The sequence below is a fragment of the Nonomuraea thailandensis genome (genome assembly GCF_024172165.1).
GTDB lineage: Bacteria > Actinomycetota > Actinomycetes > Streptosporangiales > Streptosporangiaceae > Nonomuraea > Nonomuraea thailandensis.
Genome location: NZ_JAMZEB010000002.1, coordinates 1026482 through 1251686, shown reverse-complemented (window position 1 = coordinate 1251686; position 225205 = coordinate 1026482). Strand labels below are relative to the sequence as shown.

218 protein-coding genes, 7 tRNA genes and 3 pseudogenes (1 of these 228 only partly in view) are annotated in these 225205 nt (G+C 72.8%); 120 read left to right on the top strand and 108 right to left on the bottom strand.

Annotation, left to right across the window (positions count from 1 at the left end):
• Positions 1-555: 555 nt before the first annotated feature.
• From HD597_RS09900 to HD597_RS66700, 5 genes are all read right to left on the bottom strand, one after another.
• Complete coding sequence (locus HD597_RS09900) at positions 556-912, bottom strand: hypothetical protein (RefSeq protein WP_253741679.1); 357 nt, start codon at positions 910-912, stop codon at positions 556-558.
• Positions 913-1321: 409 nt separating this feature from the next.
• Positions 1322-2731, bottom strand: a complete 1410-nt coding sequence (locus HD597_RS09895) for a WD40 repeat domain-containing protein (RefSeq protein WP_253741678.1) — start codon at positions 2729-2731, stop codon at positions 1322-1324.
• 506 nt (positions 2732-3237) lie between these two features.
• Complete coding sequence (locus HD597_RS09890) at positions 3238-3450, bottom strand: DUF2283 domain-containing protein (protein WP_253741677.1); 213 nt, start codon at positions 3448-3450, stop codon at positions 3238-3240.
• Positions 3447-3635, bottom strand: coding sequence for a hypothetical protein (locus tag HD597_RS09885; RefSeq protein ID WP_253741676.1), 189 nt, complete (start codon positions 3633-3635; stop codon positions 3447-3449). Before HD597_RS09885 ends, HD597_RS09890 begins: the two co-directional genes overlap by 4 nt.
• On the bottom strand, positions 3547-3873 hold the full coding sequence (locus tag HD597_RS66700) for a DUF6011 domain-containing protein (protein ID WP_372513363.1): 327 nt from the start codon (positions 3871-3873) through the stop codon (positions 3547-3549). The genes HD597_RS09885 and HD597_RS66700 overlap by 89 nt, the downstream gene beginning before the upstream one ends.
• 486 nt (positions 3874-4359) lie before the next feature.
• Here HD597_RS66700 and HD597_RS66695 point away from each other — a divergent pair.
• Both HD597_RS66695 and HD597_RS09880 read left to right on the top strand, forming a co-directional pair.
• Positions 4360-4590 (top strand): annotated as a pseudogene (locus HD597_RS66695) (tyrosine-type recombinase/integrase); the annotation flags it as partial.
• A gap of 50 nt (positions 4591-4640) precedes the next feature.
• Complete coding sequence (locus HD597_RS09880; protein WP_253741675.1) at positions 4641-5453, top strand: hypothetical protein; 813 nt, start codon at positions 4641-4643, stop codon at positions 5451-5453.
• A gap of 458 nt (positions 5454-5911) precedes the next feature.
• On the opposite strand, the gene HD597_RS09875 is transcribed toward HD597_RS09880, so the two are convergent.
• Positions 5912-5983 (bottom strand) — tRNA-Val (locus HD597_RS09875).
• 476 nt (positions 5984-6459) lie between these two features.
• Here HD597_RS09875 and HD597_RS09870 point away from each other — a divergent pair.
• Positions 6460-6876, top strand: a complete 417-nt coding sequence (locus HD597_RS09870) for an SsgA family sporulation/cell division regulator (RefSeq protein ID WP_020547189.1) — start codon at positions 6460-6462, stop codon at positions 6874-6876.
• 124 nt (positions 6877-7000) lie between these two features.
• On the opposite strand, the gene HD597_RS09865 is transcribed toward HD597_RS09870, so the two are convergent.
• Positions 7001-7429, bottom strand: a complete 429-nt coding sequence (locus HD597_RS09865; protein ID WP_253741674.1) for a DUF305 domain-containing protein — start codon at positions 7427-7429, stop codon at positions 7001-7003.
• Here HD597_RS09865 and HD597_RS09860 point away from each other — a divergent pair.
• Entirely contained in the window at positions 7428-7592 is a 165-nt protein-coding gene (locus HD597_RS09860) for a hypothetical protein (RefSeq protein ID WP_253741673.1), read from the top strand. The two genes, HD597_RS09865 and HD597_RS09860, sit on opposite strands and share 2 nt — an antisense overlap.
• A gap of 109 nt (positions 7593-7701) precedes the next feature.
• On the top strand, positions 7702-9090 hold the full coding sequence (locus tag HD597_RS09855) for an LVIVD repeat-containing protein (protein WP_253741672.1): 1389 nt from the start codon (positions 7702-7704) through the stop codon (positions 9088-9090).
• A 16-nt stretch (positions 9091-9106) separates the two neighbouring features.
• On the opposite strand, the gene HD597_RS09850 is transcribed toward HD597_RS09855, so the two are convergent.
• The 4 genes from HD597_RS09850 to HD597_RS09835 all read right to left on the bottom strand — a co-directional run bounded on the left by HD597_RS09850 (position 9107) and on the right by HD597_RS09835 (position 12508).
• Positions 9107-9577, bottom strand: a complete 471-nt coding sequence (locus tag HD597_RS09850; protein WP_253741671.1) for a hypothetical protein — start codon at positions 9575-9577, stop codon at positions 9107-9109.
• Positions 9578-9783: 206 nt separating this feature from the next.
• Positions 9784-10614 carry an aminotransferase class IV gene (locus tag HD597_RS09845; RefSeq protein ID WP_253741670.1) on the bottom strand — a complete coding sequence of 277 codons (831 nt, stop codon included), beginning with the start codon at positions 10612-10614 and terminating at the stop codon, positions 9784-9786.
• Positions 10615-11562, bottom strand: a complete 948-nt coding sequence (locus tag HD597_RS09840) for a chorismate-binding protein (RefSeq protein ID WP_253741669.1) — start codon at positions 11560-11562, stop codon at positions 10615-10617.
• A 58-nt stretch (positions 11563-11620) separates the two neighbouring features.
• Complete coding sequence (locus HD597_RS09835) at positions 11621-12508, bottom strand: LysR family transcriptional regulator (protein WP_253741668.1); 888 nt, start codon at positions 12506-12508, stop codon at positions 11621-11623.
• A 58-nt stretch (positions 12509-12566) separates the two neighbouring features.
• On the opposite strand from HD597_RS09835, the gene HD597_RS09830 reads away from it, so the two are divergent.
• Entirely contained in the window at positions 12567-13724 is a 1158-nt protein-coding gene (locus HD597_RS09830; RefSeq protein WP_253741667.1) for a Rid family hydrolase, read from the top strand.
• Here HD597_RS09830 and hutH read toward each other — a convergent pair.
• Genes hutH through HD597_RS64355 form a run of 3 tightly spaced genes read right to left on the bottom strand, consistent with a single transcriptional unit; the run spans position 13721 to position 16591 of the window.
• Positions 13721-15271 carry a histidine ammonia-lyase gene (gene hutH / locus HD597_RS09825; protein WP_253741666.1) on the bottom strand — a complete coding sequence of 517 codons (1551 nt, stop codon included), beginning with the start codon at positions 15269-15271 and terminating at the stop codon, positions 13721-13723. The genes HD597_RS09830 and hutH overlap by 4 nt on opposite strands.
• A gap of 16 nt (positions 15272-15287) precedes the next feature.
• Positions 15288-15995 (bottom strand): ArsR/SmtB family transcription factor, encoded by a 708-nt coding sequence (locus HD597_RS09820; protein WP_253741664.1) that lies wholly within the window; start codon positions 15993-15995, stop codon positions 15288-15290.
• Positions 15996-16039: 44 nt separating this feature from the next.
• The gene (locus tag HD597_RS64355; RefSeq protein ID WP_308210581.1) at positions 16040-16591 is read right to left on the bottom strand and encodes a hemerythrin domain-containing protein; all 552 of its coding nucleotides are present in this window, start codon (positions 16589-16591) and stop codon (positions 16040-16042) included.
• Positions 16592-16693: 102 nt separating this feature from the next.
• Here HD597_RS64355 and HD597_RS09810 point away from each other — a divergent pair, with 102 nt between their 5' ends.
• The 13 genes from HD597_RS09810 to rodA all read left to right on the top strand — a co-directional run bounded on the left by HD597_RS09810 (position 16694) and on the right by rodA (position 30209).
• A complete protein-coding gene (locus tag HD597_RS09810) occupies positions 16694-17893 on the top strand; it encodes a ferritin-like domain-containing protein (RefSeq protein ID WP_253741662.1) in 1200 nt (399 codons plus the stop codon).
• Between the two features lie 67 nt (positions 17894-17960).
• Positions 17961-18686 (top strand): SDR family NAD(P)-dependent oxidoreductase, encoded by a 726-nt coding sequence (locus HD597_RS09805; protein ID WP_253741660.1) that lies wholly within the window; start codon positions 17961-17963, stop codon positions 18684-18686.
• A gap of 86 nt (positions 18687-18772) precedes the next feature.
• A tRNA-Gly gene (locus HD597_RS09800) sits at positions 18773-18844 on the top strand.
• 15 nt (positions 18845-18859) lie between these two features.
• Positions 18860-18930 (top strand) — tRNA-Cys (locus HD597_RS09795).
• Between the two features lie 5 nt (positions 18931-18935).
• Positions 18936-19010, top strand: a tRNA-Val gene (locus HD597_RS09790).
• 256 nt (positions 19011-19266) lie between these two features.
• Entirely contained in the window at positions 19267-21927 is a 2661-nt protein-coding gene (locus tag HD597_RS64350; protein WP_276082871.1) for a hypothetical protein, read from the top strand.
• Between the two features lie 15 nt (positions 21928-21942).
• Complete coding sequence (locus HD597_RS09780; RefSeq protein ID WP_253741658.1) at positions 21943-22374, top strand: nuclear transport factor 2 family protein; 432 nt, start codon at positions 21943-21945, stop codon at positions 22372-22374.
• A 193-nt stretch (positions 22375-22567) separates the two neighbouring features.
• On the top strand, positions 22568-24436 hold the full coding sequence (locus HD597_RS09775; RefSeq protein ID WP_253741656.1) for a hypothetical protein: 1869 nt from the start codon (positions 22568-22570) through the stop codon (positions 24434-24436).
• A 115-nt stretch (positions 24437-24551) separates the two neighbouring features.
• Positions 24552-25769: a rod shape-determining protein gene (locus HD597_RS09770; protein WP_253741654.1), complete on the top strand. Its 1218-nt coding sequence runs from the start codon at positions 24552-24554 to the stop codon at positions 25767-25769.
• Positions 25766-26503 (top strand): rod shape-determining protein MreC, encoded by a 738-nt coding sequence (gene mreC, locus HD597_RS09765; RefSeq protein ID WP_253741652.1) that lies wholly within the window; start codon positions 25766-25768, stop codon positions 26501-26503. Before HD597_RS09770 ends, mreC begins: the two co-directional genes overlap by 4 nt.
• A 67-nt stretch (positions 26504-26570) precedes the next feature.
• Entirely contained in the window at positions 26571-27230 is a 660-nt protein-coding gene (locus HD597_RS09760) for a hypothetical protein (RefSeq protein ID WP_253741650.1), read from the top strand.
• Positions 27223-29076 (top strand): penicillin-binding protein 2, encoded by a 1854-nt coding sequence (mrdA, locus tag HD597_RS09755; RefSeq protein WP_253741648.1) that lies wholly within the window; start codon positions 27223-27225, stop codon positions 29074-29076. Before HD597_RS09760 ends, mrdA begins: the two co-directional genes overlap by 8 nt.
• Positions 29073-30209, top strand: coding sequence for a rod shape-determining protein RodA (rodA, locus tag HD597_RS09750; RefSeq protein WP_253741647.1), 1137 nt, complete (start codon positions 29073-29075; stop codon positions 30207-30209). The genes mrdA and rodA overlap by 4 nt, the downstream gene beginning before the upstream one ends.
• Here rodA and HD597_RS09745 read toward each other — a convergent pair.
• Both HD597_RS09745 and HD597_RS09740 read right to left on the bottom strand, forming a co-directional pair.
• Positions 30171-31154 (bottom strand): amidohydrolase family protein, encoded by a 984-nt coding sequence (locus HD597_RS09745; protein ID WP_253741645.1) that lies wholly within the window; start codon positions 31152-31154, stop codon positions 30171-30173. The two genes, rodA and HD597_RS09745, sit on opposite strands and share 39 nt — an antisense overlap.
• Entirely contained in the window at positions 31151-31516 is a 366-nt protein-coding gene (locus HD597_RS09740) for a metal-sulfur cluster assembly factor (protein ID WP_253741643.1), read from the bottom strand. Before HD597_RS09740 ends, HD597_RS09745 begins: the two co-directional genes overlap by 4 nt.
• Positions 31517-31587: 71 nt before the next feature.
• On the opposite strand from HD597_RS09740, the gene HD597_RS09735 reads away from it, so the two are divergent.
• Positions 31588-32319, top strand: a complete 732-nt coding sequence (locus HD597_RS09735; RefSeq protein WP_253741642.1) for an IclR family transcriptional regulator — start codon at positions 31588-31590, stop codon at positions 32317-32319.
• Positions 32320-32362: 43 nt separating this feature from the next.
• Complete coding sequence (locus HD597_RS09730; RefSeq protein ID WP_253741641.1) at positions 32363-32950, top strand: DUF4291 domain-containing protein; 588 nt, start codon at positions 32363-32365, stop codon at positions 32948-32950.
• Here HD597_RS09730 and HD597_RS64345 read toward each other — a convergent pair.
• Positions 32937-33068 (bottom strand): hypothetical protein, encoded by a 132-nt coding sequence (locus tag HD597_RS64345; protein ID WP_276082869.1) that lies wholly within the window; start codon positions 33066-33068, stop codon positions 32937-32939. The two genes, HD597_RS09730 and HD597_RS64345, sit on opposite strands and share 14 nt — an antisense overlap.
• A 269-nt stretch (positions 33069-33337) precedes the next feature.
• On the opposite strand from HD597_RS64345, the gene HD597_RS09725 reads away from it, so the two are divergent.
• The gene (locus tag HD597_RS09725; protein ID WP_253741640.1) at positions 33338-33988 is read left to right on the top strand and encodes a Rossmann-fold NAD(P)-binding domain-containing protein; all 651 of its coding nucleotides are present in this window, start codon (positions 33338-33340) and stop codon (positions 33986-33988) included.
• Between the two features lie 54 nt (positions 33989-34042).
• On the opposite strand, the gene HD597_RS09720 is transcribed toward HD597_RS09725, so the two are convergent.
• Positions 34043-35341 carry an MFS transporter gene (locus HD597_RS09720; RefSeq protein ID WP_253741639.1) on the bottom strand — a complete coding sequence of 433 codons (1299 nt, stop codon included), beginning with the start codon at positions 35339-35341 and terminating at the stop codon, positions 34043-34045.
• Between the two features lie 91 nt (positions 35342-35432).
• On the opposite strand from HD597_RS09720, the gene HD597_RS09715 reads away from it, so the two are divergent.
• The 3 genes from HD597_RS09715 to HD597_RS09705 all read left to right on the top strand — a co-directional run bounded on the left by HD597_RS09715 (position 35433) and on the right by HD597_RS09705 (position 37852).
• Positions 35433-35969, top strand: a complete 537-nt coding sequence (locus HD597_RS09715; protein WP_253741638.1) for a CGNR zinc finger domain-containing protein — start codon at positions 35433-35435, stop codon at positions 35967-35969.
• 77 nt (positions 35970-36046) lie between these two features.
• Positions 36047-37204, top strand: a complete 1158-nt coding sequence (locus HD597_RS09710) for an LLM class flavin-dependent oxidoreductase (protein ID WP_253741637.1) — start codon at positions 36047-36049, stop codon at positions 37202-37204.
• Between the two features lie 33 nt (positions 37205-37237).
• The gene (locus HD597_RS09705; protein ID WP_253741635.1) at positions 37238-37852 is read left to right on the top strand and encodes an FMN reductase; all 615 of its coding nucleotides are present in this window, start codon (positions 37238-37240) and stop codon (positions 37850-37852) included.
• A gap of 52 nt (positions 37853-37904) precedes the next feature.
• Here HD597_RS09705 and HD597_RS09700 read toward each other — a convergent pair whose 3' ends face one another.
• Positions 37905-38816 carry an NHL repeat-containing protein gene (locus HD597_RS09700; RefSeq protein WP_253741633.1) on the bottom strand — a complete coding sequence of 304 codons (912 nt, stop codon included), beginning with the start codon at positions 38814-38816 and terminating at the stop codon, positions 37905-37907.
• A 196-nt stretch (positions 38817-39012) separates the two neighbouring features.
• Between HD597_RS09700 and HD597_RS09695 the strand changes: the two genes are divergently transcribed.
• The 6 genes from HD597_RS09695 (at position 39013) to HD597_RS64340 (ending at position 43662) form a co-directional block, all read left to right on the top strand.
• Entirely contained in the window at positions 39013-40494 is a 1482-nt protein-coding gene (locus tag HD597_RS09695; protein ID WP_253741631.1) for a M1 family metallopeptidase, read from the top strand.
• 79 nt (positions 40495-40573) lie between these two features.
• Complete coding sequence (locus HD597_RS09690) at positions 40574-41077, top strand: hypothetical protein (protein WP_253741629.1); 504 nt, start codon at positions 40574-40576, stop codon at positions 41075-41077.
• Positions 41078-41105: 28 nt separating this feature from the next.
• Positions 41106-41708: a cyclodeaminase/cyclohydrolase family protein gene (locus tag HD597_RS09685; RefSeq protein ID WP_253741627.1), complete on the top strand. Its 603-nt coding sequence runs from the start codon at positions 41106-41108 to the stop codon at positions 41706-41708.
• Positions 41705-42532, top strand: a complete 828-nt coding sequence (locus HD597_RS09680; RefSeq protein ID WP_253741625.1) for a bifunctional 5,10-methylenetetrahydrofolate dehydrogenase/5,10-methenyltetrahydrofolate cyclohydrolase — start codon at positions 41705-41707, stop codon at positions 42530-42532. Before HD597_RS09685 ends, HD597_RS09680 begins: the two co-directional genes overlap by 4 nt.
• A gap of 25 nt (positions 42533-42557) precedes the next feature.
• The gene (locus tag HD597_RS09675; protein WP_253741623.1) at positions 42558-42956 is read left to right on the top strand and encodes a DUF5655 domain-containing protein; all 399 of its coding nucleotides are present in this window, start codon (positions 42558-42560) and stop codon (positions 42954-42956) included.
• On the top strand, positions 42949-43662 hold the full coding sequence (locus HD597_RS64340; protein ID WP_276082868.1) for a type 1 glutamine amidotransferase: 714 nt from the start codon (positions 42949-42951) through the stop codon (positions 43660-43662). Before HD597_RS09675 ends, HD597_RS64340 begins: the two co-directional genes overlap by 8 nt.
• Positions 43663-43688: 26 nt before the next feature.
• Here the strand turns inward: HD597_RS64340 and HD597_RS09665 are convergent, their stop codons facing one another.
• Genes HD597_RS09665 through HD597_RS09655 form a run of 3 tightly spaced genes read right to left on the bottom strand, consistent with a single transcriptional unit; the run spans position 43689 to position 47963 of the window.
• Entirely contained in the window at positions 43689-45302 is a 1614-nt protein-coding gene (locus HD597_RS09665) for an AMP-binding protein (protein ID WP_253741621.1), read from the bottom strand.
• A 10-nt stretch (positions 45303-45312) separates the two neighbouring features.
• Positions 45313-46701: an FAD-dependent oxidoreductase gene (locus tag HD597_RS09660; protein WP_345694482.1), complete on the bottom strand. Its 1389-nt coding sequence runs from the start codon at positions 46699-46701 to the stop codon at positions 45313-45315.
• Positions 46659-47963 (bottom strand): alpha/beta hydrolase, encoded by a 1305-nt coding sequence (locus HD597_RS09655; protein ID WP_253741618.1) that lies wholly within the window; start codon positions 47961-47963, stop codon positions 46659-46661. The genes HD597_RS09660 and HD597_RS09655 overlap by 43 nt, the downstream gene beginning before the upstream one ends.
• 18 nt (positions 47964-47981) lie before the next feature.
• Between HD597_RS09655 and HD597_RS09650 the strand changes: the two genes are divergently transcribed.
• A complete protein-coding gene (locus tag HD597_RS09650) occupies positions 47982-48641 on the top strand; it encodes an endonuclease V (RefSeq protein WP_253741616.1) in 660 nt (219 codons plus the stop codon).
• A 104-nt stretch (positions 48642-48745) separates the two neighbouring features.
• Here HD597_RS09650 and HD597_RS09645 read toward each other — a convergent pair whose 3' ends face one another.
• Complete coding sequence (locus tag HD597_RS09645) at positions 48746-49393, bottom strand: NADPH-dependent F420 reductase (RefSeq protein ID WP_253741614.1); 648 nt, start codon at positions 49391-49393, stop codon at positions 48746-48748.
• Between the two features lie 90 nt (positions 49394-49483).
• On the opposite strand from HD597_RS09645, the gene HD597_RS09640 reads away from it, so the two are divergent.
• From HD597_RS09640 to HD597_RS09620, 5 genes are all read left to right on the top strand, one after another.
• Positions 49484-49828 carry a winged helix-turn-helix transcriptional regulator gene (locus tag HD597_RS09640; RefSeq protein WP_253741612.1) on the top strand — a complete coding sequence of 115 codons (345 nt, stop codon included), beginning with the start codon at positions 49484-49486 and terminating at the stop codon, positions 49826-49828.
• Between the two features lie 101 nt (positions 49829-49929).
• On the top strand, positions 49930-50139 hold the full coding sequence (locus tag HD597_RS09635) for a hypothetical protein (protein WP_253741611.1): 210 nt from the start codon (positions 49930-49932) through the stop codon (positions 50137-50139).
• A 120-nt stretch (positions 50140-50259) separates the two neighbouring features.
• The gene (locus tag HD597_RS09630) at positions 50260-50406 is read left to right on the top strand and encodes a hypothetical protein (RefSeq protein ID WP_185103138.1); all 147 of its coding nucleotides are present in this window, start codon (positions 50260-50262) and stop codon (positions 50404-50406) included.
• A complete protein-coding gene (locus tag HD597_RS09625) occupies positions 50406-51026 on the top strand; it encodes a TIGR00645 family protein (RefSeq protein ID WP_253741609.1) in 621 nt (206 codons plus the stop codon). The genes HD597_RS09630 and HD597_RS09625 overlap by 1 nt, the downstream gene beginning before the upstream one ends.
• Before the next feature lie 43 nt (positions 51027-51069).
• On the top strand, positions 51070-51333 hold the full coding sequence (locus HD597_RS09620) for a hypothetical protein (RefSeq protein WP_253741607.1): 264 nt from the start codon (positions 51070-51072) through the stop codon (positions 51331-51333).
• A gap of 154 nt (positions 51334-51487) precedes the next feature.
• On the opposite strand, the gene HD597_RS09615 is transcribed toward HD597_RS09620, so the two are convergent.
• Entirely contained in the window at positions 51488-52297 is an 810-nt protein-coding gene (locus tag HD597_RS09615; RefSeq protein WP_253741605.1) for an HAD family hydrolase, read from the bottom strand.
• Positions 52298-52359: 62 nt separating this feature from the next.
• Here HD597_RS09615 and HD597_RS09610 point away from each other — a divergent pair, with 62 nt between their 5' ends.
• Positions 52360-52719, top strand: a complete 360-nt coding sequence (locus HD597_RS09610; protein ID WP_253741603.1) for a hypothetical protein — start codon at positions 52360-52362, stop codon at positions 52717-52719.
• Positions 52720-52729: 10 nt separating this feature from the next.
• On the opposite strand, the gene HD597_RS09605 is transcribed toward HD597_RS09610, so the two are convergent.
• Entirely contained in the window at positions 52730-53206 is a 477-nt protein-coding gene (locus HD597_RS09605) for a DUF6968 family protein (RefSeq protein WP_253741601.1), read from the bottom strand.
• A 117-nt stretch (positions 53207-53323) separates the two neighbouring features.
• Between HD597_RS09605 and pyrF the strand changes: the two genes are divergently transcribed.
• Entirely contained in the window at positions 53324-54145 is an 822-nt protein-coding gene (gene pyrF, locus HD597_RS09600; protein WP_253741599.1) for an orotidine-5'-phosphate decarboxylase, read from the top strand.
• Here pyrF and HD597_RS09595 read toward each other — a convergent pair.
• Both HD597_RS09595 and HD597_RS09590 read right to left on the bottom strand, forming a co-directional pair.
• Positions 54136-54642: a nucleotidyltransferase domain-containing protein gene (locus HD597_RS09595; RefSeq protein WP_253741598.1), complete on the bottom strand. Its 507-nt coding sequence runs from the start codon at positions 54640-54642 to the stop codon at positions 54136-54138. The two genes, pyrF and HD597_RS09595, sit on opposite strands and share 10 nt — an antisense overlap.
• A 15-nt stretch (positions 54643-54657) precedes the next feature.
• Entirely contained in the window at positions 54658-56319 is a 1662-nt protein-coding gene (locus HD597_RS09590) for a 2-isopropylmalate synthase (protein ID WP_253759297.1), read from the bottom strand.
• 208 nt (positions 56320-56527) lie between these two features.
• Between HD597_RS09590 and HD597_RS09585 the strand changes: the two genes are divergently transcribed.
• The gene (locus HD597_RS09585; protein WP_253741596.1) at positions 56528-57223 is read left to right on the top strand and encodes a FadR/GntR family transcriptional regulator; all 696 of its coding nucleotides are present in this window, start codon (positions 56528-56530) and stop codon (positions 57221-57223) included.
• Positions 57224-57315: 92 nt separating this feature from the next.
• Here HD597_RS09585 and HD597_RS09580 read toward each other — a convergent pair whose 3' ends face one another.
• Complete coding sequence (locus tag HD597_RS09580; RefSeq protein ID WP_253741594.1) at positions 57316-57525, bottom strand: hypothetical protein; 210 nt, start codon at positions 57523-57525, stop codon at positions 57316-57318.
• Positions 57526-57581: 56 nt separating this feature from the next.
• On the opposite strand from HD597_RS09580, the gene HD597_RS09575 reads away from it, so the two are divergent.
• A complete protein-coding gene (locus HD597_RS09575; protein WP_253741591.1) occupies positions 57582-58085 on the top strand; it encodes an NUDIX hydrolase in 504 nt (167 codons plus the stop codon).
• Positions 58086-58109: 24 nt separating this feature from the next.
• Here the strand turns inward: HD597_RS09575 and rbsK are convergent, their stop codons facing one another.
• The 10 genes from rbsK to HD597_RS09525 form a co-directional block, all read right to left on the bottom strand.
• On the bottom strand, positions 58110-58994 hold the full coding sequence (rbsK, locus tag HD597_RS09570; RefSeq protein WP_253741590.1) for a ribokinase: 885 nt from the start codon (positions 58992-58994) through the stop codon (positions 58110-58112).
• Entirely contained in the window at positions 58991-60322 is a 1332-nt protein-coding gene (locus tag HD597_RS09565) for an ADP-ribosylglycohydrolase family protein (protein ID WP_253741588.1), read from the bottom strand. Before HD597_RS09565 ends, rbsK begins: the two co-directional genes overlap by 4 nt.
• On the bottom strand, positions 60319-61470 hold the full coding sequence (locus HD597_RS09560; RefSeq protein ID WP_253741585.1) for an ADP-ribosylglycohydrolase family protein: 1152 nt from the start codon (positions 61468-61470) through the stop codon (positions 60319-60321). The genes HD597_RS09565 and HD597_RS09560 overlap by 4 nt, the downstream gene beginning before the upstream one ends.
• A complete protein-coding gene (locus tag HD597_RS09555; RefSeq protein WP_253741583.1) occupies positions 61467-62426 on the bottom strand; it encodes an ADP-ribosylglycohydrolase family protein in 960 nt (319 codons plus the stop codon). The genes HD597_RS09560 and HD597_RS09555 overlap by 4 nt, the downstream gene beginning before the upstream one ends.
• A gap of 6 nt (positions 62427-62432) precedes the next feature.
• Positions 62433-63386, bottom strand: coding sequence for an ADP-ribosylglycohydrolase family protein (locus tag HD597_RS09550; RefSeq protein ID WP_253741582.1), 954 nt, complete (start codon positions 63384-63386; stop codon positions 62433-62435).
• Between the two features lie 5 nt (positions 63387-63391).
• Positions 63392-64702, bottom strand: a complete 1311-nt coding sequence (locus HD597_RS09545; RefSeq protein WP_253741580.1) for an ABC transporter substrate-binding protein — start codon at positions 64700-64702, stop codon at positions 63392-63394.
• A gap of 12 nt (positions 64703-64714) precedes the next feature.
• Positions 64715-65533, bottom strand: a complete 819-nt coding sequence (locus HD597_RS09540; RefSeq protein WP_253741578.1) for a carbohydrate ABC transporter permease — start codon at positions 65531-65533, stop codon at positions 64715-64717.
• A complete protein-coding gene (locus HD597_RS09535; RefSeq protein WP_253741577.1) occupies positions 65530-66444 on the bottom strand; it encodes a carbohydrate ABC transporter permease in 915 nt (304 codons plus the stop codon). Before HD597_RS09535 ends, HD597_RS09540 begins: the two co-directional genes overlap by 4 nt.
• Complete coding sequence (locus HD597_RS09530; protein ID WP_253741576.1) at positions 66441-67472, bottom strand: LacI family DNA-binding transcriptional regulator; 1032 nt, start codon at positions 67470-67472, stop codon at positions 66441-66443. Before HD597_RS09530 ends, HD597_RS09535 begins: the two co-directional genes overlap by 4 nt.
• Before the next feature lie 194 nt (positions 67473-67666).
• Positions 67667-68950: an MFS transporter gene (locus HD597_RS09525; protein WP_253741574.1), complete on the bottom strand. Its 1284-nt coding sequence runs from the start codon at positions 68948-68950 to the stop codon at positions 67667-67669.
• A 23-nt stretch (positions 68951-68973) separates the two neighbouring features.
• On the opposite strand from HD597_RS09525, the gene HD597_RS09520 reads away from it, so the two are divergent.
• The 3 genes from HD597_RS09520 to mihF all read left to right on the top strand — a co-directional run bounded on the left by HD597_RS09520 (position 68974) and on the right by mihF (position 71124).
• Positions 68974-70203, top strand: coding sequence for an ROK family transcriptional regulator (locus HD597_RS09520; protein ID WP_253741571.1), 1230 nt, complete (start codon positions 68974-68976; stop codon positions 70201-70203).
• A gap of 108 nt (positions 70204-70311) precedes the next feature.
• Positions 70312-70716 carry a GlcG/HbpS family heme-binding protein gene (locus HD597_RS09515; protein ID WP_253741568.1) on the top strand — a complete coding sequence of 135 codons (405 nt, stop codon included), beginning with the start codon at positions 70312-70314 and terminating at the stop codon, positions 70714-70716.
• Between the two features lie 102 nt (positions 70717-70818).
• On the top strand, positions 70819-71124 hold the full coding sequence (mihF, locus tag HD597_RS09510) for an integration host factor, actinobacterial type (RefSeq protein ID WP_043641121.1): 306 nt from the start codon (positions 70819-70821) through the stop codon (positions 71122-71124).
• Between the two features lie 135 nt (positions 71125-71259).
• On the opposite strand, the gene HD597_RS09505 is transcribed toward mihF, so the two are convergent.
• Complete coding sequence (locus HD597_RS09505) at positions 71260-71907, bottom strand: response regulator transcription factor (RefSeq protein ID WP_185103121.1); 648 nt, start codon at positions 71905-71907, stop codon at positions 71260-71262.
• A complete protein-coding gene (locus HD597_RS09500; RefSeq protein WP_253741566.1) occupies positions 71898-73145 on the bottom strand; it encodes a sensor histidine kinase in 1248 nt (415 codons plus the stop codon). The genes HD597_RS09505 and HD597_RS09500 overlap by 10 nt, the downstream gene beginning before the upstream one ends.
• 183 nt (positions 73146-73328) lie before the next feature.
• Between HD597_RS09500 and HD597_RS09495 the strand changes: the two genes are divergently transcribed.
• The 3 genes from HD597_RS09495 (at position 73329) to HD597_RS09485 (ending at position 77767) form a co-directional block, all read left to right on the top strand.
• Positions 73329-74585, top strand: a complete 1257-nt coding sequence (locus HD597_RS09495) for an acyltransferase family protein (RefSeq protein ID WP_253741563.1) — start codon at positions 73329-73331, stop codon at positions 74583-74585.
• 94 nt (positions 74586-74679) lie between these two features.
• The gene (locus HD597_RS09490; RefSeq protein WP_253741561.1) at positions 74680-75177 is read left to right on the top strand and encodes a GNAT family N-acetyltransferase; all 498 of its coding nucleotides are present in this window, start codon (positions 74680-74682) and stop codon (positions 75175-75177) included.
• A 91-nt stretch (positions 75178-75268) separates the two neighbouring features.
• Complete coding sequence (locus HD597_RS09485; RefSeq protein ID WP_253741559.1) at positions 75269-77767, top strand: DEAD/DEAH box helicase; 2499 nt, start codon at positions 75269-75271, stop codon at positions 77765-77767.
• Between the two features lie 129 nt (positions 77768-77896).
• Here the strand turns inward: HD597_RS09485 and HD597_RS09480 are convergent, their stop codons facing one another.
• Complete coding sequence (locus tag HD597_RS09480) at positions 77897-78460, bottom strand: hypothetical protein (protein ID WP_253741557.1); 564 nt, start codon at positions 78458-78460, stop codon at positions 77897-77899.
• Between the two features lie 17 nt (positions 78461-78477).
• Here HD597_RS09480 and HD597_RS09475 point away from each other — a divergent pair, with 17 nt between their 5' ends.
• Complete coding sequence (locus HD597_RS09475) at positions 78478-78972, top strand: DUF2087 domain-containing protein (RefSeq protein WP_253741556.1); 495 nt, start codon at positions 78478-78480, stop codon at positions 78970-78972.
• A 10-nt stretch (positions 78973-78982) separates the two neighbouring features.
• Here the strand turns inward: HD597_RS09475 and HD597_RS09470 are convergent, their stop codons facing one another.
• Entirely contained in the window at positions 78983-80527 is a 1545-nt protein-coding gene (locus HD597_RS09470) for an alkaline phosphatase D family protein (RefSeq protein WP_253741555.1), read from the bottom strand.
• A gap of 144 nt (positions 80528-80671) precedes the next feature.
• The gene (locus tag HD597_RS09465; protein WP_253741553.1) at positions 80672-81601 is read right to left on the bottom strand and encodes a helix-turn-helix domain-containing protein; all 930 of its coding nucleotides are present in this window, start codon (positions 81599-81601) and stop codon (positions 80672-80674) included.
• A 41-nt stretch (positions 81602-81642) separates the two neighbouring features.
• Between HD597_RS09465 and HD597_RS09460 the strand changes: the two genes are divergently transcribed.
• Positions 81643-82422, top strand: coding sequence for a phytanoyl-CoA dioxygenase family protein (locus HD597_RS09460; protein WP_253741552.1), 780 nt, complete (start codon positions 81643-81645; stop codon positions 82420-82422).
• On the opposite strand, the gene dusB is transcribed toward HD597_RS09460, so the two are convergent.
• Positions 82423-83535 carry a tRNA dihydrouridine synthase DusB gene (gene dusB / locus HD597_RS09455; RefSeq protein ID WP_253741549.1) on the bottom strand — a complete coding sequence of 371 codons (1113 nt, stop codon included), beginning with the start codon at positions 83533-83535 and terminating at the stop codon, positions 82423-82425.
• A gap of 82 nt (positions 83536-83617) precedes the next feature.
• Here dusB and HD597_RS09450 point away from each other — a divergent pair, with 82 nt between their 5' ends.
• The 8 genes and pseudogenes from HD597_RS09450 (at position 83618) to HD597_RS09420 (ending at position 86937) form a co-directional block, all read left to right on the top strand.
• Positions 83618-84289, top strand: coding sequence for an ACT domain-containing protein (locus tag HD597_RS09450; protein ID WP_253741547.1), 672 nt, complete (start codon positions 83618-83620; stop codon positions 84287-84289).
• A gap of 53 nt (positions 84290-84342) precedes the next feature.
• Positions 84343-84414: transfer RNA gene (locus HD597_RS09445), tRNA-Gly, on the top strand.
• Positions 84415-84431: 17 nt separating this feature from the next.
• Positions 84432-84505: transfer RNA gene (locus tag HD597_RS09440), tRNA-Cys, on the top strand.
• 1 nt (position 84506) lies between these two features.
• Positions 84507-84581, top strand: a tRNA-Val gene (locus tag HD597_RS09435).
• A 159-nt stretch (positions 84582-84740) separates the two neighbouring features.
• Positions 84741-84878: pseudogene (locus HD597_RS66690) on the top strand (family 43 glycosylhydrolase); the annotation flags it as partial.
• 34 nt (positions 84879-84912) lie between these two features.
• Positions 84913-85387, top strand: a pseudogene (locus HD597_RS09430) (family 43 glycosylhydrolase); the annotation flags it as partial.
• A 93-nt stretch (positions 85388-85480) separates the two neighbouring features.
• Positions 85481-85792: an RICIN domain-containing protein gene (locus HD597_RS09425; RefSeq protein WP_253759295.1), complete on the top strand. Its 312-nt coding sequence runs from the start codon at positions 85481-85483 to the stop codon at positions 85790-85792.
• A gap of 128 nt (positions 85793-85920) precedes the next feature.
• Positions 85921-86937, top strand: a complete 1017-nt coding sequence (locus tag HD597_RS09420; protein WP_425572340.1) for a LacI family DNA-binding transcriptional regulator — start codon at positions 85921-85923, stop codon at positions 86935-86937.
• Here the strand turns inward: HD597_RS09420 and arfA are convergent.
• Positions 86934-88424 (bottom strand): arabinosylfuranosidase ArfA, encoded by a 1491-nt coding sequence (gene arfA / locus HD597_RS09415; RefSeq protein WP_253741546.1) that lies wholly within the window; start codon positions 88422-88424, stop codon positions 86934-86936. The genes HD597_RS09420 and arfA overlap by 4 nt on opposite strands.
• A gap of 307 nt (positions 88425-88731) precedes the next feature.
• On the opposite strand from arfA, the gene HD597_RS09410 reads away from it, so the two are divergent.
• The 3 genes from HD597_RS09410 to HD597_RS09400 all read left to right on the top strand — a co-directional run bounded on the left by HD597_RS09410 (position 88732) and on the right by HD597_RS09400 (position 91881).
• Positions 88732-90066, top strand: a complete 1335-nt coding sequence (locus tag HD597_RS09410; protein ID WP_253741545.1) for an extracellular solute-binding protein — start codon at positions 88732-88734, stop codon at positions 90064-90066.
• A gap of 64 nt (positions 90067-90130) precedes the next feature.
• A complete protein-coding gene (locus HD597_RS09405) occupies positions 90131-91051 on the top strand; it encodes a carbohydrate ABC transporter permease (RefSeq protein ID WP_253741543.1) in 921 nt (306 codons plus the stop codon).
• Positions 91048-91881, top strand: coding sequence for a carbohydrate ABC transporter permease (locus tag HD597_RS09400; protein ID WP_253741542.1), 834 nt, complete (start codon positions 91048-91050; stop codon positions 91879-91881). Before HD597_RS09405 ends, HD597_RS09400 begins: the two co-directional genes overlap by 4 nt.
• A 116-nt stretch (positions 91882-91997) precedes the next feature.
• Here HD597_RS09400 and HD597_RS09395 read toward each other — a convergent pair whose 3' ends face one another.
• Positions 91998-92684 (bottom strand): DUF6348 family protein, encoded by a 687-nt coding sequence (locus tag HD597_RS09395; RefSeq protein WP_253741540.1) that lies wholly within the window; start codon positions 92682-92684, stop codon positions 91998-92000.
• Between the two features lie 214 nt (positions 92685-92898).
• Here HD597_RS09395 and HD597_RS09390 point away from each other — a divergent pair, with 214 nt between their 5' ends.
• From HD597_RS09390 to HD597_RS09380, 3 genes are all read left to right on the top strand, one after another.
• Complete coding sequence (locus tag HD597_RS09390; RefSeq protein WP_253741537.1) at positions 92899-94077, top strand: glycosyltransferase family 4 protein; 1179 nt, start codon at positions 92899-92901, stop codon at positions 94075-94077.
• A 128-nt stretch (positions 94078-94205) separates the two neighbouring features.
• Positions 94206-95087 (top strand): D-alanyl-D-alanine carboxypeptidase family protein, encoded by an 882-nt coding sequence (locus HD597_RS09385; protein ID WP_253741534.1) that lies wholly within the window; start codon positions 94206-94208, stop codon positions 95085-95087.
• 154 nt (positions 95088-95241) lie between these two features.
• Positions 95242-96300 (top strand): WD40/YVTN/BNR-like repeat-containing protein, encoded by a 1059-nt coding sequence (locus HD597_RS09380; RefSeq protein ID WP_253741531.1) that lies wholly within the window; start codon positions 95242-95244, stop codon positions 96298-96300.
• A gap of 161 nt (positions 96301-96461) precedes the next feature.
• On the opposite strand, the gene HD597_RS09375 is transcribed toward HD597_RS09380, so the two are convergent.
• Positions 96462-97091 (bottom strand): alpha-ketoglutarate-dependent dioxygenase AlkB, encoded by a 630-nt coding sequence (locus HD597_RS09375; protein WP_253741530.1) that lies wholly within the window; start codon positions 97089-97091, stop codon positions 96462-96464.
• 170 nt (positions 97092-97261) lie between these two features.
• Between HD597_RS09375 and HD597_RS09370 the strand changes: the two genes are divergently transcribed.
• Together HD597_RS09370 and HD597_RS09365 are read left to right on the top strand one after the other, a co-directional pair.
• A complete protein-coding gene (locus HD597_RS09370; protein ID WP_253741527.1) occupies positions 97262-98029 on the top strand; it encodes a VOC family protein in 768 nt (255 codons plus the stop codon).
• A gap of 445 nt (positions 98030-98474) precedes the next feature.
• Positions 98475-99734 carry an MFS transporter gene (locus tag HD597_RS09365; RefSeq protein WP_253741526.1) on the top strand — a complete coding sequence of 420 codons (1260 nt, stop codon included), beginning with the start codon at positions 98475-98477 and terminating at the stop codon, positions 99732-99734.
• Between the two features lie 110 nt (positions 99735-99844).
• Here HD597_RS09365 and HD597_RS09360 read toward each other — a convergent pair whose 3' ends face one another.
• The 6 genes from HD597_RS09360 to HD597_RS09335 form a co-directional block, all read right to left on the bottom strand.
• The gene (locus HD597_RS09360) at positions 99845-100390 is read right to left on the bottom strand and encodes a CGNR zinc finger domain-containing protein (protein WP_253741524.1); all 546 of its coding nucleotides are present in this window, start codon (positions 100388-100390) and stop codon (positions 99845-99847) included.
• Between the two features lie 97 nt (positions 100391-100487).
• A complete protein-coding gene (locus tag HD597_RS09355) occupies positions 100488-100946 on the bottom strand; it encodes an SRPBCC family protein (RefSeq protein WP_308210580.1) in 459 nt (152 codons plus the stop codon).
• Positions 100939-101277 (bottom strand): ArsR/SmtB family transcription factor, encoded by a 339-nt coding sequence (locus HD597_RS09350; protein WP_253741521.1) that lies wholly within the window; start codon positions 101275-101277, stop codon positions 100939-100941. Before HD597_RS09350 ends, HD597_RS09355 begins: the two co-directional genes overlap by 8 nt.
• Positions 101278-101316: 39 nt before the next feature.
• Positions 101317-102057 (bottom strand): SDR family NAD(P)-dependent oxidoreductase, encoded by a 741-nt coding sequence (locus tag HD597_RS09345; protein WP_253741518.1) that lies wholly within the window; start codon positions 102055-102057, stop codon positions 101317-101319.
• Between the two features lie 69 nt (positions 102058-102126).
• The gene (locus HD597_RS09340; protein ID WP_253741516.1) at positions 102127-102486 is read right to left on the bottom strand and encodes a DUF2203 domain-containing protein; all 360 of its coding nucleotides are present in this window, start codon (positions 102484-102486) and stop codon (positions 102127-102129) included.
• Positions 102487-102495: 9 nt separating this feature from the next.
• Positions 102496-103182, bottom strand: a complete 687-nt coding sequence (locus HD597_RS09335) for a GntR family transcriptional regulator (protein ID WP_253741514.1) — start codon at positions 103180-103182, stop codon at positions 102496-102498.
• 88 nt (positions 103183-103270) lie between these two features.
• On the opposite strand from HD597_RS09335, the gene HD597_RS09330 reads away from it, so the two are divergent.
• From HD597_RS09330 to HD597_RS09305, 6 genes are all read left to right on the top strand, one after another.
• A complete protein-coding gene (locus HD597_RS09330; RefSeq protein ID WP_253741512.1) occupies positions 103271-104590 on the top strand; it encodes an MFS transporter in 1320 nt (439 codons plus the stop codon).
• A 64-nt stretch (positions 104591-104654) separates the two neighbouring features.
• On the top strand, positions 104655-105587 hold the full coding sequence (locus HD597_RS09325; protein WP_253741510.1) for an SPFH domain-containing protein: 933 nt from the start codon (positions 104655-104657) through the stop codon (positions 105585-105587).
• Between the two features lie 127 nt (positions 105588-105714).
• The gene (locus HD597_RS09320; RefSeq protein WP_253741508.1) at positions 105715-106422 is read left to right on the top strand and encodes a sirohydrochlorin chelatase; all 708 of its coding nucleotides are present in this window, start codon (positions 105715-105717) and stop codon (positions 106420-106422) included.
• A gap of 43 nt (positions 106423-106465) precedes the next feature.
• A complete protein-coding gene (locus HD597_RS09315) occupies positions 106466-107014 on the top strand; it encodes a GNAT family N-acetyltransferase (RefSeq protein ID WP_253741505.1) in 549 nt (182 codons plus the stop codon).
• Between the two features lie 97 nt (positions 107015-107111).
• Complete coding sequence (locus HD597_RS09310) at positions 107112-107567, top strand: hypothetical protein (protein ID WP_253741503.1); 456 nt, start codon at positions 107112-107114, stop codon at positions 107565-107567.
• A gap of 90 nt (positions 107568-107657) precedes the next feature.
• A complete protein-coding gene (locus HD597_RS09305; protein WP_253741500.1) occupies positions 107658-107990 on the top strand; it encodes a hypothetical protein in 333 nt (110 codons plus the stop codon).
• Here the strand turns inward: HD597_RS09305 and HD597_RS09300 are convergent.
• From HD597_RS09300 to HD597_RS09270, 7 genes are read right to left on the bottom strand one after another with little or no spacing between them, the layout of a single operon-like run.
• On the bottom strand, positions 107879-114133 hold the full coding sequence (locus HD597_RS09300) for a CHAT domain-containing tetratricopeptide repeat protein (protein WP_253741499.1): 6255 nt from the start codon (positions 114131-114133) through the stop codon (positions 107879-107881). The two genes, HD597_RS09305 and HD597_RS09300, sit on opposite strands and share 112 nt — an antisense overlap.
• 45 nt (positions 114134-114178) lie before the next feature.
• On the bottom strand, positions 114179-115876 hold the full coding sequence (locus HD597_RS09295; RefSeq protein ID WP_253741497.1) for a GH39 family glycosyl hydrolase: 1698 nt from the start codon (positions 115874-115876) through the stop codon (positions 114179-114181).
• Positions 115873-117372 carry a glucoamylase family protein gene (locus HD597_RS09290; protein ID WP_253741496.1) on the bottom strand — a complete coding sequence of 500 codons (1500 nt, stop codon included), beginning with the start codon at positions 117370-117372 and terminating at the stop codon, positions 115873-115875. The genes HD597_RS09295 and HD597_RS09290 overlap by 4 nt, the downstream gene beginning before the upstream one ends.
• Positions 117373-117383: 11 nt before the next feature.
• Positions 117384-118208, bottom strand: a complete 825-nt coding sequence (locus HD597_RS09285; RefSeq protein ID WP_253741494.1) for a carbohydrate ABC transporter permease — start codon at positions 118206-118208, stop codon at positions 117384-117386.
• On the bottom strand, positions 118205-119134 hold the full coding sequence (locus HD597_RS09280) for a carbohydrate ABC transporter permease (protein ID WP_253741492.1): 930 nt from the start codon (positions 119132-119134) through the stop codon (positions 118205-118207). The genes HD597_RS09285 and HD597_RS09280 overlap by 4 nt, the downstream gene beginning before the upstream one ends.
• A 3-nt stretch (positions 119135-119137) precedes the next feature.
• A complete protein-coding gene (locus tag HD597_RS09275) occupies positions 119138-120400 on the bottom strand; it encodes a sugar ABC transporter substrate-binding protein (protein ID WP_253741490.1) in 1263 nt (420 codons plus the stop codon).
• Positions 120397-121395: a LacI family DNA-binding transcriptional regulator gene (locus HD597_RS09270; protein WP_253741487.1), complete on the bottom strand. Its 999-nt coding sequence runs from the start codon at positions 121393-121395 to the stop codon at positions 120397-120399. Before HD597_RS09270 ends, HD597_RS09275 begins: the two co-directional genes overlap by 4 nt.
• A gap of 144 nt (positions 121396-121539) precedes the next feature.
• Here HD597_RS09270 and HD597_RS09265 point away from each other — a divergent pair, with 144 nt between their 5' ends.
• Positions 121540-121944 (top strand): nitroreductase family deazaflavin-dependent oxidoreductase, encoded by a 405-nt coding sequence (locus HD597_RS09265; RefSeq protein ID WP_253741485.1) that lies wholly within the window; start codon positions 121540-121542, stop codon positions 121942-121944.
• A 35-nt stretch (positions 121945-121979) separates the two neighbouring features.
• Here the strand turns inward: HD597_RS09265 and HD597_RS09260 are convergent, their stop codons facing one another.
• Positions 121980-125279, bottom strand: a complete 3300-nt coding sequence (locus tag HD597_RS09260; protein ID WP_253741484.1) for a S8 family serine peptidase — start codon at positions 125277-125279, stop codon at positions 121980-121982.
• A gap of 55 nt (positions 125280-125334) precedes the next feature.
• Between HD597_RS09260 and HD597_RS09255 the strand changes: the two genes are divergently transcribed.
• Positions 125335-126375 (top strand): TrmB family transcriptional regulator, encoded by a 1041-nt coding sequence (locus HD597_RS09255; RefSeq protein ID WP_253741482.1) that lies wholly within the window; start codon positions 125335-125337, stop codon positions 126373-126375.
• 18 nt (positions 126376-126393) lie between these two features.
• Here HD597_RS09255 and glgA read toward each other — a convergent pair whose 3' ends face one another.
• Entirely contained in the window at positions 126394-127566 is a 1173-nt protein-coding gene (gene glgA, locus HD597_RS09250) for a glycogen synthase (protein WP_253741479.1), read from the bottom strand.
• Positions 127567-127724: 158 nt separating this feature from the next.
• Between glgA and glgC the strand changes: the two genes are divergently transcribed.
• Entirely contained in the window at positions 127725-128960 is a 1236-nt protein-coding gene (gene glgC, locus HD597_RS09245; protein ID WP_185103078.1) for a glucose-1-phosphate adenylyltransferase, read from the top strand.
• Between the two features lie 111 nt (positions 128961-129071).
• Here the strand turns inward: glgC and HD597_RS09240 are convergent, their stop codons facing one another.
• Complete coding sequence (locus tag HD597_RS09240; RefSeq protein WP_253741477.1) at positions 129072-129506, bottom strand: hypothetical protein; 435 nt, start codon at positions 129504-129506, stop codon at positions 129072-129074.
• A 178-nt stretch (positions 129507-129684) separates the two neighbouring features.
• Here HD597_RS09240 and HD597_RS09235 point away from each other — a divergent pair, with 178 nt between their 5' ends.
• Together HD597_RS09235 and HD597_RS09230 are read left to right on the top strand one after the other, a co-directional pair.
• On the top strand, positions 129685-130146 hold the full coding sequence (locus HD597_RS09235) for a nuclear transport factor 2 family protein (RefSeq protein WP_253741476.1): 462 nt from the start codon (positions 129685-129687) through the stop codon (positions 130144-130146).
• Between the two features lie 63 nt (positions 130147-130209).
• Positions 130210-131688, top strand: coding sequence for an Nramp family divalent metal transporter (locus HD597_RS09230; protein ID WP_253741475.1), 1479 nt, complete (start codon positions 130210-130212; stop codon positions 131686-131688).
• Here HD597_RS09230 and HD597_RS09225 read toward each other — a convergent pair.
• Positions 131685-132398, bottom strand: coding sequence for a hypothetical protein (locus HD597_RS09225; protein ID WP_253741473.1), 714 nt, complete (start codon positions 132396-132398; stop codon positions 131685-131687). The genes HD597_RS09230 and HD597_RS09225 overlap by 4 nt on opposite strands.
• Before the next feature lie 166 nt (positions 132399-132564).
• Between HD597_RS09225 and HD597_RS09220 the strand changes: the two genes are divergently transcribed.
• Both HD597_RS09220 and HD597_RS09215 read left to right on the top strand, forming a co-directional pair.
• Entirely contained in the window at positions 132565-134355 is a 1791-nt protein-coding gene (locus tag HD597_RS09220) for a DUF2264 domain-containing protein (protein WP_253741471.1), read from the top strand.
• Between the two features lie 35 nt (positions 134356-134390).
• Positions 134391-135569 (top strand): MFS transporter, encoded by a 1179-nt coding sequence (locus tag HD597_RS09215; RefSeq protein ID WP_253741470.1) that lies wholly within the window; start codon positions 134391-134393, stop codon positions 135567-135569.
• A gap of 114 nt (positions 135570-135683) precedes the next feature.
• Here the strand turns inward: HD597_RS09215 and HD597_RS09210 are convergent, their stop codons facing one another.
• A complete protein-coding gene (locus HD597_RS09210; protein ID WP_253741468.1) occupies positions 135684-136127 on the bottom strand; it encodes a MarR family winged helix-turn-helix transcriptional regulator in 444 nt (147 codons plus the stop codon).
• A gap of 103 nt (positions 136128-136230) precedes the next feature.
• On the opposite strand from HD597_RS09210, the gene HD597_RS09205 reads away from it, so the two are divergent.
• From HD597_RS09205 to HD597_RS09190, 4 genes are read left to right on the top strand one after another with little or no spacing between them, the layout of a single operon-like run.
• Positions 136231-136587 (top strand): DMT family transporter, encoded by a 357-nt coding sequence (locus HD597_RS09205; protein ID WP_253741466.1) that lies wholly within the window; start codon positions 136231-136233, stop codon positions 136585-136587.
• 29 nt (positions 136588-136616) lie between these two features.
• Positions 136617-136937, top strand: a complete 321-nt coding sequence (locus HD597_RS09200; RefSeq protein WP_253741464.1) for a DMT family transporter — start codon at positions 136617-136619, stop codon at positions 136935-136937.
• A 2-nt stretch (positions 136938-136939) separates the two neighbouring features.
• On the top strand, positions 136940-137416 hold the full coding sequence (locus tag HD597_RS09195) for a nucleoside deaminase (RefSeq protein ID WP_253741463.1): 477 nt from the start codon (positions 136940-136942) through the stop codon (positions 137414-137416).
• Positions 137417-137429: 13 nt separating this feature from the next.
• Positions 137430-138071 carry a DsbA family oxidoreductase gene (locus HD597_RS09190; protein WP_253741461.1) on the top strand — a complete coding sequence of 214 codons (642 nt, stop codon included), beginning with the start codon at positions 137430-137432 and terminating at the stop codon, positions 138069-138071.
• A gap of 155 nt (positions 138072-138226) precedes the next feature.
• Here the strand turns inward: HD597_RS09190 and HD597_RS09185 are convergent, their stop codons facing one another.
• From HD597_RS09185 to HD597_RS09175, 3 genes are all read right to left on the bottom strand, one after another.
• Positions 138227-139183, bottom strand: a complete 957-nt coding sequence (locus tag HD597_RS09185; protein ID WP_253741460.1) for a sporulation protein — start codon at positions 139181-139183, stop codon at positions 138227-138229.
• 48 nt (positions 139184-139231) lie between these two features.
• Positions 139232-140026 carry an ion transporter gene (locus HD597_RS09180; RefSeq protein ID WP_253741459.1) on the bottom strand — a complete coding sequence of 265 codons (795 nt, stop codon included), beginning with the start codon at positions 140024-140026 and terminating at the stop codon, positions 139232-139234.
• 83 nt (positions 140027-140109) lie between these two features.
• Positions 140110-140778, bottom strand: coding sequence for a GntR family transcriptional regulator (locus tag HD597_RS09175; protein ID WP_253741458.1), 669 nt, complete (start codon positions 140776-140778; stop codon positions 140110-140112).
• A gap of 278 nt (positions 140779-141056) precedes the next feature.
• Between HD597_RS09175 and HD597_RS09170 the strand changes: the two genes are divergently transcribed.
• From HD597_RS09170 to HD597_RS09160, 3 genes are read left to right on the top strand one after another with little or no spacing between them, the layout of a single operon-like run.
• Complete coding sequence (locus HD597_RS09170; protein WP_253741457.1) at positions 141057-142388, top strand: MFS transporter; 1332 nt, start codon at positions 141057-141059, stop codon at positions 142386-142388.
• 6 nt (positions 142389-142394) lie between these two features.
• Positions 142395-143300, top strand: a complete 906-nt coding sequence (locus HD597_RS09165) for a dihydrodipicolinate synthase family protein (RefSeq protein ID WP_253741456.1) — start codon at positions 142395-142397, stop codon at positions 143298-143300.
• Positions 143297-144433 (top strand): mandelate racemase/muconate lactonizing enzyme family protein, encoded by a 1137-nt coding sequence (locus tag HD597_RS09160; RefSeq protein ID WP_253741455.1) that lies wholly within the window; start codon positions 143297-143299, stop codon positions 144431-144433. The genes HD597_RS09165 and HD597_RS09160 overlap by 4 nt, the downstream gene beginning before the upstream one ends.
• Positions 144434-144633: 200 nt before the next feature.
• On the opposite strand, the gene HD597_RS09155 is transcribed toward HD597_RS09160, so the two are convergent.
• On the bottom strand, positions 144634-146013 hold the full coding sequence (locus HD597_RS09155) for a glycoside hydrolase family protein (RefSeq protein WP_253741454.1): 1380 nt from the start codon (positions 146011-146013) through the stop codon (positions 144634-144636).
• A gap of 98 nt (positions 146014-146111) precedes the next feature.
• Positions 146112-147899 carry a glycoside hydrolase family 15 protein gene (locus HD597_RS09150; protein ID WP_253741453.1) on the bottom strand — a complete coding sequence of 596 codons (1788 nt, stop codon included), beginning with the start codon at positions 147897-147899 and terminating at the stop codon, positions 146112-146114.
• Between the two features lie 111 nt (positions 147900-148010).
• Between HD597_RS09150 and HD597_RS09145 the strand changes: the two genes are divergently transcribed.
• Both HD597_RS09145 and HD597_RS09140 read left to right on the top strand, forming a co-directional pair.
• Positions 148011-148259, top strand: coding sequence for a hypothetical protein (locus HD597_RS09145; protein ID WP_253741452.1), 249 nt, complete (start codon positions 148011-148013; stop codon positions 148257-148259).
• Positions 148260-148293: 34 nt separating this feature from the next.
• Positions 148294-149769 (top strand): S8 family serine peptidase, encoded by a 1476-nt coding sequence (locus HD597_RS09140; protein WP_253741451.1) that lies wholly within the window; start codon positions 148294-148296, stop codon positions 149767-149769.
• A gap of 102 nt (positions 149770-149871) precedes the next feature.
• Here HD597_RS09140 and HD597_RS09135 read toward each other — a convergent pair whose 3' ends face one another.
• Complete coding sequence (locus tag HD597_RS09135; RefSeq protein ID WP_253741449.1) at positions 149872-151068, bottom strand: SGNH/GDSL hydrolase family protein; 1197 nt, start codon at positions 151066-151068, stop codon at positions 149872-149874.
• A gap of 141 nt (positions 151069-151209) precedes the next feature.
• On the opposite strand from HD597_RS09135, the gene HD597_RS09130 reads away from it, so the two are divergent.
• On the top strand, positions 151210-151857 hold the full coding sequence (locus HD597_RS09130; RefSeq protein WP_253741447.1) for a TetR/AcrR family transcriptional regulator: 648 nt from the start codon (positions 151210-151212) through the stop codon (positions 151855-151857).
• Positions 151858-151989: 132 nt separating this feature from the next.
• A complete protein-coding gene (locus HD597_RS09125; RefSeq protein WP_253741445.1) occupies positions 151990-154119 on the top strand; it encodes a SpoIIE family protein phosphatase in 2130 nt (709 codons plus the stop codon).
• Here HD597_RS09125 and HD597_RS09120 read toward each other — a convergent pair whose 3' ends face one another.
• Entirely contained in the window at positions 154120-154482 is a 363-nt protein-coding gene (locus tag HD597_RS09120) for a hypothetical protein (protein ID WP_253741444.1), read from the bottom strand. It abuts the gene before it with no gap.
• A 109-nt stretch (positions 154483-154591) separates the two neighbouring features.
• Here HD597_RS09120 and HD597_RS09115 point away from each other — a divergent pair, with 109 nt between their 5' ends.
• The 3 genes from HD597_RS09115 to HD597_RS09105 all read left to right on the top strand — a co-directional run bounded on the left by HD597_RS09115 (position 154592) and on the right by HD597_RS09105 (position 157260).
• Positions 154592-155347 carry a serine/threonine-protein kinase gene (locus HD597_RS09115; RefSeq protein WP_253741442.1) on the top strand — a complete coding sequence of 252 codons (756 nt, stop codon included), beginning with the start codon at positions 154592-154594 and terminating at the stop codon, positions 155345-155347.
• Positions 155344-156183: a hypothetical protein gene (locus tag HD597_RS09110; protein ID WP_253741440.1), complete on the top strand. Its 840-nt coding sequence runs from the start codon at positions 155344-155346 to the stop codon at positions 156181-156183. Before HD597_RS09115 ends, HD597_RS09110 begins: the two co-directional genes overlap by 4 nt.
• Positions 156184-156486: 303 nt before the next feature.
• Positions 156487-157260 (top strand): FHA domain-containing protein, encoded by a 774-nt coding sequence (locus HD597_RS09105; protein WP_253741438.1) that lies wholly within the window; start codon positions 156487-156489, stop codon positions 157258-157260.
• A gap of 15 nt (positions 157261-157275) precedes the next feature.
• On the opposite strand, the gene HD597_RS09100 is transcribed toward HD597_RS09105, so the two are convergent.
• The 7 genes from HD597_RS09100 to HD597_RS09070 form a co-directional block, all read right to left on the bottom strand.
• Entirely contained in the window at positions 157276-157956 is a 681-nt protein-coding gene (locus HD597_RS09100; protein ID WP_253741436.1) for a response regulator transcription factor, read from the bottom strand.
• 13 nt (positions 157957-157969) lie between these two features.
• Complete coding sequence (locus HD597_RS09095) at positions 157970-158356, bottom strand: VOC family protein (protein ID WP_253741434.1); 387 nt, start codon at positions 158354-158356, stop codon at positions 157970-157972.
• 146 nt (positions 158357-158502) lie between these two features.
• Complete coding sequence (gene secD, locus HD597_RS09090) at positions 158503-160746, bottom strand: protein translocase subunit SecD (RefSeq protein ID WP_253741433.1); 2244 nt, start codon at positions 160744-160746, stop codon at positions 158503-158505.
• A gap of 33 nt (positions 160747-160779) precedes the next feature.
• The gene (locus HD597_RS09085) at positions 160780-161136 is read right to left on the bottom strand and encodes a hypothetical protein (protein WP_253741431.1); all 357 of its coding nucleotides are present in this window, start codon (positions 161134-161136) and stop codon (positions 160780-160782) included.
• A 93-nt stretch (positions 161137-161229) separates the two neighbouring features.
• Positions 161230-162531 carry a BtrH N-terminal domain-containing protein gene (locus tag HD597_RS09080; RefSeq protein WP_253741429.1) on the bottom strand — a complete coding sequence of 434 codons (1302 nt, stop codon included), beginning with the start codon at positions 162529-162531 and terminating at the stop codon, positions 161230-161232.
• Between the two features lie 223 nt (positions 162532-162754).
• On the bottom strand, positions 162755-163294 hold the full coding sequence (locus HD597_RS09075) for a dihydrofolate reductase family protein (RefSeq protein WP_253741427.1): 540 nt from the start codon (positions 163292-163294) through the stop codon (positions 162755-162757).
• An 80-nt stretch (positions 163295-163374) separates the two neighbouring features.
• Complete coding sequence (locus HD597_RS09070; RefSeq protein WP_253741426.1) at positions 163375-164100, bottom strand: class I SAM-dependent methyltransferase; 726 nt, start codon at positions 164098-164100, stop codon at positions 163375-163377.
• A gap of 140 nt (positions 164101-164240) precedes the next feature.
• On the opposite strand from HD597_RS09070, the gene HD597_RS65755 reads away from it, so the two are divergent.
• A complete protein-coding gene (locus HD597_RS65755) occupies positions 164241-164981 on the top strand; it encodes a GNAT family N-acetyltransferase (protein WP_253741424.1) in 741 nt (246 codons plus the stop codon).
• Here the strand turns inward: HD597_RS65755 and HD597_RS09060 are convergent.
• Positions 164978-165634 (bottom strand): response regulator, encoded by a 657-nt coding sequence (locus tag HD597_RS09060; RefSeq protein ID WP_253759289.1) that lies wholly within the window; start codon positions 165632-165634, stop codon positions 164978-164980. The genes HD597_RS65755 and HD597_RS09060 overlap by 4 nt on opposite strands.
• Positions 165635-165669: 35 nt before the next feature.
• Positions 165670-166905, bottom strand: a complete 1236-nt coding sequence (locus tag HD597_RS09055; protein WP_253741422.1) for a sensor histidine kinase — start codon at positions 166903-166905, stop codon at positions 165670-165672.
• A gap of 158 nt (positions 166906-167063) precedes the next feature.
• Here HD597_RS09055 and HD597_RS09050 point away from each other — a divergent pair, with 158 nt between their 5' ends.
• On the top strand, positions 167064-167723 hold the full coding sequence (locus tag HD597_RS09050) for a hypothetical protein (RefSeq protein ID WP_253741420.1): 660 nt from the start codon (positions 167064-167066) through the stop codon (positions 167721-167723).
• Between the two features lie 119 nt (positions 167724-167842).
• Entirely contained in the window at positions 167843-169339 is a 1497-nt protein-coding gene (locus tag HD597_RS09045) for an alkaline phosphatase PhoX (RefSeq protein ID WP_253741418.1), read from the top strand.
• Positions 169340-169426: 87 nt separating this feature from the next.
• Here the strand turns inward: HD597_RS09045 and HD597_RS09040 are convergent, their stop codons facing one another.
• Positions 169427-170002, bottom strand: a complete 576-nt coding sequence (locus HD597_RS09040) for an ArsR/SmtB family transcription factor (RefSeq protein WP_253741416.1) — start codon at positions 170000-170002, stop codon at positions 169427-169429.
• Positions 170003-170214: 212 nt separating this feature from the next.
• Between HD597_RS09040 and HD597_RS09035 the strand changes: the two genes are divergently transcribed.
• The gene (locus HD597_RS09035) at positions 170215-170640 is read left to right on the top strand and encodes a hypothetical protein (protein ID WP_253741414.1); all 426 of its coding nucleotides are present in this window, start codon (positions 170215-170217) and stop codon (positions 170638-170640) included.
• A 16-nt stretch (positions 170641-170656) separates the two neighbouring features.
• On the opposite strand, the gene HD597_RS09030 is transcribed toward HD597_RS09035, so the two are convergent.
• A complete protein-coding gene (locus HD597_RS09030) occupies positions 170657-171322 on the bottom strand; it encodes a nucleoside/nucleotide kinase family protein (protein ID WP_253741412.1) in 666 nt (221 codons plus the stop codon).
• 31 nt (positions 171323-171353) lie between these two features.
• Positions 171354-172550, bottom strand: coding sequence for a cytochrome P450 (locus HD597_RS09025; protein ID WP_253741411.1), 1197 nt, complete (start codon positions 172548-172550; stop codon positions 171354-171356).
• A gap of 183 nt (positions 172551-172733) precedes the next feature.
• Between HD597_RS09025 and argG the strand changes: the two genes are divergently transcribed.
• From argG to HD597_RS09010, 3 genes are all read left to right on the top strand, one after another.
• A complete protein-coding gene (argG, locus tag HD597_RS09020; protein WP_253741410.1) occupies positions 172734-174185 on the top strand; it encodes an argininosuccinate synthase in 1452 nt (483 codons plus the stop codon).
• Positions 174186-174394: 209 nt separating this feature from the next.
• The gene (locus tag HD597_RS09015; RefSeq protein WP_253741409.1) at positions 174395-175225 is read left to right on the top strand and encodes an SAM-dependent methyltransferase; all 831 of its coding nucleotides are present in this window, start codon (positions 174395-174397) and stop codon (positions 175223-175225) included.
• Between the two features lie 84 nt (positions 175226-175309).
• Positions 175310-175738: an ATP-binding protein gene (locus HD597_RS09010; RefSeq protein WP_253741407.1), complete on the top strand. Its 429-nt coding sequence runs from the start codon at positions 175310-175312 to the stop codon at positions 175736-175738.
• Here HD597_RS09010 and HD597_RS09005 read toward each other — a convergent pair.
• Complete coding sequence (locus tag HD597_RS09005; RefSeq protein ID WP_253741406.1) at positions 175722-176252, bottom strand: MarR family winged helix-turn-helix transcriptional regulator; 531 nt, start codon at positions 176250-176252, stop codon at positions 175722-175724. The two genes, HD597_RS09010 and HD597_RS09005, sit on opposite strands and share 17 nt — an antisense overlap.
• 68 nt (positions 176253-176320) lie before the next feature.
• On the opposite strand from HD597_RS09005, the gene HD597_RS09000 reads away from it, so the two are divergent.
• The 5 genes from HD597_RS09000 to HD597_RS08980 all read left to right on the top strand — a co-directional run bounded on the left by HD597_RS09000 (position 176321) and on the right by HD597_RS08980 (position 181712).
• A complete protein-coding gene (locus HD597_RS09000) occupies positions 176321-177490 on the top strand; it encodes a flavin-dependent oxidoreductase (RefSeq protein ID WP_253741404.1) in 1170 nt (389 codons plus the stop codon).
• Between the two features lie 43 nt (positions 177491-177533).
• A complete protein-coding gene (locus tag HD597_RS08995; RefSeq protein ID WP_253741403.1) occupies positions 177534-177986 on the top strand; it encodes a DUF3237 domain-containing protein in 453 nt (150 codons plus the stop codon).
• A gap of 18 nt (positions 177987-178004) precedes the next feature.
• Positions 178005-179603 carry a CocE/NonD family hydrolase gene (locus HD597_RS08990; protein WP_253741401.1) on the top strand — a complete coding sequence of 533 codons (1599 nt, stop codon included), beginning with the start codon at positions 178005-178007 and terminating at the stop codon, positions 179601-179603.
• Positions 179604-179838: 235 nt separating this feature from the next.
• The gene (locus tag HD597_RS08985; protein WP_253741400.1) at positions 179839-180537 is read left to right on the top strand and encodes a sulfotransferase; all 699 of its coding nucleotides are present in this window, start codon (positions 179839-179841) and stop codon (positions 180535-180537) included.
• Positions 180534-181712, top strand: coding sequence for a glycosyltransferase family 4 protein (locus tag HD597_RS08980; protein ID WP_253741399.1), 1179 nt, complete (start codon positions 180534-180536; stop codon positions 181710-181712). The genes HD597_RS08985 and HD597_RS08980 overlap by 4 nt, the downstream gene beginning before the upstream one ends.
• Here HD597_RS08980 and HD597_RS08975 read toward each other — a convergent pair.
• The 5 genes from HD597_RS08975 to HD597_RS08955 are packed head-to-tail and all read right to left on the bottom strand — an operon-like array spanning position 181709 to position 186726.
• The gene (locus HD597_RS08975; RefSeq protein WP_253741398.1) at positions 181709-182638 is read right to left on the bottom strand and encodes a hydroxyquinol 1,2-dioxygenase; all 930 of its coding nucleotides are present in this window, start codon (positions 182636-182638) and stop codon (positions 181709-181711) included. The genes HD597_RS08980 and HD597_RS08975 overlap by 4 nt on opposite strands.
• Before the next feature lie 33 nt (positions 182639-182671).
• Positions 182672-183877: an FAD-dependent oxidoreductase gene (locus HD597_RS08970; RefSeq protein WP_253741397.1), complete on the bottom strand. Its 1206-nt coding sequence runs from the start codon at positions 183875-183877 to the stop codon at positions 182672-182674.
• Between the two features lie 35 nt (positions 183878-183912).
• Positions 183913-184713 carry a maleylpyruvate isomerase family mycothiol-dependent enzyme gene (locus tag HD597_RS08965; RefSeq protein WP_253741396.1) on the bottom strand — a complete coding sequence of 267 codons (801 nt, stop codon included), beginning with the start codon at positions 184711-184713 and terminating at the stop codon, positions 183913-183915.
• Positions 184713-185564, bottom strand: coding sequence for a fumarylacetoacetate hydrolase family protein (locus HD597_RS08960; RefSeq protein WP_253741394.1), 852 nt, complete (start codon positions 185562-185564; stop codon positions 184713-184715). The genes HD597_RS08965 and HD597_RS08960 overlap by 1 nt, the downstream gene beginning before the upstream one ends.
• 16 nt (positions 185565-185580) lie before the next feature.
• Positions 185581-186726: a cupin domain-containing protein gene (locus HD597_RS08955; RefSeq protein ID WP_253741392.1), complete on the bottom strand. Its 1146-nt coding sequence runs from the start codon at positions 186724-186726 to the stop codon at positions 185581-185583.
• Between the two features lie 97 nt (positions 186727-186823).
• On the opposite strand from HD597_RS08955, the gene HD597_RS08950 reads away from it, so the two are divergent.
• Positions 186824-187591 (top strand): IclR family transcriptional regulator, encoded by a 768-nt coding sequence (locus HD597_RS08950; RefSeq protein WP_253741390.1) that lies wholly within the window; start codon positions 186824-186826, stop codon positions 187589-187591.
• A gap of 13 nt (positions 187592-187604) precedes the next feature.
• On the opposite strand, the gene HD597_RS08945 is transcribed toward HD597_RS08950, so the two are convergent.
• A complete protein-coding gene (locus HD597_RS08945) occupies positions 187605-189104 on the bottom strand; it encodes a serine/threonine-protein kinase (RefSeq protein WP_253741388.1) in 1500 nt (499 codons plus the stop codon).
• Positions 189105-189319: 215 nt separating this feature from the next.
• Positions 189320-189871 carry a CGNR zinc finger domain-containing protein gene (locus HD597_RS08940; protein WP_253741386.1) on the bottom strand — a complete coding sequence of 184 codons (552 nt, stop codon included), beginning with the start codon at positions 189869-189871 and terminating at the stop codon, positions 189320-189322.
• 117 nt (positions 189872-189988) lie between these two features.
• Here HD597_RS08940 and HD597_RS08935 point away from each other — a divergent pair, with 117 nt between their 5' ends.
• Complete coding sequence (locus tag HD597_RS08935; RefSeq protein WP_253741385.1) at positions 189989-190987, top strand: nucleoside hydrolase; 999 nt, start codon at positions 189989-189991, stop codon at positions 190985-190987.
• 46 nt (positions 190988-191033) lie between these two features.
• On the opposite strand, the gene pip is transcribed toward HD597_RS08935, so the two are convergent.
• Entirely contained in the window at positions 191034-191984 is a 951-nt protein-coding gene (pip, locus tag HD597_RS08930) for a prolyl aminopeptidase (RefSeq protein ID WP_253741382.1), read from the bottom strand.
• 732 nt (positions 191985-192716) lie between these two features.
• Here pip and HD597_RS08925 point away from each other — a divergent pair.
• The 3 genes from HD597_RS08925 to HD597_RS08915 all read left to right on the top strand — a co-directional run bounded on the left by HD597_RS08925 (position 192717) and on the right by HD597_RS08915 (position 196359).
• A complete protein-coding gene (locus HD597_RS08925; protein ID WP_253741380.1) occupies positions 192717-193547 on the top strand; it encodes a helix-turn-helix transcriptional regulator in 831 nt (276 codons plus the stop codon).
• Positions 193548-193558: 11 nt separating this feature from the next.
• Positions 193559-194884, top strand: coding sequence for an NADH-quinone oxidoreductase subunit NuoH (nuoH, locus tag HD597_RS08920; RefSeq protein ID WP_253741378.1), 1326 nt, complete (start codon positions 193559-193561; stop codon positions 194882-194884).
• A gap of 62 nt (positions 194885-194946) precedes the next feature.
• On the top strand, positions 194947-196359 hold the full coding sequence (locus tag HD597_RS08915; protein ID WP_253741376.1) for a glycerophosphodiester phosphodiesterase family protein: 1413 nt from the start codon (positions 194947-194949) through the stop codon (positions 196357-196359).
• A 7-nt stretch (positions 196360-196366) separates the two neighbouring features.
• Here HD597_RS08915 and HD597_RS08910 read toward each other — a convergent pair whose 3' ends face one another.
• Both HD597_RS08910 and HD597_RS08905 read right to left on the bottom strand, forming a co-directional pair.
• A complete protein-coding gene (locus tag HD597_RS08910; protein ID WP_253741374.1) occupies positions 196367-197116 on the bottom strand; it encodes an HAD family hydrolase in 750 nt (249 codons plus the stop codon).
• Entirely contained in the window at positions 197113-197892 is a 780-nt protein-coding gene (locus HD597_RS08905; RefSeq protein WP_253741372.1) for a GntR family transcriptional regulator, read from the bottom strand. Before HD597_RS08905 ends, HD597_RS08910 begins: the two co-directional genes overlap by 4 nt.
• Positions 197893-198047: 155 nt before the next feature.
• On the opposite strand from HD597_RS08905, the gene HD597_RS08900 reads away from it, so the two are divergent.
• Genes HD597_RS08900 through HD597_RS08880 form a run of 5 tightly spaced genes read left to right on the top strand, consistent with a single transcriptional unit; the run spans position 198048 to position 202019 of the window.
• Positions 198048-199181 carry a TIGR03364 family FAD-dependent oxidoreductase gene (locus HD597_RS08900; protein ID WP_253741370.1) on the top strand — a complete coding sequence of 378 codons (1134 nt, stop codon included), beginning with the start codon at positions 198048-198050 and terminating at the stop codon, positions 199179-199181.
• A 38-nt stretch (positions 199182-199219) separates the two neighbouring features.
• Positions 199220-200122, top strand: a complete 903-nt coding sequence (locus tag HD597_RS08895) for a phosphate/phosphite/phosphonate ABC transporter substrate-binding protein (protein ID WP_253741368.1) — start codon at positions 199220-199222, stop codon at positions 200120-200122.
• Positions 200119-200976, top strand: a complete 858-nt coding sequence (locus tag HD597_RS08890; protein WP_253741366.1) for a phosphonate ABC transporter ATP-binding protein — start codon at positions 200119-200121, stop codon at positions 200974-200976. The genes HD597_RS08895 and HD597_RS08890 overlap by 4 nt, the downstream gene beginning before the upstream one ends.
• Positions 200973-201803, top strand: coding sequence for a phosphonate ABC transporter, permease protein PhnE (phnE, locus tag HD597_RS08885; protein ID WP_253741365.1), 831 nt, complete (start codon positions 200973-200975; stop codon positions 201801-201803). The genes HD597_RS08890 and phnE overlap by 4 nt, the downstream gene beginning before the upstream one ends.
• A 12-nt stretch (positions 201804-201815) precedes the next feature.
• Positions 201816-202019, top strand: coding sequence for a hypothetical protein (locus HD597_RS08880; RefSeq protein WP_253741364.1), 204 nt, complete (start codon positions 201816-201818; stop codon positions 202017-202019).
• Between the two features lie 16 nt (positions 202020-202035).
• Here HD597_RS08880 and HD597_RS08875 read toward each other — a convergent pair whose 3' ends face one another.
• Complete coding sequence (locus HD597_RS08875; protein WP_253741362.1) at positions 202036-202620, bottom strand: short chain dehydrogenase; 585 nt, start codon at positions 202618-202620, stop codon at positions 202036-202038.
• 136 nt (positions 202621-202756) lie between these two features.
• On the opposite strand from HD597_RS08875, the gene HD597_RS08870 reads away from it, so the two are divergent.
• Entirely contained in the window at positions 202757-203626 is an 870-nt protein-coding gene (locus HD597_RS08870) for a helix-turn-helix transcriptional regulator (RefSeq protein ID WP_253741361.1), read from the top strand.
• A 29-nt stretch (positions 203627-203655) separates the two neighbouring features.
• Here HD597_RS08870 and HD597_RS08865 read toward each other — a convergent pair whose 3' ends face one another.
• The 5 genes from HD597_RS08865 to HD597_RS08845 form a co-directional block, all read right to left on the bottom strand.
• A complete protein-coding gene (locus HD597_RS08865; RefSeq protein WP_253759288.1) occupies positions 203656-204462 on the bottom strand; it encodes an ABC transporter ATP-binding protein in 807 nt (268 codons plus the stop codon).
• Positions 204463-204479: 17 nt separating this feature from the next.
• Positions 204480-205259 (bottom strand): ABC transporter permease, encoded by a 780-nt coding sequence (locus HD597_RS08860; RefSeq protein WP_253741359.1) that lies wholly within the window; start codon positions 205257-205259, stop codon positions 204480-204482.
• Positions 205256-206026 (bottom strand): ABC transporter permease, encoded by a 771-nt coding sequence (locus tag HD597_RS08855; RefSeq protein ID WP_253741357.1) that lies wholly within the window; start codon positions 206024-206026, stop codon positions 205256-205258. The genes HD597_RS08860 and HD597_RS08855 overlap by 4 nt, the downstream gene beginning before the upstream one ends.
• Entirely contained in the window at positions 206023-206985 is a 963-nt protein-coding gene (locus tag HD597_RS08850) for an ABC transporter substrate-binding protein (protein WP_253741355.1), read from the bottom strand. Before HD597_RS08850 ends, HD597_RS08855 begins: the two co-directional genes overlap by 4 nt.
• Positions 206986-207066: 81 nt before the next feature.
• Positions 207067-207363: a hypothetical protein gene (locus HD597_RS08845; RefSeq protein ID WP_253741353.1), complete on the bottom strand. Its 297-nt coding sequence runs from the start codon at positions 207361-207363 to the stop codon at positions 207067-207069.
• On the opposite strand from HD597_RS08845, the gene HD597_RS08840 reads away from it, so the two are divergent.
• Positions 207350-210250 (top strand): DUF7824 domain-containing protein, encoded by a 2901-nt coding sequence (locus HD597_RS08840; protein WP_253741352.1) that lies wholly within the window; start codon positions 207350-207352, stop codon positions 210248-210250. The genes HD597_RS08845 and HD597_RS08840 overlap by 14 nt on opposite strands.
• A gap of 216 nt (positions 210251-210466) precedes the next feature.
• On the opposite strand, the gene HD597_RS08835 is transcribed toward HD597_RS08840, so the two are convergent.
• Positions 210467-211408, bottom strand: coding sequence for a LysR family transcriptional regulator (locus tag HD597_RS08835; RefSeq protein ID WP_253741351.1), 942 nt, complete (start codon positions 211406-211408; stop codon positions 210467-210469).
• Positions 211409-211517: 109 nt separating this feature from the next.
• Here HD597_RS08835 and HD597_RS08830 point away from each other — a divergent pair, with 109 nt between their 5' ends.
• The gene (locus HD597_RS08830) at positions 211518-212216 is read left to right on the top strand and encodes an MBL fold metallo-hydrolase (RefSeq protein WP_253741350.1); all 699 of its coding nucleotides are present in this window, start codon (positions 211518-211520) and stop codon (positions 212214-212216) included.
• A 58-nt stretch (positions 212217-212274) separates the two neighbouring features.
• Here HD597_RS08830 and HD597_RS08825 read toward each other — a convergent pair whose 3' ends face one another.
• The 4 genes from HD597_RS08825 to HD597_RS08810 are packed head-to-tail and all read right to left on the bottom strand — an operon-like array spanning position 212275 to position 216164.
• Positions 212275-213327 (bottom strand): FecCD family ABC transporter permease, encoded by a 1053-nt coding sequence (locus HD597_RS08825; protein ID WP_253741348.1) that lies wholly within the window; start codon positions 213325-213327, stop codon positions 212275-212277.
• A complete protein-coding gene (locus HD597_RS08820; RefSeq protein ID WP_253741346.1) occupies positions 213324-214364 on the bottom strand; it encodes a FecCD family ABC transporter permease in 1041 nt (346 codons plus the stop codon). The genes HD597_RS08825 and HD597_RS08820 overlap by 4 nt, the downstream gene beginning before the upstream one ends.
• Complete coding sequence (locus HD597_RS08815) at positions 214351-215169, bottom strand: siderophore-interacting protein (protein WP_253741345.1); 819 nt, start codon at positions 215167-215169, stop codon at positions 214351-214353. Before HD597_RS08815 ends, HD597_RS08820 begins: the two co-directional genes overlap by 14 nt.
• Complete coding sequence (locus HD597_RS08810; RefSeq protein WP_253741343.1) at positions 215166-216164, bottom strand: ABC transporter substrate-binding protein; 999 nt, start codon at positions 216162-216164, stop codon at positions 215166-215168. The genes HD597_RS08815 and HD597_RS08810 overlap by 4 nt, the downstream gene beginning before the upstream one ends.
• Positions 216165-216248: 84 nt before the next feature.
• On the opposite strand from HD597_RS08810, the gene HD597_RS08805 reads away from it, so the two are divergent.
• A complete protein-coding gene (locus tag HD597_RS08805) occupies positions 216249-217079 on the top strand; it encodes an AraC family transcriptional regulator (protein WP_253741342.1) in 831 nt (276 codons plus the stop codon).
• Here the strand turns inward: HD597_RS08805 and HD597_RS08800 are convergent.
• Entirely contained in the window at positions 217046-219835 is a 2790-nt protein-coding gene (locus HD597_RS08800; RefSeq protein WP_253741341.1) for a helix-turn-helix transcriptional regulator, read from the bottom strand. The two genes, HD597_RS08805 and HD597_RS08800, sit on opposite strands and share 34 nt — an antisense overlap.
• A 193-nt stretch (positions 219836-220028) precedes the next feature.
• On the opposite strand from HD597_RS08800, the gene HD597_RS08795 reads away from it, so the two are divergent.
• The gene (locus HD597_RS08795) at positions 220029-222782 is read left to right on the top strand and encodes a helix-turn-helix transcriptional regulator (protein ID WP_253741339.1); all 2754 of its coding nucleotides are present in this window, start codon (positions 220029-220031) and stop codon (positions 222780-222782) included.
• A 25-nt stretch (positions 222783-222807) separates the two neighbouring features.
• Here HD597_RS08795 and HD597_RS08790 read toward each other — a convergent pair whose 3' ends face one another.
• On the bottom strand, positions 222808-223671 hold the full coding sequence (locus tag HD597_RS08790) for an alpha/beta fold hydrolase (protein WP_253741337.1): 864 nt from the start codon (positions 223669-223671) through the stop codon (positions 222808-222810).
• Positions 223672-223789: 118 nt separating this feature from the next.
• On the opposite strand from HD597_RS08790, the gene HD597_RS64330 reads away from it, so the two are divergent.
• On the top strand, positions 223790-225205 hold the 5' portion of the coding sequence (locus tag HD597_RS64330; RefSeq protein WP_276082861.1) for a helix-turn-helix transcriptional regulator. The gene runs 1818 nt beyond the window's last position; only the first 1416 of its 3234 coding nucleotides appear in the window; the start codon lies at positions 223790-223792; the stop codon falls past the right edge of the window.

The following is a 225205-nucleotide window of genomic DNA, read 5'->3' as shown; positions in this document are numbered from 1 at the left end:
AACTGGCACGGATATGGGTGACCCACCGGCCGTTTACGGTGCTCTGCCATTGAGCTACACGAACCGAAGCCCGTGACGAGATTCGAACTCGCAGCCACCGGCTTAATAGGCGATAACCGACGAGATTCGACCCGTGCCAGCACCAGACCTGACCAGCTCACGCGGCCTGAAGAGGCGCGGATGTGTTAAGCGGGCACCGGACGGTTCTTTGTCGCAGAAAGATAACCGACGCCCATTCGACCCGCGCCTACCCGGGTCTTGTGAACTGCCTCCTACCGTAGCGATTGGCGTGACGCGTCACAGCCCATTTTCGGGCGACATGGGAGAAGTGATCCAATGCGCCCGAGTTAAGGGATCACGCGGCCTTCCGGGAGCGGTAGGTGCGCATCGCGGCGGCATGCTTGCAGGACCGCGAGCAGTAGATCGCGTCACCTCGCGGACGGCTCCGGCCTCGGCCGTCGTCCTGCCAGACGAACTCGCGCCCACACCCGGCAAGGGCACACACTCGCGCGTCCGGGACCTCTCCCCTGCCGTGGCAGGTGGGGCACTGGGCGGTCATACCCGCCTCCCTCTGGCTGCGATGACCTCCGCTGCGAGGCCGTGGTACTCGTCCACGGTCAGCACGACCGGGCCGCCGCGGCTGGCGCCGCAGGATCGGTTGCGGCACTCGATCCGGTCTTCTCCTTCCAGCCGGGAGAGGGTGGCGAGGTGGCGTTGGGGGCAGCGCAGTTGCATGGACACGCGGCGGGGTTTCGTCTTCGCCGCGGACGTCACCTCCGCATGCCACGACAGGACACCGGTGCCGAAGCCGACCGCGTAGCCAGGGTGGGCGAGGATGCCGTCCAGGTGGGCGCACAACGCCGATGCGACCTCCGTCAGCGCCGGCGCCGACTCTCCCAGGTAGGCGGGCATCGGCCAGCCGCGGGCTTCCCAGTAGGCCGATCCAGGTCGACGAGAGCAGCGCGTATGGCGGAAGAGTCGTTGAGGCACCAGTACGGGCTGCCGGGCGTCCACCTGACGGCAGGCTCTGCTGGGCGGGCGGCTTCCGGACCTCGCTCCGCGGGGTCGGCGGCAGCCCATGCGGCGATCTCGGCTTGCCAGACGGCGAGTGCTCGCCCGTGCTCCTCGGTTCGGCGTCGAGGCGCAGCATTGCAACGGCCTGGGCAGATGTGGTCAAACATTTCGGCCTCCCCGAATGTACGCTCACGGGAGACCACTGATGGTGACGGTGGCGGGCGAGGGATTTCCGTAGTGGGTCGGGGGCGGCTCTCCGTGGGGCGGAGAGCCGCTTTCGCGTTCTTCATCTCATCGACGACCGGGATCACCAGCCGGAAACTTCGACCACCTTGGTCGCGCTGCAGCTTCGACTGTCTGCGGTGTTGTCGTAGTAGGCCTTGTAAGTCCACTGCGTCTCGACCCCGGGGACGTTGCTGAAGGTGAAGGTGCCATCGGCGTTCGTGGTGACGTCCGGCAGCGGCTCGAAGTTGCTCTCACCCCACGGGCGGCGGCTTACCGTGACCGTCTGGACGCCAGGGTTGGTGCCGTCCGGCCGGGTGAGCCGGCCAGTGAAGGTGGTCTTCTTGAACCGCCCTGACGTGTCCGGCCCTGTCAACGTCATCTTGCACGGCGGAAGTGAGGCACCGTGCATCCGCCAGAGATGAAAGGTGCCGTCTATGGTGTTCTCGATGACGGCGAACAGGTCAGATCCGGAGAAGACGAGGTCGTAAATCGCGACGAGAGATTGGTCGAACGTCTCGACCGCGGCCCCCGTGTTCAAGTCGAACAGCACGAGCGGTGCGTCTTCTACATCGTCGGTTCCTCGGGTGACGGCAACCTGCTTCCCGTCTGGGCTGATCGTGGGCGACCCGTAGCCTAGAGTGCCCTCTTCCTTGCCATAGGAGCGGGACTTGGTGAGGGTGGTCAGGTCCCAGGCGTCGAAGTCGTTCACAGCTCCCGGTGTGGTGATCGCTGTCGCGCCATCCGACGTGAGTGCGATCTGGCCCCAGCCGTTCGACAACCCGTGATCGTAGGCGTCTATCGCGCCACGCAGCGCGGGAACGCCGTCTTGGAGGTCGTACACCCGCAGGTCCCAGAAGTCCGCCACGACGAGCGTGCTCCCTGCGGCAGCGATCCGTGGCGCTTGAGCGAGGTTGCCTGCCGGGACGACGGAAGGCTGCGGGGCAGGGACGGACAGGTCGAGGCCAAGAGCGCCGCCGGAACTATTCCAAGGGCAGCCGTGGGAGACCCAAAGCCGGTGCCCGCTCATCGCGAGCCGGCTCGGGCACTGGTACGCGCCCAGGCCGATCCGCCGGAGGATGGCGAGGTCGTCAGTGTTGATCTCGATCACTTCGTGCGATCCTCTAAGGGCCGCGTAGAGCCGGGTTCCGTCCGGGTTGGTGACGAGATCCCTCACTTCGGCCAAGCCGGTGATGTTCCCAGTGACGACGCCTTGGGTGTCCGCGACGACGATCCGGTCATCCAGGGCGACGAATACCTTGCCGGCCGCGGCAGCGATGTCGCTGGTGACTGCGACATGGCCGAGGGGGGTGAGTGAGTCGGCGGCCATAGCCGCGGGAGCTTGCGAGACGGCGAGACCGGCGACCAGAGTGACGGTTCCGCACAAGATGGCGAGGCGGCGGGTAAGGCGCGTGAACCCTTGCCTGGGCGGGGCGGTGCTGGGTAACCGTCGCGTAAAGAGCACAAGGGCCTCCTGGATCAGCGAGGGGAACACCCGTTCGACATTAGCCGGACGGGCGCCCATGATCCAGAGGCGTCTCAGGACGTCATGCCAAGTCCCCTACAGACCAGCGCATGACTCGTCGATGGCGTCATAGCCGTTGCGGGATCGAGGCAATCTCCCGTTCGTGGCAGGAGGCCGCCTTCGCATTCAAGGTCAAATATGCCACGTTCGTGCAGGTGGGCATCTCTCCTGTCAGCTTCTCGCCTGCCTGTTGCGGAATTTCGTCCACGCCCACACGCAGCCCCAGATGGCAAGCGCCCCTAACGTCAAAGCTACGGCCGCCGTACGAGCCCCGATCGCCCACAGCAGGACAAAGCCGGCGGCCATCTGTGCAATGCGTGCTCCTGCCGCGAGACGGCCAGCCAAGAGTCTCCATGGCCCCTTGCTGACGGGCGAGACCGGTGCGGCGGGGAGAGGCTCCCACAGGAGACTGCAGTCCGGGCAGCGCCACTGCTCCGCTTGAGCGGTTGCGGGGCGGGCACACTGGTGCGTCGTACTCAAGGTGTCGTTTCCTCCGGAGCCTCAGGCCACTTGGCGATGATCTCGATGCCGATCACTCTTCCCTCAGGGTCGTAGTCGAGGTTCACCAGGGCGTCCACCGGGACCGTTCTCGCCGCTCCGCCGGCCGGGACGGGGCCGCGGAGGTAAACGTAGGCGGCTCCGGCCTCAGGGTCGTACGTCCACTCCCCTGAGTGGCGTTCCAACGTCATGCTGCTCCTCTACGGCAAAGCTTGCACGGCTTCCACTTCTTGGCGGCTTCTTCCAGATCCTTCGGCACGATCGGGTTCAGGTTGTAGTCCTGCACCTCACCGCCTTCCTGGCCTGACGTAAGCCCGATGCAGTCCGGGGCGGAGTGGTACTTGTCGCCCTGAGCCGTCACGTACACGGTAATCATGGCTTCCTCCAGGAGATTGGCCTGTCCATCGCAGTGTCCTCCACAGCGGGCCGTTGAGCCGTACAGGCTTGCGTGGGGTGGTGCCCAACCGCTTCCGGCAGTCTGGCCCCATCCCGTAAGCGAGGGACACGGGGTCGAGGAGCTTGTGACGGCAGCAGCGGCAACGCCCAGTTGTGGGCGCCTGCCCCACAACTGACTCGTCGTCGAGGCCAACGATCAGGGCTGGTTCATCTGCCATGCCTGCACCCATCGGACAACGAGCCGCCAGCTCAGCAGCCAGGGACTCCCGGCTTGACCGCCCAGCAACGCCACGACCTGAACGCAGAAATCCTGGACCATACCCTCGGACGGCGGCTCTCCCAGCGCGTCGGACAGGATGGCTGCGGACGCGCCAAGACCGCCGGCGCCTACATAGCCCCCACATGAAGGTGCCATTGCCGTGAATGTACTGGGGGACGGAAGCGGGATCGAGCTCGCGCAAGGCCGGGTACTGCGGCGTTGTCTGCATCTCCCGCCATTGGCGTGTTTCCGGGAGAACGTCAATGACGCGATAACGCCCGTCGACCATGGTTCGGCCCCTGTAGGTCCGCTTGGAGCGTGTGCGCGGGCCATCGATGCCCTCGGCTTGGTAGCGGCGGTACCAGATGTAGTCGGCCTTGGTCTGAGAAACGCGGCGATTTCTGGCGCTCGCGCTGGCGAGACCCCAACCGGCAAGATCGACAGCATGTCGGGCTTCCTCACGAAGAAGGCCGCCGACAAGTACTGGCAGGACAAGGAAGCCGAGGTGAGGGCGAATCGCTACGTCAACCCGCGAGCAGGACAGATCTTGTTCGCGGAGTGGGCGAACCTCTGGTACGGCGATCTCGACCTCGAGCCGTCCACGATGGCGAACTACCGATACCACCTCGAGTGCCACGCGATCCCGCACTTTCAGGGACGGGCCATGGCGACGATCGCCCGTGAAGAGGTCGCGCGTGGGAGAGAGGTCTGGTCCAGACTCAGGGCTTGTCGCCGCGGACCGCGAAAGACGCTCGGGTTACCCTGTCGACCTGTCTCGGTTCGGCGGTGCCACACCGGATCCAGCACAACCCAGCGGCCAAGGAGAAGGCGCGCGGGCGGCGCGGGTTGCGGCGGGTGGAGAAGGCTCAGGCCAAGCAGCGGTCCAAGGATGTACCCACGCCCTTCGAGGTGCTGGTGTATGCGGAGCGCAGGGCGATTCTCAGCGGCCAGGACGACGACTTCGTGCGGGAGCTGCTGTACGCGTTCGCGGGCGTCCGGTGGAGCGAGGCCCTGGCGCTCGGCCCGGACTTTCTGAACGACGAAGGGGCGCTCGACGTCCGCGAGAAGCTGTTCGAGCTCGACGGACGGTTCTATCGCGGCATCCCCAAGGACGGCTCCCTCCGATCGGTGGACCTGCCTCCGCTGCTGCTTGACCTGCTCGCCGGGATGAAGGCCCGCCGCTGCACATGCAAGCCGAGAAGGCGAGAGCCGGGCGACCCGGCATGGTGCACGGGCGGCGACTACCTGATGCTCGGCCCGGGAGGCGGGCATCTGCGGCGCTCGAACGCGGCACGCCGCCATGTCCGCCCTGCTGCCGATGGCTGGTGGCCGGGTTGGGCGGGAAGGATCCACGTCCGGCCATGCCGGGTGCTGGTGGACTCGTCGCACGGATGGGCGGGTGTCCCTGTGAATCCGTGGCCCGCCGCGGAGAAGGGGCACCGTTCGAGCCTCTGCGGATCGTGGAGCGAGGCCGGTCACACAAGGTCCTGCCTGTGGACACGCCCGTGGCGGTGTGGCTGCCGATCCGGCAAGGGCTGACGACGCACTGGTTGCGGCATGCTCAGCAGACGTGGATGGCCGAGGACCGGATCCCGGACATCATGCGGGACGAGCGTATGGGGCATCTCGTTCAGGACGTGGCGACTCAGCAGCAGCGGCTGGAGTCGGCGCTGATTCAGCGGGCCGACCTCGAGCGTTGCTGGGCGAAGGCTGGTTTGCCGCGGCGGTCGCCGGTGGGACTGCTTGATCGACTGCTGGAGCCGCATCGAAAGGAGTCGGTGGCGTCGTTGCGGGCGCCGTTGACGCCGCGCCTAGGTGGACGGCGGCGGTCGTCTCGTGTGCGTCTAGGGTCCCCGGTTCGGCGCGCGGAAGATTCTTTTGATTCAGCGTCAGGGTGACTGCACTTTCTTGATCACTCCCATTCTGCTCCCAGAATCGGACATCGCAGACATGCGAAAGGGCCGGCTCTTTGATGAGAACCGGCCCTTGACGTGCGGTGGGCGATACTGGGATCGAACCAGTGACCTCTTCGGTGTGAACGAAGCGCTCTCCCGCTGAGCTAATCGCCCGCCCTCGCCGGCTCCCTTGCGGTGCCGACGTGGAAAACCATACCGCACTCCGGAACCTACGGCGAACCGATTGCCCTCCCCGACGATCTTGTGCGGCCCGGGCCCGGCCGGGCCACGGTGGCGGGTCAGAGGGATTCGGGTGAAACGCGGCGGTTGCCCATCGGCACGGCGGGCGGGTGGCATACCATCGTCGTGTCCCGGAAGGCATCGGCCATGATCTTTTGGCGAGAAACGTTCATGGACGGGGCGTCCGGGGCAGGCTCCACAGCACGCAAAACCCTTGTAAATACGACCCGATTGATGCCGTTTAGCCTGGTAGATGCCTAAATGTCCAGCTGTGATGTGCGTTACAGAAGGCCCTGGGAGCGGAATCTTTCCTACAGGTTTCTTCGTTCCGCGTCATAGCTCAGGACGAAGTCCGTCAGAGCAGTGAAAGCCCCGTAGAGGGGACCTACGACGAAAAGGTTTGGCTGACGATGAACAGCACCACCGTCTCCGCCGAGCTTGGCCTTCGGCTTGTGGTCCCCGACCGTACTACCGTCCCCCTGCTCGCCGGACTGAGTTACACAGCCGACGATCCGTACGCCATCCGCATGGCCTTCCACGTAGGGAACGACGAGCCGGTCGAGTGGATCTTTGCCCGCGAGTTGCTCACCGTGGGCATCGTGAGGCGTGTCGGCGACGGCGACGTGCAGGTGTGGCCCGCGCGCGCCGACGGCGAGCGCACCCTGCACATCAGCCTCACATCGCCCTTCGGGCAGGCGCTCTTCGAGGTGCCGCTGGCCCCGCTGACCGAGTTCCTCCACCGGACCTACGAGAAGGTGCCCGCCGGGCGGGAGACCGACTTCATGGATCTGGACGCCGAGCTGACCAACATGCTCTGGCCGTCCTAGCCGGCACAGGCGCGGAGAAGTCCGGATCCCCAGGGGGCCGGACACAGTTATGCGAAGGGGAGGTTCCGCCACCGGCGGAGCCTCCCCTTCGTCATCGCCACGGCCCGATGGGCGAGGCAGGCGTCTAGGCCGGGAGTGACTCCAGGATCTGGCGCATCCGGGCGATCTCGATGCTCTGCCCCGAGTACACGTCCTTGGCCATCATCCGCATGCGCTGGTCCCGGCCGCCGGCCAGTTGCTCCCCCGCCATCTTCACCGCCCCCTCGTGATGCCTGGTCATGAGCTGCAGGAACATGCGGTCGAAGACCGTGCCCCTGGCCGCGCGCAGCGCGTTCAGCTCCTCCTGCGTCGCCATCCCGTAGCTCGCCCCCTGCTCGTGCCGATGCCCGTCCGGGACCGAGCGGTCCAGCTCCGCCAGCCACGCGGTCATGGCCTTGATCTCCGGCCTCTGCGCCGCCGTGATCTGGCGGGCGAACGCGCGGATCGTCGCCGTGCTCGTGCGCGCCTCCACCATGGAGGTCATCTCCAGCGCCTGCCGGTGGTGCGGGATCATGCCCTCCGCGAACCGCACGTCCGCGGCCACCGTGGGCGACGGCGACGGACCGACCCGCTCCCCCGGTGTCGCCGTGCGGGCCGGCGTGCCCGGGCTGCCCGGCACGATGACCGGCGCCCCCGTGCCCACGGGCGACGAGCCCGCCGGCTCGGCGGGCTGCTGAGAGCAGGCGGTAAGGGCAAATGTCGTCATAACTGTGATGAAGACCGTACGCGGCCCATAACCTCCTGACATAGCTTCCATAGTGGGCTACTAGACAAGGGGGATGCGCGTTGATCTCTGCCAAGTTGCGCGGAGTGTTGCTGTGTACGGTGTTGTTCCTGGCCTCCGCGTGCGCCGCGGGGCCGGTCGCCACCGAGGAGCCGACACCCGCGACCTCTCCGCAGGAGACCAGCGCCGCGGCCGGCACGCCCGCCACGTTGCCTCCCGGCGGCGTGATGACGAGCGACAACGTCAAGCACATCGCCAACGTGCCTCGGACGGCTCCGTTCGACGGCGAGGGCGATCTCGGTACCGATCTTGCGTTCCAGGGCGACTACGCCTACGTGGGGAACTTCGGCGGATTCTCGATCTTCGACATCAGCGACCCGACCAAGCCCCAGCTCGTCAGCCAGGTGTCCTGCCCGGCACAACAGAACGACGTGACCATTTACCAGGATCTGCTGATCCTGTCGATCGACGAACCGCGCGGCGGCCCGGAGTGCGACTCCGGCGACGACGAGCGCAACTGGGAGGGCCTGCGGATCTTCAACGTCAGCGACAAGAAGAGCCCGCAGTACGTGGGCGCGGTCCAGACCGACTGCGGCTCGCACACGCACACGATGGTGCCCGCCGGTGAGACGCTGTACGTCTACGTCTCCTCCCCCGGCCCCGAGCCGGACTCGCAGACCTGCCCGGCGCCGCACGAGCTGATCTCGATCGTGGAGATCCCGGTGAAGTCGCCGGCGTCCGCCAAGGTCGTGGCCAAGCCGGACATCTTCCCCGAGCGGCAGCACTCCGAGTTCGCCTCCGGCTGCCACGACATCACCGCCTACCCGGAGAAGAAGCTGGCCGCGGCCGCCTGCTTCGGCGACGGCGTGCTGCTCGACATCACCGACCCGGTCCGGCCGAAGGTCCTGCAGCAGCTCACCGACCTGGAGAACTTCCAGATCTGGCACTCGGCGACGTTCAACAACGACGGCACGAAGGTCGTGTTCAGCGACGAGCTGGGCGGCGGCGGCCAGGCCACCTGCGACCGCAACACCCCGCCCACCAAGGGCGCGAACGCCGTCTACGACGTGGTCGGCGACAAGCTGGAGCGGCGCGGCTACTTCAAGATCCCGCGCGAGCAGCAGCCGAACGAGAACTGCGTGGCCCACAACGGCTCCCTGATCCCGGTGGACGGCAAGGACATCATGGTCCAGTCGTGGTACCAGGGCGGCGTGTCGATCTGGGACTTCACCGACTCGGCGAACCCGAAGGAGATCGGCTTCTTCGAGCGCGGCCCGTACGAGGGCGGCGGCGTCGTGGGCTCCTGGTCGGCCTACTACTACAACGGCTACATCTTCTCCAGCGACATGACCGAGGGGCTGGACGTCCTGCAGATCACCGACCCGCTGACCGATCCGGCCAAGCAGGTCAAGATGGACGACTTCAACGTGCAGACGCAGAAGTCCTACTAGCCCGCCTCACCGCCTCCTAGGCAGGCCAGCACCGGGCCGAGCGGGAGGCGGCGCTGGAGATGGCGGCGCCGTCCAGGGTGATGGCCGTGGGCCCGATGCGGGCCCACGGCCATTCCAGGGTGAGCAGGAAATCCGTTGCGGGCGGCAGCGGAAACAGCCACAGGGGCATCTGATAAAGGGTGTGAGCGGCATCGCACCGCACCCCTCCGGGAAACCAGGAAAGGCACGGCGGCGCGCAATGGCGATCGTCGCCGGAAACGACTTCGACGCCGCCCGGGTAACGCAGCGAGATGTGCAGCGACGTGCTCTCCTCGCCGGAGAACGCGGTGTCGAGCTGGACCGCCAGCCCCCGTGGAGCAGCGGCGTTACGTGCCACGACGTCGAAGCTCAGCAGGCAGCCGACGTCGTAGGCCTGGATCAGCGGCAGCAGGACGGCGAGTGCGGGAGTGCGCGCGAGCACGCGCTCCACGGTGACGATCGCGCCCATTCTTGAAATCGGCGGCACTGGTGTACCGCCATCCCCACTCATAACGAACTCACATCAGGTTCGGGCGATTCGGCGCGAGAAGCGTAACGCCGCCTGCAGAAAGCCCGGAGCCGAACGCGGAAAATGTAGGGCGAATATAGGGCGGCCCGTTGTCCCCCGGCCTCGCGGCCGGGGAAGGAGGACTCGGGATCAGCGGAACCGCAGGCTCACGGGTTCAGGTCGGCGGCGGAGCGTTCGGCGAAGACGCGCATGACCTTGGTGGTGATCGGGCCGGGGGCGACCGGGAGCTCGGTGTCGTCGACCAGCTTGATCGGCTGCACGTCGCGCGTGGTGGAGGTGAGGAACGCCTCCTCGGCCTCGTACAGCGCGGACAGCGGCACGTCGCTCTCCTCGCCGCCGCACCATTCGAGCACCAGTGCCCTGGTGACGCCGGCCAGGCAGCCCGACTTGAGGGTGGGGGTGAGCAGGCGGCCGTCGCGGACGACGAAGATGTTGGAGCCTGTGCCCTCGCACAGGTCGCCGGCGAGGTTGCCGAAGATGGCCTCGCCGCCGCCGCGCCTCTTCGCGTGCAGCAGGGCCTTGGCGTTGTCGCCGTAGGAGGTGCTCTTGACGCCCGACAGCGCGCCGCGCTCGTTGCGCGGCCACGGCACGACGGCGACGTTCGCGGTGGCGGGGAACGGCTTCTGCTCGTCCACGATGACGACGGAGGTCGTGCCCTGGTCGCCGCGGTCGGAGCCGAGGGGGCCGGGGCCGCTGGTGTAGGTGACGCGGATGCGGCCGAGCGCCCAGGCGGGCGCGACCTCCAGCAGCTTGGTGATGCCGTCGGCGATGGCGTCGACGTCGGGGTCGGGCAGGTCCATGCGCTGGGCGGAGAGCGTGAGCCGGTCGAGGTGCCGGGTGAGCGCGAACGACTCGCCGTTCACGATCTTGATGGTCTCGAAGACGCCGTCGCCGACCATCAGCCCGTGGTCGAAGACCGACACGGTGGCCTGAGCGGGGTCGATCAGCTCCCCGTTGACCCAGACAGGGATGTTCATTCAGTTTCCTCCTGTGGATGCCAGTGAGATGAGCCTGGCTGCTTTGAGCTCGGTCTCGAGCCACTCGCGCCGGGGATCGCTGCCCCAGGTGATGCCCGCTCCCGTGCCGAACCGGATCTCGCTGCCGGAGATCCAGAATGTCCTGATGCCTACGGCCAGCGCCGCCCTGCCTCGGTCGGCGTCGACCCAGCCCACCGCCCCACAGTACGGGCCGCGAGGTGCTGGTTCGAGCTCATTGATGATGCGCAGAGCCGACGATTTCGGCGCGCCCGTGACAGATCCGGGCGGGAAAGTGGCCGCGAACAGCTCCGGCCAGCCCGCCCCCGGCGCGAGCCGGGCCCGCACGGTGGAGACGAGATGGACGAGCCCGGGGTGCTCCTCGACCGCGCACAACGACGGCACCTCGACCGATCCGACGGCGGCGACCCTGCCGAGGTCGTTCCGGACGAGGTCGACGATCATGACGTTCTCGGCGTAGTCCTTGTCGAGAAGGTCGCCGGCGGTCGCGCCGGTGCCCTTGATCGGCCGGGACTCGACGACGTCGCCGTCACGCGACAGGTAGAGCTCTGGCGAGGCCGACACCACGCTCAGGCCGGGGATGTCGATGACGGCCGCGTACGGGGCGGGGTTGCCGGCCGCCAGCCTGGCCGCCAGGGCGAGCGGGTCGGCGTCACGCGGCACGGGCGCGGTCAAGATGCGGCAAAGGTTCGCCTGGTAGACCTCACCCTGCTCGATGTAGTCGCGGATGGCCCACACGCCGCGCTCGTACGCGGCCTGGTCGAGGGAGCTGACCCACTGGCCGGGACGGGGCCCGTGCCAGGAGGCGGCGGGTGCGGGCAGGGGCGCCCTGCGCACCCGGTCGAACCGGGCGCACGTCACCTTGCCCTCGTAGTCGACCACGACGGCCCACCAGCCCTGACCGTCGAGCGCGGCGAGGTCTGAGGTCACATCGCGCAACCCGCTGGCGAGAAAGCCGCCTAAGTGGGCGTATCCGTCGTACACACCTCTATTCTCCCAGCATCTCGACCAGCTCCAGCGCGGCGGGCAGTGGCGCTTCGGGGAGGGCCGCGTAGACCTGGCGTGCGGGTGTCGTACCCCTGAGCGGTCTGAGCACCAGATCCGCCGGTACGGCCCGCGCCGCCAGCTCGGGCACCAGCGTCACCCCGAGCCCCGCGGCGACGAATCCGAACTTGCCCGACCATTCCGCCACCCGCGCCCCGCCGCGCGGCGTGAACCCGGCCGCCGCGCAGGCCGTCACCAGCAGCGTCGGCTGGCCGCGCGGCGCGGCCTCGATCCAGGGCTCCCCCGCCAGGTCGCGCAGGTCCACGTCGGCCTCGCCGGCCAGCCGGTGACCGGCGGGCAGCGCCACCAGCAGCCGGTCCTGTCTCAGCGGCACCGTGCACGCCCCCTCGCCGGGCAGCCCTGCCGGGTAGTCGCTGATCACGGCCACGTCGAGCGCCCCGGCGTGCAGCAGCTCCATCAGCCGGGCGCTGAGCCCCTCGGTCAGCCGCAGCTCGACGCCGGGACGCCGCTCCAGGAACCGCTTGAGCGCGCCCGGCACCAGATCGATGTTGGCCGTGGCGAACGAGCCCACCCGCAGGATGCCCCCGTGCCCCCGGTGGATGGCGGCCAGTTCCTCGCCCGCGCGTTCGAGCCGGTCGAGCACGGCGACGGCGTGCCGGTGCAGGGCCGCGCCCGCGGGTGTCAGGCGTACGCCGCGGGCCAGCCGTTCGAACAACGGCCCTCCGGCGGCGCGTTCCAGCGCGGCGACGCGGCGGGAGACCGCCGACTGGGTGTATCCGAGCAGTTCGGCGGCGGCCGTGAACGAGCCGCTCCTGGCGACCTCGTCGAAGAGCCGCAACGTCCCGGTGTCAAAGGCATTCGTATCATGCATGGCTGCCATGCAATCTAGTCGGTGGTGGAATGCCTTGCACCGGTGTTCACTGAAGCACGTGATCGCATTTCTCGGACAGGGGCGCATGGGCGCCCCCATGGCCTGGCGGCTCGTGTCGGCCGGGCACAAGGTGACGACGTGGCGGCGCTCCGACGGGGTGCCCGTGACCACGGCGGTGGACGGCGCGGATCTGGTCATCACGATGCTGAGCGACCCGGCGGCGGTGCGCGAGGTGCTGACGGCGGCGCTGCCGGGGTTGCGGCCGGGGGCGACGGTGGTGGAGATGTCCACGATCGGCCCCGAGGCGGTGCACGAGCTGCGGACGCTGCTCCCGCCGGAGGTGGGGCTGGTGGACGCGCCGGTGCTGGGCAGCGTGGGCCCCGCCGCCGAGGGCACGCTGACCGTGCTGGCCGGCGGCGACGTGCGGGGATGCCATGAGGTGCTGTCGGTGTTCGGGACGGTGCGCGAGTGCGGGCCGCTCGGGTCCGGCGCGGCCATGAAGATCGCCGTGATGAGCGCGCTCGTGCCGGCCCAGGTGCTGCTGGCCGAGACGTTCGCGTACGGCCAGGCGCACGGCGTGGACCGCGGCGCGCTGATCGACGTGCTGTCGGGCACCCCGCTGGGCGTGCTGGCCGAGCGGCTGCGCGTGCCTGCGGAGCAGACCCGCTACTCGCTGGCCCACGCCACGAAGGACCTGGAGCTGGGGGCGTGGGACGGCGCGACCATGGCCACGGCGGCGCGGGCGAGGCTGCGGGAGGCGCGGGCGGCGGGGCTCGGCGAGCGCGACCTGACGGCGATCGCGGAGCACGCGGCAGGCGTTCGCGGCCACCGGGCGGTGCCGCTCAACCTCTCGGCGATCCCCGCCACGAACGGCATGTACTCGCACGCCGTGCGCGTGGGCGACATGCTCTACGTCTCCGGGCAGGCCGCCTTCGACGAGCACGGGGACATCGTCGGCGAGGGCTCCATGGAGGCCCAGGCCGAGCACGTCTTCCAGGTCATCTCGCGCATCCTCGCCGATCAGGGGGCGACGTTCGAGGACATCGCGTTCATCAGGACGTACCTGACCGACATGGACGACCGGGCCGCGTACGGGCGGGTGCGCAGGAAGTACATCACCGGCACGGCCCCGGCCAGCACGACGGTCGAGGTGTCGAAGCTGTTCATGCCGGGGCTGCTGCTGGAGGTCGACCTGATCGTGGCCCTGCCGGGTTAGTCCAGCGGGCCGGTGACGGTCTCCGCCGCCGCGACCACGCCGCCCTCGGCCACCAGGCGCACGGCCGAGTCGATCTCCGGGGCCAGGAACCGGTCGGGGCCCGGCGCGGGCACGGTCTCGCGCAGCGCCCGGACCACGGCGGCCGTCGCGGGCGCGGGCTCCAGCGGGGCGCGCAGGTCGATCGCGCGGGCGGCGGTGAGCACCTCGACGGCCAGCACCCTGGTGAGCCCGTCGACGGACCTGCGCAGCTTGCGGGCCGCCGACCAGCCCATGGAGACGTGGTCCTCCTGCATGGCCGAGCTGGGGATGGAGTCGACGCTGGCGGGCACGGCCAGGCGCTTCAGCTCCGAGACGATGGCGGCCTGGGTGTACTGGGCGATCATGTGGCCGGAGTCCACGCCGGGGTCGTCGGCCAGGAACGCGGGCAGGCCGTGGTTGCGGGCCACGTCCAGGAAGCGGTCGGTGCGGCGCTCCGACATCGAGGCCAGGTCGGCGGCCACGACGGCGAGGAAGTCCAGCACGTACGCCAGGGGCGCGCCGTGGAAGTTGCCGTTCGACTCGACCCGGCCGTCGGTCAGCACGGCCGGGTTGTCGATGGCGCTGGCCAGCTCCCGGCCGGCCACGGTGGCGGCGTGCGCGATCGTGTCGCGGGCCGCGCCGGCGACCTGGGGCGCGCAGCGCAGGGAGTAGGCGTCCTGGACGCGGGTGCAGGCGGCCGGGTCGCGGTGGCTGGCCATGATGCCCGAGTCGCGCAGCACCTTCGTCATGTTCGCGGCGGACAGCGCCTGGCCCGGGTGCGGCCGCAGCGCCTGCAGCTCGGGGGCGAACACGCGGTCGGTGCCCAGCAGCGCCTCCACGCTCATCGCGGCGCTCACGTCGGCGGTCCTGACCAGCCTGGTGAGGTCGTCGATGGCCAGGATCAGCATGCCGAGCATGCCGTCCGTGCCGTTGATCAGCGCCAGGCCCTCCTTGGCGGCCAGCTCGACCGGGTCGATCCTCGCCTGCTTGAGCGCCTCGGCCGCCGGCTGCACGGTGCCCGAGGCGTCCCGTACGACGCCCTCGCCCATGAGCGTGAGCGCCACGTGCGCCAGCGGAGCCAGATCGCCCGAGCAGCCGAGGCTGCCGTACTCGTGCACGATCGGGGTGATGCCCGCGCTGATCAGCGCGGCCAGGGTCTTGGCCGTGGTCGGCCTGATGCCGGTGTGGCCGGTGGCCAGCGTGCTCAGCCGCAGCAGCATGAGCGCGCGCACCACCTCGGTCTCCACCTCGGGCCCGCTGCCAGCCGCGTGCGAGCGCACCAGCGAGCGCTGGAGCTGGGCACGCAGCGCCGGATCGATGTGCCGGGTGGCCAGCGCGCCGAACCCGGTCGAGATGCCGTACGCGGGCACGGGGCTCTCGGCCAGCTCGTTCACCCGCTGGCGGGCTGCCGCGATGGCGGCGATGGCATCGTCGGTGAGCTGTACGGGGGCTCCGTGGCGGGCCACCCTGATGACGTCGTCGAAGGTCAGGGGCTCCGGACCGACGTTCACGACTCCGTTGTCGCGCATGGTGCGTCTCTCTCGTTCAGGTAACCGGCGTAACCGATGTTAGCCCCTTACCGGAGAACAGTTCGGCCAGCCCCTCCCTGCCCTCGTCCGTGAGGAGCACCGCCCTGGGCACGCTCCCCCGCCGGTACCATCCCCGCTCGAACAGCACCTCCGTGATCGCCGCGCCGAGCGCCCCGCCGAGGTGCGCCCGGCGCTCGGTCCAGTCGAGGCATTCCGGCGCGAAGCGCCTCCTCGACCGGCGCGCGCCCGCGACGTCCACGCCCAGCCGCGACAGCAGCCGCTCCCCCGCCTCCGTCACGTCCTGCCCGTCGTAGTAGCCGCCCTCCCTGAGCCGGTCGAGCAGCCCCACCCCGGCCCGCCCCGCCAGGTGGTCGTAACACGTACGGGCCTCCTCCAGCATCCTGGCCTGCCGCGACTGGCGCAGGGAGCGCACCGGCGGGCGGGCGCTGATCCCGGCCAGCACCTCCAGCACCTCGGCGATCTCGTGCCCGGCCAGGCGGTAGTAGCGGTGGCGGCCCTGGCGGACGACGTCCACGAGCCGGCCGTCGAGCAGCTTGGCCAGGTGGGCGCTCGCGGTGGCCGCGCTCACCCCGGACATCCTGGCCAGCTCCCCCGCGGCCAGCGCCCGCCCGCCCAGCAACGCCGTCAGCATCGCGGCCCGCGTGGGGTCGGCGATCAGCGCGGCTACGGGGGCGATGTCGGCATCCCTGGCGATGTGCTCCATACCTGCGACGCTAGTACGGGAACCCTTCGACGCGTGACGAAGGGTCAGCGCTTGCCCAGCGCCTTCCTGATCAGCTCGCGGGCCCGGTCCATGACCACGAGGGGCGGCCCCATGACCAGGTTCCTCGTCGCGGACTCCGTCCCCGGATGCGGGCGCACCGGCGCGAGCGCCTCGGCCGCGCGCACCGCCGCCGCCATCGCCCGCCGCTCCACGGCGGAGGTGCGGGCGCGCAGCCTGGCGAACTCGTAGCGCTCCTCGCTGCGGGCGTGCGCGGACACGGCCGTACGCAGCGCGGCCAGGCCGTCCCAGAACTGCGGATGGTCCACGCCGCTCTTGTGCAGGTCGAGCAGGAGCCGCTTGGCCCTGTTCTCCTCGGTCAGCCGGTCGGCCACCACGCCGTGGCCGTTGTCGAGCTTCCTGCGCGCGTACGGGTGGACGATCTCCTCCTCGGCCGTCTCGTGCACGGACAACATGCGCGTCAGCCGGTCGAAGGCGTCCGCCACCTTGTCGGGAGGCGCCTGCTCCACCTCGTCGAACAGATCCCTGATCCGGCCGTGCTGGGCCACCAGGAGCTCGATGACATCTTGTTCAGCCACGTCAGCGCCCGTACCCGGGCCCGCCCCCGGCACGCCCCGCCTTACCGAACGCGGACCGAACGCGGAGAGTTGCCCGCGAAGGCCCCGGGTACGCGCAGCGACATGGCCTTCGACCCACTCCAGCAGCGGGGCATCCCGCTGGACGAGCAGCTACGCGACTGGCGGGAGCTGAACGTCACGCCGATCGACCCGGACCACGCCGATCCGTACACGCGGTGCCGGATCATCACCATGAACGGGATCGAGGTGGAGGCCGTCCTGTTCAGCCACCAGCTCGCCCGCCACTGCCCCGACCTGGAGATCAAGCGGCAGCTCGCCCGGGTGCGCTACATCGAGGCGCAGCAGCAGAAGGCGGTCAACTGGCTGCTGCCGGGATCGTCGTCGGTGCTGGAGACCACGATCGCCTACGAGCAGGTGGCGGTGGACCTGACCGCCTGGGTGGCCCGGATGGAGCCGGACGATTACCTGCGGCAGGCCTACCAGTTCGGGGTCCTGGAGGACTTCGACCACCTCTACCGGTACGCCAACCTGTACGAGATGATCGAGCACCGCAAGGCCGAGAAGATCGTCGACAACCTGACCGAGGTCATGCCGGGCCGCCCCACGTACCTGCACCACCGCGACCCGATGGACAACGTGCGGCAGCCCTACGAGCGCAGCGTCACCGAGCCGCTGTCCCGGCTGCACGCGCTGACGATCATGTCGGCCGAGCAGCAGACGATGAACTTCTACATGAACGTCGGGCCGATGTACATGGAGCCGATCGCCCGGCAGCTCTACCAGGAGATCGGGATGGTGGAGGAGGAGCACGTCACCCACTACGAGTCGCTGGTCGACCCCGGCGAGAGCCTGTGGGAGCAGTTGCTCAACCACGAGTACAACGAGTGCTACCTGTACTACTCGTTCATGGAGACCGAGTCCGACCCCAAGGTGAAGAACATCTGGGAGCTGCACCTCAACATGGAGCTGGAGCACCTGCGGCTGGCCGCCGAGCTGTTCAAGCGGTTCGACGGGCGCGATCCCGACCAGGTGCTCGCTCCCGCGCTGCCGCCGCCGGTGACGTTCGAGCCGAACAAGGGGTACATCCGCGAGCTGCTCGCCACCCAGATCGACTGCACCACGCTGGGCACCGGGTACGTGCGGGAGGCGCACGAGCGTTTCACCCGGATGCAGGAGGCCGTGATGGGCGGCGAGAAGCCGGCGTCGGAGCGCGTGATCGACGACAACCGGGCGATCTCCGGCCGCGAGTACCGGCTGGAGACGGAGGGGCCGCATCCGGCCGGCCTGCAGTTCAGCCGCTGATCGCCGCCAGGCTCGGAGGGGCCCTGCGGCTCGGCCGCTCATCGCCGCCGGGTTAGAGTCTGGCCCCATGACAACTGTCGCGCTCGTCACCGGCGCATCGCGGGGCCTCGGGGCCGCCGTCGCCCGCAGGCTGGCCGCCGACGGCCTGGCCGTGGCCGTCAACTACCGCTCGGACCGGGCCGGAGCCGAGCAGGTGGCCGGCTCCATCCGCGCGGCGGGCGGCGTCGCCGAGGCGTTCGCCGCCGACATCACGGACGAGAGCGCCGTCGAGGGCCTGGTCGCCGCCGTCGCCGACCGGCTCGGCCCGGTGGGGGTGCTGGTGGCCAACGCGACAGGCCCGCAGCCGGCCGCCGGGGTCGAGGAGCTCACCTGGCAGGCGCACCTCGACCAGCTCACGTTCTTCGTCAAGAGCCCGACGCTGCTCGTGCAGGCGGTCCTGCCGGGCATGCGGGAACGGGGCGGCGGCCGCGTCATCCAGATCGGCTCCGACATCGTGGACCGCAAGCTGCCCGAGACCTCCGCCTACACCGCCGCCAAGGCCGCCCAGCACGCCCTCACCGAGGTGTGGGCCAGGGAGCTGGGCCCGTACGGCATCACGGTGAACGTGGTCGCGCCCGGCTGGATCCCCGTGGAGCGGCACGAGGGCCTGGACGAGAGCGCGTACCGGGAGGAGGTGCCGCTGGGGCGGATGGGCATGCCGGAGGACGTGGCGGCGGCGGTGTCGTACCTCGCCTCGGAGGGCGGCGCGTTCGTCACCGGCCAGCGCGTCACCGTCAACGGCGGGCACACGTGACCTGGGTGGGCACATTCCAGTTTGGGGACTGGGCCAGGATTCGCTAGAGTTCTCTCGTCGCCCCGGGTGAAAGCCACGGGGTGGATGCGGAAGTGGCTCAGTGGTAGAGCATCACCTTGCCAAGGTGAGGGTCGCGGGTTCGAATCCCGTCTTCCGCTCGGAGCTTCCGGCTCGGTGGCGTGGCCGAGAGGCGAGGCAGCGGCCTGCAAAGCCGTCCACACGGGTTCAAATCCCGTCGCCACCTCGCGAGGACGATTAGCTCAGCGGGAGAGCGCTTCCCTGACACGGAAGAGGTCACTGGTTCAATCCCAGTATCGTCCACCACACTTCAAGGCCCTGGCTGATCAGCCAGGGCCTTCGTGTTTCCCTGGGCGGAAGGTCTCCGAAGCACGAGCCGCACCGGGCCACAGACCGCAGCGTCACGCCTGAGCTGCGGGGTGCGGGCCGGGGCGGGCGCTGCTGTTGCTGGAGGGCCGGCGGGGGCCGGTCATGCGACCTCGCGGAGGCGGGGGGCTGGCGCGGTGGTCAGTTCCGGGTCACCGCGGTGCGGGCGCGGGTCGTGGCGGGCACATGACAGGGCGTGGTGAAGACGACCCGGACTTTTCTGCTCGCCACCGCGGGCTCAGCGCTGGGCCTGGCCGTCCTGGGCGCGTTGCCGCCGGTCGGCGCGTTCCTGGTGGAGCGGGCCGTCGCGGCGGCGCTGGTGTTCCCCGGTATGGGGCAGGGCCGGGCGGCGGGCACGGGCGTGACGCTCGTCCTGTTCAGCGTGATGCTGACCGGCGGGGCGTATCTGGCGTACAGGTGGGCCGGGTTCGGGGAGTCGCGGGTCGGGCTGCTCGTGTGCTGGGGGTTGATGGGCGGGCCCGCCGGGGTGCTGGCCGTGCTGGTGTGGGCGCGGGGGCACCGGTTGCCGTTCGGACCCTACGTCGGGGACGCCGCCGCCTGGGGGATGGCGATCGCCCTGCCGGCCGCGGCGGTGGCGATGGCCGCGACGCGGGTGTTGCCCGCCGCCGGGCGGGAGCGGAGCCGGGCGTTCAGGCCCCGTGCGTGGGTGTTGCCGTGCCTGGCGGCCGGGTGGTCGGTGGTGTGGAGCGTGCTGCTGCGCGAACGGTTGCCGCTGCTGGGCTGGCTGCCGCTGTCGTTCAGCTATTTCGAGCAGGTGGCGGTGGTGCTGGCGACGGTCGCGGCGGCGTCGCTGGAGGAGGCGCTGCGGCGGCGGCTGCCCGTGGAGGGGCGGCCCGGCAGGGCGTTCGTGCTGGCGTGGATCGCGCTGTCGGTGGCGCCCGTCGTGTACGCGGCCGTCGTGGCCATCGATCACGGCATGCGCGAGCTGCTGCTGGCCGCGCCGCTGGGCACCGGGTGGATGGCCGAGTACCTGAGCGATCTGACGGCGGTGCTGGTGGCCACCCCCGCGCAGACGGCCCTGCCGCCGCTGGTGCTCGCGGTGGCGGCGACCGGGGTGCAACGGCTGCTGCCCGCCACGGAGAGAGCGCCGGGCCCGGCCGACGCCGTGCGGACCGACCGGCGGTGGGGCCTGGTGGTGGCGGGGGCGGCCGTCGCGCTGACGTACTTCTGCCTGGCCGTGACCTCGCGCTTCCCGCTGCTGACGCGGCGCACGTACGACGATGAGACGCCCGTGACGGTGCGGGCGGTGGCGCTGCTCGCCCCGCCCGATCCGGCGCTGGGCCGGGTCGCGCTGGTGTGGTTATGGGCGATCCCCGCGGTGTTCGCGGTGGCGGCGGCGGTGCTCGTGTACGTCGCGGTACGCGGGCAGCTCGCCGGTGTCTTTCCCGTGTCGTCCTATCCGGTGCTGGTGGCGGCGCTCGCGCTGGCCGCCGGGCTGGCGTGGAACGTGGGCGGTCTGGTGGGCCTCGCGGTGACCGGGGGGCGGCCCGCCGGGATCTGGCCCGCGGCGGAGGCGGCCTGGTTCACGGTGTTCGCGGCTCCGGTGTTCGGGGCGGTGCTGTTCATCGTGCACTCGCAGGTGGGGGTGGCGCGGTTCGTCCGGGTCGTGGAGCTGGAGGACGGGCAGACGTGGGGGAAGCTGGCCGAGCAGTACCGGGCGTGGAAGGAGCAGGTGCGCGAGCACGTGCCGGAAAGGAGGGAGCGCGCCCTCGTCGCGGCCAGGGCGGCCGGGGGCGCGCTGGTCCTGGCCGTGGTCGCGGGCGCGGTCCAGGGGTTCGGCGGGATGCATGACGCCGGCGAGGTGGCGGGGTCCGGTCCGGGCGGGCTGTTCCTGGTCCTTCCCGTGTTGCCGGCAGGGGTGCCGGTGGACGGCCTGACCGGGCCGGCCTATCTCGTGCTGCTCGCGGCCCTGGTCTACGCGGGGCTGGCGAGGGTGAACCTACGGGAGCGCCGCTGGGCGGCGTGGCTGACGGTGTGGGGCATGTCGGTGCTCGCCGGTGCGGCGGCCGGGCTCGGCACGCCCGCGGGGCTGCAGCTCGGGCTGCTGGCCGGGCCGTTCGCGGTGGCCGGGGCGGCGGTCACGGTGCGGCGCAGGGCGCTGTCGGCGGGAGGCGTGGTGCTGGCCCTGGTGGCGGTGGCGCCGCTGGTGCTCGCGGGCCGGGAACGGGCGCCGCTCGTGATCGGCACGGCCGGGTGGCGGGAGCGGCCGGCCGGGCTCACCGTCGACGTCTCCTACCCGCGGGCCGCGGGCGCGCCGGACGCGGCCCGCGTCAACGCGGCGCTGGTCGCGCCGGTGCGGGCGTACGTGGACGAGGCGCTGCGACGGCACCGCCAGGCCCAGGCCCAGGCCCCCGCTCCCACCGGCCCCCAGACCCCTGTCCCCGCTCCCACCGGACCGCTCGCCTCCGGGGCCGCGTTCACCGGCCCGCTGGACCACGGGGCCATGCAGGCGCCGACCGTGCTGACCGGTTCGTACGTGCTCGTCCGTAACGACGCCTGGATCGTCTCCGTCCGGTACGCGCTGACAGGCGAGCTCGGCCGCGCCGTCACCTACGACCGGCGCGAGGGCCGCGCGCTGACGGTCCGGGACGTCTTCACCCCGGCCGCGTTCACCCCGGCGGGACGGCGGCTGCTGGCAGAGGCGGTACGGCCCTTCGCCCCCGAGGGCCACGATCCCAGGACGGTGAGCGTGGACGGCCACCGCCTGCTGGTCAACCTCGCCCCGGGCGCCGTGGAGCTCACGTTCGGCCGCGACTACTTCTGCGTCCCCTGCGCCCCGTTCACGGCACGGGTGCCGGACGAGCGGCTGAGCGGCCTGGTCATCCGGCGTTCTTAGCGCGACGATCAACCCATGGACACTCAGGAGCTCGCCGACCGATTAGAGATCACCGGCCTGCTGGCGCGGTACACGTACGCCATCGACTCGGGGCAGTGGGACCTGCTCGACGAGGTGTTCTGTCAGGACGCGGTGATCGACTACAGCTCCTCCGGCGGCATCACGGGCACCAGGGACGAGGTCAAGGCGTGGCTGGCCGAGGTGCTGGTGCACTGGCCGGCCAGGCTGCACCTGATCGGCGCCGCCCGGATCGACTTCCACGACGGGGAGGCCCTGGTGAGCGCGCCCTTCACCGACACCCTGGCCCCGACGCGGGAGATGGTGGCCGCGCGGACCGAGGGCTTCCTGCACGGCGGCGGTTACTACCATCACCGCATGCGCCGCACCCCCGACGGCTGGCGCAGCACCGAGCTGGTGGAGGAGCAGGCCTGGCGCACTGTGTGCTGAAATGCCGGAAATCTCCCTCCGCTTATTCGGTTCCGAAAATTTCCGGATTGAGGTGGAATTGAACCGGACGACGGTCGGGAGCCGTCTCCAAGGTTGTTCACCCGATGGTTCATCGGCCGGGGAAGCGGAGCGGTGGGAGGCCCGCCACCCCATGGGTGCGCCAGGTATTCCGGCTGCCACGGGGGTAAGGCCAGTGATCGAGACACTGGAGTGGACTCTCCTCGACGGAGAGCACGCGCTGCTCGTCAAGGGGGACATGCGGCGGGCACGCGAACGCTTCGACAACGCCTACGCGGAGGCGGCGCACCGGGGCGAGGCCGACGCGCTCGCCAGGGCGGCGCTCGGCCTGGGCGGGATGTGGGTGCACGAGCACCGCACGGCCGCGGCGGCGGCGACGGTGCGCGTGCGCCAGCGGGACGCGCTGGCGCGGCTCGACCCGGGCTCGCCGCTGGCCCTGCGGCTGCGGATCAGGCTGGCGGCCGAGGACGACTACCGCACGGGCGGCCAGGACACGGTCACGGCGCTGGTGGCCGAGGCCAGGGCCGCCGGCGACCCGGTGGCGCTGGCCGAGGCGCTGAGCCTGGCGCACCACTGCATGCTCGGCCCGGACGACGGGGCGCGGCGGACGGAGCTGGCCAGGGAGCTGATCGGGGTGGCCTCCCGTACGGGACGCCGCTCGGACCTGCTCATCGGCCTGCTGTGGCGCACCGTGGACCTGCTCCTGGAGGCCGACCCGCACGCCGAGCGGGCCCTGGGCGAGCTGCGCGGCGCGCTGGACGGCGAGGGGCAGCAGGCGATCGAGTTCGTGGTCGGCGCGATCGAGGTGATGCTGAGCACCCGGGGCGGCCGGTTCGAGCACGCCGAGGAGCGCGCCGCCGCCTGCTACGAGCGGGGCCTGGCGGCCGGCGACCACGACGCGCCCGGCTGGTACGTCCGCCAGCTCGCCGCCATCCGCTGGTACCAGGGCCGGATCGGCGAGCTCGTCCCCCTGCTGACCGGCCTGCTGAACTCGCCCACGCTGCCCGCCGTGGACGACTCCCCGTACGCGGGCCTGGCGGTGGCCGCCGCGGTGGCCGGGGACCGGCGGCTGGCCGAGGGCATGCTGGCCCGGCTGCGCCGCGGCGTCCTGGCCGACCGGCCGCGCACGAGCACGTGGCTGATGTCGATGTACGCGATCGTGGAGGCGGCCGACCTGCTGGGCGACGCCGAGCTCGCCGGCAGGGCGGCGGCGCTGCTGGCCCCGTACGCGGCGCTGCCCGTCATGACCAGCCCGGGCATCGTCTGCTTCGGCTCCGCCCGGCACAGCCTGGGCGTGGCCGCGATCACCACCGGCGACCTGGACCTGGCGGTCACGCACCTGCGCAGGGCCGTCCACGAGAACCTGGCGCTGGGCCACTGGCCCGCGGTCGCGCTGTCACGCTCGCGGCTGGGCCAGGCGCTCGCGCTGCGCGACGGGCCCAGGGACGAGGGGGCGCGCAGGCAGCTCGCGCTGGCCGACCAGGAGGCCGGGACGCTCGGCATGCACGTGCCCCGTCACGTGGCCGAGCGCGTCACCTGCCGCCAGGCGGGCCCGCGGTGGCGGGTGGAGCTGGGCGCGCGGACCGCGCTGGTGGACCACTGCGTGGGCATGCTGCACCTGGCGGCGTTGCTGGCCAACCCCGGCAGGGAGATCCCGGCCGCGGACCTGGCAGCGGGGACGCCGGACTCCGTGCCGGCGCAGGCGCCGGCCCAGCGGGTGCTGGACGGGCCGGCGGGCCGGGCGTACCGGAACCGGCTGGCGCAGCTCGACGCCGAGATCGCGGAGCTGGCGGCCAACCACCAGCCCCAGCAGGCGCAGCAGCGGCGGGCCGAGCGTGACTGGCTGGTGGCGGAGCTGGCCGCGGCGGCCGGGCTGGGCGGCCGGCCGCGCACGTTCGGCGGCAGCGAGGAGCGGGCCCGCACGGCGGTCGGCAAGGCGATCAGGCGGGCCGTGGATCGGGTCGCGATAGCCGATCCCGTCATCGGCGCGGAGCTGCGGGCGACCGTGCGGACCGGTCTGCGCTGCTCGTACGACCCCGGCTGACCAGCGCGAACAGTCACAGCTACAGACATATCGCGTTTGTGGCCAGCCGTGTTGCGGGCAGCGCCAATGCGGGCAGTGTCCCCCTGCCCTTCCCGGTCGGAAAGGCTGTGCGGCCATGGCATTCGCATGGGCTCTTCTCGGTCATGACATAGCCGTCGATCTCGGTACGGCGAACACCCTGGTCTACGTCCGCAGGAAGGGCATCGTGCTGAACGAGCCCTCCGTCATCGCGATCAACCTGCACAAGAACACCGTCGTCGCCGTCGGCAAGGCGGCCAAGCGCATGGTCGGCCGCACTCCCCCGCACATCGCCACGATCCGGCCGCTGAAGGACGGCGTGATCGCGGACCTGGACGCGGCGGAGCGCATGTTGCGGCTGTTCATCCAGAAGGCGCACCCGAGCCGGTTCCTGGCCAAGCCGCGCATCGTCGTGGCGGTGCCGAGCGGCACCACCTCGATCGAGCAGCGAGCGGTCAAGGAGGCCGCGTACGAGGCGGGCGCGCGGCGGGTGCACATCATCGAGGAGCCCATGGCCGCCGCGATCGGCGCGGGGCTGAAGGTGGGCGAGGCCACCGGCAACATGGTCGTCGACATCGGCGGCGGCACCACGGAGGTCGCCATCGTCTCGATGAGCGGCGTCGTGGTGGCCAAGTCGGTGCGGGTCGGCGGCGACGAGCTGGACGAGGCCATCGTCACCCACATCAAGAAGGAGCACGCGCTGCTGCTCGGCGAGCGCACCGCCGAACGCCTGAAGATCGACCTCGGCATGGTCAGGCCCGCCGTGCCCGACGCCGACCCCGTGGGGCGGCACCGCGCCGGCCTCACCGGCCCCGCGCAGGACGGGCCGCTCGAACCGGCCGGCGACGAGCTCGCCGAACCGCCGCCGGCTCCGCGCGGCTGGAACCCCTTCCGGTCGAAGCCGAAGCCCGAGAGCGCGGCTCCGGACGCCGCGCCGCGCACCCTCGACCTGAGGACCTCCGCCCCGGTACGCGGGCGCGACCTCGTCAGCGGCCTGCCCAAGACCGCCACGATCACCGCCGAGCAGATCAGCGAGGCCATCGAGGACCAGGTCCAGGCCATCATCGACGCGGTGCAGACGACGCTCGACCAGTGCCCGGCCGAGCTGGCGGGCGACCTGCTGGACAACGGCATCGTGCTCACCGGCGGCGGCGCCCTGTTACGGGGCCTGCCCGAGCGCATGGGCGAGGCCACCGGCATGCCCATCCGGCTGGTGGACAAGCCGCTGTACTCGGTGGCGCTGGGCGCGGGCCGCTGCGTGGAGCGCTTCCAGGCGATGCGCGACGTGCTGCTGCCCGATTGGTCCCGGCGGTGAGGCGGGCGCTCGTCCTGCTCGTCCTGGCCGCCTCCGTCCTCCTCGTCGTGATCGACCGTACGCTGACGCCGCTGGCCCCCGTACGGGAGGCCGGCGCGAGCGTGTACGGCGCGGTCGAGAGCGCGGTGGCCACGGCGGGCAGGGCGTTCGGCGGCGAGGAGCGGCTGCGGGAGCTGGAGCGGGAGAACGCGGCCCTGCGTGCCCGGCTGCTGTCGTCCGGCACGCGGTCCGTGGCGCGGCTCGACGTGCCCGCCGGGCATCAGGGGGTGGCGGCGCACGTGGTCGGGTTCGGCAGGGGCCCGAGCGTCACCATCGACGCCGGGGCCTCCTCGGGCGTCGCGCGCGACGTGACCGTGCTGAACGCCGACGGCCTGGTGGGCAAGGTCACCTGGGCGGGGGCCTCGACGGCCTCGGTCTCGCTGATCACCGACGCCGGCTCGTCCATCGGGGCGCGGGTGACGGGCTCGGGCGAGCTCGGGGTGGTGACGGGGGTGCCGGGTGAGGGGCTGCGGCTGAGCCTGTTCGACCCGAACGCGCCGCTGGCGGTGGGCGATCAGGTGGTGACGCTGGGGTCGGCGGGCGGGCGGCCGTACGTGGCGGGGGTGGTCATCGGGACGGTCGCCGTGCTGGAGAGCACGCCCGGCGCGGCCGGCCGTACGGCGCTGGTGCGGCCCGCGGCCCGGCTGTCCGCGCTCGGGCCGGTCGCGGTGATCGTGCCGGAGCCGGAGCGGTGAGCGGCCGGGAGCCGGGAACGGGGAGCGGCGTGGAGCCGGGAGCCGGGAGCGGCGTGGAGCCGGAGCGGTGAGCGCGGTGGCGGTCGTGCTGATGGTGCTCCTGGCGCCGCTGGTGCAGGTGCTGGTGGTCAACCGGTCGCCGTGGGGCGGGCCCGACCTGGTGGCGCTGGCCGTGGTGTGGCTCGCGGTGACCAGGGGGCCGGTCCGGGGGTGCGTGGCGGGGCTGGCGGCCGGGCTGGCCGCCGACGTGACGCCGCCCGCCGACGGCACCGTGGGGCGCACCGCGCTGGTCCTGTCGCTGACCGGGCTGCTGGTGGGGCGCTGGGCCGCGCACCCGGGCCGGTCACGCGAGGCGGGGCCGGCGGGATGGCCGCGTGAGGCCGGTCCCGCGGGCGTCAGGCCCGTGGTGGCGGCGGCCTCGGGCGCGGCTCTGGCATCGGTGCTGCAGGCCGTCGCGACGGTGGCGCTCGGGGACGCGCCGTTGCGGTCGGCGCTGGGCGGGCCGCCCTCGGGCTTCGAGGGTGCGCCCTGGTGGTCGGGGGCGGCGCTCACGCTGGCGTGGACGGCAGCGCTCGGGGCCGCCGCCGGCCTGCTCGCCCGGCGGCGATCGGCGGGGAAGGGACGGTCCGAGACGGCGCCATCCCAGGTGACGCCGTTCCGTGCGGAGCCGCGCCCGGCGGCGCCGTCGCGGCCGGAGTCGCGCCGGATGGGGCCGCGCCGTGTCTAGGGCCAGGCTGCTCGTGCTGCGGCTGGTCGCCGCGGCCATGCTGGTCACGCTGCTCGGACGGCTGTGGTTCCTTCAGGTCGTCAACGGCGACGCGTACGTACGGGCCGCGGCCGACGTGCGCATCAGGAGCGTGGCGCTGCCGCCCATCCGGGGCCAGATCCTCGACGTGGCCGGTCGCCCCCTGGTCACCAACAACACCCGCCCCGTCGTGACCGTGGACGCCGTGGCGCTGGCCCACCAGCCGGACGGCGGCCGGGCGGTGCTGACCCGGCTGGGCGAGGCGCTGGGGCAGCCGTACCGGCAGATCGCCGAGAAGGTGCGGCTGTGCGGGAAGGGGGTGCCGCAACCGTGCTGGCAGGGCTCGCCGTACGAGCCGATCCCCGTCGCGCGGGACGTGAGCGTGCCGGTGGCCCTGCAGATCAGCGAGCGGCAGCAGGACTTCCCCGGCGTCCGCACGGAGCTGCGCCCCGTACGCGTGTACCCGCACGGCGCGGCGGCGGCGCACACCCTCGGCTACGTCCAGGGCGCCCGGGGCCGCGACGGCCTCGAAGCCGCCTACGACCGCGACCTGGCCGGGCGGCCCGGGCGCAGGGACGTGGCCGTGGACAACACGGGCCGGGTCACCAGAACGCTCCGCGAGGAGCCTCCCGTGCCCGGGAGCATGCTCGTGACCAGCATCGACTCCCGCGTCCAGACCATCGCCGAGCAGGCGCTCGGCGAGGCGCTGGACGGCAGCGGCGGCTCCTCGGGCGCGGCCGTGGTGCTGGAGTCGGGGACGGGCCGGGTGGTGGCGCTGGCCGGGCGGCCCGCCTACGATCCGGCGGTCTGGACGGACGGCGTGACGGCCCGCGAGTACAAGGCGCTGCCGCTGCTGTCGCAGGCCGTGCAGGGCGAGTGGGCGCCCGGCTCGACGTGGAAGGTCGCCTCGGCGGCGGCTGCCGTCTCGGCCGGGTACGGCCTGGGCGCCACCTACGACTGCCCGCCCGGCTACACCGTCGGCAACCGGGTGTTCCGCAACTTCGCCAGTGCCGACCTGGGCCTGATGACCATGCACGGGGCGCTGGTGCAGTCGTGCGACACGATCTTCTACCGGCTGGCCGACCAGCTCTGGCAGCGCGGCTCCGACGCCCTGCAGCGCACCGCCCGCGGCTTCGGGTTCGGCCGGCCGACCGGGGTGGACCTGCCGGGCGAGGCGGCCGGGGCGGTGCCGGACGCGGCCTCGAAGCGGGCCCACTGGCGGGCCACCCGCGCCGAGAGCTGCCGCCGGGCCGGCAAGGGGTACCCGGAGCTGGCCGACCGGGCGCGGGCGGCGTACCTGACGGTCATCGCGCGGGAGAACTGCCGGGGCGGCGGCGTGTGGCGGGGCGGCGACGCGGCGAACCTGTCCATCGGGCAGGGCGGCGTGCTGGTGACGCCGCTGCAGCTCGCGCGGGCGTACGCGGCCGTGGCCAACGGCGGCACCCTGCACAGCCCGCGCGTCGGCGCGAAGGTGGTGCGGCCCGACGGCACGACGGTGCGGGCGATCACGCCTCCCGTGTCGGGGCGGCTGCCCGCCTCGGCCGGGACGCTGCGCTTCATCCGGCAGGCCCTCGCCCAGGTGCCCAGGTCGGGGACGGCCGCGGGCGCCTTCGAGGGGTTCCCGTTCGGGCAGGCCGCGGTGGCGGGGAAGACGGGGACGGCGGAGTCGTTCGGGCGGCGGGACACCTCCTGGTTCGCCTCGTTCGCGCCCGATCCCGCCTACACCGTGGTCGTCGTGCTGTCGGAGGGCGGCCGGGGCGCCGAGGGCGCGGCCCCGGCGGCCCGCGCCATCTGGGAGGGCATCCTCGGGCTCAGGGAGCGGCGATGATCGCGGTCAGCGGCAGGAGACACCTCGTGTGGGCGCCGGCGCTGGGCCCGCCCGACCGGCTGCTGACCTCGCTGGCGCTGGCCCTGTCCGCCGTGGGGCTGCTGCTGGTGTGGTCGGCCACCCGGATGTCGGGCGACCACGCGCTGCTGGTGCGGCAGGCCGTGGCCGTCGGCGGGGGCCTGGTGCTGATGTGGCTGGTGTCGCGGGTGGACCTGCGGGTGCTGCGGGCGTACGTGCCGCTCGCGTACGCGCTGGCCCTGGTGTCGCTGGCCCTGGTGCTGAGCCCGCTGGGCGTGCGGGTGAACGGGGCGCACTCGTGGATCGTGCTGGCGCCCGGGGTGCAGTTCCAGCCGTCGGAGTTCGCCAAGGTGGCGCTGGCGCTGGCGTTCGCGGTGCCGCTGGGCGAGCTGCGCGACGGGCAGCGCCGGCCAGGGTTCGGCGGGGTGCTGCTGGCGCTGGTGCTGGCCGCGGCGCCGATCGGGCTCATCGCGTTGCAGCCGGACCTGGGCACGATGCTGGTGTTCTCGGCCATGGTGGCGGGGGCGCTGCTGGTGTCGGGGGCGCCGAAGCGGTGGCTGCTGGCGCTCGTGGCGGGCGCGGCGGCGGCGGGCGCGGCGGCCTGGCAGCTCGGGCTGGTCCGGCCGTACCAGCTCGAACGGCTACTCGTGCTGGTACGGCCGGGAGCCGATCCGGGCGGCATCGGCTACAACGCCGCCCAGGCCCGCATCGCGATCGGCTCCGGCGGCCTGTCGGGCAAGGGCCTGTTCAACGGCGAGCAGACCGCCGGCCACTTCGTGCCCGAGCAGCACACCGACTTCATCTTCACGGTCGCGGGCGAGGAGCTCGGCTTCGCCGGGGCCGCGCTCATCGTGCTGGCCGTGTTCGCGCTGCTGTGGCGCGGGCTGTCGATCGCCCGCCAGGCCGGTTCGCCTTACGGGACGGTGCTGGCGGGCGGGCTGGTGTCGTGGATCGGGTTCCAGATGTTCATGAACGTGGGCATGACCGTGGGGCTCATGCCGATCGTGGGGGTGCCGCTGCCGTTCGTCTCCTACGGCGGCTCCGCCACGGTCGCCGGGCTGGTGGCCGTCGGGCTCCTACAGGCGGTTCACCGGAGCAAGCCCATGCAGGCGTAGCAGGTTCTCGCCCAGGATCTTGCGCTTGGCCTGGTCGGTGAGCTGCGGGTAGCCGTACCCGTCGCACAGGTCCTGCGGGATCGTGAAGTCCCTGAACGCCCTCAGCGCCCACTGCGGATGGAAGATCGGCGCCTCCGAACCATAGATGATCTTGTCCTCGCCGCACCAGAAGAGCAGCTTGCCGATGATCTCGGCGAACATCCTGGGCGCCCTGACGATGAAGTTGATCGTCGCCGCCAGATCGGCGTACAGGTTGGGGTAGCGGATCAGCTGCCAGCAGGTCTCGTCCAGGAACGGCAGGCCGACGTGGAAGATGACGAAGTTGATGTCGGGGAAGTTCGCGGCTGCGCCGTCCATGTCCCACGTCTGCGTGTGCTCGATCGGCTGCGGGCCCAGCGGGACCCCCTTGTGCACGCCGATCAGGTTGACGCCCAGGTCCCGCGCCTTCTCGAAGATCGGGAAGGCAACCCTGGGGTCGTCCATGCGCCACGGGTACGGCGAGCCGTAGTCGTAGCGCACGTTGTACAGCTTGAACGCCCGCGCGTTGTACTCCCCCACCTGCCGCTCCATCAGGTCGAGCGCCTTGCGGCCCTCCAGGGGGTTGACCGTGCCCCAGAAGACGGTGCGGTCCGGGTCGCGGGCGGCCAGCTCCGCGCACTCCTGCCACGGCGACAGGCCGTCGTGGTAGAGGTCGGTGAGCGGCAGCGGCATGGCCACCAGCATGTCGGTGTCCGACTCCTCGAACACCATGCGGCGGATGTCGTCGATCGTCCACTGCCGCAGGAACTCCTCGGGCGGCAGCCTGGTCTCGCCCTCCGGGGTCAGCGTGGTGTGGAAGGCGTACAGGTGGTTGGAGAACATCTGGCCCGCCGGGCCGTACGCGTTCTTGGGCTCGAAGTTGAACACGTGGGCCACGCTGTCGAACACGAAGAAGTCGTCGATCACCGTAGTTCCCTCCCGATGTAGGCCGCCTTGTCGGGCACCTGCGCGGGCGGGGGCAGGAAGCGCAGCAGCCGGGAGGCCCGCGGGGAGAGCCGGTCCGTCGTCCACACCTCGTCCCACACCACCTCGACCTCCGCCTCGCTGACACCGGGCTGCTCCTCGATGCGCTCGCGCACCTCGGTCAGCACCCTGGCGGCGAACGGGCACCAGCCCGAGGTCAGCAGCAGCTCCACGCGGGCCCGGCCATCGGCCACCTCGACCGATCTGACCAGGCCCATCTCCACGACGGAGATGCCCTTCTCCCGGCAGCACGGGTCGTAGACCCCGGACAGCGCCTCACTGGCCCACTGCGGTATCTCCGGCATGACCTCATCGTCGGACGGGTGTGCCTGTCGGGGTAGGCGTCCCGTTTTCAAATGGCGAAGATGCTTGGTGGATGACCGCCGAACAACCCAGCGATCTGATCCGCAGCGTCTCGCGCGCGCTCCGCGTGCTGGAGGAGGTCTCGCGCGCCGACCGGCCGCTGTCGGTCAAGGTCATCGCCCGCCGCTGCGGCCTGAACCTGTCGACCTCCTACCACCTGGTCCGCACCCTCTGCTACGAGGGGTACCTGCACCGCCGGCCCGACGGCGACTACATGCTCGGCTCGCAGGTGGCCGAGCGGTTCCACGAGATGCTGGACGCGTTCGACCGGCCGCCCCGAGCCGTCGCCGTGCTGCGTCACCTGGCCGCCGTCACCGGCCACACCGCGTACCTGGCGCAGTTGTCCGAGGGGCGGCTGATGGTGGTGGACGTGGCCGAGGGGCCGCGCTCGCCGTACCTGGAGGATCTGCAGGCGGGGCTGGAGACGGCGCCGCACGCGACGGCGCTGGGCAAGGCGCTGCTGCTCGCCCTCCCGTCCCGCACCCGGCGCGGCGTCCTGACCGGCTACGGCCTGCGCCGCTTCACCTCCTCGACCCCGATCAGCGTGGAGGACGTCGAGGAGGAGCTGTCCGGGTTACGGCCCGGGCAGGTGGTGGAGGAGCACGGGCAGTTCAGGGAGCAGGTGGCGTGCGCGGGCGCGGTCGTGCCCGGCACGGACTGGGCCATCGGCATCTCGACCCGCGGCCTGTCCATCCCGGCCATCGCCCGCATCCGGCTCGCGCAGGCGGTGCAGGACCTGGGTTAATCGCGTTGCCGTGGCCGCCCCGTCCGGGCCAGTCTGGTATGCCATGAACGTGCCCTACCGGCAGATCCGGGCCCTTTACACCGAGCGGTCGATCACCGTCTACCAGGCGTACGACGCGGCCATCGCCGCGCCCGCCGTCGCCGCTCAGCGCTTCGTGCCGCCCTTCAAACGGGAGCGGATGACGTGGATCAAGCCGTCGTTCCTGTGGATGATGTACCGGTGCGGCTACGCGACCAAGCCCGGCCAGGAGCGGGTGCTGGCGATCGAGCTCAGCCGCGAGGGCTTCGCGTGGGCGCTGGCGCACTCCTGCCTCAGCCACGACGACCGGCGGCCGGAGTGGGCACGTCGGCTGCGGCGCAGCCCGGTGCGGATCCAGTGGGATCCCGAGCGCGGGGTGCGGCACGAGGCGCTGCCGTACCGGTCGATCCAGGTGGGGCTGACCGGGGAGGCGGTGCGGCGCTACGTGGAGGAGTGGACGCTGGGGATCACGGACGTCACGGAGCGGGTACGTGAGGTGCATGCGGCGGTCCGCGGCGGCGCGGACACCCGCGCGCTGCTGCCGGCCGAACGGCCGTACCCGGTGCCTGACGAGCTGGCGGAGACGATAGGGGCGAGCGTCAGCTCACCTTGAGTTGCTCGTCGCCGAGGTCGGCGATCAGTTTGAGCGTCCCGCCGAGGGCGGCAACGTAGCGGTCGAGCACCTCTCTGGTCGAGACGTCTCCCCCTTCTATCTGCGACACCCTCGGCACGTGAACGGCGGATCTCCTCCTCGAACGGCTCCTCGCCCCCGGCGGTCTGGACGGCCCGCTCCAGGTGGTCGCTCTCACGCCAGCGCCGCCAGTCGCTGCCCGGTCGAAGCTCCTTCATGTTCGGGATCCTGGAGCCGGTGACCGTGTCCTTCTTCGGTGAAGAGGATCTCCCACTCCGCTGTCACAGCGCCTCCCGCGCACGGCCTTAAGAACATCCTAAAATCCCAGGTAGACCGTGTCCTGGATTCCACACCAGGAAGGAGCAGGGGATGAGGGTGATCCTGTTCGGGGCGACCGGCATGATCGGGCGGGGAGTGCTCAGGGAGTGCCTGCTCGACGGACGGGTCACGGCCGTGCTGGCGGTCGGGCGGGCCCCGGCCGGGGTCGCGCACGGGAAGTTGCGGGAGATCCTGCATGACGATCTGCTCGACCTGGCTCCCGTCGAGGGGGAGCTCGGCGGGTACGACGCGTGCTTCTTCTGTCTGGGGGTCTCGTCGGCCGGGATGCGGGAGCAGGACTATCGGAGGATCACCTACGACTTCACGCTGTCGGCGGGTGGGACGCTGGCGCGGCTCAGCCCCGGATCGACGTTCGTGTACGTGTCCGGCGCCGGGGCCGACGCCCGGGGGCGGGCCATGTGGGCCAGGGTGAAGGGGGAGACCGAGAACGCGCTGCTCGCGCTGCCGCTGGAGGCGTACGTGTTCCGGCCGGGGTATGTGCAGCCGATGCACGGCGTCCGCTCCCGCACACGGCTCTACCAGGCGGCGTACGTCATCACCCGGCCGCTCTTCCCGGTGTTGCGGCGGCTGGTCGCGGGCGGGGTGACCACGACCGAGCAGGTCGGGCGGGCGATGATCACGGTGGCGGAGCGGGGTGCGGCGAAGCGGATCCTCGGGCCCGCCGACATCAACGCGCTCTGACCTCGCCGAGCCTTGATCTCCTCGGCGCCCTGGCCTCCTCGCCGCGCTGTGGTGTCATCGGCGTGCTCTCGCCTCGCCCGGTGCGAGGGGGACGGCGAGGAGGGAGGCTGCGGCGGCCAGGCCCCAGACCGCCGCCCAGGAGGTGTGGGCGATGACCATGGGGATGAGCAGCGGGGTCAGGAAGCCCATCGCGAACAGGGTGGTGCCCAGGAGGCCCAGGGCGGCGCCGGCCCTGGACGCGCCCGCCATCGCGGCGATCTCGGTGTAGGCGACGCCGTGCCAGGCGTTGGCCAGGAGGCCGCCGAGCGCCAGGGCGGTGACGGTGAGCGGGGTGGGGGCGTCGGTGAGCGCCGCGGCGCCCGCCATGGCGAGGGCGGCCAGGACGCCGATGGCCCTGATGTGGGTGCGGCGGGCGCCCGTGCGGTCGGTGCGGCGGCCGGTCCAGATGCGGGCCGCGCCGCCGCCCAGCTGGGCGATCACGACGGTGATGCCGGCCAGGGTGGCGCCCTCGCCCTTGACGTCGTGCAGGAAGATCGCGGTGAAGGAGAGCACGGCGAACTGGGGGACGGTGAGCAGGGCGCCTGCCAGGGCCAGCCGCCACACGTCCCAGCGGCGCAGGGGTGAGCGGTCGTCGGCGACCTCCGGTCGCGGAGCCGCCCCGCCACGTGGACGTGCGCCGGAAGCGGGCGCGGCCGGTCCGGTGCCGGGGTCGGGCGGGGCGGGTTCGTGGAGCCAGCGCCAGGTGGCCGCCGCCGCGGCGAGGCAGAAGGCGGCCGGTACGGCGTAGGCGGCGCGGAAGCCGTACGAGCCGGCCAGCCACGGCAGCAGCGCCACCCCCACCGCGCCGCCCACCGGGATGGCCGTCTGCCGGATGCTCATCGCGAAGCCCCGCTCCCCCTCCGCGAACCAGGTCATGACCGCCCGTCCCGAGGCCCCGTTCACGCTGCCGCCCAGCGCGCCGGCGAGCGCCAGGCAGAGTGCGAGCAGCGCGACGCCCGCGCCGTCCGGCGGGGTCACGGCGACGGCCATCACCGCCAGCAGCGCGCCCGTCGCGCTCAACCCCGTGAGCAGGACGCGCCGGTCCCCGAAGCGGTCGGTCAGCAGCCCCCACACGATGTCGGAGGCCGCCACCCCGAGCCCCAGGCAGGCCAGCACGAGGCCGAGCGCCTCCGTGGACAGGTGGTAACCGGCCCGCATGGACACCCCGGTGACGGGGATGCCGGAGAACATCGCCGCGAAGGCGGCCTGCGCGCCGACGCCCACGGCCAGCACCACCCACCGGTGCCGCGGCCCGTACGCGCGCCGATCGGGCCGCACGCCCCCGCCCCGCGGGACTGTCTCCGCCGCTGTCATCACACGCACCTTCCCTTAAATAACCGGCTTTGGCGGTTACTCACCCTGGCAGCCCGAAAAGTAACTTGTCAACGCGGTTACTATCGAGCCCATGGACTTCACCTTCATCAGCGGAAACCTCGGGCTCGACCTGGCCGGCACCGTCGGCCACCGGCGCGGCGAGCGCATCGACCTGCTGGCGACGCCGGGCGACCTGGCCCGCTGGACGGTGGCGGCCGGGCTGCTCGACGTCCAGCCGGCGGCGAGCGAGGGGGATCTGGCGGAGGCCAGGGCGTTGCGCGAGGCGATCTACCGGCTGGCGTCCGCGGCCCGTGCAGGAACGTCCATGGACGCCGCCGACCGCGCCACGCTGAACGCGGCCGCGCGGCACGCGCCCGCGGGCGTGCTGCTCGGCGAGCGCGGCGTGGAACGCGGCGGCGATCTGCGCGCGGCGCTGGCCAGCACGGCGCGGGCGGCGGCCGAGTTGCTGGGCGGCCCGCAGGCGGAGCTGATCAGGGAGTGCGAGGCCGCCCCGTGCACGCGGCTCTACCTCGACGCCTCACACCGGCGCACGCGCCGCTGGTGCGACATGCGCGGTTGCGGCAACCGGGCCAAGGCGGCGGCCTTCCGTGCCAGGCAGCACGGCTAACCCATGATGGAATATCTGAGGAGGTGCGGACGCTACCGTAGCCGTCAAAGATTCAACAGTCAGGGTTGGTGACTAAAGTGCAGTTCGGTATCTTCAGTGTGGGCGACGTCACCACGGACCCCACCAACGGCAGGACCCCGACCGAGCACGAGCGGATCAAGGCGATGGTGGCGATCGCGCTCAAGACGGAGGAGGTCGGGCTGGACGTCTTCGCGACCGGTGAGCACCACAACCCGCCGTTCGTCCCGTCCTCCCCCACCACCATGCTCGGCTACATCGCCGCCAGGACCGAGCGGCTGCAGTTGTCGACCGCCACGACGTTGATCACGACGAACGACCCGGTGAAGATCGCCGAGGACTTCGCGATGCTGCAGCACCTGGCCGACGGCCGGGTTGACCTCATGCTGGGCCGCGGCAACACCGGCCCGGTGTACCCGTGGTTCGGGCAGGACATCCGCCAGGGCATCCCGCTGGCCATCGAGAACTACGCGCTGCTGCACAAGCTGTGGCGCGAGGACGTCGTGGACTGGGAGGGCCGCTTCCGTACGCCGCTGCAGGGCTTCACCAGCACGCCGCGCCCGCTCGACGGGGTGCCGCCGTTCGTCTGGCACGGCTCGATCCGCAGCCCCGAGATCGCCGAGCAGGCCGCCTACTACGGCGACGGCTTCTTCGCCAACAACATTTTCTGGCCGAAGGAGCACTTCATGCGCCTGATCAGCCTCTACCGGCAGCGGTACGCGCACTACGGCCACGGCACCCCCGAGCAGGCGGTGGTGGGCCTGGGCGGGCAGGTGTTCATCCGCAAGAACTCCCAGGACGCGGTACGCGAGTTCCGCCCGTACTTCGACGTCGCCCCCGTGTACGGCCACGGGCCGTCGCTGGAGGAGTTCATGGCCGAGACGCCGCTGACCGTCGGCAGCCCGCAGCAGGTGATCGACAGGACGCTGGAGTTCAGGGAGTTCTTCGGCGACTACCAGCGCCAGCTCTTCCTCATGGACCACGCGGGCCTGCCGCTGAAGACCGTGCTGGAGCAGCTCGACCTCCTGGGCGAGGAGGTGGTGCCGGTGCTGCGCAAGGAGTTCGCCAAGGACCGCCCGGCCGAGGTCCCCGGCGCGCCCACGCACGTCTCCCTGCTCGCCGCGAAGAACGCCGGGAACACCGGGAACGCCGGAAACGCCGGAAACGCCAAGGACGCCGAGGACGCTGAAGCGCCCGAGGCTCCGGTCGGCGCCTGAAGCCCCGCACGAACGCACCCCCGAAGGAGAACCATGAAGCTCGTCGTCGTCACGGCGGGGCTGACGCAGCCCTCCTCCACCCGCCTGCTGGCCGACCGCCTGACCGAGGCGGTGGCGCAGCGGGCGGAGGTGGAGGTCCGCGTGGTCGAGCTGCGCGACCTGGCCGTGGACATCGCGAACAACTTCGTCACCGGCTTCCCGAACACCCGCCTGCGCGAGGTGATCGAGGCCGTGACGCAGGCGGACGCGCTCGTCGCGGTCACGCCGATCTTCAGCGGCTCGTACAGCGGCCTGTTCAAGTCGTTCTTCGACGTGATCGACAACACCGCGCTGGCGGGCAAGCCCGTGCTGATCGCCGCCACCGGCGGCACGCCCCGGCACTCGCTGGCCCTGGAGCACGCGCTGCGGCCGATGTTCGCCTACCTGCGCGCGGTGGTCGTCCCGACCGCCGTGTACGCGGCCGCGGAGGACTGGGGCGCCGCCGGATCGCACGGCGGGGACCCGTTCACCGACGGGCTCGGCGAGCGCATCGCCCGCGCCGCGCAGGAGCTGGCGGGCCTGCTGTCGCACCGGGCTCCCCGGGAGCCGGAGGAGGAGACGGTCGTGCCGTTCGAGCAGCAGCTCGCGGCGCTGCGGCCCGTGGAGTAGCCCCTTGACCGTGTGAGCGCCCCGGGGAAGGCCCGGGACGCTCCAGCGGGCCTCAGGGCTTGATCGCGACCACGTCGTAGGTGGTGTCGGGGGTCGGGGTGGTGGTGAAGCGGGCGTTGGGCAGGTAGAGGCGGCGGCCATGAGCGGCGACGGTCGTGGGGACGTCGAACCTGTCGTCGGTGATCCGCCTGATGAGCTTGCCGGAGGCGCCGTCGCGGGCCAGGCCGATCGCGGCGACCGTGTTCAGCCGGTTCTGGACGGCGTAGAGGGTGCGGCCGGCCAGGAGCAGGCCGTCGCCGTTGACCAGCGTCTCCCCGCCCAGGTCCACCTCGGTGGTGACACCGGAGGACGGGTCCGCCTCGAACAGCTTGCCGGTGTTGGACTGGACGATCAGCAGCGACCTGCCGTCGGGGCTGGGGGCGATGCCGTTGGCGTTGTTGCCGGTCGTGTACTGGATCGCGCCGCTGAGCGGGATCTTGACGGCCTCGCCGGGCAGCGAGCCGCCCCGGCCGAGGTCCAGCTTGTAGAGCACCGGGTTGGCCGAGTCGGTGTAGTACGCGGCGCCGCGGAAGAGGATCACGTCGTTGACGAACGACGTGCCGGTGGCGAGCTGGTACGACTTGATGACGGCCCCGGTGCGCAGGTCGATCACCCGCGCGTTCCCCGCGTTGCCCCCGGCCACGAACAGCCGGCCGCGGCCGTCGGTCTTGAGCCCGAGCGACTGCGTGCCCGGCCCCTTGCTGATCACGCCTCCCTTCCCGGTACGCAGGTCGGCCCGATAGATGTCACCGGTCGCGCGTGAGCCGAAGTAGGCGTAGTGGCCCCCGATCGCGATGCCCTCCGGCTGGAACCCGTTGGGCAGCGGGAACGTGTCCGGCTTCGTCGCCGCCTGCACCGGCACACCGCCGAGCATGACGACGATCAAGGCACTGCCGAGTGCGGTCTTCAGGATCGCGGATCTCATGCGGCCCACGATGCCCAAGCGACCGGCCGCGGCATAGCCCCACGGGCGGCTTCACAGGGACTTTTCAGCAACGGTCCGGACCAGCCGGGATCTTTCGAAAGCCGCGGGTTCCTGATCACGGAACGGATAAACGCGTTGTGGGGACTCGGCCGCCGTCACTAGCTTGACGCGAATGCGGAGGCCCCCTTTATCCCTGATGACCGCCTTGTCCCTGGTGACCGTCACGCTGGCCGCGTCGGCGTGCAGCGCTCCCCCGCCCGCGCCGCCCGTGGCCGCGTCGGCCGGGCCCGCCGGGTCCGCGAGCCCGGCGGCCAGCCCGGCCGCGAGCCCCGCCCGGGCCGAGCAGCGGCCCGCCGTCGATCTGAGCGCGTACGAGCAGGGCCGGTCGCGGCCGGTCGCCGACCCTGTCTACCCGGCCTACGGCAACCCGTCGATCGACGTGCTCCACTACGACCTGGCGCTGGACTGGAAGCCGGGCGCCCGCACGCTGACCGGCACGGCGAAGCTCACGGTCCGCGCCGCCAGGCCCGTCAGCCGCGTCACGCTGGACTTCGGGCGCGCGCTCAAGGTGGACGAGGTCACGGTGGACGGCACGCGGGTCAGGGCGACCCGCAGGTACGACGACCTGACGATCCCGCTGGCCGAGCCGCTGGAGGCCGACGAGGGCACGGTCGTGACCGTGCGCTACCACGGCAGGCCGAAGCCCGTGGACTCCAAGCAGCGGCGCAAGGACATCTCCGTCCTCGGCTTCCGGATCGGGAGCGGGGGCAGGGCGTGGGCGCTGCAGGAGCCGTTCGGGGCGTTCACCTGGTTCCCGGTCAACGACCATCCGTCGGACGAGGCGCTCTACGACGTGGCGATCACCGTGCCGAAGGGGTGGTCGGGGGTCGCGCACGGGACGTACCAGGGGAAGACGACCGAGGGCAGGTCCAGCACGTTCCGGTGGCAGTCGACCGATCCCGTGGCCAGTTACCTGACGGTGTTCGCGGCCGACAAGTTCCGGATGTTCAAGGACAAGGGGCCGCGCGGGATCCCGATCACGTACTGGATCCGCCCGGAGGACGTGGCCGAGCAGCTGCCGGTGGCGCGGCGGATGCCGGCGATCATGCGGTGGCTGGAGAAGAAGCTCGGGCCCTACCCGTTCCCGAGCGCCGGGCTGGTGGCCACCAGCGACTCCGGCATGGAGACCCAGCAGATGATCGCGCTCGGCCCCCGCTACATGGAGCCGTCGGTGGTGGCGCACGAGCTGGCGCACCACTGGTTCGGCGACACGGTCACGCCGCGCACCTGGCGTGACATGTGGCTGAACGAGGGCTTCGCGATGTACTTCGAGATGCAGTGGTACGCCGACCACGAGGACGGCACGATCGACGAGTTCATCGCCAACATCCGGACGTACGACGCCGAGCTGCGCAGGGAGAACGGCCCGCCGGGCGACTACCGGCGCGACGCGTTCGGCCAGAGCAACGTCTACTACAGCCCCGCGATCATGCTGCACGAGATCAGGGAGCGGCTCGGCGACCGGAAGTTCTGGGCGATGACCAGGGCCTGGCCCCAGGAGCACCGCAACACCACCCAGGACAGGGCCGCGTTCGTGAAGTGGATCAACAAGCACACCGGCCGCGACTTCACGAAACTCATCAACACGTGGCTGGACTCGAAGACCACGCCACGCTGACGTACCCCGGAGAGTAGGTTGGGACAGAGCCAAACAAACGGGGTTAGTCATGTCAAACGGTGCCCGTCACGCTCTGGGAGTGGTCGCGGGACTGCTCCTCCCGCCTCTCGTCGCCGCCGGTCTGTGGTACGGCGTCGGCGACCTCACGCTGCAGGCGCAGCAGTCCTTCCGGATCTCCTGGGTCGCGGTCGGCGTGCTCGCCGCGACGGCGATCGTCCTGGCCTTCCTGGCCGGCTCGCGCCTGTCACCCGTGGCCTCGCTGCTCGGCGGCCTGGCCTTCACCGCCGTCGGGGTCATGCCGTTCGTCGAGCTGTTCACCAGGGTGCGGCTGCTGCCCGTGGACCTGCTGCCCGGCGTGTTCAGGAACGGCTTCACCACCTCGGCCTACTCGGGGATGCTGGTCGTGGTCGGCGTGACGCTGCTGGTGGCCTCGCTGTTCCCGTCGCGCTGGCGGGGCTCGGCGCGTGACCTGGCCGAGCCCGTGGAGTACGAGTCCACGTGGGGCTCGGCGTCGCCGCAGTCGCCGTACCTGCCGCCGCACCACAACCCCGAGGACGCCACAAGGCCGATGTACCGCGAGTGAGCCGCGCGTGGCCTGACAGAATGCGGCCATGCGCGACTTGAAGATCGTCGACTTCCTCGACCAGCTCGCCGACCGGGTGCCCGCGCCCGGGGGCGGAGCCACGGCGGCCCTGCACGCGGCGCAGGCCGCCGCGCTGCTCGGCATGGTGGCCCGCTACACCACCGGTGAGAAGTACGCCGGTCACGCCGAGACCGTCGTCGCCGTGATCGCCGAGACCGACACCCTGCGGGCGCGGTCGCTGCGGCTGGCCGAGGAGGACGCGGCGGCCTTCACCGCGGTCACCGACGCCTACCGGCTGCCCAAGGGCGAGGAGCGCAGCGCCGCCATCGCCAGGGCACTGAAGGGCGCGGCCGAGCCGCCCGCCCGGGTGATCGAGGCCGCCGCGCGCGTGGTCGAGCTGTGCGAGCTGCTGCTGCCGATCGGCAACCGCAACGTCGTCACCGACGTGGCCGCCGCCGCCGAGGCCGCCCGCGCCGCACTCACCACGGCCAGGGTGAACGTCGAGATCAACCTGCGCGGCATCAAGGACGAGCGGGTACGCGAGGAGCTGAACATCCGCGTCTCCGGCGTGGAGGCGGCCGTCGCCAAGGCAGACTGGGTGACCGCCGAGGTACGCGAGGAGATCTCTTGAAGACGCTGACCGGCAAGGACCTGGCCGCCGCGATCAGGGCCCAGACGCAGGCCGAGGCCGCTGCGGGCGCGCAGCCCCGGCTGGCCGTGGTCGTGGCCACCGCCGACGAGGCGAGCCTGTGGTACGTCCGCTCGATCGCCAAGGCCGCGGCCGGGGTCGGCGTCGCCTGCGACGTGGTCGACCTGGGCCCCGGGGCCGCTCCCGGCCAGATCGGCGAGACGCTGGCCAGGCTGTCGGCCGACTCCCAGGTCCACGGCCTCATGCTGCAGACCCCGCTGCCTCCCGGCGCCTCGGCGCAGGAGCTGGCCGCGGCCATCGATCCGCGCAAGGACGTCGACGGCGCCAACCCGCTCTCGCTCGGCCGGCTGGCGGCGGGGCTGCCCGCGTTCCCGCCCGCCACGGCGGCGGCCGTGCTGGCGCTGCTCGACCACTACGAGGTGGAGCTGGCGGGGCGGCGGGCCGTGGTGGTCGGCCGCTCGACGGTGGTGGGCAAGCCGCTGGCGCACCTGCTGCTCGACCGGCACGCCACGGTCACCGTCTGCCACTCGCGCACCCGCGACCTGGCGGCCGTCACCTCGCAGGCCGAGGTGCTGGTCGCGGCGGCCGGGCGGGCCGGGCTGATCGGGGCCGGGCACGTGGCGGCGGGCGCGGTGGTGATCGACGTCGGCACCAACCCGACCGACGACGGCGGGCTGACCGGCGACGTCGACTTCGAGACGGTCTCGCAGGTGGCGGGGGCGCTCACCCCGGTGCCGGGCGGCGTCGGCCCGGTCACCACCGCCCTGCTGCTCCGCCACACCGCCAGGGCGGCGAACCTGCCGTGACCCGCCCTGGCCGGCCGGTGATCGCGTGACCCGCTGGGTCTGCCCCGAGTGCGACCGGGAGTTCGCCCGCACCCTGCAGTCGCACGTGTGCGTGCCGGGCTGCACGGTGGAGGAGACGTTCGCGCCGCACCCGCCGGTCTACCGGGAGATCTACGACCGGCTGGTCGGCGGGCTCGGCCCCGTCCACGAGGACGCGGTGCGGGTCGGGGTGTTCCTCAAGAGCGAGCGCAAGTTCGCCGAGATCCGCCCGAAGGCCCGCAGCCTGTCGCTGGCGCTGCTGCTCCCCCGGCGGGCCGAGCACGCGCTGGTCTCCAGGGCGCTGCCCATGCCGGACGGTCACGTCTGGCACTTCTTCAAGCTCACCCGCGTCGAGGACGTGGACGAACACCTGCTCGATCTCATGGAGGAGGCCTACGATGGCTGACGTCCTCGTCGTCCAGAACAGCACGAGCGGCGGCCTCAGCCGGATGGCAGGCTGGCTGGAGGAGGGCGGCCTCACGCTCGACGTCGTGCCCGCCCACGCGGGCGCGCCGCTGCCCGGCCGCCTCGGCCACGACGCCATGATCATGCTCGGCGGCGGTTACCTGCCCGGCGACGACGAGCGGGCCCCGTGGCTGCGCGACGCGCGGCGGCTGATGGGGCAGGCGCTGGCCGGCGGGGTGCCGGTGCTCGGCATCTGCCTCGGCGGGCAGATGCTCGCGCAGGTGGCCGGCGGTGAGGTGCTGGGTGACGCGGGCGCGCCGGAGAACGGCAGCCTGCCGGTCACGATCAGGCCCGAGGCCGCCGCCGACCCGCTCTTCCACGGCCTGCCGCCGGTGGTGCCCGCGATCGAGCACCACAAGGACGCCGTCACCCGCCTGCCCGCCGCGGCCGTGCACCTGGCCGAGACCGGGAGCTGCCCGTACCAGGCGTTCCGGGTGGGCGAGCGGGCGTGGGGCGTGCAGTTCCATCCGGAGGTGCTGCCCGCGCGCATCCGGGAGTGGCGGGCGGAGGGGTTCGACCCCGACGAGGTGTACGCGCGGGCGGTGGCGGACGAGCCGGTCTCCACGCCGGTCTGGCGCACGGTGACCGGCCGCTTCGCCGCGCTCGTCGCCGCCTTCGCCGCCGCGCGGGAAGCCGCCGCGGTCTGAGCGGGCGCACCCGCCTCGTTCGGCCGTCAGGCGTTCCGTACGGCGTCCGCGCCCTGGAGCCCGAGCAGCTCGACCGACCGCGCCCGCATCTCCACCTTCCTGATCTTCCCGGTCACCGTGAGCGGGAACTCCGTCACCACGCGCACGTACCGGGGGATCTTGAAGTGCGCCAGCCGGCCGGCGCAGTACTCCCTGACCCGCTCGGCCGTCAGCGGCTCCGTGCCCGGACGCATGATCACCCAGGCCATGACCTCCTCGCCGTACCGCTCGTCGGGCACCCCGATGACCTGGACGTCGGCGATGTCGGGATGCCCGTAAAGGAACTCCTCGATCTCGCGCGGATAGACGTTCTCGCCGCCCCTGATGATCATGTCCTTGATCCGGCCGACCACGTTCACGTAGCCGTCGTCGTCCATGGTGGCCAGGTCCCCGGTGCGCATCCACCGGGCCGCGTCCACGGCCTCTGCCGTCTTCTCCGGCTCGTCCCAGTAGCCGAGCATGACCGAGTACCCGCGCGTGCACAGCTCGCCCGGCTCGCCCCTGGGCACGGTGAGCCGGGTCTCCGGGTGCACGATCTTCACCTCGACGTGCGGCATCACCCGGCCGACCGTCTCGGTCCTGCGGGCCAGGTCGTCGTCGGACCTGGTCATCGTGGACACGGGTGAGGTCTCGGTCATGCCGTAGCAGATGGCGACCTCGCGCATGTTCATCTCGCCGACGACCCTCTTCATCACCTCCACCGGGCAGGGCGAGCCGGCCATGATGCCCGTGCGCAGCGACGACAGGTCGAACTTCGCGGCGAGCGCGAGCTCGGCGATGAACATCGTCGGCACCCCGTACAGGGACGTGCACCGCTCCTCCTCCACCGCCCGCAGCGTGGCCTCGGGGTCGAAGCCCGGCGACGGGATGACGATGCAGGAGCCGTGGGAGGTCGCGCCCAGGTTGCCCATGACCATGCCGAAGCAGTGGTAGAAGGGCACCGGCAGGCACACCCGGTCCTTCTCGGTGTAGTGGATCAGCTCGCCGACGAAGAAGCCGTTGTTGAGGATGTTGTGGTGCGACAGCGTCGCGCCCTTGGGGAAGCCGGTGGTGCCGGAGGTGTACTGGATGTTGATCGGGTCGTCGGACGACAGCTCCGCCGCGCGGGCCGCCAGCTCCGCCGGATCCGCCTTGGCGGCGGTCAGGGTGTCCCAGCTCGGGTCGTCCAGGTGGACGACGTCCGTGAACCCGATCTCCTCGACCATGGCCCGGTAGTCGCTGCCCTTGTGCGCCAGGGCGCTGATCAGCAGGCGCATGCCCGACTGCTCCACCACGTACCTCAGCTCGTGGGTGCGGTAGGCCGGGTTGACGTTGACCAGGATCGCGCCGATCTTGGCGGTGGCGTACTGGACGATCACCCACTCGGCCCTGTTGGGCGCCCAGATGCCCACCCTGTCGCCCTTCGCGACGCCCCTGGCCAGCAGGGATCTCGCCAGGTCGTCGACGTCGGCGTTGAGCTGCGTGTAGGTCCACCTGCGGCCCGCGGGAACGTCCACGAGGGCTTCCCGGTCGCCGAAGCGGGCCACGGTGCGTTCGAGGTTCGCGCCGATGGTCTCGCCGAGGAGCGGGGTGTCGGCGGTGGCGCTGGAGTACGACAGCATGCCCACAGTGTCAGTCGCCCTCCGGCCCGCGCACCAGACCCCGGCCGCGACGCGCCGCGAACACGAGCGCCACGAGCGCCGCACCCGCCGCCCCCACGATCCGCCGCTGCCAGGCGACCCGCCGCTCCACCCGGGAGTACGGGGTCGTCGAGAACGACACCAGCTCGTAGCGCGAGACGTAGCCCGGCAGCGCCCGCTCCAGCGCGTGCTCCACCCGCTTGCCCGCCAGGAACAACCGGGAGCCGACCTTGTCGCGCATCTCCACGAAGTTGTCCAGCGCCAGCCTGGCGATCACGTCGGTGTCGGCCTTGCGCCGCTCGAACAGCTCCAGCGCCCTCGGGAAGTCGTCGCCCGCCTCGTCCAGGCAGCGGTCGAGCTCCACGCAGTCCTCGAAGCCGCAGTTGGCGCCCTGCCCGTAGAAGGGCACGATGGCGTGCGCGGCGTCGCCGACCAGCCCGACCACGGCGTCCCCGGCGCGGACGTGCCACGGCGAGCAGCGCATGGTGACCAGGTGGCCGACCGGGTTCCCGCGGTAGTCGGCGACCAGGTCGGGCATCAGCCCGAACGCGTCGGGATAGTGCTCGGCGAAGTACGCCCTGATCCGCTGCGGCGTGTCGAGGGCGGCGAGCGTGTCGTGCGGCCAGAACAGGGTGCAGGTGAACGAGCGGTCAGGGTTCGGCAGGGCGATCATCATGGAGCGTCCGCGCGGCCAGATGTGCAGCGCGCCGGGATCCATCACGAACTCGCCGTTCCCGGCCGGGATCGACAGCTCCTTGTAACCGTAGTCCAGGTACTCCTGGCTGAAGCTCACGCCGGGGAGCTGCTGCAGCCTGGCCCGCACCGCGCTGTGCGCGCCGTCCGCGCCGATCACCACCCCGGCCGCGGCCTCCTCCCCCGACTCGAACCGCAACCGCCCCGTACGCTCGTCCAGCCCGGTCAGCCGGCACCCGAACCGCACCTCCACGCCCGGCTGCGCGCTCGCCGCCTCCAGGAGCTCCCTGTTGAGGTCGGCGCGGCCGATCGAGTTGATCGCCTGCGACCGGTCGGCGCTGTACGGCTGGAAGGTCAGGGCGCCGTCGGGGGCGTGCATCATCCGGCCGGCCATGGGCAGCGCCGCGTGCAGGACCTTGCCGTCGAGGCCGAGGCGGCGCAGGGCGTCGATGCCGCGCTGCGAGATGGCCAGGTTGATCGACCTGCCGCGGTCGGGGCCGCGCTCGCGGGGGTCGGGGCGGCGTTCGTACAGGGTGACGTGGTGGCCGCGGCGGGCCAGGTAGCAGGCGAGCAGGCAGCCGACCAGCCCGGCGCCGACGATCGTGACCTCCATCTCTCCTTCGTACGGCGGGGGACGGGGGTTGTCTAGGTGAGGGCGGCGGTGATGGCCTGGGCCGTGGCCTGCCAGATCGGGGTGCCGGGGGTGATGACGTCCTGGTGGTCGCCGGGCAGCTCCAGGTACGTCACCTCGTCGCCCGCCCGGCGGGCGGCCGCGGTGTAGCGGCGGGAGAAGTCGACCAGGTTCACGTCGTCACCCCCGCCCTGGACGACGAGCTGGGGGACGCCCAGGGGGAGGCGGAGCAGGGGGGAGGAGGCGCGCAGCCCGCTTCCTGACAGGGCGTCGCCGGGGGCACGGCCGCCGCCCGGGACGCCGCCGTCTCCGGTGGCGTCGCCGTGACCGGGGGCGTCGCCGTGACCCAGGGCGGAGGCGACCGCGCCGTGGCTGAGCCAGCGGCGGTCGGCCTCGGCCAGGTCCAGCACGCCCGCCAGCGAGACCGCCAGGGCCACGCGTGCCCCGTCGGCCACGGCACGCAGCGCGAGCTGGGCGCCCGCCGAGTGCCCGGCCACGGCGATCCGGTCCAGGTCGAGCGCCGGCTGCCGCCGGGTGACCTGACCGGCCGCTCCCGGCGCTGTGCCGGAACCGCCGCCCTGACCGGCCGCTCCCGGCGCTGTGCCGGAACCGCCGCCCTGACCGGCCGCTACCGCCGATTCCCGCGCGGCGGCGGGGCCATCGCCCTGACCGGCGGCGATGACCGGTCCCGACGCCGTGGCGGGGCCGATTTCTTCGAGGGCGGCCAGGCCGGTGGCGATGTCGTGCGTGGTGGCGGCCCAGCCGTGCAGGTCCGGGCGGCGGTACTCCAGGTTCCAGACCGCGAACCCACGCCCCGCCAGGTCCGCGCAGAGCGCCTCCATGAGGTCGGCCGCCCAGATCGACCGCCAGTACCCGCCGTGGATCAGCGCCACGACCGGCACCCTGTCCTCGCTCTGCGGGAGGTACAGGTCACCCCACTGCTCCGGGGACGGCCCGTAGGCGATCCGCCGCACGTCCGGGTGGCGGGCCCGATGGACGGCGTGCCGGATCCCCCACGCCAGCCCGGCGATCCCGCGACCGTGGATGTGCCGGGCGCCCTCGACCCGGTCGAGGTCCACCGGCACCACCACCCCGGCCCCGGGCGGCTGCCTGATCAGGGTCGTGGCCTCGCTGCCCGGCGCGGGCACGACGACGACCACGGCCTCCTCGCGCATCAGGGACCTCACGTGAGCGGTGTCCCGCGCGTGGACGAGCCTTCCCCGCACCCCCAGCACGGCGAACTCGCGGCGGGCGATCTCGCCGAGCAGCCCGGCGTCCGCCACCACCCCAGGACCGACGATCACCAGGACATCACACATGGGGATACCTTAGGCCAGGTGCATGTGAAGCAGCTTCACCCGTGGCCCTCCACCGTCGCCGAGGCGGAGTCCGTCCAGGACCGGCTGCGCGGGCAGGTCGAGCTGACAGGGCCGGACACGTTCGCGCTGGTGGCCGGGCTGGACGTGCACTATCACGGGGACGACGAGCTGACGGCCGCGGTGGTGGTGCTCGACGCCGGCACGCTGGAGGCGGTGGAGGAGGTGGTGGCGCACGGGGAGGCGGCCTTCCCGTACGTGCCGGGCCTGTTCGCCTTCCGCGAGCTGCCGGCGCTGGTGTCGGCGCTCGAACGGCTCACGGTGACGCCCGACCTGCTGGTCTGCGACGGGTACGGCCTGGCGCACCCGCGCGGCTTCGGCCTGGCCTGCCACCTGGGCGTGCTGACCGGGCTGCCCGCGCTGGGTGTGGGCAAGACGCCGTTCGTCGGCACGCACGAGCCGCCCGGGCCCGGGCGGGGGGCTTGGACGCCGATCGTCCACGACGGCGCAACGGTCGGCCGCGCGCTGCGCACGCAGCGGGAGATCAAGCCCGTGTACGTCTCGCAGGGCCACCGCATCACCCTGGACGTCGCCACGGACCAGGTCCTGCGCCTGACCCCGCGCTACCGCCTCCCCGAGCCCGTCCGCCGCGCCGACCACCTGGCCCGCCACCCGTCCTGACCACCCGCCTCCGTCACGTCACCCGGCGCGCCCCACCAGGCACGGCCCACCCGGCGCGGCCCCGTCCAGGTCCTCGCCGTCCCGCCGGTCAGGCCGTGCCCCGGTCAGGCCGGTTCGTGGGTGCCCGAGGAGGCGAGAGGCGGGAGGACGGCCTGGGCGTCGGCGCCGCCGAACCACAGCCCGATCATGAACGCCGCCGTCGCCTCCAGCAGCGCCGCCCGTCCCAGGCCGCCGCCGTCCACCGGCGTGCAGCCCAGGCCGGCGACGAGCGTGCGGGCCGCCGCCAGCGCGCCGGGGTCGTCACCGCACAGCGGCACCGCCAGCGGCCTGCCGTCGAAGACCGGCGGCGTCATCCGCCACACGTCCACGTGGCACAGGTTGAACGCCTTCACCACGTGCCCTCCGGTGACGTCGCCGATCAGCCGGGCGTGGGAGCGCGTGAGGTCGTACTCCATGGGGTTGGCGTTGGTCACGTCGATGAGCGCCTTGCCGCGCAGCGCCGCCCCGGCCGCCTGGAGCGTGTCGAGCAGGCCCTCCTCCCTGACCGCGACGACCACGACCTCCCCGGACCCGGCAGCCTCCGCGAAACTCCCGGCCCGCACCTCCGCGCCCGCCCCGGCGGTCATCCGGGCCGCCTGCGCCGCGCTCCGCCCGGGGTCCCGCCCGCTCACCATCACCTCGTGGCCCGCCCGCGCCCACTGCGTGCCCAGCGCGTCCGCCATGCCGCCCGCGCCCAGAATCCCGATCCTCATGTCCGTCCTCCGTCGTGAAAGGGCTTTACTGGAACACGTGGACTCTAGGAGTCCCGACACACACCATCCGGTGCCTAACGGAGGCCCCCGTTGTTCCTCGCCGACTGCCAGGCCAGACTCGCCTTCGACCTGATGACCAACACCTGGAACGCGGTCGTCGTCTGGTCGCTGCGCCACGGCCCGCGCCGCCCGGGACGGCTGCGCGAGGAGATCGGCGGCATCAGCGTCAAGGTGCTGACCGAGACACTGCGCCGCCTGGAGTTCAACGGCCTGGTCGCGCGTCGCGCCTATGCCGAGGCGCCGCCCAGGGTCGAGTACGAGCTGACCGACCTGGGCCGCTCGCTGCTGGGCCCGATCGAGGCGTTCGGCGAGTGGGCGTTCCACCACGCGGACGAGGTCATGGCCGCGCAGGACCGCTACGAGCCCGCGCCGTGAATGTCAAGCGCATGCAACACTTTACATAAACCGAGTGTTACCGAATCACTACCCTGGGTAGCTAGTCGAGGGTTGTTCATTACCGTCACCCAGGAGGTTCCATGCTCTTCACTCCCCGCAGGATCGCCGGCGCCGCCGTCATCGCGGGCGCGCTGACGCTGCTCGCCGCGCCCGCCGCGCACGCCGTCGTCGATCCGATGATGGTCACGGAGTGCCTCACCGGCTCCGTCGGCGAGGTGACCCATCTCGTCGATCCGACCGCTCCCGGCGTGCCGGCCGAGGTGCCCGGGGTGAACTGCCTGGCACCCTGACCGCCGGGCAGAGACCACCGGCGTAGGACCACCCCTCGACGACCGGAACCACCGGTGCGGGCGGCGCGATCGGCGCGCCGCCCCGTCCCAGCAACCGAAGAGCAGCAGCAAGGAGTTCCGTTGAAGGTCCGAGTCCTGGCAGCCATCGCCGCCCTGGCGTTGGCCGGCGGCGCGCCACCACTCCATCTCGACAGTCTCGGCTCGGGCGGTCCGCCGCTCGTCAACGTGGAGACCATGGTCCAGCACGTGAATCTTCTGACGTCGTAGTGCGACTCGCGCAGCTGTCCGTGGCCGACTCGCCGGCCGGGCCACGGACGATGCTGGGGCGCGTCGGCTATGTCATGTTCCTCAGCCGCTGGATCCAGGTGCCGCTGTATCTGGGGCTGATCGTCGCTCAGGTCGTGTACGTGTGGCGCTTCCTGGCGGAGCTGCTGCACCTGGCCCACCTCGGCTTCGGCGGGCATCCGCCGGAGACGACCGTCATGCTGATCGTCCTCGGTCTCGTCGACGTGGTGATGATCTCCAACCTGCTCATCATGGTCATCATCGGCGGCTACGAGACGTTCGTCTCGCGGCTGCGCATCGAGGGCCATCCCGACCAGCCGCAGTGGCTCTCCCACGTGAACGCGAACGTGCTGAAGGTCAAGCTGGCCATGGCGATCATCGGCATCTCCTCCATCCACCTGCTCCAGATCTTCATCAACGCGGCCAGGCCCACCATCACCGACAGAGAGCTGATATGGAAAACCCTCATCCACCTGACCTTCGTCGTCTCGGCGCTGGCGCTCGCCGCGATCGATCGCATCATGGAGGGTGGCCGTCCCCAGCAAGGCACGGGCGGTGCGGAGCGGCCAGGGCAGTTGCAGCCGGAGCGGATGGCCGCCTAGGCGGTCGATGCGGCGCGTGGCGCCGCCACGGCCGGAGGCCCGGATGGGGGTGAGAAGCGCCGCCGCGGCGGGGCTCGGGGCCGTCGCACTGGCGCTGCTCTGCTGCACGGGCGCGTACGCCGCCGACGACGGCGGCGGCGCGAAGGCGGGCCCGGCGCCGCTGATCGGCGATGTGATCATCTTCAATGACGAGATCGTCGAGCCCGTCTCGCTGCCGTTGAGCACCTGCGGCGGGGTGGTCCCGCTGCTCAGCAAGTCCCCCGCCACCTGCCAGGGCGCCTCCCGCGTGTCGGACGACGACGCGTGAGCCCGCCCGTGCCCGCCCGCGGGGGTGGGCGGGCACCAAGGCGGGGACCAAGGCAGGCACCACGGCAGGCACCGACGCGAGCCCCGAAGCGGGTCCCCGCCCGGGCGCCCAGCCGGGCGGCCAGCCGGGCGGCCGGGCGGGCGGCCGGGCGGGCTCAGCGGCCGGCCAGGAGGTTCTCCAGCACCACGGCCACGCCGTCCTCGTCGTTGGACAGCGTCCGGTGCCCGGCCGCCGCCAGCACCGCCGGATGGGCGTTGGCCATCGCGTAACCGGCTCCCGCGTAGAGCAGCACCGCCAGGTCGTTGGGCATGTCGCCGAACGCCACCACGTCCCCCGACGTCACCCCCCGCTCCGCGCAGAGCCGGTCCAGCGTGACGGCCTTGGTCACCCCGGCGGCACTGATCTCCAGGATGCCCTCCATCCCCGAGTACGTGATCTCCGCCAGGTCGCCGACGGCCCCCGCCACGGCCGCGTACATCTCGTCCGCCGTGTGCGCGGACGACAGGGCCAGCAGCTTGACGATCGGCCTGTCCCCGTCGAAGACCGACTCCACCTCCAGGTAGGACGCCAGGTCGTGTTCGACCCGCCGCGTGTAGGCGGCCTCGGCCAGCACGTTCCTGCCGGTCTCGACGGCCAGGCCGACGCCGGGCAGCGCCTGGGTCAGGGCCTGGATGACCTCGCGGGCCGTCCCGGGGGCGAGAGGGCTGCTGGCGGTGATCTCGTCGGTCGCGACGTCGTACACGATGGCGCCGTTGCTGCAGATGGCGGTGCCGGTCACGCCGGCCTGCCGGGCGATCTCGACGACGCCGCGCGGCGCCCTGGCGGTGACGAGGACGATCTCGGCGCCGGCCGCGCGGGCCGCCTGGAGCGCCTGCCTGGTGCGGGCGGTGACGGTGCCCGCGGTGGTGAGGAGGGTGCCGTCGAGGTCGGTGGCCACGATGCGGGGGAAGGTTCCGGTGCTCACAGGAGCGATTATTGCGACTTATGTGGATGAATCACTCAGGAGGTGCGCGATAGGGTACGCGCGTGCCTTCCAGCCCACGCCCGGACGACCGGGTCGCCTCCGCCTTCCGGTTCGCCACCGAGCTGGTCGCGTGGGTCGCGACGCCGTGGGCGCTGGCCTCGTCCTCCGTGCCGCTGGCCGTGCTGTCGGTGATCGTGCTGATCGGGCTGCCCACGCTCTTCTCCACCCCGGGCGACAAGCGTCACGTGATCGTCGCCGTGCCGGGCTTCGTGACGATCCTGCTGGTCGCCCTGCACGTCGTGGCCGCGGTGGCGGCGGCGTGGGTGGCCTGGCACGCGTTCGCCGCCGCGCTGGTCTCCGTGCTGGGCGTGGTGACGGTGGTGATGGAGCTGCCGCGCTGGCGCTGGCTGCTGTCCCGGTAAGCGGGACCGGTCAGATGCGCAGCTCCGCGGGCAGGAGCGTGGCCGCGTCCGTGAGCTCCAGGCCCAGGAGCTGCCCGGCGTCGCCGTAGTCGAGGACGATGTCCTCCGCCACGACCTGGCGCCTCGCCTCGCCCGGCACGATCTCGTGCTTCATCGCGATGTAGGCCAGGTTCCGCGCGAGGTCCACGCTCACGTACACCGTCCGTGGCCGCCGGCCCGCCTGCTCCTCGTCCCAGGCCAGCAGGCCCTCCCTGGCCTCGTGCGAGCCGGTCACCGCCGCCCTGACCGTGATCATCGCCAGCTCGACCGCCTGCAGCGAGTCGAGCCCGGAGACCTTCCGCTCGTGCTCCCATCCGTCGAGCCCGTCGATCCGGTACGGGCACGACCACTCGCCCGTGGGTTCCTCGTAGGGCACGCCGACCGTGACCACGACGTCCCGTGGCGGATCGGTGTGCAGCGCCAGCACGCGGTGGGCGATCTCGTACATGTCTGCTCATCTACCCCCAGGGCCACTCGTGGAAGACTCCGTGAGGCACCGGTTAGGCAACGGCGGCTCGCGTACCATATCGTCGCCGGAGGACCTTTCGCCCACGGGAGCGCTGAGATGAACGAGTCGTTCGGGAGTCGCCTGCGAGCCAGGCTCGACGCGTGCGGGCCGCTCTGTGTGGGCATCGACCCGAGCCCGGCCCTGCTGCACACCTGGGGGCTCGACGACTCCCCCGCCGCGCTGGAGCGGTTCTGCCGCACGGTGGTCGAGGCGGTGGCCGACGTCGCGGCCGTGGTCAAGCCGCAGTCGGCCTTCTTCGAGCGTTGGGGCAGCCGCGGCATCGCCGTCCTGGAACGCACCATCGCCGACCTGCGCGAGGTGGGCACGCTGGTGCTGCTCGACGTCAAGCGGGGCGACATCGACAGCACGATGGCCGCCTACGCCGAGGCGTACCTCGACAAGGGCAGCCCGCTGGCCGCCGACGCCGTGACGCTCAGCCCCTACCTGGGGTTCGGGTCGCTGGAGGGGGCGATCACCTCGGCGATGGCCAACGACGCGGGCGTGTTCGTGCTGGCCCGCACGTCCAACCCGGAGGCGGCCGGGCTGCAGCGGCCCGTGGCCGGCCAGGTGCTGGCCGGAGCCGCCGCGGCGAACGCGGGGCACGCGCCCTTCGGGCCCGTCGGCGTCGTGATGGGCGCCACGCTGCCCGCGCTCGAGCACTCGCTGGACGACCTCAACGGGCCCATCCTGGCGCCCGGGCTGGGCGCGCAGGGGGCCACTCCGGCCGACGTGGCGCGGCTGTTCGGGCCCGTGCGCCACGCGGTCGTGCCGTCGGTGTCGCGGGCCGTGCTGGCCGACCCGAAGCAGGTGCGCTCCCGCACGCTGCGCTACCGCGACGAGTGCGCCGCCCACCTGTCAGGCGCCGCCGCTCAGAAGTGAGTGGCGATCCCGTACGCCTCGCGCAGAGCCGCCATGTCCAGCAGGTCGCGCTCCCTCGGGGCGTAACCCTGGTGGAAGCTCACCTGCTGGGCCGCTGACAGGCACGGCACCCGCACCCCGCCGATCTCACCGGTGACGAAGACCCCGGCCGGATAGGTGAAGGCGCCGCCGTCGTCGTCGAGCCGCTGGAGCGCGGAGCCGTCGGGCGCGAAGTGCAGCGGGTGCAGGTCCAGCTCGCGCCCTTCCGGCCCGGTCATGACGAAGCGGGCGGGCCGCCCCGGCACGACGCCCTCCGTGCGCTCGGCGTATCCCAGCGACTCCAGGGCGGCGACCACGATCGGCTCCTGCTCCACGCGGTGCAGCAGGTCGAGGTCGCCGTGCTCTCTGGTGACGCGGCCGACGAGGGCGTCGATGCCCCAGCCGCCGGCGACCCAGACCTGGCAGCCCGCCTTCCCCAGCGTCTCCAGCACGTCCAGCACCGCACCCGCTTCGAACATGACGACGATCGTAGATCAGATCACCCGATGGACGGCGGCCAGCACCGCGTGCACCGAGGCGGTCAGGACCGAGGTGTCCTGGGCCGCCCCCCAGCGGGTGGCGCCGTTCACCCTGGCCTCGACGTAGGCGATGGCCCGGCTGCCCCTCCCCGGGTCCAGGGCGTGCTCGGCGTAGTGCAGGATGTCCACGTCGATCCCGTCGCCGGCGAGCGCGGCGGTCAGCGCGGACAGCGGGCCGTTGCCGGTGCCGCTCAGGCGGCGGCCGTTGCGCAGCGTCCCGGTGAACTCGTGCGCGCCCGGGTCCGTCTCCACCGTGCTCCAGTCCGCCAGCGCGCCGATCTCCCCCGGCGCCAGGTAGGTGGCGTGGAAGAGCTCCCAGAGCTGCTCGGCGGTGATCTCCTCGCCGCTGCCGTCGGTGGCGCGCTGGACGGCCGAGGAGAAGTCGATCTGCAGCCGCCGGGGCAGCTCCAGGCCGTAGCGGGTCTGCAGCAGGTACGCGATGCCGCCCTTGCCCGACTGGCTGTTGACGCGGATGACCGCCTGGTAGCCGCGCCCCACGTCGGCCGGGTCGATCGGCAGGTACGGCACCTCCCACGGCGCCTGCTCCGGCGGCACGCCCAGGTCGGCGGCCCGCTTGGCGTGGTGGGCCATGCCCTTGTTGATGGCGTCCTGGTGGGTGCCGGAGAAGGCGGTGTAGACCAGGTCGCCCGCGTACGGGTGGCGCTCGGGCACCGGCAGGCGGTTGCAGTGCTCGACGACCCTGCGCACCTCGTCGATGTCGGACAGGTCGATCATCGGATCGACGCCCTGGGCGTGCAGGTTCAGCGCGAGCGTCACCAGGTCCACATTGCCGGTGCGCTCGCCGTTGCCGAACAGGCAGCCCTCCACCCGCTGCGCCCCCGCCAGCACGGCCAGCTCGGCGCAGGCCACGCCGGTGCCGCGGTCGTTGTGCGGGTGCACGGACAGGATCACGGCGTCCCTGCGGTCGAGGTGGCGGTGCATGTACTCGATCTGGTCGGCGTACACGTTGGGCGTGGCCACCTCGACCGTCGCGGGCAGGTTGTGGGTCACGGGCCGGTCCGGCGAGGCGTCCCACAGCGCCGTCAGGTCGTTGCAGATCTCCAGGACGTAGTCCGGCTCGGTGAGGTTGAACACCTCGGGCGAGAACTGGAAGCGGATGTCGCGGTCACCGGCGAGGCGGGCGATGTGCCCGGCGGCGTCCCTGATCATCGCGTGCAGCGCGGGCCTGTCCTGGCCGAGCACCACGTCGCGCCAGGTGGGGGCGGTGGCCGTGTAGAGGTGCACGACCACGCGGGACATGCCCTCGATCGAGGCGAAGGTGCGCTCGATCAGTTCGTGCCTGGCGGGCGTGAACACCACCACGGTCACGTCCTCGGGCACGACGCCCGGGGTGGCCAGGTGGCGGATGAAGTCGAAGTCGAGCTGGGAGGAGGAGGGGTAGCCGACCTCGATCTCCTTGAAGCCCATGCCGACGAGCAGCTCGAACATGCGGCGCTTGCGCTCGGGGTCCATCGGCTCGGCCAGGGCCTGGTTGCCGTCGCGCAGGTCGACGGGCACCCACAGCGGAGCCTCGGTGATGCGCCGCCCCGGCCAGGCGCGCCCGGTCAGCGGCACCTCGACGCGCTCGTGGGCGGGCCGGTAGCGGTGGTACGGCATGTTGCTGGGACGCTGCCGGTTCCAGTCGTACACGTGTTCTTCCCTCTCGGTCGTGACGGAAGGACCGGCAGGCACCCCGACCACCGCGGCGGGGTGCCGGTCCGGTCAGGCCCCGCCGCGGCGGCCAAGAAGCAGGCGACCGTACGACGTCATGACGGGTAGACTAACCACAACACAGGTCCTCAGACAACCTGAGAGGTTTCTCGCCATGCCGCTCGGCTCCCTCCGCCCCAGCCCCCTTGTCGAGCAGGCCACCGAGCACCTGCGCGAGCAGATCACGCAGGGCGAGTGGCCGGTGGGCACGCGCCTGCCCGGGGAGAACGCGCTGGCCAGGACACTCGGGGTGGGCCGCTCGACGGTGCGGGAGGCGCTGCGGGCGCTGGCCGGGGCGGGGCTGGTGCAGGCCCGGCAGGGCTCCGGGGTGTTCGTGATCGCGACCGAGCCGGCCGAGGACTGGCCGGCCCGGCTGCGGCGGGCCGCCATCACCGACGTGTACGAGGTCCGCATGATCGTCGAGACCCAGGCGGCGCGGCTGGCGGCGGGGCGGCGTACCGACGAGGACGTGGCGGCGCTGGAGTCGGCGCTGGCGGGGCGCGAGCGGGCGGCGGCCGGTGACGACGCGGCCTTCGTGGACGCCGACATCGCGCTGCACGCGGCGGTCGTGGCGGCGGCGCGCAACCCGGTGCTGTCGGACCTGTTCGCCGAGTTCGCGCCCGCGCTGCGGGAGCGGCTGATCGACCTGGTGGAGATGCTGGCTCTGCGCGAGCACGACCCCAACACCGGGCACGACACGCATGCCGGGCTGGTGGCGGCCATCCGGCGGGGCGACGGCGCCGCGGCCGAGGAGATCCTGCGCACGGAGCTGGAGCAGACGCTCGCCCTGCTCCAGCGGCGGCATCCCTGACCACCGCGCCCGGGCTGGTGCCCACGCCGGGGTCGTGCTCAGCCGGTGGGACCCACGCTCGGCCTTCGCCGCTGGGGCGGTGCCGGTCGTCCTCAGCCGGTGGGGCCCACGTCCGGGCGGATCTCGTCGTCCTCTTCGCCAGGCTCCTCCTCGGGCTCCGGCTCGTCCTGCTCGTCGGGCAGGTCGGCGGGCACCGGGCGGCGCGAGCGCGGGGTGCCCGAGCCCGAGCGCTCGGCGACCACGTCGCTCTCCCCGCTCACCCCGCCCACGGCTTCCGGCAGCTCATCGGGTGTCTTGCTCATAGCCCCTCACCTGCCCTGACGGCACCGCCCGAACCGGCCTTGCTAACGTCCTGGGGATGATCTCCCGAACGCGGCGGCCGACCGCACGCGTCATCCTGGCCGACCCGGACGACCGGGTGCTGCTGTTCCGGTTCATCCCGCCCGACCCGTGGCCCAGGGAGCCCGCCTGGCACCTGCCCGGCGGCGGCATCGAGCCGGGCGAGACACCCGCCCAGGCGGCGGCGCGCGAGGCGTACGAGGAGACCGGGCACGTGCTCGACCCCGCCGCGCTCGGCGACCCCGTGGCCACGAACGAGGGCGCGTGGTCGAACCAGGGCCGCCACTTCTACACCGTGCACACGTACTTCTTCGCCCGCGTCCGGACCGCGGCGGTCGTGCCCGCCGCGCTGGAGGACTACGAGCGGGAGGAGTGGGAGCTGGGCCACCGCTGGTGGAGCGCCGCCGAGCTGGCGGCCACGCGGGAGCGCGTCTTCCCGCCCCGCCTGGCCGGCCTCGTGCCCGGCCTGCTCGCCGGGGCCCGGCCCGGCGCCCCGGTCACGCTCGCCTGGCTGCACGACTAGGAGTTTCCCGCCGGACGGGCGCCGTCAGCTCAGGGCGTCCTCGATCTCGCGGCGGGCCGGCATCGAGGTGCTGGCGCCTTCCCGCTGCACCGACAGCGCCGCCGCCGTGGAGGCGAAGTGCAGCGCCTCGGCCACGGACATCCGCTCGGCGCGGGCCACCGCCAACGCCCCCACGAACGTGTCACCGGCCGCCGTCGTGTCCACCGCGTCCACCTTCACTGCGGGCACCCGCAGCCGCTCGCCCGTCCGCGACCCGTACAGCGCCCCGTCGGAGCCCAGCGTGATCACGGCTTCCTCCACCAGCTCCAGCAGCGCCTCCAGCGCGCCGTCCGCCCCCTTGACGCCGGTGATGGCCGCGGCCTCGTGCTCGTTCGGCACGAGGGTCGTGACCGCCTCCAGCAGTTCGGCGGGCAGCGGCTGGGCGGGAGCGGGGGTGAGGAAGACCGGCACGCCGGCCACGTTGCCGGCCTGCGCCGCCGCCACGACCGCCGCCATGGGCAGTTCGAGCTGGAGCAGCAGCGCGCTGGACCCGGCGATCGCGGCCAGGTCCTCGCCCGAGGGGCCGGTGATGGTGCCGTTCGCGCCGGGGACGACGATGATCGAGTTCGCGCCGTCGTCGTCCACCACGATGTGCGCGATGCCGCTGGGGCCCGGCACCTGGCGCAGGCCGCGCACGTCGACCCCGGCCTCGGCCAGCGTGGAGCGCATCTCCGCGCCGAACCCGTCGTCGCCCACAGCCCCCAGGAACGCCACCTCGCCGCCCGCCCGCGCGGCCGCGATCGCCTGGTTGGCGCCCTTCCCGCCCGGTACGGTGCGGAACCGGTGCCCGTTGACCGTCTCCCCCATGTTCGGGGCCTTCGAGACGTACGCGACGAGGTCCATGTTGGCGCTGCCGAAAACCGCGATCATGCCGTCATCATCTCCTGAGTACGGGTGGCCAGCTCGGCAAGACCCACCCCGTCGAAGCCTGTCAGGCTGCTGGCCAGGCTGTCACGCATGCGCCACCGCTCCGGCACGCCGCCGTTCAGCGCGCCCGCCACGGCCCCGGCCGTCGCTCCGGCGGAGTCGGTGTCCCAGCCGCCGGCGACCGCTCCGGCGATCGTGGCGGTGAAGTCACCCCTGCCGTGGATCAGCGTGGCCGCCACCAGGGCGGCGTTGTTGATCGTGTGCACCCAGTGCAGGGCGCCGTGGCGCTCGTGGAGGCGGTCGACGACCGTTTCGAAGTCGGCCTCGCCCGTGGCGTCCGCGACGGCCAGGCGGACGGCCTCGTGCAGCCGCGATCCCCGCGGCACCACGGACAACCCCGCCCGCACCACCTCCTCCGCGGAGGTCGCCACCATCGAGGCGGCGCACATCGCCGCCGCGAACATCGCCCCGTAGATCCCGTTCGCGGTGTGCGTGAGCCGGGCGTCGCGCCAGGCGTGCTCGGCCGCCGCCGCCGGGTCGCCCGGGTTCGCCCAGCCGTACACGTCCGCCCTGATCAGCGCGCCGATCCACTCCCTGAACGGGTTGCGGTAGGTGGCCGTGGCCGGGGGCTCGACGCCGTCCAGGAGGTTGCGGTACGCGACGCGCTCGGCGGTGAACGTCCGGCCCGCCGGCAGCTCGTCGAGCCACAGCCTGGCCACGTCCTCGGTGGTGAAGCCGCGGCCGTGGCGCTCCAGGAGGGTCAGGGCGAGCAGCGGGTAGTTGAGGTCGTCGTCCTCGGGGACGCCGTCGATGTTCTCGGCCAGGGAGTTGACGGCGCTGCGGCGGTTCCACGGCCAGCGGCGGGCGACGTCGTCCGGCAGGCCCTCGGCGGTGAACCAGCCACGGATCGGCCAGTTGCCGGTGGCCTCGGCGATCTCCCTGATGCCCTGCCTGGGGATCTTCTCGACGGGCTTGCCCAGCACGCACCCGGCCGCCCGCCCCAGCCACGCCCCGAGCACCCGCGCCGGATCGACCGCCACGCCCGCCTGGGGTGCGGCGGGCCAGCCGGGGCAGGCGGCGATGATGCCCGCCAGGTCCGACGGCTCGGGCAGCGGCGACGGGATGGCCGCCAGCTCGTCCAGCAGCTCCTCCGCCAGCCCCCGCAGCCGCGCCGCGCCCGGCTCCGAGGCGCCCGCGCGCGGCGGCGCGTCGTGCCCGCCGGCCGCGTGCCAGCGGGCGGCGATCTTCCGCGCGTCGCGGCCGTCCTCGGCGGCCTGGCGCAGCTCGTGGCCGACGAGATCCTCCGGCTGGACCCAGGTGAGCCTGATCATGCGCGCTCGTGCTCGTGCGCGAGCTCGGCGAAGGCGGACTCGTGGGCGCGGCGCCGTGCCAGGTCGCCGGCGTGCACGCGGCGCGCCACCTCCGCGACGGCCAGCCCGGGAGCCACCAGGTCCGTACGGCTGGCCGCCCCCACCTGCTCCACCCACTCCTGCGGCACGGAGGCCAGCCCGCCGAGCGCGCCCGCGATGGCGCCGCCCATGGAGGCGATCGAGTCGGCGTCGCGCCCGTAGTTCACCCCGCCCAGCACGGTGTCGCGGAAGTCGCCCTTGGCGATCACCAGGAACCCGAGCGCCAGCGGCAGCTCCTCGATGCTGTGCACCCGGCTCGGCCTGCGCGCGCCCAGCCCCTGATCTCGGTAGGTGTCGGCGACGGTGTCGTACGGCCGCACGGCCGCGCGCAGCGCCTCGAACGAGCCGTCCCAGTGCCCCAGCCCGGCGGCGGTCTCGCACACGGCCTCGATGGCGGCCCTCGTGCCGTCCTTGGCCAGGCGCAGGCAGGCGGCCACCACGGAGTCGGCGGTGGCGCCCGGACGCATGGCCTCGGCCACGGCGGCGGCCATCACGCCGGCGGCCTCACGGCCGTAGCTCGACTGGTGGGCCCCGGTCAGCTCGATGGCCTCGGCGTAGGCGGCGTCGGGGTCGGCGGCGTTCACGATGCCGACGGGCGCCACGTACATGGCGGCGCCACAGTTCACGATGTTGCCGACGCCGGCCTCGCGCGGGTCGGCGTGCCCGTAGTGCAGCCGGGCCACGATCCACTTCTCGGCCAGGAAGATGCGCTGCAGGGGCAGCGCCTCGGCCTCCAGCTCGGGGATCCAGCGCCGCTCGCCCATCAGCTCGGGCACCAGGTGCTCGGCCATCGCGTACGCGTCGAGGTGGCCGCCGGCCTTCTCGTACACGCGGATCAGGGCGTGCGTCATCAACGTGTCGTCGGTGATGTGGCCGTCGCCCTTGTGGTACGGGGCGATCGGGCGGGCGTTGCGCCAGTCCTCGTTGAACGGCGGCACGACGCCCTCGACGCGGCCCCCGTACCGCTCGACGATCTGCTCGGGAGTCCAGCCCTCGGTGGCGCCGCCCAGCGCGTCACCGACCGCCGCCCCCGCCACGCAGCCAGTGGCTCTGTCCTCAAGCGGCGTCATGCGATTCCCTCCAGTAGTTCGATCAGATCACGGCCCGCCAGGTCAGGCAGGCAGCAGCCGGCCAGCGTGCGGGCCGAGGCGGTCCACCCCTCCGGGATCGCCTCGTACCCGCCGCACGCCCCGGCCAGCGCTCCGGTGAGCGCGGGTGCCGAGTCGGCCAGCGGAGCCAGGCAGGCCGCCGCCGGGACGGCCCTGGTGAGGTCGCCCGCGGCGGCCTCGGCCAGCGCGAGCGCCACCGGGACGGTCTGCGCGGCGCCCACGCCGTAGCTGTAGACGTGGTCGAGCAGCGCGGCGTCCAGCGCGGGGATCGCGCCGAACGGGTCGCCCGCCTTCCTGACGGCTTCCAGTGCCAGGCGGGCGTTGTGGCCGATGGCGGTGTCCGCCGGCAGTACGGCCAGCGCCGCCTCGACGGCGCGCCCCGCCCGGCCCGACTCCACGGCCTCCTGGATCGCGGCGGCCATGGCCAGGGCGCCGAGCACGCCGTCCGCCGCGTTCGTCACCTGGGCGTCCTCGGTGGGGTCCCTCCCCAGGACCCCGTACGCGACGGCCCTGACGGCGGCGGCGTCGTCGAAGTGGTGCGGGTTGTCGTGCCCCGAGGCGGGAGGTTCGACGCCCTTGGCCAGGTTGTCCAGCGCCGTGGCCACGGAGATGCGCGCCCTGACGTCCCTGAGCTCCCTGAACGCCTCGGCGCGCGGCCGGTCGATCGTCAGGAGCGTCCACGCCAGCCACTCGGCGTCGTCGGACGGGCCGACGCGCAGCGGCGCGACGGGCTGGTTGAGCGCGAACGGCACCGGCAGCGTGGTGACGCGGTGCTCCTCGGCGAACGCGTCCAGCTCGCGGTGCAGGCGGCGGCTCCAGGGCGCGTGCAGGGCCGCCCGGTGCCTGGCCGCCGGCCAGCCCACGGCGTCACCCATGGCGAGGCCGATGAAGGCCCCCCTGATTCTGTCCCCCGACATGGTGATCTACAGTCCTTCCGCCAGTTCGTCGGCGACGTCCAGCACGTGTCTTCCGGCCACGACGGGCAGGCACTTGCCCGTCACGGGGCCTATCCTGGCGGCCCAGCGGGCGGGGACGCCCCGCTCGCCCCGGCTCGCCCCGGCGATGGCGCCGGCGATCGCGCCGATCGTGTCGGCGTCCCTGCCCAGGCCCACCCCGAACGTCACGGCCGCCTCCACGTCGCCGTCCCCGGCCAGGAACGCGGCCATGGCGAGGGCGACCGCCTCCGGGGCCACGTCGGTCCAGGGGTAGTGCCTGACCACCACGGCCCTGTGCAGGGCCTCGACCACCTCCGCCGCATCGGCGGCGTCCAGGGCCTCGCAGGCGCGCACCACGTTGCGGGCCGTCCAGGAGTCGGCCGGGACGACCGACAGGGCGGCGAGCACCACCTCGCGGGGCGTGGCCCCGCCCATGGCCGCGGCCACCGCGCCGGCGACCGCGCGACCGCCCAGGATGCCCTCGCCGGAGCCGCTGACCAGCCCGTCCTGCTCCACGAGCCGCGCCGCCTCCGCCGGATCCCCCGGGCAGAAGACGCCGTACGGGGCGGCGCGCATGGCCAGGCCGTCCGACCAGCCGTGCGAGTGCGTCAGACCCGTCAGCGGGGGCTGGAGGCCGCGGCGGAGGGCCTCGATGGTGCCGAGCTCGGAGAAGCCGGCGCCGCGCATCGGTCCCGCCACGAGAGGGATGATCTCCGAGCGGTAGGCGGCGGCCACGTCCGCCGGGGTGAGCTCGTGGCCGTGGCGGACGAGCAGGGAGGCGGCGAAGACGGCGTACTCCGTGTCATCGGTCCCCCCGCCCTCGATCTCGGTGAGCCGCCCCCACCGCCGCCGGATCTCCTCGGGAGTGAGGTTCTCGGCCGGGGCGCCGAGGGCGTCGCCGGCCGCCAGGCCGAGCAGGCACCCCCGGGCCCTTTCCCGCACGTCGATCACCGCTGGTAACGCTCCAACACCTTGTTGCCGTCCTCGACCAGCTTCGCCGCCACCTGGTCGATGTTGATCTTATTGGCGAAGTACTCCTGCAGGGCCGGAGTCGCCACCTTGCTCTTCCACTCGTCGAACCCGTTCACCTTCAGGAACGGCGCCACCACCAGGCTCTTGGCGGAGGCGGTGGCCACGTCCCAGCCGTTCTCCTCGGTGGTCATGGCCGGGTCGGCGGCGGCCTTCTGGGAGGTGGGCAGGAGCCAGTCGCCCTTGGCGAGCTTGGCCTGGTTGGCCCCGTTGAGGAAGAACGAGATGAACTTCATGGCCTCCTCCGGGTGCTCGCTCTCCTGCGCGATCGACAGGGTCTGCGAGACGGCGCCCTGCTGGGCGCTGGTGCCCTTGGGCGCGGGCAGCGTGACCCACTCGAACCCGTCGGGCGCCTGCTCGACGACCTGCTGGCGCAGGTAGACGCCGGCGGGCAGCATCGCGAACTTGCCCTTGTAGAAGGCGGGCAGCGGGTCGGCGGTGCCCTGGCCGAGCGCGTCCGGGTCGGCGGACTTGTCCTTGTAGAGCTGGTCGTGGATGCGCTGGAGCACCTCGCGCTCCTCCGGGCCGACCTTGACGGTGGTCTTGCCGTCCGCGCCGGTCTGGAAGAAGGTGCCGCCGAAGTTGAGCGCCAGGTTGAGGGTCTTGTTGACGGGCGACTTCATGGCCCAGGCCACGCCGTACGACTCGCCCTTGGTCATCTTCTTGGCGGCCGCGGAGAACTCGTCCCAGGTCCACGGCTCGTTCGCGGTGGGGATGCGGACCCCGGCCTCGTCCAGCAGCTTCTTGTTGGCGATGATGACCTGCGACTCCTGGAGGAACGGCACGCCGTACACGCCCTGGCCGCCCTTGCCGTCGCCGAAGGTGACGGTGTCCCAGGCGGTCTGCGGGATGTCGCTCTTGAGCTCGGCCGGCAGCTTGTCCTTCAGGTCCAGCAGGTAACCGTCGGAGGCGAAGCCGGACAGCGCGGGCGAGTCGTTGTGGATGACGTCGGGCGCGGTGCCGCCGGCGAACTGGGTGACGAGCTGGTCGTTGACGTTGTCCCAGCTTCCCTGGACGTAGGTGACCTGGATGCCGGGGTTGGCCTTGTTCCACTCGTCCACGAGTTGCTTGTTCGCGGCGACGGACTCCTTCTGCCACGCCAGGCTGAGGAAATCGATCTTCACCGGCTCGTCGGGGGACGACGACGACTCGCTGCCGCCGCCTCCCCCGCCGCACGCGGCGGCGAGCGTGAGAACCGCCGCGGCCGCCAGAGCGGACGTGATTCGCATATGAGCCTCCTACTAGCCCTTGACGGCGCCGGCCATCAGGCCGGACTTCAGTCGCCGCTGAATGATTGCGAAGAAGATCAGGCTCGGGATCGTCGCCATGAGCGACGCCGCGGCCAGCGGGCCGAGCCTGGCCACCCCCTCCGGGCCGGTGAACCTCACCAGCGTGAGCGGGAGCGTCATGACCTCGGGGTCCTGCAGGATCACGAGCGCGAACATGAACTCGTTCCACGACGAGATGAACGAGAACAGCAGCGTGGCCACCACGCCGGGCGCGAGCAGCGGGGCCACCACGCTCGCGATCGAGCGCAGCCGCCCGGCGCCGTCCACGGCCGCCGCCTCCTCCAGCTCGGGCGGCACCGCGCGCACGTACCCCTGCAACATCCACAGCGCGAACGGCAGCGTGAACGTCACGTGCACGACGACCAGCCCCGGCAGCGTGTTGACCAGGTCGAGGTCGCGCAGGATCATGAAGAGCGGGATGATGATCAGGATGAACGGGAACACCTGGCTGACCAGCACCCACCCGATCGCGATCTTGTTGATCAGGCTGCGGTAGCGCGCCATGGCGTAGGCGGCGGGCAGCGAGATCAGCACCGTGATCACGCTCGCGAACAGCGCCACGACCAGGCTGCGCAGCGACGCGCCGACCAGGTCCTGCTCGCCGAAGGCGTCGCCGAAGTTGGCCAGCGTGGGCTCGCGCGGGATCCACGTCGGCTCGGTCAGCGCCATCTCCTGGGGCGTCTTCAGTGCCGTGGACAGCAGCCACAGCAGCGGGAACGCCAGGAAGACGACGTACGCCACCAGGGCGACGTACTGCGACGCGCGTCTCACTTGGCCTCCCTCATCTGCCGCCACAGGTACAGCCCGAGCACCGCGAGCACGACGATCGCCATGGCGAGGCCGAGCATGGAGGCGTAACCGGCCATGCGGTACCTGAACGCCTCCTCGTAGGCGAACAACATCGGCAGCCGCGTGCGGCCGCCGGGGCCGCCCTGCGTGAGCACGTACACCAGGCCGAACTGGTTGATGTTCCACACGAAGTCGAGCGAGGTGATCGCCACGATCACCGGCCGGAGCTGGGGCAGCGTGATGTTCCAGAAGCGCCGCCAGGTGCCGGCGCCGTCCATCTCGCCGGCCTCGTACAGCTCCTTGGGGATGTTCTGCAGGCCGGCCAGCAGCACGACCGTGGTCTGCGGCATGCCGGCCCAGATGCCGACCACGATGATCGCGGGCAGCGCCAGCGAGAAGTCGGCCAGCCAGTTGACGTCGGTGCCGAGCAGGTCGTTCAGCACGCCCGCGTCGGGGTGGTAGACGAGCTTCCACATCAGGCCGATGACCACCGGCGGCATCGCCCACGGCACCACCGACAGCACCCTGGCCACGCCGCTGAAGCGCAGCTTCTCGTTGAGCAGCAGCGCCAGCCCGAGCGCGGCCAGGAACTGCAGCACCGTCACGGAGACGGCCCAGATGGCGCCGATCTGGAACGACGACCAGAACTCGTCGTCGGTCAGCAGGCGGGAGAAGTTCTCCAGGCCCACGAACTCGGTCTGGTGGACGCGGGTGTTGCGGGCGTCGGTGAACGCCAGGCCGATGCCGTACAGCAGCGGGCCCACGCTGAACAGCAGCACCGGCACCAGGGCCGGCAGCATCAGCACCCACATCTCCCGCGTCTGGCGGGAGATCCCGCGGCGCCTGGCCCGCGGCCCTCGCGGCGGCGCCGGTCGCGTCACGGTCGCCGTCACCGTGCGCCCTCCTCTCTGTCGTAGCCGGGGCCCGCGGTGGAGGCGCGCACGGCCAGGCGCGGGGGCACGGTGACCACCCTGGGCTCGCCGTCGACGCCCCGCAGCCGCTCCAGCAGCAGCTCTGCGGCGGCCTTGCCGCGCTCGGCCGAGCCGAGCGAGACGCTGGTCAGCGACGGCCACGAGGCCGCGGCCAGGTCGGTGTCGTCCATGCCGACCACCGCCACGTCCTCGGGCACCCGCTTGCCCGCCGCGCGCAGCACGTCGAGTGCGCCGAGCGCGATCAGGTCGTTGGCGCACATCAGCGCGTCCACGTCGGGGACCCGGTCGAGCAGCGCGGCCACGGCCAGCGCCCCTTCCGGGCGGTAGAAGTCGCCGATCTGCACGAGGTTCTCGTCGTACGGCAGGCCGAGGTCCTCCAGCGCCTCCCGGTACGCGGCCCCGCGGGCGGCGCCGGGCACGGTGTCGAGCGGGCCGTTGATCATGGCGATGCGGCGGCGGCCGAGCGCGTAGAGGTGGTCGACCGCCAGCCGCACGCCGGTGCGCGAGTCGGCGCGTACGTTGTCCACCCGCGTGCCCTCGGGCACCGAGCCGATGATCACGACGGGCGCCCTGGCCGTCGCCAGCATCTGCAGGTGCGCCTCGGTGACGCGCAGCGGGCTCATGATCAGACCGTCCACGTACCGCTCGCCCAGGCTGTGCAGCACGTCGATCTCGTCCGCCACGACGGCGTCGGTCGAGTGCAGCACGAGCCGGTAGCCGGCGGCCTTCAGCACGGGCTGGATCTGGCGCAGCATGGCCAGGTAGGCGGGGTTGCCGACGTCGGCCATGGCGAAGGCGACCTGGTGGGTGCGGCGCGACTTGAGCGACCTGGCCACGGCGTTGCGCACGTAGCCGAGCTCGTCGGCGGCGGCCATCACCTTGCGCACGGTCTCCTGCCTGGTCGGCAGGCCGTTCAGCACCCGCGAGACGGAGGCAATCGAGACGCCCGCGCGCTCGGCGATCGTGTTGATCGTGGGTCCGTCGGCCAAGGCTGTCCTTCCAACTGGAGGTAAACGTTTACGACCCGATGGCTGTAAACGTTTACGGATTGGGGACATGAAACATGGGCGTAACTTGCGGGTCAAGTCACGATCGCATAACACCAGGTCAGGGGCTATATACGCAAATTTCCGGCGCGCCTGTGCCCCAGGCGCGCCGGAACGCCCGCGCGCGTGCGGACCGCTCAGTCGCGGGCGGGCTGGGGCTCGCCGTCCGGGACGGGCTCGTCGCCGGAACGCGTCCCCGAGGGGAGGGCGACCGGCGCCGGAGCGGCGGACAGTCGCAGCAGGGAGCGGATGGCGGGCGAGCCCGTGAGCGTGACCAGGGCCGCCATCACCGCCGGGATGATGAGCGCGACCGGCAGCGACGCGTGCTCGGCCACGAACCCGAGCACCGCGGGCCCCAGCAGCAGCCCGCTGTACCCGAACGCCGTCACCATGGCCAGCGCCCGCCCGACCCGCCCACCGGCGGCCCCCACGGCGCTGAACAGCACCGGCACGACCGTCGCCAGCCCCACCCCGGCCAGCGCCCACCCGGTCCACGCGCACACCACCCGCAGCGGCTCCCCCGCGAAAGGCGACGCCAGCACCAGGGCGTACCCCAGGGTGGCGAAGACGCCGGCGAGCTGGATCGTGCGCACGGAGCCGAGCCGTCCTCTGATCGGGTCGCCCAGCAGCCGGATGGTCGTCATGGCCACGGAGAAGATCGTGTACGCCAGCGGCGCCATGGCCGGATCGGTCTCCAGCACCCACCGCGCGTGCAGCGCGGCCCAGTCGATGGCCGCCCCCTCGCTCAGGTGCCCCGCGAACGCCGCCAGCCCCAGCAGCGCGATCAGCCCCCAGCGCAGCGAGGACCCGTCCCGCGCCGACCCTTCGGAAGGGGACGCGGACTCGTGCGCGGGCGGGACCGGCAGCAGCAGGTACGCCGCAGGCAGGTACAGGAACGGCACCACCACCGCCGCCACGATCAGCAGCCACTGCGCGTCCACCCCGCCCTGGAGCGCCAGCGAGGTGAGCCCGCCGCCGGCCGCCCCGCCCAGGCTCCACACGCCGTGGAAGGCCGAGATGATCGGCCGCGCGTAGACCCGCTCGACCTCCACGGAGTGGGCGTTCATGGCGACCTCGGTCACCCCCAGCCCGATGCCGAACAGCACCGCCAGCACCGCCAGCCACCAGTAGGACGGCGCCAGCGCGGGCCCGAGCAGCACCACACCCGAGAACGGCCCGGCGAACCAGCACACCCGCCGGCTGGACCACCGGTCCACCAGCGGCCCCGCCGCCAGCATCGACACCAGCGCGCCGCCGGAGATCAGCAGCAGGACGCTGCCGAGCCGGGCGGGGCCGAGTTCGAGGCGGTCGTTCAGCGACGGCAGGCCGGCGGCCCACAGCCCCATGACGAAACCGGCGAGGAAGAAGAATCCGAAAACACCGACACGAGCGCGTTTTGCCTCAAGGGGGGTTTTGTTCACGGCTAGAGCATAAACTGTGAAACGTGAATGGAGCCACAACGAGCGGCGAGCTTCGCGCGCACAACCGGGTCAGGCTGCTGCGCGCCGTGCACGACTGCGGGGCCACCCGCACCCGGTCGCAGCTCACGCGGGAGCTCGGCCTGGCCAGGGGCACGGCCTCCGTGCTCGTCGCGGGGCTGGCCGAGGACGGGCTGCTGCACGAGGAGCCGGCCCCCGGGCACACGCGCGGGCGCCCGACCCAGGTGCCGGGCCCGCATCCGCGCGGGCCCGTCGCGCTGGCCGTGGACGTGCGGGAGGACGCCTGGGAGCTGGCCGCGTGCGAGCTGGGCGGGCGCGTCACGGTGCTCGACGTACGGCCCCACGACGGGACGCCGGAGGGCACGCTGGGACCGCTGGGCGAGGCCATCGCCGGGCACGGCCGCCGGCTCGGGGCCCGCGTGGCCGGCGTCGGGGTGGCCCTCGCCGGGCCGATCCGCCACGGCGGCCTGGTGGACATCGCCCACCTCGGCTGGCGCTCGGTCGACGTCCCCGCCCTGCTGGGAAGCCTCGGGACACCGCTCGTGGTCGGCAACGACACGGCCCTGGCCGCGCTGGCCGAGGCCCGCAGGGGCAGGTTGCGCGGCGTCCGGGTCGGCGTGCACCTGCACGTGGACTTCGACCTGGGCGGCGTGCTGGTCCTGGACGGCCACGCGGTCGCCGGGGCGAGCGGCGCCGGCGCCGAGTTCGGCCACATGCGCATCGGCGGGAGCGAGCGCCGCTGCCCGTGCGGCGCGATCGGCTGCTGGGGCATGGACGTCGGAGCGAACGCCCTGCTGCGCCACGTCGGCCTCGCCTACGGCGGCGGCAGGGGCAGGCAGCAGGCCGAGCAGGTGCTGGCCACGAGCGAGGAGGCCGTCCTCGCGGCCGCCAGGGCCCTGGGACGCGGCGTGGCCGCCCTCGTCAACGCGCACGACCCGGAGGTGGTCACCCTGTCCGGGCACGGCGTGGAGCTGCGCGAGCGGGCCGGTGAGGCTCTGCTGGCGGCCTGCGAGCCGGGCCTGATGGCGATCCGCCGCGACTGCCCGCCGAGGATCGAGGCGTCGGCGCTCGGGTGGCGGGGCTCGCTCCTGGGCGCCATGGAGTCGGTCTTCGACGGCCTCCTCACACCCGAAGGCCTTGAAGCCTGGCGCAAAAACCACCCTGACCAGGCTCGCGACACGCCCGACCGGCAAAGTGTGACGCATTCCACCCTGGACGGGGAAAGCGCGCCATAACGCCTCCCGTCCGAGGTCACATAGGTGATCTTGCGGAGCCCCGCCGGAGGACGGTACGGATGGAAGGGTCCAAGGCGCTGCGCCCATCCTGATCCGAGGGAAGACCGCGTGAATCTCGAACTCGCGCTCCGCATGACGGAAGCGGCTCTGAAGCAGGCGTTCCGGGAGGGCGCGGCGGTCTCCGTCGCGGTCGTGGACGAGGGCGGGAACCTGGTGTCTTTCCAGCGTATGGAGGGTGCGGAGATCTCCGGGCCGGTCCTGGCGCAGGGCAAGGCGTACACGTCGGTCGCCCTGCGCAGGCCCACCTCCGAGCTGCCCGCGCTGGCCGCTCAGGGAGGGGAGCTGGCGGGCCTGGCGGGGGCCGGTTTCGTCTGCTTCGGAGGTGGCGTTCCGCTGTGGTCCGGCTACGGTGAGGGAGAACGCGTGGTCGGCGGCGTAGGGGTCAGCGGAGGCACGATCACGCAGGACGTGGCGTGCGCCGAAGCGGCCGCATCGGTGTGGGGTGCACGCTGAGCGGGCGCTTTCCGCAACACGAACCGCTGGTATCCGCCATGATTAGCCACTGCACCACGGGTAACAGAACCCGAACGTTAACTCCCCGAGGAGAGAACAGAGATGGCACTTCCCACTCTCACCCCCGAGCAGCGTCAAGCCGCTCTGGCCAAGGCCGCCGAGGCCCGTGCCGCCCGCACGGCCCTGCTGGCCAAGGTCAAGGCGGGCGAGCTGACGTTCGCTCAGCTGCTGGAGCGCGATGACGACATCGCCAAGAAGATCAAGGTGTCCCAGGCGCTCCGCGCCGTCAAGGGCGTCGGGCCGGCCAAGGCCACCGCGCTGATGGAGGAGGCGGGCGTCGACGAGAAGCGCCGCCTCGGCGGCCTGGGCGCCCAGCAGCGCAAGAAGCTGGTCGACGCGCTCGGCTAAACCCGAGCGGCCAGGTCCGCGCGGAACGCCGCGCGGACCGGCCAGCGACCCCTCACTGGCCAGGAGGGACCGGCGAGCGGAAAGCCGCCCCGCTCGACGGCGGGCCAGGCCGAGGGGTCGGAAACCCCCAGACGATCAGGAACGCAGGTAGGTCAGCACGGCGAGCACCCGGCGATGCTGATCGCTGTCCTCCGCGTAGAGACCGAGCTTGTTGAAGATGCTCCTGATGTGCTTCTCCACGGCTCCGTCACTGATCACGAGCTGCCGCCCGATGGCCGGATTGGACTTCCCTTCGGCCATCAGCCCCAGCACCTCGCGCTCGCGCGGCGTGAGCTGTGCGAGCGGGTCGTCCTTGCGCCTGCGCACCATCAACTGGGACACCACCTGCGGGTCGAACACGGTGCCGCCCGCGGCCACCCGCCGCAGGCCCTCCAGGAACTCGTCCACGTCGACGACCCGGTCCTTCAGCAGGTATCCCACCGCGCCCCTGGCGTCGGCGAGCAGGTCGTCGGCGTAGGAGACCTCGACGTACTGCGACAGGATGAGCACGGGCGCCCCCGGCACCCTGCGCCGGGCCTCCACGGCCGCCCTGAGCCCCTCGTCGGTGAAGGACGGCGGCATGCGCACGTCCACCACCGACACGTCCGGCTTGTGCTCGGCGATCGCCTCCACGAGGGCGTCGCCGTCACCGACGGTCGCCACCACCTCGCAGCCGAACTCCTCGAGCAATCTGACCAGGCCCTCCCTGATCAGAACCGCGTCATCGGCCACGACTACCCGCACGGCACCTCCGCCACGATCAATGTGGGCCCGCCGTCGGGCGACTGCACGGTCAGCTCCCCGTCGACTGCGCGGAGCCGGTCGGCCAGCCCGGCGAGCCCGTGTCCCTTGGCGACGTGTGCGCCGCCGACCCCATCATCCCCGATCGTGAGCATCAGGACGTTCCCGACCCGGACGAGCTGGACGGTGCAGATGGTGGCGCGGCTGTGCTTGGCCACGTTGGTGAGGGTCTCGGCGCAGACGAAGTAGATCGCGTTCTCGACGGCGGCCTGGTAGCGCTCGACGGTCTGCACGTCCAGATCGACGGGGACGGTGCAGCGGCCGGCCAGGGCGGCCAGGGCGGGCGCGAGGCCGCGGTCGGACAGGATGGGCGGGGCGATGCCGCGCGAGAGCGCGCGCAGCTCGTCGAGCGTCTCGCGGGTGGCGCTGATCGCGGACTTGATCGTGGCCTGCGCCGCCTCCGGGTCCTTGGCGAGCTGCCGCTGCGCCCTGGACAGCTCCATGGCCAGCGAGACCAGCCGCTGCTGCGGCCCGTCGTGGATGTCGCGCTCCAGCTTGCGCAGCGCGTTGGCCTCGGCGGAGACGGCCGCGGCGCGGCCCTCGGCCAGGTCGTCGATGCGCTCCTGCAGCTCGGCGACGCCGGTCAGCAGGGCCCTGCCGAGCCCGGCCCGCACCAGCGCGGCGCCGCGCACGGCGAACGGCATGATCAGGGTGAAGACCAGGCCGAGCGAGACGTAGAAGACGGAGTTGACCAGGTAGCCGTCGCCCAGGCCGAGCAGCTCGGGCAGCTCGGTGTTGCCGGGGATGTTCGAGGTGACGATGCCGTACAGCGGGTAGGTCAGGCCGGCCAGCGGGATCGCCCAGAAGACGATCGTGAGCACGAACCCGATGACGGCGAACGGCAGGTTGATGACGCCGTGCAGCAGGTCGAGCCACGACTGCCCGCTCGTCAGCGGGTTGACCAGCCGGCGGAACCGGCCGGCGCCCTGCGGGACGGGCTTGTAGCGGGGCCGTACGGGCGGCCGCCGCAGCACGTCGGACAACCAGCCGCGCTCCGCGTCGGCGAAGCCCCGCGCGATCATGAGCGTGCCCGCCAGCAGCGGCACGCCGATCCACACCACCGCGGTGCCGAGCCCGGCGGCGAAGCCCGTGACCATGAGCACGAAGCCGATCAGCGTCGTGGGGAAGCCGACCAGCGTGTATCGGGTGTCAAGGAGGACCCGCCTCGTCAGGGAGCGCATGGCCCCAACGGTAGAGCGCCCGGACGGCTGGTACGAGCCGGTGCACAGGTGTGCGGGGGTAGGGCCAGCCCTACCCCGACCGGTCGTGGGACCGCGACCCGGGAACGGTGGCTCGCGGCAATGTGCGGCGGGGCCCGTGGCGGAAGCCTTGAGTGCGTTGGCTCCCCCTGAATCGAGGCTCCCATGACCGTCCTGCTGGACCGTCCTGTCGCCGCGCCGGCCGCCCGCGTGACGGCCGCGCGCGATCCGTTCATCGACCTGCTGCGGGTGGTGGGCATGGCGCTGATCGTGTTCCAGCACTGGACGATCCCGGTGCTCGACTACGACGGCGACCGGCTGACGACGGGCAACGCCCTGTCGACTCCCGGCGTGTGGGTGGTCACGTGGCTCAGCCAGGTGATGCCGCTGGTGTTCTTCGCGGGCGGCGTGGCGAACGCGATCAGCTTCCGCCGCTCCGCGGAGCCCGCGCCGTCGTGGCTGGCCGTGCGGCTGCGGCGGCTGGCCTGGCCGCTGCTGCCGCTGGCCGCGGTGTGGATCCCGCTGCCGCACATCCTGCTGTCGCTGGGCGTGCCGGCGCAGCCGCTGGAGGTGGGGGCGAAGCTGACGGGCCAGCTGTTGTGGTTCCTGGCCGTGTACCTGATCGCCGTCACGGCGACCCCGTACGCGCTGCGCCTGCACGACCGGCACGGCTGGCGGGTCCCCGTGGCGCTGGCGGCCGGGGCGGTGCTGACGGACGTGGCCAGGTTCTCGACCGGCGTGGACGCGGTGGGCTACCTGAACGTGGTGTTCGTCTGGATGGCCGTGCACCAGCTCGGCCTCTTCTACGCCGAGGGCAGGCTGCGCGCGCCGTGGGCGCCGGCGCTCGGCGGGTTCGGCGCGGCGGCGCTGCTGGTGGCGTACGGCCCCTACCCGGGCAGCATGATCGGCCTGCCGGGCGCGGAGGTGTCGAACATGGCCCCGCCCACGCTGGCCATGCTCGCCGTCGGCCTCGGACAGGTCGGCCTGGCCGTGTGGCTGCGCCCCGCCCTGGTGCGGCTGCCCACGCGCCGCCTGCTGGCCTGGGCGGGGCCGCGGATCATGACCATGTACCTGTGGCACATGCCGGCCCTGTTCGCGGTGACCGGCGTGGTCGTGGTCCTGCTGGGCGTGGACACGCCGCGGCCCGGCAGCGTCCTGTGGTTCGCCGGCTGGCCGGTCTGGTTCGGGCTGCTGTGCCTGGTCATGTGGCCGCTGCTGAAGGGGTTCGCCCGGTTCGAGACGCCGCCGTCGCTGCCGTACGGCACGGCGGGCTGGCGCGGCATGCTGGGGGCGGCCGGGCTGGTCGGCGGCGGCGTGCTGACGCTGACGGTCGGCGGGTTCGCGCCCGGCGGCGGGCCGTTCCTGGCGGTGCTGGCGCTGCTCGGCGGGCTGCTGCTGACGGCCCCCCGCGCCCGCGTCTAGCGGGGAGGTCCCCGTGAGGGCCCGCGCCCCGCGGGGAGGTCACCGTGAGGGCCGGGAAACACGGCCGTCATCCGCCCGTGAGCAGAATGTGTGCATGACGAAGGTGCGCGCCCTGACCGAGACCGACCTCCCCGCCGTCGCCGGCATCTACGCCCACTACGTGACCACCACGGTCGCCACGTTCGACGAGACGCCGCTCACGGCGGACGACTGGCGCGCCAAGGCCGGCGGCATCACGGGGGCGGGGCTGCCGTTCCTGGTCGCGGAGGTGGAGGGGGAGGTCGCGGGGTACGCCTACGTCGCCCGGTACCGCCCCAAGCCCGCCTACCGGCACACGCTGGAGGACACGATCTACCTGGCGCCGGGGCGTACGGGGCGGGGGCTGGGGCGGCTGCTGCTGGGCTGCTTGATCGACGCGGCGCGTGAGACGGAGGCCCGTCAGCTCGTCGCGGTGATCGCCGATTCGGGCGACCCGTCCTCGGCCCGGCTGCACGAGAAGTTCGGCTTCGAGCCCGCCGGCCGGCTCAGGGCCGTCGGCTTCAAGCACGACCGCTGGATCGACACCGTGCTGATGCAGCTCGACCTGCGCTGACACCGCGCTCGCGCCCGCCTCGGCCCGATGCTCTTGACCGAGTTGGCCGCCCCCGGTTCGACCACCCGGCAAACTTCGGCAGGATAGGAGTGTGAGCCTACTCGTTGACCGCCTGCCCGAAGAGATCGACGCCGATCCCGACGCCATCTTCGACGCGTTCGTCGCCTGGAACGCCGAGCGGGGGCTCACCCTCTATCCCGCCCAGGAGGAGGCCCTCATCGAGGTGGTCTCCGGCAACAACCTGATCCTGGCCACCCCCACCGGCTCGGGCAAGTCGCTGGTGGCGGCGGGCGCCCACTTCGCGGCGCTGACCCGCGACGTGCGCACGTTCTACACCGCCCCGATCAAGGCGCTGGTGTCGGAGAAGTTCTTCGACCTGTGCGCCGTCTTCGGCACCGAGAACGTCGGCATGATGACCGGCGACGCCAGCGTCAACCCCGGCGCCCCGATCATCTGCTGCACCGCCGAGATCCTGGCCAACGTGGCGCTGCGCGACGGCGCGGCGGCCGACATCGGCCAGGTGGTCATGGACGAGTTCCACTTCTACGCCGAGCCCGACCGCGGCTGGGCGTGGCAGGTGCCGCTGCTGGAGCTGCCGAAGGTGCAGTTCATCCTGATGTCGGCGACGCTCGGCGACGTCTCGATGTTCAAGAGCGACCTGACCAGGCGCACCGGCCGGGAGACGGCGGTGGTCAAGCACGCCGAGCGCCCGGTGCCGCTGATCTACTCGTACCGGATGACACCGCTGCACGAGACGCTGGAGGAGATGCTCTCCACGGGCCAGGCGCCGGTCTACGTCGTGCACTTCACGCAGGCCGCGGCGATGGAGCGGGCGCAGGCGCTGATGTCGATCAACATGGCGACCAAGGCCGAGAAGGAGGCCATCGCCACCATGATCGGCGGGTTCCGGTTCACCACGCGGTTCGGGCGGGCGCTGTCGCGGCTGGTCCGCCACGGCATCGGCGTGCACCACGCCGGCATGCTGCCGAAGTACCGCCGCCTGGTGGAGCGGCTGGCCCAGGCGGGCCTGCTGAAGGTCATCTGCGGCACCGACACGCTGGGCGTCGGCGTCAACGTGCCGATCCGCACGGTGCTGTTCACGGCGCTGTCGAAGTACGACGGCAACAAGGTGCGGCGGCTGCGGGCCCGCGAGTTCCACCAGATCGCCGGCCGGGCGGGCCGCGCGGGCTTCGACACCATCGGCTACGTCGCCTGCCAGGCCCCCGAGCACGACATCGAGAACGCCAAGGCCCTGGCCAAGATCGGCGACGACCCCAAGCGGCGCCGCGGCTACGCCCGCAAGAAGCCGCCGGAGGGCTTCGTCGGCTGGAGCGAGGACACCTTCACCAAGCTCCAGGAGGCCGAGCCCGAGCCGCTCAACTCCCGCTTCAAGGTCAGCAACGCCATGCTGCTCGCGGTGATCAACCGTCCCGGCGACTGCTTCCAGGCGATGAAGCACCTGCTGACCGACAACCACGAGGACCGCAAGTGGCAGCGCCGGCACATCAGCCAGGCCATCGCCATCTACCGGTCGCTGCTGGCGGGCGGCATCGTCGAGCAGTTCCGCGAGCCCGACGAGCAGGGCCGCAGGGCCCGGCTGACGATCGAGCTGCAGGAGGACTTCGCGCTCAACCAGGCGCTGTCGACGTTCGCGCTGGCCGCCTTCGACCTGCTCGACCGCGAGTCGCCGTCGTACGCGCTCGACATGGTCTCGATCGTGGAGTCCATCCTCGACGACCCGCGCCAGATCCTGTCGGCCCAGCTCAAGAAGGCCAGGGGCGAGGCCGTCGCGCAGATGAAGGCCGACGGCATCGAGTACGAGGAGCGCATGGAGCAGCTCGCCGAGGTCATGTATCCGATGCCGCTGGACGACCTGCTGCTCGGAGCGTACGAGACCTACCGGCGCGGGCACCCGTGGGTGGGCGACTACACGGTCAGCCCGAAGTCGGTGGTGCGCGACATGTTCGAGCGGGCGATGACGTTCAGCGAGTACATCCAGTTCTACGAGCTGGCCCGCTCCGAGGGCACGGTGCTGCGCTACCTGGCCGACGCCTACCGCACGCTGTCGCGCACGGTGCCCGAGCACCTCAAGACCGACGACCTGGTCGACCTCATCGAGTGGCTGGGCGAGCTGGTCCGCCAGGTCGACTCCTCGCTGATCGACGAGTGGGAGAAGCTCACCAACCCCGAGGCGGCGCTGGAGCAGCAGGAGCAGCTCGACGTCAAGGTGCGCCCGGTCACCGCGAACGTGCGGGCCTTCCGCGTGCTGGTGCGCAACGCGATGTTCCGGCTGGTCGAGCTGTGCGCGATCGAGAAGGAGGACGAGCTGGAGGAGCTCGCCCCCGACGTCGACTGGGGCGCGGCGCTCGACGCGTACTACGCCGACCACGAGGAGATCTTCACCGACGCCGACGCGCGCGGCCCCGCCCTGCTGCGGATCGAGGAGGAGAGCGGCCTGTGGAGGGTGCGGCAGACGATCAAGGATCCGGCCGGCGACGGTGACTGGGGCATCGACGCCCAGGTGGATCTGGCCGCGTCCGACGAGGAGGGCCGGGCCGTCCTGCACGTGCAGGGCCTCAACCGGCTGTAGGAAGCGACAAGCCGTGTGCCGGAACGGACTGGCAAGGGCGTCCCGGCACAGGCCTGTCGATTCAGTTTCCTCCGGGGAACGTCGGAGTCGTGTCATGACATTGTCCCAAGATCGGGACATTCCTTGCGTCTAGCAGTCGGCGAGGGTGCAAATCTTGGCGAGCATGCGCTTGGTGTCACTGGTCTGGCGCTTGAAGTCGGCCTTGGCGGGCTTCCCCCACTCGCCCGAGACGGTGTAGAGGATCAGGGCGTTCGCGCGGCGGGTGACGACGGCCCGCTCGCCGCCGACGGCCGGCTTCCTGTTGTGGTAGGCCTGGCCGGTCACCATCAGCCCCTTGTCGCCCAGGGCGATCGCGGTGGCGGAGTAGCGGTAGGCCGCGCTCCCGCAGGCACGTACGGCGCTCTCCAGGTCCCGCAGCGCCTTTCCGGCGGCGGCCGGCGAGGAGTAGAGCACCACCTGCTCCGACTTGGCGTAGTCGGGCACGGCCGTGTACGTCAGCGTCCTGGCCTGCGTGCGCCCCGCCCGGCCGAGCGCGGCCTTCTGGCACGGGTTCACGACCAGCGGGGCGGTCCGCTTCCCGGTGGCACTCCAGCTCGTCTCGGGGTTGTCGTCCTTCTTGGCGGCTTCCTTCTCGTACAGCAGGAAGTTGTTCGGGATGGCGACCGTGGCCGCCAGCATCAGTGCTGCGATCATGGGTCAAAATGGTATGAGTGAACGACGAAGAGATCAGACGCGTCCTGGGCCTGCTCTACCAGGACGACACGTTGCGGACCTTCGCCTCCCTCGTGCTCGGCGCCACCGGTGAGCTGTCCCCCAAGGCGCTGCGGAAGCTGGAGAACGGCGGTCTGGCCGCCCGCGACGAGAGCGGCGCGTGGCGGGCCACGCCCGAGCGCTTCCGCGACCTGCTGCGGGCGCACGCGGAGCCGCCGCAGGCGCTGAGCCCCGAGGAGCGGGTCCTGCGCACGTTCCTGGTGGACGGGCGGCTGACCACGATGGCGATGAAGCGCGACAAGCGGCTCGTCGTGCTGCGCTACATCGCGCGGGTCTTCGAGCCCGGCGTGCGCTATCCGGAGAAGGACGTGAACGTGGCGCTTCGGGCCTTCCACGACGACTACGCGGCGCTGCGCCGCTACCTCGTGGACGAGGAGCTGCTGTCGCGCGAGGGCAACGTCTACTGGCGCAGCGGCGGGCCCGTGGAGATCTAGCGGGCTCCTGTCAGGCCGGGTTCGGCGTGGGGCGGCCCGGCTCGATGACGAAGCTGCCGGAGGTGTAGGCCGGGGCGTAGGGCTCGGTGACGCGGGACAGCGAGCGGAAGTCGACCTTCATCTCCTGCCGGCTGATCCTGGTGCGGACGTAGCCGCGGCGGCCGTTGAAGAACTTCACGTGCGGGTTCTCATCCAGCAGGACCTGCGTGTTGGGGTACTCGTCCAGGCCGTTGCCGGCGCTGGTGACCGAGGTGGTGACCAGCTCGACGGCCACCGGCCTGGACTCGGGGTCCTGGTGGTCGCGCTTGATCTCGCCGGCCCAGTGGGAGTGCACGTCGCCGGTGAGCACGACCGCGTTGCGCCGGTAGGCGTCGATGGCGGCGGTCAGCCGGTTGCGGGAGGCGACGTAGCCGTCCCAGCCCTCGTTGGAGTAGCCCTTGCCCTCGCCGTTGGTCCAGTCCATCTCCATGAGGAAGACCTGCTGGCCGAGCAGGTCCCAGGTGGCCTCGGAGCGCCTGAGCTCGCCGTCCAGCCAGGCCTCCTGCTCCTGGCCGAGGATGGTGCGGTTGGGGGCGAAGCGTTCCTGGCAGCCGGGGCCGACGGTGCCGCTCCTGCCGGTGCAGGCGTACAGGTCGCGGTACTGGCGGGTGTCGAGCAGGTGCAGGTTGGCCACCGCGCCCCAGCGGATGGAGCGGTGCAGCCGCAGCGCGGAGCCGTCCGGCTTCTGGGCGCGGCGCAGCGGCATGTTCTCGTAGTAGGCCTGGAACGCCTCGGCGCGGCGCCGCAGGAACGGCGGGCCGGGCTGTTCGGGCACGTCGCCGGCCCAGCCGTTCTCGATGTCGTGATCGTCCCAGACCACCACCCAGGGGGCGATCGCGTGCGCGAGCTGCGACTCGGGGTCGGCCTTGTGCTGGGCGTGGCGCAGCCGGTAGCCGGCCAGGTCCAGGCACTCGCCGCCGGCCTGGTCCCGCACCGGGTACTTGTAGTCGCCGTACTCGTAGATGTAGTCGCCGAGGAAGGCGATCAGGTCGGGCTGGTCCTCGGCCATCCGCCGGTACGGGGTGAACCACCCCGCCTGGTAGTCGGCACACGAGGTGAACGACAGGTTCAGCGCCCTGCTCCGGACACCGGGGGCGGGCGCGGTCAGGGTCCGCCCGACCGGGCTGAGCTCACCCTCGGCCCTGAACCGGTAGAAGTACTCCGCCCCGGGCCGCAGCCCGCCGAGCTCGACGTGCACGCTGTGGGCCTCGTCGCGGCGGGCTGTTTCCGCCCCTCGCCGTACGACATGCCGGAAATTCTCATCGGTGGCGAGCTGCCACTGGACGGGGACCGCGCGGTCCGGCATGCCGCCCAGGCCGTCGAGCGCGATCGGGTCCACGGCCAGGCGGGTCCAGAGCACCACGCCGTCGGGCGTGGGCTCGCCGGAGGCGACGCCGAGCCGGAAGGGGTCCGGCAGAGGGGCGCGCCGGGCTGCCGCACGCGCCGGGGGAACCCCCAGCACGGCGGACATGCCCAGGCCGACGCCCCCGGCGAAAAGTGAACGCCGGGAGATCATGGGGGTTCCTCACTTCACGGTGGCGTTGCTTCGGCGACAGCCTGACCTGCGGTTACTTGCGGAGAGCGTTCGCCGGGATACGGCTCGCTGAAAATCCGGTGAAGTCTCGTCTCGAAGCCGGCGGTGATCGGGGCCCGCCGGCGGTCACCCGGTGGCGGGGCGCAGACGGGCGCGGTAGTCGCGGGGCGGCAGGCCGTACTCCTTCTTGAAGGCCCGGCTGAAGTGGAACGGGCTGACGAAGCCCGAGGCCGCCGCCACCTGCCCGACGTCCATGTCGGTCACCTCCAGCAGGCTCGCGGCGTGCCGTACCCGCGCCCCGCGTACGGCCTGCATCGGCGTCTGGCCGGTCACCTCGGCGAACAGGTGGGCGAAGCGGGAGGGCGAGAGCGCGACCGCGCGGGCGAGCGAGGCGACCGAGTGCGGCGCGCCCGGCTCGGCCGCGATGATCGCCAGGGCGCGGCGGGCCCGCTCGTCCCCTTCCTCTCCCCTGCCTTCGGGCCGCGCCGTGGCGGTGGCCAGCACCAGCACCTCCTCCACGGCCCCCATCACCAGCTCCCGCGCCGCCCCGCCGGACGCGACGGCCGGAACCCGCGCCTCACCACCCCGTCCGCCGCTGCCCGCCTCCGCCTGCGGAGCCCAGGGCCCGGTGGGAGGCGGCGCGTCGGGCGTCCAGCGGGCGTCCTGCAACGCCCTCAGGAACGCCAGCCCGATCCGCTCATGCACCGCCTCCGGCACCCCCGCCACCACGTGGCAGCCGCCGCCCACGGCATGGGGCCCCAGCCAGGCCGCCCAGGCCGCGCGCGGCTGGAAGTGCACCCACCAGAACCGCCACCGCCCCGCCCCCTGCGACACCCGGTAGTGCTGGGCCACCCCCGACCCCAGCACGGCCAGATCCCCCGCCCCCACCCGGAACGACACCCCACCCTGCTCGACGAGCCCGGCCCCCGACTCCGTCCACAACAGCAGCCGGCTCGGCGACCCGCCCGGGCGGCGCGTGGCGTACCCGGGGCCCTTGTCGTAGTGGCCCACGATCATCAGCTCGGCAGCAGGAACAGACAGGTCCTCAGCGGTCACAGGCATACCGTTGCACGACCGCGCTGCCTAGCGTGAGAGCCATGAGGCTCAACGACTTCCACGATCAGGGGTACGTGCTGGTGCCCGCCCTCCTCGCGCCCGAAGAGGTGGCCGAGCTCCGCGACGAGTTCATGGCGCTGCACGCCCGGGGGCCGATCCCCGGTCACTTCGCGCCGCAGCCGCAGGTGCCGGGGCAGCCGTACGACATCCTGCGCGACTACCCCCGGATCATGCACCCCCACCAGGTGAACGACGTGGCCCTGCGCTACCTGCTCGACAGGCGCATCGGCGCGATACTGCGCGACCTCCTGGGCGAGGAGCCGATAGCAGCCCAGAGCATGTTCTACTTCAAGCCGCCGGGCGCCAGGGGCCAGGCGCTGCACCAGGACAACTTCTACCTCCGGGTCGAGCCGGGCACCTGCGTGGCCGCCTGGGTGGCGCTCGACCGGGTGGACCGGGCCAACGGCGGCCTCGAGGTCGTGCCCGGCACCCACCTCATGGACCTCTTCTGCCCGGAGGAGGCCGACGAGGGCGTCTCGTTCACCCGCGAGTACGTGCCGCCGCCGCCCGGCCTGGACAAGGTCCCCGTGGACATGAACCCCGGCGACGTGCTGTTCTTCAACGGCAGCCTGGTGCACGGCTCGGAGCCGAACAGCACCGGCGACCGCTTCCGCCGCAGCTTCATCTGCCACTACGTGGGCCGCTCGGCGGAGCGGATCGCGGAGTACTACCCGACGGTCACCATGTCAGGCGAGCCCGTACGCCTCGAACCGGCGGCCGGCGGCGGCCCCTGCGGCACGGAGATCACCGGCCCGCACTGATCAACCGCCGGAGATGTCGGACTCGGCGTCACCGCCGGGCACGGGGCAGTCCCAGGGATCGTCCAGCCACCCGTCGGGCAGCAGCACCTTGGTGCGCTCGCCCGACTTGCCCCGGGGCGTGTCCGTGTTCGGCGGCCACGGCTGGTCGTGCTCCAGCTTGGCCAGGCCGGCCCGCAGGCCGTCGAGCGACTCGGCCGTGGCCAGCTCCCGCCGCAGCTCGCTGCCGACCGTGAACCCCTTCAGGTACCAGCCCACGTGCTTGCGGAAGTCGGCCACCGCGTACCGCTCGATGTCGAAGCACCGGGTCAGCCCCTCGGCGTGCCTGGCCATCACCCCGGCGACCTCGCCGAGGGCCGGCCGGGCCCGCTCCGGGCCGCCGTTGAACGCGTTCTCCAGGTCCTTGAACAACCACGGCCGGCCCAGGCACCCGCGCCCGACGACGACCCCGTCGCAGCCGGTGCGCGCCACCATCCTGAGCGCGTCGTCGGCGCACCAGATGTCGCCGTTGCCCAGCACGGGGATCTCGGGCACGGCCTCCTTCAGCCGGGCGATGGCCTCCCAGTCGGCCACGCCGCCGTAGTGCTGCCTGGCGGTGCGGGCGTGCAGCGCGATCGCGGCGACCCCCTCCTCGGCGGCGATCCGGCCGGCGTCGAGGTAGGTCAGGTGGTCGTCGTCGATGCCCTTGCGCATCTTCATCGTCACGGGCAGCGGCCCCGCGTTCGCCACCGCCTCGCGCAGGATGCGGCGCAGCAGATTCCGCTTGTACGGCAGCGCCGACCCGCCCCCGCGCCTGGTCACCTTGGGCACGGGACAGCCGAAGTTGAGATCGACGTGATCGGCGAGATCCTCCTCGGCGATCATCCGCACGGCCCGGCCCACGATCGCGGGATCCACCCCGTAGAGCTGGATGCTCCTGGGCCGCTCCGACTCGTCGAACCTGATCATGCGCATCGTCTTGGGATTGCGCTCGACGAGACCCCTCGTCGTGATCATCTCGCAGACGAACAGCCCCGCGCCCTGCTCGCGGCAGAGCACCCGGAACGGCGCGTTCGTGATGCCCGCCATGGGCGCGAGCACCACCGGCGGCCACACCTCAATCGGCCCAATCTTCACTCCGACAGTTGTAGCGCAGGTCAAGCCGCAACCGGTATTCGCGGATAGTCTGTTGATCGGCATCTTCGGTTGAGGGGGATGGATGCTTCTTCGCGTTCGCGTGTCGCTGCCCGACAGGCCGGGCTCCCTGGCGCAGGTCACGAAGGTCCTGGGGGTGGCGGGGGCCGACATCACGCAGGTGACGGTGCTCGACAGGGGCGCGGGGCAGGCCGTGGACGACATCACCGTCTTCTGCCCCGACAGCACGCCGAGGCAGGCGCTGCTCAAGAGCCTGCAGAGCGTCGAGGGCGTGGCGGTCGAAGGCATCTGGACCACGCGCGAGGCGCCGGGCACCTATCCCGAGCTGGAGATCCTCAAGTACATCACCACGGCGGGCGACCGGGCGCTGACCACGCTCATCGACTCCCTGCCCGTCCTGTTCAGCGCCGACTGGGCCGCCACCGCCGCCGCCGACGGCCGCGTCGTCTACGCGAGCTGGCGCGCCCCGCAGGGCCTGGCCGTCCCGCAGGAGGTGCCGTCCCGCCCCACGGCCCTGACCCAGGACGGCGGCCTGCACCTCATCCACGCCCCGCTCCCGCCGCTGGCCCTGTCGCTCCTGCTGGCCCGCTCGGAGGGCCCCGCCTTCCACCGCATCGAGGTCCACCGCCTCACGAGGATCCTGGAGATCTTCCTCAGCCTCCCGGCCACCGAGCGCAGCGTGGCCCGCCAGCTGCGCAAGGAGGGCCGCCAGGCACCGGGCGGGGCTCACGAGTAAGCATCCGGTCGAGAAACGCGCTATTGTTAACCACGCAGCAACTCAAATGCGGCGCGGAAGTGGCTCAGTGGTAGAGCATCACCTTGCCAAGGTGAGGGTCGCGGGTTCGAATCCCGTCTTCCGCTCGGAGATGGTTTGACTCGGTGGCGTGGCCGAGAGGCGAGGCAGCGGCCTGCAAAGCCGTCCACACGGGTTCAAATCCCGTCGCCACCTCCAAGGACGATTAGCTCAGCGGGAGAGCGCTTCCCTGACACGGAAGAGGTCACTGGTTCAATCCCAGTATCGTCCACCATCTGATCAGAAAGCCCCGGCACATGCCGGGGCTTTCTGCTGTCTCCCCCCTCGCCCGCCGTCGCAGACGCAGGGGCTGAAATTTAAGCGGCCGTTGACACCCCGACGTGAGCGCTAACAGTCACGGCACCTCCCCCGAACCGCCAGCTTCACCAACACGATGGTCATCCGTAGCTCCCCCACCCTCGGCGGCCTGAACACCGCCCCCAGCGTCCAGGTCTGGCAGGACACCACGTCCTCCCGCGGCGCCAACTTCTGGGCTCCCGAGCTGCACCAGCTCAACGGCCGCTGGTACATCTACTACTCGGCCGGCGCGGTCGGCGCGGCCTGCTGTGACAGCCGGCGCCCACGTGCTGGAGAGCGCGGGCAGCGACCCCCTCGGGCCGCACACGTACCGGAGCATGCTCAGCGGCGCCAACCTCACGCCGGGCGGCTGGCTGATCGACGCCAGGCCGATGAGTCTGAACGGCTCCCTCTACCTGCTCGGCAGCGGGTTCATCGCCGGCAGCCAGCAGAGCCTGGTGATCGCGCCGATGAGCAACCCGTACACGCTGAGCTCCAGCACCTTCAGCCGGATCTCCAGCCCCACCCACAGCTGGGAGACGCAGGGCGGGACGGTGAACGAGGGGCCGGAGGCGTTGCAGCGCGGCGGGCAGACGTTCGTGATCTACTCGGCCAGCGCCTGCTGGGGGCCGGACTACAAGCTCGGGCAGCGTGTACGGCCCCGGCCACAACGGCTTCTTCACCTCGCCCAACGGCGCCGAGAGCTGGATCGTCTACCACGCCAACAGCTCCAGCGGCGGCGGCTGCGACAACAACCGCACCACCCGCGCCCAGAAGTTCACCTGGAACTCCGACGGCACGCCGAACTTCGGCACCCCGGTCGCCACCGGCGCCTCGCTGCCCGCGCCCGCCGGGGAGACGGCTGCCACGCCGGCGGCGTACACGCTGGTCAACCGCAACAGCGGCAAGTGCCTGGAGGTCTCCGGCGGTTCCGGCGCGGACGGCGCGAACATCCGGCAGTGGGCCTGCAACGGCGGCAACCAGCGCCGGCGCATCGAGGACCAGGCCGACGACACCAGCCGCCTGGTGAACGTGGCCACCGGCAAGGTCGCCGACGTCGCCGACTGCGGGACGGCGGACGGCATCGACGTACGGCAGTGGAGCTGGCTGGGCAACGCCTGCCAGCAGTGGTCCATCCGGCCCGCCTGACGACCTGCCCCGCCCCAGGTCCGCACCGGCCCGCGGCACCGCGGGCGCCCCGGCCGGCGACCCGCCCATAATGATCGCGCGCTCGCCCCTTCCGCCTGTTAGCGTTACCGCTGAGGGGGTGAGCCGCGGTGAAATCCAAACCGGGCAGGCCTGCGGTGCTCATGGACGTCGCCGTGCTCGCCGGAGTCTCCACCATGACCGTCTCTCGCGTGCTGAACACGCCCGATCTCGTACGCGCCGAGACCAGGGCCCGCGTGCTGGCCGCCGTACGCGAGCTCGACTACCGGCCCAACCAGGCCGCCCGCCAGCTCGTCACCGGCCGCTCCGGCGTGCTCGGCGTCGTCAGCATCGACACCACCCTGTACGGCCCGGCCTCCACGCTCTACTGCATCGAGCAGGCCGCCAGGCACGCCGGCTACAACGTCAGCATCGCCAGCCTCAGCTCGCTCAACCGCAGGTCGATGGAGGAGGGCGTGCAGCGGCTGCGCACCCAGTCCGTGGACGGCGTGATCATCGTCGCTCCGCACGAGTCGGCCGCCGACGGGCTGCGCCACCTGCCGCCGGAGATGCCGGTGGTCGCGGTGGACGCCGGCGACGACATCCCGGTGCCCGTGACCAAGGTCGACCAGCAGGCCGGGGCCGCCCGCGTCACCCGCCACCTGCTCAGCCTCGGCCACCACAGCGTGTGGCACGTCGCGGGGCCCGCCGACTGGCTCGACGCCAACGGCCGCATCGAGGGCTGGCGCGGCGTCCTGGAGTCGGCCGGCCGGCCGGTGCCCGAGGTGCTGCGCGGCGACTGGAGCGCCCGCTCCGGCTACCAGCTCGGCCGCCGCGTCGCCGCCGACCCCGAGGTCACCGCGGTGTTCGTGGCCAACGACCAGATGGCGCTCGGCGTGCTGCGCGCGCTGCGCGAGGCGGGGCGGCGGGTGCCCGAGGACGTGAGCGTGGCGGGCTTCGACGACATCCCTGAGTCGGCGTACTTCTGGCCGCCGCTGACGACCGTCCGGCAGGACTTCGGCGAGGTCGGGCGGCACGCCTTCCACATGCTGCTGGACCGGATGGCGGGGGCCGAGCCGGAGGCGCGGCGGCTGGTCGAGCCCGAGCTGGTCGTGCGCGAGAGCACCGGCGCCGCGCCCGAGCGTTAGGCCAGCCGGATCACGTTCCACGACATCGGGGGCAGCAGGACCCGCAGCGGGCCGGGCTCGACGTCCGGGTTGGGGCGGGGCGCGATCCGCGTGGGGTCGTCGGCCGTATTGCGGGCGTAGACGTCCGGGTCGGTCAGCGTGGTGGCCTCGACGATGCGGACGCCGCCGAGCGCCCGGGCGTCGATCTCCAGCGACAGCGGCCCGTCCGTGGAGCGGTTGACGGCGAACAGCGTCGTGCCCTCGGGTGAATGGGTGGCCACGGCGTGCAGCAGCGGCACCTCGCCGTACGCCTTCGTCTCGTACGCCGGCGAGACCGGCTCCACGCGCAGCACGTCGCCGGCGGCGTGGCGGGAGGCCTGGGCGAAGGGGTGGAAGGTGGTCTGCCGCCAGGCCCGCCCGCCGGGCTCGGTCATGATGGGCGCGATCACGTTCACGAGCTGGGCCAGGGACGCGGCGGTGACGCGGTCGCTGTTGCGCAGCAGCGTAATCAGCAGCCCGCCGAACGTCACCGCGTCGGCGAGGTTGTAGTGGTCCTCCAGCAGGGGCGGGGCGACCGGCCAGTCCTGCGGGGCGCCGGTGTCGTGGAAGCGTGACAGGTACCAGACGTTCCACTCGTCGAACGAGATGTTGATCTTCTTGCGGGACTTGAGGCGGGCTCCGACGTGGTCGGCGGTGGCCACGACCGAGGAGATGAAGTACTCCATGTCGGTCGAGCTGGCCAGGAAGCTGCCGAGGTCGCCGTCCTTCTCCTCGTAGTAGGCGTGGCAGGAGATGTAGTCGACCAGGTCGTACGACTCCTCCAGCACCTCGGCCTCCCACGAGCCGAACGTCGGCATGCTGGAGCTGGAGCTGCCGCACGCGACCAGCTCCAGCTCCGGGTCCACCATGCGCATGGCGCGGGCGGTCTCGGCGGCCAGCCGGCCGTACTCGCGGGCCGTCTTGTGCCCGGTCTGCCAGGGGCCGTCCATCTCGTTGCCCAGGCACCACATCCTGATGCCGTGCGGCTCCTTGGCGCCGTTGGCGACGCGCAGGTCGGACAGCGTGGTGCCCGAGGGATGGTTGGCGTACTCGAGCAGGTCGAGGGCCTCGGCGATGCCGCGGGTGCCGAGGTTGACGGCCATCATGGGCTCCACGCCGGCCTTGCGGCACCAGCGGACGAACTCGTCGACGCCGACCTCGTTCGTCTCGGTGCTGTGCCAGGCGAGGTCGAGGCGGCGCGGGCGGCGCTCGACCGGGCCGATGCCGTCCTCCCAGCGGTAGCCGGAGACGAAGTTGCCGCCGGGGTAGCGGACGGTGGACACGCCCAGCTCCCTGGTGAGGTCGAGCACGTCGCGGCGGAAGCCGTCCTCGTCGGCGGTGGGGTGGCCGGGCTCGTGGATGCCGGTGTAGACGCAGCGCCCGAGGTGCTCCACGAACGTGCCGAAGGTGCGCCGGCGCACCGGGGCGACCTTGAAGGCGGGATCCAGGGTGAGTTTGGCCTGATGCACGGAGACGGCTCCCTGTTTCTCGGGCGTTACGTGGTCCCGATTGTTAGCGTTATCACTGGACCGGGTCAAGGGGTCCGGATCACCGCAACCGGTTGCGGGCGGACCCTTGACATGCTGCTTGTTACCGCTAACACTCGGGTAACCCCGCAGAAACAACGGGGTCCGCGCGGCGGCCTCCGCGACCCGGACGGCTCGCCCTACCGCCTTCGCGCCTGCGGCGGAAGGCCCGTCCACGGCTGCCCTGAACCTCCTGGATGTTAGCGAGAACATGGCCAAGCGATAGCTCGGTGAAGGAAGAGGCCCCCCAGTGCACGGTCCCCCCGACATCACCCGCCGGCACCTTCTCGGCGGCAGCCTCGCACTGCTCGGCGCCGCCGCCACGGGATGCGCGATCCCCGTGGGGCTCGGCTCGTCCCAGACCCGCGTGCAGTACTGGCACTTCCTCGGCGCCAGCGACGGCATCATCATGAACCAGATGGTCCAGGCGTTCGCCAAGGACACGCCCGACGTCTTCGTCGAGGAGAACGTGCTCGCCTGGGGCGAGCCGTACTACACCAAGATCGCGATGGCCGGCTCGGGCGGGCGCTCGCCCGACCTGGCCACCTTCCACCTGGCCCGGCTGGCGGGCATCGGCGCGGGCGCCATCCTCGACCCGATCGACGTCAAGCTGCTGGAGGAGGCCGGCCTGCGGGCCGCCGACTTCAGCCCGCCCATCTGGGAGCGCGCCCATCTCGACGGCGTGCTGTACGCGATCCCGTTCGACGCCCACCCGATGGTGCAGTACTACAACACCGACATCTGCGGGAAGGCCGGGCTGCTCGGCCCCGACGGCAAGCTGCTGCCCACCAAGGGCGTGGACGAGCTCGTCGCCCAGCTCACCAAGGCCAAGGAGGTGATGGGCGGCAAGCCGCCGCTGGCCTTCGACGCGCTCGGCCTCGGCACCGTCGGCCCCTGGCGGGTGTGGTGGTCGCTCTACCCGCAGAGCGGCGGCACCCTGCTGTCGGACGACGGCACGAAGATCACCATCGACGACGCCAAGGCCCTGGAAGCCCTGCGGCTCATGCAGCGGCTCGGCCAGGAAGGGCTGTGCGACTGGCGTACCGACTACGGCGCCTCGGTCGCCAAGTTCACCAACGGCGAGGCCGCGTTCCTGTGGAACGGCGACTGGGAGACCACCGGGCTCAAGGAGCGCAAGACGCCGTTCAGCATGACGCGCTTCCCCGCCGTCTTCGGCACCGGCTCGGCGCAGGCCGACTGCCACGCGTTCGTGCTGCCCCACCAGCGCAACCGGGACCCCGAGGTGGAGCGGGCCACGTACCGGTTCATCGCCTACCTCGTCAGGAACAGCGCCGACTGGGCGGTGGCCGGGCACGTGCCCGCGTACCTGCCGGCCCTGGAGGAGCCCGACTACCTCGCGCTGCAGCCGCAGTCGGAGTACCGCTCCGTCATCACCGAGGTCGCGCTCGACCCGCAGGTGTGGTTCGCCGGGTCCGCCTCGCGGATGTGGATCGAGTTCGGCGAGGCGTTCTCCCCCGTCATCGGCGGCACGCGCACGCCGGAGGAGGGCCTGGCCGCCGCCAAGGCCGCGCTGACCCGGCTCATGGCCGCCCCGAACCCCTTCCCCGCCGAGGAGCGCCCATGACCGAGCTTGCCGGGGTCATCGACGAACACAGCACCTCGGTCATGAGACCGACGAAGGAGGCCTCATGACCACCACCGTCGCGGCTCCGCCGACCGCCGCCCCCGTCGCCACGCCCAAGGTCCGGCGCGGCTGGACGCAGCACGGGATGGTGTTCGTGGCGCCGTTCCTGCTGATCTACGTGGCCTTCCTCGTCTGGCCGACCCTGCTCGGCTTCCAGATGAGCCTGTCGAGCGTGAACATCGCCGGCCGCAACAACACCTTCGTCGGCTTCGACAACTACCTGGAGGCGTTCGGCGACCCGCGCATGTGGCGCTCGCTGTGGAACACGCTCGTCTTCACCGTGCTCAGCACGATCCCGCTGGTGTTCCTCGGGCTGGTGTTCGCGCTGCTGGTGCACAACCTGCGCTTCATGCAGTGGTTGTGGCGGCTGTCGTTCTTCGGGCCGTTCCTGCTGCCGTCGGCGGTCGTGTCGATCCTGTGGCTGCAGATGATCTACCCGCCCGACTACGGCCTGATCAACGGCACGCTCGGCACCGACGTGCTGTGGCTGGGCGATCCGTCCGTGGCGATGTGGTCGATGGTGCTGACCACCGTCTGGTGGACGGTCGGCTTCAACTTCCTGCTCTACCTGGCCGCGCTGCAGTCGATCCCGCAGCACCTGTACGAGGCCGCCGCCATCGACGGCGCCTCCGCCTGGGACAAGCTCCGCTCCATCACCCTGCCGCTGCTCGGCCGCACCACCGCGCTCATCGTGGTGCTGCAGCTGGTGGCCTCGCTGAAGGTGTTCGACCAGATCTACCTGATGACCGGCGGCGGGCCCCAGGACTCCACCAGGCCGATCATCGAGTACGCCTACGACGTCGGCTTCACCGGTTACCGCACCGGCTACGCCTCGGCCGTGTCGTACATCCTGTTCGCCCTGATCGTCATCGTCTCCCTGGCGCAGCTCCGGCTGTTCCGCAAGCGCGAGGAGGTCGCGTCGTGACCAAGCGGTTCAGCTGGAGCCAGCTCATCCTGCTCGTCGTCGCCCTGGTGCTGGCGGCCATCTGGCTCGCCCCCGTCCTGTGGGCCGTGGCCACCTCGCTCAAGCCCGAGGCGGAGACCACCAAGCTGCCGCTGCAGTGGTTCGGCAGCGAGATCACCTTCGACTCGTACGCGCTGGTCCTGGGGACGGGCGGCATCGTGAAGTGGGCGATCAACTCCACCGTCACCGCCGTGATCGTCACGTTCCTGACCGTGCTGTTCTCGGCGATGGCGGCCTACGGGTTCGCCCGCACCCAGTTCAGGGGCCAGCGGGTGCTGCTGGCCCTGATCCTGGCCGGGATCATGGTGCCGCCGCAGGTGCTGATCGCGCCGCTGTTCGCGGAGATGGTGACGCTCGGGCTGGTGGACACCTGGTGGGCCATCATCCTGCCGCAGGTGGCGGCGCCGCTGATCGTGTACATCCTGGTCAAGTTCTTCCAGGACGTGCCGCCGGAGCTGGAGCAGGCCGCCTTCGTGGACGGGGCCGGGCGGTGGCGGGTCTTCTTCACCATCGTGCTGCCCCTGTCGCGGCCGGTGCTCGCCGCCGTGTCGATCTTCACGTTCATCAACACCTGGAACAACTTCCTGTGGCCGTTCCTGGTGTCGACCGACCCGAACACCATGACGCTGCCGGTGGGGCTGGCGAACGTGGTGCAGGGGACGTTCGGGCTGCGGTACGCGCAGATCATGGCGTCGGTGGTGCTGGCGGGGCTGCCGTTGCTGGTCGTGTTCGTGATGTTCCAGCGGCAGATCGTCAAGGGGGTCGCGCACACCGGGCTTGCCGGTCAGTGAGGTTCGGAGATTTCCGCGGCGCGGTCGTGGTCAGGGTGCGGGCGGCCGTGGCGGCGGCGCGGCAGGCTCGGGCGGCGCAGGAGGATCGGCGGGCGGCGCGGGCGGGCGGGAGCCGGTCACTCCTGGTGGACGAGCAGCACGAAGGTGCGGGCGTACGAGACCCCGCCGGCCGGTCGTGGCCAGTCGAGCTCCGCCAGTGCCCGCGAGCCCGCCTCGTGCCGGGCGCCGTTGACGCGGAGCTCGGCGGTCTCCGTGCCGTCGCCGCCGCCGAAGAACGCCTTGACCCCCACCAGGTGCTTCCGTTCGAGCGGGCTCTTGAGCGCCGGGGCCAGGTGCGGCAGCAGGACGTGCTGGACGGCCCACCGCTGGACGGCGTCGTGCTCGTCGCCGGTGCCCCAGCCGACGATGCCGCCGTGGATGGCGTGCCAGCCGGGCAGGCCGTCGGGGTCGTCCGGGGCGAAGTGGGCGGCGTGGGAGCCGTCCTGGACCAGGAGCTCCAGCAGGGCGCCGCCGGTCGTGCCGAGCCACATCCGGATCGCGCGGTCCACGGACTCCTCGACGGTGGCGCCGTAGCCGGTCACGCAGTCGGAGACGGTGGTGTCCTGCGGGCGGCCGACGTTCAGGACGAAGTCGAGGTCGAGGTGGGCGGGGCTGCCGGTGTGGTCGGCGCCGAGCCGCACCGCGAGCGTGCCCGGGCCCTTGGCCAGGCCGTCGCGAACCTCCCAGGGCTGCCCCATGGCCGCGCTCAGGTGCTCGGCGACCATGCCCAGAACCGCCTCGTCCGCCGGCCGTACGCCGTCCATGCCCAACCCCTCGCCTCGCGCTCGCCTCGTCACCAGCCAGGCTAGTTGATCATCGGCCGGACAGGGCCCGGGAGCGCACCGGCCGGCTCCGGCGTCTGCCAGGGAACTGCCAGGAACGCCGAGTAGTCTGCCTCCGCATGAACCGGCCCCCAGTTCCTGTTCCCGCCGGCCAGGGCGCGCCCGGCCGTGGACGCCGCCCGCGGGAGCGCCGCGCGTGAAGATCCGGTATCTCATGCTGCACGCCTTCGGCATGGGCGGCACCATCCGCACGGTGGTCAACCAGGCGAACGCGATGGCCGCCGCCGGCCACGACGTCGAGCTGGTCAGCGTGGTACGGCGGCGTGACGACCCCCGGTTCGGCCTGGACCCCCGGATCACCGTCAGCACCCTGGTCGACCAGCGCGGCGGCCGGCAGCCGGACTCGACGGCGCGCAAGGCGTGGCGCAGGATGCGCGGGAAGATCGTGCCGCGCGGCGAGTTCGCGGCCGACTACTTCACCGAGCGCGTGGAGTGGGCCGCCATGGAGTACGTCTCCCGGCTGCGTGACGGCATCCTGGTCACCACCCGGCCGGCGCTGAACCTGATCTCCGCCCGGCGTACCCCGAAGACCGTCATCCGCGTCGCCCAGGAGCACATGAACCTGTCGGCCTACCCCGACACCATCCGCCGGGAGATCGCCCGCCACTACGACCGCTTCGACGCGATCACCGTGCTCACCCGCACCAACCGTCTGGAGTACCAGCGGCTGCTGCCCCGCACCCCGATCGTGCAGATCCCGAACGCGGTGCACAAGGTCGAGCAGGAACGTTCCCGGCAGGTGAACCCCGTCGTGATCGCGGCGGGGCGGCTGGTGCCGCAGAAGGGGTTCGACCTGCTGATCAAGGCGTTCGCGCAGGTGGTGCCTGAGCATCCGGAGTGGCGGCTGCGGATCTTCGGCACCGGGCCGCGCAGGGGGCAGCTCGCCGGACTGGTCGAGCAGTTCGGGCTGGGCGCGCACGTGGCGCTGCCCGGACGTACCGACCGGCTGGAGCGGGAGCTGACCGACGCCTCCGTGTACGCGCTGAGCTCCCGGTTCGAGGGCCTGCCCATGGTGATGATCGAGGCGATGACGCACGCGCTGCCCGTGGTCGCCTTCGACTGCCCGACCGGGCCGAAGGACGTGCTGACCGACGGGGCCGACGGGCTGCTGGTGCCGCCCCGGGACGTGGACGCGCTGGCCGCCGCGCTCAACCGGGTCATCGCCGACCGGGACCTGCGGCTGCGGATGGGGCGGGCGGCGCTCAGGACGTCGCGGGCGTACGGGCCCGAGCAGGTGATGCCGTTGTGGGAGGACCTGTTCTCGGAGCTGGTGGCGGGCGAGCGCGTCACCGACAACTTCTGGCACGGCCACTGACGGGCTCTGACCGGAAAGATTTACCCTTTTCAGCCTTCCTTGCCACATCGGTGCTTTGAGCAAGCGTAGTCACGTTATTTCACTCTTTTCGTCAAGAGCACCCCAAGAGGGGCGGCATTCTGTGCCGTATGCGTAATCGGAAGGCATTTCTGGCCGCCACGGCAGGCGCTCTTGCCCTGGTCACAGGGCTGACCGCGCCCGCGCACGCCGGCGTGACCGACGCTCCGGCCGCCGTTTCCACGGCGATCGACGCGCCCGCCGTTTACGGCCGGGCCGCCTATTTGATGGACGCCTCGTCCGGCGAGGTCCTGTTCGACAAGGACGGCGGCGAGCGGCTGCCGGTCGCCAGCCTGACCAAGACCATGACCGCGTACCTGGTCCTGCAGGCCGCCAAGCCCACCGACGTGGTGCGGATCACGCCGGCGGACGTCGCGTACGCCGAGGACGGCGGCGGCACCACCGCCGGCCTGCGCCCCGGCGACCGCCTCACGGTCGGCGAGCTGCTGTACGGCCTGATGCTGCCCTCCGGCGCCGACGCCGCCCACGCGCTGGCCCGCACGTACGGGCCCGGCGTCAAGGGCTTCGTGGCCAAGATGAACGCGACGGCGCGCTCGCTCGGCATGAACGACACCCACTACGTCAACGCCGACGGGCTGCCCACCCCGGGCGGTGACGGGTACTCCACCGCCAGGGACCAGGCCGTGCTGGCGGCCAAGGCGCTGCAGGTGCCGCTCATCAAGGAGGTGGCCGGGACGCGCCGGCACGACCTCGACGCGAGCGACGAGCACCGCTCCTACGGCTGGCGCAACACCAACCGCCTGCTCGGCACGCCGGGCGCGATCGGGCTGAAGACCGGCTTCACGCGGGCCGCCGGGTACTGCCTGGCGTTCGCGGGTGAGTCGGATGGGCGGGTGCTGGTGGGCGTTCTGCTGGACGAGTCGGTTTCCAGCCGTCGTTTCAGCACTGCCGAGGCGTTGCTCTCGTGGGGCTCCGCCCGCCAGTCGGCCTGACCGCCCAGGTTCTTGAGAGACCGCCGGTCTTGGGGCCGCCGGCCCTTGAGGCCGCCGCTCGGCCCGCTGCCTGAGGTTGCGGCGGGACCGGTGGTGGCCGGCGCGGGATCGGCGGCCATGGACCGCGTTGATCTCTTGGGCTAGTTTGCCCGACATGAAGCTTCGAATCGCGTTAGGCGCGTTGTCAGCGGCACTCGTGCTCGCCGCCCCGCTCCCCGCCCAGGCCGCCGGCCCGCCCGAGCTCGGGTGGGAGCTCAAGGAGACGGGGGCGACCGCCCGCCTGCGCGGCCTGTCGCCCGTCAGCCGGAACGTGGTGTGGGCCTCGGGCTCGGGCGGCACCGTGCTGCGGACCGTCGACGGAGGACGTACGTGGCAGAACGTCTCCCCGCCCGACACGGCCGCGCTCCAGTTCCGCGACATCGAGGCGTTCGACGCCCACCGGGCCGTGGCGTTGTCCATCGGGGCGGGCACGGACTCGCGCGTCTACCGTACGGAGGACGGCGGCCGCACCTGGGCGGAGACGTTCAGGAACGACGAGCCGCAGGCGTTCTACGACTGCATGGCCTTCTTCGACCGGCGCAACGGGCTGGCCATGAGCGACCCGGTGAACGGCCGGTTCCGGATCCTGGCCACGCAGGACGGCGGGCGGAGCTGGCAGGTGCTGCCGCCCGGCGGGATGCCCGAGGCGCTGCCGGGCGAGGCGGGGTTCGCGGCGAGCGGGCAGTGCCTGGTCGCGTCGGGCGGCCGGGATGTCTGGCTGGCCAGCGGCGGGGCCGAGCGGGCCCGGGTGTTCCACTCCGGTGACCGCGGCCGCACCTGGACGGTCGCCGACGCCCCGATCCCCGCCGGCGACCCGGCCCGCGGCGTCTTCGGCCTCGCCTTCCGCGACCGTCACCGTGGCATCGCGGTCGGCGGCGACTACCGTCCCGAGCAGCAATCCCCCAACGCGAGCGCCACCAGCCGCGACGGCGGCGCCTCCTGGCGTCCCTCCTCGGCTCCCCCGCCGGCGTACCGGTCGGGTGTCACCTGGCTTCCCCACCTGCCCTTCGCGGCTGTCGCGGTGGGACCGTCGGGCAGCGATGTGTCGTACTCGGGCGGCCGGACGTGGCAGACCTTCGACAGCGGGTCCTTCGACACGGTCGCCTGCACCCGGGACCTGTCGTGCTGGGCTTCCGGCGAGCAGGGCCGCGTCGCCAGACTCACTCTCAGGTAGCCGACCAGCACCGGTGGCCCACTCCCCGCGCCTTCTGCCGCACCCCTGCCCCGGCACGGCCCGTCCGGCGGCGCGGCGACGGGAGCGGCGGGGGTGTGGGCGCGCTTGCCATGCGTGGCGGGCACGAGCCCACGCGGAGGAGCGCAGCGGCGGGGGGTGGGTCAGCGGACGCCGATGGGGCGGAACTGGACGCTGATGCGCGGGCCCGACGGTCGGGTGGTCTTCGGGATCGCGTGCTCCCAGGTGCGCTGACAGCTTCCGCCCATCACGATCAGATCCCCGTGCCCCAGATCGCGGCGGATCGACGGGCCGCCGCCCCGGGGACGGAGCAGGAGGGAGCGCGGGCTGCCGACCGAGATGATGGCGACCATGGTGTCCTCCGTGCTGCCGCGGCCGATCGTGTCGCCGTGCCAGGCCACGCTGTCTCGCCCGTCGCGGTAGAAGCAGAGGCCCGCCGTACGGAACGGCTCGCCCAGCTCTTGGCCGTAGTGGCCGTCGAGGGCGCGGCGGGCGTCGTCGAGGAGCGGGTCGGGCAGGGGCTCGTCCTCGTCGTAGAACTTCAGCAGCCGGGGCACGTCCACGACCCTGTCGTACATGCGCCGCCGCTCGGCCCGCCACGGCACGTGCTCCGCGAGGCGCTCGAAGAGCGTGTCGGCGCCCGTCAGCCAGCCGGGGCGCAGGTCGATCCAGGCGCCGTGGCCGAGGTGCGTGCGGTGGACGGTGTCGCCGAGAGGCCCGATGCCGAGCTCCTCGTCGAGAGCGAGCAGAGATGCTTGGAACGCGGCTGTCATGGTGCCGAGTGTATGCCATACTTCAAACACCCATTCGATTTCAGCGAAGAGCCGTATTCGATCGAGAGCTCGTGCGACGCTGGTGGGCACCGGAAATGAGTGGCGTCGCCCCTCGGCCCGCACCAGAGGTGCAGAGGCCACCCATCGCTTCGTCACGCGAAGGAGCAGGCATGCTCACCACCCACTACCTCCCCGGCTCCCCCTGCTGGATCGACGTCAGCAGCCCCGATCTGGAGGCGTCGGTCTCGTTCTACACCGGGCTGTTCGGCTGGGACTGCATCTCGCTGGGGCCCGAGCACAGGCAGTACCACTTCTGCCAGGTCGGCGGCCGGACGGTCGCCGGCATCAGCCCGGAGGCCCAGGCGAGAGGAGGCTCGGCGTGGCTGATCTACTTCCAATCACCCGACGCCGACACCATCGCCAAGACGATCGAGCAGGCGGGCGGCACGGTGCTGGTCGCGCCGTTCGACATCGAGGGGCAGGGGCGGATGGCGGCGTTCGCCGATCCGGCCGGGGCGTCGTTCGCCGTCTGGCAGCCCGGCGCGACCAAGGGGCTCGGGCTGGTGACGGACGCCGGCTCGCTGGGCTGGGTCGAGCTGTACACGCCCGATCCCGCCGGCATCCGCGCCTTCTACCAGTCGGTGTTCGGCTGGCGGATCGAGGACCTGCCGATGGGCGGCGCGTCGTACCCCGTCATCTCGCCCGCGGAGGGCGACGAGTCGGCGGCGGCGGCCGGCATCGCTGAGCTCCAGGCCGGTGATCGGCCGCACTGGCTGCCGTACTTCGAGGTGCCCGACTGCGATGCCACGGTGGCGTTGGGGCAGCGGCTCGGCGCGACGGTGCAGGCTCCGGCGACGACCACCGAGGGGGTGGGGCGGATGGCGTTCCTGACCGACCCCTTCGGCGCGCGGTTCGCGGTGATCACCAGCTCCGCCTGAGCGGCCATGGCCGGGGCTTGGGGGAGGGCATGCCCCGACGCGGCTGAGCGGTCATGACCCGGCCCGGCTCGGCGGTCATGACCGGGCTTGGCTGAGCGGTCATGACCTGGCCTGGCTGAGGAGTCGCGGTCCCGGCGTGACCGAGCGGTGGCGGCCGAGGCAGTTGAAGGGTGACGGGTCGGTCCGGTCGGAGGCCGGGAGGCGCTTCGCCTGGGCCTGGGGTGGGGCTTCGCCTGGGCCTGGGGTGGGGCTTCGCCTGGGCCTGGGGTGGGCTTCGCCTCAGGGCCGGAAGCCGTCGGTCGGCCTGCACGCACGCAGTTCGTGCAGGCCGACCCTCCCCGGCGCGAGCGTATCCCCAGCTCAGGGGCCTGGGTCCGGATACTCATTCCCTCCGGGACGCCGACCTAACGTACGCGGTCGCGCGCACTCGTGTAACGTCTCATGCGTGTTGGCGCGTTACATGGCGGGTGCCGTGGCGGCCCGCACCGGTGATGAGATGTCCGGGCCGGCCCTGCTCGTCACGGGGCTGGCCGTCACCGGCTCGCCTCTGCTCGCCTCGTCGGTGCTGGCGGGGCTGACCGTCTCGGCCGCCGTCGGCGGGCCGCTGCTGGGGGTGCTGCTCGATCGGGCCCGGCGGCCGGGCAGGGTGCTGGGGTGGTGCCTCGCCGGGTATGCGGGCGGGCTGCTGACGGTGGTCGGCGGGATGGCGGCGCAGGTGCCCGGGGCCGTACTGGTGGGCGTCGCGGTGGTGACCGGGCTGCTGGGGCCCGCGCTCACGGGTGGGTGGACGGCGCAGCTTCCCCTCGTGGCAGGGCCGGCCAGGCTGGAGAGGGCGACGGCGTTCGACTCGATGAGCTACAACGTGGCGGGGCTGGCGGGGCCCGCGCTCGTCGGGGTGATCGCGTCGGCGGGCGGTGGGGTCATGGCGGCACTGGTGAGCGTCGCGATGCTGGTCGCCGCGCTGCCCGCCGCCCACGGGCTGCCCTCGGCCGGCTCGCGTTCGGCGGCCGGCGAGGGCGGGGCGCCCAAGGCGGGCGGTGATGGCAGGGCGGCCGGGTGGCGAGTGGTCCGGGAGGAGGTGCGGGCCGGGTTCCGGGTGATCGCGGCGAACGGGGTGCTGCGGCGCGCGACGGTGGCGTCCATGGTGTCGTGTTGCGGGCTGGCCATGGTGGTCGTGTCGGCCCCGGTGCTCGGCGCCCGGCTGAGCGGGGAGAGCGGGCACGGCGCGTTGCTGCTGGCCGTCATCGCCGCCGGCGGGCTGGTCGCCAACGCGATGCTGAGCGGCACCTCGCGATGGGCCGGGTCGCAGGCGGCGGGGTCGCAGGCGGCGGGGTTGCAGGCGGCGGGGACGGCGGTGCTGGGGGCCGGGGTGGTGGTGATGGCCTGCTCCCAGGCGTACTGGATGGCTGTGGTGGGGGCGGCCGTGGCGGGGGCGGGTGAAGGGCCGCAGCTCACCGCGCTCTTCGCGGTACGCCATCGGGAAGCGCCGGCCCGGCTGCGGGGCCAGGTGTTCACCACGGGCGCCAGCCTGAAGATCACCTCGTTCGCGATCGGGTCAGCGGTGGCCGGGCCGCTGGCCGCGTACTCGGTGAGCCTCGCCCTGCTGACCGGCGCGGCGCTGCAGGCGGTGGCGGTCGCGGTGCTGGTCGTCAGGCGACGGACCTCGGCGATCGACGCCGCGGACACGGCCGCCGGTGGTGGGTGAGAGGCGTAGCGGGTGCCGGTGGTCAGGTGCCGGGGGCGGGTGGGGTGCGGGAGCGGTGGGCGGCGGTCAGGAGCCGGGGGCGGGTGAGGGGCGGGAGCGGTGGGCGGCGGTCAGGAGCCGGGGGCGGGTGAGGGGCGGGAGCGGTGGGCGGCGACGCGTTCCCTGGTGGCGCAGCGGCTGCTGCAGTAGCGGCGCGGGCTGCCACCGCCCACGTCCAGGAACGGACGCCCGCAGCTCCCCGACGCGCACAACCCTCCGGGCACCCGCTGGTGATCGGCGAGCAGCACCGCCAGCGCCATCGCCGACGACGTCAGGAACCACTCCCCCCACGGGGCGTCGTCCCCGCTGTCGACGTGCAGGTGCCAGCTCGCCGTCCCCTCATGGCTGGTCAGCCGGGGAGCCCGGGCGGACTCCGCGAGGAGCCGGTTGAGCAGGGCCGCCGCCTCGCCGGCGGTGGCCGCGCCCAGCACGTCGCGCAGGCGCGAGGCGGCGGCGCGCATCGCGGTCACGTCGTGCTCGCTCAGGCCGAGCTCCCCGCTCTCGCCGTGCGCGCGCAGGACCCTCGTCACCGACGCGACCGACGGCCGCTCGTACAGCAGCTCCACGCACAGCTCCACGGCGCGCACGGCCGCCGCCTTCGTCGAGTGCACCTTCACCCTTGCAGCGTATGCCGGAGCCGCCGGGCCTCGACGAGGAGCGACTTCGCGGGCCGGCCACAGGTGCACGCAGGGCCGGCCACAGGAGCAGGGCCGGTCACAGGAGCAGGGCGGCGAGGCGGTCCATCGACTCCCTGCCGCCGCGGGGCCCGTCGGCGCGGATGATGGCGTCACGGGCCTCCACGGTCGGGTGCACGGACTGCGCGGTGTAGCGGGTCCGGCCGTCCACCTCCGTCAGGGTGACCGTCTCCAGCGCGACCTCCTCGGGCGCGCCTTCGAACTCCCACGTCCGTACGTACCGCTCGGGCGGGACGACGGCGTGGTAGACGCCGCTGAAGCCCCACTCCCTGCCCCGCGCGTCGGCGTTGACGAACCGCCACCGCCCGCCCGGCGCGACCTCCATGCGATCGACGCGGGTGGTCAGGAAGGCCGGCCCCCACCAGCGCGGGATCAGCTCCGGGTCCGTCACCACCCGGAACACCACGTCGGGCGGCGCGTCGAAGTGCCGGATCATGACGATGTCCTGACGCCCCGGCTCGATGACGAACTCAGTCATGCTCAGATCCTTCCTGGATGCGCCGGATCTCCCGTTCGAGCCGGTCGAACCGGCCGCTCCAGCGCTCGCGGTAGCGGTCGATCCATTCCGATGCCGTGTCCAGCGGCGCGGTCTCCAGCCGGCAGGGCCGCCACTGCGCGTCGCGGCCCCTGCTGATCAGGCCGGCCCGCTCCAGCACCTTGAGGTGCTTGGAGACCGCCTGCAGGCTCATGTCGAACGGCTCCGCCAGCTGGTTGACCGTCGCCTCACCCTCGGCGAGCCGCGCCAGGATGGCCCGCCGCGTCGGGTCGGCGAGGGCGGCGAAGGTGAGGCTGAGCTGGTCGTCGGGCATGCTGGGCGGGCTTCCTGTCAGACGGACGGTGCGATCACCCTAGTGGTCCACGATCGCGCCGCAGGAGATGTTCAGCGTCGCCGAGGTCATGCTGCCGGCCAGGTCGGAGGCGGCGAACGCGGCCACGTCGCCCACGTCGCCCAGCGTGGCGGCGCGCTTGAGCAGGGTGTCCCCGGCGATGGCGGCGGCGATCTCGCCCTTGGCGCCGAAGCTGACGGGCAGGCTCTCCGGGATGCCGCCGGTGACCAGGGTGAGGACGCGGATGCCGTGCGGGCCGTACTCGCAGGCCCACTGCCGCCGCATGCTCTCCATGGCGTCGAGCGCCACCTTGAGCCCGCCGAGCCCGGGCTGCGTCTGCGGCCCGCCGCCGCCGAACATGAGGATGACCCCGCTGCGGCGCGGGACCATGTGCCGGACGGCGGCCCTGGTGGTGAGGAACTGCGTGCGCGCGGCCACCTCGATCGGCCGCAGGAACTCCTCGGCCGAGATCTCGTCGAGCGGGCGTTGCACGTCCTGGATGCCGATGGCGTTGAAGCAGACGTCGATGCGGCCGGCGCGTTCGGCGACTGAGCCGGTGAAGGTGTCGACGGCGGCCTCGTCGAGTGCGTCCACCACGGCGGCCTCGGCTCCGGGGAGCTCCGCGGCGAGTTCGTCGAGCTTGTCGCGGGTGCGGCCGGCGAGGAAGACGCGGGCGCCTTCGCGGGCGAACGCCCTGGCGACCGCTCCGCCGATGGATCCGCCCGCGCCGTGGACGATGGCGACCTTGTTGTCTAGGAGCATCGTATTCAACCTCCTGGTTTATCAACCTACAAGTTGAATACAGGGCGTGACGAGATGAGTCAAGGGCGTTCACAGGGGACGGCGGCCGGCGAAGCCCAGCTCCGTACGGTGATACCAGCCCAGCTCGCGCTCCCCCTCGATCCAGCACAGCCGCACGGAGGCCCCGTCGAGCAGCGACGGGAAGTCGACGAGCACCGGCGCGATGCCCTTGACCTCGATGCCCTGCTCGCTCCACCCGCTGACGATCTCCTGGATCCTGGCCTGCAGGCCCTTCAGCTCGGGCAGCCCGCCCAGCTCGGACCGGCCGCCGGCGCGACGCTGGAAGTCGATCTCCGCCAGATCGGCCCGGGCCGCGATCAGCTCCGCGGCCTCCCCGATGACGGCGGGGAGCAGCGCGCGGGCCTCGTCGAGGGTGAAGATCCGCTCCATGGGGCCACGTTAGCGGTTCGGCTCGTAGGCGTGGATGAGCAGCCGCTCGGCATGCTCGAGGTAGTCGTCGAGATAGGCGGCGGCCTCCTCGGGCCGCCCCGACTCGATCAGCCCGACCAGCGTGAGGTTGCGCTCGACGAAGGGCTCGTGGAAGGCGCGCGGGTTCTCCATGACGTGGAAGACCAGGCGCAGCTCGGCCAGGAGCTGGCGCATGGCCTCGTCGATCCGCGGGCTGTCGTTGAGCGAGACGAGCGCCTGGTGGAAGCGGATGTTGGCGGTGCCGACGCCCTGCCAGTCGTCCTTGGCGGCGGCCCGCCGGGCGTCGGCCACCGCCTCCTTGATCACGGTCAGCGCCTCCGCGGACGGCTTGCGCCGCACGGCCGCGCCCTCCAGCACGCGCCGGACGCGGTAGAGGTCGAGCACGTCCTCGACGGACGGCAGCCGGACGAACACGCCCCGGTTGAGCCGGTGGTCGAGCAGCCGCTCGTGGCCGAGCAGCCGGAACGCCTCGCGCAGCGTGTTGCGCGAGACGCCGAGCGCCTCCGAGATGGACTCCTCCGACAGCCGCTGGCCGGGCTGGAAGAAGCCCTCGCTGATGCGGTCGCGCAGGATGTCGGCGACCCGCTCCGCCGTGCTGCTGCGCCCCAGCCGGGGTCGGTCCTGGGAGAGATCAGCGACCACGTTGTCCACATTCAACAGCGAATCATGGAGCAAACCTCTTGTCGAATTGTTCAACGATCCTTACGTTGATGGGTATCCCCCTCAAACTACAAGGAGCGATCGGATGTCAGGCTCCACGCAACAGACGCGGCGGGTGATCCTCGCCAGCCTGATCGGCACCTCGCTGGAGTGGTACGACTTCTTCCTGTACACCACCGCGGCGACCCTGGTCTTCCCCACGCTGTTCTTCCCCTCGCTCGACCCGTTCAACGCGACCCTGGCGTCGCTGACCACCAACGCCGTGGCGTTCGTGGCCAGACCGCTCGGCGGCGTGGTGTTCGGGCACTTCGGCGACCGGGTGGGCCGCAAGACCGTGTTGGTGGTGACGCTGCTGGTGATGGGCATCTCGACGTTCCTCATCGGGGTGCTGCCCGGCTACGCCGCCGTGGGCGTGATGGCCCCGGTCCTGCTCGCGTTGCTGCGGTTCGTGCAGGGTCTGGGGCTCGGCGGCGAGTGGGGCGGCGCGGTGATCATGTCGCTGGAGCACGGCGACGGCCGCCGGCGCGGCTTCAACGCGAGCTGGCCGCAGGTCGGCGTGCCCGCCGGGTACGTGCTGGCCACCGGCCTGCTGACCATCCTGTCCTTCACGCTGTCGGACGCGGCGTTCCTGTCGTGGGGCTGGCGGGTGCCGTTCCTGCTGTCCGGGGCGCTGGTGTTCGTGGGCCTGTGGGTGCGGCTGAGGATCACCGAGTCGCCGCTGTTCGCCGAGGTCGAGCAGCGCGGCGCCAAGGCGAGGATGCCGCTGGTGGAGGTGCTGCGCACGCACCCCCGCGCGCTGCTGTCGGCCTTCACCGCGCGTATCGGGGTGGACGTGGCCTTCTACACCTTCACCGCGTACATCATCGTCTACATCACCGGCGAGCTGGGCCTGCCGCGCTCGTACGCGCTGAACGCCGTGCTCATCGGCTCGGCGCTGCAACTCGCGCTGATCCCGCTGGCCGGCGCGCTGTCCGACCGGTACGGCCGCCGCCCCGTCTACTTCGCCGGCGTGGTCGCGGCGGCGGTGTGGGTGTTCGCGTTCTTCCCGCTGCTCGACACCAAGTCGTTCCCGCTCATCGCGCTGGCCGCCGTGGTGGCGCTGATCACCCACGCCGCCATGTACGGCCCGCAGGCCGCGTTCATCGCCGAGCTGTTCAGCACGCGGCTGCGCTACAGCGGCGCGTCCATGGGCTACCAGGTCGCCGGCATCGTCGGCGGCGCGCTGGCCCCGATCATCGCGCTGCAGCTCTTCCAGGCCTACCAGTCCACGGTCGCGGTCTCGATCTACGTGGTCATCGCCCTGGCCGTCACGGCCGTGGGCCTGGCCATCGCGCCCGAGACCCGCGACGTCGACCTGGCCGAGCCGCCCAAGGCCAGGACCCCTCAGGTGGGGCCGTACGCCTGATCTCGGATCGCCGCGAAAGGCGCGGGCGGCGGCTGCCAACGCCGCCCGCGCGGAAAGGCTCCGCATGAGAACAGCTCTGGCCATCGCCGCCGCGCTCCTCGCGATCCCGCTGATCATCGGGGCGTTGGGGGGCATGGAGAGCACGGGCGGCGGCGAGGTGGCCGTCGTCCGTGACGGCGGCCCGCTCGACGACAACCAGGTCCGCCAGGTCATCGACCCCGGCTCGGGCCTGACCTGGACCGGCATGTGGTCCTCCGTGCACCTGTATCCGGCGCAGCAGCGCTTCTACACGATCACCGCCGACGCGAAACGGGCCACCACGCTCGGCGTGGACGTGGTGACGGTGCCCAGCAGCGACGGCGTGAACCTGGGCATCGAAGGCACCCTCTACTTCGCGCTCAACCTGGACCACGAGACGCTCAAGACGTTCGACGACAAGTACGGCACCCGGACCTTCCGCACCCAGGACGACACCTCGCTGCACCCGTGGGACGGCGACGAGGGCTGGGCCGCGTTCTTCGGCCAGGCCGTCAGGCCCGTGATCGACAACGCGCTGCGCGGCCAGATCGGCGCGATGCGCTGCGCCGAGCTGGTGCCCTCCTGCTCCCTGCTGAAGAGCTCCGCGCTCCAGCCGCAGGACAGCAACGCCAACATCGCCAGGGTCCAGAACGCGGTCAACGCCTCGCTGGCCCGCGACCTGCCCGTCACGCTCGGCGGGAACTTCCTCACCGGGCTGCGGTTCACGCTGGCCAGGGTGACATTGCCCGCCGACGTGCAGAAGGCCGTGGACAGGTCGCTGTCGGCCTCCGCCGCCGTCTCCGAGGCCGAGGCGAAGGTCGCCCAGGCCAAGGCCGAGGCGGAGGCGAACCGGGCCAGGCAGGACGGCTACGACGAGTGCCCCGCCTGCGCCGAGATCGACAAGCTCAGGTCGCTGCCCCAGGGCATCACGGTGTACGCGCCCGGCAACCCTCAGTCGGTGGTCATTCCTTCCAGGTAGGTGTTGTGACGGAATCGCCATCGATTCCCAGAACAAGCAGCCGCGAAACGGCATAAACTGCGCGCCTGTGAGCCTGCCTGTACGAGAACGTTCCCCTCGGCCGGGCGGCGGTCGTCACCGCCGCCCCGTGCCCACGTCCTTGCCGCCCGACGCCCCCGTGCTCGTGCTCGCCACCCCCGGCGGCACCGCCGGGGTGGCCGAGGAGATCGCGTCCGTGGTCCGCGTCGACAACCCGCAGATCGAGGTGCGGCTGACGAGCGTCACCGATCTGGCGGACTCCCTGCCCGCAGGCCGCGACGCCGTCGTCGTGCCCCTGCTCACCTGGGACGATCCCGTCATCATGGCGGAGATCGGCAAGGCCGTCGCTGCCAGCGGCTCCGGCGCCGTCGTGACCGAGGCGCTCGGGCCGCACCCGCTGCTGGCCGAGGCCCTGCACATCCGGCTGGCCGAGCGCGGCCTGGCCAGGGCCGACCGCGTCCGCCTGCTGAACGTCTCCAGCCCCGTCGACGCCGTCGTCCTGGCCACCGTGGGCGGGGGCCGCGCGCTGCACGCCGTGCAGGCCACCGCGGTGCTCCTGGCCTCGCGGCTCACGCTGCCGGTGGTCGCCGCGTCGCTGGACAGCGAGCCCGGCGTGGACGTCGCGGCCCAGCGGCTGCGCGCCGCGGGCGCCGGGCGGCTGGCCATCGCACCCTGCCTGATCGGCCACGAGGCCCCGGCCGACCTCGTCGAGCGGGCCGCCGCGTCGATCGACGCCGGCCACGCCGCGCCGCTCGGCGCGCACAGCGCCGTCGCCGAACTTGTCGCGCGAGCTTACGGGAGTCAACTCGCGACTTGACAAGGGCTTGTAAAGATCACAGGACTCGCGTTACCTTCTCCGCATGCGCCGTGTGGTCTGCAATGGCGAGCGACTCGGCCTCCGTGACGTCGCGGAGGCCGACGTGGCCGCCCTGCACACCATCTACAGCCATCCCGCCGCCGTCCAGCACGCCCCCTTCGCCCCGCGCACCTCGCGCGAAGTCGCCGGCCTCGTCGCCGGCGCCGTGGAGGCCGCCGCCGCCGAGCCGCGCCGCCTGTACGTCCTGGCCGTGATCGACGCGGACCGCCGCGACGTGATCGGCGTGGCCAGGCTGCGGATCGAGGCCGAGCTGCCGCACAGCGCGGAGATCGGGTTCGGGCTGCACCCCGACCAGTGGGGGCGGGGCATCGGCACGGACCTCGTACGGCTGCTGCTGTCCTTCGGGTTCAAGCAGCTCGGGCTGCACCGCATCTGGGGCGCCCGCTCACCCGCCAACCTGCCCGCCCAGCTCGCGATGCTGACGGCGGGGATGGTCGAGGAGGGCCGCATCCGGCACCACCTGCACACCCCGCACGGCTGGCGCGACTCGATCGTGCACTCCGCGATCGAGGACGAATGGACCGAACGCTAGCCCGCGCCGCGGCCTCCCGCGCGTGGTCTCAGCGGCGTCACGGGAGTTTGTCGGTGCCGCACCCTACGATGAGCCTCCTCACGGAGGGATAGTCACCATGCTCGACTCGCTGATCGTGCCCTTGTTCGTCACCACGGACCTGCCGCCGGAGGCGGAGCTGGCCGAGTTCGGGGAGTTGCTCGCCGAGACGGCCCGCGCGCTCGGCCGCGAGGGCGCCGGCTACGAGGCGTTCCTGGCGGGCAAGGTGTTCTGGCTCGACCGGCCCGTGCTGCCCGAGCAGCTCCCCGCCGCCGAGGGCGAGCTGCGCTTCGCCGGGATGCTCGGCTACCTCGCCGCCTCCGGCGCCGGGCACAGCACGCGCGAGGTGGTCGGCGACGTGCGCCGCGCCATCGGGGCCGCCCTGACCGGCCGCTACGGCGACGTGGGCGCGGCACCCGCCGTGTTCGCCATCCGCGACCAGGACGTACGCGAGCGCACCCCCGACACGGCCCTGTACGTGGACACGCGCGACGCGGCGGCCGAGCTGGTGAGCGCGACCAGGTCCTACCTCTAGCCCCGTGTTCCGCCGGGTTCTAGCCAGCCGGGGCTCCCGCGTGCGATCGTGAACGGCGATCGTTCCGGCGGCCGGCGAGCGGGCGGCCCGATGGACTTGGAGGTTCCGGCGATGGCGGTGATCGGCGCGATCTGCTTCGGGCTGGTGATCGGCTGGATCACGTACGGGACGCTGCGGCACCAGCGGTCCGGCGTCGGGCTGACGGAGCTGGCGGCCGTGCTGGGCGCGGTGGGCGGCGGGCTCGTGACGGCGCTGCTGCTGCCCGCGGTGTTCGGCGGGTACGCCGTGGGGCTGGCCGTGGGGTTCTTCGGCTACCTGGCGCTGGTGACGCTGGCGCCCGGTTCTCCGTGGGCCGGGGGCGAGTCGGTCAAGAGGCCGACGGGGGCGTACGACGCCCAGAGGTCCGGCTCGGTGGAGCCGTAGAGGTCGCGCAGGGCCAGCACGGCGGCGCGGAAGGCGGTCGCCGAGGTGGCGCCTGCTCGCAGCCGGGTGTGGATGTCCCGGGCCAGGGCGCGGGTGATCTCGGGTGAGACCGGCCAGAGCGTGAGCAGCGCGGAGCGGACACCTGCCTGCAGCAGCGCGGAGGAGAGCGCGGCCACGCCGTCCCCGGCGGGCGCGGCGTCCCCGGTGCGTGCGGCGTCCCCGGTGCGTGCGGCGTCCCTGCTCGGCACGGTGTCCCCGGCGGGCTCGGTTTCCGGGGCGGGTGGGGGCTGCTCGTGGGCGGTGATGAGGGCCACGTTCGCGGTCACGTTCATGGACCTGAGGCGGCGGGCCGTGAGCAGGCCGTCGGCCAGGCGAATGCCCGAGCCGAACGGGTCGGCGTGGTCGTAGGCGGCCGGGCAGGCCAGGTGGAGCACGTCCCAGGAGCCGGGCAGGAGCGCCGAGGTGGCCTCCTGGGCCAGGTGGGGCCGGGCGCCGAGCAGGGTGGCCGCCTCCCGCGCCTCGGCCTCGACGGCGGGGCGGGCGGCCGGGTCGGGGCTGAACCCGAGCACCAGCGAGCCGGCGGCCGGGGTGCGGGGGCGGCGCGCCAGGCGGGTCAGGGCGGCTGCGGAGGGGGCGTAGGCCACCGGGAAACGCTCGATGAGCAGGCGGCCCGACGGGGACAGGGCGTGCAGGGGGATCTGGCGCAGCGCCGGGTGCGGGATCAGATGCAGCAGGTCGATGCCGTTGCCGAGGGCGTCGAGCGCGTCGGACAGCAGCAGGTCGGCCAGGCGGCGCCAGAGGTCCGCGCGCCGGCGGCGGGCCTCGATGTCGAGGAGGCCGGGCCTGCGGCCGTTGACGGTGTGGCGGAAGCCCGTCAGCAGGTCGTGGCCGACCGTGGTGGGGAAGGCGCGCGGCTCGGGCCAGCCGGTGCGGTGAGCCAGGACCGTCACGGTGCCCTCGCCCAGATGGAACCCGAGCAGCGCCCTCGCCCCTGCACCCTGGTCGGGGACGCTGACGAGGGTGTCGAGCTGAGCCCTCGTGGGCGGTCTGCCCCTGCGCATGGCCACGTGACCGGGGGCTGTCGGCTCCATGCGCTGCCACAGAGTCTCCAGCTCTGCCCGGGCGGCTCGGGCGCGGCGGAAGACGGAGGCCGCCCGCTCGGGGTCGCGGGTGTTGCGGGCGATCGTCATCAGGGTCCGGACGGCTTGCAGCCCTCGCTGCTCGGCCTCCAGGAGCTCGGCGGAGGGCCGGTGGGCGACGGGCTCGGCGGAGGGTCCGTGGGCGACGGGCTTGACCAGAAGCTCGGCGGAGGGCCGGTGAGCGACGGGCTCGGCGTCGAGGTCGTTGAGTCTGGCCTGCTCGGCGTGGGTCCAGGCCGTCATGCCGAGGCTCAGGCGTGCCGCCAGGCGGATCGCGCGGTCGCGGGCGGCCTCACGGCCCAGGGCGCAGGCGCGTTCGGCGTCGGCCAGGGCAGCGGGGAGGTCGCCCAGCCCCTCCTCGGCGATCGAGCGGTGGTGGTAGGCGGTGGCGAGCGCCTGGTCGTGGCCGAGGTCCGCCAGGAGGTCGATGGCCGTGGAGAGCCGGTGGCGGGCGCGGTGGCAGGCATCGGCGACAAGGCCGGCGCTGACGGGGCCAGGGGCGGCAAGGTCGGGGACGGCGGCGTCGGGGGCGGGAGCGGCGGGGGCGGGGACGGCGGTGGTGAGGTCGAGGGCGGCCAGGTGGAGCTGGGCGATGGCCTCGCCCGCTCGGTAGCCGATGGTCCGGGCGAGGGCGAGCGCCTCCGGGAGCCGCTCCGGTGCTCCCAGGCGGGCCAGGGCGAGCAGGGCCAGGACCGTTCCCCGGCCGGGGCCGTGGGCGCGTTCGAGGTCGAGGGCGCGTTCGAGGAGCGGTACGGCCTCGGCCGGCTCGTCGCGTAGCTCGTGGACCAGGGCGAGGTCGGCGCAGGCGGCGGCGAGGCCGGTGCGCCGGCCCAGCTCCTCCCCGATCGCGATGGCCTCGCGGTAACGGGTGGCGGCCTCGTCCAGGTCGCCGAGCTTGAGGTGGAGACCGGCCAGGCCGGACAGGAGCGGCGCCCGCAGCGCCCGCCAGATCGGCGCTTCGACGAGGGCCAGCCCTTCCGTGTACGCCCGTGCGGCCTCCTGCCCGCGGCCCAGGTCGGTGAGCGCCGCTCCCAGCAGGGCGAGGGACTGGACGAGCTGGGCGGGCAGCGCGGAGTCCGCGTCACGGGCCAGCTCCACCGCCTTGGCCAGGTGACCGGCCGCCTCCTCCGCCCGCCCTATGGCCGTGGCCGCCGCGCCCAGGTTGCCCAGGTGCTCGATCACCCGCTCGTCGCGCAGCTCGTACCCGCGTGCCGCGTACTCGTGGGCAGCGGCCAGGTCGCCCAGCTCGCGGCACCAGCCGGAGAGCTTGTCCAGGAGGTAGGACCGGTCCACGGCTCCCCCGCCCTCAGCGGCCTCCACACCGGAGACGAACCGGTCGCCGCCCTCCACGCCCTGACCGGGCCAGTCGCCGCCCTGCGCGCCCTGACCGGGCCGGTCACGGGTCTGTGCGCGGAGGGCCTGCTCGGCGAGGCCACGGGCCGTGGTGAGGTCTCCGGCCGCCTCCGCTTCCTCCAGGCGTAGCCGCACCTCAAGGCGCTCCAGGACCTCCCCCTGCCGCCCCTCGGCCCGGAAGGAGGCGACCGCCTGGGCGAGGGTGGCGCGGCCGCGGGTGAGGTCGCCGAGGGTGAGCTGGAGGGTGGCCAGACGGGACAGGAGCTCGGCGTCCAGCCCGCCCGTCATGGCGGCGACGACCTCGAACGGCGCCCCTGAAGAGCGGAGGTCAGGAGCCGCGGCGAGGCCCGTCAGCCCCTCCTCCAGACGCGCCCGCGCCCGGCGGAACTCCCCGCGCGCCTCCAGGACGAGGCCGAGCTTGAGCGAGGCGAGGGCCGTCAGCCGGTCCTGGCCGCTCGCGCGAAAGCCGTCGAGCGCCGCCTCCAGGGCCTCGGCCTGTGCCCGCAGGTCCCCGGCCCGGGCGGCGAGCGCGGCGAGGCGGTCGCGTACGACGGCCTCCTTGAGCACGTCACCGGAGGCCAGGCCGAGCGCCGAGTACAGGCGTTCCTCCGCCTCCCGCGGCTCCCCCAGCCGGACGTCCGCCGCGGCCCTGCCCAGGGCGGCGGTGAAGAGGACGTCCAGGTCGCCTTCCGCGGCGGCCAGGTCCGAGGCCAGGTCGAGGTCGGCCAGGGCGTCCTCGACGCGGTCCAGGGCGATCAGGCAGGAGGCGCGCATGACGAGCGCGACCGCCTCCTTGGCGGGCGCCCGCAGCCTCCCGAACGCCTGCGCCGCCGCCCCGAACGCCTCCAGCGCCGGCTCCTGCTCGCCCTCCGCGTACGCCAGCACGCCCAGGTTGTAACGCACCGACGCGGCCCCGTCGTGGTGGCCGATCGACTCGTACTCGCGCCCGGCCAGCTCGAACGCCATCCTGGCGCCGCCGATGTCACCGCGGGCCCGGCGGCGCTGGCCGATGCGATACCACTCGTCGGCGGGCTCGCGCCGCTGCCCCCGGCGGCGCACGATCTCGACCAGCCGGGTCTCGCAGGCTGCGGCCTGGCCGTGGTGGCCGCGCTCGGCCAGGGTCACGGCGTGCGCGTCGAGCGTCCTGCACGCCTCCTCCCACTCCCCGGCCGCCTCCAGCTCGATGGCGCACGCGGCCATGCGCTCGTTCGCCGCGGTGAGGTCGTCCTGGTCCACGGCGGCCCTGGCGGCCGGCACGAGGGCGAGCGCGGCGGCCCGCCTGTCCCCGGCGTGCCGGTGCAGCTCGCGGGCGCGGGCCGCGCAGGCCACGGCGGAGTCCGGGTCGCCCAGCGCCAGGTACGCCTGCGCCGCGTGCCCCTGCTGCGCCGCCTCCTCGGCCGGGAGTGCCGCGGCCTCGCACAGAGCGGCGGCACGCAGGTGGTGCTCGACGGCGCGGGCCGGGTCGCCGGCGCGCAGGTGGACGAGGCCCAGGTTGCCGACCTGGAGCGCTTCGGAGCGGGGGTCTCCCAGCGAGCGGTGGAGGGCGGCCGAGCGTTCGTACGCCGCCAGAGCCCGCTCGTATCCCTCCACGTCCTCGGAGCCGAGCTCCTCGTGGACCGCTCCGAGGCAGGCCAGCGCGTGCGCGGTCCGCGCCGGCGATCCGGCCGACTCGAACGCCCGTACCGCCCGCTCCAGCACCCGTACGGCGGTGCGATGCCGGCCGGAGCCGGTCAGCCGCTGCGCCACCTCCAGCAGGAACTCGCCAGGCTCCGCCGCTCCCCGCTCGGCCACCCCGAGCAGCCTGAGCGCCACCTCCTCGTCCGGCAGCCGCAGCGCCAGCTCGGCCGCGGCCCGCGCGAGCTGCTCGTCCACGGCCCGCGGGCCGGCGTCGTCCCCGGCCAGAGCATGCCCCTCCGGCAGCAGGACGGCGTCGTCCCCGGCCAGAGCGGGTGCCTCGGGCAGCAGAGCGGCGTCGTCCCCGGCCAGGGCGAGTGCCTCGGTCAGGAGGGCGGCGTCGCCGTCGCCGGCCAGGGTGAGCGCCTCCGTCAGGTCGCGGGGGTCGCGGTGCGCCGCGTAGCGGGCCAGCAGCGCCTTGCAGAGCGTCCGCTGCGCGCCCGCCTGCCCGTGCGCGGCCTTCTGCGCCAGCTCGGCCCCCTGCCGGGCGCAGAGCACGGCCTCGCGCAGGTCCTCGGCCCGCTGCCCGCCGTGCGCCCGCGCGGCGCGCCAGCACAGCACCTCCGACACCAGCCCGTACGCCTCCACGCGTAAGCCGGCCGCCTCCCCCGCCGCCAGGGCCTGGCGTAACGCGGCGACGGCCTCGTCGGCGGTCCCGGGGGTGAGGTCGAGCCTGAGCGCCCGGCCGAGCAGCAGCAGCGTGCCCGCCCTGGCCGGATCCTGCTCGCCGAGCTCGGCCAAGGCGGCGCGGGCGGCCGCGACGGGCTCCGCGGGGTCGCCTCCGGTGGCGACGGCCCGCCTGAGCAGCGCGTTGGCCAGCGTGGTCAGGTGCCTGGCTCGGTCCGGATGCCCGGCGGGGGCGTGCCGGGCGGCCTGCCGCAGCACGGCCACGGCGTCGTCGAGGTCGGCGAGGTCACCGGTGACGAGGTAGCGGCGCCAGCGGCGCTTGCCGAGCAGCGCGAGCCGGGCGAGCGGGTCGGCGCCGAGCCCGCGCGTGCTCTCGTCGGGCGCCACGCGCAGGGCTTCGAGCATCTCGGTGGCGGCTTCGAGCGAGCGCTCGTCGCCGGTGACGACGTACCACTCGATGAGCCCGGACGCGTACGGCGCCACCACCCCCGGGTGCGCCCACTGCTCGTGCCAGAAGTCCAGCGCGCACTGCCCCGCCCTGATGAACGCCAGCAGGTCGCCGTCCGCGTACGAGGCGGCCGCCCGCGCCTGGGTGAGATCGACGAGCGCCAGCAGCGCCTGCGACCTGCTCCGGGTCCGCGGCGGCGCCTCGGCCGCCGCCACGTGGGCCCTGACCAGCTCCTCGTCGTCGGGAGCCGCCGCCCCCAGCGCCGCCGCCAGGTCCGCCACGTGCGCCGCGTCGCCGAGCGCCGCCCGCAGCAGCACGTGCACCGCGTCGCCGATGACGCCCCGCTCGCCGGTCATCGCGTACAGGCGGGTCAGCCCGGCCCCCACCAGCCCCAGGGCGCCGGGCGCCCAGGAGGGGTCGGCGGAGCGCATGGACTCCTGGAGCAGCAGCCGCGTCAGCCGCTCGCTCACCTCGGGGCCGGGGTGCGCCATGGCGCGGCGGACCAGTGCGTGGATGAGCAGCCCGACGTGCGCGTACGCGGCCGGGTCCACGTGCCTGAGCACCTCCTCCACCAGCCCGGCCCAGGTGTCGGCCGACTCGCCGGGCGGCACGCTGGAGCCGCGCAGCTTCTCCGGCAGCCGCCCGGGGTCCACCACGGCCACGGCGGCGAAGAAGGCGCCCGCCACCGCGGCGTCCTGGGTGGTCTGCTGGTCGAGCCGGTAGCGGGCCAGGTGCAGCATCCCGATGAGCCGCCAGGTGGCGGCGTCCGACCGGTCGCCCGCGCACGCCCGCATCGCCTGCTCGGCCTCGGACAGCGCCGCGGGCTCCCAGATCAGCCCGGGATCCGCGGCCTGTCCGAACCGCTCGATGCGGGCGGCCAGCGCCGCGGCCGGTTCGGTCATGGCCACAGGCTCTCACCGGCGTGCGCCCGCGTACAGGACCGTCACTCAGGGTGTCAGCTCCAGGAACGACACCCCCGGCATGGGCAGGTCGAACACCAGGCTGACCGCCGGTCCTGTGACGGTGGCGGGCGGGGCGAGCTCGTCGAGCCCGTCGGCCCGCCGCAGCGCCTCCCACTGCTCGCCGGCCGGCCAGTCGCCGCCGCCCATGGCCTGCCAGGCCGCCTCCACGTTGGTGTGGGCGGCGTCGATGCGGTGGTGGGTCAGCGTGTACGGGCCGGACTCCAGCCCCTCGACGGCCAGGGTGATCCTGCGGGCCAGCTCGGGCGCCCCGGCGGACTGGGCGCTGTTGAGCGTGCCGTTCCAGACGAGCACGCCGACCCGGCCGTCGGGATGCCGGGCCGCCCACGCCTCGACGCCGCCCACGTCGCCGTCCACCTCGGCGGCCAGTTCGGCCGCGCCCAGCCGCTCGGCGAGCGCGAGGGCGTGGAAGCGGGGCTTGCGCAGGTTGCCGACGGTCAGCAGGCCGAACCCGCCGTGGAACAGCCGGGGCGGCCGGCCCAGCTCCTCGAAGTGGTCGGAGGCCACCCAGTGCGACAGCGCGGCGACCCTGCCGGCCGCCGACTTCATGCCGTGCAGCACGAACGCCGCCCCGAACGGCCCGTCGCCGATGCCGTGGAAGTGGGTGGGCGTGGGGCCCCACTCGGTCCACCAGATCGGCACGTCCCGCTCGTACGCCTCCAGGACGGGCCGCCAGTCGAGCGGGGCGTTGCCGTAGGTGTGGGTGGAGACGAAGTCGAGCGCCGCGCCCGACTCGGCGACGTGCGCGAGCAGCTCCGCCACCCAGCCGTTCGCGGCCGAGGCGGGGCCGCCGACCCGCAGGTGCGGGTGCACGTCGCGCACGGCGGCGGCGGTGACGTCGTAGAGCAGGAAGTACTCCTCGCGGGTGCCGGCCCAGAAGACGTCGAGGTTGGGCTCGTTCCAGACCTCGAACGCCCAGCGGTCGACCAGGTCGCGGATGCCGTACCGGCCGGCCAGGTGCTCGACCAGGGCTCTGACGAGGTCGGCCCACGCCTCGAAGTCCTTCGGCGGCGAGATGACGGCCTCGTACCGGAAGACGGTCTTCGACGGGTCGGCGGCCAGGTCGCGGGGCATGAAGCCGAGCTCCACGATCGGCCGCAGGCCGAGCGCGACGACCCGGTCGTAGACGGCGTCGACGCGGGAGAAGTCGTAGCCCTCGCCCTGCCGGTAGACGCCGAGGTCGTCGCCGAGGACGGCGTGGGCGCGGACGGTCGCGACGCCGAGCTCCTCGTGCACGAGGAGCAGCGCCGCCGCCAGCTCCTCGCCGATGGGCCTGCCGCCGCTCTCGTCGGTGCTGAGCAGGTGGGACAGGTGCTCGGAGCCCACCATGTACGCCCACGGCCGCGGCAGCTCGCGGGTCACCCGGCGCGCGTCCACCCGCACGCCGGCCGCGGCCCCGTCGCGGGCGGGCAGCGGCGCGGCCTCGACGGGAGCGCAGAACGACCCCTGGGCGGGGCGGAGGGCGGCCACCGTGTAGGCGGCCGGCCCGTGGCCGGTGTCGACGAAGCGGCAGGCGGGGACGGCGGGCACGTCCACCTCGGGCGGGACGGCGGGCACGCCGTCCCGGTGCACGAGGTAGCCGATGGCGCCGGGCACGGGGTCCCAGGTCAGGGTGACGTGCCCGGCGCCCGGCACGGCGCGCAGGCCGGTGGGTGCCTCGATCATCCGACCTGCCAATCCTCGAGCCTCATCACGGGCCTGAGCCGCTCCTCCACGCCGGAGCCGGCGAAGTAGCGGTGCAGCGCGCCGCCCGTGAGCAGGTTGCCCAGCGCGGCCATGGCCATGCCCTGGTCGAGCGCCAGGTACCACTTCGACACGACGCCCGAGCGGACGGCGATCGCGTCGTAGAAGCCGCCGGGACCGTAGGCGTCGAAGTCGCGGCGCAGCCTGGCCAGGTTGTCCAGCGCGGCCTGCTCGGCGTACGGCAGGGCCAGGAAGCTGGCGTGCGGGGTGACGACGCCGTCCCCGTACGCCTCCGGCAGCGGCTTGGCTGGGCGGCAGCCCTCGTAGCCGGGGTCGACGCTGGTGCGCTCGCGGTCGGAGGAGTAGCCGGGCTCGTCCATGCCGAGCTGGTCCACGCCGTAGACGTTGTAGCCGCCGTGGGGGTCGTTGGACGGGGAGAAGCCCCAGTAGCCGTACTCGGCCTCCTTCAGTCCGTGCTCGATCTGGGCGCGGACGAACACCGGGTGGTTGCGGCCCCAGCTCCTGGGCGCCCATCTGGACTCGGGGACGACCAGGTCGGGCATGAGGGCCTCGAACATCGAGCCGCCCCAGTTGGGGACGTACCGCATGCCGCGGTACTCGTAGGTGCCCTCCCAGACGTCGACGCCGCGGTACCGCTTCCACTGTCCGGCCGGTCGCTGCTCCTGCCAGCCGTAGTCGCAGCCGTTGTCGGGGAAGGTGCGGTAGGGGCCGAAGTAGCTCTCGGCCGGGAGCTGGCCGAGCGCGATGCCGACGTACTGGCCGATGCGGGTCTCGGCGGGCGCGCCGTAGTGGTGGCAGGTGGAGTAGACGGTGACGCCGGTGCCGGCGTAGTCGGTCGGGGTGTTGCAGTCCCTGGGCGGCGGCTCGGGCCAGAAGCCGCCGCGCAGCAGGCCGGTGCCGGCGTCGGGGCGCGCGGCCGGGTCGTAGTAGGCGGTGAAGTCCATGGAGCCGAGCAGGGCGTCTGCCGCCTCGGCGTGGGCGGGGACGGCGTTGCGGACCATCATGAGCGCCGAGGCCAGCCAGCCGTTGTCCACGCTGGAGGCGAACGGGTAGATGGGGTCGCCCGAGTCGGGGAAGCTGCGGGCGAGCTGGAGGGTGGCCGGGTCGTACCAGTTGTAGAACTGGCCGGTGGGGGTGTTGCGCTCCAGGCGGGCAAGGGCGTCCAGCACCCGGCCGGTCCTGGTGGCGGCGTCTCGGGCGCTGATCAGGCGCAGGTCGCGGGCGACGAGCGTGCTCCACAGGTACGTGGCGACGTTGGTCGGCGAGGTGATCTTCGCCCTGGTCTTCAGATCGCCGGTCACCTTGTCGGCGGGCAGGCCGGTCGCGGGCTCGACCATGGCGGCCATCGACCGCCAGGTGTCCCTGGCGTAGCGGTGCAGGGTGCTGTCGGCCTGGACGGGCGTGGCCGTCACACCCAGGGACAGCACGAGTAAGCAGGACAGGACCGTCTTGCGCATGGGGTGCTCCTCTACTTGAGGCCGGTGGTGGCGATGCCCTGGATGAAGAAGCGCTGCAGGAAGACGAACAGGAACAGGATCGGCGCGATCACCACGACCGACCCGGCCACCAGCAGGTTGTAGTGGGTGCCCTCGGAGCCGTTGAGGATGTTGAGGGCGACGGGCAGGGTGTACATGTCCTCGCTCTGGGCGACCACGGCCGGCCAGAGGAAGTTGTTCCACGCGCCGAGGAACGTGATGAGGCCGAGCGTGGCCAGCGCGGGCCCGCACAGCGGCAGGATGATCGTGAAGAAGACGCGGAACTCCCTGGCGCCGTCCACGCGGGCCGCGTCGATCAGCTCGTCGGGCAGGTCGGAGATGAACTGCCGCATCATGAACACGCCGAGCGGCGTCACCACGGTCGGCAGGATGATGCCGATGAACGTGTTGACCATGCCGAACCTGGCGATCAGCACGAACTGCGGCATCATCACGACGATCGCGGGGATCGCGAGCTGCACGAGCACCAGGCCGAAGGCGAGGTTCTTGCCGCGGAAGGAGAGCTTGGCGAAGGCGTAGCCGGTCATGGAGCAGAACAGCAGGTTCGTGGCGACCAGGACGAGCGCGATGATCATGCTGTTGGCGAACGCGGTGCCGAGGTCCACCCGCCCGAACAGCTCGGCGAAGTTGTCCAGCGTCCACGTCTCGGGCCAGAACGTGGGCGGGTCGCGCCTGATCTCCCGCTCGGGCTTGAACGAGCTGAGCGCGGTCCACAGGAACGGCCCGGCGACCAGCGCCAGCCCGACGGTGAGCCCGAGGTGGACGATCGCGCGCCGGCGGCGGGTGCTCCTGGTCATCGGTTCCTCCCCAGCCTGAGCTGCAGCACGGCCAGCGCCACGATCACCGTGAACAGCACGGTCGAGGCGGCCCCGGCGTAGCCGTAGTTGCCGACGCCGAACTGGTTGAAGATGGCCAGCGAGGCCGACAGCGTGGCGTTCAGCGGCCCGCCCCTGGTCATGACCAGCGGCTCCTCCAGGAACTGCATGAAGCCGACGGAGCTGTAGACCGTGCAGAACAGCAGGACGGGCCGCAGCGAGGGCAGGGTCACCGCGTGGAAGCGGGCCCAGCGGCCGGCGCCGTCGACCGCCGCGGCCTCGTACAGCTCTCTCGGGATCGTCTGCAGCGCGGCCAGCAGCACGACCATGTTGAAGCCGAAGCTGCGCCAGGCTGTCATGACGATGATCGAGGGCAGCGCGGTGGCCTCGTTCCCCAGCCAGTTGGGGCCCTCGGCGCCGGTCAGGCCGATCAGGCGGTTGACCAGGCCGGCCTCCGGCTCCAGCAGGAACTTCCAGGCCACCGCGATGCCGATGATGCTGGTGATGTTGGGCAGGTAGTAGCCGAGCCGGAAGAACGCGGCGGGCAGCCGGGCGATGCCCGTGTTGAGCAGCACGGCCGCGGCCAGCCCGAGGCCGATGGTCAGCGGCAGCGCCGTGAGCACGAAGACCACGGTGTTGAGCGCGGCCCTGCGCATGGCGCCGTCGCTCATGAGCCGCAGGTAGTTGTCGACGCCGACCAGGTTGACGCCGAGGGGGTCGGTCACGTCGGTGCTGCGGATGTCGGTGAAGCTCATCCCGATGCCGACCAGCAGCGGCCCCAGGTAGAACACCGCGAACAGCACCACGAACGGCAGGATGAAGATCCAGCCGATGCCCGACCGGCGTAACGCGCCCCTGACCTTGACCGGCGCGGGGGCAGGCGGCGCCTGTCTCGTGACGACGGCCATGGCTTACAGGCCGGTGCCGATCGTGTCGGCCTGCGACTGGATCGCCTTGGCCGTCTGCTCAGGGGTGGACCGGCCGCGGGCCAGCTTCTCCAGCTCGGCCTCCAGCACCCTGGCCACCTGCTCCCAGGTGGGGAACGGCGGCGGCGTCCTGGCGTCCTTGAGCTGCTCGCCGAAGACCGCGAGCTGCTCGTCGGCCTTGAGCTCGGGCTCCTGCCAGGCCGCCTGCACGGCGGGCAGCGCCTTGACCGTGGTGTACCACTTGGCCTGCACCTTCGGCTCGCTCAGCCACTGGATGAACTTCCAGGCGGCGTCGCGGTTCCCGGCCTTCTTGAACACCGCCATGTCGGCGCCGCCGACGAAGCTCGTCGCCGAGACCGGGCCCTTGGGGTAGGGGGCGACGTCGAACTTGTCCGCGAAGCCCGGGCCGCCGTCGTTGCCGAGCACGCCGATCATCCACGGGCCGGAGTAGAACGCGCCGACCTCGCCCTTGATGAAGGTCTGCGGGAAGGCGTCCGCGGGGGTGTCGGTGGGGGCCAGCTTCTGCTCGAACAGCGAGGCGTACTGCTTGAGCGCGGTGACCGCCTCGGGGGTGTCGAAGGTGTACTCGCCGTCCTTGACGATCTCGCCGCCGGCCTGCCAGATCAGCGGCAGCACCTCCTGCCAGGAGGCGCCGAGCTGGTAGCTCTGGTTGAAGCCGCGGCTCGCGCCGCCCTTCTCCTTGAGCGCGCGGACGAACGCGGTGAACTCCTGCCACGTCGCCGGAGGTTGCACGCCGGCCTTCTCGGCCTGGTCGGTGCGGTAGTACAGGACGCGGGTCTCGACGTACCACGGCACGCCGTACGCGGTGCCGTTGATGTCCACGGTCTGCCAGGCGCCGGGGAAGAACGCCGACTTGTCGACCAGGTTGCCGGGCGTCGGCTCCAGCGCGCCGGTCTTGGCCAGCTCGCCCGACCAGGTCGAGCCGATCATGCTCACGTCGGGGGTGGCGCCGCCCGCGATCGCCGAGGTGATCTTGTCGTGGGCCACGTCCCAGCCGATGGCCGTCACGTTGACCTTGACGCCGGGGTTGGCGCTCTCGAAATCCTTGACGAAGGCGCCGAGCGCCTTGCCCTCCTCGCCCATCGCCCAGACCGAGACCTCCCCCGCGATCTTGCCGGTCGTGACGTCCCGCGCCTGCTCGGGCGCCGTGTCCGCGCCGCGGCCGCAGCCCGCGGCCACGATCGTGATGGCCAGCACGCCCGCGGCGCGCCGGGTGGTGGTGTTCACGTCGGAACCTCCTGGGGGTGGTGACCGCAGCTGGAGCGGATGACCAGCTCGGTGGTCAGGACGATGTGGCTCGGGGTGTCGCGGGCCCCCGTGATGAGCTCGTCGAGCGCGCGGGCGGCCCGGGCGCCGAGCTCGCGCATCGGCTGCCGCACGGTGGTCAGCGCCGGGCGGGCGTGGCGGGCGGCCATGATGTCGTCCCAGCCGGTCACGGCCACGTCGCCGGGCACGTCGAGGCCGAGCTCCTCGGCGGCGAGCAGCGCCCCCAGCGCCACCTCGTCGTCGGAGCAGATGATCGCCCGGGGCCTGTCCCTGCCCTTGAGCAGCTTGGTGGCGGCCTCGTGGCCGCATTCCACGGTGTAGTGGCCGGTGCCGACGGCCTCGATCGCCCCGCCGAGCACGCCCCGGACGCCCTGCCAGCGCTCGTCCACGTCGTCGTGGCTGGTGAGCGGGGCGCCGAGGAAGGCGAAGCGCTCGTAGCCGTGGCCGCGCAGGTGCCCGGCCAGCGCGCGGGCGGAGGCGGTGTTCTCGCTGCGCAGCGTGCCGGCGCCGGGCAACGGGTCGCGGGAGAGGAACACCAGGCGCACGCCGAGCCGTACCAGCTCGGCGACCAGCGGCTCGGGCACGGTGTGGCCGAAGATCAGCATGCCGTCCACCCGGCCGGCCAGGTCCTTGATCAGGTCGCCGACCCTGGTGCGGCCCTTGGTGGACAGGATGATCACCGAACGGCCCAGCTCGGAGGCCACCTCCTCGTAGCCGAGCAGGACCTCGGCGTAGTACGGGCCCGCCAGGTCGGGGAAGACGACGCCGTTGGCGGCGTGGCGGCCCTCGGCGAGGCTGACGCCCAGGCGGCTGGGCGTGAAGTTGAGCTCCTCGACGGCCTGGAGCACCTTCTCCCGCGTCTTCGCGGCGACGGGGCCGGTGCCGCGCAGCGCCCTGGACACGGTGGCGATCGACACGCCCGCCCGCCTGGCCACTTCGTAGATGGTCACGTCCATGGTGGTTCTCTTCCTGTGTAAGCGCTTCCACTCCCCTGAAGGGTGGAAGCGCTTACAGAAAGGGGTGTGCCAACCACGTTAACTTCTCGTCCAGACCGCGTCGAGTAACGGTGAGGTCACGGTCGAGGTGGGTAGTTCGGCTGCATGCTCTACGGCGAAGAACATGTCCGGCGTTACCAGGAGACCGACGGCGCGGAGGGACACGACTGGAACAACACCACCGTCCTCCTGCTGACCACCAAGGGGCGCAAGTCCGGCCGCCCCTTCACCACTCCGCTCATCTACCAGCCGTTCGGCGACGCCTACCTCGTGGTGGCGTCCAAGGGCGGCGACGCCGACCATCCGGGGTGGTACAAGAATCTGCAGGCCAGCCCGGACGTCGAGGTGCAGGTGAAGGGCGACAGGTTCAAGGCCCGCGCCCGCACGGCCGCCCCCGGCGAGAAGCCGGAGATGTGGAAGGTCATGGCGCGCACCTGGCCGGACTACGACGAGTACCAGAAGAAGACCGACCGGGAGATCCCGGTCGTCGTGCTCGAACGCGCCGCCTGACAGGGAGGTCCCGCCGGAGCGGGACCTCCCCCGGCTCACTTGACCTGGTAGGCCCTGACGACGGTCTGGCTGAAGGCGTTGCCGCCGCCGTCCACCGCCTTGACCCGCAGGGAGACGAACTTCCCGCGCGCCTGGACCGGGTGCCAGGTCTGCGCCGACCAGGCGTCCTTGCCCGACGGGTGCACCACGGCCGGCAGCCACGTGCGGCCGTCGTCGTAGGAGACGTCGGCGGTCAGCGTGCGCAGCCTCAGATCGGGCGAGCCGGCCTGGCGCTGGACGCTGAGCGGGATCCGCATGGGGCCCGTGGAGGCCCGGTTGTGCTCGTCCAGCTCAGGGTCGATCTTGACGGCCAGCAGCGGCAGGAGCTGCCGCTCGCCCGCCGCGGGCGTCTTCGACCGGAACCGCCACTCGGCGCTGACCCGGGTGGACAGCCTGGTCATGGCCGCGTCTCTGTCGGCGCTCATGGTGAGGCGGTACTCGCTCTCCTTCTGCTCGGCGGGCACGTCGATCCAGCCGGGCAGGTAGTCGCTCGTGCTGTAGATCTCCTTGCCGTCACGGTAGAGCTTGGCCTGCGGAGCCGTGTAGTTGCCGATGGAGTGACGCTCGGCCCTGCCGTCGTCGAACAGCGAGACGGCGAACTGCATCATGTTCTCCTCACGCCAGTTGACGTCGCCGTCGGGGTTGAGCGCGGCTCCGAAGACGGCGCCGTTCCAGCGTTCCGTGCTCTTCTGACCGGCGCGGTAGACGGTGGTGCGGCCGAAGAAGAACTGGTCGAGGTCGTCGATGCCCTCCGGGGGGAGCTTGTACTGGGCGAACGACGGGTACCAGCCGGTGTCGCCGGGCGTGTAGTACTCGGTCCTGCGGAACGGCAGCGGCACGTGGGCCACGTGCACGTAGGGCATCCAGGCCAGCTCGGTCCCGTACAGCACGGGCAGTGCCATGTGCTCGCCGGTCTTGCCGTCCTGCTGGGCGGCGTAGGTGGAGGTGACCTCGGCCAGGTCACGGCGGCGCGGGCGGTAACCGGGGTCGGCGGGGATGCGCGGCTCGGCCTTCATCAGGTGGTAGAAGTACGGGCTGGCGTCATAGGAGCCGTCGGCCTTCGGCCGGGCCCACTGGGTCCACCGGTAGTAGGCGAACTTCTTGCTGGCCGTGCGGGTGGTCGGGATGGCCTTGATGCCCTCGATCCGCTCGGCGCCCCACATGCCGGCCAGGTCCACGTCCACGCCGAGGGGCTGCATGCCGTCCACGAGCTGCAGCATGCCCAGCATGCCGATGGCCAGCCGCGCGGTCGGCTCCTGCGTGCGCACGTCCACCGGCTCGGCGCGGCGGGCGTCGGCGGTGACGGTGCGGTCGGCGTCGAGGGCGAACTCCGGCTCGGCCGCCATGACGATGGCGCCGTCGTGGTCGGCCATCAGGGAGACCACCGTGTACCGGTGGCCCTTGTCCAGCCGCAGGTCGAGGTTGCCGCCGGAGATGTCGTAGTTGGTCTGCTCCTTGGTGTCGAGGTCGATGACCCCGGCGAAGGCGTTCGCGGCGGGCCGGCCGTCGCTGCCGGTGAAGGTCAGCTTGAGCCCGGCCTTCTCCGGCGTGACCCGCATGCCGATGCCTGTGCGTACGGTGACGTCCCCGCCCCTGGCGATGACCGTCCCGCTGAACGTGCCGGTCCCGCCGGGCTCGGCGGTCACCGTGACCTGGGCGGTGCCGCGCGCGGGCACCTCCACCGCGTCGGCGCCGAGGCTGAACGGGGCCGCGGTCTCGCCGTGCCCGTCCTTGGCGATCACGCTGAGCTCCAGCCGGATCGCGGTGTCGCCGTCGTTGCGGTAGGTGAGCGCGCGCTCCTTGGGCGCGGTGTCGGGCAGCTCGACGTCGCCCATGCTCAGCGAGGCGGGCTCGGCCGTGACCTGCTGGGCGACGGCGCGGGCGACGTCCACGCGGCCGGAGCCCTGGATGTAGGCGCCCAGCTCGTCGCCGGGGGCGGTGGAGGCCATCAGCGACGCCTTGATGCGCTCGGCCTTCCAGTCGGGGTGCAGGCCCGCCACGATCGCCGCCGCGCCCGCCACGTGCGGGGTGGCCATGGACGTGCCGCTCATCTCCGTGTACAGCTCGTCGCCCGAGCTGCCCTCGGGGGCGCCGGCCCTGGCGGCGACGATGCCCACGCCGGGGGCGGTCAGGTCGGGCTTGACCGCGCCGTCACCGGGGCGCGGGCCCGTGCTGCTGAACTGGGCGACCGTGTCGGCGTCGCGGTAGGAGGCGCCGACCGACAGGGCGTGGTCGGCGGAGCCGGGTGAGCCGAGCCGCTCCGGACCGTCGTTGCCCGCGGCGATCACGAAGAGCGTGCCGTACTCGGCGGACAGGCTGTTGACGGCCTGCTCCAGGGGGTCGATTCCTGGAGCGTCGGCGTTGCCGAGGCTGAGGTTGGCGACGCGGGCGCCGTTCTCGGCCGCCCAGGTCATGGCCTCGATGATGCCCGAGTCGGGGCAGTTGCCGTCCTGGCCGCAGACCTTGGCGATCATGAGCCGGGCGCCGGGGGCGACGCCCTTGCGCCTGCCGTCGGAGGCGGCGCCGGTGCCGGCGATCGTGGAGGCGACGTGCGTGCCGTGGCCGTTCAGGTCGCGCACGTCCGGCTCGGCGGTGAAGTTCTCGCTCTTGACGACCTGACCTTGCAGGTCGGGGTGGCCGGGGTCGTAGCCGGTGTCGAGCACCGCGACGGGGACGTCCTGGCCGGTGTGGCCGGCCGCCCAGGCGGCGGGCGCGCCGATGCGCGGCACGCTGACGTCGAGGGAGATCTTGGCCTTGCCGTCGAGCCAGATCTTCGCGGGGGCGGTCGCGGTCCGCGCCTGTCCTGTCAGCGTCTGCCAGAGCGCGCCGGTGCGGGGCTCCTTCCTGGCGACGCCGTTGATGGCGGGCAGCGGGCGCCCGCCGGCGGCGCGCAGGGTGGCGGCGCCGGCGCCGTCGGCGTACGTCATGATCAGCGGGAGCTGGGGGCTGGCGGCGTCGTCGTAGCCGAGCGCGGCCAGCCGGGTGACGTCGAAGAGCCGGGGGTCGAGGGTGCCCGCGGCCAGCAGGGGCATCGCGTCCACGGGCACGATGCTGAGCCCGTCCGCGGACCTGCGGTGCACGAAGTTGATCTTTTCTCGGCCGGGGCCGGCGGCGACGTCGAGCTGGGTCTGCTTGTTGGGCAGCTCGCGGAGGGTGACCCTGTCCCCGGTGATGAGGGTGATCGTCTTCGCGGGTCGGAGCTTGGCGGTGGGCTGGGCGGGCGCCGCCTGGGCCGGTACGGCGATCGCCGTGGCGGCCAGTAACACGACGCCCAGAAGGGCCGTTCTCTGTTGCACATCCCGTTTTCTAATTGTCAGTGAAATTTGGTGACAAGGTGGCGTCGGTGGCCTATTGCGGCAACTGCCGGAAACGGCCAAGATCGAGCACGTGCAGGAGGACAGCCGGGCGCTGGAGATCGTCGGCATCAGCGCGTTCGACGAACGGATCTACCGCAGTGTGCTGGCGTGCCCCGGCATCACGGTGCAGGAGCTGGTCATGCGCAGCGGCGAGAGCGCCGGGCGCATCCAGTCGTCTCTGAGCAGGCTCCGGGTCAGGGGCCTGGTGAGCCGCCTGTGGGGGCGCTCGCCCCGCTGGACGGCGACGAACCCGGGCACCGCGATCCGCTCGCTCGTCCGCGACATGCAGAGCGAGCTGGACCGGCTCACCGACACGGCCGACGAGCTGGAGGCGGCCTTCCGCGACGTCGGCACCGACCCCGAGGGCGGCGACCAGTTCGAGGTGCTGGCCGGGCCCGAGGAGCAGGCCCGCTGGTACGTCAGGCTGCAGCAGGAGGCCAAGGAGGAGGTGCTGACCTTCGACCGGCCCCCGTACGTGCTGGACTACCACAACCCGCTGCAGACCGAGCTGCTGCGCAACGGCGTGCGCTACCGCACCCTCTACGTGCCCGAGGCCTTCGAGCACGCGGGGGCCCTCGACGAGGTGGGCAGCCTCATCAGGGCGGGCGAGGAGGCGCGCATCCTGCCGTGGCTGCCGTTCAAGATGGCGCTGGTCGACCGGTCGCGGGCGGTCATGCCGCTGCACATGGACCCACCGCTCACGCGCGGGGTGCTCATCAGGGGCTCCACCATGGTCGTGGCCCTGGTGGAGCTGTTCGAGCGGCTGTGGCAGGAGGCGCTGCCGGTGCGTCCGGAGCTGTGGTCGCAGGGGTCGCCGGAGCTCGCCCCCGAGGGTGATCCCGGCGCGGGCCTGGGCCTGGAGGACCGCAGGCTGCTGGCGTTGCTGGCGGCCGGGCTCAAGGACGACGCCATCGCCCGGCAGCTCGGCACCAGCCCGCGCAGCCTGCGCCGCCGCCTGCGGCACCTGCTCGACGAGCTCAACGCCGAGACCCGCTTCCAGGCGGGCGCCCAGGCCAGCCGCAGGGGCCTCGTCTAGGACGCGCGCGGGGCTCCGTCAGGCGCCCAGCGAGGCGTAGAGCTCCACCGTGCGCTCGGCGATGCGGGTCCAGGAGAAGTGCTCGATGGCGCGAGCCCGGCCCGCCTCGCCCATGGCGCGCGCCCGCGCCGGGTCGCCCAGCAGGGCGTTGACCCGCTCGGCGAGGTCGGCGGCGAAGCGCTCGGGGTCGTGCGGCGTGCCGTCGGCGGCCTGCGAGATGGGCACCAGCAGCCCTGTCGCGCCGTCGGCGACCACCTCCGGGATGCCGCCGGTCGCCGTCGCCACCACCGCCGTCTCGCAGGCCATCGCCTCCAGGTTGACGATGCCCATCGGCTCGTAGACCGACGGGCAGACGAACACCGTGGCGTGCGTCAGGAGCTGGATCACCTCGGGCTTGGGCAACATCTCCTGGATCCAGAGGACGCCGTCGCGGTCGAGCCCGCGCACCAGCTCGGTCACCTCCGCGGCGATCTCCGGCGTGTCGGGCGCTCCCGCGCACAGCACGAGCTGCGCCGCCGGGTCGAAGGAGCGCGCCGCGTGCAGGAGGTGGACCAGGCCCTTCTGGCGGGTGATGCGGCCGACGAAGACGACGTACGGCCTGGCCGGGTCCACGCCGTGCTTCTCCAGCACGCCGGTGCCGGGGTCGGGGACGTACTGGGCGGTGTCGATGCCGTTGTGGATGACGGTGACCTTCTCCGGCGGGATCTCCGGGTAGGCGGTCAGCACGTCGCGGCGCATGCCCTCCGAGACCGCGACGACCGCGTCCGCGGCGGCCAGGGCCGTGCGCTCGGCCCACGACGAGATCGCGTAGCCGCCGCCGAGCTGCTCGGCCTTCCACGGGCGCAGCGGCTCCAGGCTGTGCGTGGTGATCACGTGGGGCACGCCGTGCAGCAGCTTCGCGACATGGCCGGCGAAGTTGGCGTACCAGGTGTGGGAGTGCACCACGTCGGCGCCCTCGCAGGCGGCGGCCATCTCCAGGTCCACGCCGAGCACCTGCAGCGCGGCGTTGGCGCTCGCCAGCCCGCCCGGCATTCGGTAGGCCGAGACGCCCGGCTCGTCGCGCTCGGCCCCGAAGCAGCGCACGCGTACGTCGGCCAGCTTCCGCAGCTCCCTGGCCAGGTACTCCATGTGCACCCCGGCCCCGCCGTACACCTCGGGCGGATACTCCCGGCTGAGCAGATCAACACGCATGACACGACCTTAAGGGGGGTCCAGGCAAGAAAAACACATCGACAAGCCCAAGGTCGGCAAGCCCGGTTCGTACTTTGAACCCCAAAACCGGACAAGAAAGGAGCTCACCGTGCGGGGTTTCGTCGATAGATCGGCCATTTGAGGGTAGCGTCCTGGGCATGAGGTCCCGGAGGGTGCTTGCGGTCGTGCTGGCAGGTGGAGAGGGCAAGAGGCTCATGCCGCTCACGGCGGATCGAGCCAAACCGGCGGTGCCGTTCGGCGGGATGTACCGGCTCATCGATTTCGTGCTGTCCAACCTGGCCAACGGCGGCTTCCTGAAGATCGTCGTGCTGACGCAGTACAAGAACCACAGTCTCGACCGGCATGTCTCGCGGACCTGGCGGCTGTCGGCGATGCTGGGCAACTACGTCACGCCGGTGCCCGCGCAGCAGCGGCTCGGGCCGCGCTGGTTCTCCGGCTCCGCCGACGCGCTGTTCCAGAACCTGAACCTGATCTACGACGAGATGCCCGAGCACGTGATCGTGTTCGGCGCCGACCACATCTACCGCATGGATCCGCGGCAGATGGTCGAGCAGCACGAGGACTCCGGCGCCGACGTGACGGTGGCGGCGATCAGGCAGCCGCTGTCGCTGGCCGACCAGTTCGGCGTCATCGAGACCGACCCCGAGGGCCGCCGGATCGTGGCCTTCAGGGAGAAGCCCAAGGACGCGGTGGGGCTGGCCGACTCGCCCGACGAGGTGTTCGCCTCGATGGGCAACTACGTGTTCAAGACGCAGTCGATGATCGACGCGCTGCGGGAGGACGCGCTCGACCCGACCAGCAAGCACGACCTCGGCGGCAACATCATCCCGATGCTGGTCAAGTCGGGCGGCGCCGACGTGTACGACTTCGCCAACAACATCGTGCCCGGCTCCAGCGAGCGCGACCGCGGCTACTGGCGTGACGTGGGGACCCTCGACGCGTACTACGAGGCCCACATGGACCTCATCTCGGCGCACCCGATCTTCAACCTCTACAACGACAAGTGGCCGATCTTCACCGGGCACGACCCGCTGCCTCCGGCCAAGTTCGTGCACAACGACGGCGACCGGGTGGGCCGCGCGATCGACTCGCTGGTGTCCCCCGGCGTGATCGTCTCCGGCGGCACGGCGATCAGGTCGATCCTGTCGCCCAAGGTGGTGCTCCACTCGCACTCGCTGGTGGAGGACTCCGTGCTGATGGAGAACGTCAAGGTCGGGCGGGGCGCGATCGTGCGCAAGGCGATCATCGACAAGAACGTGGTGATCCCCGACGGGGCACGGATCGGGTTCGACCTCGACTACGACCGCACGCGGTTCGCGCTGACCAGGGGCGGGGTCGTGGTGATCGGGAAGAACGAGATCGTCGATCGGTGAGCGTCGGCCCCTCCGAGGGGCCGTCAGCGGAGATGACAAGGCCCCGGGGCCACGTGGTGCCCCGGGACCATGCCGGGTTAAGCCGCGGAGCCGGCCGGGACCGGCCTCCGGTCAGAACCTGTAAGGCGAGGCGGACCAGTCCTGGTCACTCTGGCCCCAGTTGTCGCCGTAGCCCCAGCGGTGGTTGCCATAGTGCCTCGGCGCCCAGTAGGCGGCGGAGTCGTGGTCCTGGGCGCCCCAGTAGTTGGCGTTGTTCCAGTAGGCGCCGTTGTCGTGGCTCCACTTGTCGTACTCGCGCTTGTCGTACTCCGTCTTGTACTCCGTCTTGTCGTACTCCTGCTTGTCGCGGGCCACGTGGTCGCTCTCGCACGCCTTGGCGTCGCGCTTGCCTGCGTAGACGCCCCAGGCGTCGATCCCCAGCGAGCGCGTGGCGTCGCCCAGCGAGAGGTTGCAGTCGGCCTGGACGGCGGTGGCCGGCGTGGCCAGCACGACGAGTGCGGCGGCAGTGGCAAGCGCGCCACCTGCCGCTATGAGCGTAATTTTCATGATCTCCCCCTGTAGTCACGGTCGTGACATCGATTTCGACTGTACGTAGTGCTTTCCTAACGCTGCGTAACGGCACGCCCTGAAAATCCCGTCGAATTGTCACGCTCAGTAGCTATAACCGCTGGTTATAACCACAGCTCTTGGACGGGATCGGCGACCTGGCCGCATGATCGGGGCCATGTGGAAGCACTCACGCCGAACGGCCGTCGTCGCGCTCGTCCCGCTCCTGGCTGCGGCCTGCGGCGCACCGCCCGCGCCCGGCACTCCCACCCCCTCGCCGCCGGCCGCGACGGCCTCCGGCGCGGTCGCCGGCGCGGTCGCCGGCGTGGGCCGGGCGGGGCAGGCGTACGTGGACGCGGTGAACGCCGGCGACCTCGACGCCCTGGTGGCCTCCTTCGCCCCGGACGCCGTGATCGTCGACGTCAGCCGGAGCATCGAGGGGCACGACGCCATCAGGCGGTGGGCGGGCGACGAGGTGATCGGCGGGACGTTACGGGTCCTGTCGGTCGCCGAGCGGCGCGCGGACGGGCAGAAGCTGCTCGTCCACTGGGCTCCCGGCGGATCCGGCGGCTGGCGGGCGCACTACGACTTCACGATCGGTGACGGGCTCATCGTCAAGGCCGATCTCCAGTACGCCTGACGCTTTTGGGTCTTGATGCCTCCGCCCTTAGGGATCACCCTGGGGGCCACAGGAGGCAGTGACATGTCGCATCCACTCGGAGTCAGCCGTCCCGATCTCGAAGTCACCGACCTGCCCACGCCGGAGGAGGTCTTCAAGGTCTCCAGAATCGGCCCCAAGGAACTGTTCAAGTACGCCGTCGGTCCGAGCCTGATCGCCCTGGGCATCTCGATCGGCAGCGGCGAGTGGCTGCTGGGCCCCCTCAACGTGGGGCAGTACGGATTCGTCGGCGTCGGCTGGGTCATCCTGGTCTCGGCGCTGCTGCAGACGTTCTACAACGTCGAATGCTCCCGCTACGTCCTGGCGACCGGCGAGACGCCCGTGGTCGGCTGGGGGCGGGTGCCGCCGGGGTGGATGTTGTGGGTGCCGCTGTCGGTCCTCATCGTGATCTTCGCGTTCATCGCGGGAGGCTGGGCCGCCTCCGCCGGGCAGGGCGTGTACGCGCTGGTGCACGGCGTCCCCCCGGCCGCCGACGCCGCCGAGCCGCGGTTCTGGGCCATCGGCCTGCTGGTGCTGGTGTTCCTCATCACCGCCGCCGCCCGGCGCGTCAGCCGCGCGCTGGAGCTGGCCAACTGGGTGATGGTCGGCACGATCCTGCTCGCCCTGCTGGCCGTGGACCTGCTCGTGGTGCCGTTCAGCCAGTGGTGGGAGGGCATCCGCGGCTTCGTCACCCCGGCCGCCCCGCCCGCCGGGATCACCGCCACCCAGCTCGGCGGCCTGGCCGGTTTCACCGCGCTGGCCTCCGGCCTGAACTGGTACGTCATGGGCCACTACCGCGACAAGGGTTACGGCATGGGCCACCGCGTCGGCTACATCTCAGGGCTGCGCGGCGAGCGGAGCACCATCCGCGCCAGCGGCGTCACCTTCCCCGACGACGAGCGCAACCGCGGCCTGTGGCGGCGCTGGTACCGGCTGCTCATGGTGGACATGTGGGGCGTGTTCTTCGTCGGCGCCATCCTCGGCATGCTGCTGCCCACCCTCCTCATGTCCCAGGCCGTCGCGATGTCGGGCGAGCGGCCCACCCGGGCGAACGTGCCCACGTTCGTGGCCAGCGCGCTCGGCGACGAGTACGGGCAGGTGGCCTTCTACGTCGCGCTCGTGGTGGGGGTGCTGATCCTGTTCTCCACGCAGCTCGGCATCTTCGAGGCCATGGTGCGGGTGACGACCGACGCCGCCAACGCCACCAGCCCGCGGCTGCGCAGGCTGATCGAGGGCGACCCGCGGCGCTTCTACTACCCGTTCATGCTCCTGCTGCTCGTCGTCATCTCGATCGTCATCTTCCAGTCGCTGCCGGTGGGGCTGGTCGAATGGTCGGCGAACATGTCGAACCTGGGGGCGCTGATCTATCCGTTCCTGCTGATGTACCTGAACAGCAAGCTGCCGCGGCCCGCTCGCCCGCGTCCGTGGCACTACGTCATCCTGGTGCTGAACTTCCTGTTCTTCGGGTTCTTCTTCGTCAACTTCATCGCCGACTTCGTGGGGGACCCGCTGGTCACGTTCTAGCCGGCGGCCCGGACAGTGATCGCGGCGTTCACCTCACCGCCCGCTGGCTCGTCGAAGACGACGTACGCGAGGTCGGAGGCACGGGTCAGGATGCACAGCCGCTGGTGCGGCCTGACCCGTCCGCCGGCCACGGTGCCGCCTCTGGCGGGCGAGAGGCACCGCTCGCGTGAGGTGACGACGAAGGCGCGGTTCTCGGCCACGTAGATCGCGTCGCGGGTGAGGACGAAGTCCGCGTCGTCCAGGGCGGCGGCGGCGACGCCCGCCCGCGTGAGCCGCCATGGGCCCGGCTCGTCCGCGCCTGCGGGAAGCGGCAGGGCGACCACCTCGTCGAAGAGGGCGGAGCCGGCCGCGGGCGTCGTCATGCCCGGGCGTGCGGTGTCCGGGCCGCCCGGGTCCGCCGTGAACGTCCCGCCGGGGTTTCCGACGTCGGTCGGGCCCGGACCCGCGATCGGGCGGATCACGACCATGCCGAAGGCGATCGCCGTCCCCGTCACCGCCAGCGGGAGCAGCACCCGGCCGACCGACAGCGTCCACGGCCTGCGCTCGCGCGGCGGTCCCGGCGCCGGGGGCGGCAGGCCGAGGAGCGAGGTCCAGTGGCGCTGCCACAGGGTGAGGTCCCGGCGGGTCCTCGCCGGGCGGGGTTCGTACGGCCTGCTGTCGATGACCGCTCCCCCGACGGCCCCCAGACCCGCGGCCGTCACCGCATCCATGACTCCGCCCCCAGGTTCCGGCTTTGGGGCCAAGCATGCGCGGGCACGCCGGTAGCGGGCGAGCCCCCGGTGGCCAGGTGGTGCTCACCCGCGAGGTGGACGAGTGTGTCCGCGCTGCGCGGTCGCCGTCTTGTGGGATGTGGCCGCGGCGTGTTTCCGTGGCGGGATGATCTCCCCCTACACGGGCTGGACCAGGGAGCACTGGGCCGATCTGGCCGACCGCCTGCTCCTGTCGGCCCGCCGCCACGCCTCCCCCTCCCACGCGCGCGTGAGCTTCCCCGGCGCGCCCGGCGGCTACGGCCCCGACGTGGACGCGCTGGAGGGCTTCGCGCGCACGTTCCTAGCGGCCGGGTTCCGGGTCGCGGGCGAGGGCGGGCGCGACCCGCTGGGCCTGATGGAGTGGTACGCGCGGGGCCTGGGCGCCGGTACCGACCCGCACCACCCCGACCGCTGGGTCCGGCTGGACGAGCACGGGCAGGCCAAGGTGGAGGCCGCCTCCATCGCGCTGGTCCTGCACCTGACCAGGCCGTGGTTGTGGGACCGGTTGCCGCCGCGGGTGCGGGAGCAGGTGGTCGACTACCTGGCTCCCGCGGTCGGCTCCGCGTACCCGCCGATCAACTGGGTGTGGTTCCAGATCGTGGTGGAGCAGTTCCTGGCCTCGGTCGGCGGGCCGCACGCGCAGGAGGACATCGACGCCGGGCTGGCCCTGGCGGAGAGCTTCGAACGCGAGGACGGCTGGTACGCCGACGGCGCCGAGCGTGCCTACGACCACTACGCCGGCTGGGCCTTGCACTTCTACCCGCTGCTCTGGAGCGAGATGGCGGGCCGCGCGCCGGACCCGCGTCACCTGGCTCGCCTCGAACGGTTCCTGGACGACGCCGTGCACCTGGTCGGCGGCGACGGCTCGCCGCTGATCCAGGGCCGCAGCCTGGCCTACCGCTTCGCCGCCGCCACGCCGTTCTGGGTGGGCGCCAGGGCCGGGGTCGGCTCGCCCGGGCTGCTACGGCGGGCCGCCTCCGGCATCGTGCGGCACTTCGCCGAGCACGGCGCGCCCGACGAGGACGGGATACTCACGCTCGGGTGGCACGGGCCCCACCGGGCGATCGCGCAGGACTACTCCGGGCCCGGCTCGCCGTACTGGGCGGCGAAGGGGCTGTTCGGGCTGTCCTTGCCGGCCGATCATCCGGTGTGGACGGCCGTGGAGGAGCCGCTGCCGGTGGAGCGGGGTGACTTCACGCGCGTCGTGCGGGCCCCCGGCTGGCTGGTCAGCGGCACCCGGGCGGACGGCGTCGTCCGCGTGGTCAACCACGGCACCGACCACTCGCGCCCGGGCTCCGACCTGGCCGACGCGCCGCTGTACGCGCGGCTCGGCTACTCGACGGCCACGTTCCCGCTGCCGGGCGACCCGCTGGACCAGTCCGTGGTGGTGCTGGACGAGGAGGGGCGCGCCAGCCACAGGACCGGATTCACCGCCGGTCCCGTGCGCGTGCTGGCGTCCGGCACGCTGGTCGGGTCGTCGCGCTGGCGGGCGCACTGGGGCGAGCAGGGGCCGGGCCCCGATCACGGTTACTCCAGGGCGGGCGCGCCGATGCGGCACGGGCCGGAGGTGGAGGTCGTCTCGGTCGTGCGCGGGGCGTGGGAGGTGCGGCTGGCCCGCCTGACCGGGCAGGCGGGCAGGCTGCGGGTGGGAGGCTGGCCGGCGCCCGAGGGCGGTGCCGCCACGCGGGTGGCCGGAGGCCCGGGGCTGGGCGAGTCGGGCACGGAGGTGGCGGCCACCCCGCTGGGCGAGCGCACGCTGGCCCCGTGGTGCGCGACGCCCGGCGAGGCGGAGCCCGGCCGCTGGTACGCCGCCGCGCTCCTGGTCGGCGACGGCGGGCAACCGCCGGTGTTCGACGACTGGAAGATCACCTGGCCGGACGGCACGATCGACGATCTCCCCGATCTTCGCCTGTTGTAAGTTATAACGAGCACTTCCGGGCAAGACGGGATCAAATGGGCGAGTCAGCAGCCAAGGGGAACCGGCGTTACGCGATGGCGGTGCTGCTGGCCCACTCGGCCACCACGCAGATCGTGACGTTCGTGCTGCGGCCCACGATGTCGTACCGGGCGATCGAGCTGGACGTGCCCGCGGCGTGGCTGGGCGTGCTCGGCGCGAGCTTCGCCCTCGCCCCGCTGCTGCTGGCCCTGCCCGCCGGGCACGCCGCCGACCGGTACGGCGAGCGGCGCATGGCCGTGGCGGGGGCGCTCACGCTCACCGCGGCCGGGGCCGCGTTCCTGGCGTTCGGCGACACGGTGCCCGGCCTGATCGCGGCAGGGATCCTGCTCGGCACGGGGCACCTCGGCTGCGTGATCGCCCAGCAGGCGCTGGTGGCCAACACCACCGGGCGCGGCGGCCACGACACCGCGTTCGGCCGCTACACGTTCGCGGCGTCGCTGGGCCAGGCGGCCGGCCCGGTGCTGATCTCCGCGTTCGGCGGCGACCGGGCGATCCCCGACACCGGGCAGATCTTCCTGTGGTCGTGCGGCCTGGCCGTGCTGCTCGTCGCGCTTTCGGTGCCGCTGCCCCGCAGCCCCCGCCCGGAGGCCGGGGATCGGGAGGCGGCCGGCGGCATGCGTTCCCTGCTGCGCCGGCCCGGGCTCGCGCACGCCCTGGTCACCAGCTGCGTCGTGCTGGCGGCCGTGGACATCACGCTCGTCTACCTGCCGGCGCTCGGCACCGAGCACGGGCTCACCGCGGGCACGATCGGCCTGCTGCTGACCGTCCGCGGCCTGGCCTCCATGGTGTCGCGCTTCTTCCTCGGCCGGCTGTCGCGGGCGCTGGGGCGGCGCAGGCTGCTGGTCGCCGGCACGGTCGCGGCGGCGGCGGCCATGCTCGTCACTCCCCTGCCGATGCCGCTGTGGCTGCTGGTGCCGGTGCTGGTCGTCCTCGGGTTCGGGCTGGGGGTGGGGCAGCCGATGACCATGTCGTGGCTGGCGGAGTCGGCGCCGCCCGGGCTGCGCGGGCGCGCGATGTCGCTCCGCCTGGTCGGCAACCGCACGGGGCAGCTCCTCCTGCCGGGGGCGGCGGGGCTGGTGGCGGCCGGGACGGGGGCGGCGGGGGTGCTCATGATCACGGCGCTCGGGCTGGGGTGGGCCGGCGTGGCCGCCCGCCGCCTGCCCGTGGACGGCTGACCACCGCTGCCGCCTTCGCCCGCCGCCTGCCCGTGGACGGCTGACCACCGCTGCCGCCTTCGCCCGGCACCCGCCCGGGAACGGCCGACCACCTCCGCCCGGGCCGGAGGAGGGTCAGCGGGCGGTGGTGAGGCCCAGCGTCGTCAGGGCGGTGGCCAGGTGCGGGTCCGCCTGCCCCGCTTCCTTCAGCGCGGCCTCCAGGGTCTCCTCGTAGGTGCGGCCGGCCTCGGCGTACCTGGCCCGGCCGGTCTCGGTGATGACCGTGTAGACGCCGCGCTTGTCGTCCGGGCACAGGTCGCGGTAGGCGAAACCGGCCGCGTTCAGCCGCGCCACCAGGCGGGTCACCGAGCTCTGGTTGAGCCCGACCTTGTCGGCCAGCTCCTGCATGCGCAGCTCGGCGGTGGGGGAAGCGGCGAGGTGGCCGAGCGCGCGGAACTCCGACAGGCCGATGCCGTGCCTGCGCTGCAGCGCTGTGGCGAGCCTGCCTTCCACGAGGGAGTGCAGCAGGAGCACGTGCTGCCAGGTGTCGGCGACGGGTGGGGCGGCTGTGTGATCCATGGGACCTCTTCGTGCTCGGAACCGGCTTGACAGAAGCATACATGTACATGCAACATTTTGCTCGCCAGCAAGTATTTGTACGTACATGCATATAGGAGTCTCGATGGCCTGGATCTACCTGCTCGTCGCAGCCGTCTTCGAGGTGGTCTTCGCCCTGGCCACCAACGCCACCGAAGGGTTCACCCGGCTGGGGCCGTCCCTGCTCACGGCCGCCGCGGCAGGCGCCGGGATCTTCTTCCTGAGCCTGGCGCTGAAGACCCTGGACGTCGGCGTCGGCTACACCATCTGGACCGGCATCGGCTCGGTCGGCACCGTCGTCCTCGGCACCCTGATCTTCGACGAGCAGCTGACCCTCTGGAAGGCCCTGGCCTTCGTCCTGATCATCGGCGGCGTCCTGGGCCTCAAGCTCGCCGACCGCTCAGCGTCCGCCGAGACGTCCGCCGAGCCGTCCGCCGCCTGACAACCCCCTCATCCCCAAGGAGCCTCATCATGGCCTGGATCTACCTGTCCGTCGCGATCGTCTTCGAGATCGGCTTCGCCCTCGGCACCAACGCCACCAGGGGCTTCACCCGCCTGTGGCCGTCGGTCTTCACCCTGCTGTCGGCGGCCGGCGGCATCTTCACCCTCAGCCTGGCGCTCAAGACGCTGGACGTCGGCGTCGGCTACACCATCTGGACCGGCGTCGGCTCCATCGGCACGGTCATCCTCGGCGCCCTCATCTACAAGGAGAAGATCACCCCGGCCAAGCTCGCCTCGTTCGCCGCCATCATCGGCGGCGTCGCCCTCCTCAAGATCGCAGCGGGGATCTGACCGTGACGCGGAACGCCACTCGGCCCGCCTGGCTCCCCGAGCTGCTGGCCCAGGCCGTGTCCCTGGCCACCGCCGAGGTCCACGCCGGCGGCATCCCGTTCGCCGGGCTCGTCGTGGACGGCACAGGCGCGGTGCTCGGATCGGGCGTCAACCGGGTCCGGGCGCACCGCGACCCCACCGCGCACGCCGAGATCGTCGCCCTGCGCGCCGCCGCCCGCGATCACGGGCCCCACGCCCTGGCCGGGGCCACGCTGCTCGCCTCGGGCGAGCCCTGCCCGCTGTGCTACGTGACCGCCCTGTGGTCCGGCATCGGCCGGATCGTCTTCGCCGCCGACCGGCACGCCGCCGCGGCCGCCGGATTCGACTACGCCTCCTCCTACGACCTGTTCGCCGTCCCCGTCGAACAGTGGCGGCTGTCCCCGCTGCATCTCCCCGTCGACGGCGCCCGGGAACCGTTCGACGCCTGGCTCGCCCGCTGAAAGGGATCCTCGCATGACCGTACGCATCAAGGTCTGGTCCGACTACGTCTGCCCCTTCTGCCTGCTGGCCGGGCAGCCGCTCGCCGAGGCCACCGCCGGCCGCGACGTCTCCGTCGATTGGATGCCGTTCGAGCTGCGGCCCGAGCCCGTCCCGACGCTGCGCCCGGAGGGCGACTACCTGCGCGGCATCTGGTCACGGGTGGTCTACCCGATGGCCAGGTCCATGGGCGTCGGCATCCGGCTGCCGGACGTCTCGCCGCAGCCGTACACGCGCCTGGCCTTCGAGGGCTACCAGTTCGCCAAGGAGCACGACCTGGCCGGCGCCTACCACGACCGCGTGCTGCGGGCCTTCTTCGAGGACGGGCTCGACATCGGCGACCTGGACGTCCTGGAGCGGCTCGCGGGCGAGGCCGGCCTGTCCGCCACCGACTACCGCGCCGCGCTGGAGGGCGGCCGCTACGCCCGGGCCCACCGGGCGGCGCTGGCCGAGGCCGCCGCGCACCGCATCACGGCCGTCCCGACGATCCTCGTCGAGGACATCCGGATCGAGGGCATGCCCACCCGGGCCGGGCTGCACGAGGCCATCGACAGGGCCGCGGCCCGGCAGGGCGACCGCCTGGCGTCAGGCGCGGCCTGCTCGATCGACGGCTGTTGAGGGCCGCGGGCACAAGCGCCGCCTCGCGGGCCCGGCTCCGGCGGGGGCGCGACCCTGCCACAGACCGGCCGGGGCGTGACCCCGGCCACGGACTGGGCGGAGGCGTGCCCCGGCCACGGGCCGGCCGTGGCCGGGGCGCCGGAAGCGCGGTGGGGTTACCAGTCGCCGCCCTCGAAGAACTCCTCCACGACCTCCTCGACCACCTCACCGGCCACGAGGCCGCCCACCACACCGGCCGCGCCGGCCGCGACGACCATGCCCATGCCGGGCCCGCCGTGGTGGCCGTGGTGCTCGTCGTGGTGGCCGTGGTGGCCACCGTGATGACCGCCGTGGTGGCCGCCGCCGTACTGGGAGAGGCCGTCGAGCCAGCGCCCCAGCTCGCCCGCCCAGTCCGTACGCAGCGCGTCCTCATGGCTGACGTGGAAGCGGCCGATGGCGTCGCTGGAGGAGTAGCGGCCGGTGCGCTTGTCGGCCTCCAGCACCACCTCCAGGCCCGCCGGGTCGGCGACGAAGGTGACCTCGATCTCGCCCACCCGCCCCGCGTACTGCCCGGTCGGGTAGAACTCGATCTCCTGGTAGAACGGCAGCTCCTGCCGCACGCCGCGCAGGTGGCCCGCCTCCAGGTCGGCCGACTTGAAGGCGAAGCCGAGCTGCAGGAACGACTCCAGGATCCGCAGCTGCGACGGCAGCGGCTCCACGGCCACCATGTCGAGGTCGCCCTTGTCGACGGCCTTGGCGATGGCCAGCTCGGTGCGCACGCCCACGGCCATGCCCCGCAGCGGCCCGCCGGCGATCTCGCTGATCGGGGTCTCCCACGGGACCGGGATCCGGAAGTCGACGGTGCGCTCCTCGCCCTTGCGCAGGGTGAAGGGGCCGGAGACGCGCATGCTGCCGAACTCGCTGAGCCCGGCGCCCTCGCCGTCGCCGTGCTCGATCTCGACCCGCGCCACGAGGCCGAGGGTGATGTGCTCGATCTCGGCGTCGAAGTCGCCGCCCTTGAGCCGCACCTCTCCTTCCAGCGTGCCGCCCGGCCGGGTACGCGGCGTGGACAGCACGGTGTCCACCGATGGCGCGCCTACCCCGAACGCACCCAGCATCCTCTTGAAGACCACGGCTCTTGTTCTCCTGTCGAGCGAAGATCGGAACGTGTGACGCCCGCGTCAACGATCGGCCGCGGAGCGGAGTTCCTCCGGGCGCTCACGGATGAGGAGCTGGTCCAGCTTGGCGTTCACCGCGGCCAGCTCCTGCTTGACCGCTTCGAGCTCCGGCGGGGTGTCGCCCTCCTCGTTCATGGCGTTGACCACGACCGCGATGAACAGATTGAGCGCCACGAACGTGGACATGAGGATGTAGACGATGAAGAAGATCCACGCCCACGGCTTCTGCTCCATGACCTCCTGGGCGACGTTCCCCCAGTCGTCCCCGGTCATGATCTGGAACAGCGTGAACAGCGAGCGCGGCAGCTCGTCGAAGCGCTCGGGCACGATGTCGCCGAAGAGCTTGGTGGCGATGACCGCCGCGATGTAGATCATCAGCACCAGCAGCCCGATGATGGAGGCCATGCCGGGCACGGCGGCCAGCAGCGCGCCGACCACGCGGCGCATGCTGGGCACGGCCGAGACCAGCCGCAGCGCCCGCAGGATGCGCAGCGCGCGCAGCACGGACGTGGGGCCGGAGGCCGGGATGAGCGCGACGGCGACGATGATCGCGTCGAACCAGTTCCAGGGGTCCCTGAAGAACGCCCTGCGGTAGGCGTACAGGCGGGCGGCCAGCTCCACGGTGAAGACGGCCAGCGCGACCCGGTCGATGGCGTGCAGCAGGCCGCCGGCCCGCTGCATCAGGTACGCGCTGGTCTCGCAGCCGATGGTGATCGCGTTGACGACGATGACCAGGATGACCGCCCGCTGCACGAGACGGCTCTCCAGGATGGCCCGTACGCGTTCTTGCCCAGACAACGGACTCCCCTCCGAATGATCGTTGATCATCGTAGGGACGTGCCGGGCCCCGGCTCCCGGCAAAGATCAGGCTGAGAGATGGATCACAGGCCGCCGCTCTCCCTGACCCGCTCGACGAACCGGCACACGTGCTCGCGCAGCAGCCGCGCGGCCTCGGCGGCGGAGCCCGACTCGGCGGCCCGCAGGATCTCGCGGTGCTCGTCGGCCTCCGCCTCCCAGGTGGGGACGCGCTCCCAGGCCGCCGCGGAGATGAGCGCGGTCTGGTCGCGCAGCGAGTCGAGGGTGCTGACGAGCAGCGGGTTGCCGCAGCCGGCGTAGAGGGCGCGGTGGAAGTCGCGGTTGGCGAGGCTGCGGTCGGCGCGGTCGGCGGCGGTGTCGGCGCGGCGCAGGGCCTCGGCGGCCGGGCTCAGGTCGGCCCCGCGCTCGACCGTGCGGGTGACGGCCTCGGGCTCCAGCAGCAGGCGCAGGTCGTAGACCCACTCCATCAGCGCGTCGTCCACCGCGCGCACGGTCGCGCCCTTGTACTCGCTCATCGTCACCAGGCCCGCGCCCGCCAGCGTCTTGAGCGCCTCGCGCACGGGTGTCTTGGACACGCCGAGCTGCTGGGCGAGCTCGGTCTCGACGAGCTGGCGGCCGGGCGGGAGCGCGCCGGTCAGGATCGCGTGCTTGATCGCCTCCAGGACGACCGTGCCCCGTGAAGACAGCGATCTGGGCTGGCCGGAGAAGACCGGGGACGCCATGACCTCACTCATGACATGAAAGATATCGTACATCGCATCTCGTATATGACCGCTCTTTTGCGTTACAGTCGCGTGAATTAGGACTTGAAGAAAACTCACCTGAGGAGGCCCGTAACCCGAGCCGTCCGGTGTGGCCCGCGGCCACGGACCACACCGGCGAAGACGGCTCCGTTCATCGCACACCCGGACCGGACGGATCCCCGTCAGGACGCCGTTGGCGCGGCGGCCGGCGGGCTCGCGAGCCGGCGGTCCGGCGTGACCACTGCACTGACCTGCAGCCTGGAGCTTGAATGCAGTCTAACTCCGCAACACCCGCCCCTGCCGTGCCCGCGACGGCGCGACGCGCACGGTCCCGACTCCGCTGGACGATCATCACCCTGTCGGGCCTCGGCCTGACCATCGCCTACCTCGACCGCTCCGCCCTCAGCGTCGCCAGCACCTACATGCAGGACGACCTGGGCTTCGACCAGACCACGAAAGGGATCCTGCTCAGCTCGTTCTTCTGGACGTACGCGATCTTCCAGCTGCCCTCGGGATGGCTGCTCGACCGCTTCGGCCCCCGCCTCATCTACCCGATCGCCGTCGTGTGGTGGTCGTTGTGGACGGCCGCGACGGCCCTGGCCCACGGCGTCGGCACGCTGCTGCTGACCCGGCTCGGCCTCGGCATCGGCGAGGCTCCCGTGCAGCCGGCCAACATCAAGGTGGTCGCCACCTGGTTCCCGCGCAGGGAGCGGGCGCTGGCCTCCAGCCTGTTCGACACCGGGCAGCAGGCCGGCGTGGCCCTGTCCGTGCCCGTCGTGACCGCGCTGATCGCCGCCTTCGGCTGGCGCGCGGCGTTCGTCGTGATCGGCGTGGTCGGCATGCTGTGGGTGATCGGCTGGTGGATGATCTACCGCTCGCCGCGTGAGCATCCCCGCATCTCCCAGGCCGAGCTCGACTACATCGAGGGCGGCGACGCCGCCGTGCCCGAGAGCGGCCCGCGGGTGCGCTGGGTGGAGCTGCTGCGCTACCCCACCGTCTGGGGGCTGGTGCTCGGCTACGTCTGCCGCTCGGCGACGGGCGCGTTCTTCCTCACGTGGTACCCGAGCTACCTGGTCGAGGACCGCGGCTTCACGATCCTGGAGCTGGGCGTGTTCGGCTCGATCCCGTCGCTGCTCGCGGTGGGCGCCACGATCGCGGGCGGCGCGTTCTCCGACTGGCTGGTACGCCGCGGCGTGCCCATCTCCCGTGCCCGCAAGCTGCCCATCATCACCGGCATGCTGCTGGCCTCGACGATCGCGCTGACCACGTTCGTGGACGGGAACGTGGCCGTGCTGGTGCTGCTGTCGATCAGCAACTGCGCCCACTCCTTCGCCGGCGCCGCCATCCTCAGCCTGCCCGCCGAGGTCGCCCCCGCCCCCTCGGTGATCGGCTCGGTCGCCGGCTTCCAGAACTTCGGCTCGCAGATCGGCAACATCATCAGCCCGATCCTCATCGGGTTCTTCCTGACGATGAGCGGCAACTCGTACACGGGCCCGATGGTGTTCGCCGGGGTGATGGCCATCCTGGGCACACTGATCTACGGCTTCGTGGTGAAGGTCCGGCCGCTGAACGAGAACATCCCCGCAGAGAGCAGAGGTTGAGCACAGGTGCAGTCCCTGACCGAGATCCTGAACGACGTCGCGGCCGTCACCGTGACGCCCTTCGACGCGGGCGGCGCCGTCGACCTCGGCGCGAACGCCGAGCTGGTGCGCCGGCTGGTCGGCGCGGGCGTGAAGGTGATCACGCCCAACGGCAACACCGGCGAGTTCCACGCGCTGACGCCGGACGAGCGGCGCCGGGTGCTGGAGTCCACGGCGGCGGCGGCCGGTGACGGCGCGATCGTGCTGGCCGGCGTCGGGCTCGACGCGTTCTCGGCGGCCGAGGCCGCCCGGCACGCACGCGACCACGGCGCCCGCGCGGTGATGGTGCACCAGCCGGTGCACCCGTACGTGGCGGCCGAGGGCTGGGTGGACTACCACCGGCAGATCGCCGAGGCCGTGCCCGACCTGGGCGTGGTGCCGTACATCCGCAGCCCGCGGATCACCGGCCAGGAGGTGGCGCGGCTGGGCGAGGCGTGCCCGAACGTGGTCGGAGTCAAGTACGCGGTGCCCGATCCGGTGAGGTTCGCGTCGGTGGCGCGGGATGCCGGGCTGGAGCGGTTCGCGTGGTTGTGCGGGCTGGCGGAGCCGTACACGCCGGCGTACTGGGCGGTGGGCGCCCGCGGCTTCACCTCCGGGCTGGTCACCGCGGCGCCGGAGCTGACGCTGCGCATGCGCGACGCGTTGCGGGCCGGCGAGTACGCCGCCGCGATGGAGGTGTGGGAGCTGATCAGGAGGTTCGAGGAGCTGCGCGGCGCGGACTCCTCCGCCGACAACGTGGCGGTGGTCAAGGAGGCCCTGGCGCAGCTCGGGCTGTGCCGCCGCGACGTGCGCCCGCCGAGCCGGGCGCTGCCGGCCGCCGTACGGGAGGAGGTGGCCGCGATCCTGGCCGCCTGGCAGGAGGGAGCAGCATGAAGATCACCGCGTTGCGGACGTACATGCAGCGGGTGGACGTCCGCCCGCGCCTGCTGGTGAAGGTGGAGACCGACGAGGGGGTGTCCGGCTGGGGCGAGGCGTACAACCACGGGCCCGACCACGCGCTGATCCCCGTCCTGGAGTACATGTTCCAGCAGATCGAGGGCGTGGACCCGCGGCGGGTGGAGTACGTCGTGCGGCGGCTGCTGCAGGAGGCGAGGTTCCCGCCCGGCGCGATCGGGCTGGCCGCCATCGCGGCCATCGACCAGGCGTTGTGGGACATCTCGGGCAAGGCGGCGGGGCTGCCGGTCTACATGCTGCTCGGCGGCAACGTGCGCGACCGCGTGCCCGTCTACTGCGGCGTCTACACCGCGCCGGACCCGGCCGCCTGCCGCGACCTCACCCAGGAGATGCACGACCGGTACGGCTTCACCGCCTTCAAGCTCAGCCCGTACCGCCGCGACCTGTACGCGGGCCGCTGGGGCAACGTGGTGAGGGAGGCGGCCGGCTACTTCGCCGAGATCCGCTCGATCCACCCGGTGGAGTGGGAGTTCGCCTTCGAGGCGCACGCCCGCATCTTCGAGCCGCGCCAGGCGATCCAGCTCGGCAACGCGCTGGCCCCGTACGACCCGCTGTGGTTCGAGGAGCCGATCAGGCCCGAGTACATCCCGGCCTGGGGGCACCTGCGCTCCCAGCTCGACGTGCCGCTGGCCACCGGCGAGTCGCTGTTCCTGCCGCAGGACTTCCTGGCCCTGCTGACGGCGGGCGGGGCCGACATCGTGCAGCCGGACGTGTGCGTGGTCGGCGGGCTGGCGCAGATGCGCAGGATCGCCACGATCGCGGAGACGCACTACGCGAGCGTGGCCCCGCACAACCCGATGGGGCCGCTCGCGACGGCCGTGAACGTGCACTTCGCCGCCGCGCACCACGGGCTCAAGCTGGTCGAGTACAAGCCGTGCGAGACCACCTGGTGCCCGGACCCGTACCTGCCGGTGGACGGGTACCTGGAGCTGCGGCCCGACCGGCCCGGCTGGGGAGTGGAGATCGACGAGTCGGTGCTGGGGACCGACGACTACGTGCGCTGGGAGCGCGTGTTGCCGATCCGGCCCGACGGCTCGACCGGTTATGTCTGATCTCACCACTCGAAGCGCTCGCTGAACAGCCGGTCCGCCGGCACCCCGTGCGCCCGCAGCTCCGCGACCATGCCCGCCACGAAACCGGGGCCGCCGCAGACGAAGTACGCGGCGGCCCCGGGGGCGTCGCGGCCACCGCCGGGAGCGTGGCCGACCGGCCGTACAGGAGCTCGGCCCCTGTCGCGGCGGCCGGGCGACGGTCAGCGGCCGCTCCACTTGATCTCGTACGCCTTGAGCGTGTACTCCTTGCCGTCCACGGTCGTGGTGACGTCACCGTCGGTGGTGTTGACCAGCAGGAGCTGCTCCGGCTGGGCCAGCACCCTGACCCCGGGCTCGGAGGAGGCCACGTCGTCGAGCGGCGCACCGGCGGGGAACCACTTGACGAAGCTTTCCAGGAGCTGCCCCGTCTTCGTCTCCGACCCGCTCTTGGGGTCCCACAGGCAGCCCCGGCACGCGCCCTGCTTGGCCTGCGGGTTCCAGTAGAGCGCGGTGGCGGCGCCGCTGGACGCGAAGGCGATCATGGAGGCGGCCTGCACGGCCAGCCGCTTGGGCTCCGCCCAGTTCGTGCTGCCGTCCTCGGGCTCGTAGTACCACTCCGACCACCAGATCGGCATGTCGCCGGTCTTCTCGCGCAGCCACTTGGTGACGTCGGCGAACTTGGCCACCGCCCCGAACTCGTCCGGCAGCAGCTCGTGCGCGTCGGTGACCGAGGCGCCGTCCACGACGATGAAGTCGGCGCCCTTCTTGTTCTCGAACCAGTAGTTGAAGGCGTCGAGCACGTTCTGGTTGACGACCCCCCAGTCGCCGCGCAGCTCCGTGTCACCGCCGGCGTTGCTGTCGAAGCCGATGTACGGGCCGCCGATCCGGGCGTCGGGCCGCACGGCCTTCACCGCGTCGTAGACCTTGTTGTACATCTCGGTGTAGCCCTTGAAGTCCGCGGGCTTGGAGTGGTCCTTCCAGAAGCCCTTGAACTCGTTCCACACCATGAAGTACTTGACGTCCTTGTACCGCTCGGCGACCGCCGCCGACAGCTTGGCGAAGTCGTCGAAGAACTCGGGGTACGGCGCGTCCTCCAGGTGCTCGGCCCAGGCCGAGTCCGCCGTGGGGCCCTCGGGGCCGCCCTTCATCCAGTCGGGCGCGCAGCAGAGCGTGATCACCGGAGTGGCCTTGGACTGCCGCATGAGGTTCATGCGGCTGTCGAGGTCCTCCCAGTAGTACTTCCCGGGGTACGGCTCGGGGTTCAGCGCGCCGAAGCCCATGATGTGCTGGTTCTGCAGCATCGGCGTGCCCGCCAGCCGGCCGGCGACGACCTGCTCGAACTCGCGGGTGACGTTGTTGGCGCTGACGCCCGTGTGCGTGAAGCCCCAGCGGGGCCAGCCCTCGTCCACCTTCGGCGGGGTCGCCGCCGGGCTCGCGGCCTGCGCCTGCGTCTGCGGCGCGGCGCTGGTCTGCTGCGGCGCCGGCGGTCCCTGCTGTGTCCCGCCCATGGTGCCGCAACCGGCCATGACCACGGCCGTCGCGGTGACCCCCATCACCCGGCCGAGCCTGCGCCAGAACGATCCCCCGCTAGTCGTTGCCACCCGATTCTCACCTGATCCCAACTCTGTGCATGCCGCTCGTAGCGTTCCATGCGTTGGCTTAGGCGGACATCTTGGGGGACGACTTTCACAGGTAATCGTTATCGTCGCGTGTTCGAGGGCTGGGAATCGGGATCCAGCGCCGCGGCGGTGGTCACGACGGCCAGGTGGCTGTAGGCCTGAGGGAAGTTCCCGACCTGGCGGCGGTGCGCGGTGTCGTACTCCTCCGACAGCAGCCCGACGTCGTTGCGCAGGCTCAGCAGCCGCTCGAACAGCTCGCGCGCCTCCTCGCCCCTGCCGAGCAGCGCCAGTGCGTCGGCCAGCCAGAACGAGCAGGCCAGGAACGTGCCCTCGCCGCCGGTGAGCTCGTCGAGGTTGTCCAGGTCGTGGCGGTGGCGCAGCACCAGGCCGTCCCTGCCGAGCTCGCGCCGCACGGCCTCGACGGTACCCGCCACCCGCGGGTCGGACGGCGGCAGGAAGCCGAGCCTGGGGATGAGCAGCAGCGCCGCGTCCACCCCGCGCGAGCCGTAGAACTGGGTGAACGTGTTGTTCTCGGCGTCGTAGCCGTGCTCGCACACCTCGCGGTGGATCTCCTCGCGCAGCGCCTTCCACCGGTCGGCGGGGCCCGCGTGGTCGCCCGACTCGGCGGTGCGGACCATGCGGTCGGCGGCGACCCAGGCGAGCACCTTGGAGTGGGTGAAGTGGCGGCGGGGCCCGCGGATCTCCCACAGGCCGTGGTCGGGGTCGCGCCAGTGACCCTCCAGGTAGTCCATGAGGGAGCACTGCAGGTCCCACGCGGCGTCGTCGTGGTAGAGGCCGGCCCGCCTGCCCTGGTAGAGGCAGTCCAGCACCTCGCCGTAGACGTCGAGCTGCACCTGGGCGTACGCGGCGTTGCCGATGCGCACGGGGCGGGAGGCCTCGTACCCGCCCAGCCAGTCCGCCCGCCACTCGGGGATGCGGCGGGTGCCGTCGAGCGTGTACATGATCTGCAGGTCGGCCGGGTCGCCGGCGACCGCGCGCAGCAGCCAGTCGCGCCAGGCCCTGGCCTCGTCCTCGAAACCGGCCCGCAGCAGGGCGCGCAGCGTGAACGACGCATCGCGCAGCCAGCTGTAGCGGTAGTCCCAGTTGCGGCTGCCGCCGATCTCCTCGGGCAGCGACGTGGTGGGTGCGGCGACCAGGCCGCCGGTGGGCGCGTAGGTGAGCGCCTTGAGGGTGAGCAGGCTGCGCCGCACGGCCTCGCCGTACCTGCTGTCCGCCTGGTACGCGCAGTCGCGCAGCCAGCCGGTCCACGTGCGCTCGGTGTCCTCCAGCGCGGTGAAGGCGTCCACCCTGGCGGGGCGGGGCAGCCACGACTGCTGCCAGGTCAGCACGAACGGCAGCCGGTCGCCCGCCGAGACGGCGAAGCTCGCCGTGGTGGTGCCCGCGCTCTCGTCGAGCGGCACGGGCGCGTCCAGCCAGGCCGAGTCGGGGCCGGCCACCGCCGCCAGCTCTCCGCCGTCCTGGCGGGTCCACGGCACGACGCTGCCGTAGTCGAAGCGCAGCGCCAGCTCCGTACGCATCTCGACCCGGCCGCGCACGCCCTCGACGATGCGGACGACGTCGGGCGCCTCCACGCGCGGCGGCATGAAGTCGAGCACCCGCACGCACCCGCCGTCCGCCTCCCACGTGGTCTCCAGGACGAGCGTGTCCTCCCGGTAGCGGCGCTCGGCCGTGGCCCGCTCGTCGGCGGGGGCCAGCAGCCAGCGGCCCGCGCGCGGCTCGTCGAGCAGCGCGGCGAAGCAGGCCGCCGAGTCGAACCTGGGCAGGCACAACCAGTCGATGGAGCCGTTCCTGCCCACGAGGGCGGCGGTCTGCATGTCGCCGATCAGCGCGTAGTCCTCGATCCGCATCGGTGCACCCCCTGGTCGGTCTAGTGCCCCGGCTCCCCGGGATGGAACGCAGGGGTTATCCCTGAGTCGCCCCCGGTGTCGCGAACGTGGAGCGGGGTGGACCCTGGGGACATGGCCGCTGAGGGTGACATTCTCCCGGCCGAGGTCGAAGCGGTGCCCGGCCGCCAAAGCCAGGTGGCCGCCGCCCTGACCCGCCTCGGCTTCAAGGTGCTCCACATCGGGACGACGATCAGCGTGAGCGCGCCCAGGGAGGTCTGGGAGCAGGCGTTCGGCCTGCCCCAGGTGGAGGTTCCGGGGGAGCTGGGCGAGCTCGTGGTCGGCGTGCACTTCGCGGAGCCGCCGGATCTGCACGCCCCATGACGGCCGTTCCGGTCTTCTCTCGCAAAGGAGCGACATGACCACGATGACCGAGCGCCGGGAGGACACCGTCTACTTCGAGGCGGCTCTGCGACCGGACAGCGGGGCCTCGATGTTCGCCGAGTCCTCCGCCACTCAGAACGCCGGCCTGGACGAGCTCAGGCCCGCCCCGGGGCTGGCCGAGCGCACCGCGAACGCGTTACAGGCCAAGGGCTTCACCGTACGGCACGTCGGGACCTTCTCCATCAGCGCCGAAGGGCCGAGGTCGCTGTGGGAGAGCACCTTCCGCACGCACGTCGAGGTGCGCCAGGCCGAGCTGGAGGGCCGCCCGCCGGACGTGACCGCCACCGCGGGAGCCCAGGTGCCCTACCTCGCGCACGTGAGCGGCGAGGCGTTCACGATGCCGCAGGACCTGGAGCCGTACATCGAGCGCGCCTACCCGCAGCCGCCCCCGCGCTTCTTCGCCTCCCCCATCCCGCCGCGGGTGAGCTACCACCACCTGCGGGTGCCCGACGACGTGGCGCTCCTGCTGCGCTCGCACCCGGTGCACGACCGCGGCATCACCGGCAGGGGCGTGCTGGTCGCGATGGCCGACACCGGCTTCTACCGGCATCCCTTCTACGACCACCACGGCTACAACTACAACGCCACCCTCGCCCCCGACGCGACCCGCGTGCAGCACGACGAGCACGGGCACGGCACCGCCGAGGCGGCGAACATCTTCGCCAGCGCCCGCGACGTCGACTTCGTCGGCGTCAAGATGGGCGCCAACGCCACGCTCGCCTTCAAGGCGGCCTCCGACCTGTCGCCCGCCGTCATGACCAACAGCTGGGGCTACCACCTGCCCGGCCTCGACACCCTGCCGAACTTCCTGCGCCCGCTCGAACTGGCGGTCGTCGAGGCGGTGCGCGACCGCGGCGTCACCGTCTGCTTCTCCGCGGGCAACGGGCACGTCGCCTTCCCGGGGATGATGCCCGACGTGATCTCCGTCGGCGGGGTCTTCGTGGACGAGACGCAGGTCAACGGCGAGTTCAGGATGGAGGCCTCCGACTACGCCAGCAGCTTCGACAGTCTCATCTACGCCGGGCGGCACGTGCCCGACGTGTGCGGGCTGGTCGGCAAGACGCCGCGGGCGATCTACATCATGCTGCCCGTCGAGCCGGGCGACGAGATCGACAGCAGCCTGGCGGGGCCCGGCTACCCGGCCAAGGACGGCACGGCGCCCGACGACGGCTGGTGCGTGATCAGCGGCACCAGCGCGGCCTCTCCCCAGGTGGCCGGGGTGTGCGCGCTGCTCAAGCAGGCGCAGCCCGGGCTCTCGCCCGACCTGGTCAAGGCCATTCTCAAGGCGTCGGCGCGCGACTGCGTCGAGGGCAAGAGCGCGATGGGGCAGGTGGCCGGCGACGGCTACGACGGGCCGACGGGGGCTGGGCTGGTGAACGCCGAGGCGGCGTACCGGCTGGCCCGCTCGGTCACCCCGCGCAACCTGCACACGCTCCCGCCGCCCCGCTGACCGCCCGTGCGGCATCCTCCGCGCGCCCGCCGTCCCGGCGGGCGCGCGTCGGCGCTCCGGCCCGGTGCAGGGCTCGGGCGCCCGCTCTCCGGCCGTGGCGGCTCAGCGGAACAGCGTGAGCGGGACGGCCTCGGCCAGCGCGCGGTAGCCCGCCGGGCTGAGGTGGAGGTGATCGCCCTCGTCGTAGGCCGCCGACAGGCGGCGCGGCTCGGCCGGGTCGCGCACGGCCGCGTCGAAGTCGATCACCGCGTCGTACGGCCCCCCGTCGCGGATCCACGCGTTGACCGCCTGCCGGGCCTCCTCCCGGTGCCCCTCGGGGTCGTCGTACGGGTCGCTGCCCCCGAACGGCGTCAGCGTGGCCCCGTACACGAGCAGGTCACGGGCGCGGGCCCGGACGGCGATCTGCTCGTAGGCGGCGAGCAGCTCCGCCACCACCTGCCGCTGGGCGGCCCGGGTGGCCGGCGCGGTGCCGAGGTCGTTGACGCCCTCGAACACGAGAAGCCAGCGAGCGCCGCTCTGGGCCAGGACGTCCCGGTCCAGCCGGGCCAGGGCGCTCGGGCCGAGCCCGTCGTTCAGCACCCGGTTGCCGCCGGCGCCCTGGTTGGCGACGGCGATGCCGGGCGGGAGCCGGTCGAAGAGCCGGTCGGGCCAGCGGTCGTTGGCGTTGGTGGTGGAGCCCCGGCCGTCGGTGAGCGAGTCGCCCAGCAGGACGAGCGTCGCCGCGCCCGGCTCGGACCGGACCTCGACTCCGCTGAGGAGGTACCAGTGGTCGACGGGGGTGGCGGAGGGCAGGTCGGCGGCGTCCACGTGGTCGCCGGTGGCCAGGTGGGAGGTGGTCCTGGAGCCGGGGTGCGAGGTGAGGGCGGAGGAGGCCAGGCCGTGGTCGAGGTGGACGGTCACGGTCAGCACCGCGCCGGGGCGCACGTCGAGCTCCAGCGGGTCGGACACGACGTGCGCCCCGACGGGGACGGTCGCGCAGGCGCGGCCGGAGAACGTCACCGGCCGGGACGTCTCCGGCCGGATGCCGCTCACCCCCGCGCAGCCGCCACGCGGGAGCGCCACGGCCACGCGGGTGATCGGGAGCGGCGCTCCCCCGAACGCGTTGGACAGCCGCAGCCGCAACCGGTGGCCGCCCAGCGAAACGCGCAGCGTCTGCCGCAGCGTGGTGTCCGCCAGGGTGAGGCCCTCCTTGGCGTACGGCGGGGGCGGCATGTTGTCCGGCTCGGTGAGCTGGGGCATCGCCGTCCACGTGGTGACCCAGCGGCCGGTCGGCGGGCTGGACGGGGGCGACAGGGACATCAGGGCGGCTCCACTCGATAGGCGAAACTTTCGGCACGATAGCGAACGTTTCGCAGCCCCCTCCGCCCGGGTCACGGTTTTTACCGGCACTTGTCGATCAAGTCATAGGTCCGGCGGCCCTTCGCGCCTAGGGTCGCCACCATGGACTCTGCAGGCGGCGACGGGCGGGAGCTGATTCTGCGGACCGCCACCAGGCTGTTCGCCGCGCTCGGCTACGACAACTCCTCCGCCGCGCAGGTCGCCGAGGCGGCCGGGGTGAGCCAGGAGGAGCTCGGCGCCTACTTCACCGGCAAGCGCGAGCTCTACCTGACGGTCATGGAGCAGGCCCGCAACCTGCTGGCGGAGGCCATCACGCCGCGGGTCGACGCGCTGATGGCGGCCCCGCCCGAGCGCAGGTCCCGGGCGCTGCACGACTTCATCGACGGCTACCTCGACTTCTGCATCGCCCATCCGGAGATGCCCGCGCTGTGGATGCACCGCTGGCTGTCCGACGCCAGCGACATCGTCGACCTGGAGGCCGAGAACGCCCAGCCGCTGACGCAGTACATCGTGGAGGGCGTCGACACCCTGGCCGAGTCGGCCGGCGCGGACCCGGTGCACACCACGTACACGATGGTCTGGTGCATCCACGGCTTCGTGCTCAGCGGGGTGCTGAACGGGAGCGGCTACCGGCGCGGCGTCGAGGACCAGGACCAGTTGCGGCGCTTCCGCGACCACATGCACCTGCTGCTCGGCCGCGCCCTGGAACTGCCCGACTCCCGGGCCGGGGAGCCCACGCCCAGCCCTTAGGAGCGCGCCCACCTCTTCACACATATTGGCGGAACGTAACCAAATCACTACGCGTTCACGTGTAACCTGCCCGTATGGGAGGTTTCGCGTGGATGGCACGCTCACCGTACGTGAGCGGAGCCTGCTGAGGCGGTGCGGGAGGAGGACGTCCCGGCTCCTGGCGCGGCGAACGGCTCGTCCCGCCTGGACAAGCTGCTGACCGAGGTCGTCGTCAGCTCCGGCGCGCACATCGGCGCCGTCTACCTCCTGGACGACACCGGCCAGATCCTGCAGATGGCCGCCGAGATCGGGCTGCCCGCGCCGATCGCCAGGGCCTGGTCCAGGGTCAGGACGAAGGACCCGGTGCCGATCTCCGTGGCGGTCCGCGAGCGGCGGCTGATCTGGATCAGCGGGCGCGAGCACCTGGCCCGCGAGTTCCCCGCGGCGGCGCTGGCGCTGCCGTACCCGTTCGCGGCCGTCCTGTCCCCCATCTGCTCCGACAGCGGGGTGCGCGGCGGGTTCATGCTGCTGTGGCCGGCCGGGCAGGACTCCGAGCTCCCCCGCCGCCAGCGCGACATCATCGACAGGGCCTGCGCCGCGATCGGCGACCTGGTGCAGGAGTCCGCCCGGCACGGGCGGCCGATCAGGGCCGGCTCCCAGCCGCGCCTGCTCGGCCCGCGGCCCGTGCGCCCGGCGGACCCGCGGGCCGACCTCGTCGCCCTGGAGTGCCTCAACCGGCTGCCCGAGGGCTACTGCATGCTGGACGTGGAGGGGCGCGCGACGCTGGTCAGCGCCCCGGCCGCCGACCTGCTCGGGCTGGCGCCGTCCACGCTGCTCGGCAGGCGCCTGTGGGAGGTGCTGCCGTGGCTGGCCGACCCTTCGTACGAGGACCGCTACCGCGCCGCCGTGATCGGCCGGCAGACCACCCAGTTCGCCACCCACGGCCCCGACGGCCGTCAGCTGACGTTCTGCCTGTATCCCGGGCTGACCGGCATCACCCTGCGCATCACGCCCGGCGCGGCGCCCCGCGGCTCCTCGCCCGCCCCCGCCACCGGCGACGACCACACGCTGCGGGTCGTCGCGGTGCACGAGATCCTGCTCCTGGCCACCGCGCTGGCCCGGGCGGTGACCGCCCAGGAGGTGCTGGACCTGGTCGCCGACCACGTCATGCCCGTCTACAACGTGCAGGCGCTGGCCATCCTCACCTCCAAGGGCGGGCGGCTGCGGGTCGTCGCCTCGCGCGGCTACAGCCGGCGGGCCATCGACGAGTTCGACGGCCGGCCCGTCATCCCGGTCGCGCCCACCGGCCGGCCGTTCGACCCGGGCAAACCGGCGTTCTTCTCCAGCTGGGACCAGTTGCGCGCCGCCTACCCGGACGCGATCCGCTCCGACGACATGTGCGCCTGGGCGTTCCTGCCGCTGGTCACCTCGGGCCGGCCCATCGGCACGTGCATCCTCGCCTACGACCGGCCGCACCGGTTCAGCACCCAGGAGCGGGCCACGCTCACCGCGCTCACCGGGCTGATCGCCCAGGCCTTCGAGCGCGCCCGGCTCTACGACGTCAAGCACCAGCTCGCGCAGTGCCTGCAGTCGAGCCTGCTGCCCCACGAGCTGCCGCGGATCCCCGGCCTCGACGTGGCCGCCAGATACGTCCCCGCCACCCCCGGCATGGACATCGGCGGCGACTTCTACGACCTGATCCGCCTCGGCGACAACAGGGCCGCGGCCGTCATCGGCGACGTGCAGGGGCACGACGTGACCGCCGCCGCGCTCATGGGCCAGGTGCGCACCGCCATCCGCGCCCACGCCGCGGCCGGCGGCAGCGCGGGCGACGTGCTCGCGCACACCAACCGGCTGCTCGTCGAGCTCGCGCCCGACCGCTTCACCAGCTGCCTGTACGTCTGCTTCGACCTGGCGCGGCACACCGCGTGCGTGGCCAGCGCCGGGCACCTGCCCCCGGTGCTGGGCAGGCCCGGCGCCCCGGCCCGGGTCGTCGACACCTCCCCCGGCCTGCTGCTCGGCATCGACCCCGACGCCGAGTACGCCACCACCACCCTGCCCATGGAGCCCGGCGCGGTCATGACCCTCTACACCGACGGCCTCATCGAGGAGCCGGGCCGCGACCTCGGCGACGCCATCGCCGCCCTGGCCGGCCGCTTCGCGCCCGCGCCCGGCCAGCCCCTGCACGACCTGGCGGAGACGCTCATCGAGCCGGCCACGATCGAACGGCGCACGGACGACATCGCCGTGCTGCTCCTGCGCGACACGTTCGGCGAGCCGTGATCAGCGCCGGGCGGTCAGCCGCAGCACCGCCTTCCCGGGCGACAGCGAGACCACGCGCACACCGATGTCGTTGACCGAGCCCGTCGAGCCCTCGCCGAGGAACGCCTGCGACATCACCCCCGTCCCGGTGCCCTTCACCCGGACGGTGGTGGAGGTGAACGTGATGGCCAGCCTGGTGATGCCGAAGCGTGAGCTGACCCGGAACGAGACGCCCTTGGTGAGGGTGAGCCTGCACGTGCCGTCGTAGCAGGCGCGCAGGCCGGGCTTGGCGGTGGCGCCGGCGGACGCCGCAGGGGCGGCCAGCGGGACGAGGGCGACGGAAGCCGCCGCTGCCAGCGCGGCGATCCTGATCGTGGGGGGCATGATCCTCCTTGCTCTGCGGTTGTCGGCGCGCCCAGTGTGCGCCGGTCGCGCCGGGACCGGTCCCGGGGAAACGCTGCGTGTCCGAGATCTCACTCGATAGATTCTGGTCGTGCGCTTCGTGCAACGGTGGCCCCGGCCGGAGGGAGCACGACCGGGCACGACCGTGGACGGCGCGGCAGGCGCCGGCCGGCTGTGGGCCGAGGCGCGGGCCCTGGCCAGGTTCAGCCATCCGCACGTCGTCACCCTCCATCACGCCGTGCGGGGCCGGGCGGCCTCGTGGCTGGTGATGGAGCACGTGCCGGGCGGGAGCCTGGAGGGCCGGCCGGGGCTGGCGCCGGGGGTGGCGGCGCGGATCGGGGCCCAGCTCGCCGGCGCGCCGGCGGCCCTGCACGCCGAGGGCGTCGTGCACTGCGACATCAAGCCGGGCAACGTGGTCGTCACCGGCGACGGGGCCGCCAAGCCGGCCGACTTCGGGGCGGCGTACCGGGTGGGCGGGGTCGAGACGATCACCCCGAACAGCGCGGTCGGTTACACGCCGGACTACGCGGCGCCGGAGGTGGTGCGCGGGCAGCCGGAGCCCGCGTCGGACGTGTTCTCGCTCGGCGCCACGGTGTACGCGCTGGTCACCGGCGAGCCGCCCCGCAGACGCGAGCGCCGGCCCGGGCACGCCGGAGAGGCCGGGCTGGAACGCCCGGCTGATCCCGTGGAGGCGTTCGTCTCCGTGCGGGAGGCCGCCCGAGGGGCCGTGACGCTGGACGCCGGCCTGGGGCCGCTGGTCGGGGTGCTGGCGGCACGGAGAGCGGGCGGGTCGCAGGGCGCACGCCTTCGGGCAGCCCGCGAACGTCACCACCCGCCCAGGACGTGATCGGCGACCGGCGCACCGCCGACCCCTGCGCGCTGCTGCGCCCCGCCGCGCTCGGCCGGTTCGGCAGGACCGAGCTGGATCCCGACTACGGCAACTTCGACCGCTGCGACGTCCTCGTCAGCCCCCCGTCCGACGCGGTCGTGGACGTCAGGGTGGACCTCGACCTCGACCCGCCACCGGAGCAGGCGAAGGCGACCAGGACCACGGGCATCGTCACGGTCGTCGCGGACCCGGGCGAGAGCCACGCGTGCAACCGCACGCTGGTGCTCGAAGGCGTCGCCGACATGACGATCACGGTCACGGCCAAGCGCGACGACGACGGCGAGGCGCCACTGTGCGAGATCGCCGACGCGGCCACCGCCGACGCCGTGCGCACGCTCAACCAGGGCCCGCTCGCCCGCCGCTCCCCCGGCTTCCCCGCCGGTTCCCTGGCCCGGCAGGACGCCTGCACCCTGCTGACCGCGCGGGCCCTGGAGGTCGTGCCCGGGATCGACGCCGCCGACCCGGATCGCGGCTACGGCGGGTGGGACTGCGAGTGGGAGAGCACCACGAGCGACATCTGGCTGGACCTGACGTTCGACCGGGGCGGGCCGCCGGACGCGGCGGGCGGGACGTCCACACGGCTCAACGGGCTGCCCGCCTACATCCGGCCGGCGAGCGAGGGCGACGGCGCCTGCCTGGTGCAGGTCGTCCACCGCACCTACGCCGACGTGCACGGCCGGACCGCCGCCGAGACCCTGCTCGTCCTGGTGGGCGGGTCCCGCCCGGCGGAGCGGCTGTGCCGGATGGCCACCCACCTGGCCGGCGCGGCGACGGCCCGCCTGCGCCGCGCATGAGACCGCACGGGGGCGGCCGGGAGCGGCCGGGCGCGCCGCGTCAGGAGCCTCGCGGCAGGCCGCGCACGCTGTGTCCGGGAGGGGCCCGGAGCAGGCGGGGCACGCTGCGCCGGGGAGGCCCCGAGCAGGCGGGCAGGCTGCGCCGGGGAGAGGCCCCGAGCAGGCGGGCAGGCTGCGCCGGGGAGAGGCCCCGAGCAGGCGGGCAGGCTGCTTCCGGGAAGGGTCCCGGGCGGGGCCGGGCAGGATGGAGGCCGCAAGCGCCGGAGGCCCTGGCTGCCGGCAGCCAGGAAAGGGAGGAGTGCGATGGACGTCCCTGACAGCCTCGCCCGAGGTGTCGCGCCCGCCCCGCCGGGCACGCTGCACGCCCGCAGCGTCAACGGCGGCGTCGAGGTGCCGCCCAGGCCGGGCCTGACCGTGCGGTTCGGCAGGGGCGAGCGGCCCGACGTGGACGTGTGCGTCGGGGAGGACGACCTGTGGGTGAGCCGCCGCCACGGCGAGCTGACCTTCGGCAGGCAGCGCTGGTGGCTGCGGAACACCGGCCAGCAGCTCCTGCGGCTCCCCCGGGGCCGCCTGATGCACGCGGCGACCGAGGCGTTCCCGCTGGCGCCCGGCTACACGCCGGTGTTCGTGCGCGGGTCGGGTTTCCGTGAGCACCTGGTGGAGCTGTACGTGACGGGTCACGACGAGGAGCGGGCCCCGCGCCGCCGGGCGGCGACGCTGCCGCCGCGCAGGTGGCCGCTGGACGACGACGAGCGGCTGCTGCTGGTGGTCCTGGGCCAGCGTTACCTGCTGTACGAGGAGGGCCCCCGCCCCCTGTCGTACCGGCAGGCGGCCGAGCAGCTCGCCTACCTGCGCCCCGGCGGCGACTGGCGGGAGCGCAGGATCGAGAACCGGATCGAGACCGTGCGCCGCCGCCTGGACGCGGGCGGCTTCCCGTACCCGCTGACCCACGACAGGACGGCGGGCGGCCCGTCGGACAACCTGCTGCACAACCTGCTGCGCGGGCTGGTGGAGTCGACGACGCTGGTGCCTCCGGACCTCGACCTGCTGGAGGACGAGCAGGACCCCACCGGCTGACGGCCCTCTGGTCCGCTAGGGCTCCCGCAGCATGAAGCCCGATCCGCGTACGGTGTGCAGCATGCGCGGGCCCCCGCCCGCCTCCAGCTTGCGGCGCAGGTGGCCGACGAGCGTCTCCAGCGGGCCGGCGTCGACCTCGAAGTCGTACCCCCAGACACGTTCCAGGAGCAGGGCGCGGGACATGGGGATGCCCGCGTTGCGGGCCAGCACCTCCAGCAGGCCGGACTCGCGCCGCGTCAGGTCGAGCTCCCGGCCGCCGAGGGTGACCCTGCGGGCGGCCGGGTCGAGGAGCAGCGGGCCGACCCTGACGGCGGTGCGCGTGGCCGGGGCGGTGTGGCGCAGGAGGGCGCGCAGGCGCAGGGCCAGCTCGTACAGGTCGAACGGTTTGAGCACGCAGTCGTCGGCGCCCGCCGCGAGGCCTGCCGCGCGGTCGTCCACCTGGTCCCGGCCCGACAACATGAGCACCGGCGCCCGCGTGCCCGCCGCGCGCAGCCGGGAGCACACCTCGACGCCCGACATGCCGGGCATGGTGACGTCCAGCACGATCGCGTCCGGCGGGGACTTGTCCACGCTGTCGAGGGCGAGCGGCCCCGAGTCGACGGTCTCCACGGCGAAGCCCTCCAGGCGCAGCCCGCGCCAGAGGGCGCGCAGGATCGCCCAGTCGTCGTCCACGGCCAGGATGCGGTATGCGGTCATGGGCGCGCTCCGGTCAGCGGGGGTCGCGGCGCAGGGGGTGGTCGGCCGGGACCTGGACCAGGACGATGCGGTGGCCGTCGGGGTCGGCGATCCACGCCTCGATCAGCCCCCACGGCTCCTGGCGGGCCTCGCGCAGGACGGTGACGCCCGCCTCGCGCAGCCGTTCCTCCTCCCGCGCCACGTCGCGCACCTGCAGCCAGAGCCGCATCGCGGGCCCGGCCGCCTCCTGCTCGCAGCCGGAGAGCTCCAGGAACCCCTGGCCCAGGAAGAAGACGACGCCCGGGTGGTCGGGCGGGCCGAACTCGCGGTAGACGGCCAGGCCGAGCGTCTCCGCGTAGAAGCGGCGGCTGCGCGTGGGGTCGCGGGGATGCAACAACACGCGACTGCTCAGCACCTCCATGCCGAACCTGTTCCCCGCGCCGGGTCACGGAAGCCCTCGGATCGGGAAAGCCCGAGATCCGAAAGATCGCCCGACCGGATCGGCGTCTGCGGCCGGGCGCGGGTGCTCCGGCCTCCCGGAACGGGTCGCGGGAGGCCGGATCGCCGTCAGACCACCGCTCCCGAGCCCCGGGGATCCCGGGCGGGGCGGGGCTTGGCCGGCTCGGGGGCCGGGCGGCGGTCGAAGCGGCCGAGCAGGATCGCCGCGGGCCCGGCCACGAACGCGGACGACAGCGTGCCCGTCACGATCCCGGCCACCAGCGCGATCGCGAAGTCCCGCAGCGAGTCACCGCCGAAGGCCATGAGCGCGAGCAGGATGAACAGCGCGCCGAGGCCGGTGTTCACGGTCCGCGGCATGGTCTGCAGGATCGCGCCGTTCACCGCCGCCGACAACGGCTCGCCGCGGCGGGCCGCCCACAGCTCCCTGACCCGGTCGAACACCACCACCTTGTCGTTGACCGAGTACCCGACGACGGTCAGCATCGCGGCCAGGAACACGCCGTCGATCGGCTTGCCCAGCCAGGCGAACAGGCCCGCCACCACGACCACGTCCACCAGCAGCGCCAGCACGGCGGCGGCGCCGAACGTCCACCTGAACCTGACGGCCAGGTAGGCGAGCTGCAGGGCCACGGCCACGCCGAGCGCGACGAGCGCGTTGCGGCGCAGCTCCTCGCCCAGGCTGGGCCCGATGAACTCCTCGCTGCGCTTGGTCACCTCGCCCGCCTCGGCCTCCAGCGCCTGCTCGATGCGGGCGACCTCGTCGAGGCCGAGCCGCGCGGCCCGTACGGAGACGCCGTCGTCGCCCGCCTGCACCACCGCGGTGGGGAATCCGGCGCGCGCGACCGCCTCCCCTGCCGCGTCGGCCGAGATCGGCCTGGAGGTGGCGAACTCGACGAGCCTGCCGCCGGTGAACTCGACGCCGAAGTTCAGCCCGCGCGCCACGAGCCCGGCGACGGCCACCACCGCCAGGCCGCCCGCGATGCCCAGCCAGAGCTTCGCGTGCCGCATGAGCCGCGGGTTCCTGCGGGTCAGCCAGGTCCTGACGGAGCCTGGGGAGCCGAGCCCGGACACGCGTGGCGAGACGCGGCCCATGACGGCCTGGGTGAGCACGCGGGTGATCAGCATGGCCGAGACGAGCGAGGCCAGCACGCCGACGGCCAGCGTCACGCCGAAGCCCTTGACCGGGCCCGACGCCAGCCAGAACAGCAGCCCGGCGGCGATCAGGGTGGTCACGTTGGAGTCGGCGATGGCGCTCCAGGCGTTCCTGAACCCCCGGTCGAGCGCTCCCCGCAGGCCGCGGCCCGGCGCCTGCTGGTACTCCTCCCTGGCCCGTTCGAAGACCAGCACGTTCGCGTCGATGGCCATGCCGATGGCCAGCACGAACCCGGCCAGTCCCGGCAGCGTGAAGGTCGCGCCCATCGCCACCAGCGCCGCGTACGAGATGGCGCCGTAGCAGAGCAGCGCGATCACGGACAGCAGCCCGGCCAGCCGGTAGACGGCCACGATGAACACGGCGGTCAGGACGAGCCCGGCGATCGCGGCCCTGGCGCTGGCGTCGATGGCCGCCGCGCCGAGCGTCGGGCCGACCGTCCGCTGCTCGACCAGGTCGAGCGGCACCGGCAGCGCGCCGCCCTTGATCAGCACGGCCAGGTCGCGCGCCTCCTCGTGGGTGAAGGAGCCGGTGATCTGGGCGCTGCCGCCGGGGATCCCGGCGCCGCACGGGATGGAGGCGTCGAGCGGCGGCGAGGAGATGATCTCCTTGTCGAGCACGATGGCGATGCGGCGCCGGGGGTCGTCCTGCGGCTGGCAGGCCGCGTCGCCGGTGAGCTCGCGCCAGGGCGCCTCCTCGCGGAAGTCGAGGCTCACCCACCAGCCTGGGCCGCGCTGGGGATCGCTCTGCTCGGCGGCGTCCCGCACCCCGTCGCCGGTGATGGCGGCGGGGCCGAGCTTGAGCAGCCCGCCGTTCTCGTCGCGCAGCGCCTCCTTGTCGCCGGGTTCGGCGGCCCCGAGCACGGGGTGGAAGGCGAGCTGCGCGGTACGGCCGATGACCTCGGCGGCCTGGCGCGGGTCGAGCACGCCCGGCAGCTCGACGATGATCCGCCGCTCGCCGGAGCGGACCAGGGTGGGATCGACGACGCCGAGCGCGTCGGCCCGCTGGCGCAGCACGTTGAGCGCGCGGTCGGTGGCGGCGGCGTCGGCCTGGACGGTGGGGGTGCTCTTGGTCTCGAAGACGAGCTGGGTGCCGCCGCGCAGGTCCAGGCCCAGGCGGGGAGCGGCGGCGAGGGTGACGATCAATGAGATCACGATGACGGCGCACGCCGTCACCGCACGCCAGAACGGCGCACGGAACATGGAAGCCTCCACAGGCTTGAGGGAAAAGGGTTGTCAGTGCCCTGTGGAGGGAGGCGCCCGGGCCGCCGACGCGAGCGGGCGGCGGGCCGCGGGGACGTCGAGGGGCGGCTCGGGGACGACGGCGGCCCACGCGGGCCGCACGCCGGGGCGCTCGGCCGCGAGCGTGGCGGCCGCGCCGCCCGTCGTGCCGCCCTGGCCCGGCCAGGCGCGCAGCTCGGGGGCGGGGTGCGGCAGTTGCCGCACCCCGGAATGGTGCTGCTCGGCCCGCCAGACCGCGGCGTGGACGGCGCTCGCCTGCTGGGCGACGTGCGCGTGCGCGGTGGCGGGCAGGAACCACGACAGGAGGAGGAGCAACGCGGCGGGCAGCCGCGTGGGCAGCCTCCGGCGCATGTCGCTCCCCTCCCTTGGAACCCCCCACCCTAGCCGGTCACCACGGCTCCGGCCGCGTGTCGGCGGTCCCCGTCGAGGTCCCGTGGACGACCGTCAGGTGACGAGTGCGGACAGCCGGGCGATCGCCTCGCGTTCGGCCTCGTACACGGCGGAGACCCGGGTGCTGAGCTCGGCGAAGAGCGGGCCGGGGTCGGCGGTCACGGCCTCGTTCGCGGCGGCCCTGGCCGCCCACAGCTCCCGGGCCGCCAGGGCCGCCTCGTGGTCGCCGGCGCTGCCGTCCCCCAGGACGCTCTCCTTGACGGCGGCGGTCAGCTCACGGATCCTGCCCAGCTCCGGCACGTCCGCGGGCAGCGCCGCCTCGGCCAGGTCGTGCCACAGGCCGTGGATCTCCCTGAACCGCTCCGCCTGCTCCGCCAGCGCGGGCCGGTCCAGCAGGGCGGCGGCCTCGTCGAGCGCGTCGGCGAACAGGTCGCGCAGGTTCCCGCCGTCCATGCCGACCGGCCCGGCGCACTCCCAGATCGACAGCAGGGCGTCCGCCAGGCCGCGCCGGTCGGCGAACACCTTCGGCCACGCCTTGGCGTTGCGCGTGTCGACCAGCAGCCGCGCCCACTTGCGCCAGGCGGGCAGCGAGAACGAGTCGGAGGCGGCCGACAGGTGCGCGGCGCAGTCACGCAGCCCGTCGAGGGCCGCGGCGGCCAGCGTCGCCTCGTCCGGCTTGGTCTCGCCGAGCACGTGCAGCACGTTGCGGTACGAGCCCACCCTGGCCCGCGCGGCGTCGAACCGTTCCCGGGGGACGCTGATCGGCGCCCGGCCGCGGTCGTCCACGACCACCGCGTCCCCGTCGCGCCGGTAGGCGACCACCGGATGGCCGCCGCGCCCGTCCAGCGCGGCCGGCAGGTGCCAGTAGCCCGCGTGGTAGCGGTCGGGCAGGACCACGCACGGCCGCCCGGCGTCCAGCTCGGCGGCCAGCCGCTTGCTCGCGGCGCGCGTGCCCGACGTGCGGTGCTCGTCGCACGGCACCCCGAGCCGGCCGAGCGTCTTGGCCATCCACCGGTCGTGGTACTGCCACTGGTTGCGGAACCCGAGCACCACGCAGCGGGAGTCGTCGTGCTGGAACTCCCACAGGATGTATCCGGCGCCGATCCCGCCGCCCGCCAGGAACACCAGCGGCTCGCCGACGTCCAGCCCCTGGTTGGCGAGCACCGCGGCGATGGCGGCGCTGGACGGGTGCCGCCCGCCGGTGAAGCGCCAGCCGCCGTCCGCGGCCTGCTCGGGCCGGCCGGCGCCGGGGCCGGCGCTGGGGCCGACGACGTGCCGGCGGGCGGTGGTGTAGCTCTCGCCGGTCTTGGCCATGCGCGCCCTGATGCGCGCCTTGAGCTGCTTCTTGCTGGTCATGTACGGCTCTTCCCGCGGCCATCGCCACCGGCCCGGCCCACGCCCGCGGCCCGTGGCGGCCGCGAAGGAGATCGCCGGCCGGTCGACTACGGGCTCCCGAGGCGCGAGCTGTCCCCTTTGCCTCCGCGTCCGGCGGGCCGCGTGGAGACCCGCTCTGGAGGTTCGGCGGGAGAGTGCCGCCGGTGCAGCGGATGCTACTGCACGGCGGCCCCGGGTGGAATCCCTACGCCTTGAGCCCGTAGGTGAGGACGATGATGCCCGACTTGAAGCGGGTCGTCTCCAGCAACTCGAAGTGGGTGAGGTCGAGGCCGTCGAGCAGCCGGCCGCCGCTGCCGGCGACGACGGGGAACATCCACAGGTGCAGCTCGTCGATCAGCTTGTTCGCGATCAGCGTGCGGTCGAGCTCGCCGCTGCCGTACTTCAGGATGCTCTGCCCCGGCTGCTGCTTCAGCTCGGCGACGGCGGTGGCCACGTCGCCCTGGATCAGGTTGCCGTTCCACGCCTCGGCCTCCTTCAGCGTGGTGGAGGCCACGTACTTGGGCAGGCCGTTGATCCGGTCGGTGTACTCGTCGCCGGAACGGGCGCCCCAGGCCTCGGCGAAACCCTCGTACGTCTCACGGCCCAGCAGCAGCGCGTCGGCGCCGAACAGCAGCTTCGCGGAGTAGCCGTTGTGCTCCTCGTCCCAGTACGGCATGCCCCAGACGTGCGGGTCGCTGATGACGCCGTCCAGCGTGACGAAGGTGGATTCGACGAGCTTCCTCATCATGTGCTCCTCAGGTCTCGTTCCTTGTTGCCGATGAGTAAAGCGTGGCCGCAACGACTTAACGAATCCTGCCGATATTCTTACGGCCGCCCGGCGAGGAACACGAACTCCTTGCCCGGCCGGTCGGGCGCGTCCCTGACCTCGCGCAGCACGTACCCGCCGGCCGCCAGGTCCGCCTCGACCTCCTCGCGCTCGCGGAAGCGCAGCGTGGAGTGCGAGGTCACCACCTCCCCGTCGGAGGCGAAGACGCAGGTCGAGCGGAAGGTCACCATCGGCCCGCTGACGTCGAGCAGGTCGTGCCACTGCTCCACCCTGCCCACGCCCGGCAGGTCGACGGCCTGGTAGGTCCGCTCCCTGGTCCAGCCGAGCCAGGCCTTCGCGGCCGGGTCGCGGGTCTCGAACACCAGGTGACCGCCGGGGCGCAGCGCCGCGTGCACGGCGGCCAGCGTGGCCCGCCAGTCCGCCGGATCGACGATGGCCTGGGCGGCGTTCCCCGTGATCGTGGCGAGGTCGGCGGCCAGTGGCGGCACGTCGGTGGCGTGGCCGTGGATCCAGCGCACCCGCTCGCTGCCCGGCTTGGCCCTGGCCACGTCGAGCGACGCCTTCGCGGGGTCCACACCCGTCACCTCGATGCCCCGGCCGGCCAGCAGCAGCGCGAACGTGCCCGTGCCGCAGCCGACGTCGAGCACGCTGCGCGCGCCGAGCTCCGCGGCGATGGCGGCGTAGCAGTCGAGGTCGCTCCTGTCGGGGTCCAGGGGGTCGTAGATCGCGGCCAGCCGTGGATTCTCGAAGATCGCGTCAGCCATGCGGCCACGATAGGCGGCGCCGCCCGAGCGGCGCGACGCTATTCTCGTTCCGTCATGAGCCTCACGATCACCGGCGGCCGGGCCGCCGCACCCGACCCGCTCACCGGCCCGCCCCGGGCCGCCGCGCGGGGAGCCGCCCTGTGAGCGCCGCGGTCCACGCCTACCTCAGGTCCGCGGCCGGGCCCGACGCGCGGCGGGCCGGGCCGTTCCTGATCCGCTTCGACGAGCACGACGACGCGGGCCCGTTCAACTACGCGATCCCCGACGACGGCGCCTCACCCACGGCGGGCGAGGTCGCGGCGCTGGTGGCGGCGTTCAGGGAACGCTCCAGGACTCCGCGGCTGGAGTACGTGCCGCAGACCTCGCCGGGCGTCGAGGCCGCCCTGCTGGCCGCCGGGTTCGTGCCGGAGGGGCGTTATCCGCTGCTCGTGTGCGCGCCGGGCTCGGTGGTGGACGCGCCGGCGCCCCCGGACGTGCGGGTACGGCTCGTGGCCGGCGATCCGGAGCTGTGGGCCGTGGCCCGGGTGATGAACGAGGCGTTCGGCGCGCCGGAGGCCGACGAGCACGACGTGGCGCGGCTGCGGCGTGTCCTCGACGGCGGCGGGCTGGTGGCCGCCGCCGTCCAGGACGGGAAGGTGGTGGGCGGCGGGCAGCTCGGCCGGCCGCACGAGGGGGTAGCCGAGGTGGCGGGCATCGCGGTGTCGGCGGCGTACCGGCGGCGGGGCATCGCGGGGGCGATCACCGCGCTGCTGACCCGGGAGGCGGCCGGGGCGGGTGTCACCGAGCCGTTCCTCACCCCGGCCGACGACGCGGCGGCGCGCGTGTACGCCCGCACGGGGTACCACCGGGTGGGCGAGGCCCTGCACATCTCGCTCCCCTAGCGGTCGTCCGGGGGTGCGTGCCTGGACACCCAGACCGCGAGCTGGGTGCGGTCGCGCAGGCCGAGCTTGCGCAGGCAGCTCGAGATGTGGTTCTTGGCCGTGCCCTCCGTGATGTGCAGGCGGCGCGCGATCTCGCGGTTGGACGCCCCCGCGCCGATGAGCAGCGCGATCTCGTACTCGCGGTCCGACAGCCCGCCGGGCGGCTCCTGGGGCTGCCGGGTCGTCGGAGCGGGCGCGGCGCGCAGCAGGGCGACGAGCCGCTCGCTGGCCGCGCCGCCCAGCACGGTCTCCCCGCGCGCGGCCCGCCGGATCGCGGCCACCAGCTCGTCCGGCGGGGTGTCCTTCAGCAGGTAGCCCTTCGCCCCCGCGCGCAGCCCGCCGAAGATGTAGTCCTCGTCGTCGAACGTGGTCAGGATGACCGGCGCGACCCCGGGAAAGCGCGCGCGCAGCCGGCCCACCAGCTCCACGCCGTCCATGCCCGGCATGCGGGCGTCCACGAGCGCCACCTGCGGACGTTCGCCGTCCACGGCGCCCGCCAGCCAGGACAGCGCCTCCTCGCCGCCGCCGGCGGTGGCGGCGATCTCGATGCCGGGCTCGATCTCCAGCAGCTTGCGCAGGCCCTCCCGCATGAGGATCTGGTCGTCCACCAGCATGACGCGGATCGTCTCCGCCTCCTCGCCCGGCCGCCTCACACCGGCACCGTCGCGCGCAGGGTGAAGCCGCCGCCGGAGCCGGCGGTCACGTCCAGCTCGCCGCCCACGCCGCGCAGGCGCTCGCGCAGGCCGCGCAGGCCGAAGCCGTTCGCGGTCGCCCCCGGCGCGGCGCCGGAGCCGTCGTCGGAGACCGTCACCTCGACCCGCTCGTCCGTGCAGTCGAGCGCGACCTCAACGTGCCGCGCGCCCGAGTGGCGCAGGGCGTTGGTGAGCCCCTCCTGGACGATCCGGTAGCAGACCAGCTCGCGGCCCTCGTCCACGTCGGGCCAGGTGCCGTTGAGCGTGAAGGCGACGCCGGTGTCGGCCGAGCCGAACGACTCGGCCAGGGCCCGCAGGGCGTCGGGCCCCGTACGGCCGTCCATGCGCAGGGGTTTGAGCGCGCGGACCCAGCGGCGGGTGTCGGTCAGCGCCTCCAGGGTGAGCGCCCGGGCCTGGCCGACCTCGTCCCAGGCGGCCTCGGGGCGGGCGGTGCGGTAGCGCTCGGCGTTCTGCAGGCCCACGTTGATGACGGTCAGGTAGTGGCCGACGGAGTCGTGCATGTCGCGGGCGATCCGCGCGCGTTCCTCGGCGATGGCCAGCTCGCGGGAACGGGCCGCGTATCCGGCCAGCTCGGCGTGGGCCTGTTCGAGGTCGGCGAGCAGGCGGCGGGTCTCCTCCGCGCGCTGGCTGGAGTCGAACATGGCGACCACCCCCAGCAGCAGCACCAGGCACAGGAAGATCATGATCAGGCCGTTCATGGCGGCCTGCAACACGCCCTGGGCCGGGTTCATCAGGCCGACCAGGAAACCGAGCAGGCCGGCGATGCAGGCGTAGACCAGGGCGCCGCGCACGCCGAGCACGATCAGGGCGTTGCTCACCGCCAGCCCCACGATCAGCAGGCCCGCGACGCCTCCCGACATCATCAGCAGCAGCGTCATCGCCAGGAACGCCACGGTCAGCGCCTTGCGCGCCACGGACGCTCCCGGCTGCCAGGGCAGGAACCGCCACAGGACGACGGCGGGCAGCAGAGCGGCGATGCCGGCGTAGAAGAGCACCGCGAACAGCGGCCAGTCCCACAGCGCCTCGGTCTCGATCGAGGAGAAGGAGTAGGCGAAGATCGTCGCGACGATCACGGTCGCGGTCCAGAAGAACACGCTGAACAGGAAGGGCGGGCGGTCGTCGGTGAAACGCACCCAGCTCTGCAGGTCCCGCAGTGACCACGACTGCCGCATATCGGGAGCATAACCATCACTGCCGCGCGGGTCAGCGTGCCGAAGGTCATATGACGGCGGTCATGGTGGGACATGACCGGCACGTGCCCCGCGCTGGATGTCCGCCCCGGCCGCCCGAACCTACGATCACAGCACGTCGACAGGGAGAGGAGGCCGGCATGCGGATGACGGAGCGGCAAGAGGGCGGCGTGCCGTGGGCGGGTGTGATGGTGTCCGCGCTCAGCCTGGCCGCCATGGCGGCGATCTCCTGGGCCGTGTACGACTCGCTGCCGGAGCTGGTGACGACCCGCCAGGCCAGGCCGGGGGTGGCCGAGGTCAGGGTGACGCGGACGGTCCTGGCGACGGCGGTTCCGGCGACCCTGCTCGTCCTGGTCGCGCTCATGACGGGCAGCGGCCTGGTGGCCGAGCGCCTGCGGGGCCTGGTGCCGCCGGCGCTCATCGCGTCCCCGGCCGCGCAGGCCCGCTCGACGAAGGCGCTGCTCGTGCTCCTGCCGCCGTTCCTCCTGGTCCTGCACGGCGGCCTGCTGCTCAGGACCGCCGGTCACGACTTCCCGATGGAGGTGACCGTCACCGTCGCGCTCGGGATCCTGGTCGCGGGTCTCGGGCGGGCCCTGCCGCGCCTCCACCCGCTGCGGTTCGTGCCGGGGGCGGAGCGGGCCCAGCGGTTCGGCGGGCACCTGATGATGGCGGTGGGCGGCTGCTGCGCCGTGGCGGCCTTCTTCCTGCCGCCGATGCTCGTGTCGATCGCGGCCGCGTTCGCCGCCGGGGCCATCCCCCTGCTCGTGCTGCTCGTGCCGCTGGCCAGGCAGCGCCCCTGACCCACGCCCGGAACTGGGCCCCCTCGGCACGCAATCTTCCGTTTACTCTGACGACAGCACTCGTTCATCCCACGCTTCACATGGACGCGGGTCCATGCCCTTGTCCCGAGGGGAGCACCATGACCGAGCTCGACCGTCGTTCCTTTCTCGGCCGCGGCCTGGCCACCACCGGCGGGGTGCTGGCCAGCGGCATCGCCATCGAGACCCTGACCGCCCACGCCTCCTGGGCGAGCGCGGGCCGCCCCGCCGGCGACCCGGGCGAGACCGGTTACGGCCCCCTGCGCCGCATGCCCGCCAGGAACACCGGCGAGGAGTTCCTGGCGTTACCCGCGGGCTTCTCGTACGTCGTCCTGGGCAGGAGCGGCACCCTCATGACCGACGGCGTCGCCACCCCCATCGCCCACGACGGCATGGCCGCCTTCCCCGGGACCCGCCGCCACACCGTCCGCCTCATCCGCAACCACGAGGTGCGCACCACCCCCGGCTCCCCCGTCGGCCGGGTGCACGTCGAGGGCTCGCGGCGCTACGACGAGCTGGGCGTGGGCGGCACCACCACGCTGGAGATCGACCTGCGCAGCGGCGAGGTGCTGCGCGACTTCGTCAGCCTCAACGGCACGATCGTCAACTGCGCGGGCGGCCGCATGCTGCACGAGCGCGGCTGGCTGACCTGCGAGGAGACGACCGCGGGCCCGGCGCAGGGCTGGCAGCGCAAGCACGGCTACATCTTCGAGGTGCCGCTCAACGGCCCCCGTCCCGGCACGCCCGCGCCCTCCCTGCCGCTGACGGCGATGGGCCGCTTCTCGCACGAGGCGGTCGCGGTGGACCCGCGCACCGGCTACGTCTACGAGACCGAGGACGAGTCGGGCAGGGCCGACGGCTTCTACCGCTTCCGCCCCAGGGACCCGCGCGACCTGGCCGCCGGCGGCGTGCTGGAGATGCTCAAGATCAGGGGCGTGGACGGCTACGACTGCCGCGAGGGCCAGACCATGGGCGCCCGGCTCCCCGTGGAGTGGGTGCGCATCGACGACCCCGACCCCGACCTGGAGAACGGCGCCACCCCCTGCACCCTGCAGGGCCTGGCCAAGGGCGGCGCGAAGTTCAACCGCCTAGAAGGCTGCTGGTACGGCGACGGCAGCGTCTTCTTCAACTCCACCAGCGGCGGCGACGCCAAGAACGGCGACCCGCCCAACGCCGACGGCTACCTGGAGGGCTACGGCCAGGTCTGGCAGTACGTCCCCGGCCGCCGCGACGGCGGCACCCTGGTGCTGGTGTACGAGTCGCCCGGCCGCAAGGAGCTCGACTCGCCGGACAACCTGACGTTCACCCCCAGGGGCGGCATCGTGCTCTGCGAGGACGACGCGGGCTCGGCCGACGCCGACCCGCACCCGCTGGCCCCCGGCCTGGTCAACGTGAACCGGCTGATCGGGCTGGACCCGCGCAGGGGGCAGCCGTTCGAGTTCGCGGTCAACGTGGCCGACGACTGCGAGTTCGCGGGGGCGTGCTTCAGCCCGGACGGCTCGGTCCTGTTCGTCAACAACTTCGGTGACGCGGTCTCGCTGGACCCGCCGGGCCGCACGTTCGCGATTCGCGGCCCCTGGCACCGCGGGCCGCTCTGACGGGCACAGGCGGGCACAGGCGGGCACAGGCGGGCACAGGCGGGCACAGGCGGCGGCCGGCACGAGCGCTCCGGCCGCCGTCCGATGTCACTCCGGTTGCGGGACCTCGATGGGCGGCCCCACGGGCGGGTCGGTGGCCAGGTTGAGCGAGGTGGCGAGGATGGTGAGCACGGGGATCACGGCGACGCCCGCGAGCTCGTACTCGCCGCGCTTGCGCTGCACGATCAGGCCGGCGGCCTGCAACTCGCGCAGGTGGTGGTAGAGCTGGCCGCTGGTCGGCTCCCCCTGCGACGCCGCGAGGGCCTCCAGGAGGTCGGCGCTGGTGCACCGCCCCTTGCGGACGAGCACCCCCAGCAGCGCCAGCCGCGGCAGGCTGGCGAGGGACTCCAGCACTCCGATCGCCGGGCTCCAGTCGGCCTTCAGCAGCTCGGCGAGCTTGTGCTCCCTGGCCCAGAGGTAGACGTTGTCCTCCGCCAGGTAGGCCGCGCCGACGTAGCCGACCGTGCCGGGGTGGAAGTGCTCCTCGGCGTCGTTGCGGTAGCCGTGCAGGACTCCCATCAGGGACGGCGCCGGCGGGGCGCCCTTGGGGGCCTCGCCGTCCTGGACCCGGCTCTCCAGCAGGGCGAGCCGGCGCTCTAACGCGTCGATCCTTTCGTCGTTCATAGCGATCTCCTTCGCTACTCCGTAATTACGAAAAAGCGTAGGAGGAGGGAAGGGACGGCCGCAAAGCGTTTTCGAGCCGGAGCCTCCGGCTAACCTCACACTGAGCGAGCCTTTTGTAGCGGCAGGTGTCACAACTGCCCTCTTCTTGCCGTACGGGAAGAGGCGGACACTCGAAGGGAACACACCCATACGCGGCCAGGGGGTGATTCCCCGTGCACGACGGGTTCGAATCCCGCGAGTCATGGCCCTTCGAGTGCCTTCGATGCCTCTACGTCTGGGAGGAGGACTACCTCGTCCGGCACCTCACCGACGAGCACGGCAACGAGGCGGAGATCTGGCTCGCCTCCGGCGTGCCCGTGCAGCCGCCCTGGTCGGGGGCGAGCTGCCCGGCCTGCGGCGCCTTCCACCTCACGTCGTTCCCCGCCGGCTACCTGGCGCGGCACCCCGAGCTCGCGGCGGCGCCCGACCCGGTGCCGCTGGCCAAGGTGCCGGTCGTCCCTGTCAAGGCCATCGATCCGCTCGTCGCCCGGGCGCCGCTGCCGCGCCGCCTGCTGATCGCGGTCGGCCTGCCGGTGATCGCGTTCGTGGGGTACGAGCTGTACCAGTACGTGCTTTCGCCCATCGGGCACCACCACTGAGAACCTCACGGGGAGCTCAGGGCGACAGGGCCAGGGCGTCGATGTCGACGTGGAGGTCGGCGCGGGCACGGGTGGCGCGGATGGCGGCGGCGTTGGGCTCGTCCACCTCGGCGACCCACCGGACCGCCTGCTCGGGCGTCTTGCCGAACCGCACGTGCCGCCTGGTGAGGCGGTCCAGGCGGACGCGGTCGTCGAGGTCGGCGTACCAGACCTCGGTCATGGCCGCCCGCACCCCCGGCCACGGCTCGGCGGCGGAGAGCAGGTAGTTGCCCTCGCTGACGACGACCCGGGCGTCGGGCGGCACGGCGATGGCGCCGGCGATCGGCTGTTCGAGGTCGCGGTCGAAGGACGGCGCGTACACGACGGTGCCGGTCTCGCTGCTCAGGCGGCGCAGCAGGGCGAGGTAGCCGTGCCCGTCGAAGGTGTCGACGGCGCCCTTGCGGCCGAGCCGCCCGAGGCGTTCGAGGGCGACGTCGGCCAGGTGGAAGCCGTCCATCGGCACCCAGACGGCGGGCAGGCCCGCGGCGGTGAGCGCCGTGGCGAGCCAGCCCGCCAGCGTGGACTTGCCCGCGCCCGGGCAGCCCGCGATGCCGATCAGCACCCGCCCGTCGCCGGCGGCCAGCCCGCGCACGCGCTCGACCAGTCGCGACCTGCCGCTCAACTGGATCTCCCCTTGACGCACGTGAGCACCCTAGCGGCGCTCGCGGCGGGGGTCACCAGGTGACGGGCAGCTCGTAGACCCCGTACACCTGGCCGTCGTGCTTGAACGGGATGTCGTCCAGGCCGGCCGCCAGGGCCAGGGTGGGGATGCGCCGGTAGAGGGTGCCGTAGACGACCTGCAACTCCAGCCGGGCCAGCGGCTGGCCGAGGCACTGGTGCACGCCGAAGCCGAAGGCCACGTGGCGGCGGGCGTCGCGCGTGAGGTCCAGCTCGTCGGGGCGGGGGAAGACGCCGGGGTCGCGGTTGCCGACGTCGTTGGCCATGATGATGCCCTCGCCCGCGCGGATGACCTGGCCGGCGATCTCGATGTCGGCCAGCGCCACGCGGCGGCGCCCGCTGTGGGTGATGTTGAGGTAGCGCAGCAGTTCCTCCACCGCTCCCGCGACCACCTTCGGGTCGTCGCTCCCGCGCAGCAGGGCGAGCTGGCCGGGATGCCGGAGCAGGGCGAGGGTGCCGAGGGCGATCATGTTCGCGGTGGTCTCGTGGCCGGCGACGAGCAGCAGCACGCCCATCTGGGCGGCCTCGGCACGGGTCAGCTCGCCGGCCTCGACCCGCCCGGCCACTTGCGAGAGCAGGTCGTCCCCCGGGTGGGCGAGCTTGCCGGCCACGAGCGCGTCCAGGTACTCCAGCAGCCGGCCGCCGGCGGCGGCCCGCTCCTCGGCCGTCACGTCGCGCTTGATGATGGTCCGGCTGTTGTCCTGGAAGAAGTCGTGGTCGGCGTACGGGACGCCGAGCAGCTCGCAGATCACCAGCGAGGGCACCGGCAGGGCGAACGCCTCCACCAGGTCCACCGGCCTGGGCCCGGCCAGCAGGTCGTCGATCAGCTCGTCCACGATCCGCTGCACGGCCGGGCGCATGCCCTCCACCCGCCTGACCGTGAACGCGCCCTGCACCATGCGGCGCTGCCGGTGGTGCTCGGGGTCGTCCATGAGGATGAAGCTCAGCGAGCCGCCGCCGGCCCTGGGCGCGGACACCGGGTAGCCGGGCCTGGTGACGTCGGCGCTGACCTGCGGATGGCTGAGCAGCGCCTTCTGCTCGGCGTGCGTGGTGACCAGCCATGGCGTGCTGCCGTCCCACAGCCGCACCCTGGCCAGCGGCCCGTCCTGCTGCAGGGCCCGGATGCGCGGTGGCGGGTCGAACGGGCACCGTGCCGCCCTGACGCCCGGGAACTCGGGCAACGTGTCGGTCATTCGCTCACCTCGCCGGCGCTGACATCTGGCTTGACGTGCTGTGACCCCGTCAGCCAACCAGCCGGGACCGGCACAAGTCAAGCAACTGATTTAAATTTGCCGCGCCCCGGGGCGCGGGTGACGACGCGCCGGTGGGAGGCACGGATTGAATGGTCATGCATTGATGTGTATATACTTCTACTCGTGTCCAAGATGCTCACCTCTCTCCCTGTAGGCGAACGGGTCGGGATCGCCTTCTCCGGCGGCCTCGACACCTCCGTGGCGGTCGCGTGGATGCGCGAGAAGGGTGCTGTGCCCTGCACCTACACCGCCGACATCGGCCAGTACGACGAGCCCGACATCGGCTCGGTGCCGGGCCGCGCGACGGCGTACGGCGCGGAGATCGCCCGCCTGGTCGACTGCCGGGAGGCCCTCGTGGAGGAGGGTCTGGCGGCGCTGGCCTGCGGGGCGTTCCACATCCGCTCCGGCGGCCGCACCTACTTCAACACGACGCCGCTCGGCCGCGCCGTCACCGGCACCCTGCTGGTGCGCGCGATGCTCGACGACGGCGTGCTGATCTGGGGAGACGGCTCCACCTTCAAGGGCAACGACATCGAGCGGTTCTACCGCTACGGCCTGCTGGCCAACCCGTCCCTGCGCATCTACAAGCCGTGGCTGGACGCCGACTTCGTCAGCGAGCTCGGCGGGCGCAAGGAGATGTCGGAGTGGCTGCTCGCCCGCGACCTGCCCTACCGCGCCAGCACGGAGAAGGCCTACTCCACCGACGCCAACATCTGGGGCGCCACCCACGAGGCCAAGAGGCTCGAGCACCTGGACGCCGGCATCGAGCTCGTCGAGCCGATCATAGGCGTGCGGTTCTGGGACCCCGAGGTCGAGATCCCGGCCGAGGACGTCACGATCGGGTTCGAGCGGGGCCGGCCGGTGACGATCAACGGCAAGGAGTTCGCCTCGGCCGTCGATCTGGTGCTGGAGGCCAACGCCATCGGCGGCCGCCACGGGCTCGGCATGTCCGACCAGATCGAGAACCGCGTCATCGAGGCCAAGAGCCGGGGCGTCTACGAGGCCCCCGGCATGGCGCTGCTGCACGCCGCCTACGAGCGGCTGGTCAACGCCATCCACAACGAGGACACCCTGGCCAGCTACCACACCGAGGGCAGGAAGCTGGGCCGGCTGCTCTACGAGGGCCGCTGGCTCGACCCGCAGTCGCTGATGCTGCGCGAGTCGCTGCAGCGCTGGGTCGGCATGGCGATCACCGGCGAGGTGACGCTGCGGCTGCGGCGCGGCGAGGACTACTCGGTCCTCGACACGACGGGCCCGGCGTTCAGCTACCACCCCGACAAGCTGTCGATGGAGCGCACCGAGGACTCCGCGTTCGGCCCGCTCGACCGCATCGGCCAGCTCACCATGCGCAACCTCGACATCGCCGACTCGCGCGCCAAGCTGGAGCAGTACGCCGGGCTCGGCATGGTCGGCCACCAGACGCTGCTCGGCACCACGCAGGTCGCCGCCACCGGCCTGATCGGCGCGATGCCCCAGGGCGGCGCCGAGGCGATCGCCTCGCGCGGCGAGACCGTCGAGGTGCCGGAGGACGACCAGCTGCTCGACCAGGCGGCGATCGAGACCGGTACCGACTGACGCAGGAGTCACTTCCCCCTCTGCCGGGTATGTCCCGCCCGGCAGAGGTGCCTTGCCACAACGATGCAGCGGCCAAACATTTCCAAGACAACCGGTCTAGCGTGTTGTCATTGACTGGAATTGTTGGAACATATGGTTCGAGTCATCGAGTGAGGTCCGAAGATCGCTTACCGGAATGACGGTGGCGGCGAGGGAAAGGGGCAACGCTCATGCACCAGCGCGCCGTCCGCAACCTGGCCAACCTTGAGACGACGCAGGCCAGGATCACGCGCATCTTCGACGCGGCGGCAGGCGGGAAGAACCATTTCCTGGCCGACAGGGACACCGTTCGCCATTTCGATCAAGCCGCTCCCGCCCTGACCACGGCGGCCCGCGCGGTGCTCGAATTCCTCACCCGGGTGATCCGCCATTTGTCCGCCGAAGGCGTGGACCAATATCTGATCGTGGGCAGCGGCATTCCCAGCGGCCCCTCCGCCGGCCACGCCTTGCACGACGCGGCCCGCGAGGCCTGCGGGGTCGCGCCGCGCGTGCTGTACGTCGAGAACAACCCGATGGTGGTCACCATGGCGCAGGCCACCATCGAGCCGTTCACGGACCTGGTGCGGGTGGTCGAAGGCGACATCCGCGAGATCGACGAGGTGCTCAGGGACCACGTGGTCCGGACGTTCATCGACTGGGACCGCCCCGTGGCCGTGCTGCTGCTGTCGACCTACAGCCTCCACGACGACGAGTACGCCCACTACGTCATCAAACGGCTGCGGCACACCGCGCCGGGCGGCAGCTTCCTCGGCCTGCTGCACACCACCTTCGACGGCGTCCCGCCGGAGCTGCTGCCGGCCATCCGCGACCTGCTCGCGATGACCCTGCCGCACCTGGCGATCCGGTCCAGGGACGAGGTCGCCGCCCTGCTCGAAGGGCTCGACCTGCTGCCTCCCGGGCTGGCCTGGGTGCCGGAGTGGCGCCCCGGTGACGACGACCACAGCTGCCGCGAGGAGCCCAGCTCGTCGGGCAACTACGGCGCCGTCGCCCGCATCCCCTGAGGAAACTTCTCCGCCACGCATTCACAAAAGTGAAGGCATGCGCTTATCGTGGGTGTGGGAGCGCTCCCAAAACCGAGAGACGTGATGCGTATGGCCCCCCACCTGGCCCCGTCCGGCGGAGCCCTGACCGCCCCGCAGGCCCGCGCGGTGGAGTACCTGCTGCCGTCCGCTCCCGCCGGCGTCGCCGAGACCCGCTCCCTGGTCCGGGAGGAGCTCGGCCGCTGGGGCCTGGCCCACGTCACCGACGACTGCCTGCTCATCGTCAGCGAGCTCGTCACCAACGTCGTACGGCACGGCGGCTCCGCCTACACCCTGCGGCTGGAGGAGCGCGCGGGCCGGCTGTACGGCGAGGTGTTCGACCCGGGCGACGGCGTGCCCCTCCAGCGCTCCCCCGGCGTGGACGCCCTGTCGGGCCGGGGCCTGCAGATCGTCGCGGCGATCGCCGAGGAGTGGGGCGTGGCGACGGCCGACAACGGCAAGCTCGTCTGGTTCGCGGTCAGCTGCACCGGGTGACCCCCACCGCCGGGCGTTCCCGCAGGATGCGGGTGAGCAGCCCGGTCAGCCGCGCCCGCTCGGCCTCGTCCAGCGGCGCGAACCACTCCCCCTCCCGCCGCGCCTGCTCGGCGAACGCCTCCCGCACCGCCCGCTCCCCCGCGCCGGTCAGCGCGATCACCACCGCCCGCCCGTCGCCCGGCACCGGCCTGCGCTCCACCAGGCCGCCGCGCTCCAGCGTGTTGACCGCGTTCGTGACGGCCGAGCGGGACATCGCCGAGATCTCGGCCAGCCGGACCGGCTGGGCCGGGCCCAGCAGCCACAGCTTGAACATCAGCCGGAACCCCGGCAGCGTCCAGCCGCGCGGCCGGTGGATGCGCGTCTCCAGGTCGGTCACCAGCAGGTAGGCGAGCTGCAGCAGGTGGTAGGCCAGCGCGAACGCCTCGGGATCGGCGGGAGGCGGCATCGAGGCCAGCCGCTCCCGCGCGTAGGCGGCGTACTCGAGGTCGGGCGGCCCGGCGTGGCTGTCGTTCACCGGTCAAGTCTTGCGTAACCGGACACCCACCGGAGATATTGTTTCGGCCATAACAATCTGGAGGGCCTGTGCGCATCGTCATCGCCGGAGCCGGCATCGGCGGGCTCACCGCCGCACTCAGCCTGCACGCGGCAGGCTTCTCCGACGTGACCGTGCACGAGGCGGCGCCCGAGCTCAAGCCGCTCGGCGTCGGCATCAACCTCCTGCCCCACGCCGTGCGCGAGCTGACCGAGCTGGGCCTGGCCGACCGCCTGGCGGGGATCGGCGTCGCCACGGCCGAGCTGGCCTACTTCAACCGCTACGGCACGCCCATCTGGTCCGAGCCGCGCGGGCTCGACGCCGGGTACGCCTGGCCGCAGTACTCCGTGCACCGGGGTCGCCTGCAGCTGCTCCTGCTGGAGGCGGTGGTCGAGCGGCTGGGCGCGGACAGCGTGCGGACCGGCAGCCGGATCACCGGGCCGGGCGGCGAGGACCTGCTGATCGGCGCGGACGGCATCAACTCGGCCGTGCGCGCGCACCTGTACCCCGGCGAGGGCCCGCCGCCGTGGAACGGCCTGGTGTTGTGGCGCGGCATCACGTACGGCGAGCCGTTCCTGACCGGCCGGTCCATGATCATGGCGGGGGACGGGACGCAGAAGTTCGTCGCGTACCCGATCGAGACGGGCGAGCGCACCCTGATCAACTGGATCGCCGAGCGCCCGCTCGACGGCGAGCCGCCGGAGCGCGGCAACTGGAACCGCCCGTGCGACCTGGCCGAGGTCGGCAGGCACTTCGCGGGCTGGCGCTTCGACTGGCTCGACGTGCCGGGGATCATCGCCGGGGCCGGGACGGCGTACGAGTACCCGATGGTGGACCGCGACCCGCTGCCCCGCTGGACGGCCGGGAACGTCACGCTGCTCGGCGACGCGGCCCACGCGATGTACCCGATCGGCTCGAACGGCGCCTCCCAGGCCATCATCGACGCCCGGGTGCTGGCGTACGCGCTGGCCCGCGGCGACCTGGACGCCTACGAGCGGCTGCGGCGGCCCGCCACGACGGCGCTGCAACTGTCGAACAGGGAGATGGGGCCCGAGGTCGTGATGAAGCTGGCGCACGAGCGGGCGCCCGGCGGGTTCGACGACGTCGAGCAGGTCATCCCGCTCGCGGAGCGGGCCGAGATCGCCGCCTCCTACAAGCGCACGGCGGGCTTCGACCCCGCCTCGCTGAGCGAGCGCCCGTCCTGGAGCGTCACCCGATGAGCCGCAACCGGCACCCGTCCTGGAGCGTCACCCGGAGCACGGCATGATGGGCCTCGAACCGCTCGCCGCGTTCCACGTCGAGCTCGACCCCGTCCTCGACCTCGGCGACTCGCCGTGGGGCCGCCGCCGGGTGATCAACATCGTGGGCGGCTCGTTCGAGGGACCCCGCCTGTCGGGCGCCGTGCTGCCCGGCGGCGCCGACTGGCAGGTCGTCCACGCCGACGGCGCGATCAGCATCGACACCCGCTACACGCTGCGCACCCACGACGGCGCGCTGCTCTACATCTCCACCAGCGGCGTGCGGCACGGCCCGCCCGAGGTGCTCGACCGGCTCGCGCGGGGCGAGGAGGTGGACCCGGCGGAGTACTACTTCCGGCTGTTCTGCCGCTTCGAGACCGGCGACGGGCGCTACCACTGGCTCAACCGTACGCTGGCCGTGGCCACGGCGGCCCGCGCCGCCTCCGCCGTGCGCTACGACGCCTACACCCTGACCTGACCGACGCCGGAGGCTCCGATGCCGAAGCTCGACCGCTCCCCGATGCCCGTCACCGCCGAGTACGACACCCCGATGCCGATGCGCGACGGCACCGTGCTGCGCGGCTCGGTGCACCGGCGGGCGTCGGGCGGCCCGTTCCCCACGCTGCTGGCGCGCAGCCCGTACGGTGAGGGGCCGTTCCGGGCGATCCCGGTGACCGCGGCGCTGGAGGCGGGCTTCGCGGTGGTGCTGCAGCACTGCCGGGGGCGCGGGAGCAGCGACGGCGAGTTCCGGCCGTGGCTGGACGAGGGCGACGACGGGTACGACACGATCGCCTGGATCACGGGGCAGCCGTGGTCGGACGGCGAGGTCGTGATGACCGGCATGTCGTACCTGGCCGGCTGCGCCCTGCAGGCCGCGGCCACCCGCCCGCCGGGCCTGAAGGCGGTGTACGCGGCCATGACGCCGCACGACTTCCACGACGGGCTGAAGTACCACGGCGGGGCGCTGGCCCTGGGCTCGGCGCTCAACTGGGGCGCCATGCAGGCGGCGCTCGGGCTGATGCACGCGGCGGAGGCGGGCGAGGACGTCGGCGCGGCGTTCGGCGAGCTGCTGCCGGCCATGACCGGCCAGGCCGCGGCGGTGCGGACGCTGCCGCTGGACGCGGTGCGGGGCATCCCGTGGTGGCACGACTGGATCTCCCACCCCGAGCGCGACGCGTTCTGGCAGGACCTGGGCGAGACGCTGCGGCACGACCGCATCGAGGCGCCGGTCATGCACGTGGCGGGGTGGTTCGACCTGTTCCTGGCCGGCACGCTGGAGAACCACCGCCGGCTGGGCGGCCCGCTGGTCATCGGCCCCTGGTCGCACCTGACCTCGGCCTCCTCCGGCACCGGGCGGCTGGACTTCGGGTTCGCCGCCTCGGCGCAGGCGATCCAGCTGGAGCAGCGGCAGCTCGCGTTCCTGCGGGGACGTGACACCGGGCCGGCCGTGAAGATCTTCGTGATGGGCGACGACGTGTGGCGGGACGAGGAGTCCTGGCCACCGGCCCGCGCCGTGGACACCCGCTACCACCTGCACGCCGACGGTCTGCTCTCCCCCGAGCCGCCCGCCTCGGCCGAGCCGCGCGTCTTCACCTTCGACCCGCGCGACCCGGTGCCCACCACCGGCGGCCCGACGCTGCTGGCCGACCCGACGAACGTGGGTCCGCAGGACCAGCGCGACGTGGAGCTCCGCGCCGACGTGCTCTGCTACACCACCGGCGTGCTGGGCTCCGCCGTGGAGGTGACGGGGCCGGTGTCGGTGACGCTGCGCGCCGAGACCTCGGCCGCCGCCACCGACTGGACGGCCAAGCTGGTGAACGTGCATCCGGACGGGCGGGCGATGAGCGTGATCGACGGCATCGTCCGCACCGCCACGCCGTCCGGGACGTACGTCATCGACCTGGTCGCCACCAGCCAGGTCTTCAAGGCGGGCCATCGCATCCGGGTGGAGATCTCCAGCTCGAACTTCCCCCGCTTCGACCGTAACCCGGGTAACGGCCGGCCCGCCGCCCTGGCCACGGAGCCGGAGCTGGTCGTGCAGAATCAGCGCGTTTTCCCTGACTCCTACATCACTCTGCCCGTGGTGCCACGTTAAGCCGCCGTTCTTCTTCAGGCAATTTCCAGGTAGGCCGGGTACTCTCCGGGTCATGAAGTGGCAGCGCACTATCAACGGGGCGCTGGCGAGGTACACGGGATTCCAGTTCAACCGAGTAGGTAAAGCAGGGCAAGCGGCTACGACGACGGTCATGGAAAAGGCCCCGGTCAAACGACCGGAATCGCCTTTCAGGCCGCCGGCGGATCCGAAGACCGATCGCCTCGTGCAGGCGCCGGTGTTCATCATCTCGCCGGTCCGATCGGGCTCGACGCTGCTGCGGGCGATGCTCAACGCTCACCCGGACCTGCATGCTCCGCACGAGCTGCACGTACGCCGGTTGAGAGTGGAATTCGACACTTCGCTGGCGGAAAAGGCCATGGAGGCACTCGGCCACAACAAGGCCGATCTGGAGCACCTGCTGTGGGACCGGGTGCTCCACCGGGAGCTGGTACGCAGCGGCAAGCGGTTCATCGTGGAGAAGACGCCGGCGAACGCGTTCGCCTACGAGCGGCTGTCCACCTGCTGGCCGGACGCGCGGTTCGTCTTCCTCCTGCGCCATCCCGCCTCGATCGCCAGCTCCTGGCACGAGGCCAGCCCGGGCAAGCGCACCCCCGACGAGGCCGCCGCGGACGCGCTGCGGTACATGAAGGCCGTGCAGCGCGCGCGCAAGGCCCTGCCGGGGCTCACCGTCCGCTACGAGGAGCTGACCGCCGACCCCGAGGGCATCGGCCGCGGCATCTGCGAGTTCCTGGAGGTGCCCTGGGCGCCCGAGCTGCTCTCCTACGGCACTCCCGACGTGGTGACCAAGGGCCTGGGCGACTGGAAGGACAAGATCCGCTCCGGAACGGTACAACGCGGTCGCGACCTGCCCCGCCCCGAGCAGATCCCTGACGTGCTGAAGGACATGTGCAGGACCTGGGAGTACCTGACGTGAAGATCCGCTACATGCTGCTGCACGCCTACGGCATGGGCGGCACCATCCGCACCGTCGTCAACCAGGCCAACGCCATGGCGGAGGCCGGCCACGACGTCGAGATCGTCAGCGTGGTCCGGCGCAGGAACGAGCCACAGTTCGCCATCGACCCGCGGGTGCGGCTCTCGGCGCTGGTGGACCAGCGCGACGGCATCGCCGCCGACTCCCTGGCGCGCAAGGTGTGGCGCCGGGCCCGCGGCAAGATCGTCCCTTACGGGGAGTTCGCGGCGGAGTACTTCACCGAGCGCGTCGAGGCCGCGGTCATCGACTACGTCTCCGGCCTGCGTGACGGCATCCTGGTCACCACCCGCCCCGCGCTGAACCTGATCTCGGCCCGCCGCGGCTCCTCCAGCGTGATCCGCGTCGCCCAGGAGCACATGAACCTGGCCTCGTACCACGAGCGGGTCCGCGAGCAGATCGTCCGCCACTACGGCGGCTTCGACGCGATCGCCGTGCTGACCGAGACCAGCCGCCGTGAGTACCGCAAGGTGCTCAAGAGCACGCCGGTGGTGCGCATCCCCAACGCGGTGCACATGGAGGAGCGCAAGCACTCCGACCAGAGCAACCGGATCGTGATCGCCGTGGGGAGGCTGGTGCCGCAGAAGGGCTTCGACATGCTCATCCCGGCCTTCGCCGCCACCGCGGAGGAGCACCCGGAGTGGAAGCTGCGCATCTTCGGCACCGGGCCCTCGAAGGAGCGGCTGCAGAAGCGCATCGACGAGGCCGGCGCCGGCGACAGGATCCGGCTGATGGGCCGCAGCAACCGCATCCACGAGGAGCTGGCCAAGGCGTCGGTCTACGCGCTCAGCTCCCGGATCGAGGGGCTGCCGATGGCCATGATCGAGGCCATGGGCCACGCCCTGCCGATCGTCGCCTTCGACTGCCCGACCGGGCCCGCCGACGTGCTGACGCCCGGCAAGGACGGGCTGCTGGTGCCGCCGCGCAACGTGCCCGCGCTGACCGAGGCGCTCGGCCGGGCGATGGGCGATCGCGAGCTGCGGTTGCGGCTGGGCGCCGCCGCGGCCGAGACGGCCTACGGCTACACCCCGCACGTCGTGATGCCGCTGTGGGACAGGCTGTTCACCGCGCTGGCCAACGGCGAGCCGATCGACACCGACGTACGGGCGGCCCGCTAGCCGGTGGCGCCCGTGTCCTCGGCCTCCTCTCCGGAGGCCAGGACGATGTCGAAGCGCACGCGCGTCCACGGCCCGGCGATCTCCCGGCCGCCGGGGGCGGGCGTGCCGGCCTCCTGCCTGGCGAAGTCCCTGATCAGCGACTCCTTGACGCCGAAGACGCTGTCGCGCTCCAGGTAGGCGCAGCCGCGGACGAAGATGTGCGTCACGAGCGTGCGCAGCCCCTCGGCGGAGACCATGAAGTGCAGGTGGGAGGCGCGCATCGGGGAGCGCCCCGTGGCCCGCAGCAGGTCGCCGACCGGGCCGTCGGACGGGATCGGGTACGGCGTCGGGGTGACGCCCCAGAAGGCGAAGCGGCCCTGGTCGTCGCTGTGGAGGCGGGCCCGGCCCGCGATCCTGTCGTCGCCGTACTGCACGTCGTAGGAGCCGTCGGCGTCGGCCTCCCACACCTCGATCCTGGCGTGCGGGACGGGCTCGCCCGCCGTGTCCCTGACGACGCCCTCCACCCAGCACGGCTCACCGGCGGCGCCGCCGGACATGTCGCCGCCGATCGGGATCTCCGGCGCGCCCTCCACGAAGAACGGCCCGAGCACGGTCGCCTCGGTCGCCTCGCCGCGCGCCTCGTTGTTGACCGCGATCGTCTGCATCGACAGGCCCAGCACGTCGGACAGCAGGATGAACTCCTGCCGCCGGTCGTCGGTGATGTGCCCGCACGCGGTGAGGAAGCCGATCGCGGCCTCCCACTCCTGCGTGGTGAGCCGGGTCTCGCGGACGAAGGCGTGCAGGTGCCCGGCCAGGGCCTGGACGAGCTGCCTGAGCCGCGGCGACGGCGTGCCGTCGAAGGCCGCCAGCACCTGCCGGACCAGGGCCTCCTCGCGGGCGGCCTGCTCGGCGGGGACGTCCTTCACGGGCGGCGCTTCCTGGCTCATGACTCACTATGACACGGCCGCCCCGGCTCCCGTTCAGCCCGTCCGGAACATGGGCGGCTCCTGCTCGGGGGTGAGCGCGGTCGGCCCGAAGAGCCAGTCCACGTAGGCGTAGTCGTGGACGTCGCGCCCCCGCAGCACGCCGTTGCGCCACAACCGCTTGTCGCCGTCGTGGTGCCACAGCTCGCCCCACGCGCGCGCGGTGGTCAGCACGCGGCGGCAGTGCTCGGTGCGGACCGCGTTGTACGCCGCCAGCGCGGCGTCCCAGTCGCCCCCCGCCCCGCCCACGTGCTCGGACAGCACCCAGGCGTCCTCGATGGCCATGACCGCGCCCTGCGCGAGGTACTGGAGCGGCGGATGCGCCGCGTCCCCGGTCAGGACGATCCTGCCGCTGACCCAGTTCATGATCGGGTCACGGTCGAACATCCGCCACCAGCGGTCGCGCCACATCAGCGGCAGCCCGGCCCGCACCTGCTCGCAGGCGCCCTCGAAGGCCGCGTCGAGCTCGTCGGGCGTGCCCCAGTCGGCCTCGCCTGCCAGCGCCCTGCCCGACTCGAACACCGCCACCTGGTTGAACATCTCCCCCTGGCGCAGGGGGTACTGCACGAAGTGGCAGCGGGGGCCGACGTAGACGACCACGTCCTTGGTGTGCACGTCGAGGTCGGCGACCCGGTCGAACGGCACGGCGCCCCGGTAGGCGACGTACGCGGAGTTGACCGGCTCGTCGTCGCTCAGGATCCGCCGGGCCACCGAGTGCAGGCCGTCGGCCGCGATCACCACCGCGCCGTGCTCCCCGCCCCCGTCGTGCACGGCGACCGCGCCGCCCGGCGCCTGCTCGTACCCGGTCACCGCCACGTCGGTGACCAGGTCCACCCCCGCCTCCCTGCACGCGCGCAGCAGCGTGCCGTGCAGGTCGCTGCGGTGGATCACCATGTACGGGAAGCCGTAGCGCCGCTCCACGTCGTGCAGGTCGAGCCTGGTCAGGACGCTGCCGTCGACGGCGTCCTTCATGACGATGTTCTCCGGGAGCACGCCGAGCGAGGTGATCTCGTCGAGCAGGCCCCAGCGGTCGAGGATGCGCGTGCAGTTGGGCGCGATCTGCAGGCCGGCGCCGACCTCGCCGAACTCCTGTGCCCGCTCCAGCACCCGCACCCGCAGCCCCTTGCGGGTGAGGGCGAGGGCGTTGGACAGGCCGCCGATGCCGCCGCCCACGACGATCACATCGACGTCGTTACTGGTCACCTGAGGGGTTCCTTCCATCATTGCGCTTGCGCCGCCTACAACCAGCGAGGCAGCGCGGGGGCGGGCCGGTCGCCCGGGCCGGCCGCGCGGCCCGAGAGGTAGGCCGCCAGCTCGGCGAGGGTGGCCGTGACCTCCGCGGGATCGCCGGCGCCCGTGACCGACCACCTGCCGGTGACCTCTCCGGGATCGCCGGCGCCCGCGACGGACCACCTGCCGGTGACCTCCACGGGGTCGCCGGCGCCCGGGACGGTCCGGGTGCCGCTGTGGCCGGTCGCCGTGAGGGCGAGGGCGGGGCCGTCGCCCGCGGCGGACCGCTTGGCCGTGATGTCGTCGATCAGGGCGGCCAGGAAGTCCGCGGGCAGGTCGCCGAAGCCCACCCCGGCGCCGAGATCGACGGCGTGCACCATGACCTCCCTGGCCCGCATCCAGGGGACCTCGGCCGCGGGGACGGTGCGGCCCTGGGCGGTGCGGACCAGGTGGCCCCACTGGCGCTCGTCCAGCTCGGACAGCCGCCGGTCGAGCAGCTCCGCGGAGCTCACGGCCCAGGATCGCAGCTCGGCCGCCGAGCGCTGGGCGCCGGCCTGGATGTCGGCGTCGCGCTGCGCGGCCGAGGCGTACATCGGCCGTTCCTCGCCGGTGCGCGCCCAGTGCGCCAGGTTGAGCAGCGCGTCGGCGTTGGCGGCGACGTGGGCGACCAGGTGCCTGCCCGTCCAGCCGGCCAGCGCCGTCGGCGCGTCCAGCCGGTCGTCCGGCAGGCCGGCCAGCGTCGCGGAGAACGTCCTCGTGCCCTCGGCCGTCCAGCGCAGGCTGTCGGCCAGGCTCCGCCGGGCGGCCATCAGGCCGGGCGCCCGGCGGCGGGGGTCTCCGCCACGGCCTTGGACTCCGAGCGGCCCAGGCCGGTGATCTCGGTGGTCAGGACGCTGCCGTCGGCGAGGTAGCGGGCGGGCTTGCGGGCGTGCCCCACCCCGCCGGGCGTGCCCGTCGCGATGACGTCGCCCGGGTGGAGGGTGAGGATCGTGGAGACGTACCGGACCAGCGCGACGGGGTCGAAGACCAGGTCCGCGGTGTCGGCCTGCTGCACCACCTCGCCGTCCACCGAACCGGTCAGGGTGAGCGAGGGGCGGGTGCCGCCGGGCAGGTCGCCGGGCGTGACCAGGTATGGGCCGAACGGCGTGCTGGCCTCCCAGGTCTTGCCCTGCAGCCAGACCGGGGAGCGGTACTGCCAGTCGCGCATGGTGACGTCGTTGAGCACGGCGAACCCGGCGATGGCCGCGTCCGCCTCGGCCTCGGTGGCCCGGCGTACCCGCCTGCCGATGACGACGGCCAGCTCGGCCTCCCAGTCCACCTGCTCGGACTCGGGCGGCAGCAGGATCTCGTCGTACGCGCCGATGAGCGCCTCCGGGTACTTGGCGAACAGCGTCGGGTGCTCCGGCAGCTCCCGGCCCATCTCCAGGATGTGCTTGCGGTAGTTCAGCCCGATGCAGACGATCTTGCCGGGCCGGGGGACGACGGGCGCGAACCCGGCGCTCTCGACCGCGTCGCCGTCCGCCTGCGCGGCGCGCTCCGCCCAGCCGGGCTGGGCCAGCAGCTCGCCCACGTCGGTGAGGCCGAGGTCGACGAGGGTGTCCCCGTCCACGCGCACGGCCCTGGTGCGGCCGTCGGAGGTGCGGATGGTGGCGAGCTTCATGCGTTGTTTCTTTCCACTAGACGTTGGCTTCCACGGCGACGCGGTCGAGGTGCAGCGCCTCGAAGACCGGCCCGTCGCTGAACCTGAACAGATCGAGGGCGCCCGAGTCGGAGTCGGACGCCGAGGCCTCGGACCTGGCCGAGAACGGCAGCCAGGACGGAACGACGAACAGGTCGCCGCGGGTCACCGACCACGTGGTGCCGCCGACCGTGACGCGCCCGCTACCGTCGAAGACCTGGTAGACCGAGGAGCCTGCCTCGCGGCGGGGCGCGGTCTCGGCGCCTGCGCGGATCCGGTGCATCTCCGCCCTGATGGTCGGCAGCACGTCGCCGCCGGTCGTCGGGTTGGTGTAGCGCACGGCGGCGTGGCCGGGCTCGACGGTGCCCGCGTACCCCTCGGCCTCCAGGTCGAGCTGGTCGGCCAGCGCGCGGTCCGTGTCGGCCCAGCGGTAGGCCAGCAGCGGGGTGCCGGGCTGCGGGCCGGGCGCGGAGACGGGCCGCAGGCCGGGGTGCCCCCACAGCCGCTCGGAGCGGGAACGGTCCGGGGTGATGCGCTCGGCGTCGGAGATCCGGTCGCGGCCGAACTCGAAGAACTGCGCGTCCACGGCGTACTGGAAGGGGATGTCCAGGCCGTCGATCCAGGCCATCGGCTCGGCGGCGCCGTTGTGGTGGGCGTGCCAGTTCCAGCCGACCTGGGGCAGGAAGTCGCCGCGCCGCATCGGCACCGGGTCGCGTCCGACGACGGTCCACACGCCCTCGCCCTCGACGACGAACCGGAACGCGTGCTGGGTGTGCCGGTGCTCGGGGGCGTCCTCGCCCGGCATCAGGTACTGGATCGCCGCCCACAACGTCGGCGTGGCGAACGGCCGGCCGCCCAGGGACGGGTTCGCCAGCGCGATCGCGCGCCGCTCTCCGCCGCGGCCGACCGGCACCAGGTGGCCGGCCTGGTCCGCCAGGGTCAGCAGGCGCTCCCAGCGCCACAGGTGCGGGACGGCCTTGGCGCGCGGGTGCGCCGGCATCAGGTCGCCGATCTCGGTCCAGAGCGGGACCAGCAGCTCCTGCTCGAAGCCGCGGTACAGCTCTTCCAGCGCGGGCGACGGGGCCGGCTGGTCCGGGGCGTCGACCACGGCGAGGCGCACGGGCTGGTTCGCGGTCTGGGTCATGCTGGCTCCTTCGTGGGTGACACGGCGTCGGCGTGCGGCTCGATGCTGTAGTGCCAGCTTGTAGCCTGGGCGTACCAGAAGAACAGGACATTCTGCTGTGAAGAATCCACCCAACTACGCCATCCGCAGCGTCGACTACGCCCTCCAGCTCGCGGTGATGCTGCAGGTGGAGGGCCCGCTCGGGGTCGGCGAGGCCGCCGAGCGGCTCGGCGTGGCGCCGTCCACCGCGCACCGGCTGCTGGCCATGCTGGTGTACCGGGATTTCGCGGTGCAGTTCGAGGACCGCAGGTACGCGGCCGGGCCCGTGCTCTCGCTGGGCGCCAGCTCCCTGTCCCACACCTCGCGGCTGCGCGCCATCGCCATGCCGCACCTGTCGGCGCTGGTCGAGCGGGTCCGCGAGAGCGCCAACCTGACCATCCTGTCCGGCGATCACGTACGGTTCATCGGCACGGTGGAGTGCACCCAGGCGCTGCGCGTGGGCAACCGCGAGGGCATGGTCTTCCCCGCCCACCTGGCCTCCGGCGGCAAGGTCATGCTCGCCGACCTGCCGCCCGAACGGCTCGACATGCTCTACAGCGAGGACAAGTGGGCCGACCGGCCCGACCAGCGGCCCAACCTGGTGGCGTTGCGCCGCGAGCTGCGCACCACCCGGGAGCGCGGCTTCGCCATCAACGCGGGCAGGACCGAGGCGGGCGTCACCGCCGTCGGCCGGGCCGTGCGCGGCATGGACGGCACGGCGCAGGCGGCCGTGTCGGTGTCGATGCCCACCACGCGGTTCTCGCGCGACCGGCTGCCGGGCCTGGTCGGCGCGCTGGCCGTGACGGCGCGCGACATCGAGGAGGAGATGCGCGGCGCCGCCGGGTGAGCTCCCGGGGTGGTCAGCACATGGTCCAGTCGGTCGAGATGCTCTTGCGGACCGGGGAGGTGAGCTGGAAGACGACCGTGTGGGTGGAGCCCAGCTCGGGGGCGATCTGCTTCTTCGAGCCGAAGTAGTCGCTCCTGCCGTAGGAGGGGATCTTCCTGGAGCCGCTCTCGATGACCTGGCCGTCCACGATCCACTGGTAGGAGAACGGGGCGCCCGCCCGGCTCGCGTCCAGGCCGATGCCGAAGCCCAGTGTGCCGCTGTAGCAGGTGACGCCCTCGGTGTTGATCTTCGAGCTGCCGGCGACGCGCACGTAGGAGAGGCTGAAGGAGGCGGCCGTCGCCGCCTTGGTCCGGCTCGCGGTGGGTGCCGGGCGGGTGGTCGCCGGACGCTTCGACGGGGTGGGGCGGGCTGTCGTGCGCGCCCGGGACGGGGTCGGGGTCGGGCGGGTGACCCTCACGGTCGGCGTGCTCGTGGGGCTGGATCGGGACGGGGTGCGGGCCCGTTTCCTGCTTCTGGCGGGCGAAGGGGACGGCTCGCCGGAGTCGGCGGCCAGCACGGGGGTGACGGGTTCCTCGGCCGAGCGCGCGTTCCACACGGCGACCCCGGTCACCAGGGACGCGACCAGCGCTCCGGAGAGCGCGGCGATCACGGGCAGGCGCCGCTTCGGCCGTCGCGGCGGCAGCGTGCCCGCCGGGACGGCGTGATGGCCGCCCGGGGCGGGTGTGGCCGGGTGGCTCGCGCCGAGGAGGCGTAACAGCACGTCCTGCATGCCCGGGCGGGCGGCCGGGTCCTTGGCGAGGCAGGCGTGCACGATCGGGCGCAGCGGCTCCGGCAGGCCGCCCAGGAACGGTTCGTGGTTGAGGATGCGGTTGATGACCGCGGGCATCGTGTCGTCGCCGAACGGCGGCCTGCCCGTGCCGGCGAACACCACCACCGAGGCCCAGGCGAACACGTCCGCCGCCGGGCCGACGTACGCGCCCGCGAGCTGCTCGGGCGCCATGTACGCGGGCGTGCCGACGATGCCGCTGGTGACGGTGAGCGCGGAGTCGGCGGCGTGGGCGATGCCGAAGTCGATGACGCGCGGCCCGTCGCGGCCGAGCAGCACGTTGGCGGGCTTGAAGTCGCGGTGCACGATGCCCGCCTGGTGGATGGCGGCCAGCGCCGTGGCGGTGCTGACGGCCAGTCGTTGCAGGTCGGCGCCGTGGTGACGGCCGGCCTCCTGGAGCGAGGGCCCTTCGACGTACTCGCTGACGATGTACGGCCGCCCGCCGGTCGACGCGTCGAGCACCTGCGCGACGCAGAACGGCTCCACCCGCCGCGCCGCCGCGACCTCCCTGGCGAACCGGTCGTCAGCGCGCGCGGACTCCCGCAGCACCTTGACGGCGACGGGCCGCCCGTCCGGCGCCTGGGCGAGGTAGACGACGCCCTGGCCGCCCTCGCCGAGCCGCCCGGCGATCCGGTAGGCGGCGATCGCCTCGGGATCGCCCGGGCGCAGCGGTTCGGCACGGGGCATGGGCGGCGTGACTCCTGTGACGGCCGGGACGGACCCCATGCACCTTAGCGGGATAAATCCAGACTTGTAGGCCGTTCCGCCACCCGCGAGCCGCGCCAGCGCACCGACCCGACGCCCGCGAGCCGCACCGCCCGCGAGCCGCACCGCCCGCGCCGACCGCGCCGACCGTCAGCGACGTCAGCGCACCGGCCCGCCGTTCAGAGGCGGCGTCAGCGTCAGTGCGCGGTGGCCGCCTGCTTCTTGCGGGCCCGGTACGCCGCCGCCTTGATCTTGTTGCCGCACGACTCCATGCCGCACCACTCCCGCCGCCCGCCACGCGACCGGTCGATGAAGACCTTGGTGCACTCGGGGTTGGCGCACTCCTTCATCAGCGGCACGTCCGGCCCGCTGAGCAGCTCGATGGCGTGCCGCGCCACCGTGGACAGCGCCTGCTCAGGAGTCGCCTCCGTCCACCGGCCGCCGGCGGTGAGCTGGGGCGTCGCGGGCGGCGTGCGGGCCGCCTCGTTCACCAGCGCGAGCGCCCGCTCGTCGTAGCCGTCGCCCGCGAGCCGGGCGGTGACCAGCGCGTAGATGGCCTCCCGCACCGCCACGGCCCGCGCGAGATCCCCTTCCTGGCAGGAGGGCGCCGCGTCGACCAGGCCGCACTCCACGTACCAGGAGTCGAGCGTGGCCGGGGTGTCCAGCGTCTCGAAGCGCGACGTACGGCGGGCGCGCACCGTGCAGGCGAAGTCGAGCGCGGGGTTGCCACACAGGAAGACATGGTTCACATCACCAGTTTGACAGGTGACGCCCCTGTCATGCAACGGCGGCGATGAGTGCGAAATGAAACAGCTCCGGGTTTGACTGGAACCCGTACCGATCAATCCACACATTCCGGGAATCTCATGAAAAGACTCCTGCTGGCTCTCCTCCTGACCCTGGCCGTGCTCCCCGCGACCGCCGCCCACGCCGGTCCCCCCGCCGTCGTCTTCGACACCGACATGGACTTCGACGACGCCGCGACGCTGGCCTACCTCTCCCAGGAGCACCGGGCGGGCCGCATCGAGCTGCGCGCCATCACCGTCACGAACAGCGGCGCGGGCTTACCCGGCCGGGCGATCCGCCACGCCAGGTGCCTGGCCGAGCGGCTCGGCCTGAGCGGCGTACGGATCGCCGACGGCTCCGGCGCCGGCCCGAACTCCTTCCCCGCCGACCTGCGGCAGCTCTTCGACCGGGTGCTGACGGCCGCCACTCCCGGCTGCGCGGGCGACGAGACACCGTCGGCGGTCCGCGCGCCCGAGCTGATCAGGAAGCTGCTGAGGGCCGACCCCTCGACCCAGATCATCGCCACCGGCCCGCTCACGAACCTGGCCGCCGCCCTGCCCGCCTCCGCCTCCCGGCTGACCTCGATGGGCGGCGCCGTGCACGTCCCGGGGAACCTGTGCTGCGGCACGCCGCCCGAGTTCGACGGGACGCAGGAGTTCAACTACTGGCTCGACCCCGCCGCCGCGCGGGCCGTGCTCACCGGGAGCCGGGGCGCCGTGCGCATGGTGTCGCTGGACGCCGCCAACGAGGTGCCGATCACCGGCGCCTTCCTGGACCGGCTCGCCGCCGACCACCGCACGCCGGCCGCGGACACCGTCCTGGAGATCGTCACCCATCCCGAGGTGCGGCCCCTGATCGAGCAGGCCCTGCTCTACTGGTGGGACCCGCTCGCCGCGATGAGCGCCGTCCGGCCCGGGCACGTGCGGTTCACGTACGGGAAGGTGGACGTGGTGCCGAGCGGCCCGTCGGCCGGGCGCACGTTCCTGTCACCGTCGGGAGGCCCGCTCTGGTACGGCATCGCCGCCGACACCGCCGCGTTCGAGCAACGCTTCCTCGACACCCTGAACGGGCGCCCCTAGGCGGGGCCGGGGTCTCTCCGGTGCGGGCCCGTGCGGATGCCCGCGGTCAGGGCCGGAAGCGGTCGGTGGCCTGGATCAGCAGGCTGCGGATGCCCGGCTCGGAGCCGCCGTGCCCGGCGTCCTCGACGATCCGCAGCTCCGCCTCCGGCCAGGCCTGGTGCAGCGCCCACGCCTGGCCGGGCGGCGTCTTGATGTCGTAGCGGCCGTTGACGATGACCGCCGGGATGTGGCGGATGCGGTCGATGCCCGCCAGAAGGCCCTCCTCCGGCAGGAAGCACCCGTTCGCGATGTAGTGGTGTGTGATACGGGCGAAGGCCACCAGCGCGGCGTCGTCGAGGCCGGGCGGCGCCACCGGCAGCAGCGTGTTCGCGGACAGCTCCCACCCCATCCAGGCCCGGGCCGCGGGCACGTGCACGGCCGGATCGGGGTCGCCGATGCGCCGGCCGTAGGCGGCGACGAGGTCGTGGCGCTCGTCACCGGGGATCGGGGCGACGAAGGCCGCCCACTCGGCCGGGAACAGGTGCGCCGCCCCCGACGGCGTGAAGGACCACGCCTCGTCCCCCGGACGGACGAGCCACACCCCGCGCAGCACGAGCTCGGTGACGCGGTCCGGGTGGGCCTGCGCGTACGCCAGCCCGAGGGTCGTGCCCCAGCTCCCGCCGAAGACCAGCCAGCGCTCGACGCCGAGCCGCTCGCGCAGCCGTTCGATGTCGGCGACCAGGTGGGGTGTGGTGTTGTGCCGCAGCGAGACCGACGGGTCGCCGGCGCCGGGCCGGCTGCGGCCGCAGTTGCGCTGGTCGAACAGCACGATGCGGTACGCGTCCGGGTCGAAGAAGCGCCGGTGGTCGGGAAGCAGGCCGCCGCCGGGGCCGCCGTGCAGGAACAGCGCGGGCTTGCCCGCCGGGTTGCCGCAGGTCTCCCAGTAGATCTCGGCTCCGTCGCCGACGGGGAGCATGCCGCTGTCGTACGGCTCTGCCTTCGGATACCAGTCGATCACGCTGTCCGAAGATAGCTCCTGCCGGGCACGCCTGCCCATCAGGGGGCGGCGGCTCCGCGCATGAAGGGCCGCCGGTCACCGGCACGCGACGCTCTCGCGCACGATCGGCCGCCCGCCCGTGACGGCGGTTCCCGGCGGTCCCGCGGGGTGGCCGCACCCCGGACGCCGGTGACCGGCTCGCGATCGGTCTCGCGCGAGGCCGGGTTCCCGGCGCCCGGGATGGCCGTGTCGGTTCCCGCGGCGGCCGACCCGGAGTCTCCCGCGTACGCGTGCCTGGCCGGACGATCGCCGGCGTGACGCCGGTCCAGGAGCGTGGCGGCGTCGCCACGTCCGGGAAGGTCGGCATCGACACTCTCGTCCACCGGCTCCGCGCCGCGGTTCCGCGAGCACGGCTCTGTGCTCTGCCCGCTGGAGCTCGCCGGCGTCCGGGCCCGCGTACCGGGGCTGGGGATCAGGAGTTGCAGCCGCAGCTACAGCTGCTGGAGCATGAGCAGGAGGATCCGTGTCCGCACGAGCAGGATTTCTTCGTCTTTGCCGTCATACCGGATACGTTGCACGGAACGACGTCCCCTGAACTCGCCGCGAAGCAACAAACACCCCGCGCGCGCGGCAGGGAGATGCGGTCTAGCCGCCTGCCCTCCGATGTGGCCCTCCGATGTGGCCCTCCGATGTGGCCCTCCGATGTGGCCCGCGCACGCGGACCGCACAATTGGCCGCAGGATGGGTGGTGTGATGTCGATCCATTCGCTGCCCGGGGAACCGCGGCCCGGGCCGTACCGGTCCGTCGCCGTCGCGTCGGGGCCGCGCCTGCGCCCCTACGTGCTGGGCTGGGCGGGCTTCCGGGCCGGACCGGGGGGATCGGAGCCGCCCACCAGGATGCTGCCGCTCAACGCGGCCACCCTGATCGTCGACTTCGCCGGCGCGGGCCCGATCCTCACCGGCCCCCGGAGCGCCGTGACGCTCTCGCCCCGTGCTGTCTGGCGTCACGGGGTGGCGGTGGGGCTCACCCCTGCCGGGATGTCGGCGCTGCTCGGGACGCCCATGTGCGAGGTGGCCGGCGCGGCCGTCCCCCTGGCGGATCTCCTCGGTGCCGCCCGCGCCGACGAGCTGACCGGCCGGTTGGCGGAGCAGCCGGGCTGGGCGGCGCGCTTCGGCGTGCTGGAGCGGTGGCTGACGGCGGCGCTGCGCCCCGCCGCCGCCGCGGGCTCCGACGGCCTGGTCATGCACGCCTGGCGACGGCTGCAGGAGCCGGACGGACGCGCGCAAGGGGCGGGCGGGCGGGTCACGGTCGAGGCGCTGGCCGGTGAGCTGGGCGTCAGCCGCCGTTACCTCGAGCTGGGATTCCGCCGGGCGGTGGGCCTGACGCCCAAGACGGTGGCCAGGGTCGCCCGCTTCCAGCGGGCGGTGCACGCGCTGAGCCGCCCCTCGGCCACGCTGGACCGGGCGGTCGCGTGCGGCTACGCCGACCAGTCGCACCTGGCGCGGGAGGTCCGCGCGATGGCGGGGATGACGCCGAAGCAGCTGTTCGCATTCGTTCAAGACACCGGGCGGCCCCCGCACTAGCGTGCCCGTTCATGACGCCCACCGGGACGACGGCGCTCGCGACAGGGGTTCTCGCGGCCGGCCCCACCCTCGCCGACTTCGGCCACGACCCCCTCTGGATCATCGTGGTCAAGGCCGTGATGCTGTTCGCCTTCCTGGGGCTCGGGGTCGTCTTCGGGGTCTGGTTCGAGCGCAAGCTCATCTCGCGGATGCAGCACCGCTACGGCCCCAACCGGGCGGGCAGGTTCGGCCTGCTGCAGTCGGTCGCCGACGCGATCAAGATGGGCCTGAAGGAGGACGTCTTCCCGCGGACCGTGGACAAGGTGCTCTACCTGCTCGCGCCGGTGATCATGGTGGTGCCGGCGTTCCTGGCCTTCTCGATCGTGCCGTTCGGGCCGGTGGTGAACCTGTTCGGGGTGGAGACGCCGCTGCAGCTGGTGGACCTGCCGGTGGCGGTGCTGTTCATGCTGGCCATGGGCGCGGTGTCGGTCTACGGCGTGGTGCTGGCCGGGTGGTCGTCGCGCTCGCCGTACGCGCTGCTGGGCGGGCTGCGCTCGGCGGCCCAGGTGGTCTCCTACGAGATCGCGATGGGCCTGTCGTTCGTGGCGATCTTCCTGTTCGCCGGGACGCTGTCCACCTCCGAGATCGTCAAGGCGCAGGAGCAGACCTGGTTCGCGGTGCTGCTGATCCCGTCCTTCCTGGTCTACGTGGTGTGCATGTTCGGTGAGGCCGCGCGCATCCCGTTCGACCTGCCGGAGGGTGAGGGCGAGCTGGTCGGCGGGTTCCAGACGGAGTACTCCTCGTCGCTGAAGTTCGCGCTCATCATGATGGGCGAGTACCTGCACACCTTCACCGCCTCGGGCATCGCGGTCACCCTGTTCCTGGGTGGCTGGCGGGCTCCGTTCCCGATCTCGTTGTGGGAGGGGGCCAACCAGGGCTGGTGGCCGGTGCTGTGGTTCTTCATCAAGTTCGTGCTGACGTTCTGCTTCATCGTGTGGGTGCGCGCGTCGCTGCCGCGGGTGCGCTACGACCAGCTGATGTCGCTGGGCTGGAAGGTGCTGATCCCGGTCAACCTGGCCTGGATCCTGCTGGTGGCCGCGGTGCGCAACGTCGTGGTCAACCCCGAGAACCGGACGATCGGCATCGGGCTGGGCGTGGTCATCGTGATCGCCGCGCTGGCCATCTGGATGCGGTTCGACACCGTGAACCAGCGGCGCAAGGAGGCCAGGAAGGCACAGGTGGACGCCGAGTTCGCGCAACTGTCCGAGGAGCCGGCGGCCGGTGGCTTCCCTGTGCCGCCGCTCGACCTGCCGCACTACCACGGGGTGGTGTCCCGCCCTTCACAAGATCACCGGTGATTGCGCGAGCGTCTGCTGTCCGTTCATCCGGGCGACATATCCCCCTTAAAGGGTTTATGTCCATGATTCGGAAGTTCCGCCGTAGCCTGACCGCCACGGGCCTGGCCACCCTGGCGACCGCCGTGACCCTCACCTCGCTCCCCCCGGCCACCGCGGCCGCCGCCACCCCTGACAGGTTCGGCCGCATCCACGCGCAGCTGCTCAAGCACGGCCCCGGGGCGCCGCTCATGATCGCCGCCCACCGCGGGCAGTGGCGCGACGCCCCGGAGAACTCCCTGGCCGCGATCGGCGCCGCCGTCGCGGACGGCGCCGAGATCGTCGAGATCGACGTGCGGCCCACCAAGGACGGCCACCTCGTGCTCATGCACGACGAGACCGTCGACCGCACCACCGACGGCACCGGCCGGGTCGCCGACCTGACCCTCGCCCAGATCAGGGCGCTCCACCTCAGGCAGGGCCTGGGCGGCAGGCAGGCCGCGGTCACCGAGCACACCGTGCCGACGTTCGAGGAGGCGATGCGCGCCGTCAAGGGCCGCGCGCTGGTCAACCTGGACAAGGGCTGGCCCGTCAGGGAGCAGATGTACGAGGTGCTGAGGAGCACCGGCACCGTGGACCACGGCCTGTTCAAGGGCGCACCCACGGTCGAGGAGGCCGCCGCCTTCATGGCCGGGGACCCGGAGATCCTCTACATGCACATCATCGACGACGCCACCGCCGGCGCCGTCGGCACGTTCCCCGGCCGCCAGCCCGTGGCGTACGAGGTCGTCTTCGACAAGCCCGAGGACCCGCAGGTCGCGCCGGCGACGCTGGAGAAGATCGCGCAGCACAGCCGGGTCTGGATCAACAGCATGTGGTACGGCCTGGCCGCCAGGCACACCGACGAGGCGTCCCTGCGCGACGAGAACCTCGGCTGGCGCGCGCTCGCCGGGACGTACGGCGCGAACATGATCCAGACCGACAACGTCGAGGCGCTCGACTACTGGCGCGACGGCGGCGACCTGGCGCGCTACGGCCGTCAGCCGGGCCACCGCACCGTCCGCGTCGAGGGCGAGGACTACGCGCCGGGCGGCGAGGGCGTCGGCTACCACGACCTCGACCCGAACCGCTGCACCGTGGCCCGCCCCGAGGAGGGCGTGGACATCTGCGACCTCGACGGCGCGATCGCGGTGAACTGGATCCGCGGCGGCGAGTGGCTGAAGTACCGCTTCGAGGTGAAGAAGGCGGGCCTGTACCAGGTCTCGGCCCGCGTCTCCTCGCCGTACTCCCCGGCCGGCACCGTCGTGCTCGACTGGGGGTCGGGCACCGGCACGGCCGCCCCGATCGCGAACACCACCAGCCACGACGCCCTGACGCTCCAGCCCCTGGAGCGCCGCCGCCTGGCCAGGGGCACGCACGAGCTGGTGCTGCGCATGCCGCAGGACGCGTACCAGAACTTCAACCTCGACTACCTGCAGCTCGACCTGATCGGCCGCTGAGGCCGGTTCAGCGCAGGCGGAGCAGGCCGGGGATGCTCGCCACGCCCGGCAGCAGGTGGGTGTGGCGGACGGCGCCGAGGGTGGCGGCGTCCTGGCTGCCCGTGAGCACCCCGGCCACGATGCGGGCGCCGGCGTTGGTGCCGGCCTCCAGGTCGCGTACGGTGTCGCCGGCGGTCAGGACGCGGCCCACGTCGCTCACGCCGGTCGCCTCCATCGCCCGGAAGATCATGTACGGCGCCGGCCGGCCCGCCCTGACGTCGTCCACGCACACCACCGCGTCCAGGACGCCGTGCTCCCAGCCGATCGCCGCCAGCAGCGCCGTGGTCACCTCGCGGTCGAACCCGGTGGTCAGCGCCACCTTGACGCCCGCGGCCCGCAGCTCGGCGATCGCCTCGGGCACCCCGGGCAGCGGCGCGGGCGGCCGGGCGGCGTAGGCCGCGCCCAGCCGGGCGCGGAAGTCCGCGAACGCGGCGTCCACGACCTCCTCGGACGGCCGCCCGTCCGGCGCCCCGGCCCGCGAGCCGCCCGCCGGCTCGGCCCGCGGGCCGCCGCTCGGCGGCTCGGCCCCCTGGCCGCCCGGCGCGCCGGTCAGCAGCGCGGTGATCGCCTCGCGCTTGTCGGCGCCCATCCAGCGCCTGATGTCGGCGGCGGACGGGGCGCCGCCCGCGGCCCGTACGGCCTCCTCCAGGGCGAGGTAGACGGCGCCGTGCTCTTCCACGGTGGTGCCGGCGATGTCCAGGACCGCCAGTTCGATCACGGCGTTTCTCCTTGCGGGGCTCGGGCGGGAAGCAGGTCGCTGGGGCTGCGCAGCAGCGCCGGGCGGGCCTGCTGCGAGTTGTCGATGGTGAACGAGACCAGGTCGGGCCGGTAGCGGTCGTCGGAGAACTCGACGGGCTCGCCGGAGGCGGAGGAGGTCTGGCGGCGCTCGCGCAGCAGGGGCGCGCCGCGCGGGATGCCGAGGAGCCCGGCGTCGGTCTCGTCGGCGCCGACCGCGTCGATGGTGTGACGGGCCCGGCTCAGGTCCACGCCGCACGAGCTCAGGTGGGCGAAGACCGACCCGGAGTCGCAGTCGAAGTCGAACAGCAGCCGCCCGACGGGCCAGACGAACGTGGTGCGCTCCACCATGGCGGGCAGGTCGTCCATCAGCCGCAGCCGCAACATCTGCACGACGGGCTCGCCCTCCTCCAGGCCGAGCGCGTCGCACGCCTCGGGGGTGGCCGGGCGGCGGGCGATCTCGAGCGTGCGCTGCCCCGGCGTGCGGCCCATCAGCTCCACCCACCGCGAGAACGACAGGAAGGTCTCGAACGGCTGCGACATGCTCTGGCTGCGGACCACCGGCGGCTTGCCGCGACCGCCGCCGATGAGGCCCTCGGCGCGCAGCGTGGCCAGCGCCTGGCGGATCGGGCCCCGCGAGATGCCCCACTGCTCGCACAGGTGCGACTCCGAGGGGACGGCGGAGCCCACCGGCAGCTCGCCGGTGCTGATGCGGCGGCGCAGATCCGACGCGACGCGTTCGTGGAGAGGTGCGTCCATGGCACTTGACCATACAGGAGCTCGGACATTCGCCGGAAGTCTCGCCATCCATATAAAACCATGCTCACCTGCATAAATGACATGAAGGCAAACGCAAGGTGACATGTCCGCTGGGGGATTGACGTCGCCGGACCGCGAGCGGCAGCGTACTTATCATGACAAGTCATCTGCCGTGGGACACGTCTCTCGACGCGGCCGATCTCGTGGTCGTCGGCGCGGGCATCGTGGGGCTGGCCCACGCCGTGGACGCCGTGGCCCGCGGCCTGTCCGTCGTGGTCGTCGAGCGGGACGAGCGCGCCGTCGGCGCCTCCGTGCGCAACTTCGGGCACGGCTGCTTCACCGCCCAGCACGGCCAGGCCCTGCGGTACGCGATGGCCGCCAGGACCGCCTGGCTGCGCCTGGCCGGGGAGGCCGGGTTCCGGCTCGACGAGAGCGGCACCGTGGTGGTCGCCCGCGCCGACGACGAGTACGCGGTGCTGCGCGAGTTCGCCGCCGCCCGCGACGGCCAGGCCGTGCTGCTCGACGCCCGCCGCGTGGCCGAACGGGTGCCGGTCGGCCCCGGCGTGGTCGGCGGCGCCTGGCTGCCGCTGGACGTGCGCGTGGACCCGCGCCAGGCCGTGCACGCCATCGCCGCCTGGCTGGCCGGCCAGGGCGTGCGCTTCCACTGGGCCACTTCCGCGCACCTCGTCGAGCCCGGCCTGGTGACCACCAGCCGGGGCCGGATCAGGGCCCGGCACGTCGTCATCGCCGTCGGCCATGACGTCGACCGGCACTTCCCCGGCCTGGCCGAGCGCGCCGGGCTGCGCCGCTGCGTGCTGCGCATGCTGCGCGTGGCCGACCCGCACGGCCGCCGCGTCGAGCCGGCGGTGCTGTCCGGCTTCTCGCTCCTGCGCTACGGCGGCTTCGCGGCCTGCCCGACGCGGCCCGCCCTGCGCGCCCGCCTGGAGAGCGAGCACCCGGAGCTGACCGGCATCGGCCTGAACCTCATGTTCACCCAGCGCCCCGGCGGCGACCTCACCATCGGCGACACCCACGCCTACGCCGTCACGCCCGAGCCGTTCGGCGACGACGACCTCGACCGGCACATCCTGGCCGAGAGCGCCCGCCTGCTGGGCGCAGAGCGGCTGTCGGTGCGCGAGCGGTGGCGCGGCGTCTACGCCTCGGCGCCCGACCCGTTCCTGATCGCCGCCCCCATGCCCGGCGTGCGCGTCGTGTCGGTCACCTCCGGCATCGGCATGACCACCGCCCTGGGCCTGGCCCCCGAGGTCCTCGACGACCTGCTGGCCTGACCACCCCCGCGAACCCCCTCCGAGGAGAACACCCACCCATGCGTGCACGACCTGCCCTGGCCGCCCTGGCCGTGCTCCCCGCCCTGCTGCTGACCGGCTGCGGCGGCGACACCGCCGCGACCGGCTCCGCCACCTGCCCGAACGGGAAGATCCGCTTCGGCGTCGAGCCGTACGAGGACCCCGCCAAGCTCAAGCCGGCCTACGAGACCCTGGCCGCCGCGCTGCAGAAGAGCCTGAACTGCCCGGTCGAGCTGAAGATCGTCGAGGACTACTCGGCCGAGGTGCTGGCCATGCGCAACGGCCAGCTCGAAATGGCCCAGTTCGGCCCGCTCGGCTACGTCTTCGCCAGCACCAGGGCCGACGCCCGGCCCGTCGCCTCCTTCGCCGACGCCAAGGGCGCCCTGACCACCTACACCGCCGGCATCTGGGTGCCCGCCGACTCGCCGATCACCTCCGTCAAGGACCTGAAGGGCAGGTCGCTGGCGCTGTCCAGCCCCGGCTCGACCTCGGGCGACGCCCTGCCCCGCTACGCGCTGAAGACGCAGGGCCTGGCCGAGTCCGACGTGCGGATCGACTACGCGGGCGGTCACCCCGAGGCGCTGCTCGCGCTGGCCAACGGCAAGGTGGAAGCCGCCGAGATCAACAGCCAGCAGCTCGCCATCGCCAAGGCCGAGGGCGGCTTCGACCCGGCCGCGTACCGTCGGATCTGGACCTCCGACCCCGTCCCGAACGACCCGATCACCGTGCACGGCAAGCTCGACCCGGCCCTGCGCCAGGCGATCACCTCGGCGCTGCTGGAGCTCGGCCCTCAGGACGTCGCCAAGGTCGGCGCGTTCCTCGACGTCGACCCGCCCGGGCCGCTCGTGGCGGTGGGCAAGGAGACGTACCAGCCGCTGTTCGACCTGGCCGCCGCGCTCGGCCTGACGGAGAAGGACGTATGACGACGACCTCGCCGCAGGCGGTGGCCGTCTCCGCGGCGCCCGCGCTGGCCGTGCGCGGGCTGCGCAAGTCCTTCTCGGGCAGGACCGTCCTGGACGGCCTGGACCTGAGCCTGGCGCGCGGCGAGTTCCTCGCCCTGCTCGGCGCGAACGGCAGCGGCAAGTCCACGGCGCTGCGCTGCGTCGTCGGCCTGGAGAGCCCCGACGCGGGCGAGATCCTGGTCCGCGGCCGGCCCGCCGACACGGCGCCGCTGCGCCGCCGCATGGCGATGATCTTCCAGCAGATCCACCTCGTGCACCGCCGCACCGCGCTGGACAACGTCTGCGCCGGAGCTCTCGGACGGCTGCCGCTGCACCGCTCGCTCGCCCCGATCCTGTTCCCGCGGGAGCTGCGCGAGGAGGCCATGCTCTGCCTGGACCGGGTCGGGATGGCGGACCGGGCCGCCGAGCCGGCCGGACGGCTGTCGGGCGGCCAGCGCCAGCGGGTCGCCATCGCGCGTGCCCTGTGCCAGCGGGCGGAGATCATCCTGGCCGACGAGCCGGTCTCCGCCCTCGACCCGGCCGCGGCCGAGCAGGTCGTCGCCCTCCTGGCCGACCTGGCCCACGAGCAGGGCCTGGCCGTGGCCGCCGTCCTCCACCAGCCGGACCTGGCCCGCCGCCACGCCGACCGGGTGGCCGGCCTGCTGCACGGCCGGGCCACGCTCGACACCCCGGCCGCCACGCTCACCGCCGCCGACCTCGCCACCCTGTACGCCCCGGACCGCGACCGCGACGGCCACGCCGACGCCGACGCCGACGACCACGACCGCCACGCGTACACCCCTGATCTCCGCCACGCCGACCGGGAGCCCCGATGAGCACCCCCGCGGGCACGATCCCCCCGGACACCCGCCTCACCCCGCCCCGCCGACGGCCCGTCACCACGGCCACCGCCACCATCACCGTGGCCGTCGTGATCGCCCACGTGCTGGCCTGGAACGGCACCGAGTTCTCCCCCGCCGCCCTCGTGCAGGGCTGGCGCGGCATGGCGGACTTCGCCGGCCAGTCCCTGCCGCCGGACCTGTCGTGGGACGGGGTGCTGCTGCCCGGCCTGCGGGCGGCGCTGGTCACGCTGGGCATCGGCCTGCTGGGCACCACGTTCTCGGTGCCGTTCGCGCTCGTGCTCGCCCTGCTGGCCGCGCGCACGACGGCGCCGGGCCGCTGGGCCTACCAGGCGGCCCGCTCGCTGCTGTCGTTCCTGCGCGCCGTGCCCGACGTGGTCTTCGCGCTGGTCTTCGTCACCGCCGTGGGCCTCGGCCCGTTCGCCGGCGTGCTGGCTCTGATCTTCCACAACACGGGGGTGATGGGGAAGCTGTGGGCCGAGGCGATGGAGGAGACCGACCTCGGCCCGCGTGACGCGCTGCGCGTCGGCGGAGCGTCGGGCGTCCAGGCCGCCGCGCACGCCGTGCTGCCCGCGGTGATCCCGCAGTTCGTCGGGCTGCTGCTCTACCGCTTCGACGTGAACGTGCGCTCGTCGCTGGTGCTCGGCCTCGTGGGAGCCGGCGGCATCGGCTTCCTGGTCAACCAGTCGATCAAACTGTTCCGGTTCGACGAGATGGTCACGCACCTGGCGATCGTCATGGTGCTCGTGGTGGCCGTGGACCAGCTCTCGGCGTACGTGCGCCGCCGCATCGGCGGCCGGTGACGGAAGACGATCGTGGCGGCGCCGGGTTCGCGTGAAGAGCTGACCGCCGTCAGTCGAGACGACGACCTGGCGCCCGATCACCTCGCCCCGGCCCAGCGCGTCGAGATCGCCGTTGATGTCGTCGAGGCTCACCGGAGTGACGGTGTGCTTGATCCGGCCCTGGCCTGCCGTCGGCGGCGGGCCTGGAGCCTCGCCCACCGCCACCTGTTCGAGTGACGTTCCCGCCGGTGGGTCAGGCGAGCAGGGTGGCGCCGTGCGCGCGGCCCTCCACGGCCTGCGCGTAGACGCGGGCGACGTCGGCCGCCGGGGTGCCGCCCGCGGGGTCCAGGCCGAGGGCGAGGAGGGTTTCGCGGACCCAGCCGGGGCTGACGGTGTTCAGCCGGACGCCGCGGGGCAGCTCGATCGCGGCGGCCCGGACGAACGCCTCCAGGCCCGCGTTGACCAGGTGGCCGAGGGAGCTGCCCGGGATCGGCTCGGCGAAGCGCCCGCTGGTGATCGTGACGGAGCCGCCGTCGCGGACGTGGGCGAGAGCCTTGCGGACCAGGTTCACCTGCCCGACGAGCTTGCCCTGGAGCCCGTGCCAGTAGTCCGCGTCCGACGGCGTGTCCAGCGGGCTCAGGGCGCCGCTCGCCGCGCAGCACACCACCGCGTCCACCGGGCCGGTCGCGGCGAACAGGGCGTCGATGGAGGCGGCGTCGCCCAGGTCCGCGCGCACCGGGCCGCGGCGTGAGACGCGCACCACGTCGTGGCGTGTCTCCAGCGCCCGCGCGACCGCGCTGCCGATGGTCCCCGTCGCACCGATCACGATGACTTCCACGCCGGTCTTCCGTTCCGTGTCGAAGAAGGTCCGGAGGACAGAGTGCGACGGGGGGCGGGCCTCAGCCAGCCATCCACTGTGACCACACCTGACAGGTGCAGGCTACGCGTGCCGCCGGCCCGCGATACTGGGCGGCATGGACGTACACGCCGAGCTGGGCGAGTTCCTGCGGTCGAGGCGGGCGCGGCTGCGGCCCGAGGACGCCGGGCTGCCCGCGTACGGCGGGCGGCGCCGGGTGCCCGGGCTGCGGCGGGAGGAGCTGGCCCAGCTCGCCGGCGTGAGCGCCGGCTACTACACCCGTCTCGAACAGGGCCAGAGCCCGAACGCCTCCGACGCGGTGCTCGACGCCGTCGCCCGCGTCCTGCGCCTGGACGAGGCCGAGCGGGTCCACCTGTACACGCTGGCCCGGCCGAAGGCGCGCGCCCGCCGCCGGGTGGTCAGGCCCGAGCGGGTGCGCCCCGGCGTACGACTCATGATCGACTCGTTCGGCGACGTGCCCGCGCTGGTCATGGGCTGCTTCCTCGACGTGCTGGCGTGGAATCCGATGGCGCACGCGCTGCTGGCCGGGCACCTCGACTTCGGCGCGCCGGACCGGCCGGCCGACCGGCCCAACATCGCCCGGATGTTGTTCCTGGACCCGCACCTGCGCGAGCTGTACGGCGACTGGCCGCGCAAGGCCCGCTCCACCGTCGCGGACCTGCGGCTCATCGCCGGCCGCCATCCCGACGCCCCCGGCCTGACCGGGCTGGTGGGCGAGCTGACGGTGCGCAGCCCGGAGTTCGCGAAGCTGTGGGCGGCGCACACCGTCGGCGACTGCGGCGCCGAACCCCGCGCCTACCACCACCCGGTGGTGGGCACCATGGCGCTCCTCACCGAGTTCATGACCCTCCCGAACGACGAGGGGCAGCGCGTGGCCGTCTTCAACGCCGAGCCGGGCTCGCCGTCGCAGGCCGCGCTGCGGCTCCTCGCCGATCTGACGGTCGCCGGCGGGGCGCCGGCGACCTGATCTCCACCCGCCCGACGTGCGGGTGGAGGTCAGTGACCGGCCCCGGTGGGCGCCGGGGAAGCCGGGCGGTGGCCGCTCTTGGCCTGCTGCACCAGCTCGTACACCTGGCCCCTGAGCTGCGCGAAGCGCGGCAGCGAGCGGGTGGTGAGCTGGTCGCGCTCGTCCGGAAGGTCGATGGCGACCTCTTCGAGCACGACCGTCGGCGAGTCGGACAGGACGATGACGCGCTGCCCCAGGTACACGGACTCGTCGATGTCGTGGGTGACGAACAGCACCGTGACGCCGAGCCGCCGCCACAGGGAGCGGACGAGGTCCTCCAGGTCGGCGCGGGTCTGGGCGTCGACGGCGGCGAACGGCTCGTCCATCAGCAGCAGGTGCGGCTCGTACGCGACCGCGCGGGCGATCGCCACCCGCTGCTGCATGCCTCCCGACAACTGCCAGGGGTGGGCGTCCTGGGCCTCGGCCAGCCCGACGGCCTCCAACGCCTCCCGCACGAGCACCTGCCGCCGGGCCCTGGGGACCCGCTTCTCCTTGAGCGGCAGCTCGACGTTCTGCCGGACGGTCATCCAGGGGAACAGGCTGCGGCCGTACTCCTGGAAGACCACGGCCATGCCGGGCGGCGGGCCGGTGACGCGCTCGCCCTCCAGCACCACCGCGCCGCCGGTGCTGTCCAGCAGCCCGGCGATGCACTTCAGCAGCGTGGTCTTGCCGGCTCCCGAAGGCCCCACGATGCAGACCAGCTCGCCGGGCCCCACGGTGAAGGTCAGGTCGCGGACGGCCTCGACGCTGCGGCCCCGGCCCTGGTAGACCTTCCTCAGGCCGCGGACGTCCAGCATCGCCACGGAATCGGCGGTCATCTCGAGCCCTCTCGCTGTGCGGCGCGCAGACCGGTGTACCAGCTCAGCAGCCGGGCCTCCGCCAGCCGGAAGAGCATCGACAGGACGATGCCGATCAGGCCGAGCAGGATGATGCCGGTCCACATCTGCGGGATGGCGAAGCTGCGCTGGAACTGGATAATGGTGAAGCCCAGGCCGTTGCCGGCGGCGAACATCTCGCTGATCACCATCAGGATGATCCCGATGGACAGGGCCTGCCGCGCGCCCGCCGCGATCCGCGGGCCCGCTCCCGGCAGCACCAGGCGCAGCAGCCGCGACCGGCGGCGGAACCGGTAGCTTCGGGCGGTGTCGCGCAGCACCTCGTCCACCGCGCGCACTCCCTCCACGGTGTTCAGCAGCACCGGCCACACGCACCCGGAGACGATCACCAGGACCTTCATGCCGTTCCCGATGCCGGCGAACAACATCAGGATCGGCACCAGCACCGGCGACGGGATGGCCCTGAAGAACTCCAGGACCGGCTCCAGCAGGGCGCGCAGCGTGCGCGACGAGCCGATCGCGACGCCCAGCGCCACGCCGAGCAGCACGGCCGCCAGGTAGCCCGCCAGCAGCCTGGCCAGGCTGGGCAGCACGTCGGCGGTGAACCGGCCGGTGAGCCAGGTCTCGCCGAACGCGCCGGCGATCCGGGTCAGCGGCGGCCAGAAGAAGCTCGTGCTGCCCGCCGTCGCCGCCCACCACGTCACGATGAGCAGCAGCGGTACGGCCAGCACGAGCAGGGTCCTGCGAGCCGCGTTCACGGCGCCTCCAGACGGATCGAGGGATGCCAGCGCAGGGCCCGGCGCTCGGTGGCCCGCGCGACCACGTTGACCGCGACGCCGATCAGGCCGACCACGATGACCAGGGCGTACATCGAGGCCACCGCTCCGGACGTCTGCGACACCGCGATCTGCTTGCCGAGCCCGGGCGAGCCGATGATCAGCTCGCCGGTGATCTCCAGGACCAGCGCCACCGCCGCCCCCAGCCGGAACCCCGTCAGCACGTACGGCAGCGCGGTCGGCCACACCACCGTGCGCACCCGGGTCAACCGGCGGAACCGGTACGAGCGCGCGGTCTGCCTGGCCACGGGGTCCACGTCGCGCACCCCGTACAGGACCTGGACCAGCACCTGCCAGAACGAGGCGTACACCACGAGCAGGAGCGTCGAGCGCATGTCCGTGCCGAACAGCAGCACGGCCAGCGGGATCAGCGCCACCGACGGGATGGGCCGCAGGAACTCGATCGTCGAGTCGAGCGCCGCCCGCACCAGCGGGAGGCCGCCGATCACGATCCCCAGCACCACGCCCGCCGCCATCGCGATCGCCAGGCCGATCGCCCAGCCGCGCAGCGTCTCCAGCAGCGACTGCCAGAACTCCGCCGTCGCCGCCTGCTCCGCCAGGGCCGCGACCATGGCGCTGAACGGCGGCAGGTACCGCTCGTCCACCAGCCCTGCCCTGGGAGCCAGCTCCACCACCGCGACCAGCCCGGCCGCCCCGGTCACGCCCAGGAGCCAGGCGGGCGGCCTCATGGGCGCAGCCCCGCGAGGTCGGGAGCCTTGTCGATCAGGCCGTCCTGGAGGGCGAGCTCCGACAGCGTCTCCAGCGAGGCGCTGTCGACCTCCGCGGGGAATCTCGGCAGGGTCAGCGAGCCGGTGAGCGCCGGGTCGATCTTCGTGTACGTGCCGAGGACCTTGCGCACCGCGTCCGGGTTGTCCGTGGCGTACTGGAGCGACTTCCGCATCGCCGAGCTGAACCGCCTGACCAGGTCGGCCTTGGCGGCGGCGGTCTGCTGGGAGGTGAAGTAGCCGGCGATGGCCAGGCCGGGCGCGGTGTCGACGTAGTTCGAGGCGATCACGCGGTCGCCGTTCTTCCTGGCGGTCGCCAGGAACGGCTCGACGACCTGGACGGCGTCCACGTTCCCCTTGTCGAGGGCGGCGAGCATGTCGGGGAAGGCCAGCTCGGTGAAGCCGACGTTCTTCGCGTCGCCGCCGGCGGCCCGGATCGAGGCGCGTACGGTGGTGTCGTTGATGTTGTTCAGGGTGTTGACCGCGACGCGCTTGCCCGCGAGGTCCTTGGCGGTCTTGATCGGGCTGTCCGCCTTGACGACCACGCCGCCGAAGTCGGCGCCCTGGACGCCCGTGGATCCCGCGCCGGGGGCCACCACCTTGAGCGGCAGGCCCTTGGAAGCGGCGACGATCAGTGACGTGAAGTTGCTGAACCCGAAGTCCACCTGACCGCTGACGACGGCGGGCACGATGGCGGCGCCGCCCTGGGCGGTCACGAGCTCCAGCTTCAGGCCCTCCGCCGCGAAGAAGCCCTGCTGGTCGCCCAGGTAGACGGGGGCCACGTCGAGGATGGGGATGACGCTGACCTTCACCGGAGTGAGGCCGCCGGGCTGCGCGGACTCGCCGGCGGGGGGCTGGCCGGCGCAGGCGGTGAGCATCAAGGCGGACGCGGCGGCGGCCAGGGCTGCGCGGGGTCTGATCACGGAGTCTCTCCAGGGGGTGGATCGTCGATTATCGACGTGATGAGCGACGAGATTGTTGACAATATCGCCTACCATTCGAGGTCACAACCCGCCCGCGCCTTGGACGACCAGGAGTTCGGCACGATCATCCGCAAGATTGGCGACAATCCTGCGCGTCTTGCCTTTCCGAGCGCAGCGACCTGCGCGTGCCTCAGCCGGCGTCCTCCAGGCCGTCGGCGTGCGGCTTGCGGCGTCCTCCAGGCCGTCGGCGTGCGGCTTGCGGCGTGCGTCCTGCGGCGTGCGGCTTGCGGCCCCGGACACACACCTCACGCCCGGCGCGTCAGGCGGCGCGGTTCTGTCGGCGACGATCTCTATCGTCTGCGCCATGACGATGACCATGCCGGAGACCGGCGGCACGCGTGAGCGCGCGAGCGGGTGGGAGCGCGTCGCGGAGGCCGTGTACGCGGGTGACGCGTCCCGAGCGGCCGACGAGGTGCTGCGGCTCGACGCGGCCGGACGCCGTGAGGTGGCCCGCCGGCTGCCCGGCCGCATCGGCCCGGCCAGGGACGCCGCCCACGCCCGCTTCGACCGGCTGCAGGCCGAGGCCGCGACGGAGCTGGAACGGGCCCGCCAGCAGTTCGTCGAGGCGGCAACGGCCGGCGGCCTGTCCGAGGAGGAGGCTCACCACCGCTGGTGGACCACGGACACCGTCAACGGCGACGACGACCTCGACTGGCTGATGCGCGACAGCTGGATCGCGCCCATGCGGGTCGCGGGCGCGGGCACGCTGGGAGGCGCGGCGGCCGTCGCCACCTGGATCTTCCGCCGCGACTTCGCGGGCTGGAACGAGGACCTTCCCGTGACGCCGCTGCTGCGGGTCATCACCGCGCGCCCCGCCGAGTGGCAGGCCGACCTCGCTGTACGGGTGGCCCGCCGCCTGCGCGGCATCCGGCGGCAACAGAACGACGGCACCGTCGAGCTGGCACTGGAGCTGCTGCGCCGCACCGGAGTCACGCCTCCCGACCACGACCCCCTCGTGGTCGCCTGGGTGTCCACCACCCCCGACCTCGCCGCCGACCCGCTGGCGCGGCACCTCGTCCCCCGGCTCTTCGAGGCCGAAGGAGTGGGCCGGGCGCTGCGCGACGAACGGCTCGACCGCGACCCCGGAGGCCGCGGGCGGCGGTCCTGGCTGCACGCGCTGCGCGACCTGGCCGACGCCGGGCTGGTGGAGCGGGAGGCGCTGATCGACGGCTGCGTACGCCGCTTCCTGCGCGGCGGCAGCGCCGCCGACCTGCGCTTCTTCGTACGCCTGCACGACCTGCTCGCCCCCGGCCACAGCCCGGAACGCGTGCGTGACTACCTGCGGCTCCTGCCCTCCGCTCCGGGCCCGGTGGCCGAACTGGCCCTGCGACAGCTACACCCCCGCGCCGACGCCGCACCGAGCCGCCACAAGGCCGGCGGAGCGGGTGCCGGGATGAGCGGGGAGGAGGTCGGTGAGGCGGTGGCCGCGCTGCTGTTCCGCGCCGAGAGCAAGCTCGTGCGGGCCGGGCTCACCCTGCTCGACCAGGCGACCCGCGAGGCCGAGGGCGAGCTCGACCCGCTGGCGCCCGCCCTGGCCTCGGCGTTCCTGTGCGAGTCGTACGAGGTCAGGGAGCGGTCGGTGCGCCTGGCCGTCAAGTACGCGGGGCGGTTCACGCCGGCGGGGGCCGAGGCGGTGCGGGAGGCGGCGGGTGTCCTGCCTCCGGAGCTGGCGGCCCGACTGGCAGAGCCTTTCGGCGCAGCCCCGGCACCGGTTTTCGGGCCCGAGTGCGACGACTTCGAGGCCGTCCCGCTGCCGTCGTTCGAGGCGCCCGCCCGCGACCCGTTCCCCGCCGCCATCACGAACCTCGCGGAGACCTTCGACCAGTTGCATCACGAGTTCTCGTTCGAGCGATGGCTCGACGGCTTCGTCCGCGATCCGGAGGCGCGGAAGCACCCCGTCCGCACGACGAACCTGTACGTCCTGGACGAGTGGTCGAGCGTCAGCCACTGGACCGAGGCGCTGCTGCGCGAGTCCACCGAGCCCGGCCGGTCCGGCCCTGAGCACGAAGCCGGCCCACGGCATGGCATGCCGGCCGGCCCGCAGGAGGGCATGCCGACCATGCGGACGCCCGAGCAGCAACTGCCCGGCTGGCGGCTTCCTGACCAGGGGCGGGTCGCGCCGCCGCACTGGGCGATGCTCCTGCGCTGCGCCGAGCTCCTGGGCGCGGTGCGGTGGGGAACGCTGCCGCCGTACCTGCTGGCCACCCCCACCTCCGCCTCCTGCCACGTCGATCCCGCCGAGCTGGTCGCCAGGATCGAGGGGTACGAGCGCGCGGGCGTGCGCCACCTGCCCGCCGACCTGGAGCAGGCGCTGCTGCGGCTGCCGCGCGAGGTGGACCCCGAGGTGACGGCCCGTGCCGGGCGGCTGGCCCGTACCAGCGAGGCGGGCGCCGCGCTGGAGAGCTGGCTGAGGCGGCGGCCCGAGCCCGTGACGCGCGTGGAGTGGCCGCAGGCCGTCACCCGCTCCAGCGGGCTTGAGCCACAGGCCGAGGCGCGCTCCGGCAGGCCCGTGTCCTTACCGCGCGGGCGGGTCCTACTGGAGCCGACGGGGATGCCGCTGGTGGATGCGCTGATGTCCGACCCGCCGCCGCGCTCGGCCCTGGGCGCCGCGCCCGGCTGCAACCTGGACCTGTGGCGGCTGATGCTGCCCTCCGACCGGGAGGTGGCGGCCGTGCAGCTCCTCTCGCAGGTGTTCGACTACTGGCGCAGCCCCGGTCACCTGCACACGTACGTGACCCGGCTGTGCCACCAGGACGGGCCGGTGGGCGAGGGAACGGCGCTGGTGCTGGGCGCGCTGCTGGCCGAGCGCGGCTGGCACGCCGACCACTGCCATGAGCTGCTGCTGCGTGCGATCGCCACCGGGTACCTGCCCGCCGGGGAGTGCGGGAGGCAGCTCGGCCGGTGCCTGCGCGGGACCGGGATGGGCCTGAGCCGGGTGACCTCGGCGCTGGAGGACGCCGCGCGCGGCGGGGCGCACCGCGCGGTGTGGGAGATCATGCGGGGGCTGCTGCCGGTGTTCCTGCCGGCCGGGGAGGAGCGTGCGCACAGCGGGCACACGCGCGCCCTGGAGTTCGCCGCCGACGCCGCCCGCTGGGCGGGTGCGCGGGGCACGATCCCGGAGGTCGCCGCGATCGCCGCACGCAAGGGATCGAGCGGCCTCGTCCGCGCGGCCCGCCGCCTCCACGAGCACCTCGACCGGGCATGACCGCCCCGCCTCGCCAACACACCAGCTCCGTCGCCTTCTGACCCGCGGCCGCTTCCCCTGAGCGGCCACGGCACCAGCCCCGGTCCGCGAACGACCCGAACCAGCGCGGCGAGTCGAGCACGGACGAGCCGCGGGCCAAGCGAGCGCGCGGGCGAGGCGCAGGCCGCCGCTGCACGTCGGGCGTCGGCGAGGAGGGCCGCGTGGGCGGCGGGTGCGTCACGTCGGCGCGGCCCGGTCGATGTCGGGAATCCAGTGGCGCGGGACGGCCGGATCGGGCAGGTGCGCGGGCTCCAGGTGGGCGAGCAGCGAGCGCAGGAGCGGGCGCGGGTCGCGCCGGTGCCAGACCACCGACCACGGCATGAGAGGTGTCGGCTCGACGATCGGTATCCGGCGCAGCCCGCTCCCGGCGGCGTCGATGCTCAGCTCGCCCAGCCCCACGGCGCTCTTCTCCCCCAGGAACTGCTCCACCAGGTGCAGCACGCCGATCGCGGGCGCGTTGAAGCGCAGCGGCACGCCGAAGCGGGCGGCGAGGCGTTCCAGGTAGCCGCGCCACTCCGCGGCGCCCGCCGGGTCCGGCATGGCGATGCCGCCCGCCCGCAGATCGGCCGGGCGTAGCTCGCTCCTGCCCGCGAGCGCGTGGTCCTCCGGCACGAACGCGGCCAGCGGCTCCAGGCGGACGAGCCGGTACGCCAGCTCCGGCGGCCACGGCCCGGGCAGGTCGTGCACCCGTCCGAAGGCGGCGTCGATCTCCTGCCTGCGCAGCGCGGGCAGCGCCACCGCCAGCCCCTGCCGCATGCTGAGCTCCACCCGCAGCCGCGGATCGCGTTCGCTGGCCTCGCGCACCATGCGCAGCGGCGTGAAACGCTCGTCGTAGACGTCCACCCGGACCGGATCGCCGGTCGCGCGGACCGCCTCGACGGCCCGGTCGAAGGCCGCCACCGCCTCGGCCGCCGCGGGCAGGAAGCGCCGTCCGGCCGCCGTCAGCCGGATGGAGCGGGTGGTCCGCTCGAACAGCGCGGCGCCCAGCGCCTGCTCCAGCCTGCGGATGCGCTTCGACAGCGCCTGCTGGGAGATGAACAGCCGTGCTCCCGCCCTGCCGAAGTGCAGCTCGTCCGCGGTCACCACGAAGGCACGCATGCCCGATATGTCCGCATCCACGTCAGGAGGATGGACTGACAACGATCGGTTGTCAATGCGGCGCGGATCGCTGTTGGACGCGGAGGGCCGCGACCGGGTTACCTGGTCGTCGCGACAAGGGAGGCGGACAGTGGAGATCGTGGAGATCCGTCAGGAGCTGCACCTGCTGCGGCTCGCGTTCGGGCAGGCGTACCTGTGGAACGACGCGGGCGCGCTCACGCTGATCGACACGGGCATCGCCACCAGCGGCGACGAGATCGCCGAGGCGATCGGCCGGCTCGGCCTGCGCACGGACGCCGTACGCCGGGTCGTGCTCACCCACTACCACGAGGACCACTGCGGCGGCGCGGCGGCGGTCGCGGCGTGGGGCGAGGTGGAGGTGCTGGCCCACAGGGCGGAGGCGCCGGTGATCAGGGGCGAGGTGCCGGCGCCGCCCCCGGACTTCACCGACGAGGAGCGGGCGCTGCACCGCGACCTCGGCGCCCACCTGCTGCCGCCCGCCCCGCCGTGCCGGGTGGACCGGGAGCTGGAGGACGGCGACCTGATCGCCTTCGGCGGCGGCCCCCGCGTGATCGCCACTCCCGGGCACACCGCCGGCAGCATCGCCGTGCACCTGCCGCGGGCGGGCGTGTTGTTCACCGGCGACACCGTGGCGCATGTCAACGGGCAGGTCATGCCGGGGGTGTTCAACCTGGACCGGCCCGAGCTGCTCCGCTCGTTCCGCCGGCTCGCCGGCCTCGACGCGCAGGTCGCCTGCGTGGGGCACGGCGACCCCGTCATGGACGCGCGAACCGCGCTCGGAAGGGCGGCGGCCCTGACAGCGCCGTAACACGCGGCCGGGCCGGCCAGCGCAGGAGGTGCCGCGCCCCAGGGCGCCGCCGCGCGTCCTACCCGCCGTGACGCCGCCTCCCCCTGACGAGCAGGGCGGCGAGGTAGCAGCCGCCGATCACCGTCGTCACCACTCCAACGGGCAGGGCGACCGGGGCCAGCAGGAGCTGCGCCGCCAGGTCGGAGGCCAGCAGCAGCACCGCGCCCGACAGCGCCGCCGGCGCCAGCGCCACGCCGGGCGCCCGCGTCAGCAGCCGGCCGATCTGCGGCGCGGCCAGCGCGATGAACACGATGGGCCCGGCCACCGCCGTCACCGTCGCCGTGCAGCCGACGCCCGCCAGCACCAGCAGCAGCCGCAGCCGGCTCAGGCGCACGCCCGACGCGAGCGCGTGATCGTCGCCGAGCGCCGTCTGGTGCATGGCGGGCGCCAGCGCGGCCAGCAGCAGGGTGAGGGCGGCGATGACCGCGAACGGCAGGCCCACCTCGTGCCAGTCCAGGCCGTTCAGCGAGCCCGCGCTCCAGCCGGTGGCTGCCTGCGCCACCTCCATCTCGGCGCGCAGCACGATCCACGAGTTGAGCGCCGTGAGCATGGCGTTCACGGCGATGCCGACGACGACCAGGCGCAGGCCGCCCAGCCCCGAGCCGAGCGAGAGCGCGTAGACGGCCGCCGCCGCCAGCAGGCCGCCGGCGATGGAGCCCGCCGCCAGGTAGGCGGGGCCGCCGCCCAGCACGGTGATCGCGAACAGCGCGCCCGTGTAGGCGCCCGCGTCCAGGCCGACGACGTCGGGGCTGCCGAGCGGGTTGCGGGTCAGGCTCTGGAAGACCGCGCCCGCCAGGCCCAGCGCCGCGCCGAACACCAGCGCGGCCAGCACCCTGGGCAGGCGCCACTCCCGCACCACCACGACCGAGTCGCCCTGACCGGCCAGCGCGGCCAGCACGTCGCCGGGCGCCGTCCACGATCCGCCGAGGCACAGGCCCAGCAGGGCCAGACCCATGGCCGCGACCAGCAGCGCGCCGGAGACCGCCAGCGTCCTGCGCCCGGCCCTGATCGAGTACGCGCCGGCGCGCACGACCACGTGCCTGCCGGCGGGGAAGCCCGGGTGCGCGCTCACGACGGCACCCGCCCGCGCCGCCGTACCGCCCAGATGAGCACGGGCGCGCCCGCGAACGCCGTCACCACCGCCACCGGCACCTCGCCGGTCGGCAGCAGCACCCGCGCGGCCACGTCCGAGGCCAGCAGCAGCACCGGGCCCAGCACCATCGTGTACGCCATCAGCCACGGGACCGACGCGCCCGCCAGGCGCCTGGCCAGGTGCGGCACCATGAGCCCCAGGAAGGCGATCGGCCCCGCGACGGCGGTGGCGGCCCCGGCCAGCAGGGTGACCAGCACCAGCACGACCACCCTGGTCCGCAGCACGTGCCCGCCGAGCGACCGCGCGACCTCCTCCCCCAGCACGAGCGCGCTGAGCGGCCTGGTGACCAGGGCCGCGCACACCAGCGCGGCCACGATCGTCGCGGCGGGCAGGGTGAGCGGCACCTGCTCGTGCCCGGCCAGCGACCCGACCGACCAGAACCGGTAGCGGTCGAACACGTCCGGGAGCATCAGGCGCAGGCCGAGCGAGATGCCGGCGAGCACGGAGCTGAGCGCTACACCGGTCAGCACCAGGCGCAGCGGCGCGGCCGAGCCCAGCGCGTAGACCAGGACGGCCGCCAGCGCGGCCCCGAGCGAGGCCAGCACGAGCTGCGCCACCTGGCCGCCCGCCAGCCCCAGCACGCCGCCGACGTTGATCGCGAAGCCCGCGCCCGCGGTCACGCCCAGGATCCCGGGCTCCGCTAGCGGGTTGCGCGTCAGCGTCTGGACCAGCGTGCCGGCGGTGCCGAGCGCCGCGCCGACGCAGATGCCGAGCAGCGTGCGCGGCCCCCGCACGTCGTGCACGATCAGGTACGCCTCGCCGTCGCCCGCGCCGGTGAGCGCCCGCCAGATCTCGGCGGGCGCGATCGTCTGCGCCCCCACGCAGAGGCTCGCGACCACCGCGGCGAGCAGCAGCAGCATGCAGGCGGCGAGCACGACCGGCCGGCGGGCCCGCGCGGCGGACGGTCCGGCAGGGCCGGCCGCCCGCGACCGCCCGGGACGGTCAGTCGTCGTCAAGATCGGCGACTCCGCGCTTCCAGTAGCCGGCGAACAGCGACTCCATCCGGCCGGCGCTCCACGCGCGCAGCGGCTTGATGTCGTTCGCCTCTCCCGCCGCGAACAGGAACGTGGGCACGTCCGGCAGCCGCAGCCCCTGCACGGTCTCGGCCAGCGACGACCGCTCGCCGTCGCGGACGAGCCAGATCACCTCGACGCCGTCGCGCTTGTCCAGCGGGTACGCGTGCTCGGCCGGGTCGTCGGTGTCGATCACCAGGTGCGCGCAGACCCCGGCCGGCGACTCCTCCAGCCACCGGGCCGCCGCGGGCAGCGCGGTGGAGTCCACCGCGAACACGTAGTGCCCGTACGACGGCGCGAACGTCTTGGTCCCCGGAGGCCCCGCGACCGCCACCTCCTCGCCGATCTCGACGCCGGCCGCCCAGGCCGCCGCCACGCCACCGTCGTGCAGCACGATGTCCAGGTCCAGCTCGCGCGCGGTCGCGTCGTAGCGGCGCACGGTGTACTTGCGCGTCGTCGGGAACGGCTTGGGCCAGTCCAGCATCTGCTGGTCGTTGGGCACCGGGAGCCTGCGCGTGCCGTCGGGGTCGGGGAAGACGATCCTGATGTGGTCGTCGCACACGTAGCTGTGGAAGCCGTCGAGGCCGGGGCCCGTCAGGGTGAGGCGCAGCATGCGCGGGGTCACCGGCTCCCGCCTGCCGACCGTGACCGTGCGGATCTCGATCGGGTACGGGATGCGGGTCACGCCCTTGCCGGTGGCGTGGTGGGCCTCGACCTTGGGCCCGGGGTCGCTCCGGTCGATGCTCATGACTCTCCCAGCGGCGCGAGCGCCTGGTCGACGGCGTCCAGGGTCTTCATCGCGGCCGGGTACGTGGCCGCCTCCGTGTAGCGGATCGGGAACGCCTTGCCCGCCTTGACCGCGGGCAGGCTCTTCCACAGCTCGGAGTCGAGCACGTACTTGACGGACTCGTTGGGCGTGCCGTCGGGCTGCACCGAGTACGTGATCGCGTCGGCCTCGCCGAGGCTCGCGGTCAGCTCCTCGATCGAGGGGTACTCGGAGACGTCCTTGCTGCCGCCGCCCTTCACCTTGACCTGGCCGTAGTAGGTGACGCCGACGTCCTGGGCGATGTTGGTGCCCCACGAGCCGGCGAACTCGCGCTGGAAGGTGCCCTTCGCGACCTCCCCGTACGCGCCGACGTGGCCGAACTTCAGCCCCGCCAGCGCGTCCTTGTGCTTGGCGGCCAGCTCGGCGGCCTTCTTCTCGTAGGCGGCCTTGGCCTGCCCGAAGTTCGCGGCCCGGCCGGCGGCGTCGGACTGGCGCTCGGAGAGCTCGCGCCAGGCGGACGGGATGGTGGGGCCGATCGCGACGACGGGCGCGATGGACTTCAGGCGCTCCATGTCCACGTCGGCCAGCACCGGCTGCGGGACTCCGATGACGATGAGGTCCGGCTTGACCTTGGCGATGGCCTCGTAGTTCGTCTCCGCCGCGGCCTCACCCGCCACCTTCTCGAGGCGGTCGTACGTCGCCCGGTCCTCTTCCGACATCAGCGGCAGGCCGCGCTGCCAGCTGGAGATGCCCACCAGCGCGGCGTCGGCCTCGATGAGCGCGGGCACCGCGTACCCCGTGGCGACGACCCGCCTGGGGTCGGCCGGGATGGTGATCTGGCCGTTGTCCGCGGTGAAGACGCGGGTCGCGGCGGCGGCCGCCGGCTGCTCCGCGGAGCCGGCCGAACCGCAGCCGGCCACCAGGGCGAGCGTGAGAACGGTGGCCCCGGCGGCGCGCCGGACCTGAACAGAGTGCATGGAGGGGCTTCCTTCGACAGCCTTGAGAACGAACTTAGGTTACCCTTACCAAAGTTGCCGCTGATGTCGCTGGGAGGCCAACCGATGTCGCCGAGACGCCACTCCGTGACGGTCACCGAGCCCGTCGGCACGGACCCGCTCTGGTGCGAGGAGTACGGCTACGGTCTCGGCCGGGTCGAGGGCATCCTCGTGCTCAAGTACCGCTCCGCGGCCGTCCTGGAGTTCGGCGAGAGCCGGCAGGACTTCCTGCACCAGCTCTACTGGTCCCCCGACGGGATGCTCTCGACCAGGTACGGGGCCCGCACCCAGTTCGTGGGGCACCGCGAGGCGTTCTGGGCGCACCGGGCCGTCACCCACGAGGTGCGCGCGGCCGACCGGCAGACCGTCTACCGCATCTGCCTGCGGGAGACGCCCCCGGCGCTCGCCGGGCTGCGGGCCGGCGCGGTGTCGATGGGCCCGGAGGCGGCCCGGCTCATCGAGGCCATCGCCCGGCCGTCCTGCGACGAGGCGGAGGCCCTCGCCGCCCGGGCGCGAATCATGGCCGGGCTCGGCCCGACCACCGCCGACTTCGTCGGCCACCACGCTAACGGGACCGGGTTCGCGCTGACCGTCGCGCGGGCGCTCTCCCACGACCCCGGCGACGAGGCCGGGCTGGCAGAGTGGGCCGAGCGGCTGCACGTCAGCGTCAAGACGCTGCAGCGCGACTTCGAGCGGGAGTTCGGCATGCCGTACTCGAAGGTGCGCACCAAGCTGCGGCTCAGCACGTCGCGGGTGCTGCTGGAGAGCAGCCCGGTGGCCGAGGTGGCGCACCGGGTCGGCTACTCCAGCCCGTCGGCGTTCATCACGGCCTTCACCAGGGAGTACGGCTGCACGCCCGGCCGCTACGCCGAGCGCGAGTACGACAGCGGCGGCTGAGCCGACTGCAGCAGCTTGGCGCTGATCTGCTTGCGGGAGACGATGCCGAGCTTGGTGAACACCTTGCGCAGGTGCCACTCGACCGTGTGCGGGCTGATGAAGAGCTGGGCGCCGATCTCGGGGTTGGTCAGCCCCTCGCCGGCCAGGCGGGCGATCTGCGCCTCCTGGGCGGTGAGCGTGGCGCGCTCGTCCACGGCGCGCTTGCGGACCGTCTCGCCGGTGGCCTGCAGCTCGCGCCTGGCGCGCTCCGCGAACGCCTCGGCGCCCATCTGGCTGAGCGACTCGTAGGCGATGCCCAGGTGCTCGCGGGCGTCGACGCGGCGGCCCTCCCTGCGCAGCCACTCGCCGTAGAGCAGCCGGGCCCGGGCCCGCGACGTGCGGACCTCGGTGCGGCCCAGCCGCTCGATCGCCTCCCGGTACAGGGCCTCGGCCTCCTGCCCGCCGCTCACCTGGGCGCGCACCAGCGCCGAGGTGCCGAGCGCCCACTCGGTGCCGGAGGCCCTGGCCATCTCCTCGATCCGCCGGGCGGCCTCGGCGGCCCGGGCCGGCCGCCCGCTGCGCGCGGCGGCCTCGACCAGCTCGATCATCGACCTCATGTACGTTCCGCCGAGCTCCTGGGGGTGCTCGGCGGAGCGCTCGGCCGCGGCGTAGGCGTCCTCGTAGCGGCCGAGGCCGTTGCAGAGCACCGCGTTGGCCCACTGGGTGGCGGTGTCGACCTTGCCCTCCCCCTGGATGGCCGGGTCGCGCAGGACCGCCTCGCGTGCCTGGCGCGTCGCGCTCTCGCGGCCCCGCCACGCCTCCAGCACCAGCGCCGCGTACTGGGCCAGGGAGCGGCTGCCCGTCACCTCGCCGATCGTCGCCGCCTCGGCGACCAGCACTCCCGCGAGGTCGAGCTCGCCGGCCAGGACCCGGTTCGCCACGAGCATGTGCAGGGCCGACGGCAGCACGGACAACGCCCCCGTCTCGCGGGCCAGGTCGGCCAGCCGCGCCGAGAGCACCGACCAGGTCTCGAAGTCCCAGACGTTGTGGGCCATGCGGCACGCGAACGGGAGCCAGCCGAGGCCCTCCTCCCTGGACACGCCGCCGGTGCGGAAGGCGTCGAGGGCCTGGCGCACCAGCGGCACGCCCGCCGCGTAGCCCTCGGTCGCCGCCAGGGCCACGCCGTTCAGCAGCAGGTCGTTGCGCTGCGGCGGCGGCCCGGGCGGCGCGGCGAGCGTCGCCTCGGCGATGTCCGCCGCCGAGGCGCCATTCGGCAGGCGGCCGGCGGCCATGGCCGCGTTCAGCGCGTCGCGGTAGGTCTCGCGGGCCAGCCCCGCGTCCAGGGGCTCCAGCCGCCTGGCGGCCTTGAGCAGCAGCGGCAGGGCGGCGCCCGCGCTGGTGGAGGCGAACGTGATCTGGCCGCGCAGCAGGTCGGCCTGGGCGCGGTCGCGTTCGTCCAGAGGGCTGAGCTCGGCCGCGTCGAGGAGCCCGCGTGCGGAGTCGTACCCGCCGGCCCGGTACTTGGCCCGCGCCGCCGCCAGCCCCCTGACCCCGCGGCGGACAGGATCGGGCGTCAGCTCCGCCGCCCGCTCCAGGAACGCGGCCGCCGCCGCCACGCCGCCGCGCGCCTGCGCCCGCTCGGCCGAGCGCTCCAGCTCGGCGGCCACCTCCTCGTCGGCGCAGGCCGTCGCGTTGGCCAGGTGCCAGGCCCGGCGGTCGGGATCCAGCTCGGGGTCGGTCGCGTCGGCCAGCGCGCGGTGCGCGCGCTGCCGGTCCTCCAGGGCCGCCACCCGGTACGTCATCGAGCGCACGAGCGGATGGCGGAAGCGCACCCGCGTGCCGATCGTGACCAGCCCCGCCGCCTCGGCCGGCGCCGCCGCGGCGCCCTCGACGCCCAGCAGCTCCACCGCCCGCATCAGCAGGGTCACGTCGCCCACCGGCTCGGCCGCCGCGACCAGCAGCAGGAGCTGCGTCTCCGGCGGCAGCGGCTGGTAGCGCCGCAGGAAGCTCTGCTCGATCTGGCCGGCCAGCGGCCCCGCGTCCGGCCGGCCGAACCCGCCCGCCAGCTCCGCGGGCGTCAGCCCCTGCGGCAGCTCCAGCAGGGCCAGCGGGTTGCCCTGCGCCTCGGCCACGATGCGGTCCATGACCCGGTCGTCCATGCGCCCGGGGGTGACGGAGTCCAGCAGGGCGCGGGCGTCGCTGTCGCCCAGCCGCCCCACCTCCAGCTCCGGCAGCCCGGCCAGCTCGGTCTCCAGGAACGGCTCGCGCACCCCCAGCACCAGGCCGACCCGCTCGGCGAGCAGGCGCCGCGCCACGAAGGCGAGGGTCTGCGCGGAGACGTGGTCGAGCCACTGCGCGTCGTCGACCAGGCAGATCAGCGGCTCCCTCTCGGAGGCGTCGGCGAGCAGGCTGAGCACGGCCAGCCCCACCAGGAAGCGGTCGGGCGGCGTGCCGGCGCTCAGGCCGAACGCGGTGCCCAGCGCGTCGCGCTGCGGCTCGGGCAGCCGGTCGAGCCGGTCGAGGAAGGGGGCGCAGAGCTGGTGCAGCCCGCCGTAGGCCAGCTCCATCTCCGACTCCACGCCCGCCGCCCTGGCGATCCGGCAGCCGGCGGCGCTGCCGCGCGCGTACTCCAGCAGCGCCGTCTTGCCGATGCCGGCCTCTCCCCGCAGGACCAGCACCGAGCTGCGGCCGTCCTGCACGGTCGCCACCAGCCGGTCCAGCGTCTCGCACTCGATCCGCCGGCCACGAAGCTGCGATTTGGCATCCGTGCTCACCATGGGCTCTGCTCTCCAACGCGGGTTGTTCGAGGACGCCGTAGAAGACAGGCCCCCTGTCGATTTTATGGCGGCCAGGCACCCGCGCCGATCGCCCGCCGGCCTGGTGATCGGCGGGCACGGCAGGTGACCTGCCCGTGTTGTACGGTTCCTTGCATCCGATGCATGATTCGCGCGTCAGACGGAAGGGGGGCGCGTGGCCGGAGACGCGGGGCGCTCGCCGGCACGCGCAGGGGCGCCGATGCTCGTCGGGCGGGCGGCGCAGCTCCAGGTGCTGGCCGCCATGCTGGACGAGGCCACGCGGCATCGCGGCGGCGCCCTCGTGGTGCGGGGTGAGGCCGGGATCGGCAAGTCCGCGCTGTGGGGCGAGGCGTGCGCGCTGGCGGCCGAACGCGGCATGCGGGTGCTGACCACTACGGGCGTGCAGGCGGAGGTGGAGCTGCCGTACGCCGGGATCGGGCGGCTGTTCCGCGGGCTGCCGGACATCGGCTCGGACCTCGGCGCTGAGATCGGCGCCGGGCCCGGCCGGATGCTGGGCGCGGTCGAGGGTGAGTCGCCGTTCCGGGTCGGGGTCGAGGTGCTCGACCTGCTCTCCGCCCTGGACGAGCCGGTCCTGCTGGCCGTGGAGGACGCCCACTGGCTGGACCGGGCGAGCTGGGAGGTGCTCGCCTTCGTGGCCAGGCGGCTGGAGTCCGACCCCGTCGCGCTCGTGCTGACGGCCCGTGACGGCGAGGACGTCGACCGGCGGCTCGCCGCCGCCTCGCTGCCGGAGCTGCCGCTGGAGCCGCTCGACGCGGAGTCCGCCGGCGCCCTGCTCGACCAGGTCGCGCCCGGGCTGGCGCCCGCCCTGCGCGAGCGGGTGCTCGCCGTGTCGGCGGGCAACCCTCTCGGGCTGGTCGAGCTCGGCGGCCTGGCCGCCCGCTCCGGCGGCGCCGCGCTGCTGCCGTCCCGCCTGCCGCTGAGCACGCGGGTGGAGCGCACGTTCGCCGGGCTGGTCGGGGAGCTGCCCGCGGCCACGCGCGCGCTGCTGCTCGTGGCGGCGCTGGACGACGGCGACGACCTCGACGAGGTGCTGGCGGCGGCGTCCCGGCTGGAGGAGCGGCCGGTCACGGCCGACGACCTGGAGCCGGCCGTGGTGAGCCGGCTGGTCGGCGTGGACGAGCAGTACCGGTTGCGCTTCCGGCACCCGCTGCTGCGCTCGGCCCTGCGGCAGTCGGCGAGCCCGGCGCGGCGCAGGCGGGCGCACGCCTGCCTGGCGGCGGTCGTGGCCGGCGACGACCGGCGGGTGTGGCACCGCGCCGCCGCCGCGTCCGGCCCGGACGAGGCGCTGGCCGCGGACCTGGCCGCGATGGCGACGCGGGACCGCCACCTGCGGACCGCCGCGGCGGCGCTGGCCGCCATGGAGCGGGCCGCGCAGCTCAGCGAGGACCCGCAGAAGCGCGGCAGCCGGCTGTTGTGGGCCGCCGCGATGGCCGACGAGCAGGGCGACACGGAGTCGATCCGGCGCCTGCTGGGGCTGGTGGACGAGTCGCGCCTGCGCCCGGCGGAGCGGGCGAGGCTGGCCTGGTTCCGCGAGGTGTATCTCGGCACCGGCTGGAGCGGCAACACCCGGCTGCGCGTCTACAACGAGCTCATCGACACCATGCGCACCGCCGGCGACGTCCAGCTCACCCTGGAGTCGCTGACCAACATCAGCCTGCGGTTCTACTGGTCCAACCCCGACGACGACACCCGGCTGGAGTTCGTGCGCGTCGCGGAGCTGATCGACGCGCCGCCGGACGACGTGCTGGTGATGTGCGCGCTGGCCCAGGTCGCGCCGGTCGAGCGCGGCGCGGCCTGCCTGGAGAGGCTGGCGGCGCTGCGCTACGACGTGGACCTCACCCCCGGCCAGCGCTACCAGCTCGGCCTGGCGGCCTCGGCGCTCGGCGCGTTCGAGCTGTCGAACGCGTTCCTGACGCCGGGCGTCGCCGAGGCGCGGACGCACGGCAGGGTCGGCACGCTGACGCAGTCCTTGGTGAGCCTGGCCTACAACGCGGCCGCCGCCGGCGACACCCGGGCAACCGTGTCCACCGCGACCGAGGCCGTGGCGCTGGCCACGGAGACCCGCCATCCGACGTGGGAGCTGCAGGCCCGGCTGCAGCTCGGCCAGGCGGAGGCGCTGCGCGGCAACGGCGAGACCGCCGACGAGATCGCGGACGACGCCGAGAAGGTCGTCTTCTCGGCGGGCATGCATCCGATGCTGGCGCTGACGCAGCGCATCCGCGGCGTCAACGCGCTGGCCGCGGGCCGGTTCGAGGAGGCGTTCTGGCACCTGTACCGGGTGTTCGACCCGGGCGACGTCGCCTACCACCCGTACGTGCGGTTCACCCTCGCCGGGCACCTGGCCGAGGCGGCGGCGCACTGCGGCGCGCTCGACGAGCTCGGCGCCGTGGTGGCCGAGCTGACCCCGATCGCGGAGCTGAGCCGCTCGCCGGTCCTCCTCACGGGGCTGCGTTACGCCGGCGCCGTGCGGGCCGACGACGCGGCGGCGTACGAGGCCGCGCTCGCCGCGGACCTGCGTGACTGGCCGTTCGAGCGGGCCCGGCTGCAGCTCACGTACGGCGGCTGGCTGCGCAGGCGGCGCCAGGCGGCGCAGGCGCGGCCGCTGCTGCGCGCCGCGGCCGCCGCGTTCGACGCGCTCGGGGCGGCGCCGTGGGCCGAACGGGCCAGGACCGAGCTGCGCGCCACCGGCGAGTCACGCCGCAAGCCGATCGACGCCATCGACGCGCTGACGCCGCAGGAGCAGCAGATCGCGCGGCTGGCGGCCGACGGGCTGAGCAACCGCGAGATCGCCGAGCGGCTGTTCCTGTCGCCGCGCACGGTCACCACCCATCTCTACCGGATCTATCCGAAGGTGGGGGTCAAGTCGCGGGGCGAGCTCGCCGCGATGATGGCCGAGCGGCCGTTCTGACCCGCCGGGCGGCGAGGCGCCGCCCTCACGCCAGGAACCGGGCGACGGCGTCCAGCCACTCCTGGGGCTGGTCGACATGCGCCATGTGGCCCGCTTCCTCGATGATCACGGCTCTGGCGGAGGGGATCAGCTTCGCGGCCCGCTCCACCAGATGCGCGGGAAAGGTCAGGTCCTGCCGTCCGTGGAGCAGGAGCAGGGGATGCCCGGCGGCGGCCAGTCTCCGAGCCGAGTCCTCGGGGCGGGCGGCGGGCAGGATGCCGGCGCGCAGGGGCCGCAGCCACTCGGCGGTGAAGCGGACGCGCGACAGGCGATCGAGATGGTCGGCCAGTGCCTGCGGGCGCCGGACGTCCGCCCTGGCTGAGGCGACGGCGGCCGCGCGGGTCAACGCCGGCCCGGACAGGGACGGATCGGCCCACACCGCTGCTTCGGCGGCGAGCCGCTCGGCGCGGTCCGGCCACCCGTCGTAGGCGTCCGGTGGGACGGGGAGGATGCCGCTGGAGGCGATGATCAGCCGCCGGACGCGTTCGGGGGCGGCCAGGGCCAGGCGTTGGGCGATGAGTCCGCCGTAGGAGAACCCGAGGACGTCGACCTGCCGGAGGCCCAGGGCGTTCAGGAGGGCGACGAGGTCCTCGGTGGCCGCGGCGGGGGTGTACTGATCGTCGGCGAGCCCGCGCGTGGAGCGCCCGCATCCGCGCAGGTCCGGCATGATCAGCTGGTGGCGGCCGGCGAGCCGGTCGAGAGGCTTGCGCAGGTAGCTGTGGTCCCAGTCGGGACCACCGTGGATCACCAGCATCGCCCGGCCTGCCGGATGAGCGCTCCGGGCGACGAACAGTTCGACGGCCGGCTCCCCGGACACCGCCACCGTGCTTTCGATGAAGCTGGAGCTCACTGGTCTCGCCCTCCCCTGGCGGCAGTATTACGTACTCCTACGTACGCTGACCTCCCGCCACCGCTCGTACGGTTTTCAACCATCAGGGGTTGAAGGCGTGATGGGAGGCCATGGCGGGATGCTGGGGAAGTCGAGCCTCGATCTTCTGGAGAACGTGAGCGGGCGTCGCGTGGAGCCCGCGGCCCTGGGCGATGGCGGCGGCCTGACCGGCGGCTTCGACCGCCCTGGCACGAAGGCCGCCGGGCCGCTGGGCCGTGAGGCTGGGGGGCTCGGCGGGCCGGACGCCGGGCTGGTCGGCTTCACGGAGGGATTGCTCGGCTTCAGAGCGGGGCTGCTGGGGCTCAGGAACGGGCTGCTGGGGCGGCGGATCGAGTGCGAGGCGCTCGACCGGCTGCTGGCCGACGTGCGCGCCGGCCGGAGCCGGGCGCTGGTGGTGCGCGGCGAGGCGGGCGTGGGCAAGTCGGCGCTGCTGGAGCACCTGGCCGCGCGGGCCTCCGGGTGCCGGGTGGTGTGCGCCGCGGGGGTGCAGCCGGAGATGGAGGTGGCGTTCGCGGCGCTGTACTCGCTCTGCGCACCGCTGCTCGACCTGCTGGACGGCCTGCCGGAACCGCAGAGCGCCGCGCTCGGCACGGCGTTCGGGTGGCGGGAGGGGCCGGCGCCGGATCGGCTGCTGCTCAGCCTGGCCGTGCTCAGCCTGCTCGCGGCGGCGGCCGAGGAGCGCCCGCTGGTGTGCGTGATCGACGACGCCCAGTGGCTGGATCAGGCCTCGGCTCAGGTGCTCGCCTTCGTCGCGCGGCGGCTGCTCGCCGAGCGGGTGGCCTGCGTGTTCGCGCTCCGCGACAGCGAGGAGGCGTACCCGCTGCCGGGGCAGCCGCCGTACGAGCCGGCCGGACCGGCGGACAGGCCGCCGGGGGCGGCGGGCACGTTGTCCGGGCTGCCGGTGATGGACGTAACGGGCCTGCCTCCGGACGACGCCCACGCGCTGCTGCGCTCGGTGGTGCCCGGCCCGCTGGACGAGCAGGTCAGGGACAGGCTGATCGCCGAGGCTCGGGGCAATCCGCTGGCGCTGCTGGAGCTGGTGCACGCGTTCACCGGCCCCGGCCCGGCCGGCGGGTACGGGCTGCCGGCCACGCCGACGCCGTCCGGCGGGCTGAAGGCGCCGCCCGCGTGGACTCCGGCGGGCGGATACGGGCTGCCGGCCGCGTGGACGCTGGCGGGCGGGTACGGGCTGCCGGCCGCGCGGGCGCTGCCGGGCCGGGTGGAGGACGGCTTCCGGCGGCAGCTCGGCCGCCTGTCGAGGCACACCCGGCGATTGCTGCTGCTGGCGGCCGCCGAGCCGCTCGGCGATCCGGCGCTGCTGTGGCGGGCGGCCGCCCGGCTCGGCCTGGGCATGGCGGCGCTCGGGGAGGCCGGCGACCTGATCGCCCTCGGCGTACGGGTGCGCTTCCGGCACCCGCTGCTGCGCTCGGCCATCTACCAGGCGGCCCTGCCGGAGGAACGCCGCCAGGCGCACCAGGCTCTGGCCGAGGCGACC

Bases quoted from the DNA above. Each gene is read 5' to 3' on its own strand.
- HD597_RS09585 (WP_253741596.1), top strand. From the start codon at position 56,528: ATGCCGCTCGGCTCCCTCCGCCCCAGCCCCCTTGTCGAGCAGGCCACC.
- phnE (WP_253741365.1), top strand. From the start codon at position 200,973: ATGAGCACCCCCGCGGGCACGATCCCCCCGGACACCCGCCTCACCCCG.
- HD597_RS08915 (WP_253741376.1), top strand. From the start codon at position 194,947: ATGATTCGGAAGTTCCGCCGTAGCCTGACCGCCACGGGCCTGGCCACC.
- HD597_RS09015 (WP_253741409.1), top strand. From the start codon at position 174,395: ATGCACCAGCGCGCCGTCCGCAACCTGGCCAACCTTGAGACGACGCAG.
- HD597_RS09890 (WP_253741677.1), bottom strand. From the start codon at position 3,450: ATGACGTTGGAACGCCACTCAGGGGAGTGGACGTACGACCCTGAGGCC.
- HD597_RS09480 (WP_253741557.1), bottom strand. From the start codon at position 78,460: ATGATCGCAGCACTGATGCTGGCGGCCACGGTCGCCATCCCGAACAAC.
- HD597_RS08895 (WP_253741368.1), top strand. From the start codon at position 199,220: ATGCGTGCACGACCTGCCCTGGCCGCCCTGGCCGTGCTCCCCGCCCTG.
- HD597_RS08865 (WP_253759288.1), bottom strand. From the start codon at position 204,462: ATGCTGGACGTCCGCGGCCTGAGGAAGGTCTACCAGGGCCGGGGCCGC.
- secD (WP_253741433.1), bottom strand. From the start codon at position 160,746: ATGTTCCGTGCGCCGTTCTGGCGTGCGGTGACGGCGTGCGCCGTCATC.
- HD597_RS08960 (WP_253741394.1), bottom strand. From the start codon at position 185,564: ATGAAGCTCGCCACCATCCGCACCTCCGACGGCCGCACCAGGGCCGTG.
- HD597_RS09285 (WP_253741494.1), bottom strand. From the start codon at position 118,208: ATGACCAGGAGCACCCGCCGCCGGCGCGCGATCGTCCACCTCGGGCTC.
- HD597_RS08800 (WP_253741341.1), bottom strand. From the start codon at position 219,835: ATGGTGAGCACGGATGCCAAATCGCAGCTTCGTGGCCGGCGGATCGAG.
- hutH (WP_253741666.1), bottom strand. From the start codon at position 15,271: ATGCGCGACAACGGAGTCGTGAACGTCGGTCCGGAGCCCCTGACCTTC.
- HD597_RS09100 (WP_253741436.1), bottom strand. From the start codon at position 157,956: ATGACCGCATACCGCATCCTGGCCGTGGACGACGACTGGGCGATCCTG.
- HD597_RS09200 (WP_253741464.1), top strand. From the start codon at position 136,617: ATGGCCTGGATCTACCTGTCCGTCGCGATCGTCTTCGAGATCGGCTTC.
- HD597_RS09470 (WP_253741555.1), bottom strand. From the start codon at position 80,527: ATGATCTCCCGGCGTTCACTTTTCGCCGGGGGCGTCGGCCTGGGCATG.
- HD597_RS09170 (WP_253741457.1), top strand. From the start codon at position 141,057: ATGCAGTCTAACTCCGCAACACCCGCCCCTGCCGTGCCCGCGACGGCG.
- HD597_RS08890 (WP_253741366.1), top strand. From the start codon at position 200,119: ATGACGACGACCTCGCCGCAGGCGGTGGCCGTCTCCGCGGCGCCCGCG.
- HD597_RS09205 (WP_253741466.1), top strand. From the start codon at position 136,231: ATGGCCTGGATCTACCTGCTCGTCGCAGCCGTCTTCGAGGTGGTCTTC.
- HD597_RS09235 (WP_253741476.1), top strand. From the start codon at position 129,685: ATGTGGAAGCACTCACGCCGAACGGCCGTCGTCGCGCTCGTCCCGCTC.
- HD597_RS09340 (WP_253741516.1), bottom strand. From the start codon at position 102,486: ATGGAGCGGATCTTCACCCTCGACGAGGCCCGCGCGCTGCTCCCCGCC.
- HD597_RS09010 (WP_253741407.1), top strand. From the start codon at position 175,310: ATGCGTATGGCCCCCCACCTGGCCCCGTCCGGCGGAGCCCTGACCGCC.
- HD597_RS09730 (WP_253741641.1), top strand. From the start codon at position 32,363: ATGAACGTGCCCTACCGGCAGATCCGGGCCCTTTACACCGAGCGGTCG.
- HD597_RS08855 (WP_253741357.1), bottom strand. From the start codon at position 206,026: ATGAGGCCGCCCGCCTGGCTCCTGGGCGTGACCGGGGCGGCCGGGCTG.
- HD597_RS09280 (WP_253741492.1), bottom strand. From the start codon at position 119,134: ATGGCCGTCGTCACGAGACAGGCGCCGCCTGCCCCCGCGCCGGTCAAG.
- HD597_RS09350 (WP_253741521.1), bottom strand. From the start codon at position 101,277: ATGCCCGACGACCAGCTCAGCCTCACCTTCGCCGCCCTCGCCGACCCG.
- HD597_RS08995 (WP_253741403.1), top strand. From the start codon at position 177,534: ATGATGGGCCTCGAACCGCTCGCCGCGTTCCACGTCGAGCTCGACCCC.
- HD597_RS09820 (WP_253741664.1), bottom strand. From the start codon at position 15,995: ATGGAGCACATCGCCAGGGATGCCGACATCGCCCCCGTAGCCGCGCTG.
- HD597_RS08925 (WP_253741380.1), top strand. From the start codon at position 192,717: ATGTCGATCCATTCGCTGCCCGGGGAACCGCGGCCCGGGCCGTACCGG.
- HD597_RS09665 (WP_253741621.1), bottom strand. From the start codon at position 45,302: ATGCTGTCGTACTCCAGCGCCACCGCCGACACCCCGCTCCTCGGCGAG.
- HD597_RS09835 (WP_253741668.1), bottom strand. From the start codon at position 12,508: ATGCATGATACGAATGCCTTTGACACCGGGACGTTGCGGCTCTTCGAC.
- HD597_RS09395 (WP_253741540.1), bottom strand. From the start codon at position 92,684: ATGGACGGCGTACGGCCGGCGGACGAGGCGGTTCTGGGCATGGTCGCC.
- HD597_RS09145 (WP_253741452.1), top strand. From the start codon at position 148,011: ATGGCCGCTGAGGGTGACATTCTCCCGGCCGAGGTCGAAGCGGTGCCC.
- HD597_RS09380 (WP_253741531.1), top strand. From the start codon at position 95,242: ATGAAGCTTCGAATCGCGTTAGGCGCGTTGTCAGCGGCACTCGTGCTC.
- HD597_RS09370 (WP_253741527.1), top strand. From the start codon at position 97,262: ATGCTCACCACCCACTACCTCCCCGGCTCCCCCTGCTGGATCGACGTC.
- HD597_RS08975 (WP_253741398.1), bottom strand. From the start codon at position 182,638: ATGAGCCAGGAAGCGCCGCCCGTGAAGGACGTCCCCGCCGAGCAGGCC.
- HD597_RS09130 (WP_253741447.1), top strand. From the start codon at position 151,210: ATGGACTCTGCAGGCGGCGACGGGCGGGAGCTGATTCTGCGGACCGCC.
- HD597_RS08810 (WP_253741343.1), bottom strand. From the start codon at position 216,164: ATGCACTCTGTTCAGGTCCGGCGCGCCGCCGGGGCCACCGTTCTCACG.
- HD597_RS08990 (WP_253741401.1), top strand. From the start codon at position 178,005: ATGCCGAAGCTCGACCGCTCCCCGATGCCCGTCACCGCCGAGTACGAC.
- pyrF (WP_253741599.1), top strand. From the start codon at position 53,324: ATGAACGAGTCGTTCGGGAGTCGCCTGCGAGCCAGGCTCGACGCGTGC.
- HD597_RS09595 (WP_253741598.1), bottom strand. From the start codon at position 54,642: ATGTTCGAAGCGGGTGCGGTGCTGGACGTGCTGGAGACGCTGGGGAAG.
- rbsK (WP_253741590.1), bottom strand. From the start codon at position 58,994: ATGATCGCGGTTTTCGGCAGCGCCAACATGGACCTCGTCGCGTACGTC.
- glgC (WP_185103078.1), top strand. From the start codon at position 127,725: ATGAGGTCCCGGAGGGTGCTTGCGGTCGTGCTGGCAGGTGGAGAGGGC.
- HD597_RS09080 (WP_253741429.1), bottom strand. From the start codon at position 162,531: ATGACCAGCAAGAAGCAGCTCAAGGCGCGCATCAGGGCGCGCATGGCC.
- HD597_RS09300 (WP_253741499.1), bottom strand. From the start codon at position 114,133: ATGACCGAACCGGCCGCGGCGCTGGCCGCCCGCATCGAGCGGTTCGGA.
- HD597_RS09810 (WP_253741662.1), top strand. From the start codon at position 16,694: ATGGCCTTCGACCCACTCCAGCAGCGGGGCATCCCGCTGGACGAGCAG.
- HD597_RS66700 (WP_372513363.1), bottom strand. From the start codon at position 3,873: ATGGCAGATGAACCAGCCCTGATCGTTGGCCTCGACGACGAGTCAGTT.
- HD597_RS09555 (WP_253741583.1), bottom strand. From the start codon at position 62,426: ATGTCGGGGGACAGAATCAGGGGGGCCTTCATCGGCCTCGCCATGGGT.
- HD597_RS08935 (WP_253741385.1), top strand. From the start codon at position 189,989: ATGAAAAGACTCCTGCTGGCTCTCCTCCTGACCCTGGCCGTGCTCCCC.
- HD597_RS09310 (WP_253741503.1), top strand. From the start codon at position 107,112: ATGCTCGACTCGCTGATCGTGCCCTTGTTCGTCACCACGGACCTGCCG.
- HD597_RS09120 (WP_253741444.1), bottom strand. From the start codon at position 154,482: ATGCCCCCCACGATCAGGATCGCCGCGCTGGCAGCGGCGGCTTCCGTC.
- HD597_RS09565 (WP_253741588.1), bottom strand. From the start codon at position 60,322: ATGATCAGGCTCACCTGGGTCCAGCCGGAGGATCTCGTCGGCCACGAG.
- HD597_RS09450 (WP_253741547.1), top strand. From the start codon at position 83,618: ATGCTTCTTCGCGTTCGCGTGTCGCTGCCCGACAGGCCGGGCTCCCTG.
- HD597_RS09105 (WP_253741438.1), top strand. From the start codon at position 156,487: ATGGACGTCCCTGACAGCCTCGCCCGAGGTGTCGCGCCCGCCCCGCCG.
- HD597_RS08900 (WP_253741370.1), top strand. From the start codon at position 198,048: ATGACAAGTCATCTGCCGTGGGACACGTCTCTCGACGCGGCCGATCTC.
- HD597_RS09385 (WP_253741534.1), top strand. From the start codon at position 94,206: ATGCGTAATCGGAAGGCATTTCTGGCCGCCACGGCAGGCGCTCTTGCC.
- HD597_RS08955 (WP_253741392.1), bottom strand. From the start codon at position 186,726: ATGACCCAGACCGCGAACCAGCCCGTGCGCCTCGCCGTGGTCGACGCC.
- HD597_RS08845 (WP_253741353.1), bottom strand. From the start codon at position 207,363: ATGGTCATCGTCATGGCGCAGACGATAGAGATCGTCGCCGACAGAACC.
- HD597_RS09695 (WP_253741631.1), top strand. From the start codon at position 39,013: ATGACCGCCTTGTCCCTGGTGACCGTCACGCTGGCCGCGTCGGCGTGC.
- nuoH (WP_253741378.1), top strand. From the start codon at position 193,559: ATGACGCCCACCGGGACGACGGCGCTCGCGACAGGGGTTCTCGCGGCC.
- glgA (WP_253741479.1), bottom strand. From the start codon at position 127,566: ATGCGTGTTGATCTGCTCAGCCGGGAGTATCCGCCCGAGGTGTACGGC.
- HD597_RS09220 (WP_253741471.1), top strand. From the start codon at position 132,565: ATGATCTCCCCCTACACGGGCTGGACCAGGGAGCACTGGGCCGATCTG.
- HD597_RS09140 (WP_253741451.1), top strand. From the start codon at position 148,294: ATGACCACGATGACCGAGCGCCGGGAGGACACCGTCTACTTCGAGGCG.
- HD597_RS09095 (WP_253741434.1), bottom strand. From the start codon at position 158,356: ATGGAGGTGCTGAGCAGTCGCGTGTTGTTGCATCCCCGCGACCCCACG.
- HD597_RS09290 (WP_253741496.1), bottom strand. From the start codon at position 117,372: ATGCGCAAGACGGTCCTGTCCTGCTTACTCGTGCTGTCCCTGGGTGTG.
- HD597_RS09605 (WP_253741601.1), bottom strand. From the start codon at position 53,206: ATGTACGAGATCGCCCACCGCGTGCTGGCGCTGCACACCGATCCGCCA.
- HD597_RS09780 (WP_253741658.1), top strand. From the start codon at position 21,943: ATGGACACTCAGGAGCTCGCCGACCGATTAGAGATCACCGGCCTGCTG.
- HD597_RS09025 (WP_253741411.1), bottom strand. From the start codon at position 172,550: ATGACCGACACGTTGCCCGAGTTCCCGGGCGTCAGGGCGGCACGGTGC.
- HD597_RS09405 (WP_253741543.1), top strand. From the start codon at position 90,131: ATGACCACCACCGTCGCGGCTCCGCCGACCGCCGCCCCCGTCGCCACG.
- HD597_RS09150 (WP_253741453.1), bottom strand. From the start codon at position 147,899: ATGCGGATCGAGGACTACGCGCTGATCGGCGACATGCAGACCGCCGCC.
- HD597_RS09590 (WP_253759297.1), bottom strand. From the start codon at position 56,319: ATGCCGTACCACCGCTACCGGCCCGCCCACGAGCGCGTCGAGGTGCCG.
- HD597_RS09685 (WP_253741627.1), top strand. From the start codon at position 41,106: ATGCGCGACTTGAAGATCGTCGACTTCCTCGACCAGCTCGCCGACCGG.
- HD597_RS09460 (WP_253741552.1), top strand. From the start codon at position 81,643: ATGAGGCTCAACGACTTCCACGATCAGGGGTACGTGCTGGTGCCCGCC.
- HD597_RS09060 (WP_253759289.1), bottom strand. From the start codon at position 165,634: ATGCTGGTGGACGACCAGATCCTCATGCGGGAGGGCCTGCGCAAGCTG.
- mihF (WP_043641121.1), top strand. From the start codon at position 70,819: ATGGCACTTCCCACTCTCACCCCCGAGCAGCGTCAAGCCGCTCTGGCC.
- HD597_RS09885 (WP_253741676.1), bottom strand. From the start codon at position 3,635: ATGATTACCGTGTACGTGACGGCTCAGGGCGACAAGTACCACTCCGCC.
- HD597_RS09225 (WP_253741473.1), bottom strand. From the start codon at position 132,398: ATGGATGCGGTGACGGCCGCGGGTCTGGGGGCCGTCGGGGGAGCGGTC.
- HD597_RS09265 (WP_253741485.1), top strand. From the start codon at position 121,540: ATGCTCTACGGCGAAGAACATGTCCGGCGTTACCAGGAGACCGACGGC.
- HD597_RS09635 (WP_253741611.1), top strand. From the start codon at position 49,930: ATGCTCTTCACTCCCCGCAGGATCGCCGGCGCCGCCGTCATCGCGGGC.
- HD597_RS09580 (WP_253741594.1), bottom strand. From the start codon at position 57,525: ATGAGCAAGACACCCGATGAGCTGCCGGAAGCCGTGGGCGGGGTGAGC.
- HD597_RS09055 (WP_253741422.1), bottom strand. From the start codon at position 166,905: ATGCGGCAGTCGTGGTCACTGCGGGACCTGCAGAGCTGGGTGCGTTTC.
- HD597_RS09495 (WP_253741563.1), top strand. From the start codon at position 73,329: ATGACCGTCCTGCTGGACCGTCCTGTCGCCGCGCCGGCCGCCCGCGTG.
- HD597_RS09085 (WP_253741431.1), bottom strand. From the start codon at position 161,136: ATGCGCCGGAGGCTGCCCACGCGGCTGCCCGCCGCGTTGCTCCTCCTC.
- HD597_RS09575 (WP_253741591.1), top strand. From the start codon at position 57,582: ATGATCTCCCGAACGCGGCGGCCGACCGCACGCGTCATCCTGGCCGAC.
- HD597_RS08905 (WP_253741372.1), bottom strand. From the start codon at position 197,892: ATGGACGCACCTCTCCACGAACGCGTCGCGTCGGATCTGCGCCGCCGC.
- HD597_RS09845 (WP_253741670.1), bottom strand. From the start codon at position 10,614: ATGAACATCCCTGTCTGGGTCAACGGGGAGCTGATCGACCCCGCTCAG.
- HD597_RS09735 (WP_253741642.1), top strand. From the start codon at position 31,588: ATGACCGCCGAACAACCCAGCGATCTGATCCGCAGCGTCTCGCGCGCG.
- HD597_RS09315 (WP_253741505.1), top strand. From the start codon at position 106,466: ATGCGCCGTGTGGTCTGCAATGGCGAGCGACTCGGCCTCCGTGACGTC.
- HD597_RS09270 (WP_253741487.1), bottom strand. From the start codon at position 121,395: ATGGACGTGACCATCTACGAAGTGGCCAGGCGGGCGGGCGTGTCGATC.
- HD597_RS09725 (WP_253741640.1), top strand. From the start codon at position 33,338: ATGAGGGTGATCCTGTTCGGGGCGACCGGCATGATCGGGCGGGGAGTG.
- HD597_RS09325 (WP_253741510.1), top strand. From the start codon at position 104,655: ATGAGAACAGCTCTGGCCATCGCCGCCGCGCTCCTCGCGATCCCGCTG.
- HD597_RS09045 (WP_253741418.1), top strand. From the start codon at position 167,843: ATGACCGAGCTCGACCGTCGTTCCTTTCTCGGCCGCGGCCTGGCCACC.
- HD597_RS09805 (WP_253741660.1), top strand. From the start codon at position 17,961: ATGACAACTGTCGCGCTCGTCACCGGCGCATCGCGGGGCCTCGGGGCC.
- HD597_RS09870 (WP_020547189.1), top strand. From the start codon at position 6,460: ATGAACAGCACCACCGTCTCCGCCGAGCTTGGCCTTCGGCTTGTGGTC.
- HD597_RS09215 (WP_253741470.1), top strand. From the start codon at position 134,391: ATGGGCGAGTCAGCAGCCAAGGGGAACCGGCGTTACGCGATGGCGGTG.
- HD597_RS09645 (WP_253741614.1), bottom strand. From the start codon at position 49,393: ATGAGGATCGGGATTCTGGGCGCGGGCGGCATGGCGGACGCGCTGGGC.
- HD597_RS09295 (WP_253741497.1), bottom strand. From the start codon at position 115,876: ATGATCGAGGCACCCACCGGCCTGCGCGCCGTGCCGGGCGCCGGGCAC.
- HD597_RS08840 (WP_253741352.1), top strand. From the start codon at position 207,350: ATGACGATGACCATGCCGGAGACCGGCGGCACGCGTGAGCGCGCGAGC.
- HD597_RS09860 (WP_253741673.1), top strand. From the start codon at position 7,428: ATGCCCTCCGCGAACCGCACGTCCGCGGCCACCGTGGGCGACGGCGAC.
- HD597_RS09305 (WP_253741500.1), top strand. From the start codon at position 107,658: ATGGACTTGGAGGTTCCGGCGATGGCGGTGATCGGCGCGATCTGCTTC.
- HD597_RS09865 (WP_253741674.1), bottom strand. From the start codon at position 7,429: ATGATCCCGCACCACCGGCAGGCGCTGGAGATGACCTCCATGGTGGAG.
- HD597_RS09560 (WP_253741585.1), bottom strand. From the start codon at position 61,470: ATGACGCCGCTTGAGGACAGAGCCACTGGCTGCGTGGCGGGGGCGGCG.
- HD597_RS09500 (WP_253741566.1), bottom strand. From the start codon at position 73,145: ATGCGCTCCCTGACGAGGCGGGTCCTCCTTGACACCCGATACACGCTG.
- HD597_RS09210 (WP_253741468.1), bottom strand. From the start codon at position 136,127: ATGGATCACACAGCCGCCCCACCCGTCGCCGACACCTGGCAGCACGTG.
- rodA (WP_253741647.1), top strand. From the start codon at position 29,073: ATGATCGCGGTCAGCGGCAGGAGACACCTCGTGTGGGCGCCGGCGCTG.
- HD597_RS09160 (WP_253741455.1), top strand. From the start codon at position 143,297: ATGAAGATCACCGCGTTGCGGACGTACATGCAGCGGGTGGACGTCCGC.
- HD597_RS09345 (WP_253741518.1), bottom strand. From the start codon at position 102,057: ATGCTCCTAGACAACAAGGTCGCCATCGTCCACGGCGCGGGCGGATCC.
- HD597_RS09850 (WP_253741671.1), bottom strand. From the start codon at position 9,577: ATGGGCGCGATCGTCACCGTGGAGCGCGTGCTCGCGCGCACTCCCGCA.
- HD597_RS09175 (WP_253741458.1), bottom strand. From the start codon at position 140,778: ATGAGTGAGGTCATGGCGTCCCCGGTCTTCTCCGGCCAGCCCAGATCG.
- HD597_RS09655 (WP_253741618.1), bottom strand. From the start codon at position 47,963: ATGTGTGATGTCCTGGTGATCGTCGGTCCTGGGGTGGTGGCGGACGCC.
- HD597_RS08805 (WP_253741342.1), top strand. From the start codon at position 216,249: ATGTCGCCGAGACGCCACTCCGTGACGGTCACCGAGCCCGTCGGCACG.
- HD597_RS09700 (WP_253741633.1), bottom strand. From the start codon at position 38,816: ATGAGATCCGCGATCCTGAAGACCGCACTCGGCAGTGCCTTGATCGTC.
- HD597_RS09355 (WP_308210580.1), bottom strand. From the start codon at position 100,946: ATGACTGAGTTCGTCATCGAGCCGGGGCGTCAGGACATCGTCATGATC.
- HD597_RS09770 (WP_253741654.1), top strand. From the start codon at position 24,552: ATGGCATTCGCATGGGCTCTTCTCGGTCATGACATAGCCGTCGATCTC.
- HD597_RS09900 (WP_253741679.1), bottom strand. From the start codon at position 912: ATGCCCGCCTACCTGGGAGAGTCGGCGCCGGCGCTGACGGAGGTCGCA.
- HD597_RS64340 (WP_276082868.1), top strand. From the start codon at position 42,949: ATGGCTGACGTCCTCGTCGTCCAGAACAGCACGAGCGGCGGCCTCAGC.
- HD597_RS08870 (WP_253741361.1), top strand. From the start codon at position 202,757: ATGGACGTACACGCCGAGCTGGGCGAGTTCCTGCGGTCGAGGCGGGCG.
- HD597_RS08965 (WP_253741396.1), bottom strand. From the start codon at position 184,713: ATGGCCGCCCGGCGGAGCCTGGCCGACAGCCTGCGCTGGACGGCCGAG.
- HD597_RS09040 (WP_253741416.1), bottom strand. From the start codon at position 170,002: ATGAACGACGAAAGGATCGACGCGTTAGAGCGCCGGCTCGCCCTGCTG.
- HD597_RS09230 (WP_253741475.1), top strand. From the start codon at position 130,210: ATGTCGCATCCACTCGGAGTCAGCCGTCCCGATCTCGAAGTCACCGAC.
- HD597_RS08815 (WP_253741345.1), bottom strand. From the start codon at position 215,169: ATGAGCATCGACCGGAGCGACCCCGGGCCCAAGGTCGAGGCCCACCAC.
- HD597_RS09050 (WP_253741420.1), top strand. From the start codon at position 167,064: ATGCGGATGACGGAGCGGCAAGAGGGCGGCGTGCCGTGGGCGGGTGTG.
- HD597_RS09330 (WP_253741512.1), top strand. From the start codon at position 103,271: ATGTCAGGCTCCACGCAACAGACGCGGCGGGTGATCCTCGCCAGCCTG.
- HD597_RS09070 (WP_253741426.1), bottom strand. From the start codon at position 164,100: ATGGCTGACGCGATCTTCGAGAATCCACGGCTGGCCGCGATCTACGAC.
- HD597_RS09720 (WP_253741639.1), bottom strand. From the start codon at position 35,341: ATGACAGCGGCGGAGACAGTCCCGCGGGGCGGGGGCGTGCGGCCCGAT.
- HD597_RS09545 (WP_253741580.1), bottom strand. From the start codon at position 64,702: ATGCGAATCACGTCCGCTCTGGCGGCCGCGGCGGTTCTCACGCTCGCC.
- HD597_RS09190 (WP_253741461.1), top strand. From the start codon at position 137,430: ATGACCGTACGCATCAAGGTCTGGTCCGACTACGTCTGCCCCTTCTGC.
- HD597_RS09490 (WP_253741561.1), top strand. From the start codon at position 74,680: ATGACGAAGGTGCGCGCCCTGACCGAGACCGACCTCCCCGCCGTCGCC.
- HD597_RS09705 (WP_253741635.1), top strand. From the start codon at position 37,238: ATGAAGCTCGTCGTCGTCACGGCGGGGCTGACGCAGCCCTCCTCCACC.
- HD597_RS09075 (WP_253741427.1), bottom strand. From the start codon at position 163,294: ATGAGGAAGCTCGTCGAATCCACCTTCGTCACGCTGGACGGCGTCATC.
- HD597_RS09740 (WP_253741643.1), bottom strand. From the start codon at position 31,516: ATGCCGGAGATACCGCAGTGGGCCAGTGAGGCGCTGTCCGGGGTCTAC.
- HD597_RS09135 (WP_253741449.1), bottom strand. From the start codon at position 151,068: ATGTCCCTGTCGCCCCCGTCCAGCCCGCCGACCGGCCGCTGGGTCACC.
- HD597_RS09620 (WP_253741607.1), top strand. From the start codon at position 51,070: ATGGGGGTGAGAAGCGCCGCCGCGGCGGGGCTCGGGGCCGTCGCACTG.
- HD597_RS09240 (WP_253741477.1), bottom strand. From the start codon at position 129,506: ATGAAAATTACGCTCATAGCGGCAGGTGGCGCGCTTGCCACTGCCGCC.
- HD597_RS09715 (WP_253741638.1), top strand. From the start codon at position 35,433: ATGGACTTCACCTTCATCAGCGGAAACCTCGGGCTCGACCTGGCCGGC.
- HD597_RS09375 (WP_253741530.1), bottom strand. From the start codon at position 97,091: ATGACAGCCGCGTTCCAAGCATCTCTGCTCGCTCTCGACGAGGAGCTC.
- HD597_RS08945 (WP_253741388.1), bottom strand. From the start codon at position 189,104: ATGCCCCGTGCCGAACCGCTGCGCCCGGGCGATCCCGAGGCGATCGCC.